Origin of the sequence: Halomonas sp. IOP_6, assembly GCF_021151565.1 — a bacterium.
Classification (GTDB): domain Bacteria; phylum Pseudomonadota; class Gammaproteobacteria; order Pseudomonadales; family Halomonadaceae; genus Vreelandella; species Vreelandella alkaliphila.
The window spans coordinates 1-228,266 of the sequence record NZ_JAIRBO010000001.1 but is presented as its reverse complement, the minus strand read 5'-3'; the positions used below and the strand labels follow the sequence as shown (position 1 = coordinate 228,266).

Here is a 228,266-nt window from a genome sequence, read left to right as displayed (position 1 = left end):
ATCATGACCAACGCGCCAATCCCCGCGCCAAAAAACAGTTTTCCTCGGCGACTAGTCGCTGCCGAGACGGGATCGGTGGCAATGAAAAATGCGCCGAACATTGCTGCACCTGTGGTTAGGTGAAACAGCGGTGAAGCGAAGTGGCTTGGGTCGCTGGCATAAAAAAGCGTGGCGAGCACTGCCATGCTAACAAGCATCGAAGCAGGGATATGCCAGCTAATAATTCGTTTGGCAATTAATAGCAGTCCACCTGCTAACCAAGCTAGCGCGACGTTGCGCCAAGCGTTCAATGTCCCTTCAGGTAAAGGCTGACTAGCCCAAAATTCGCTGGCCAGTACCGTTTCACCTTTATGTTTAAAGGCATCTAGCGGCGTAGCACCACTTAGCGCATCAAGTGTGGAAGTCGGTAAGGTACCGCTTATCTGGACCCATAGGTTTTCAGAGATTAGAGGCTGCGGCGGCGACCATAACGTCATGTAAGTGGGAAACGATACGAGTAGTAGTGCGTAGCCCACCATGGCGGGATTGAAAGGATTCTGGCCTAGGCCGCCATACAGTTGTTTAGCAACCACGATGGCCGCAATAACGCCTATCCCAAGGAGCCACCAGGGGCTAGCAGGTGGTAGCGATGCACCTAACAGTACGCCGGTTAATACTGCACTTGAATCTCTAAGTGCAGGCTGTAACGGGCGCTGGCGAAGTTTTAACACCAGCGCTTCTGCGCCGAGTGCAAACAGGGCTGCTAAAAGCACATTGCTAATAACGCCCAGGCCGAAGTAAAACGTCATTGCGGCAAGCCCAGGCACGGTGGCGACGATCACCCATCGCATTAGATGGGCGGTGGGTGGCATCGTATTTAATGATTCAGTCGTTCGCTGCGAGGCGTGCATCATGCTCATGGCGATTCCTGTTGTGCCATCGTGGCGCGAGCTTCAGCCAGCCGAGTATCAGCTGCCTTAAGGTTTTCTTGGGCGGTGGCCAGTTGAGTTTCTAAATCATCGTGGCGCTGACTTGGGTCTTCTGCTGCAGCCCTTGCGAGGGTTTTTTCAGCTTTTCTCACTGCCGCTTTAGCGGCGGTTTGAGCAATGCGCAAGCTGCGCAAATCAACCACTGGCGCTGCACTGTCGGTTGCCTTTGAGCTATCTGACGTCTGACGACTTTGTGCCTGCCTCGCTTGGCGACGAGCTTGCTTTTCGGCATTCTCGCGCGCCAGGCGAGCCTGACGAAATTCAAATCGATGTTTAGCGTGTTCGGCTTTGGCGGACTCAATGCGCTTAACGCGAATACGCTGCTTTGCCGAACGATAGTCTTGTACTAATGGGATATAACTAGGGCAAACATAACTGCAGGCACCGCACTCAATACAATCAAATAGGTGGAATTTTTCCAATGTAGCGTCGTTCTCTGCACGGGCATACCAATGCAGCTGTTGCGGAAGAAGCTGAACAGGGCAAACACTTTCACAAGCGCCACAGCGAATGCAGGGAGACTCACTGGGGGCTGGAGGAAGTTCTTCGCGGGTGGCTGCAATCAAGCAGTTTGTCGTTTTGGTCACCGGGACATCAAGTGTTGTGAGTGGTAAGCCCATCATCGGACCGCCCACAATGACTTGATGAAGCTGTTGGTTTGCTAACCCTACCTGCTGAAGCAGCGTTTCAATAGATGTGCCAATACGCACCCAGTAGTTGCCTGGTGTGCTGATGGCATCTCCCGTCAAGGTGACAATTCGCTCGACCAAAGGTTTACCATCACGTACTGCATATAGCGCTGCCAGCAGTGTGCCGGGGTTGTGGCAGAGAACACCAACATCGGCAGGAAGGCCACCACTGGGAACATCAAGGTTGAGCAGTTTTTTGATCAATTGGCGCTCACCACCGCTGGGATAGCGGGTCTCGATGACCTTCATCGTTATGCTCACTGGATGCTGGCAGTCAGACTTTTGAAAGTGAGAGAGCGCCTCTTTTAATGCATGGATCGCTTCGGGCTTATTATCTTCAATACCCACCACAATCTGACGGGCACCGCAGAGCTTAGCGACCATTTGCGCGCCTTCCAGTATCTCGGTTGGATAGTGGCGAAGAGCCAAGTCGTCTGCTGTGATATACGGCTCGCATTCGGCGGCGTTGACGACGAGCGTATCAATGCGGTGATGATCCGCTATTTGGGCTTTGATATAAGCGGGAAAACCGGCACCACCAAGGCCTACTAGCCCGCAGCTGTCTAGTCTCGCAATGGTCGTTTGGTGGTCTTCGGCACGCCAGTTAAGAGAGGGCAGCACTTGCCAGCGATCTAAGCCATCGGCGTCGATGGTGATGGCGTTATCACTAATCTGAGTCACTGTCCCGCTAATACTGGCGTGCAGGTTGGCCGATACCATGCCGTCTCGCTGGGCAATTAGGCTACCCACCTGAACCGTATCATCGATAGCAACACAGGGGATCGCGGGATTACCTGAATGCTGTTTCAGCGGAAGTGTTACTTGGGTAGGCAAAGTCGCGTTGCGAAGCGGCGATTGGTTCGAGCGATCTTTTCGTTCGGGCGGAGTAATGCCGCCCGGAAATTCATAGGCCGGCATGCTGGCTCCTGGTTAGCTGGCGATCGCTGGTGATTAAAGGTGCGTTGGTGACGACAGGCTGCCATTGGTTGAGAGGCTTGCTTCTGGGCAACATATCAATACAGTCGACCGGGCAGGGCGCAACGCACAAATCACAGCCGGTGCATTCATCTTCTATCACTGTATGCATTTGCTTTGCAGCGCCAATAATGGCATCTACTGGGCATGCTTGAATGCACTTAGTGCAGCCAATGCACTCGGCTTCACGAATAAATGCGACGGTATCTTCGGTGGCTGCTTCGCCATCCAGTGGCACAGGCTCTCGGCCTAATAAGTCGGCTAATGCGTGAATAGTCGCTTCGCCGCCAGGCGGGCACTTATTTAACGCATCGCCCTGATTGATGGCTTCGGCATACGGCCGACAGCCTGGGTAGCCGCACTGGCCACATTGGGTTTGTGGCAGCAGCGCATCAATCTGCTCTACCAGCGGATTTTCTTCGCCCTTGAAGCGCACACTGGCCATTCCCAGTAGTGCCCCAAACGTTATTCCAATTCCGGTCAACACACCCACTGCACTGAGAATGCCCCACCAAGAAAATATGTCTCCCATGGCGGTTACCCCTGTGCTAATCCTGAAAAACCGAGAAATGCCAGTGACATAAGGCTCGCTGTGACCATAGCAATGGCGGCACCTCTAAAAGGGGTTGGTATATCAGCATTGGCCAATCGTTCGCGCATCGCTGCGAACAGCACCAAAATCATCGAAAACCCAAGCGCTGCACCCAGCCCATAAAGGGTAGTATGAAAGAAACTCAGCTCGCGGTTAAGCGATAACAGGGCAACACCAAGTACCGCACAATTAGTCGTAATCAGCGGTAGAAAGATCCCCAGCACTTGATGCAATAGGGGGCTGAGTTGACGCACCATGATTTCGGTAAATTGCACGACGGCGGCAATAACAACGATAAAGCTGATAGTGCGAAGATAGGTAACGTCCAAGGGTACAAGTAAGCCATGATAGACCACATAACTAGCGGCAGATGCTAGGGTGAGTACGAACGTCGTCGCGAGCGACATACCCATCGCAGATTCAAGCTTATTGGAAACCCCCATAAACGGGCAAAGCCCTAAAAACTGTACCAATACGAAGTTGTTGACCAGCGCAGTACTGACCAAAATCAAGAAAAGTTCATTCATAGCGGCGTATTTTGCGCAGAAAGAGTGTTACTGGCTTTAGGGGGGGTAAATAGCACAACCTGATGTCTTCCGGCTGCTTTTGCAAGATAGAGCGCTTGGTCGGCTGTACTCATTATGGCGCTTGGCGAAGGCGATTTGCTATCTTTCAGCGTAGCGATACCAACGCTTACCGTTACATAGGGCTTCACGGGTGATGTGGCGTGGGGTAGCTGTAGTTGGTCTATCACTCGCGTCAGTTGCTCGCCAATGCCCTTGGCAGAATCTGGAGAAGCTCCCGGCAAGATGGCGCTGAACTCTTCTCCTCCCGTTCTGGCAATTAGGAAGTTGAATTTGGTTGCGATGCTATTAAAAGCGCCAGCAACTTGCTGCAAACATTCATCGCCTTGTTGATGACCGTAGTGATCGTTGTACAGCTTAAAGTGATCAATATCCAACATCATAACCGCTAATTCACTTGGTGTTGAGACAGCGTCTGAAAAGGCCGTTTCTAGGCGCTGATCATAAAGCCGGCGGTTAGGTAGACCCGTTAGTGCGTCATGGGTGGATAGCTTCAGCAGCTCGGCATTGAGCTGCTGCTGGCAGGCGAATTGCTCTTGAAACGTACGTGCCAGCAACCCTATCTCATCGTTGCGTTTGGTAAGCCCATGGGCATCCGCCCCATCAATGCCTACTTGCTGAGTAAATTGAGTTAATAAACGTAGCGGCTTTAGCACAATTTTCTCAAGAAGCAGTAGTACCAAGGCAATGACCATGATCATCAAGCCAGCGGTCCATAACAGCACATAACGAAATGTGGTTAAGCTGGTTAAATAACTTGTACGATTAAGCTCAATGCCTACGCCTAACGATACAGAGCTGAGAGAGCTCGATGTAGGGAAGTAACGTTCGGCAAATACCGTATTGCCTGAAAAGCTGAAAACATCGCTGATAGAAATCGTCTCCTTACTGAGGTTGAGGGTGATAGGTAGCCCTGTATAAACCTCCATAAACGCCAACCAATCATCATCTAATGAGCGCGTCTTGAATAACCACCCAGCTGCCGTGCCACTTTTGTCAGTGCGTAAAATTGGGCTAGAGGCCATTATTGCCGGAGGACGGTCAGGGTAAATGCTACTCTGATCGGTTCTGTTTTCGGCAATGGCTGTCTGCATATTGGTTACCCATGGGTTCATCCAACTGCAGTCATCGATAGGGGCTCTACATGTTTGGTAGTCGCCTGTTACTGGATTTATTCCAGCAAGAAAGTGCACGTCTCCGCTGGCTGTGAAAAATGCCATGAGCTGATAGCGCATGTCTTCAAACATTTCTTGGCTAAAGTTGACGTCTGCATAGCGTGGATACTCTCCTTGTATGAACTGATAAGTATCATCCCAGTGAGCCCAGTCCCGTACTTGCGAATGTAGCTGCTGTTGATCCAACTCAAAGCTACGTTCAACACGGTCCAGCTCCCGTTTTACCGTAGCCCGTTCTTCTGCTTGCAGTGCCGGGAATATAAGCCATGCGCTTATTGATGCCAGCGCGGCTATTGCACATAGAAGTAATCCGCCAAGGGCAGCGAAAAAACGAAAACGCAATGAGCGTGGGATACGCTGGTGCATATAGCGAACTCAGTAGGGTTAAAATATCAATACGAACTCATGAAAAAGGGGCTGAGGTTGCGTGCTCAGCCCCTTTGTCAAAGTATACCTAATTAAGTTACGCGCTGTCCTGGTTCCGCACCGGCATCGGGGGAAAGTAGGTAAATGCCTTCTTTGTTAGCAGATGCTAATACCATGCCTTCTGATAAACCAAAGCGCATCTTACGAGGAGCTAAATTAGCTACCATGATCGTCAAGCGGCCCTCAAGTGCTTCTGGTGAATAGGCAGAACGAATACCTGAGAAGACATTACGTGTTTCACCACCTAAATCCAGCGTAAGCTGGAGCAGCTTGTCAGCACCTTCAACGTACTGTGCCTTGGCAATGCGGGCAATGCGTAAATCAACTTTAGCGAAATCTTCAAAGCTGATTTCTGCCGCAATCGGTTCTTCCGCCAGGGGACCTTTGGGAGTGTTTTTCAGCTTCTGCTCTTCCACTAAATCCTCCTTGGATGCCTCAATCATAGCGTCAATCTTATCCCGTTCAACACGCGTCATTAATGGCTTGAATTTATTGATTAAGTGATTGACTAATACGGTATTGCGGCTGTCCCAGTCAAGTGACTCAATCGCCAGGAATTCACGTGCCTGTTCGGCCATGGTTGGCACCACAGGTGCAAGGTAGACCATCAACTGGCGGAACAAGTTGATGCCTACTGAGCAGATTTCCAGCACTTCGGCGTCACGGCCTTCCTGCTTGGCTAGTGCCCAGGGGGCCTTGTCGGCGATGTACGTATTGGCTTCATCGGCCAATTCCATAATTTTGCGCATGGCCCGGCTAAATTCACGCGCCTCAAAATCGTCAGCAATCTCATCGCCAGCCGCGATAAAGCGCGCGACCATTTGTGGTTCGGCACAGTGTTCAGCCAGCTTGCCGCCGCCCAGTTTTTTCACAAAGCCGGCGCAGCGGCTGGCGATATTGACAACTTTTCCTACTAGATCAGAGTTAACTCGCGCAGAAAAGTCGTCGAGATTAAGGTCCAGGTCATCCACTTTGGACGTTAATTTAGCGGCAAAATAGTAGCGTAAATACTCTGGATTTAAATGTTCAGCGTAGGTAGCTGCTTTGATGAAAGTGCCACGAGATTTTGACATCTTGGCACCGTCTACAGTTAAGAAACCGTGACAGTTGACCGCAGTCGGCGTACGAAGGTCTGCACCGTGCAACATGGCAGGCCAAAACAGGGCGTGGAAATAGACAATATCTTTGCCAATGAAGTGGTAAACCTCTGCATCGGAACCCTTCTTCCAAAAGGTATCGAAGTCGATACCTTCCCGATCACATAAGTTTTTAAAACTTGCTAGATAGCCAATGGGGGCATCTAGCCAGACATAGAAGTATTTACCTGGAGCATCAGGAATTTCAAAGCCAAAGTAGGGCGCATCTCGGGAGATATCCCACTCATTAAAGCCCGACTCGAACCACTCCATCAGCTTGTTACGAATTTGTGGCTGTACATGGCCATCATTAATCCATTGCTGAAGAAATTCAGCAAAGTCTGGCAGCTTGAAGAAGTAATGCGTAGAGCTACGAACTTCTGGTGTTGCCCCAGAAATAGCTGAGACAGGGTTGATTAAGTCAGCAGGCGTGTAAGTGGCACCGCACTTTTCACAGTTATCGCCATATTGATCATCGGCACCGCACTTAGGACACGTGCCCTTAATAAAACGGTCCGCTAGGAATAGGCCCTTTTGCGGATCAAACATTTGCTCAATATCGCGGGTGGCAATATGGCCTTTATCACGCAAGCGGGTATAGATCAGTTCGCTAAAATAGCGGTTTTCTTCTGAATGGGTGGAATGATAGTTATCAAATCCCACGCCAAAGCGGGCGAAATCTTCTTGATGATCTTGGGAAACGCGCTCGATCAGGGCTTCGGGCGTAATACCTTCCTGCTCAGCCCGCAGCATAATGGCAGTGCCGTGGGCGTCGTCGGCGCAAACGTAGTAGCACTGCTGTCCACGACTTTTTTGAAAACGCACCCAAATGTCGGTTTGGATGTACTCAAGAAGATGACCCAAGTGAATGGCGCCATTGGCATAAGGAAGCGCGCTTGTCACCAAGATGTTGCGCGGGGCAGTATTTGACATGGTGAATGATAATTCCGGTTAGGCAGTGCAAATAAAGACGGCGAAGTAGGGGTGCGCTTCGCCGGTAACGTCAACATGCTGCTTACAGCTATTTCTCCGCTAGTAAAGTGCCTGCTCTTCCTGAACGACTTCACGCAGAAGCTCTAAAAAAAGCTTGTCAGCTTCAGAGTGCTCAGTGGGGTCTTCGGGAATATGGACGCTCGTAGTGTCGGAGATTTCGTTGGCAATTTTGGCCATTACGGCAGGGCTGTTGCCTTCGACTAGCTGCTGTCTTGCAATCGCTAGGGATTGTTCTAAGATTTTTGGATCTTGGAGCAGCTTGCGAATAAAATCGCGTAGTTCATTAATAATACGTGTTTTTTGAATTTCTGATGCGGACATTGGAGTTCTCCTTAAGACCGCGCTTGAGGGATGTTCAAGCGAGACCAATGAATGCTTTGACCATAGCACTTTTTTTACAGCTGAGCATGGGTTCCTGGAAGCATTGGATGCAGTCTATTGGCTTTTACTAGCACACTGTTCCAGTACGTATGTTTCCAGTACCCTTGCGCTTTAAAGGCTCAGGCGCCCAGCCTTGTGTTTGACAGGGTTGGCGTATTGTTCCAACCAATAAGGCCGCAACGCTTCAGGTATGCTAGCCAGCCGAGCGTTAAAGCGCTCTCTGTCTTGACGCGTTATCGTTTTGCGGGCGATCAGTTCTGGTGATTCGCCTAGGGCTTCCAGTGCTAAATAATGGCTAGGAAACAGGCGATAGCCACCGATCACTTGGCGATCAATCTCTGCTGCCACTTCATCCGGCGTTGCCATATCAGCGCCTACCGGACTACCAAAGCGCAGTTGCACCCGACCTTTAGAGCCGGTGATTCCTGACACAATAGAGCGAATATCTTCGAATTCGCTTTTCGCGTAGCTTCCTTCGGTAGCGATATCGTGGAGTTCCTGAGCTTTCTGATGGTCGCAAGGGTCGTATTCGTAGCTAATTGATACCGGCACCAGTTTCAACTCGGCAATGGCGTCACCGAATACCATATCCCGGTCAGCGTTGCGTCTGGCCATGGTCAGCATTTTGATGATGGCGGGATCGGTGCGATCAATGCCATTTTTAGCACGACCCTCTCGCTGCGCCATCCAAATAGAGTGCTGATCAACAGTAATTGAGTGACGAATATAGGCTGATAACTGCTGATATGCTGCCAGCATCGCACGCTTGCCTCGGGCGCTGCGCGGTACAATAAAACTTTTGTTTAACCGCATCAGATCGGTGACGTAAGGCTTTTTCAGGAGGTTGTCTCCGATCGCAATACGTACTGTATCGCGACCAGCCAGATAAAGCGCATAGTTCACAAAGGCGGGGTCTAGCGATATATCGCGATGGTTGCCTATAAACAGGTAAGCGCTGTTGTTATCGAGCTTATCAAGCCCGGAGACTTCGAAGGCATCCGTGGTGGTGCGAATCATGCGCTCCATATAGCTGGCGATACGCATCTGGAAGTCATATACGGATGTAACGCCCTTTACTTCACGACGGACGGCATGGCCTGCTAAAGCGCGGGCGATGGGGGGCGCCCACTTGGCCATGCGCGGGAGCCTGAACTGAGTCAATGCATTTAAAAGCTCGCTATCATGTGATAAGCGCTCAAGAACATTGGCCACTTCATGATCCATATAGGGGCGAATGTCAGCCCAGGGGTCGTTGGCGGTGTCGGCGTTAAGTGCGTTGTTGTGATGAGTCATGCGATCCGTTGGATATAGGCAGAAATAAACAGTTTATATCAGCAGGCTAACGGCTGAATTAAGCGTCTGGCTGCGTAGCAGCTTCGCGCTGAGCTTCACCACCCAGCCACTCGATTAGGCGAGGAATATCGTCAGAAAGTGCCTGCGCCATCAAAATAAAATCAGTTTCTAAGCGAGCAAGTGCATCATCGCCATCATCTGCGTGATCAGCTTCCTCTATTAATGCATCGCCAAAACGCAATGATTTCAGCGCTAAATCATCATGCAGAACAAAGCTTAAACGACCTTCCAGGCTAACTGCGAGCTTGCTGGCTTGACGTCCGCTTTCAAGCAATTGCTGGATCTCGTCGCTGTCTAGATCAACTTGGCGAGCACGCAGCACGCCATCATCGCCTTTGGCTTTTAACTCAACCTGATCCCCTAACACAAGGTCGGCAGGGCGGCTTTCCGCTTCGCCCAGCCATTGCGTCATCGCACGGATAGGCAGTGTTTGTGATGTGAGCGGCGTGACTTTCAAGCTGCCCAACGTTTCACGTAGTAGATCCAGCACGTCTTCTGCCCGTGTACGAGAGCTGGCATTGACGCCAATTAATTGACGGCGCGTATCCCACCATAAATCGATTTTCTGACTGCGAACAAATGCGCGGGGCATTAGTTCCTCAGTGACTTGCTCTTTCAGCGCCGTTTTTTCTTTGCGCGTTACCTTGCGCCCTTCGCTGGCTTCGATATCAGCGACTTTATCGTCCACTTCCTCTTTTACTACAGACGCAGGAAGCAAGCGCTCTTGGCGCAGGGCTGAAAGTAGTCGGTGGCCTTGGATTTCATGCAGCCGCTGACCACCACCCAGTCGTCCTGCCGGGGCTGTCCACCCTAAGCGGCGGGCATCCGCACTGCCTAGCGGCTTGGCTGCATGCTCGTCGAGTGCATTCGCTAGTGTATCGCTATCAAGCTCAGGGGCGCCGTGAAGGCGGTATAAATGTAGGTGCTTAAACCACATGTCACCAATCCTATTAAAAAGGTGGCACATTATGGCGAAACCAAGCCTTTCCTACCAGCGTCTTAGGGGATTGCCTTGTTGTTGCACTAGTTTAAAACTTGTGTTTGATTTGGGAGGTTTTGTGAATGGTTAACAGATTTTTAAAAATGGGGGTGTTATGTCTACAGCAATATCCAGTGTTGCGCTGCGAGTACGTGGTTACCATTTAGACGGCTACGGTCACGTCAACAACGCGCGCTATCTTGAATTTATGGAAGAGGGGCGCTGGGCTTTTTTTGATGACCATCCGCGCCTGATAAATCAACTTCATAAGGCAGGCCGAGCGTTTGTCGTGGTCAATCTGAATATTGATTATCGAGCAGCCGCTGTACAGAGCGATGATTTGCAGATTATGACCGGCATAGTAGACGTGGGTGATCGTAGCGCGATTTGCCATCATCGAATTGTGCGTCAAGACGGCGTACTGGTTGCTCAGGCAGATTTGACCTTTGTGCTGCTAGATATGAAGGCGAATAAGGCCGCTCCTATTGAAGGAGACGTGCGAGAGGTGTTTGAGGGGCTTGTGGTCGATAAAGACGCCTTTTTAGCGTAAAGCGTAATGCCGTTGCCACTGACTGCCCATGGTGCTTATGCAGTGGTATGATGGTGCTGACTCTGCGCGCCGCCTTGGTGTGGTATCAAGGGCGGCTTTTTTAAGCGCTTTCAACTCTCGCAGTGCCAATGCAGTGCAAAGGATCTGACTTTCATGGGTGACATCGCCAGAGAAATCTTGCCCGTCAATATTGAAGACGAGCTTAAACAGTCGTACCTCGACTACGCGATGAGTGTCATTATCGGTCGCGCTCTTCCCGATGTGCGTGACGGCCTCAAGCCTGTTCACCGGCGCGTGCTTTTTGCCATGCACGAGCTGAGCAACGATTGGAATAAACCGTACAAGAAGTCGGCGCGTGTCGTCGGCGATGTCATCGGTAAATACCATCCGCACGGTGACAGTGCGGTCTATGACACTATCGTTCGTATGGCCCAGCACTTTTCCATGCGTCACGTACTGGTGGATGGTCAGGGTAACTTTGGTTCTATTGACGGTGATAACGCGGCCGCCATGCGTTACACCGAAGTGCGTATGGCACGCCTTGCCCACGAGCTGCTAGCTGACCTGGAAAAAGATACCGTCGATTGGGTCGATAACTACGACGGCACCGAGCGCATTCCAGCCGTGCTGCCAACCAAAGTTCCTAACCTGTTAATTAACGGGTCGTCAGGGATTGCAGTGGGCATGGCGACCAATATCCCGCCCCATAACATGCGGGAAATAATTGATGGTTGTCTGGCGTTAATTGATGATTACACGCTTACTGTCGATGACCTCATGCAGTACATTCCAGGGCCGGATTTCCCTACCGGGGGCATTATCAACGGTCGCGCGGGTATTTTAGACGCTTACCGCACCGGGCGTGGACGTATCTATGTGCGTGCCTGCCACACGATTGAGCATGATGATAAGAGTGGTCGAGATCACATTATTATCACTGAACTGCCTTACCAGGTGAATAAAGCGCGATTGATCGAAAAAATCGCTGAGCTGGTAAAAGAGAAGAAAATCGAGGGTATTGCTGAGCTCCGCGATGAGTCGGATAAAGACGGCCTGCGCGTGGTGATCGAGATCAAACGCGGCGAGTCGGGTGATGTCGTCGTCAACAACTTGTTTGCGCAAACACAATTGCAAAATGTGTTTGGGATTAACATGGTGGCGCTGGAAAATGGTCAGCCGCGCACTCTGAACATAAAAGAGATGCTTGAGGCGTTTATTCGCCACCGCCGTGAAGTTGTTACTCGCCGTACCTTGTATGAATTGAAAAAAGCCCGTGAGCGTGGTCATTTGTTGGAAGGTTTGGCAGTTGCCATCTCCAACATTGATGAAGTGATCGAGCTGATTAAGGCATCTCCCAATGCCTCTGAAGCGCGTGAAAAACTGTTGGCTAAAACGTGGAAGCCTGGACAGGTTACCGCGATGCTGGAACGCGCTGGCGCAACCTCATGCAAGCCTGAAGAGCTAGATGAAGGGTTTGGTCTAAATACGGCGGCGACGGAATATCGATTGTCGCCCGCGCAGGCTCAAGCAATTCTAGAGCTTCGTCTGCATCGCCTAACGGGTCTTGAAACCGAGAAGTTGTTAGACGAATACCTGTCGATTCTTGAGAAAATCGCGGAATTTACGACCATCCTGGCTTCTCCAGATCGTCTGATGGAAGTCATCCGAGAAGAGCTGCATGCTGTACGTGAGCAGTATGGCGATGACCGCCGTACGGAAATTCAGGCGAGCCACCTTGATTTGTCGATTGAAGATCTCATCGCTGAAGAAGATATGGTGGTCACTGTTTCCCGCTCAGGCTACGCCAAGACTCAGCCGTTGTCTGATTATCAGGCGCAACGTCGTGGTGGACGAGGTAAGTCAGCCACCGCGATGAAAGATGAAGACGTTATCGAGCACCTGCTGGTCGCATCTACCCATGACACCGTGCTGCTGTTCTCTAACCGAGGCAAGGTGTATTGGCTGAAAGTGTATGAGATGCCGAACGCCAGTCGTGGCTCTCGGGGCAAGCCACTGGTCAATATGCTACCGCTTGAAGAAGGCGAAGCCGTCAACGCCATTTTGCCAGTGCGTGATTACGATCCTGAGCACTACATTTTCTTTGCCACGGCGAAAGGTACCGTTAAACGCACCAGTCTTGAGCAATTCTCTCGCCCACGTAGTGTCGGCTTGATTGCTATTGATTTGGAAGAGGGCGACCGTTTGGTGGGGGCTGCTATTACGTCTGGCTCTGATCACGCCATGCTGCTTTCCTCTAACGGTAAGGCTATCCGCTTCGAAGAAGGCAATGTGCGCGCCATGGGGCGTACCGCCCGTGGTGTGCGCGGTATGCGTCTGGCGGGGGATGCTGAAGTTATTAGCTTGATCATTCCTAAGAGCCAGCAAATTGACGCTGAAGATGACGCCGATGTAGATGCTGATAGCCAGGTTGTCACGGCCGAGAATGCTCAAGCGGAAGGTCAAATCTATATTCTCACGGCCAGTGAGAATGGCTATGGTAAGCGTACGCGCCTAGAAGAATTTCCGCTGCGTGGTCGTGGTGGGCAGGGCGTTATTGCCATGCAAACCAGCGAACGTAATGGCGCTCTGGTAGCCGCAATGCAAGTCTATGACAGCGATGAAATGATGCTGATCACTGATCGCGGCACCTTGGTCCGCACTCGGGTTGAAGAAGTGTCCACGACCTCGCGAAATACTCAGGGGGTTATGCTGATTCGCCTGGGTAAAGAAGAAAAACTAGTTAAAACTGTCCGTGTGGATGAGCCTGCCGAAGTAGATGAGCTTGAGTCAGATAGTTCAGAAACAGACGTTCTAGACACCGGTGCGATTGATACCGATGTCGTCGATAGCGATGCTGTTGATCCAGGCAAGCCAGATAGCGCTGACGATGGCGAACAGGAACAGGGAACCGATGACACGTCATTATAACTTTTGTGCAGGGCCAGCGGCCCTGCCTGTTGCCGTGCTTGAACGTGCGCGCAACGAACTGCTGGACTTTCAGGGGCGTGGCTTGTCTGTTATGGAGATGAGTCATCGCAGTGATGAGTTTGTCGCTATTGCGGATCGAGCAGAAGCAGACCTGCGTTATTTGCTGGATATTCCCAGTAATTACAAAGTGCTTTTCTTGCAAGGCGGAGCCAGCATGCAGTTTGCGATGCTGCCGATGAACTTGCTTGGACAAGGGGGAAGCGCCAATTTTATCCAAACAGGCATTTGGGGTAAAAAGGCGATTAGTGAAGCCCGGCGGTTAGGGTTTAACTGTCATGTGGCAGCGAGTAGTGAAGATAATGGTCATACGGCGGTGCCGGATGAAAATGCACTGGCGATTAGCAGCGATGCTGCTTACTTGCATTACACCTCAAATGAAACCATCGGTGGTTTAGAGTTCGACTATATGCCAAGGGTGCAGCGCGCAGATGGTGCTGATGTGCCTCTGGTATGCGATATGTCCTCGAACATTCTATCTGGCCCTATCGATGTAACGCAGTTTGGAGTGATTTACGCGGGAGCTCAGAAAAACATTGGCCCGGCTGGCTTAACCCTGGTTGCTATTCGTGATGACTTGCTCGGCAAAGCGCCTAGCTCCATTCCGTCGCTGTTTGACTATCAAATGCTTGCAGACGCAGGCTCTATGGTCAACACGCCGCCAACGTTTGCATGGTACTTGGCTGGCCTTGTTTTCCAGTGGTTAAAAGATGACATCGGTGGCTTAGAGGTGATGGATGACATTAACCAGCGCAAAGCACAGAAGCTTTACGCTGCTATTGATGCCAGTGATTTTTATACTAATCCGATTGCCAGCCGTAACCGTTCCCGCATGAATGTTCCGTTTGTGCTAGCCGATAGCAGTTTAGATAGCGTATTCCTGCAAGAAGCTGACGAGGCGGGGCTTCTTAACCTAAAGGGCCATCGTAGTGTTGGTGGCATGCGTGCAAGTTTATATAACGCGGTGCCTGAAGAGGCCGTTGATGCGCTAATCGCCTTTATGGCGGATTTTGAACAACGAAGAGGCTAACCATCATGTCCGATACGCCGATTAATTTAGACGACTTACGTCAACGTATCGACCAGTTGGATGGCGATATTCTGCGCTTGATTAGTGAGCGCGCCAACTGCGCCCAGCAGGTGGCACACGTTAAGCTTGCTCAAGATAAAGACGCTGTATTTTATCGTCCTGAGCGGGAGGCGCAGGTGCTGCGCCGCATTATGTCGTTGAATCAAGGCCCGCTAGACTCAGAAGAGATGGCGAGGCTGTTTCGCGAAATTATGTCGGCGTGTCTTGCGCTGGAGCAGCCTGTCAAAGTTGCCTACCTAGGCCCAGAGGGTACATTTACCCAGCAGGCGGCGCTTAAGCACTTTGGTGAGAGTGCTGTCAGTATGCCAATGGCAGCGATTGATGAAGTCTTTCGTGAAGTAGAGGCAGGTGCTGTTCATTATGGGGTGGTGCCGGTAGAGAACTCCACCGAAGGGGTTGTCAATCATACGCTTGACACCTTTATGGACTCGTCGATCAAGATCTGCGGTGAAGTAGTACTACGCATTCACCACCACCTGCTAATTAGTGAAACCACGCGTCGGGATAAGGTCTCACGCATCTATTCCCACCCGCAATCGTTTGGCCAGTGCCGTAAATGGCTTGATGCTCACTATCCCCATGCTGAGCGGGTGCCTGTTTCCTCTAACGCAGAAGCTGCCAAGCTGGTCAAAACAGAGTGGCACAGTGCAGCAATTGCCGGAGATATGGCGGCCAAACTGTATGGTCTAGAGCGCATTGCCGAAAAGATTGAAGATCGCCCTGATAACTCCACGCGCTTTCTGATTATTGGTAATCAAGATGTGCCGATATCTGGCGAGGATAAAACCTCAATTGTTGTCGCTATGCGTAACCAGCCCGGTGCACTGCATGATCTGTTGGAACCGTTCCATCGTCACCGCATTGATTTAACGCGGATCGAAACACGGCCTTCGCGGACTGGTGTTTGGAATTACGTGTTCTTTATCGATTTCAAAGGGCATCGGGATGAGCCGCAGGTCGCGGCAGTGCTCGAAGAGGTAAGACTACGTGCTTCTGAGCTGCGTGTGCTTGGCTCCTATCCTCTAGGCGTGCTGTGACGGAGTGTGCTGTGCAAGCGTTGGCATCTAGCGCTGGGGTTCGGTCATCTTGCCAAGAGTCGCACCTGCTGATTGTTGGCCTTGGCTTGATCGGGGGGTCGCTGGCCGCCGCGCTACGACAATCAGGTTTCAAAGGACATATTTCAGCGTGTGACTCCAATGCGTCAGAAATCGCCTTGGGGATTGATTTAGGGTTGATAGACCATGGTGGTTCGCAGTTAGCAGAACTGCTTGATGACGTCTCTATGGTGATTTTGGCCGTACCGGTATTGGCCATGGAGAGTGTGATGGCCACCCTGGCAGGTTCGCTTCACCGTGCGTCTAAAAACGTGGTGATTACCGATGTGGGCAGCACGAAAGCGACGATCCGTGACTGTGCTGTGCGTGCCTTTGGGGAGGTGCCCCCTTCAGTGGTGCTAGGTCATCCTATTGCAGGCTCTGAAAAAAGTGGTGTTGCCGCAGCAGATCCCGCCCTCTATATCAATCACAAAGTGATACTAACGCCTGAGCCGAATGTCGACGCTGGAGCGCTTGCGCGGGTTGAGGCGTTGTGGTGTGCCACTGGCGCAGATGTACTGCAAATGAGTGTAGAACGGCACGACCAAGTGTTGGCGCGTACCAGTCATTTGCCGCATTTGCTGGCATTTTCGTTGGTCGATACGCTGGCACGTCAAGACGAGCGGTTAGAAATTTTTCGCTATGCAGCCGGTGGGTTTCGTGATTTTACCCGAATCGCGGGCAGCGACCCTGTTATGTGGCGAGATATCTTTATTGCCAACCGGGACGCCGTCTTGTCGTCGTTAGATGATTTTGAGGCGGGGCTCGCTCGGTTGCGGAAGGCGGTAGAAAGTGGCGATAGCGATGCCCTTATTGCAACGTTTGATCGTGCCTGTCATGCACGCCATTATTTCGATACGTTATTGAATAAAACCAGCTATCAGGCGGAATATCATATGCAACCACACGGTAAAGTGACTTATCGGGTGCAGCCGGGCGGCCAGGCGCAAGGCCGTCTGCGCGTGCCGGGCGATAAATCAATGTCCCATCGCTCCATTATGCTGGGTGCTCTGGCGGAGGGTGTTACCGAAGTTAAAGGATTTTTAGAGGGTGAGGATAGCCTCGCGACTTTGCAGTCCTTCCGTGAAATGGGTGTTGCCATTGAGGGGCCATATCAGGGGAGGGTTACTATCCATGGCGTAGGGATGCATGGCTTGAAAGCCCCGGCAGGCCCGCTGTACGTGGGTAATTCAGGTACTGCCATGCGCCTGTTTGCGGGATTATTGGCAGGCCAAGCGTTTGATAGTGAGCTAACCGGTGATGAGTCGTTAACCAAACGGCCTATGGGGCGCGTTGCTGACCCTCTGCGCTTGATGGGGGCGACTATCGACACCGCTGAAGGTGGGCGTCCGCCACTTAAAATTAAAGGTGGCGCCGCATTGAAGGGTATTTACTACGACATGCCGATGGCCAGTGCGCAGGTGAAATCCTGCTTGCTATTAGCCGGTATGTACGCCGAAGGTGAAACTCGCGTGCGTGAGCCAGCGCCTACTCGCGATCACACCGAGCGTATGCTTAATGGTTTTGGCTACGAGGTCTCGCGCGAGGGCGATACTTGCTGGCTTCAAGGTGGCGGTAAGCTGACAGCAGGCCCGATAGATGTCCCTTCTGATATTTCTTCTGCCACGTTCTTCCTCGTCGCTGCGGCTATTACGCCAGGGGCTGACATTACCCTTGAGCACGTAGGTATCAACCCTACGCGCGTTGGTGTGATTAACATCCTCAGCCTGATGGGGGCTGACCTAGCGCTTGAAAATGAGCACGAGGTAGGCGGTGAGCCGGTGGCGGATATCCGTATTCGCTATGCGCCTTTAAAAGGGATTGATATCCCGGTTGATCAAGTACCGCTTGCCATTGATGAGTTTCCCGCACTGTTTATCGCGGCTGCTAACGCGCAAGGCAAAACGCGCTTGCGCGGTGCTGAAGAACTGCGGGTCAAAGAGTCTGATCGAATTCAGGCAATGGCCGATGGGCTGGCGATACTAGGCGTTGAGCACACGGTTGTTGAAGATGGTATTGATATTGTTGGCAATGCTGACGATGCTGTGGCGAGCTACGGTGGCGGTCGAATTGATAGTTTAGGTGATCACCGTATTGCCATGGCGTTTGCAATAGCCTCTTTGCGTGCAAGCGATGAGATTATTATTGATGACTGCGCGAATGTGGCTACCTCTTTCCCTGATTTTGTGGCTTTGGCGCAGCGTATCGGAATGCAGGTAAATGTGGAGGGAGCTAATGCCGATTAAAGCCCCTGTGCTAACGATTGACGGACCGGGTGGTGCAGGTAAAGGCACCATCAGTGGGTTGGTCGCCGAACGCCTGGGGTGGCACCTGTTAGACAGTGGGGCGCTTTATCGGCTTACTGCTCAGGCAGCTTTAAAGCATGACGTGGCGTTGGATGATGAGGCGTCGTTGGCGTTGCTTGCTGCGCAACTTGATGTCGCTTTCCCAGTGCAAGGTGGGCAATCTCAAACGCTTTTAGAAGGTGAAGACGTTTCCCGAGCGATACGCACAGAGCAGGCTGGTGAGCGGGCATCCCGTGTGGCGGCTCTACCGCAAGTTCGTGAAGCATTGCTTCAGCGTCAGCGAGATTTTCAACAATCGCCAGGCTTGGTGGCCGACGGCCGTGATATGGGAACTGTCGTGTTCCCTGATGCATCATTAAAAATTTTTCTGACTGCAAGTGCGCAGGAGCGGGCTCGGCGTAGGCATCTACAGTTGCAGGAAGCCGGGGTGGATGCTAGTCTATCGAGTCTTTTAAAGGAGATTCAGGCACGCGATGCACGCGATACGCAGCGCAGTGTGGCTCCTCTCAAGCCGGCAGATGACGCCATAACGCTTGATACCACATGCCTGAGCATACCGGAAGTGGTTGATCAGTTGACCGAATTGCTGGCCCAGCGTGGCATGGTAAACGGCACTTGATTCTCCCTTGCGGCGTTTTTGGAAAGGTGTCACGACGTGGCAGGGCGATTACTCCATATCAGAGAGCCCGGTCAGGTCTAACCAGCGCTAACACCTCCAGAAGCAGAATGACATTAGGCCCGTACTTGCTGGTGGTACGGAGAAGGCATTTATGCCTCAACAACGTTGATCACGTAGGAAAACCATGAGCGAAAGCTTTGCTGAACTGTTTGAACAGTCTCTTAACGACATCAACATGGAGCCAGGCGCAATTGTCGCGGCTCAGGTTGTCGACATTGACGGTGACTGGGTTACCGTTAACGCTGGTCTGAAATCTGAAGGTCAGATCCCTGCGTCACAATTCCGCGATGAGAACGGTGAACTGACCATCGCTATCGGTGACGACGTGCACGTTGCACTTGAAGCCGTAGAAGATGGCTTTGGTGAAACGCGTCTGTCCCGTGAAAAAGCCAAGCGCGCAGAAGCTTGGAAGATTCTGGAAGCAGCCTTCGAGAAAGACGAAGTCGTCAAGGGCGTGATCAACGGTAAGGTCAAAGGCGGCTTCACAGTCGACGTCGACTCTATCCGTGCCTTCTTGCCGGGCTCTCTGGTTGACGTTCGTCCGGTTCGTGACACTGCGCACCTGGAAAACAAAGAGCTAGACTTCAAAGTCATCAAGCTTGACCCGAAGCGCAACAACGTCGTTGTTTCGCGTCGTGCTGTATTGGAAGCCGAAAACAGTGCTGAACGTGAAGCACTGCTGGCAACCCTGCAGGAAGGTCAGCAAATCAAAGGTATCGTTAAGAACCTGACTGATTACGGTGCCTTCGTCGATCTAGGCGGCGTTGATGGTCTGCTGCACATCACTGATATGGCGTGGAAGCGCATTAAGCATCCGTCTGAAATCGTTGCTGTTGGCGACGAGATCAACGTCAAAGTGTTGAAGTTTGACCGTGAGCGTAACCGCGTATCTCTAGGTCTTAAGCAGCTGGGTGAAGATCCTTGGGTCAACATCAAAGACCGTTACCCGGAAGGCACCAAAGTGCACGCAGTCGTCACTAATCTGACTGACTACGGCTGCTTTGCTGAGCTGGAAGAGGGCGTCGAAGGTCTGGTTCACGTTTCAGAAATGGACTGGACTAACAAGAACATCCATCCGTCTAAAGTTGTCCAAGTGGGCGATGATGTTGACGTTATGGTTCTTGATATCGATGAAGAGCGTCGTCGTATTTCTCTGGGCATCAAGCAGTGTACTGCTAATCCTTGGGAAACTTTCAACGCTGAATACAACAAGGGCGACCGTGTTTCAGGTACCATCAAGTCAATCACTGACTTTGGTATCTTTATCGGCCTTGAAGGCGGTATTGATGGTCTGGTTCACCTGTCTGATATCTCTTGGACAGAAACTGGCGAAGAAGCTGTCCGTAACTTCAAGAAAGGTGACGAAGCTGAAGCCGTTATTCTTTCAATCGATCCTGAGCGTGAGCGTATCTCCTTAGGTATTAAGCAAATGGATTCCGATCCAGTAGCTGAATATCTGTCGGTTAACGACAAAGGCAGCATCGTTACAGGCCGTATCGTAGAAGTTGATGCCAAAGAAGCACACGTTGAGCTAGCGACAGATGTTATTGCTGTCCTCAAGGCGTCTGAAATCAGTGCTGATCGCATTGAAGATGCCCGTAACGTGCTGAATGAAGGCGATAGCATTGAAGCGCGTATCGTAAGCGTTGATCGTAAGAGTCGTCAGATCAATCTGTCGGTTAAAGCGAAAGAGCAAGATGATACTCGTCAAAATCTGAAGAAGCTGCGTGATCAAGAGCCGGAAGCAGGTGGTCCGACCACTATCGGTGATCTAATCAAACAGCAGATGGGCCAAGACTAATTAAGTAGTTGATAGCCCAGAAAAACGCCGCCCTAATGGGCGGCGTTTTTTATGAATTTGTATGATGTGAAATAGATCACTAGCCTATGTTTGGCTTGCGTATAAAGCTAGTTTTTATAGTTCCAACTAAGCAATAAAAATTGATTAGTATTTAAGCTAAAGTCAACTAGACTATTGTCAGCTGGCGCATTTAAAGCAATAATGTGCGCGCATCCTGAACTCGTGCGTATTGAGTTGGTAGATTGATTAACTCACGCAGTCAAACCTATGCTAAAAGGAATCCCCATGTCGTTATTAAATGAGTATATTCAAAAGGAACAGCAGCTAAAACAACTACAAGAAGACTTACAGCGCTTGGAAGGTGATCAGCGCTTGAAAAGCGAGCTTGAATTTAAAGCTAAGCTTGAAGCGTTAATGAACGAGTTTGGTAAGCGCCCTTCTGATGTTATTGCATTGCTGGACCCTAACGCGGATCAGCGTGGATCCAAAGGTGCTGCGGCATCCACTACGCGTCGTAAGCGTCGTCTGAAGATTTATAAGAACCCGCATACTGGTGAAGTGATTGAAACCCGCGGCGGTAATCATAAAGGCCTGCGTAGCTGGAAAGATGAGCATGGTGATGAGGCTGTCGAATCCTGGCTAGAGCGTATGGAAGACTGAGTCGTTTTAAACCGGCATTTCTAACAAGAAGTGCCGGTTTTGGTTTAATGAAAGCGGATAAAAACTATTCAGGCTGGCTAGGCAGATAAAGGTATTCGTAGCTCAATATGATCTGGATGCCATAATACTTGCGGTGCATCACCGCTGATATTTAAACGATTTTTTTCATCCATTAATGCCACTAGCGTTTCAGACATTACATAAGATAATTGTGAAATGTTATTGAAGTATATTTTTGCATAGTAGCGTGAAGGAATGTCTACCCGACGGTAGTTGACTGGCAGTGCTAGATATTCGGCAGTATCTCTATTTTCTAGATAGAGCCCGATATCAGTTCTAGTGTGGTTCGGTGCAGGTTCTTCTACAGCGGCCGTCACTTTCTCTGTTAAAAGGTCTGGCAATACCATGGTTGGGGTAGATGTCTCTAGTTGGGCTTGTAGGTGCTCTAAATGGTTAGCGTGATACTTTGTGTTGCCTAGCCCATGAATGTGGTCTGGTGCTTGGTACAAGCGCATTAAAACCACATGTGCGGGACGGTTTTTTTCAATGCTGATTGTGAATTTTTTGTCAGGTCTGTTCAGAAGATACAGGCTGCTTACCACTTGGCGATATTCGCGGGGTGACAGCCGATAGCGGCGCTGAAATGCGCGTGAGAAAGAAGAGTGATTAGTATATCCACAACGAATAGCGATTTGCGCTATATTTTGTGAGGTGAGTGAAAGCAAGACAGCGGCTCGCTCAAGACGCCTTTTTTCACGGTAAGCACTAGGTGAAATGTTGAAGCAGTGGCGGAACTGCCGGCGTATTTGTGATGCTGAGTATCCTAAGTGGTTAGCAAGGTCTTCGATTCCAAGCGGTTTATCGAGAGTGTCTTGCAGCCAGATCTCAGCTCGCATCATTGCATTGAACATTATCTGGCCTCCTATGCTTAAGTCGTACAGGTCGCGCTACTCATCTCACCTGTAATGCACCATCCCGGTGCTTGCGTTGCTAGTGATCTAATAGGTGATTAACATTGCTGCTTGCCTACTAGATGAATTTGCCGCTATATGTGCCACCTTAGGTTGCTTAACTGGGCGTTTTTGCTGAGCATCCTGTTTTATATCGTGAGCAGCTTATTTAATACTAAGCTGTGATGCCTTTATGCTGGCAACAGAGAGCAAAGGCAAGTTTGCTCAGAGGCTTTACGCGTTTGGGCACAGTTTTGCCGGAAAAGGTCTGTTTCAGCAGACTTGTCATTCATTTCAAGTAAGGTGTAAATGAAACATCGATGAAATATCAAAAAGTTCAAAAACAGCTAGATGAGCGTGAAAAGCTACGCAAGTTTCGTGAGCTGGATGATGCCTTCGCGCAGGCGCTGCGCCAGTTAGAAGATCCTAACAGCGATTTCAATATTCCAACGGGACCGCCAGTACGTTCAATTGCGGCGTTGGAGGCTGACGACCAAGCAGCAGATGAAGCGGCACACTCAAATGAGCAAGAGCGTCTGTTTGATCAACGCTTAAAAGCTCTGATTGGCGAATATGATTTATCGGAGCGAGATGTAAGCGAGGTCATACACGCGCTGCTGGAGTCTAAGCGGTGGAAGCTTGATGACGTGCCAGTAGCGGGTAAATAATACGACGTTATGAGGTGAGGTAGCTCGCTAGCGATATCGATAGATGCGTAAGCTAGGTAAATATACGTCATCTTCTAGTTTTTCGTCGCGCCGCTTAGCTCTTGTGCGAGTCGTTGGAGGCGTTTCTGCTGGGGCTTTGAGATGTGGTAATCGTCCTTCATTTGCAGGCACAATTAGCGGCATTGCAATATTAAGTGCTCGTCGCGTGTGTCCATCCGCAAGCGGTTCGACAAAAAACAGATTTGCGCGCATTAAAGGGGCTTGGGTTTGCACCTGCGCCAATATTTCTCCACTTGGAATGCTGGCGAGCTTGCGTAGTTGTATGCGGATATGTGGTGCATCACTGTCTAGCTGTAATAATTTTTGCTCAGCCTCTTGAACACTAACGCGTTTGATTGAGCGACCGCTGCTATACCACGCTAGCCTAACTCTAGACACCGGCGCAGGGGCAATGGGGAGTTGTCGCCAGCACTGTTTTAGATGGAGTCTTGCAAATCCGCTTTTACGCAGTATGTCGTCGATATGGGGATGACGGTTTGGTAAACGAGACTTAGCGTCGCTCAACGCGTTTGGATGAGACTGCTTAATGCGCGCGAGTAAGTCGCTGATATTTGCCTTTGCGTAGTTAATTTGATGACACGCTGCTAATAAATCATCGTTAGCGGCGATGACTGCGATGTAGTTACGCGTTTCGCGGCCATCCTGTCCCTGCTGATGCCACATGTCCAGCAGTGCATCCCGCAACCAAATAGGCTCGCTAACGTCATGATGAAACCGCCAAGTAGGTGGTGGGTTAAATTCGTATAGCGCTGCAGCCCGCTCAATGGTGGCTACCAGTTGATCAAAGTGGGCATCAAGCTCATGCAGTAGATGATATAGAGGCAGCGTGGCGTCAGTCATGTTGGGCGAGCCTTTAAGAAAGAGGTGCGTCTCTATCTGCTTGAGCAAGCAGGGTATCTAAGTCTGCCTCATCCATGGCGGATTCACCTGCAATGCGATGCGACTCTTCCGCCCAAGCGCCCAAATCAAGCAGTTGGCAACGTTTGCTACAAAAAGGGCGATAAGTACTTTCTGGCCCCCAGATAACTTTCTTGCCACATTGGGGGCAAGCAACCTCTAGCGGTGAATCATTTGCCGGTGTGGGCATGACAAACTCCTGTTTCAAAAGTGCGTCTCAAGTACGTCGTTAAGTGCACTCGGCGCGATAACGACGATCCAGTTGGATGACCTGGCGCATCATATTCGCATGGTCACCACTGTTGTCGATGACATCATTGCCTTTAGCAAGGCGTTCTTCGCGTGGAAGTTGGGCGGCGAGGATAGCACGCACCTGGGATTCACTCACCCCATCCCGGGCAAGTGTGCGTGATAATTGCAGCGATTCGGGCACATCGATGACTAACGTACGATTGACCAGCTTATCTTGACCAGACTCAAAAAGCAGAGGAGACACTAATAATACATAAGGCGACTGCGCCTGCAGACGGTCCAGATGCAAAAGAAGGCGTTCGCGTACCTTGGGATGAGTGACAGACTCTAACCACTGCCGTTGTGCAGGATCTTCAAAAATGATGGTACGCAGTGCTGATCTATTCAGTGTTCCGTCGGAGTTCAATACGTCTGTGCCAAAGTGTTCGGCAATAGCAGCTAGTGTGGGTTCGCCAACGGCAACGACTTCTCTAGCGACATCATCGGCATCTACCCAGCCAATCCCCAGTTCTCCAAACGCACGGGCAACAGTAGACTTTCCCGAACCTATACCACCTGTCAGTCCAATGATCATGCATGCTCCCCAAAAAAATTGAATTAAAACCGACATTAGGCTTAATACAGCAACGACGTATAGAGTGTCATTAACTCGTTGCCTACAAGTAGGCAAATCCAGCCCGCCAGCGCAAGAAAGGGACCAAAGGGGAGAGGTTGGCCACGTAACTGGGGAGAAATAGCTTGAGCGGCTAATCCTATGATTGCGCCAATACCCGCAGATAAAATAATCAGTAGCGGCAACATGCTCCAACCCACCCAAGCGCCAAGGGCAGCGAGTAACTTGAAATCCCCAAATCCCATGCCTTCTTTGCCTGTTATGAGCTTAAATAGCCAGTAAAAGCTCCATAACACAACATAGCCCGCCATTGCGCCGATAACAGCGCCAGGGAGCAGCAGAGGCTGAAAGAGCAATTGGTAAGCTAAGCCAGCCCATAACAACGGTAGGGTCAACATATCAGGGAGTAAATAGGTACGAAAGTCGATCACTGCCAAAGCCAGTAGCGTTATACAAGCACCATAGATAAACATTGCGCTTAGCGTCGGGCCATGCAAGGCCACAACCACGATTGCAAGTAGTCCGCCCATCAGCTCTACGAATGGATACTGTACATTGATGGAGGTTTGGCAATGAGCGCATTTCCCCCTTCTTTTTAGCCAGCCTATTAAGGGTAGGTTATTGTGCCAAGCAATTGGGTGTTCGCAGCGTGGACACATTGACCTTGGAGTAGCAAGGTTAAAGCGGGGGGATGTTTCTTCGGCCAGCTCAAGGGAGGCACGTGCTTCATTGCGCCAGCGGCGCATCAGCATAACGGGTAAACGGGTGATGACAACGTTAAGAAAACTGCCAAAGCAGAGGCCGATTAGTAAAGCAAAAAAGAGGTAAAAGCTTGGTGATAAACCCATGGTATTCCAATTGTTGGGGAAGTGCTTGTTGAGGAAGTGCGTATGAACGGTTTATTTATAGTGCGGTGCCAATTTCAAAAATAGGCAAATACATGGAGACTACAACGCCGCCCACTAGCGCGCCAAGGACAACGATAATAATCGGTTCCATTAACGAGGTCAGGGCGTCTACTTTATTATCCACTTCTTCTTCGTAGTAATCGGCTACTCGGTTAAGCATCGCATCCAGTGAGCCGGCTTCCTCACCAATACTCACCATTTGAACTGCCAGCGCTGGAAAGCGGTTGGTCATACGCATGGCGAAATGCAGCTGTTGTCCGGTAGTTACATCTTGGCGCACTTCATTAATAGCTCTGATGTACACGCGATTATCCGCGGCACCTGCGGCAGTTTCGAGCCCCTCAATTAGTGGCACGCCAGAAGTAAAGGTAGTCGCTAAAGTGCGTGTAAATCGTGAGACAGCCGATTTGTGTAAAATATCGCCAAGGATAGGCAGGTGAAGCATCAGGCTGTCTAACCGATAAGCGACGCGTGGTGAGCGTCGCGCTGCAGTTTTCAGCAGCATGATACTGCCGATTAGTGAACCCGTTGCTTGTAACCAGTACTTTTGGGCCATGTCCGATAAGTTAACCGTAAACTGAGTGAGCGCTGGCAGTTCTGCGCCAAAACCTTGAAACATACTCTCAAATTCAGGCACGACTTTGATGAGTAGCAGCATGGTAACGGCAATACCAATGATCATCACCGCAGTGGGGTACCAGAGTGCTTTTTTGACACGATTTTTGAGTGATTCAACTTTCTCTTTATAACTGGCTACCCGCTCCAGCATCTGGTCAAGCGCACCAGCCTGCTCTCCTGCGTCGACTAGGCTAACAAACAGGTGGTCAAACTGTTTGGGGTGTTTTGCCATGGCGCTGGAAAGGCTATCGCCCGAAGATACGTCTTCCATGATTTGCTGGGTTAGTGCTACCATGGCGGGTTTTTTTAGGCTTTCAGAAACGGCTTGTAATGCCTGAAGAATAGGGATACCTGCTCGCACCATGGTGGCCATTTGCCGTGCAAAAATCATGATGTCGACGTTGGTTACCTTGCTGCGACCACTAAAGCTGCTGCGTTTTTGGACTTTTGTGGCGACAATACGCTGCTTAGCCAGTTGTTCAATGATTTCGGGCTTGGTGCGGCCAATCAGCTCGCCTCGCATAGCTCGGTCTTGTGGCCCTTTGCCTTCCCACTTCCAGCGGTGTAGCGGCGTTGGCTTTGTGCGATATGCTTTAGCGTTGGCCATGGCGCGTTACTCCTTACTGATGCGGTTAACTTCTTCCAGACTAGTGCTGCCATCCAGCACACGATGTAGGCAACGCTGATAAAGGCTAGGGTAACCTTCGCGGCGCGCTTGTTGGTCGATATCCAGCGCATCGCCATCGCGCATAATCAGCTGGCGCATGGCATCAGTAATAGACACCACTTCATAGATACCAATACGACCTTTATAGCCCTGTGTGCACTGTTTACAGCCGACCGCTGAATAAATCGTGCCGTTGCGAATATCCTGTTGGCTAAAGCCAGCCTGATGCAGCGCTTCGGCAGGAATCTTTGCAGGTGTTTTGCATAGGTTGCATAGCTTGCGTGCCAAGCGCTGGGCAATAATCAAGCTAACTGAGCTTGCGATGTTATACGATGCGATGCCCATATTCGCTAATCGGGTTAGCGTTTCAGCGGCGGAGTTAGTGTGTACGGTAGATAGCACTAAGTGACCTGTTTGGGCTGCTTTTACGGCAATTTCGGCGGTTTCCAAGTCGCGAATTTCGCCCACCATGACAACATCAGGGTCTTGGCGTAAAAAGGCGCGCAGAGCGCTGGCGAAGTTCAGACCGATTTTAGGGAGAACGTTCACCTGATTGACCCCCGGCACTTTAATTTCTACCGGGTCCTCGGCGGTGCAGATATTGCGCTCAATTTGGTTAAGAATGTTGATGCCGGTATAAAGCGTCACTGTTTTACCGCTCCCCGTAGGCCCGGTAACCAGAATCATTCCTTGAGGCTTCTTAAGCGCGTGTTCATAAACGGCCTGCTGTTCAGGGCTAAAGCCTAGCTGCTCGATAGCGAGTTGAGCAGAGGCAGGATCTAGCAAACGCAGTACTATTTTTTCACCAAACACAGTGGGCAGTGAGTTCACTCGAAAATCAATTGAGCGTGTGCGTGAAAGCTGCAGCTTGATTGCACCATCCTGAGGCAGGCGCCGCTCAGAGATATCCAACCGAGACATGATTTTTACACGTGCCGCGATGCGGTGCCGCAGCGCAAAAGGTGGGCGAGCAATTTCAAGCAGCATGCCATCAATACGAAAGCGCACCCGGTACTGGGTTTCATAGGGCTCAAAGTGAATATCGGAAGCGCCGCGACTGATAGCATCTAGCAGTATTTTATTGACGAATTTAACGACGGGGGCATCTTCGCTATCTGTTACTGCCTTGTCTAATGTCGCCTCATCTTCGTCAAGCTGAACAATACTCAACGCGCTGACCGCATCATCTACATTTTCCAGTTCATCTAGCATGCTGCGCTCATTTTGCGCTAGATACTGCGTTAGAGTGTTTTTAAGTTGATCAGCGGGAGCCAGTACTCCATCTACACTTAGCCCGGTAGCAAATTGAAGTTCATTCAGTTGGGTTAGCGTAGCGGGGTAGGGTACAGCGACAGTAAGGCGGTGCCCGTGGCGTGCCAGGGGAAGAACATCTAGACGCTCTAATATTTTAACGGGGTAGTCGCTGGCGGGTGGTAGCGCGTTTATACGAATGGCATCTAGGTCAACGACCGGTAAACCATACTCCCAAGCAGCGGCCAGCGCTGCTGCGCCTGATTCTACTAGCCCACTATCGACCACGTGCTGTAACAGCGACACGTCAAGCTCTGTTGCTGTGCTTTCCGCGACATTCGCCTGGGCTTCGGTCAGCACGCCATGTTCTATCAGCCGTTTAGCGATACCGTGCAGGCCGCTATGCATGGCCGCCTTGCTCAGCGCCGGCCTGGGGGTTAAATCGTTCATGGCTAAACTCAATCATGTTTATTTTATTTTTTGTGTTAAATATTAATTATTATTAATGGTCAACGGAAATGTAACGGTGAGCTTGCTATAGTTGGTTAAATATAGCATTGAGAAGCTGTTGGTGTTGTTAAATATTGTGGCATTGATTTGTTTAACACACTTTCGGTCTTCATGTTATTGAAGAGGAAGTTTAATAACACAAAGGAGAAGTGTTATGGATAAAAGATTTTTTAAAATAACTACAATTCACAAACAGAGTGGTTTTACTCTCATTGAACTGATGGTAGTCATTGCTATTATCGGCATCTTGGCTGCCATCGGCGTGCCCAAGTATGGAAGCTACTTGGACCGCTCAGAGGCTTCAGCATGTGTTGGAGAACTCAACTCATATCGAACACTTTCAATCGCGGAAGCGTCTCTCGGAGAGGGCGCGCCTGAATTCAGCTTTCAGTCATGTACTGAAAATACGGATGTCGAGGAGCTATTCACTGTATTTGCAGGCGCTGAAGATAACCAATCATTAGAAGCTATTGAAGTTTCAACTCAGGATCGTCAGGAAACTGTGTATGTATCTGGAAGCGGGATAATTTCTATGACTTCCGAGGAATAGTGTACAGCGCCTTAAAATCTAACCATTAGCTTTGGTCGTTGTGCCAGCTAATGGTTTTTTTGTATCTGCAGGCTTTTGCCCGTATTTTTAATATTGTTCAATCTTCACACTGCCTGCGCATTTGCTCTCTATACTCAATGCTCCTGGTCATAAGGAGCCGATAATGAAATCAATTTCTCTTAGCGCTTGCCTGTTAGTTTGCACCCTGTTGTGGCAAGTGGCGGCAGTCGCACAGCCAGCACACGCACCCGCCCATGGTGCTAGAGACAGCAGCCCACATTCCGAGCGCCAGCGTGGCGGGCAGGATATAGGCCGACATGAGCGTCGCCATCGCGACGAACGCGTTGTAGATCTTCCTCGTATCAACGAACGTGAACTGCTTCGTCTCTTGCGGCAATACGATGCGCCACGTGCCCAGCCATTGCCGCCGGGTATTCAGCGCAACTTAGAACGCGGTAAACCCCTTCCTCCGGGAATTGCAAAGCGCTTTGATGGTCCGTTGGCATCTCAGCTTCCCCAGTATCCCGGCTACGAATGGGAGCGCGTAGGGGCCGATGTCGTACTCATTGAGGCGGCTACCCGTATCGTTGTCGATGTGCTGGTGGATGCACTTCGTTAAGGATTGTTTCGCATGGCGTCATGGTAATGCCATGCGTCACCGCTTAAGCTGAGCTTATTTCAGGCAATGTGAAACCATCAAGTAAGGAGCGTTAATGACGGCTTACACCCTAGAAGAGCGGCTGGCGCTGGCAGTGCGTATTGCGGAGGAGGCAGGCGATATGATTCGCCGCGCCCGCGAACAGCAAGACTTCAGTCAACGTTTAAAAGCCGGCATTGAGCTGGTTACCGATGTTGATGTGGCAGTTGATACGCTAATTAGCCAGCGCCTGGAGGAGCATTTTCCTGGTGAAGCGAGGCTGAGTGAAGAACTAAGCCCTGAGCGTGCGCTGCATACCCCCGCCGAGCAGCTGTGGGTGGTAGATCCTATCGATGGAACCGTCAACTTTGCCCAAGGCCTGCGCCATGTGGCGGTGTCGATTGGCTGGATAGAGAACGGCATCGCTAAAGTAGGCGTTGTTCATGCACCTTTCTTGGGTGATACCTTCAGTGCCGCGCAAGGATTAGGTGCGTACTGCAATCAGCAACCAATCAAACCGAGTGACGCTGATACGCTTGAAAGCACTCTGGTGGCTACCGGTTTTCCCTACGATAAACAGGCTCGCAAACAGCTTCTACCACGTTTGGAAGCCGTGTTGGTGAACTGTCAGGATGTTCGTCGCAATGGCGCAGCTGCGATTGACCTCTGTGATGTCGCCTGCGGCCGATTAGACGCATATTACGAAAGCGTTTCACCATGGGACTTTGTCGCGGGTTGGGTCATTGCTCGTGAAGCAGGCGCGAAAGTAGGCCACTTAACTGAGGTACCTGACGGCGTGCCAGTTGACCTCTACCCAGAGCAACTGCTCGTCACAACGCCCAAGGTATATGATGCCATGGCATCGCTACTTAAGAGCATCGAGTAAGTGCAAGCGGCAACCAATTGAAAAGAAAGCGCAAAAAGAGCTTTTCATTTGGTTAAGAAAGCGCTAGTATACGCACCGTCTTGAGGCAAACGATGTTGGTTAACATTCGCTGCCAATCCAAGATATCGGAGTGTGGCGCAGCTTGGTAGCGCGTTGCAATGGGGTTGCAAAGGTCGCAGGTTCGAATCCTGTCACTCCGACCAAACAGATAAAACGGTCACTTAGCTATTACAGCGGTGGCCGTTTTTTGGTTTTAAGCTTAATTCTGGATTAGCAATCATTAGCATAAGTTGTGAAGCTTACTGACACACTATGATTATTAATAGCCAAGCAGGTCTTATAGGCCTAGCCTGCTAATAGACGCTGCGCGAGATAGCCTGTCGCAAAGGCGAGCCCGGCCGCGGCGGCACCCATGGTGAGAGTACGCAGGCCTGAGCGCCAAGCCGGTAGGCCGTAGACGGCGCTCTTGAGCATGCCAATAGCGAGAAATACGCCGCAAGCCAGCCCTAGACTGGCTAGAAACTGCGTCGTGGTTGCTATGCTAGGTATCGTATACGGAAGTAACGGTAGAGCGCCTACGATCAAAAAAGCACTAAAGGTAACTAACGCTGCTCGAAGAGGGTTAAGTCCAACAGATGAAAGCCCATGCTCTTCTTGTAACATAGTAGTCACCCATCTATCTGGTTCACGACATAGTGTTTCCACTACTTGTTCAAGTAGTTCTCCTTCGAAACCTTTAGCGTGAAAAAGTTGGCGAATCTCTTCGCGTTCGCCCTCAGGCACTAGGTCAATATGTTGCCGTTCGATACGCTCAGTACTGGCGATCTGAGCAAGCTGGGCCTGCCCGGCTTCGTAATTGCTTACTGCCATGCTGAAGCCGTCAGCGAGTAAGTTGGCGAAACCGAGTACAAGCGCCACCTGTGGTGAAAAACCTGCTCCAAATGCTCCTGATACAACCGCAAAAGTCGTCACGCAACCATCGATACCGCCGAGCACAGCATCGGGAAGCGTTGATGCTTTTACTGGAGTCGCTAGCCGTTTACGCACTGCATCAGGGTGATGGTCGCTAAGTAGACTTTCACGGCTTGGGGTTGGCATATCAAGGCCTCGTACTTCCCTGGGGTAAGAGGGCCGTTGAATAATTGCTCACAGCCCTCAGGTTAGTCTAGCCACAGCTTACAGCTCACTCCATATCCGCTCGCGTATGTCTTCACTGAGTTCTGATACTTTGCGCATGCGGTTGAACGTTGCTTCTGTCATATCTTCTGCAGTGTTGTGGTAGCAAATTGCCATTGATGAGAGGGTTTGAGGCCCTTTAAAGCCGAGCATGCAGCAGGTTAGCTTGCTGTAGATTGGAGTCACCGCTGAAATAAAATCCAGTTCATGACGAAGTGCTTCATTGGCTGCTGCTAGCCAGATACGTTGTAGCTTGGCGGCCGAATGTGTGGTTTCCACCCAAGGCTGATACCAAAGCACCAGCATAGACTCGCTGCTGATAGACTTTGCTGCCAGATTGGGAAACAGTAACGTTGTCATTGTATTGGTTCCTCATGTGCCGTTTGAAATAGCATAGCCGTGCTTGGCATGGAGTTTGTTATTAATCGCGATTCATTTGACGCTGGTCATATTTTTTATTGACTGCAACAGTGTGATAATTCGATGTTATATTTTAAACGCCTGTTTTTATTGATAAATAAATTAGTACTTTTGTTTTTCATTAGATATTGTTTATTTAAATGCTTAATTTGGATGAGTGAAAGCTAGTGCTAAAATATGATTCGTACTGTTATTGATGTCCTGTCTTCACGTTTTTTAATAAAGTTGACAAATGTCATAGAAGATAAAGTTTGTTTCGAACTAAGATGGCGTTGTTCATAGTTCTATATACATTTAGCGCACAAAGAGAAACACGACATGGACAAGATTGCATTTCCTAATTTCCTACCATACGAGCAGCTCGATTTAGCGAATTCACATGAATCAATAGAGCTTAATCGATATAGATGGTTGTCGCTTAGCTTTCTTACGGTTGACTCTTCTGTCAGCCGTTTAATGAGCTCAATTGGATTAGAGTGTGTACACCGTCTTAGTAAGCTGCATGAGGCTGCCTTGCAGTTAGGGCTAGGTGATTGTGTGAGTGATTCTTCCACTTGGAAGCTCCCAAGCTTTTATAGAAATAACAGTCAACACTTCTTTGTCATAGATAAATGTATGGGGCAGCATTTACTTGAGTACGCTGAAGAGTCTGCTAGCGAGACTTGTGTTTTTTTTAATTACCTGTTGGAAACAAATTCTACCCCTGAACTGCATAAGACATTGTGGGATTGCGTTAAGCAAAAAAACAATGAGTTGAAGATAATTAAAAAATACAAAGAATGTTGGAAATCTGACTCATTAGCACTGAATGCCACCATATTAAATAAAATATAAGTTAATAAGTTTGTTTTTTATGAAGGGGGAGGTCATGTTTTCATTTTGGAGTGCGTTAAGAAATATAAATCAGATTGGTAGTAATGCTTTTATAATAATGGAGGATATGTTTGGTTTTTTTTATAGACAAATGTTTTACGTAAAAATTTTTGGTAAAAATAAATTTATCATAATAGCAATAGACCCGTCTAAAAATGAAAAGTTAAGTTGCGAAGTTGAATGTGAAAGTAAGCATCTTGGCCAGTTGTTTTCAAAACCGGTTAGTGAAGAAGTAGTAGCAAGCTGTGCTCAATGTATAGAGGAGTGTACATCTGTTTGTTATGAACCGCCTGTTAAAAATATTTATGAGAAAAACCTGGAGGGAGGGAATCAGCTAATTTTATTACCAATTTCTGATGCACAGGGTTCCCTGTCACATTTGCTTGGAATTATCTACGAAAAGAATCTGAAAAATACAGTAAATGAGCTAAATAAATATATTGAAAATGAAGTGGATAGGAAAGTCAAGGAGCAGACTGCTAAATTAATGGCCACTAACGAGGAGCTTTTTTATCTAGCCAACCATGACTTTCTCACTGGCACATATAATCGCCGTTATCTTTTAGAGTTGGCTAGTGCTGAATTTAAGCGTGTTCGCCGGTATGGACTATCTCTATGCCTAATGATGCTCGATCTTGATCATTTTAAGGCAATTAATGATAGCCAGGGTCACCCTGTTGGAGACAAAGCACTTAAAGAAGTCGCAAAAACTCTCCTTGAAACAGTACGGGATTGTGACTATGTAGGTCGATATGGTGGTGACGAATTTATAATTGTATTACCAGAAACAGATGTTTCCGATGCTATGCTAATAGCCGAGCGATTGAGAGAGGCTTTAAATAGCGTTAAACTTACTATAAGTATTGGTGTTGCTAAGCTAGAGCGCGATGATGTGCATATTGAAACACTAATTCATCGTGCTGACCATTTGCTTCTGAAAGCCAAACGTAGCGGGCGTAATAGAATTGAGTCAATTGCAGTCAAGCATTCAGCTTAATTTTGGTCTTTTTTATATACTTTGACGTGTTAGTTGACGTTGACTATGCTTTTTCGGCTATGTCAGCTAATCCTCTAGGGTTTAATATCAAATACTCGTGGCCATTAGCCTCAAGTAGCCCTTCGTTTTCGAAGCGACTAACAATGCGGCTAACTGTTTCTGAAGCCATGCATAGATAATTTGCTATGTCTTGCCTCGACATGGGTAGCCTGAAAGAGTTAGGAGAATATCCTTGTTCACGAAATTTACTAGACATAGTAATGAAAAAATACGCTAATCTAGAGTCTGATGACTGACTTAGTGTATGCCACAAGCGAGTGTGTTCATTACGCATCGTCTTACTTAAAATTTTTAATAACTGAATATGACTTGTCTTTGTTATTGGGAGATCTTCTATTTTTTTGAATTTTATTAATGATAGACCACATGTTTCTATCGATGTGACAGAGCCATTATAATGTCCTTCACAAATTGAATCTAATCCTATCAGATCCCCTGGGAAGAAAAAAGATGTAATTATTTCATTCTCCGACGATTTTTTTAATTGGCTTTTTTTTAATAGTCCACTGTGGACAAGATATAAGCCTTTGAATTTTTCACCGTCTATTATCAGTGTTGTTTTTTTACGTAGTGTAAATAAAGGTTGAGAGAACGTTAGAAGTACCTCTAGCTCACTAAATGAAGGTGAAGCAAAAATGCTTTTATTGTGTGAAGAAGTAAAAGATGTATTCATGTTGGTAACCCCCCCCCCCCTTTTTTTTGTGAAAATATATTATTATATTGTAAATTGTTTTTGCAGGCTTGCTGGATTTTTTTAATATAAGTTAAAATAATTAATTAGGTTTTTGATTTTTAATTATATAGGTAATATATTTTTAGGATTATTTTTTAATTTTATATTATTTTTTTAATATTTCAATATTTTGACCATTTCCTTTAGATTAATAGGAATTTTTATTATTTGTTAGCTAAGCATGAAATATTGTTTAGCCATGTGATTTTTAATTTTTTTCTACTATAGATATGTTTTTTTCATAAATGTTGTGTAAGGCAATTTGCGAATCCGAGCTGATAACTAATCGCGTAGCATTATTTTCGATGTAGCAACATATTGATTGGCGAAAATAAATCAAAAAAACGTTACATTGAAAATATCTAATTTAAGGCACCGAAAATTGTTAGTTTAGCTAGATTGGCATCTTTTTGCGTTGCATCATCCTCTTGTTAGTTTATAGATACTAGTAGTGTTGCGGCGCAACAACCTGCGGTAAGCTGACCGTATAGTTAACAAGGGAGCTTATGGATGGAAAACCCTCAAATACCGGTGAAGCCTTCTCGAAAGTGGCATTGTGCCTCGATAGATCAAGCGCTGGCGTGGCAGGCCACTACTGCCGATGGCCTATCTACTGCAGAGGCTCTAGTGCGTATAGAGCGCTACGGGCCGAATCGTCTTCAGCAGGCTCAGGGACGTCCTTGGTATCGGCGTTTATTGGATCAGCTCAATAATATTTTAATTCTTATACTGCTGGTTGCTGCTATTGCCAGTTTCCTGCTTGGACACGTCATTGATGCGGCGGCCATTGTGGGGGTGGTAGCCGTGATTGCGCTGATTGGTTTTATCCAGGAAGGAAAAGCTGAGCAAGCGCTTGATAGCATCCGCAATATGCTTTCTCCCCAGGCCAATGTCATACGTGACGGGAAGCGCACTACCATTCCTGCCGAAGCGTTAGTGCCAGGGGACATCGTGCTGGTAGAGAGTGGTGACCGGATACCTGCGGACGTGCGACTGATTGAAGCGCGGCGTTTTCGCACCGACGAGGCGGCTTTAACTGGGGAGTCGGTTCCTGTGGAGAAGCAGTCGCACCCAGTGGGCGCAGATGTGGATCTTGCGGAGCGAAGCAGTATGGCGTTTGCCAGTACAATTGTGGTGCAAGGCAATGCCCGTGGTTTGGTCGTTGAGACGGGGCGTTACACTGAAATCGGCAAAATTTCTGAACTTCTGCGTGGTGTGGAAAAAATTAAAACGCCGTTGCTTCAGCAGCTTGATCGTGCGGGTAGGGTGCTGGCAATTTTTATTTTAGGTGCTGCCGCTATTACTGCGCTGTTAGGCACGCTTCTCCATGACCAGCCCGCTGCGGATATGTTTATGGCTGCTGTCGGTCTAGCGGTGGCCGCGATTCCTGAAGGTCTACCTGCCATTGTCACCATCGGGCTCGCGCTTGGCGTGCAAAGCATGGCGAAGCGTAACGCCATTATTCGTCGGCTTCCTGCAGTAGAAACGTTAGGCTCCATCTCGACTATTTTTTCCGATAAAACGGGCACATTGACGCGCAATGAAATGACGGCTCAAGCGGTATGGCTGGGTGACGAGCAGTTTCTCGTCGAGGGTATCGGTTTCACGCCCAAGGGGGCTTTTTATCGACTGCATGCCTGTGGTGAACAAGAAACAGAGTGTGTCGATATGGACAGTGCTCAAACGTTAAGCGATTTTTTATGTGCTGGCGTATTGTGTAACGATACTGAGCTGCATCAGCAGGCGGGACAGTATCAAATTTATGGTGACCCGACAGAGGGCGCGTTAGTAGTTGCCGGGGAAAAAGCAGGAATAAAAACGTCAGAGGTGCGCCTGCAGTTTCCGCGGGTAGATGCGATTCCTTTCGAGTCAGACTTTAAGTATATGGCCACTCTGCATGCAGGAGCTGATGGCCAGCGTGTCATCGTAAAGGGGGCGCCTGATCGTTTGATAGAAATGTGCGACAGCGTTGCTACCAAGCAAGGCACTGTCGCTATTGATCGTAATGAGTGGGAAAACCGTATTCACGAGCTTTCCTCGCGAGGTTTACGCGTACTAGCTATTGCGGATAAACCTGCCGCTGCAATCGATGAGCTTGATCATCACCATATTGAAGGTGGGTTGCGCTTACTGGGAATTATTGGCTTGCTGGACCCACCAAGAGAAGAGGCAATCGAGGCAGTTAAACGTTGCCAGCAAGCAGGTATTCGTCCCGTTATGATTACCGGTGATCATGCTTCGACAGCGCTGGCTATTGCTAAACAACTGGGTTTTGCGCAAACCCAGAAAGCGCTTACTGGGCGAGAAATTGAAGCGATGTCCGATCAGGCGTTAGAAAACATCATTCTTGAGATTGATGTCTTTGCTCGGGCGTCCCCTGAGCATAAGCTGCGCTTAGTAAAAGCGATGCAGGCGCGGGGCGGGGTTTGCTCCATGACTGGGGATGGCGTTAATGATGGGCCAGCCTTAAAACGTGCTGATGTCGGCGTTGCTATGGGAGTACAGGGGACTGAGGCGGCGAAAGATGCTTCTGAAATGGTACTGGCAGATGATAACTTCGCAACCATTGTCAGTGCTATTGAAGAAGGCCGCAAAGTCTACGATAACATCCGTAAAACGATCACCTTTATTCTGCCCACCAACGGTGCTCAAGGCTTGGCGATCATGCTAGCCGTACTATCCGGCTCGGTGCTACCGGTAACGCCGTTACAGGCATTATGGGTAAATATGGTGGTAGCGATTACGCTAGGTCTGGCATTAGCGTTTGAGACTGGGGAAAAAGACTTAATGGCGCGCCAGCCAAGAGATCCTAAAGCACCGCTGCTTGATCTGTTTTTATTATGGCGAGTGATTTTTGTGTCTGTGCTACTGCTTGTTGGCGTCTTCGGCATGTTCTCTTGGATACTCAACCAAGGGGGCAGCGAAGCGCTAGCGCGGGCAGGGGCGGTCAATATGCTGGTCACTGGCAGTGCCGCTTATTTAATCAATAGCCGCTTTTTAATTAATAGTACGCTGTCGTTTGCTGGCATTTTTGGCAGTCGGCCGGTATGGATCGCTATTATGATGGTGATGCTGCTGCAAATGGCGTTTACCTATCTACCCTTTATGCAGCTTATCTTCGGTAGCGAAGGGTTAAGCATTATGCATTGGCTAGCCATCATTTTAAGTAGCGGAATGATTTATCTGTTAATTGAGGCTGAGAAAATGGGCTGGCGTATACTCGAGGCTAAGCAGAAATAAGCCAATACCTATTTGTGAAAGATCAGCGCCACCTAGGGGGATAACAAATCATAGGTGGCGCTAATAATACTCACGTTAGCTTAGCACTCTATTTAGCCTTGTGAATGGTGATCCGCAAGTGCAGCTGCAATGGCTTCTTCCCATTGGCCAGCGGTAATTTCCCAGTGCGCCATTTCGTCCTGATCCGGCACACCTTCTGAGGCGGCATTTAGCTCTTCAGGGGAGTAGCGTTCAAAGCAGTGCTTGGCGAATGCTTTGGTTTTTCCATCCCGAAGCTGATCGATCATTTCCATGCTGTTTATCCTTTCCTTGGTGGTGGTTTTCACCTTGCCATTAACGCCTAGGCAAGGAGTTGCGACTGCGTCATCAGTGTAGCGGTTTGACACTCTTTCTGCTCAGTGAGGCGGTCGTCATGGTTTAAAGTGCAGCATCCACAATAATTTTGACTGCAATGCCTGTTAGCAACAGCATGATGAGATTATCAAACCAACGGTGCGGTAGGCGTTTGCCGAGCTGTGCGCCGATGGGCATGGCGGCGAGAATGACGAATAGCGCTATAAAGCTGTAAAGCGTGCGTTCCAGTGTGAGTATTTCCGCACTCAGCAGCGCGGGTATTTGCACGCAGGTGATGGCAACAAAAAACACAGAGATAGAGCCGATAAACACGCGTCGCTCCAACTGCATTGCGTTTAGAAACGTTACAGACGCGGGTGCTGACATACCCGCCGCGCCTTGCAGTACGCCAGCGAGCAAGCCAACAGGCAGCACGATGCGGTTGGCGGTCGCGAAAGGAAGAGCAAGCGTTCGCCTAGCTATTTTGATGACCAGATAGAGCACGATCGACGCGGCCACGCCGAGCGATAAAAGAGTGGGTGATAACACGACTAATCCCCATGTGCCCAACACAATGCCTAACCCACCTGATAAAGAGAAGGCAGCGAGAAAACGCAGTGGCAACAAATGATGCCGGTATTGCCAAACCTGTAAAACATTGCTGAACAAATTGGGGGCGATTAATACGGCAATGGCTAGCTTCACGTCGTAGAGCATGGTGAGAACAGGTACGACTATGACTGGCACGCCAGAACCGATGGCACCTTTGATGATGCCTGCTGCAATCAGCGTTAAAAGAGCAATAATCACGGTGAGTTTCCTGATGTATCAGGCGCAGCGTGGCTGGGTTGCGCCTGATAAAGGCTGTGCTTGCTAAATTAGTTACTTGAGAACATAGCAGGGTGTATATGCTTGTCTATCAAGTTTCATGCGTCCTTGGGCGACAAATGAGGTTAATAGCTCGTCTAAGCGCTGCATGAGTTCTGGTTCAGCGGTTAACTCAAAAGGTCCATGGGCTTCAATTGCTCGAATCCCCGGCTCTTTAACGTTACCCGCCACAATGCCAGAAAAAGCACGACGCAAGTTGGCCGCTAGTTCATGAGTAGGCTGCTGACGGTGAAGCGCTAGACCGCGCATAGCTTCATGGGTTGGCTCGAAGGGGGCCTGAAAGTCACGTGCAATGGTAAGACGCCAGTTGTAGTAAAAAGCGTCCTGATGCTTGCGGCGGAAGTCTGCAATCTCGTCAATTTCTTCACGCATTTTGCGTGCGACAGCCACAGGATTGCCGGTAATAATCGTGTAGTAGCGGCGGATATCCTCGCCCAGCGTATAAACTAAGAATTCATCGATTTTCTGGAAGTACTCGGCAGAATCAGCTGGGCCAGTAAACACGAGTGGGTAGGGAATATCGTGATTGCTTGGATGCAGCAGGATTCCCAGCAGGTAAAGAATTTCTTCTGCAGTACCCACCCCTCCGGGGAAAACAATAATACCGTGCCCTAAACGCACGAATGCTTCGAGCCGTTTTTCGATGTCTGGCATGACAACTAGCTCGTTAACGATAGGGTTGGGCGCTTCGGCTGCAATGATACCTGGCTCAGAAATACCTAAATAGCGGCCATCTTTACGACGCTGTTTTGCATGGGCAACGTTAGCTCCTTTCATGGGGCCTTTCATGGCGCCAGGGCCGCAGCCGGTGCAGATGTCTAGATCCCGCAAGCCAAGGTGATAACCAACGTCCTTGGTATACTCATACTCTTCTCTGGAAATCGAGTGGCCACCCCAGCACACCACCAAACTTGGGTCGCGCCCAGGCTTCAGCGTGCCCGCCTTGCGCAGGATATGAAACACGGCGTTAGTTGTGCCTTCACCCGTGGTTAAGTCAAACCGCTTGTGGTGTTGGATTTCGTTGTAAACATAAACAATGTCGCGAAGAATGGATGATAAATGTTCACGTATACCACGAATCATTCGTCCGTCGACAAAGGCTTCGGCGGGAGCATTGGTTAGCTTCAGGCGGATGCCTCGGTCTTGCTGTAAAACTTCAATATCAAAGTCTTTGTAGGCTTCCATGATGGCCAAACTATCATCCGTTGGGCTGCCGCAGTTAAGCACCGCGAGTGCACAGCGGCGTAGCAGGTCATGCAGGCCACTTTTAGAGGTGCTTTTTAAACGGTTGACCTCATGCTGGGAAAGCACTTCGAGGCTCCCTTCCGGGGAAATAATGCTGGAAATGGTGGCGCGCGGCACTGGGAGTTGCGTCATTAGTCTGGCTGTCCCTAATCATATTGTTAACGAAACCACATACTATCATGGCCTTTACTAACTGAATTCAAGCAATAAGGGTAGTGCTGGTCCTTAGCGTCCGTTTAAGAGTCGGATTGTGCTACTCTGTGCTCTCGTTAAGAGCACACGGTGGCTAGTTAAGATGGCGCTTTATTATGTTTAATGCCCAGTATTTTCGGACGTTTATAACGTTAGTGGAAACGGGGAGTTTCACACGAACTGCGCGCCGTTTGGAGATGACGCAGCCTGGCGTCAGCCAGCATATCCGCAAGTTAGAAAGCTATTTAGATAAACCGCTGATAGAGAGAAAGGGCAGAAGTTTTACGCTAACGGAGTCTGGACGAAGGGCTTATGATTATGCGTTGAAGCTATTTGCCGAGCATGAGCAGTTTCGCCATGGTTTAGATGACGACTCGCTGGATAGCGGTGAATGCCGGATTGCATCCCCAGGAAGTGTTGGGTTGATGTTTTATCCTTTTATTCTTGGCCAGCAGCAGATGCACCCCAACTTAACGGTCAATTACAGTTTTGCTTTTAATCACGAAATCGTTAATGACCTGCTTGAAGGCCGCTACGATATTGGCATCGTGACTGAGCAGGTCAACCATACCGAATTGACCTGCACGGTATGGCACAAAGAGCCATTATGTTTAGTCGTGCCTGCTGATTTCGCTGGTAGCACGCTAACCGACCTGATGGGCATAGGCTTTCTTAATTACTACGACGGCATTAATCACGCCAACGCACTGCTGCGCGCCAATTATCCAGACGAATTTCGTTCAATGACGCACTTTCGACATCAGGGATTTACTAATGAAGTGAGCATGGTGCTGGATGCGGTCGCGCGAGGGCTAGGTTTTACCGTTGTCTCACGCCTGGTGTTAGAAACCTCCCCTTGGCAGCGCCAAGTAAAAGCGTTGGCGTTACCTCAAGGGATTAATGAAGTGCTTTATCTATTGCGCCGGCGAGATTCGGTCTTGCCGAAACGTTATGAAAAGCTACTGGAGGGGTTTCATCACCAACGCCTGCAAGAAAAAACGCCCCTGGTGCCCGAATAACGAGCGCCAAGGGCGTTTAAGAGACAGGGATGTCTTGTCGTCTAATAGCGTATGCGTTGAGTATTAACGGCGGTATTCGTCAATGCTAGGGCAAGTGCAGATAAGTTGCCGATCACCGAATACGTTATCAACGCGGTTAACCGCAGGCCAATACTTTGACGCAGCTACAGCCTCTGTTGGGAAGGCGCCCAGCTTACGGTCATAAGGGCGTTGCCACTCGCTATCCATCAAATCTGCTTGGGTATGAGGGGCATTCACCAACGGGTTATTATCCAGCGGCCAATCACCCTTTTCGACGCGCGCAATCTCTTCTCGAATCGCGATCATGGCATCACAGAAGCGATCAATTTCGTAGAGTGACTCAGACTCTGTAGGCTCGATCATCAGTGTGCCTGGTACAGGGAACGACATGGTCGGTGCATGGAAACCGTAGTCCATCAGACGCTTGGCAATATCTTCTTCACTGATACCAGAAGCACTCTTGAGCGGGCGAATATCGATGATGCATTCGTGGGCGACATTGCCGTTCTGGCCACGGTAGAGAATCGGATAAGCACTCTCTAATCGCTTGGCAATATAATTGGCATTAAGAATAGCCAGCTCAGTTGCTTCGCGAAGCCCACGTGCGCCCATCATCTTAATGTAAGCCCAAGAGATTGGCAGAATTGACGCGCTGCCAAATGCTGCAGCGGAAACCGCACTGTTTTCTGGGTTAACACCATTAATAGGCGTAACCACGTGATTGGAAACGAAGGGGGCAAGGTGAGCTTTGACACCAATCGGGCCCATGCCCGGGCCACCGCCACCGTGGGGTATACAAAATGTTTTGTGCAGATTGAGGTGCGAGACATCACCACCGAAGTCACCGGGCCGCGTCAAACCCACCTGAGCATTCATGTTGGCACCATCCACATACACTTGGCCGCCATGCTGATGTACTACCTCGCAAACCTTGCGAACATGGGACTCAAATACACCGTGAGTAGAGGGATACGTGATCATTACTGCAGATAGGCGATCACTGTGCTGCTCGGCTTTGCGCGTCAGGTCATCCAAGTCAATGTTGCCGTTGGCATCACACTCAACCACGACAACGTCCATGCTCAGCATGGCGGCCGACGCAGGGTTAGTGCCGTGGGCAGAGCTGGGGATTAAACACACATCACGATGGGATTCTCCTTGTGCTGCCTGATAGCGACGAATGGCTAGCAGCCCCGCATATTCACCCTGGGCACCTGAGTTGGGCTGCATGGAGATATGGTCATAACCCGTCACTTCCACTAAGAAAGCGGCTAGCTCATCAATCATTTGATGATAGCCGGCCACTTGGTCGCGGGGGGCGAACGGGTGGAGGTGCGCAAACGCAGGCCAGGAGATCGGAATCATTTCACTGGTAGCGTTTAGCTTCATCGTGCACGAACCCAGCGGGATCATGGCATGAGCCAAGGAAAGGTCTTTGTTCTCGAGACGTTTCAAATAACGCAGCATCTCGGTTTCGCTGCGATAACGGGTAAACGTGGGGTGTTCCAAAAAGCTGCTTTCACGCCGATACAGTGGAGGAATGCCGCTGAGTTCGTCACTAATAACCTGTCCATCCAGCGCTGCGACGGACAAGCCGTGCTCATCGCCTAACAGCACATCAAACAGCGTCGCGACGTCGTGAGCTGTCGTAGTTTCATCCAGGCTAATGCCCACATCGCCATTGGCGAAGTAATGAAGGTTGATATCATGCGTCATGGCGCGGCCATGAATTTTTCCAGCATCTACTTGGGTCAGGCGGAGCGTATCAAACCAGCTGTCGTTCGCTAACATGACCCCACCTTGCTTAAGACCTTCCGCTAGCAAGGTGGTGAGGCGATGCACGCGGCCTGCAATTTTGCGTAGGCCTTCTGCACCATGGTAGGTAGCGTAGAAGCCAGCAATATTTGCTAGTAGTGCCTGAGCAGTACAAATATTGGAAGTCGCTTTCTCGCGGCGGATATGTTGCTCGCGGGTTTGCATGGCCATGCGTAATGCAGTGTTACCGCGGCTATCTTTGGATACACCAATAATGCGGCCAGGAATCGAGCGCTTTAGCTTGTCGGATGTGGCGAAGAAAGCCGCATGCGGGCCACCAAAGCCCATGGGGACACCAAAACGCTGGGAGTTACCGACGACGATATCAGCGCCCATTGCGCCTGGTTCTTTAAGCAGCACTAGGCTCAATAGATCCGTGGCGACGCACGTCATGATGCCGCGTTCTTTGGCAGCACTTAGTAGAGGAGAAATGTCCGTGATGTTGCCGCTGGCGGAAGGATATTGCACCAGGGCACCAAACACATCGTGTTCTGCCAGCGTTTCTGCTGGGCCACTGATTAGCTCAAAGCCAAAAAACTCCGCGCGAGTTTTGATAACGTCTAATGTTTGCGGAAATAGATCATCGGCAACAAAGAAAGCCGTTGACTTACTTTTCTTGTTGCTACGCTTGCATAGCGCCATCGCTTCTGCTGCGGCGGTCGCCTCATCCAGCAATGAAGCATTGGCAAGCTCCATACCGGTTAAATCCATAATGACCTGCTGAAAGTTGAGCAGGCCCTCTAGTCGGCCTTGAGAGATCTCAGGTTGATAAGGCGTGTAAGCGGTGTACCAGCCCGGATTTTCCAGCACATTGCGCTGAATGACTGCCGGCATGTGGGTGCCGTAGTAACCTTGCCCGATGTAGCTTTTGGCTACTCGATTTTGGCGCGCCAGCTGGCTTAAATAGTCTAAAGCTTCTGCTTCACTGCGTGGGTCGTCCAGGGCTAACTCACGGCCAAGGCGGATATCGCTTGGCACGGTTTGCTCAATAAGATCTTCCATGCGCTGCAAATTGAGCGCTTTTAACATGGTGTCGACATCAGCGGGGCTAGGCCCATTGTGGCGTTTGATAAAAGCATCATGGTCGGCCAGTTCGGCCAAACGGCGTGTTTCAAATGGCATGGGAGGGTTCCGAACGTAATGAGAAAACCGCGCAGGGTGAAACTAGAAAGCCTGCTTTACGCAGGCTTTCCGACTAATTAATCGTCTGAACTAAGTGTTGCCTGGTAAGCATCTGCGTCTAGCAACCCGTCAAGGGCTGTGTCTGTCAGGCGCACCTTCATGATCCAACCACCTTCATAAGGCGCTTCATTGACTGTCTCCGGCGAATCTTCAAGTGCCTCATTCACTTCGATAACTTCACCGTTAACCGGCGAGTAAAGGTCAGAAGCCGCCTTAACAGACTCGATAACGCCAAACTCTTGGCCTTTGTTGAGTGCCTGACCGACTTCTGGCAGTTCAACGAAAACAACGTCACCCAGCGCTTCTTGGGCATGATCAGTAATGCCGATCGTGACGGTACCGTCTTTGTGGTCAAGTACCCATTCGTGGCTTTCGGCATAACGAAGATTGGCAGGAAGATTGCTCATGATGATTCCCTTTATGAAACAGTTGTCTGGACAGGAGCATACTAACGCCTGTCGTTCGCCTTGGCGACTATTGGCCAGTTCTAAGTCAGGCGATCTGTGCCATATGTTAACGTGTTTCCAATCGGAAACAAATTTCTTCAACACCCCATGGCGGCAAAAAAGCCACTTCGAGTTTCCTGATGCTTTACATCTGTTAGAATTTGTAAAAACAGATGCTTTCTCTGCTGAGTTGCGACATCACGATGGATGCGCACTAGGAAAATGGTGTAAAACATGCTGATCATGCGTTTTTTCAAAGCGTGAGACGCGCTATGGTGGAAATGTTTGATAACTCAGCAGCATTAAATAAGGCAGCTTGACTGCCCGGTACCCATAATAAACGAGCTAACGAACAGGGTAAGGAGAAGCGCGTGGAAATACTAACTAACCTCCTAGGGGCAATTAACGGTGTCGTTTGGGGCCCGATAATGTTGGTCCTACTGCTAGGTGTAGGGATTTACTTACAGATTGGCTTGAAACTGATGCCGATTAGAAAGCTCGGTGTGGGTTTCAAACTAATGTGGCAAGGCCGCGACCCTAAGCCTAGCAAAGCAGATGCTGACCAGGCGTCTGCTGACCAAGACGGTGAGATTTCGCCTTTTGATGCACTGATGACGGCGCTATCTGCCACGATTGGCACAGGTAATATCGCGGGTGTGGCAACGGCTATTGCGCTTGGTGGCCCAGGTGCGGTGTTCTGGATGTGGATCACTGCGTTAGTGGGGATGGCCACTAAATTTTCTGAAGCAGTTCTGGCTGTGCGTTATCGTGAAACCGATAGCACTGGCTACCATGTCGGTGGCCCGATGTTCTATATAAAGAATGGCCTCGGTAAGAAATGGCTCTGGCTGGGGGGGCTGTTCTCATTCTTTGGTGCGGTAGCAGCTTTCGGGATCGGTAACACCGTACAGTCCAACTCTGTAGCGGATGCTATGGATTCTACCTTTGGTGTTCCGCATTGGCTAACCGGCGTAATTATCATGGTGCTGGCGGGTGCTGTTATCCTCGGTGGCATTAAGCGCATTGCAAAAGTAGCCGGTAAACTAGTGCCCATCATGGGGATTGCTTACGTGATTGCCGGGCTGTTGGTATTGATCATTAATGCAAGCCAAATTGGTGAAGCGTTTGGTTTGATTTTCTATTACGCCTTTAATCCGATGGCAGCAGCGGGTGGCTTTGCCGGTGCGGCAGTAATGGCAGCTATCCGGTTTGGTGTAGCACGCGGTATTTTCTCTAACGAAGCAGGTTTAGGTAGTGCACCAATTGCACACGCAGCAGCGCAGACCAAAAACCCGGTTCGCCAAGGCCTCATCGCCATGCTGGGCACCTTTATCGATACCATCGTCGTTTGCACCATTACGGCACTGGTTATTTTGACCTCCACGGTATGGATTGATGGTGAGGCGGGTGCATCACTGACGGCGCTTTCGTTCGATGCTGCCTTGCCCGGTTTTGGTAACCAGATTGTTGCGATTGCCCTAGCTGTGTTTGCATTCACCACCATTCTTGGCTGGTCTTTCTACGGCGAAAAGTGCTGTCAGTTCCTGTTCGGTACACGTTCGATTATGCTGTATCGCGTGCTGTTCGTTCTGGCAATCCCGCTGGGTGCTATCGCGCAGCTTGGTTTTATTTGGCTGATGGCTGATACCTTTAACGCTATGATGGCCATTCCTAACTTGATCGCGCTGGCGCTACTTTCGCCAGTGGTATTCAAACTTACCCGTGATTACTTTGCAGGCAAAGATGTGCTGCCAGGTGAAGCGCTGGATCATGATAAGTAAGCCCTATTCAACGTAATATGGGCCGATAAGATGTAATAGAGCCGGGAAGCCAGTCATGGCTTCCCGTTTCTCTTTCTCGACCGAGGAAATCCCATGACCGACCTTAAACAGACGCCACTCCATGAATTGCATCTTTCGCTAGGAGCCAAAATGGTTCCCTTTGCGGGTTATGACATGCCGGTGCAATACCCATTGGGTGTCAAAAAAGAGCATGAGCACACACGTCAGCAATGTGGGCTGTTTGATGTTTCTCACATGGGCCAAATAGCGGTTTCTGGTGACAATGTTGCCGAAGCGCTTGAGTCACTCATCCCAGCAGACCTAGTGGGGTTAAGCAAAGGTGAACAGCGCTACGGACTATTTACCGGGACTGATGGCGGTATTATCGATGATCTAATGGCCGTCAATGCAGGTGATCATTTTTATCTGGTCGTCAATGCTGCTTGCAAAGAGCAGGATATTGCCCATCTGCGTACGAATCTTGCTGCTACTCATCACATTGAGGTACTCGACCGTGGGCTACTGGCTCTGCAAGGCCCGCAAGCACGCGATGTCATGGAACGTCTGTGCCCCCAAGCGTGTGAGCTAACGTTTATGCAGCATGGCCGCTTCACGATGGCGGGGCAGGAAGTCTGGATTAGTCGTAGCGGTTACACCGGTGAAGATGGCTTTGAAATATCAGTAGCTTCTGATGCATGCCAGGCATTTGCAGAGCAGCTGTTAGCTGAGCCCGAAGTTGAAGCGATTGGTTTGGGTGCACGCGACTCGCTTCGCCTAGAAGCAGGGCTGTGCTTGTACGGGCACGATATGGATATGACGACGACGCCTGTAGAAGCTGGGCTTATTTGGGCGATTGGTAAGCCTCGCCGACATGGTGGGGAGCGTCCGGCAGGTTTCCCAGGAGCGGATCTTATTCTGCACCAAGTAGCCGCCAAAGATCATACGCGTAAGCGGGTAGGGTTAGTGGCAGAAGGGCGTGCACCAGTAAGAGAGGGCGCGCTTTTAGTTGATGCAAATGGCAATGAAATTGGTGTTGTGACTTCCGGTGGCTTTGGGCCAAGTGTTGGTAAGCCAATTGCCATGGGGTACGTGGGGCGTGAATGGGAAGCGCCTGAGACCACTGTTTATGCGTTGGTGAGAGGTAAACAGCTGCCGATGGTGGTGACACCTACTCCGTTTGTGAAGCCAGGCTATTATCGCGGCTAATACCGCCATTGTTTATGAAAAAAGCCCCTGAAATTCAGGGGCTTTTTTACGTCATCTTAATACTTGTCGAGGATCAATCGGTTTGCCACCTTGACGCAGGTCGAAAAGCAAGTCGTAGCGCTGTGTCGCACTGCTTTGGCCGACATCACATAGCGGGTCGCCTGTACTCACTTGCTGGCCGACACGGACTAAAATGCGTTCGCACAGCGCGTAGACGGTTTGTAAGTTATCCGCATGATGAATAATGACAACTTCGCCAAGCTGGCGCATTCCATCTGCAAAACGCACTTCACCTGGCGCGACTGCTTGGGCTTTGGCACCTGCTTGGGTGGCCAGTAGCATAGGTTGAAGCGTACCACGGCTATCGGCACCAAAACGGCGCACAATCCGGTAATCCTCTAAGGGCCAAGGCCAACGACGTGCAGATGCAGGTAGGCTTGCGTTTGGCGTCGGTGCCGCCGCTGGCCGGCTTACGCTAGAACTGCTGGCGCTGCTTGAGGTGGTGCTGCTACTAAGCGGTACACTGACAATTTGGCCAACTCTGAGCGCTGTGGGAGAGGTGCCAGGATTGGCACTCTGTATACGCCCTGATGTGGTGCCAAAATGGCGCGCGATACTTGAGTAGGTATCGCCCGGCCGAATTTGGTAGCGATAGGGCCCGCCAGAGGGCGCTCGCTCTTGCTGGGTAGGTATTAATAAACGCTGTCCAACGTTTAAGCGTTGAGCATTTGTTCCAGGGTTGAAGCGTTCAAGACGTTCTAGTGGAACATTTGCTCGGTTCGCAAGTTTTCCCAGCGTATCGCCGCGCTGTACCTCTACCCATTCACCATTTATTTGACCGGCAGTACTACTGGGGACAGGGTTATTTTGATCATTTGAAGAGGGAGAGCCAGCACATCCCACTAACAACGTTGCTAGCACACAGACCGCTAACCACCGAGCTAGTCGTGGTTGGTTTGCTTGGCTAACAAGGCGTCTTTTTCCTGCCAGAGTGAATTGATCCATGCGTGGAACCGTTCCTTGTGCTGCTGTTCTTCGTGATAGTTGGCTTCGTTCATCCATTGGGGAATAGCGAGTTGCCTTGCGTTAAGTGTAATGCAAGCCTCTTTTCCGCATAGAAAACCCCAGAAAGTTGGCGTTGGATTTTCATAGCTGATGGTTACATCCAAAATGCCATCCAGTTTGTCACCAAGCAGGCTAAGCACTTGAGAGACACCGCCAGCTTTGGGTCTCAGTAAGTGCCGAAATGGGCTTTGCTGTTTTTCCCGTTTTGCTACGGTAAAGCGTGTCCCCTCTACAAAATTAAATATTGCAATGGGGGCATTTCTAGCTTGCCGGCAAACGCGCTCAGTTGATTCACGGTCGATAGTGGCGAGTTTAGGGTTTTTTGCAAGTTGCTCACGACTGAAGCGCCGCATAAAAGGGAATTCTAACGCCCAAAATGCCAGCCCGACGATAGGAATCCAAATTAACTGATGTTTCAAAAAGAACCGAGGCATTGGAATGCGGCGATGCAATGCCATAAACAGAATGAAGATATCTGTCCAACTGCGGTGGTTTGAAATAACCAGCCACCATTGATGTGGACTGAGTGAGTCCGGAATGCTGATATTGACATCAGGCTTGATCCACCGGCGCATCCACCACAGATTTGCGCCAATCCAATTGAGCGCAACGCTGCACAGGCCATCAAGAATTCTCTGTTTTTGATGTCGTCCTGGGGTGATGACTTTTAACAGCGTTAACAAAATGAGTGGCACGCCCCAAAACAGCGTCGTTAGCGTCAGCAACAACAGGCTGACGACTCCTTTGGCAGTAGACATACCACAGTTCCTTTTACGTATGATGACACCAGTGGTGCAATTCTAGCGATAGGTGACCAATTTAAAGGCAACCCCGCGTAAATGCTAAAGGATCACGCCCCCGCTGCCCAGTATATTACCAAACCTTAGCATGCTTAACGGATGTGCTAGGGCGTCAGTGTCGGTGTGTTGATACCTTCGATTAGCACTTTACTCAGTGCCTGTGCCGCGACAGATAACTCATGATGCGTCAGTATCCCAACTCGGCAGGCAATGCCTGGTGAGGTTAAGGGAACGCAACGAGCGCCGAGTTGGTGCATTTGCTGAATACACATTGAAGGCACGGCACTTACACCTAAGCCATCTGCCACCATTCTACCAACGGTTGAGAGCTGATGGCTTTCAAAAGCGACCGGTAAGTCAATGTGTTGTTTGGCAAGTCCCTGCTCTAACAATCTACGCACCATTGATGGGCGTTGAAGGGTAATAAAATCCTGTTGTAACAATGTGGCCCAGCTCAGTGTGTTGGCCTGGGCCAAGCCTGATTCGGGGGGGACAACAGCGATAAACTGATCTTCAAAGAGTGGCGTAAACGTTAAGCTGCCGGTTCCTTCGGGTAAAAAGGCAATGCCGATTTCCACTTGGCGAGAGCGCACCATGTCGATGACTTCTTCGTTGATAACATCATGGACAGTAATATTAATTTTAGGATATTGCCGACGAAAGGTAACCAGAGCGCTGGGAAGCAAATTACACGCAAAAGAGGGCATGGCTGCTACGCTTAAACGGCCAAGTTGGAGAGTGAAGCGTTGGCGTAGTCGCTCTTCAGTATTATCCCATTGAGCAAGTAAATGCTTCGCCAGTGGGATAAGGGTTTCACCTTCAGGTGTGAGTCGAACGCTACGGGTACTGCGTATCAGCAGTTTTCCCCCCAGCGAATCTTCAAGCCCTTTGATGGCCAAGCTGAGTGCTGGCTGAGACAAGTGCAGGCGCTCACAGGCTTGGGTAAAGCTCAGAGTTTGGGCTACCGCCAGAAAAGCGCGAAGTTGCTTAACGGTCATACAGACCCTTTAATAAGTTTTTTATATAAATTGATAAGAAAAACAAACTTAACAAATATATCATCTGGTACAACACTGGCTATACAGATCCAACCGCATCATAACGACGCGTGCAACGTACCACCGATAATAATGCGAGGCATAACAATGGCAGGATTTGATAAGCGTGTATCTTCCTATGAGGAAGCGATGGAAGGTATCGAAAGCGGCATGACCGTTATTGCTGGCGGTTTTGGCCTTTGCGGCATTCCTGAGAATTTGATCGCTGAGATTAAACGTCGGGCTGTCACTGACCTCACGGTAGTATCTAATAATTGCGGTGTTGATGGTTTCGGGCTAGGTGTGCTGCTCGAAGATCGTCAGATTCGTAAAATTCTCGCTTCTTATGTTGGCGAGAACGCAATGTTTGAACAGCAAATGCTTAACGACGAAATTGAAGTTGTGCTAACACCCCAAGGCACGCTGGCCGAGAAAATGCGCGCCGGTGGTGCGGGTATCCCCGCATTTTATACCGCCACAGGTTACGGAACACCTATTGGTGAAGGTAAAGAGGTGCGTGAATTTAACGGCCGCCACTATATTTTAGAAGAAGCCATTACCGGTGATTTCGCGATTGTTAAAGGCTGGAAAGCGGATCGCTACGGCAACGTCATGTATCGGCATACGGCACAGAACTTCAATCCCATGGCAGCCACCGCTGGAAAAATAACGGTTGTAGAAGTTGAGGAAATTGTTGAACCAGGCGAATTGGAGCCAAGCCAGATCCATACCCCCGGTATCTATGTGGATCGCATTATTCAAGGCTCATTCGAGAAGCGCATCGAAAAACGCACGGTACGTAGCTGATCGCTCTCTGGTTTAGACATTTTCACTCAATAAGAGGTATACACCATGGCTTTAACACGTGAGCAAATGGCACAGCGCGTTGCGCGTGAACTTGAAGATGGCTTTTACGTCAATTTAGGTATCGGCATACCTACGCTGGTTGCCAACTATGTGCCTGACGGCATTGATGTCATGCTGCAGTCCGAAAATGGACTGCTGGGTATGGGGCGTTTTCCCACTGAGGAAGAAGTTGATGCTGATATGATCAACGCTGGTAAGCAGACGGTCACCGCTCGTCCTGGGGCTGCTATTTTCTCTTCAGCAGAATCATTCGCTATGATTCGTGGCGGTCATGTGGATCTGACCGTGCTGGGTGCTTTTGAAGTGGACCAAGAGGGAAATATTGCGTCATGGATGGTGCCAGGCAAGCTCATCAAAGGGATGGGCGGCGCGATGGATTTGGTTGCTGGCGCAGAAAACATTATCTGTACCATGACGCACGCCTCGAAACACGGTGAGTCCAAGTTACTAGAAAAGTGCACGCTTCCTCTAACAGGGGCAGGTTGCATTAATCGTGTATTGACCGACCTCGCTTATTTGGAAATTAAAGACGGTGCTTTTATTCTCAAAGAGCGTGCACCGGGTGTCAGTGTTGAAGAAATTATTGAAAAAACAGCTGGCAAACTGATTGTGCCCGACCACGTTCCTGAAATGACGTTTGACGCGGAATAACCCTTAGTCGACTACTTTTAGCAGGCGTGAGCTGATCAGCTCACGCCATTTCACAGCGGGTGTGGAAAGGTAGCAGGATTTCAGCAATACGCTCATGGTCGTCGCCGACATGTTTTTGCACGAGTGCTAGTCCCCCCAGACAAAGGCGATGCTCATCGCCTGAGCTGAAAACGGTCTTTAATGGCATTGCAGGATAAAATCGATGCTCAATTAGCGGTGACACGGCAAATACGCCGTTTTGTTGCCCCTCAAAACTGGGCATGCCGCATGCTTCAAGCTGACTATGCAAGGTGTCTAGGGGCTCGCCAATCGTTGAGCAGTCGAAACCTGCGTGATGCAGTCTAGGGCCCATGATCGCTAGCCAGGCAGCGAGGGGGTGTGCCTGTTGTAATTGCTGGTAAAGTGCCCAAGAGGGCATTGGCCATGGGCGTCCTCGGCATAGTAAATTTTGCCCTTGGCAATCGGCCGGATGACTTTGTAGCACGAGCTGCGTTAGTGCTTCGCGGGGGGCTTTTGAAAGCGCACCCAGCTGCAATTCTGCTAATACCAGCCAACTGCTACTGTCATTAGGTGCAAGTAAATGCACCAAAAGGCCTTTATCAGCCATAGCGTAATGGCCAACTGATCGGTAGCCCATATGTGCAAGGCTGGTGTTGAGCTCGCTAGCAGCAAAGGGGCCATAATTTAGCGTCACCAAGGTCAAATACTCGGCTGACGTACTTAGCGGCCACAATCTTAGTCCGCCAAGGTCTGGGTGTGTATGCACGTAGTCCAGCCAAAGCTGTTGAACAAACTCCTCTCGCTGCATTGGGATACCCTCGCCGCCTAATCGAACGCCACATGAACTGTCATATAAACTGTGATACTTCAGTATAGGCAAGCGAAGATTTGGTTGTTCAACGGGTGTAAACGTCAGTTTTAACGCCTGGGTTAAGAAGCCAGCAGCTGCTGTTGGCGCACAAAATGGTCGAACTCAGTAAAACCACCGATGTGCTGTTGGTCAACAAACACTTGGGGAACGGTATGAATAGGTTTGCCAGCCGTTTTTGCAATATCTTCCTTGGTAACGCCTTCTGAAGGCATATCAACGTAGCGGTAGCCTTCTATCTTTCCGTTACTCTCTAAATGCTCTGCGAGATGCTTTGCGCGTACGCAGAAAGGGCATGACATGCGGCCAAAAATTACCACAAACATCGTAGAAACTCCTTTAGGATAAAGATCTATTAGAAATGGGTTGCCTATTGTGGCGTAGCTCATGCAGTTTGGCTAATAGCGCTACACTACACGCTTCATTAAGCTGTGTTATGGGCGAATGTTTAATAATTTGGAAGAACGTATGCGAACCTTAGCTGCCCAAGAATACGCGCGCTTAGCTGAATTAGCGTTGCATTATCGAGATGCGCATCTGCGCTCAATGAAGCAGGCGGATCATTATAACCCTCGTCTTGGAGTTGATGCACTGTGCTTCCAGCCTTGGGAAGAGGAGCATGCGTCACTACTGGTCGGTGCGTTAATAACACCTTGTGCGATGTGGCTAGTTGCTGTGCCATGCCTGAATCAGCATGGTCCCCTGGGAAATGCATTGCGTCTCAACCTTCCTTCTGGCCACTATTCGCTCTCATGTGAACAGTTGCCCAGCGGCAGCGAGCTTTATAAGCGCGTCATTCTGGAGGATCTAAGTGATCTGGAAAGTATGCAGGAAGCTGCGCGACTAGCCCAACGCATGATGATCCAGCTAATGGTGTCTGATAAATCTTCTTCAGAGGTTGGTTAGGCAGAAACGTCTACCTCTATCTACACTGTTGTTTTTACATTTTTACTCTGAATAATCTCAGCAAAAGGAACGTTTATGTCCTCTGAAAAAGCTGTCACACCCCGTGTTGCTGTGGTCACTGGCACTAGCAGCGGTATTGGTGAAGCGGTGGTGAAACATTTCTGTGAGCAGGGTTTTCAAGTGTTAGCAGTAGACTTTAACCCGGCTGGAAAAGAAGTGGCTGACGCGGCTGGCGCAGCGTTTTATCAGGGGGATTTAACCGACCCCGACGCGTGCCGTGGAGCGATTGCTGATGCGGTTAAACGCTTTGGTGGCGTCGATATTTTGGTTAATAATGCAGGTATTCAGCACGTCGCTTCTATTGAGACGTTCCCTGAAGAGAAGTGGCGTCAAATCATTGATTTAATGCTGACAGCGCCGTTTTTGCTTACCCAGGCAGCATGGCCACATATGCGTAAAAAAGGCTGGGGACGTGTGATTAATATTGCGTCTGTTCATGCGCAGGTGGCTTCGCCTGGCAAAGCCGCTTATATCAGTGCCAAGCACGGCATGATCGGGCTAACGAAAACCGCCGCTTTAGAAGGTGGCGAGCAGGGGATTACCGCCAATACTATTTGCCCTGCCTATGTGAAAACACCGCTGGTAGATAATCAGATCGCCGACCAAGCCAAGCTACATGGGATGGATGAGCAAGAGGTGATTGAAAAAATCATGCTGAAAAACGCAGCGGTTAAGCGCTTGATCGAGCCTTCCGAGGTTGCTCAACTAGTTGCTTACTTAGCTTCCGATGCGGCAGGCGCTGTAACGGGCGCAAGTTGGAACATTGATCTAGGATGGACCGCCCAATAACATCAAGTTGACGCCCACTCTTTGCGTCGTTGTTGCGCAAAGAGTGGGGGAATTACCGACGTACCGGGCGCTTCTGTAATTTGCGTTGTAATGTGCGCCGATGCATGCCGAGTGCCCTAGCCGTGGCTGAAATGTTGCCATCATGCTCTTGCAACACCTTTTGAATGTGCTCCCACGTTATACGGTTGATAGAGGGAGGGTTGTCGGCTAGCTCAATATTTGGATCGCCATCCTGATGGTCAAAAGCTGCAATAACATCGTCGGCATCTGCTGGTTTACACAGATAGTTAACGGCGCCAAGTTTGATGGCTTCTACCGCTGTGGCGATGCTGGAATACCCCGTTAATACCACAATACGGCAATTCGGTGCGCTTGCCAGCATGTCGGGCAGTAGCTTAAGCCCGGAACTATGCTCAAGTTTTAGATCGAGTGTTGCCATCGTTGGCATGAACTGCGTGATCAGTGTCATTGCTTGATCAGCATCGTGGGCAACTTGCACTTCAAAACCACGACGCGAAAGCGCTCTGCTTAACACGTGACAAAACATTTCATCATCGTCGACGATTAAAAGGCGTTGGTCTTGCGTCTGCATGATGTCCTCGATTTTCTGGCGAATGCTCTGCGTCGCTGTTACTTATCAGGGGCGGAACAAAGCGGCAGCGTCACTTCCGTTAACGTACCGCCTTCAGGATGATTGTACAGACTTACTCCACCACCGAAACGATTAATGGTGGCATGGGTTAAAAACAGCCCGATCCCCATGCCTTTGCTTTTGGTGGAAATAAACGTATCGCCTAGCTGGTCAGCAATCGACATGGCGATGCCGGGGCCGTGGTCGCGTATATCAATAACAACGCTTTCATCTTGCCAATCCAAGCGAATAGCAATGTGCTCTGGATTAGCGTCGGCAGCGTTATTCAGCAAATTGGTTAGCGCTTGATCTAATGTGGCATCGACGGCCAACCAGGGACGGCCGCGTTTCTCGGCAACATCAAAAAAGTGGCTAACATCTGGCCTGATAACGAGCCAACGTTGCACAACGGTGGCTAACCACAGTTCAGCATCCAGTATCTCTGGTTCTGCCATGCGCCGACGATCAGCCGTCGTGACAAGGTGTTGTAAGCGTGATTTGCACACGTCCACCTGCTGACGAAGAATGGCCAAGTCTTGTTGCAAGGGGGAGTCATTAGGCGCGTCTTGGTACATTTCATTTAGCAGTACGGCCATGGTTGAAAGCGGCGTGCCAAGCTCATGAGCCGTACCAGCGGCCTGAGTAGCAACGGCTAATACCTGTTCATTGCGCAGGGCCGCTTCTCGCGTGCGAGATAGTGCTTTATCTCGATTACGCAGTGCGTGGGCCATTTTGTAGATAAAGAACGTGACAAGCCCGGCTGATAAGCCGAAATTAAGCCACATACCCAATACGTGCAGGCTTAGTGGGCCGTCGCTGTTAATGTGGCCCAGCTGAGGTATCGGGTGATAAAAGAACATCAGGTAGGTGTACCCAGCCATTGAACACGCGGCGATGATCCAAGCATGCCGCCAGGGAAGTGTTGCGGCGGCGATAGTGACAGGCACTAAATAGTAAGTAATAAAGGGGTTTGTTGAGCCGCCTGAAAAATAAAATAGCAGCGTTAAGCCTGCAATATCGGCCAATAAGTGGGCAAGATATTCGAAATGATTAACCGCTTTTGGTCTGCCTAAGCGCCACCATGTGACGATATTCAGTATCCCCATGGCAATCACAACACTGACGACTGCGGTCACTGGCAAGTCGAAAGCGAGTAGCTCTATGCCAACAATAATGGCCAGTAAAAAACCGGTCCAGGTGATACCTCTGACGATCGTTAATCGAACGAGGTTACGGTTTGGCGTCGAGAGCGGGAGAGGTAGGGCGGTAGGCATAGCGTGCTTATTTGCTCGATGCTTTCACGTTGTGAATAACATATTTTATAAATAACGTCATAACGAACGTCAGCCATCCCGCCGAGGCAAGCAAGTTGAATAGCAGCATTTTAGGAGGTAGCCAGGCACTGCCCAGTACAGCCTCTAACATGATATGGAAAAACATAGCGAGCAAGAGTGGCAGTGCTAGCGTATGAATCCACATGTCAGTACGGCGCTTACGTACGTGATAGCGTTTCAACAGGTAACGCAATGGACGGTGAGCCCAACCGAATAGCACGAGTGCACCAACAACGAATAGGACAGCCAGCGTCGGTTCGGTACTCCCAAAATACATTGAAAAGGATATCGACCAGGCAAGACCAAGCCATAATAATCCTTCAATACTGGCGATAATGTCCGCATAGCGACGCACATTCTGCATAAAAAACTGAGTCCTTGATCTTACAAAGTGTCGCCATGATACGACACTTGGGAACGACTGTGGGATGGATAGGGGAGATTTATCCCTTACCCGTATTGGGTATACTGTTCTGACCCTTTTACTTAATTCATTTCTGCACAGGACTTGCCGTGGACGCTATTACGTTGACTCGCCCCGATGATTGGCATCTTCATTTACGTGATGATGAGGCGCTAAGCGCTGTGGTAGGTCATACCGCCGCCCAAATGGGGCGTGCGATTATAATGCCTAATCTAAAGCCGCCGATAACCACTACCGCACAAGCACTAGCGTATCGGCAGAGAATTTTAGCAGCGTTGCCCGAGGGGAGTTCTTTTGAACCTTTGATGACGCTCTATTTAACAGACACGACGCCCCCTGAAGAAATTGAGCGTGCTGCTGAAAGTGGTGTCGTGAAAGCCGTGAAGCTCTATCCCGCGGGCGCTACCACTAACTCTGCATCGGGCGTCACCGACATTGCGCACTGCGATGACACTATTGCGATGCTAGCAAACGTTGGTATGCCGCTGTTGGTGCATGGTGAAGTTACCGATCATGAAATTGATATTTTTGATCGAGAAGCGGTGTTTATTGAGCAGGTTATGAAACCGCTTTTGGCTAGACACCCTAATCTTAAGGTAGTGTTTGAGCATATTACGACCCAGCAGGCTGCCGAGTTTGTCGCTGCTGCGCCTGATAATATTGCTGCCACGATCACAGCCCATCATCTGCTGTTTAACCGCAACAAAATGCTGGCAGGTGGTATTCGTCCGCATTATTACTGCTTGCCCATACTAAAGCGTGAGCAGCACCGTCAGGCGTTGTTAAAAGCGGCGACCAGCGGCAGCCCTAAATTCTTTTTGGGCACCGATAGTGCGCCTCATGCCCAGGGTGACAAAGAGTCTAGCTGCGGCTGTGCAGGGGCATATACAGCGCCTGCTGCCATTGAGCTCTATGCAGCTGCCTTCGAGGAAATGGGTGCCTTGGACAAGTTAGAAGCGTTTGCCAGCCTCAATGGACCACGTTTTTATGGATTACCGGCTAATGCTGATAGCGTGACGTTGGAGCGTCGTTCATGGAGTCTGCCAGCGCATTATCCCTATACGGCTGGTCAGCATATTATTCCATTAATGGCGGGTGAGAGCTTGGCATGGAAGCTGAAAGCGTAGTTCGTATAGCTGGATAGCAAATCATAAAAACGGAGCCAACTGGCTCCGTTTCTTTAACGCTTTAAGCACTCTTTTTTAACGTCTATTTCTTGTTCTTACCAAGCTCGATCAGCATCTGATCCACCATCCGTGATGAATGGTCAGCCGCGATGTCTAAAAATTGCTCGAATGACAGGTGGTTGTCACCGCCGCCGGGTATATCAGACAGCGCGCGAATGACCACAAATGGGCAGCCATAAAGATGACATGTTTGTGCAATAGCGGCGCCTTCCATCTCGACGGCTAGCATGGTTGGAAACTGTTCACGGGTAGTCGCGACACGAACAGGATCGGCCATAAAGGCATCGCCTGTGGCGATGAGCCCCTCACGTACATTGACTTCACCTAATGAGGCAATGGCGTTGCGGGCAATATCACGAAGTTGTTTGTCTGCTTGGTAGGCTGCCGGCATTCCAGGTACCTGACCAAGCTCATAGCCAAAGACCACTGCGTCAACGTCATGATGGCGAACTTCATCCGAAATAATCACATCACCAATAGCAAGGTCGCTCGCAAAGCCGCCTGCGGAACCAGTGTTAATGATCGCATCAGGCTGGTGCCGCTCAAGTAAAATCGCGGTGCCTACCGCCGCATTGACCTTGCCTATCCCCGACTGCAGCACAATAATTTCCAAGCCGTGACGTGTGCCCGTATAAAAAACGAAGCCAGCATGCTCGTAGCGTTCAGCGCCTTCTAGCTGTCCTGCCAGTATGTTCACTTCCTGCGCCATCGCGCCGATGATTCCAATACGTTGCACTCGTGATTACTCCTTAATAAATCGTTAACGGCAGTGGTGTGTGTAACACTACTGCTCTAGGCCTTTGTCGTGCCGTTCAGCGGCTTCTAGCGTGTTTTCAAGTAGCGTGGCAACGGTCATCGGCCCAACGCCGCCAGGCACGGGTGTAATGAAACTGGCACGCTCTGCCGCGGCTTTAAAATCAACGTCACCAGTGAGCGTGCCGTCGTCTTGGCGATTAATGCCAACGTCAATCACGATGGCGCCTGGTTTGATCCATTCCCCTTTGACAATGCCGGGTTTGCCGACAGCGACAACAACCAAGTCAGCGCGGCGCACATGAGACTCAAGCTGTAGCGTGAAGCGGTGGCATACCGTGGTGGTGCAACCTGCCAGCATCAACTCCAACGCCATCGGCCGACCGACAATGTTGGACGCGCCGACTACAGTGGCATCTAACCCTCGAACGGCAATGCCGCTATGGGCGAGCATGGTCATAATACCTTTAGGTGTGCAGGGCCTGAGCGAGGGCATACGTTGCGCTAGACGACCAATGTTGTATGGGTGAAAGCCGTCGACGTCCTTGTCTGGGCGAATGCGCTCAAGAATAGGGCGAGAGTCTAAATGCTCTGGCAATGGTAGTTGAACAAGAATGCCGTCAACCGTTGCATCGTTGTTTAACTGATCGACCAGTGCTTCAAGTTCATGCTGCTGCGTATCAGCGGGTAGCGCATGTTGAAAAGAGTGGATGCCTGCCTGCTCACAGGCGCGGTGTTTGTTGCTGACATAAACATGGGAGGCTGGGTCTTCCCCGACCACAACAACAGCTAGTCCAGGTGCCCGAGCGCCAGCTTGCTGGCGCGCGCTGATTTTCTCGGCAACTTGCTGGCGGACATTAGCGGCGATGGCCTTACCATCGATAAGTTGGGCGGTCATGTAATAGAATCCCTGTGAAGGTTAGAAACGAAGCTGAGTGACTATGTCTAGGCCGTGGCGTTTAAAGTATGGGGGCGGCGCGTGAGCATCGTGCCCGAACACCGATACTTAAACCCTGCTATCTATAATTCAGCCCCTGGAATTGTGTGGCTGAGCGCAGGAGGTCACTGGCTTTCGAGAAGGCCTGATTTTCGCATGCTAGGGCGGCAAGGCAAAGCTTCTAACGAATCAATCACTTTAGGTGTTGACTTTAAACTCAGAAATAGTAATATATGCCTCGCTTGAGACGGGACATGCAGCAGCGTCTAAGGTAAGAAATCGGGATGTAGCGCAGTCTGGTAGCGCGCCTGCTTTGGGAGCAGGATGTCGGGGGTTCGAATCCCTCCATCCCGACCACATACCTAGCGCGGAAGGTGGTAACTTGCTTTTCCGAACATTGGTTGTGGTCAAGTGCTCATCAGTATTCAGTCTCTTAGAATGCTTTATGTGCGCCCATAGCTCAACCGGATAGAGCAACGGCCTTCTAAGCCGTAGGTTGCGGGTTCGAGTCCTGCTGGGCGTGCCATTAAAGCTTTTTATTGGACGCTTTCGGTAAGACATGTAAGTCAGTACTTCATCAATGGTGGATGTAGCTCAGTGGTAGAGCCCCGGATTGTGGCTCCGGTGGTCGTGGGTTCGATCCCCATCATCCACCCCATTTGATGACACGTATTAATTATATGCAATTCTAGTTTTAGGTTGTGGTGGATGTAGCTCAGTGGTAGAGCCCCGGATTGTGGCTCCGGTGGTCGTGGGTTCGATCCCCATCATCCACCCCATTAACCTTGATATTTATCCTCAAAAAATCCTCTCCCATTGTCATTGCTTTTCCCCTTTATTAATTATTTTGTTTGAAACCAAGCTGACCTATGTTCGGCTTTTTTGCGTTTTTGGTCGCTCGTGTTTTAAGCCTCTTTACCTTATTTGCTACGCAATGCCTTTCCTAGGTTTTGTCCTTTGATTCATTTCTGGCCCGAAAAATTACTCTCTATCTGAAATTGCTGCGAAATTTCCCTAGGCTTCTTATCGCGATGCCGCCTTAGTAGAGGAGCAGGCCTGCGCTTGATGAACCGCTTAAAAAGGTCTTTAGTAAGAAGCGCTGGTGCATTTTGATGGCTTTGGCGATACGTGTAGTGAAGTCATCTATATTATTTTTTGATGCGATATTTGTTGCTGCTTTTTGGTCTAAAAACAGTTTTTTAAGCTATGTTAATGCTGTTTGGTTAGTGATATTTTTTAATGAGTTGTTTGTTGAAAATAATCATTTGAACTGTAGGCAGTATTTTCTTTTACGGAGTGCAACGCAATGGCGCGTCAAACGGTGGTGTTAGGGGCAGGTATGGTCGGTGTCAGCATTGCATGGCACCTGCAGCAGCGTGGTCATCAAGTAACGCTGGTTGATCGTCGCCAACCTGGTCGTGAAACCTCTTTCGGCAATGCTGGCATTATCCAGCGCGAAGCGGTTCGTCCTTATGCTTTCCCGCGGGATATGAAAACCATCCTGAGCGTGCTGCCAAACAAGCGTGTTGATATTCGTTATCGGCCTGCAGGCATGATTAATGCTGCTTCGCCGCTGTTGAGCTACTGGCATAACTCTTCTAGCCGACACTATAAAAAAATAGTGCCTGAGTATGCGTCATTGATACAGCTCTGCTTGAAGACTCACGGCCCCATGATTGAAGCGGCAAATGCTGATCATTTGGTTCGCCGGGAAGGCTGGTTGGAAATTTATCGCACGCCTGAAGAGCTAGCAAAACGCGTAAAAGAAGCGCAAGACGCCCGTGACAATTTTGGTGTTCAGTTTGACGTTTTGGACCGCGCTGCATTAGAGGCTAAAGAGCCAGATTTGGGTAGCGATATTATTGGTGCTATTCACTGGCTTGACCCTTGGACAGTTGCCGACCCAGGTGGGCTGGTTGCCGCTTATGCCGATGCTTTTGTCCAGCAGGGCGGGCGTATTTTGCAAACTGATATTGAGGGGGTGAAGCAGCAAGGAGAGCGCTGGCAAGTCGATACGGCTGCTGAGTGCCTAGAAGCAGATGAGGTTGTCGTTGCACTAGGTCCATGGGCAGGTAGCTGGCTGAAAGGCTTAGGCTATCATTTCCCGACCTTTGTTAAGCGCGGCTATCACATGCACTACGCCACACAGCCCTCTAAAAAGCTTCATTACTGGTTAATGGATGCGGAGGTGGGTTACTTGCTTGCGCCTATGAATGCAGGCGTCCGGTTAACCACCGGGGCTGAGCTTGACCGGCTTGAGTCGCCAGCAGATGAGCAGCAGTTAGCTGCTGCAGAAAAAGTTGCACGCACGATATTTCCCCTCGCTGAGCGTCGCGACGCCTCTGCTTGGAAAGGCGCGCGACCATGTTTGCCTGACATGAAGCCTGTTATAGGGCCGGCTCCCAAGCATCGTGGTCTGTGGTTAGCTTTTGGACATGGGCATCAGGGATTTACCCTAGGTCCTGCTACCGGGCAATTACTGGCGGATATGATAGAAGGTAAGCCGACAGAGATTGATATGGCGCCTTTCAGAGCTGACCGTTTCTAAATCAGTGGGTAGCTGTTGGCTTAGTACTGTTGGATAAGTACTGTTGGATAAGTACTGTTGGATAAGTACTGTTGGATAAGTACTGTTGGATAAGTACTGTTGGATAAGTACTTAATGGGAAAGGCTGCTTGGTAGTAAAGCATGATGTTTGCTATCTTGGTGCAACATATCGCAATCGTGAGGTGAAAGATGGATGTTGCCGTAAGCAACGCAGTGAGCACCGCACTCTATATGAATCAAGCACAATCTGCTGAACAAGCACAGATGCAGCTTTTTAAGCAGTCTCTTGATATGCAAGCACAGCAAGTGTCGGAAGTACTTGCCTCTGCTAACATGGGGGCTCAGCCAGACCTTGCCCAAGAGGGCAGCGTGGGGACTCAGGTCAATACTTACGCCTAGCCAAATAAACGTCAGTACGAAAAAAGCGCCGACAAGTTCGGCGCTTTTTTTCAATTTCCCTTCACGACCCTTTTAGCGTTTGCTCTAGCTCCTCTTTTTACGCCGCTAGTGCCTATATTCTTGATTCCCCCTTTGCTATCCATGGTATGCCGCAGCGGCCTAGTTGCGTTACCATATATCCATGTAAACGCCGATATTTAAGGCGCCATCCCAGTCATAACGTTGCACCATTTTTAGAGAACTCCATGTCTGACGCCAAATTAGCGCGCGAAGCAGAACTACGCCGTACGTTTGCGATTATTTCGCACCCCGACGCTGGTAAAACCACCATCACCGAAAAAATGCTGTTATTCGGAAATGCTATTCAGTTAGCTGGCTCTGTTAAGAGCAAGCGTAATGATCGCCATGCCACATCAGACTGGATGAAGATGGAGCAAGAGCGCGGGATCTCGGTCACGACGTCGGTGATGCAGTTCCCTTATGGCGGGCGTATCGTGAACTTGCTGGATACGCCGGGGCACGAAGACTTTTCAGAAGATACTTACCGTACATTAACCGCGGTGGATTCCGCGTTAATGGTGATTGATGGTGCGAAAGGTGTTGAGGATCGTACTATCAAGCTGATGGAAGTCTGCCGTTTGCGCACCACGCCTATTTTAACGTTCATCAACAAGATGGACCGCGATATCCGCGACCCCATCGAAGTCATGGATGAGGTAGAGACCGTACTGAATATCCAGTGTGCGCCGATGACATGGCCGATTGGCATGGGGCGGCACTTTAAGGGCGTGTATCACCTCTATAATGACGTCATTCATCTGTATACCCAGGGGCAAGGCAGCCGTATTCCAGATGACAAGCGAATTGAGGGTTTAGATAACCCGGAAGTTGACGCTGTACTTGGCGAAGAGCAGGCCGAAGAGTTGCGCATGGAAGTCGAGTTGGTGCGCGGTGCTTCCCATGAGTTTGATCTTGATGCCTATCGCCGTGGTGAGCTGTCGCCCGTGTACTTTGGTACCGCAATGGGTAACTTCGGCGTACGAGAGATGATGGATGGGTTTGTTGAGTACGCGCCTCCGCCCCAGCCACGCGAGACAGACATCCGCGAAGTAACCGCTCAAGATGATCGCTTTACTGGATTCGTGTTTAAAATTCAGGCGAATATGGATCCGAACCATCGTGACCGTATTGCCTTTTTACGCGTCTGTTCCGGTAAGTACGAAAAGAATATGAAGATGCGCCACGTGCGGATAGGCAAGGATGTGAAAATTGCCGACGCTCTAACGTTTATGGCGTCAGACCGTTCTCAGGTAGAAGAGGCTTGGCCAGGCGATATTATCGGCTTGCACAATCACGGCACGATTCAGATTGGTGATACCTTCACCGTTGGTGAAGATATGCGCTTTACCGGCATTCCTCACTTTGCGCCAGAGTTGTTTAAGCGTGTTCGTTTAAAAGACCCGTTGAAAATGAAAGCGCTGCAAAAAGGGCTCCAGCAGCTCTCTGAGGAAGGCGCTACGCAAGTCTTTATGCCGATGGATAACAACGACCTGATTCTTGGTGCTGTCGGTACGCTGCAGTTTGACGTTGTTGCTCACCGTTTGAAGGAAGAGTACAAAGTTGACTGTCTATATGAAGGGGTCAATGTACAAACCGCACGTTGGGTCTATTGCGAAGACGCCAAGATGCTGGAAGAGTTTAAGCGTAAAGCGAGCTCCAACCTTGCTATCGATGGTGGCGGCTACCTGACGTATATCGCACCAACGCGGGTCAACCTGCAGATGACCCAAGAGCGCTGGCCGGATATTCGCTTCCAGCCCACTCGCGAGCACTGATCGAGCCATCCTTGCTATGTTGATTTCCTTGCTATGTTGATTGATGCCCACTGCCACCTGGATTTTGAGGCGTTTGACGATGATCGCGATGCGGTCATCGAAAATGCCAAGGCGGTGGGTGTCGAACACTTTGTAGTGCCAGCAACGACGCGTTCCCTATGGCCTAATGTGCTGGCGCTTAGTGCGCGTAAGGAAGTAAGTAGTTGTGTTGGTCTTCACCCTTACTTCATTGATAAACACGCTAACCACGATTTAGTCGCCTTGGAGCAGCTTTTAGCTGAGCAGAAAGTCGAAGCCGAAAAACGCGTTGTAGCAATAGGTGAGTGCGGTATCGATGGCCGCTTTACGGAGTCATTAGATAAACAGTGGGCCTTTTTCGATGCGCAGCTAGGTTTAGCAAAACAGTTCGCTTTACCTGTTGTGGTGCACTGCGTAAAAGCGAATGATCAAGTAAGCAAACGCTTACGCCAGCTGGCGCTTCCCAGTGGTGGGCTTATCCATGCGTTTTCAGGCTCTTATGAGCAGGCCGCTAAGTTTCTCGATCTAGGCTATACCCTGGGGTTGGGAGGGGCGGTTACCTACGAGCGCGCACAAAGACTTCGTAACGTGGTGTCACGCTTACCTGACGATGGCTTTGTGTTAGAGACTGACAGCCCCGATATGCCGCTTAGCGGCTATCAGGGGCAACGTAATGAACCATGCAGGGTGGCAAAGGTAGCTGGCGTGGTGGCAGCACTCCGGCATCAGTCATTTGAAACAATAGCGGCACTAAGCAGTGCAAATGCTATTCGGTTATTTCAGCTGCCACATTTCAACGCCCATTAGCCATTTAGGCTGCTGGACAGCTGTTCAGGATCCAGGCGCTCAACGGTATAGGGCAGGTCGCAGAGAGCTATCGGATGTCCTTGCCAATAAAGGGGCGAGAGCGCTTCAATCGCTTTAGTATTTGCAACGGCGAGCATCTCAATTTGCTGGTCGCCACTAAATGCGCTGCTAACGATTTCACCTACGGTTTTATCCTGCCCATCCACTAGCGTGTCACCGACCTGGGGTAAGCTGTTGACACTGGCAGTAATGCGCACTAAGCGTTTTTTCACTTGGCCCCGGAAATGCGCCCGTGCGACGACTTCTTGTCCTGTATAGCAACCTTTTTTAAAGCTAATTCCCCCCAGCGCTTCCCAGTTCAACATTTGTGGGAGGAAGTGATCTTGCTGTGGGGCTGTTAACCACGCCAAACCACTGCGGATATCTGCTAATTGCCACGTATTAAACGCATCTTCATCATCATTTATTTCAATGGCATTCTGTTCAGCAGAATTTTCTATACTGATTAGCCAACGCCCGTGATCTGGCTGGCATAGGGCTGTCGCTTGGTTATTGCTGTGATGGGTATAAGGTTGATCAGGAAGCGCTAAACCAAACGCTTGAGCAACCTTGTTGGCACTTTCGCTGGCGCCTACGATAAGCATCGATGTCTGAGCCTGCAATTCGACGCGATAAAAAGCGGCAAATTTGGCTAAATGACTGGCGAGCATATCGATCAATGAGGTGCTCAACAGTAGCCTATAATGGTCGTTGCTGATTTTCAGTAATTGAGCATTGGCCAGCATTCTTCCCTTTGGTGTGCAAAAGCAGGTAAGAGGCGCAAAAAAACCATTGGCTAAACTAACTTGTGCGCTTGTTTGCCCTTGTAGGAATTTCTCAGCATCTGGACCTTTGACATCTAAGGCGGCGAGGTGAGGCAAACGGACGCAGCCATTCATCTTGAGTAACGAAGAGACAGTCGCCATATAGACTCCATAAGGGAAGATAGGGTAAACGTAACGTAATCGCATTTGTATCAAAGGTGCGGGCACTGCGGGTAGATTGCAAGGGCTCTGGCGCGTGCTAGACTTCTTTGCTTGTATCAGTTTTGCATAGTTTTCAATAGCGTACTCACTTCAATTCAGCGTAGAAAAGGGCAAGGAATGGCATATCAATCATTAACGTTCCAAGGTGTCACAACAGTCGACCAGGTGAATAAGATTACCACGGCGCTGATGATGCTGGATGGCGTCGATAGTGCTGAGGTAGGGCGCCACGGAGCAGAAGTAGAAGGGCGAGCTAAGCGTGAAGTGCTTATAAAAGCGGTCGAGAAGTTAAACCTCGGTATAAAGGTTTCCTGATGCATAAGCCAATCACGATTATTAGTGAGCGTAACCATACATTTCGTCAGCGTATTGAAGTCGATGGTTTGGAAGACCTCTATGGGGACGTACCGCCGGTAGTCGGAGGAGACGGTAGTGCACCAGACCCGCATGACTACTTCGATATTGCCCTAGGTACCTGTAAAGCCATTACTGTGCAAATGTATGCTAGGCGCAAAGAGTGGGCGCTGGAAGGCATCACCGTTAAGGTCCAGCGCGATGATAGTGAGGAACGAAAAGGTGTCTATAAGTTAGCTGTGACGATGACTTTCCACGGCATTGATGATCCTGAACAGCGGGCAAAGCTAGAAGACATTAGCCATCGCTGCCCGATACAGCGGTTGATGACCCAGGCGACGGTAGAAATTTCCACGTTTACCGAGTAGTACACTGCCTTTCTAAGGAGTAATGATGAGCAAGGAATTCCGGCTGCAGTCCAAATTTAAGCCCGCTGGTGATCAGCCCGCCGCGATACGCAGTCTGATTAGTGGGCTTGAGTCGGGGCTTGCCCATCAGACCTTGTTAGGGGTGACTGGCTCGGGTAAAACGTTCACGATGGCAAATGTTGTGCAGCAGCAGCAGCGCCCAACGATTGTAATGGCGCCCAATAAGACGCTAGCTGCCCAGCTATATGGTGAGTTCAAATCGTTTTTTCCGGATAACGCTGTCGAGTATTTTGTCTCTTACTACGATTATTATCAGCCGGAAGCCTATGTCCCTTCCTCAGATACCTTTATTGAGAAAGATGCCTCGATAAATGACCATATCGAGCAAATGCGCTTATCTGCTACGAAAGCGCTGCTGGAACGCCGTGATGCGCTTATCGTTGTCTCGGTATCGGCAATCTATGGTCTCGGTGACCCGGATCAGTATCTCAAGATGCGGCTGCACTTTACCCGTGGTGAGCTAATTGACCAGCGTGCCTTTTTACGCCGCTTAGCCGAGCTGCAATATACCCGCAACGATATGGATTTTCGTCGAGGCACCTACCGGGTACGGGGCGATGTGATCGATATTTTCCCTGCGGACTCTGACGAGGAAGCGGTGAGGGTCGAGTTGTTTGACAACGAAGTTGATTCTATTCGCCTATTTGACCCATTAACTGGCGAGGTGCGTACCCATGTGCCTCGCATGACCATCTATCCTAAATCTCACTATGTTACTCCGCGAGAAACTATTTTAGGTGCTATTGATGCGATCAAGGCAGAGCTTAAGGAGCGTCTTGAGTGGATGCGTAAGCACGAGCGTTTAGTTGAAGCGCAGCGCTTAGAACAACGAACCCTTTACGATATTGAAATGATGCTAGAGCTTGGCTACTGCAACGGCATTGAGAACTACTCGCGCTATCTTTCAGGCCGCGCGCCTGGCGAGCCACCCCCGACGTTCTTCGACTATCTGCCGGATGACGCGTTACTGTTTATTGATGAGTCTCATGTAAGCGTACCCCAGGTTGGCGGTATGTATAAGGGCGACCGTTCTAGAAAAGAGACCCTGGTTGAATATGGCTTTCGGCTACCCTCAGCGCTAGATAACCGCCCAATGAAATTTGAAGAGTGGGAGTCTATTTCGCCACAAACCATCTTTGTGTCGGCAACGCCAGGCAAGTATGAAGCAGAGCATGCCAGTCAAATTGTCGAACAGGTGGTGCGCCCAACGGGATTGTTAGACCCAGAAATAGAGGTTCGCCCCGCCAACACTCAGGTTGATGACCTGCTCTCAGAAATTGGCTTACGCACCGCCGTAGGTGAGCGTGTTCTGGTGACGACGTTGACTAAACGCATGGCGGAAGATCTGACCGAATACTTTGATGAGCACGGTATCCGCGTGCGCTATTTACATTCGGATATTGATACCGTTGAGCGGGTTGAAATTATTCGCGACCTGCGTCTTGGTAAGTTCGATGTTTTAGTCGGTATCAACTTACTTCGAGAAGGCTTAGATATTCCCGAAGTGTCGCTTGTTGCTATCCTGGACGCGGATAAAGAGGGCTTTTTACGCGCTGAACGCTCACTGATTCAAACCATTGGCCGTGCAGCCCGTAACGCCCATGGTAAAGCTATTTTATACGGTGACAAAATCACCGATTCAATGCGCAAAGCCATCGATGAAACCGAACGTCGCCGCGCCAAGCAGACCGCTCATAACGAAGAGCATGGCATCACGCCAACCACCGTGACGCGCTCCGTGGCGGATATTCTTGAAGCCGCCCAGGCACCAGGCAAGAAGAGCAGTCGTCGCCGTGGCAACGAGCGCAAAGTGGCAGAGAGTGCTGCTGAATATGATGTGGCCACGATGAGCAAACACGATCTGCTCGAGGCTATTAGTAAGCTAGAGGACGCCATGTTTGAAGCCGCGCAGAACCTGGAGTTTGAAGAGGCGGCAAGGCTTCGTGATCAACTTCATCAAATGCAAGAAAAACAGCTGGCGCTGGGGTAAACGATGCCTGAAGGCCCTGAAATCCGCCGTGCAGCAGATAAAATTGAGAAGCAGATAGGTGGCAAACATCTTGATGATGTGTGGTTTGCATTTCCTGAACTCGCCGTGCAAGCGGATTCATTGATTGGTCAACGGGTTCAGGCAGTTGATACGTGGGGCAAGGCCATGCTAATCCGTTTTGCAGACCATCGTGTGCTGTATTCCCACAATCAGCTTTATGGCGTATGGAAGCTACATAGCGAGAGTAGGCCGCCAAGCACGAAAAGGTCATTACGAGTTCGGCTGGTTGCTGAGGGCAAGGTGGCTAGTCTTTATAGCGCGTCTGATATTTCGCTCTGGCATGAGAGTGAGTTGAGCCATCACCCTTTCTTGTCTCGCTTGGGGCCTGATTTATTAAGTCAAAACGTATCGGCTGATGATGTGAAACAACGCCTGACTGATCCAGCGTTTATGCGCAGAAGCCTGGGTGCATTGTTACTTGATCAAGGGCTTGTCGCTGGGTTAGGAAATTACTTGCGCTCTGAAATTCTTTTTTTATCTAACGTTCACCCTAAGAAGCGCCCATGTGACTTAACTGAAAATCAGTTAGACCTGCTCGCCACTATGATTGTGGAAACGACGCGTCAGGCGTATTTGGAAGCGGGTGTTACTAATCGTGAGGGATGGATTCAACAGGCCATTGCCTCCGGTGAGCCACGCCGACAATGGCGTTTTAGTGTGTTTGAACGCGCTGGCCTTTCCTGTCATCGCTGTGGCTCAGTTATCGAACGCATAATGGTTGGCTCTCGCCGTTTATATTTATGTCCAACGTGCCAGCACCTATAATTTTATACCGTTATCTTGTATGTTCTAATGAACGTCAGACTAATGCCCTAGTTATCATACGTAGGTTAACCGTGGTTGTGGCTGCCGCATAAAGGTCAATACGGTATACTTACCGGTACATCTAGACGGCCATTAAAAAGGCCGCAGCCAAGACGATAACCGAGGAGCTGTTAGTCCATGACCGTGATTCGCCAGGACGACGTCATTCAGAGCGTTGCCGATGCTCTACAGTACATCTCTTACTACCATCCTAAAGATTTCATTGATGCAATGTCAGCCGCTTACGAGCGTGAAGAGAACCCCGCTGCGAAAGATGCGATTGCACAAATCTTAATTAACTCAAGAATGTGTGCTACGGGACATCGTCCAATTTGCCAGGATACGGGCATTGTGACGGTATTCGTTCACGTGGGTATGAACGTCACTTGGGACGCCGAGCTAAGCCTCGATGACATGATTAACGAAGGCGTGCGCCGTGCGTATCAATTGCCTGATAACGTGCTGCGTGCTTCTGTTCTCGCTGATCCCGACGGTAAGCGAGCCAATACCAAAGACAATACACCCGCGATTATTCACCATTCGATTGTGCCGGGTGATAAGGTCGATATCCACGTCGCCGCGAAGGGCGGTGGCAGCGAAGCCAAATCTAAGTTTGCGATGCTAAACCCATCCGATAGCGTTGTGGACTGGGTGATGGAGCAGTTGCCTAAAATGGGCGCAGGCTGGTGTCCGCCGGGTATGTTGGGAATTGGTATTGGCGGCACCGCTGAAAAGGCGATGATGATTGCCAAAGAAGCGCTGCTCGACCCTATCGATATTCAAGATTTGCAGGCCCGTGGGCCTAGCAACCGCGCTGAAGAGCTGCGTCTGGAACTGTTCGACAAAGTGAATAAGAGCGGTATCGGTGCTCAAGGCTTAGGTGGTTTAACCACCGTGCTGGATATTAAAGTTAAAGACTATCCAACCCATGCGGCCAATAAGCCTGTGGCAATCATCCCCAACTGCGCAGCCACGCGTCATGCGCATTTCACGCTTGATGGCAGTGGCCCAGTAGCGCTTCCTGCTCCTAAACTTGAAGACTGGCCAGAAATTACCCGCGAAGCAGGCGATAACGTCAAGCGCGTTAACCTGGATAGCGTCACTCCGGAAGAAGTCAAAACGTGGCAGCCGGGTGATACGCTGCTGTTGAATGGTAAGCTATTAACTGGCCGTGATGCGGCGCATAAACGCATGGTGGACATGATTGCCAAAGGCGAGCCATTACCGGTTGATATGAAAGGCCGCTTTATTTACTACGTGGGTCCTGTTGATCCGGTAGGTGACGAAGTCGTTGGCCCCGCTGGTCCGACCACCGCTACTCGAATGGACAAATTCACCCGCACCATGCTTGAAGAGACCGGCCTGCTTGGCATGGTTGGTAAAGCGGAACGTGGTCAGACCGCCATTGATGCCATTCGCGATAACCAGGCGGTTTATTTGATGGCTGTTGGCGGCTCTGCTTACCTTGTTGCCCAAGCAATTAAAAAGTCACGCGTTGTTGGTTTTGAAGATCTAGGAATGGAAGCCATCTACGAATTTGAAGTTGAAGATATGCCGGTCACGGTTGCTGTCGACAGCCAAGGAACTTCCGTCCACCAGACAGGCCCGGCCAAATGGAAGGAGATCATCGCCCAAAAGGCGTAGCATACTGATGGCGTAGAACTGCAATCAGTGACAAATAAGCCCCGTCTCACGCGGGGCTTTTGTGCATTAGCAGTGAAATAATCTGATAAACAGCTCACTTCATAGCGAGGAATAGGCAATGACCTCATGGTTGCTAGGGACCGGCATTATGTTGATACATCTATTAGGTATCGTGTCAGCGGTCATGGCGCTTATGTCGAGCAGAACGTCTCAGGGGGCTATCGCCTGGATTATTTCACTATTAACGTTTCCTTATGTTGCGCTGCCTGCGTATTGGTTTTTCGGTCGCCCGCGTTTCTATGGCTATGTAACAGCAAGAGGGGAACGAGATAACGTATTACGTCGAGTGTTGGTACGTTATCGCCATAACATTAAGCCGCACCTTTCATCGCCGACTAGCATCGATATTCAGGCAGTTGAACAGTTGGCAATGATGCCGCTGACTAAAGGTAATAGTGCCGACTTGTTGATCGATGGTGAAGCCACCTTCACAAGCCTTTTTGAGGGTATTGATCAGGCAAAAGAGTATCTTCTGCTGCAGTTTTTCATTGTGCGTAACGATGCTTTAGGCAAACGATTGCAGGATCATTTAATCAAAGCTGCACAGCGGGGGGTGCGTGTTTATTTTCTATACGATGAAGTGGGTAGTCGGAAACTAAACGATGGCTTTTTAAATGAGATGATCAAAGAAGGTATCGAAGTAAAAGCATTTCGTTCTTCTCGCGGATTCAAACATCGCTTTCAGCTTAATTTTCGCAACCATCGTAAAATAGCAGTCGTGGATGGTAAGCAGGGCTGGGTAGGTGGTTTTAATATTGGTGTAGAATATCTTGGGCAAAATCCACGGCATGGCCCCTGGCGTGATACCCATTTAGCCCTCGGTGGACCGTGTGTGCTGGGTTTGCAGGAAGCTTTTTGGGAAGATTGGCACTGGGCAACAGGGGAAGTCATTACCTTAAACTGGCATGCCGAGAGTCATCCGCAAGATGATCATCATGTGGTTATTGTGCCATCTGGCCCAGCCGATAAACAGGACACGGCTAGCCTTTTAATTCAACAATTAATTCATAGTGCTAATGAAAGGCTCTGGGTAACTAGCCCATATTTCGTACCAGATCAAGGAGTACAGGATGCGCTTAGGTTAGCAGCAATGCGAGGCGTAGATGTGCGGGTTATGATTCCCGAGCGCCCCGATCATTTGCTGGTGTTTCTATCTGCATTTTCATTTTTGCCTGATATGTTAAGAGCGGGTGTGAAAATATACCGTTATCTTCCTGGTTTTTTACACCAAAAGGTCATGCTCATTGACAACAACGCAGCAACTGTCGGCACAATAAACCTGGATAATCGGTCTTTTCGGCTCAACTTTGAAATAACAGCTTTCATACCCAGCACAGCGTTTGCCAGTAAAGTACACGCCATGTTAGAGCAAGATTTTGCTCAGTGTCGACGCGTTACAATTGACGAAATTAGCCAGCGCCCAATGTGGAAGAAAGTAGTTTCTCGTGCGGCATATTTAACCGCACCTATTCAGTAATCAATAATAACCCTGCACGCCGCTAACAACGATTAGGCAAAAGGAGTTTTGGGTGAATTTAGAAACAAAATGGCTCGAGGATTTCGTTGCATTAGCCAATACACGAAGTTTTTCGGCATCTGCCAGGCAGCGCCATGTTACTCAGCCTGCTTTCAGTCGCCGTATTCGTGCGCTAGAACAAGCGGTAGGGGTCATCTTAGTAGATCGTTCGACAACACCGATAGGCCTGACCTCAGAGGGCCAATTGTTTTTGATCACCGCACGCAACCTAGTGGAGCAATTGAACGAGTCATTGAGCCATCTCCGGGGAGTTTCTATTGCGAATGAAGCGCTTGATATCGTCGCGGCACACTCACTGGCATTAAGCTTCTTCCCACCTTGGATTTCTCGTTTACAAAAAGGCTTGGGTGAACTGCCTACACGATTAGTCGCTATGAACGTTGGAGAGGCGATCCATGTTCTGCGCGAAGGTAACTGTGATCTGATGCTGGCATATTATGACCCCTTTGCCACTATGCAGCTGGACGCAGAAGTCTTTCCCTCTTTCTCGATTGGCCAAGTGAAAATGTTGCCTGTTTCACTACCAGATGAAGAGGGCAAACCGCTTTTCTCGATTCAAAATGACAGTTCAATTCCCTATTTAGCTTATACGCAGGGTGCATTTCTGGGGCGAAGCGTACGCATGCTGCTCAAAAACGATCCATTACGACTGAAGCTGCGTACGGTTTATGAAACGGCCATGGCAGAAGGATTGAAAGGCATGGTACTTCAGGGAGTGGGAGTTGCTTGGATTCCTGATTTTTGTATTCGTGAAGAGCTCAAAACCGGCAAATTAGTAAGAGCTGGCGATGAAAATTGGGATATCCCTCTAGAAATTAGACTTTACCGCTGTTCGTTAGTCCATAAACCTGGCGTTGAGCGTCTCTGGCGCCAAATGATGAAATTGCCACGTGATTTTCTGCAGGCTTAGCCTGCAGAACGACTAGAAAAATACCTTAGATTTTAAAATGTGCCTAAATCTGCCGGCAATCCAAGAAAATTTTGAATAATGAAGAAGTGATCTTCAAACAAGCTTTCGGGTTCTAGATCAGCAAGGGCGACCCAGCGAGCATGATCGCCGCCCTTGACTGGCTTTAAACGGGGCAACTGCTGATCAGGTCTAAGAGCAAAATAGAAAGCTTCAGCTAACGTTCGTCCACGCCAACTGCGATGAGGTTCATCAAACAAGCGTTGTCCGCGTAGCGAGCCCTTTAAAACGGGTTCGGGCACTTTAAGCCTTAATCGTTCACGGAGCTCCCTTAAACAGGCATCTAGTAAACGCTCATGGGGATTGATGAAGCCTCCGGGTAATGCAAGAAGTCCTTTACCCGGCGCAGCCATTCGCTTTACCAACAAAATATGGCCTGATTGGACAACAACCGCATTAACAGTCACAAAAATGGGCGGATAGGGGGCTTGTGCCCAGGCTTGTTTGTATTGATCGAGTAGCTGCTGCTCTTCCAGTAGACCGTGGTAGGCAATACCTTTGCAAAACTTGTCAACGCTTTTGACGACTTCTGGTGGTAAGTCGTGGTATGCACCTGTACTCAAATAGTCATCGGTAGAACCAGGCGAGCGAAACAACCGCTCACGTATTTGACTCGCTGAAATACCTTCAACGAGTGGGACACTGATGGATTCCCATTGGGGGAAAAGCGATAAATAGTAGCTTGATTGTCCTCTGCTTGCGCCAATCAAACCAATACGGGGTAAGCGAGCGTTGGCAGGGGACGTCAAGTCACGCACTTTGCGTTGCACATCACGTACCCACACATCATCATTATAAAGCGCGTCAAGCAGGGGAGTAATTTCCAGGCGTTGATTGTCTTGATCATCAAACCCAGAACGAATCATTGCCTGTCGCTCATCGAACGTCCACGGGTTGCGTAAAGAGCGTGCCTGCCAAGCAGAACCCACTAATACGATGACTTGGCGTGCCTGTTTTAACGCCTCTCGGATAATGGCAAGGTGGCCAAGGTGGGGAGGCTGAAAACGACCAATAAACACCAAGCAATCAAAGTCGTAAGCCGTAGTAGATTTAACAGCATCCGAATTCATAACGCTTCCTTGGTCGTGGGTGAGAAAGTAGCAGAGAAAAGAGAGCCATTATGAAGTGGGCAGTTAAGGTGCGCAATGCGCCTGCGCCTGCGCTCAACGTTTTAGTTCGGTATGATTGTTAGATGTATCTTGCGCTAGTGCTTGATAGGGACACTCTTTTGTTAAGGGAATGAATATGCTGAAAAAAACGATCATTTTTTGGTGGAACGTGGTTCAAGATGCAACGGCGTTATGGCTTGAACGAAATGCCTTCAGCTATGCCGGATCATTAGCGTTCTACACACTTTTCTCCTTGGCGCCTACCGTTATTATCGCGGTAACAGTGATAGGCGTGGTGCTGGGTGAAGATGCTGCTCAAGGGCAAATAGTTGCTCAGCTTCAGGACACGTTAGGCGCTGACGCAGCACTTGCGATTGAGCAGGCCGTTGTCCAATCACGTATCGAAGAGTCAGGTATCTTACCAACAGTGCTTGGCTTTGTGGCCTTGTTAGTAGGGGCCACGACCGTGTTTGCACAGATGCAATTTTCGCTCAATACCATCTGGGGCGTTACTGCAAAGCCCACCTCCAACAGTGCTCTTATCTTTATAAAAAATCGTTTACTTTCTTTAACGGTCGTACTGTCTATTGGCTTCATCCTACTAATATCGTTAGTGTTGGCGGTTGCCTTGCGAGGGATGCTCCACGGAGCTGGAAATTTATTGCCCTATGCCAGTTTATTAACGACATCGCTTGAGTCATTAATTTCACTTGCGATGGTGGCATTGTTATTCGCTACTATTTTCAAAGTATTGCCGGATGTTGTTCTCCGTTGGCAGGATGTGTTGATTGGCGCAGTAGTAACCGCCGTACTGTTTACAATTGGACGCAGCGTTATTGCTATTTATTTAACATATACCGCCACAGCGTCTACTTATGGCGCAGCGGGGTCTGTTGTGATGATTCTATTATGGGTATATTACAGTTCATTAATTCTACTGTTTGGTGCCGCTTTTACTCGTTCCTTGCTACTTCGTCGTGGGCGGCCATTGGTGCCACGTAATAGTGCAGTGCTGGTGAAGCGAGAGTTAGTGTAAGACAAGAATTGGTTTAAAAAAGGTGGGTAAAAAGAGCCCTATAGAGAGCTCGTTTGAAAAGAGTGGATATCAACAGACTTCAGCCTGTCGATTTACCAGGCTGAAGTCTATAAACGCTATTGTATAAACACTGAGAGGACAGTTTATGTCTACTTGTTGTGTACGCGCCTATGTAACAGGAAAAGTGCAGGGAGTATGGTTTCGGCGTTCAACACAGGAACAAGCGCTTCAACAAGGGCTAACGGGCTACGCCAAAAACTTACCCGATGGACGGGTAGAGGTAGTGCTATGCGGTAATTCCACTGCCGTAGCTTCTCTTACTGAATGGTTATGGCAGGGGCCCAAAGGAGCGCAGGTAACCCATGTCACTATTGAAGTGCTAGATGGCCACCGCGCTCCTGATCATTTCGCAACCTACTAATTGGCGCTTAATCCACTCGCCTCAGTTTGCCATTGCTTAATATTATCAGCAGTGAGCGCCACAATGTTCTGGCGAGCCTCAGGGGTGATCCAAGCATTGTGAGGGGTCACTATCAAATTAAGTGCCTCTCCTTCTGCTAATGCTGTTAATAGAGGATGACCTTCTTTCGGAGGCTCAGTGGGGAGCACATCAACCGCTAACCCTCCAATCTTGCCAGCACGAAGCGCCTCAAGTGCCGCTTCTTCATCAATGATGCCGCCCCGGGCACAGTTGACTAATAGCAGTGATGACTTTGCGTTTGCCAATCGTGTGCGATTAATAAGGTGCTTGGTTGTTTCGTTCAGCGGGCAATGCAAACTTATAATATCTGCCGTCGGTAATAAATCGTCGAGAGAGGGCCGTTTGTCGTTTGATTCATTGCCAGGACGAGCAGCAAATGTAACTTTCATCCCAAACGCTTCAGCTAAACGTGCCACTTCTGAGCCAAGCTCACCTTGCCCCACCATCACCAGATGCTTATTGGAAAGCTGCAGCGTCGAGTGGGCTTGTAAGCAAAAGAAACCGCTGCGCTGCCATTCGCCTCGTGCGATGTCAGCTTGGTAACGTGGCAATCGGTTTGCCAGTGTCAGCATTAACATTAATGTGTGCTGAGAAACGCTTGCTGTTCCGTAGGCGGTGACGTTCTTTACAAGAATGTTTTGGGCTTTAGCTGTGTCGAGATCAATATTGTTAAGCCCTGTCGCCAGCACACATATAAGCTTGAGTTTGGGCAAGGCTGATAGTGTTTCTGCGTTCAGTACAACCTTGTTGACGATCGCTATGTCCGCATCTGACAAGCGCTCACTTGCCTGTTCGGCAGTGCTTTGCTGATACACCTCTAAATGACTAACAATGTCTCGAATTGCTGTTAGATTGATATCCGCGCCTAAGCTCTCGGCATCCAGCATTACCGCATTGGGCATTTTTCTTTTCTCCATTATCTGCCGAAAGGCACTTGGCCTTGCTCAGCAGGGGGCACAAAAGGGTATAATGTGTCGCTCTATCAACCGCAGTCTTGGAATTTATCCCAACAGGCCACATATTTTTTGCCTGGCAAGCGTTGGATTTGCCAGTCTATACAAACTTAGCCTGTCGGAGTTGAGCTTTTCAGGAGTTATCAACATGCCCATCTATGAGTACGAGTGCAAGGCCTGCGGTCATCGCATGGAAAAATTGCAGAAAATCAGCGCGGATCCGCTTAAGGATTGCCCCGCGTGCCAGCGAGCCAGTCTTGAACGCTTGGTCTCAGCAGCTGGTTTCCGCCTTGCTGGCGGCGGTTGGTATGAAACCGATTTTAAAACAGGAAGTAAGAAAAACTTGGCAGCAGAAGGCCAATCTACTTCTAGCACTGGTGCCACAAACGATACCAGTAGCGCATCAACGAAAAAGGGCGCCGCGGCTTAGCCGCGGTTGTCAGGGTCAGAACGGCCCACGACAATCTCATTGCCACGTAACAGAACAGGATTAGACATGCGCAGCCATTATTGCGGCCAGCTTAACGAAACTTTGGTGGAACAAACGGTCACTGTCTGCGGTTGGGTTCATCGCCGCCGTGATCATGGTGGGGTCATTTTTCTGGATATGCGCGATCGCGATGGCATCGCTCAGTTCGTTGTCGACCCAGATACCGCCGAGGCATTTGCTAATGCTGACCGTGCTCGCAGTGAGTATGTGCTTCGTATTACTGGCCGTGTCCGGCTGCGCCCTGAAGGAACGCAAAATCCTAACATGCCAACGGGCATGATTGAGGTATTAGCTAAAGAGGTGGAGGTGCTCAACACAGCAGCCACTCCACCTTTTCAGTTGGATGAACAAAACAAAGTAGGCGAGGAGGTTCGCTTAAAGCATCGCTATATCGACCTTCGACGCCCGGATATGATTGAGAAGCTTCGCTTGCGTTCGCGTATTTCTCATAACGTCCGCGCTTACTTGGAAAACCAAGGCTTCCTGGATATCGAGACGCCGGTATTGACTCGCGCAACGCCGGAAGGTGCCCGCGACTACCTCGTTCCTAGCCGGACACATGCAGGCAGCTTCTTTGCATTACCGCAGTCGCCACAGTTGTTTAAGCAGCTGTTAATGGTGGCTGGTTTTGATCGCTACTATCAGATTGCTAAATGCTTCCGTGATGAAGATCTGCGGGCTGATCGCCAGCCTGAATTCACGCAAATCGATATCGAAGCCTCTTTTGTGGAAGAAGACGATATCATGGGCATTACCGAAGCCATGATTCGTCAACTCTTCCAGGAAGTGCTGAGCGTTGAGCTGCCTGAGTTCCCACGGATGACTTGGCAAGAAGCAATGGATCGCTTTGGCTCTGATAAGCCTGACCTGCGCATTCCGCTAGAGTTGACCGATGTTGATGACCTGATGCAGCAGGTTGATTTCAAAGTCTTCTCGGGACCTGCAAGTGCGGAAGACGGCCGCGTAGCGGCATTGAAAGTGCCGGGTGGCGCCAAATTGTCTCGTAAAGAGATCGACGAATATACTAAGTTCGTTGGTATTTACGGTGCGAAAGGGCTGGCGTGGATTAAGGTCAATGAGCGTGCCAAAGGGCTTGAAGGTCTTCAATCACCCATTGTTAAGTTCATGGAAAATGTGGTTGAAGAGCTGCTTGATCGCGTAGGCGCTGAAGATGGCGATATCATTTTCTTTGGTGCGGATAAAGCGCGCATCGTCAATGAGGCCATTGGTGCATTACGCGTCAAGTTGGGTGCCGACCTTGAGCTTTACACCCAGGCGTGGGCGCCGTTATGGGTTGTCGATTTCCCGATGTTTGAAGCGGACGACAACGGTCGCCTCAGCCCGTTACATCACCCGTTTACTGCACCTTCTTGCTCGCCAGAAGCGCTTAAAGCTGACCCAGCAAAGGCCTTGTCGCGTGCTTACGATATGGTGCTTAACGGAACCGAGCTCGGTGGTGGTTCTATTCGTATTCACGATCAAACCATGCAAAGCACTGTGTTTGAAATTTTGGGCATTGGCCAAGAGGAAGCGCAAGAAAAATTTGGCTTCCTGCTGGATGCTCTGCAATACGGTGCGCCTCCCCATGGCGGTCTAGCGTTCGGTTTAGATCGTTTAGTGATGCTGATGGCTGGAGCTAAGACAATTCGTGAAGTGATTGCCTTCCCGAAAACCCAAAGCGCCGGCTGTTTAATGACTGATGCACCAGGTGAAGTCAGCGCGGATCAGTTGAAAGACTTGAACATCCGTCTGCGCCAAAAAGCGAAAGCAGAGACCGCCAGCGAATAATTGCTCAGCTCTGCTTTGTAGCTCAGCAACGAGAAGTTCGCCAACTAGTAGTTCAGCACCGACGTTTAGGCGTCGGTGTTTTTGTTTGAACCGCTCGCTACCAATAGGACAGCTGCCATGGATGAAAAACAGCCCGCTCCCGCGATTAGGATTTTGGGTATCGACCCTGGTTCGCGTATCACGGGCTATGGTGTCATCGATTTAATAGGTGTTAAGCCTCATTATGTCGCCAGTGGCTGCATTAGAACGACCGATGGCCCTTTAGAGCAGCGTTTGGCGCAAATTTATGCAGGTTTAAGCGAAGTAGTGGGGCTGCATCGGCCCAATGCCGTCGCCGTTGAGCGAGTCTTTATGGCTAAAAATCCCGATTCAGCATTGAAGCTTGGCCAAGCACGGGGCACGGCTCTCGTCTGCATCGCGAATCACGGTCTGAACATTGCAGAATACGCAGCACGGCAGATCAAACAAGCCGTTACTGGCCAAGGCGGGGCGGAGAAAAGCCAGGTGCAACATATGGTCACCGCTATTCTGCAGCTCTCCTCAACGCCACAGGCGGACGCCGCGGATGCGCTAGCTATCGCGCTTACCCATGCGTATGCAGGACATGGCTTACTTGTTGCACCCTCTAAGGGCAGTCGTCGGCGCAGCACAGGGCGGTGGCGGCTTTAGCTGCTTACTGGTCATTTGTACAGAGTGTCTTTATAGTAAATGACTGCTTTTTATTATTGCGAGCATACCTATGATCGGTCGTATTAATGGTTTTTTGTTAGAAAAGCACCCCCCTTGGATTGTGGTTGATGTGCATGGTGTCGGTTACGAGCTTGAAGCCTCTATGAATACCCTAGTGGCACTTCCAGCCGTAGGTGAGAGCGTATCCATGTATACGCATCTTACAATTCGTGATGATGCCCATTTGCTTTACGGCTTTGGCCGTGAACAAGAGCGCGCACTGTTTCGTGCCCTAATCAAAGTCAACGGCGTAGGGCCAAAGCTAGCACTAGCTATCCTTTCTGGAATGGACGAAGCCGCCTTTATGCGCTGCGTCCGTGACGACGATAGCAAAGCACTGACGAAGCTTCCGGGCGTTGGTAAAAAAACCGCCGAGCGGTTAATTATTGAAATGCGTGACCGTTTCCCTGAATGGGGGAACGCGGCGGATGCGCCCCTCGCGTTAGAAGCGGCGAATGGTGAACCTGCTCCCCGTGACTCATTAGCAGATGCGGAAGCTGCCCTGGTGAGCTTGGGCTATAAGCTGACTGAAGCCTCAAAAATGCTGGCTGACATTAATCCCAAGCAGTCAACAGAGGCGATTATTAAAGCCGCGCTGACAAAACGCATGACTGGGTAACAACGTGGGTTATTTCATGGAACGACTGATAGTGCGCACTTTATGTTAGAACATGACCGATTAATTGCGGCTGAGCCCGAACAAGGGGAAGGGCGTATTGATCATGCTATTCGTCCCAAACACTTAAAGGATTATATTGGGCAGCCACGGGTACGCGAGCAGCTTGAGATTTTCATGGGGGCCGCAAAGCTACGTCAGGAAAGCCTAGATCATACCTTGGTATTTGGGCCCCCTGGGCTGGGTAAAACAACGCTTGCGAATATTATTGCTACCGAGATGGGGGTAGGGCTGAAGTCAACTTCTGGCCCAGTGCTTGAGCGTGCAGGTGATTTAGCAGCCATGCTGACGAACCTAGAGCCAGGTGATGTACTGTTTATTGATGAAATTCACCGGCTGTCACCCGTGGTAGAAGAGGTACTTTATCCGGCAATGGAAGATTTCCAACTGGATATTATGATCGGTGAAGGGCCCGCAGCCCGCTCAATCAAACTAGATTTGCCTCGCTTTACCTTAGTAGGTGCGACAACGCGCGCAGGCTTACTAACCTCTCCATTACGTGACCGCTTTGGCATTGTGCAACGCCTGGAGTTTTACAACCTTGAAGAGCTGACTGAGATTGTGACTCGCTCTGCCCGCTTGCTAGGTGTTGAAACGAGCCATGAAGGCGCAGTGGAGGTTGCCAAGCGCTCCAGAGGCACCCCGCGTATTGCCAATAGGCTGCTGCGTCGCGTACGTGACTATGCAGAAATAAAGGGCAATGGCATCGTTGATGTTACTCTCGCCGATGCGGCACTCAACATGCTGAATGTCGATCACCATGGGCTGGATCATATGGATCGGCGGCTCTTGTTGGCAATGATCGATAAATTTGATGGCGGACCTGTTGGGATTGACTCAATCTCAGCCGCTATTAGTGAAGAACGCGGTACCATTGAAGACGTCATCGAACCTTACCTAATACAGCAGGGGCTGATGATGCGCACGCCAAGGGGGCGCGTAGTGACGCGACAAGCGTGGCTACACTTCAATAAAACGCCTCACGAACATGCTATTGATCCAGAAGGAGAGCGGCGCCCATGAGCAATGGGTTCACGATGCCGGTGCGCGTATATATGGAAGATACTGACGCCGGTGGAATTGTCTACTACGTTAACTACTTGAAGTTTATGGAGCGCGCCCGCAGCGAATGGTTACGTACGCTAGGCCTTAATCAGCAATCTTTGCTAGACGATGGCACCCAGCTAGTGGTATATCGCTTGGCCTGTCACTACAGCAAGCCGGCACGCTTGGATGACGCACTTATTGTCAGTACAAATATTGAGAATGTTGGTCGATGCCGGATGACTTTTTTGCAGCAAGTGCAGCGAGATGAGGAACTCTTATGCGCTGCTACAGTCGAGATAGCCTGCTTATGCGCGCATAAGATGCGGCCAAAAGCATGGCCAAAAACATTGCAAGCGCTTGGTTGATTAGTTTAAGACGAACATCGAAAACACGCATAAACCTATGACATGTGTAAACCTATGGAGTAGATAGCACGATGTAGCGTGCGTACTTCATGACCTTTATATACCACCACTGTTCGGAAATTCCGACATTAATAGCTTGATGAGGGTAACTGTGAACGATAACACCATGTCCATCCCCCACTTGATAATGAGTGCCAGCACGGTTGTTCAGCTGGTGATGTTACTGCTGGTGGTGGGGTCAATCCTCTCATGGGTGGTTATTTTCCAACGTAGCATTGCCCTGCGCAGGGCAAAACAGGAATACAACCAATTTGAAGAATCCTTTTGGTCGGGTGTCGATTTAAACGAGTTATACCGGGAAATTCCTGCTGACGACCCACGCTATGGAGCAGAGCATATTTTCCAGGCGGGCTTTCGCGAATTTAATCGCTTAATGCCAAAAACCCGTAACCCCGACACCATCTTAGAAGGCGTGCAGCGGAGTATGCGAGTCGCCTGGTCCCGGGAAGAAGACCGCCTAACGCAGCATCTTGTATTTCTCGCAACGGTGGCATCCGCGAGCCCTTACATTGGCTTGTTCGGAACGGTTTGGGGGATTATGGGGTCTTTCCAGTCCCTTTCTATGACACAGCAAGCTACATTGGCAACCGTTGCCCCCTGGATTGCTGAAGCGTTAATTGCAACAGCCATGGGCCTGTTTGCAGCTATTCCTGCGGTAATTTTCTATAACCGTCTATCGAATGATGCCGCTCGTTTGTTGGGCAAGTACGAAGACTTTGCCGAGGAATTTCACGCTATCTTGCACCGTAATTTGCAAGGTCGTGAAAGTAAGTCCAGCGCTAGCTAAGGGAGTACGCTATGCAAGGCCCGTTTAATCGCAGCGGCAATAAAAAGCCGATGGCTGAAATCAACGTAGTCCCCTTTATTGACGTCATGCTGGTCTTGCTGGTGATCTTTATGATCACCGCACCAATGCTCACTCAAGGGGTGCAAGTCGACCTGCCTCAAGTCACATCAGAGCCTATCGAAAGCCAAGACGAAAGCGATCCGATTATTATCTCTGTCGATCAGGATGGAGGCTATTTCATCACGCTTGGCGAAGACTCAACGGCTGTCTCTCTTGAGCAAATGGCAGAGCGAGTAACAGCGATATTACAGCGAAGACCTGAGACGCCTGTCATGGTTCGCGGCGATCGCAACGTTCCATACGGACAAATAGTCTTATTGATGAGCACACTGCAACGCTCGGGTGTCGCTAATGTAGGTCTGTTATCTGAGCCGCCACAAGATGGTTAAACGTAGCGCGCAAATGGCAATCAAACCACCCCGCGACCCACAGGATGTTGGCTATACGTGGCCTACCGTCCTGGCGGTTACGGTGCATCTATTAGTTGTGCTTTTTAGTTTGGTTAGTCTGCCAAGCTCTACGGCAGAACCAGACTCATCCTCTATTGTGCAAGCGACGTTCGTCAGTACTGAAACATTCACTGATCAAGCACAGCAAACGACGGATCAACAAGCAGCTCTCAATAGTTCAACCGACCCCGATGAGGCTGAGCCAGCACCTGAGCCTGATGCAAGTGAGCAAGAAGCATTGCAGCAGCAGGCAGACGAAGCCGCTGCGAGAGAAGAAGCTCAAGCGCGAGCAGAAGAGCAAGCTCGCGAGCTGCAGGAGGCTCGAGCTCAGGCCGAAGCCGAGGCGCAGCGACGAGAAGAAGAAGCACAGCGTCTAGCCGAACAGCAGGAAGTAGAAGCTCAAGCCAGAGAAGAGGCTCAACGGGAAGCCGAGGCAGAAGCCCAGCGCCAGCGGGAAGCCGAGGCAGAAGCCCAGCGCCAGCGGGAAGCCGAGGCAGAAGCCCAGCGCCAGCGGGAAGCCGAGGCAGAAGCCCAGCGCCAGCGGGAAGCCGAGGCAGAAGCCCAGCGCCAACGGGAAGCCGAGGCAGAAGCTCAGCGCCAACGGGAAGCCGAGGCAGAAGCCCAGCGCCAACGGGAAGCCGAGGCAGAAGCCCAGCGCCAACGGGAAGCCGAGGCAGAATCTCAGCGCCAACGGGAAGCCGAGGCAGAAGCTCAGCGCCAACGGGAAGCCGAGGCGGCCATGCAGCGTCAGCTAGAGGGAGAAGCCCAGGCTGCTGCTAACGCACAGCAGGCGCAGCAAGCTGCGAATGGTTTTATTAATATTGTGCGTCGAGCGGTAGAGCAGGCATGGTTAATTCCAGCAGGTGCCAGTGACGCAATGAGTGCTACGATTCAAGTAAGGCTTGGCCCATCAGGAGAGGTACTTTTAACCACTATCGCTTCATCTAGTGGTGATAGTGCCTTTGATCGGTCTGCAATGCAGGCTGTTGAACACGCTGCTCCGTTCAGCGAGCTGAGGGATTTGCCCGCAGAGCAGCAGCGTAACTTACGTCAATTTAATCTGCGATTTACCCCGGGGGATGTTCGCTGATGCAAACCATAAGCAAAGTGTGGCTGTTTTGTGTGCTGCTATTCGTTAGTAGTTATGCAAATGCAAACCTAACTATCGAAATAACACGTGGGAGCGACCAAGCCTTACCGATTGGTATCGTTCCCTTTGCAGGCGGTGATAACATGCCTGAAGACGTGGCTCAAATCATCCAGGACAATCTCGAACGCAGCGGCTTTTTTGCGCCTTTAGAACGCAGTGCGATGTTTGATAGGCCAAGCCAGGCGGATGACGTTGAGTTTGGCACTTGGCGTTCTCTAGATGTGCGATATTTAGTGGTAGGTAGAGCGCAACAGACAGGTAGTGGTTATCAGATTCAATTTGAGTTAATGGATATCAGTGGACAGCGCCGTATGATTGGCGAAACGGTCACTGCAAGCACGAACGATTTACGTGGTGCTGCTCACTATATTAGCGATCAAATTTTTGAAGAAATTACTGATATCCGGGGTGCTTTCTCAACTCAAATTGCTTATGTAACTGCTCAAGGATTAGGCGATAATATGCAATTTGGTCTGTATGTGGCCGATGCAGATGGTCGTAATAGTCAACAAGTGCTTACCTCCGACCAACCGATCATGTCACCTGCATGGTCTCCCGATGGTCGGAAACTGGCATACGTATCCTTTGAAACAGAGCGTCCGGCTATCTATATTCAAGATGTTTCAACTGGGCAACGGATACAGGCAACTTCTTTCGACGGTATCAATGGTGCTCCTACATGGTCACCTGACGGGCGCAAAATCGCTATGTCACTGTCCAAAGATGGACAACCAGAAATTTATATCCTAGATATCAATAATCGCTCAGTAGAGCGTATAACTCAAAACAGTAGCATTGATACCGAGCCAGCTTGGGCACCTGATGGACGTAGTCTGTTGTTTACCTCTGACCGTAGCGGTGGGCCGCAAATTTATGAATATTCGCTAGGTAGCGGTGAAGCAAATCGCATCACATTCACCGGTAACTACAATGCGCGCGCACGCTATTCACCTGACGGGGAGTATATCTTTTTAATTCACCGCTCCAACCGTGGATACCAAGTTGCACGTCAGGAGCGTGATGGAGGACGCCTTGTTGTCATCAGTGAAACAACAAGAGATGAATCCCCTAGTGTTGCGCCGAACGGGACCATGGTAATCTTCGCTACCCAACAGGGTAGTAATGGGGTGTTAAGTGCCGTTTCAGCGGATGGCCGCTCGTCATTTAGATTACCCGCAGCGCAGGGTGATGTGCGCGATCCCGCGTGGTCACCTTTTTTAAATTGATTGACGAAAAGTTTTATTTTTTTGTTTTCAGGCAAGGAGTCTGATTATGCAACTTAAACCGTTGGCTCGCTCATTGGCAGTAGCGTTATCTATCGTAGTTATCGCTGGCTGTTCCAGCACCGGCGGAACCCAGGACGGCGACTCTTATGGAAGCCAGGATGGCACAGGAACTAGCACCTCAGGTGCTGGCACTGGTGGCCAGTATGGTTCTACATCTGGTTCCGGCGCAGGCGCTGGTCAACAAGCCGATTCTCGCATTCCAGAAGTGCGCACCATTCATTTCGATTTTGACCGCGATACCATCAAGAGTGAGTATGAGTCGGTTGTAATGGCACATGCCCGCTATTTACGCGCCAACCCGAACTCGCGTGTTGTCCTGCATGGACACACCGATGAGCGTGGCACACGTGAATACAACATGGCTCTTGGTGAGCGTCGTGCTAACGCTGTACAGCGTTTCTTGAATATCCAAGGCGTATCACCGTCTCAAATGAGCGTTGTGAGCTATGGTGAAGAGCGTCCGGTGGCTAGCGGTCAAAGCGAAAGCGCTTACGCTCAGAACCGTCGTGTTGTCTTTAATTACTGATGGCATTGGCGCGCGCTGCGCGCCAACCCTTAATGTTCGGAGTCATCATGATCCACAGTCTCAAACGTTATTTTGAGAGGCTGTGCGGTGCGGGAGCCATAGTGCTCCCGCTGTCCGTATTGCCTTTAACAGCCTTTGGTCAGCAGCCATTAGTGCATGACTTATCATCGGGGTCAGGCGGGTTTTATCAGGAAGCTCAGCGCCATGAAGCTTCTGGTGGTAATTTAGTACTATTTAATCAGGTACAAGAACACCAGAAGGAGATTCAACAACTACGTGGTCAAATTGAAGAACTTCGACACCAGTTAGAGCAGCTTCGTCGGCAATCACAGCAGCAATACCTGGATATTGAAGATCGTTTGATGAATAGCGGCCCTAGCCAAATTGAACAATCGACTCCTGCAGTGGAACCCGAGGCGGCAGAGCAAGTTGCCAACGCAGCTTCTACTCGGAACGTCAGCGAAGACGCTCAGGCTGACTACCAAGCAGCGTTTGCCCACGTTCAAGCACGTCAATTCGAAGATGCGATCAATGCATTTAAAGCCTTTGTTACTGATCACCCCGACAGCAGTCTGACCGCGAACGGACATTACTGGCTGGGGGAGCTTTATGCTGCTGAAGGTGAACTTGGCGCTGCTGATGAATCATTTAGCCGTGTTATTGAGCAGTACAGCGGCAGCAGTAAAGTACCCGATGCGCTTTATAAGCTAGGGTTAGTAAAAGCGCGGCAGGGCGAGGCTGAGCGCAGTCGTGAACTGCTGGAACAAGTACGTGATGATTATCCGCAGAGTAGCGCTGCAGGACTTGCCAATGACTTTTTACGTCAGTCTGCAGGATAACGTCTGTTTACACTTTTGTATCAAGGAAACCTCATGAGCTGCAAAATCGACTATCAACCAGCGTCCAATCTTTTGGAAAACCGCGTCGTGTTGGTAACCGGTGCGGGTGATGGAATTGGACGTGCTGCTGCACTTACCTACGCCCGCCATGGGGCAACCGTGATACTGCTTGGCCGCACGATAGCCAAGCTTGAGCGTGTCTACGACGAAATTGAAGCAGAAGGCGGGCCACAGCCTGCAATTTTTCCGCTCAACTTTGAGGGTGCAACACTCAAAGATTTTCACGACATGGCTGAAACGCTGGACAAAGAATTTGGTCGTTTAGATGGATTGCTGCATAACGCTGGCTTGCTAGGCAGAATTACTCCTTTTGAGCAGTACAATCCAGCGTTGTGGGAACAAGTCATGCAGGTCAATATCAATGGGCCTATTTGGATGACCCAAGCGTTGCTACCACTGCTTCAGCAGTCAGCTGATGCTTCTGTGGTCTTCACCTCATCAAGCGTTGGGCGAAAAGGCCGAGCCTACTGGGGGGCATATTCGGTTTCAAAGTTCGCCACTGAAGGTTTTGTGGAAGTGCTTGCTGACGAACTTGAAAACCAGTCTACTGTGCGAGTCAATACGTTAAACCCAGGGGCAACACGTACCCAAATGCGCCGAACTGCTTATCCAGGCGAAGATCCGTTGACGCTGCGTACCCCTGAGGAAATCATGCCCACTTACTTATGGCTTATGGGGCCAGACAGCACGGGGGTTAGTGGCCAGAAATTTGACGCTCAACCACCACGTGCATAAACGTACCTTGCCCATAGCTTTCTGACGTACCGCACCGCTTGTCGATGCTCTATGCGTTTTCATTCAATTAACGCTATGAATGAAAAGCAGTCAGAGCATCGACTAAGTCTTTACAGGTTTCAAACCATAAGTCAGCTGGCCATTGCTGATAGTCGTCTTCCTCACTGATATACCCGTAGCCAACGGCAACAGCCGTCATTCCCGCCGCTTTTGCTGCCTCCATATCACGGATATGATCACCGACGTACCAACACGCTTGTGGCGCCACGTTAAGCCTGCGCGCAGCCTCCCAAAGAGGTTCCGGAGCGGGTTTTCTGACCGCTAGATCATCTGCACATAAAAGAGCTCCTGGCGTGAGCGCCAGGGCCTCAAGTAGCGGAAGGGTATAGCGCCTTGGTTTGTTCGTTACGATTCCCCACAAGCGTGATGCTGAATGCCAGCGGTCTAGCCATTGGTCAAGGGGTTCAAATAGCCGACTGTGAACAGCAACTGCTTTTTCATAATTATCTAACAAATACTGTCGCGCCGTATCATGTTCAGTTGAACCACTTTCGATACCAATAGCCAAGGTTACTAAGGCACTGCCTCCGTTAGAAACCTGACCTCGTATTTTCCCATAGGGCAGTGGTGTCAGCCCATGATGCCGCCTCAATGCATTCGTTGCTTCAGCAAGATCAGGGGCAGTGTCAACAAGAGTTCCGTCTAGATCAAACAGTATGGCTTCAGGTATTGATGTTGACATTTATTGGCTCGCTTTTCGGCAATACATCATGTAATTGACCGATACATCATTTGCGACCAAGCGGTAGTGACGAGTCAACGGATTATAGGTCAGTCCCGTTTGTTCATTAATCTCAAGGTCTGAGGCTCTTGCCCATGCGGCCATCTCAGAAGGACGTATAAATTTTGCATAATCATGGGTGCCGCGCGGCAATAGCTTAAGCACATACTCAGCACCTAAAATCGCAAAAGCATACGATTTAGGGGTACGATTTAGGGTCGAGAAGAAAACGTAGCCCCCAGGGCGAACCAGCTCACTGCAAGCACGAATGACCGATGCAGGGTCAGGCACATGCTCAAGCATTTCCATGCAGGTTACGATGTCATAATGCCCTGGCTGCTCTGCTGCTAACGCTTCAACACTTATCAGCCGATAGTCCACCGATGCACCGCTTTCTGCCGCATGTAGTCGGGCAACGTTAAGGGGCGCTTCTCCAAGATCAATGCCGGTAACATTAGCACCTCGATGGGCCATCGATTCACTTAAAATCCCACCACCACAGCCGACATCAAGCACCTTCTTACCGGCTAAGCCTGCACGCGCGTCAATAAAGTCAAGCCGCAAGGGATTGATAGCGTGCAGCGGCTTGAATTCCCCCTCTGTGTCCCACCAACGACTAGCAAGTGCTTCAAATTTCGCAACTTCCGCTGCGTCGACATTGTCGTGGTTGCGATGAGTAGTGCTATCCTGAGGTATCGCTTGCATGTTTTAACTCCCATTGTCGGTAAGTTGGCATGAAGGTGGCAACCAACCAGTCGTTCAGTATTATGTCATTCTAACCACTCCTGGAAAGGAACGCATGAAAAGGAACGCGACATGAATCTTAACCCCCTATTTTCGCGACTTTTATTTTCTCAGGGAGCGTGATGAATGCGAGTATTACTCCACGGAAGTGAACTAAGTGCCGCCACCGCCGCCGCAGCGTTAGCCTGGGTAGGCCATCAAGTTGAGTGGCTACTACACGAAAGCGCACCATGGCCACAGCTTTTAAAGGCGGACTGGTTGCGCAGTGAGCCTGAGTTAATGACGCATATTGAACAAGCGTTAGCCAGTGGAACACTGAGAATCATTGAAGCGCCAGAGCAGGCTCACTCTCCTGATGTAGTTTGGTTGGCTCTGTCGCCCAATCAGCGTCAGGCGGCCAAGGCACTGCTTGAAGCCTCTATATTTGAGCGCCATAGTGGTGCTGTATTAATTAATAATTCAACATTTCCAGTAGGCGAAACAGAGCAGTTGCACGCGCTTATGGGGCCCCAGCACAATAGCGTTGCCTTACCCGACACTTTGGAAGAAGGGCGGGCCTGGCTCTCATTTACGCGTCCTTCACGCTGGCTGCTCGGCTGTGACGATGCAACAGGTGAACAGGTGGCGCGCGAGCTTTTACGTGCCTTTAATCGCCGCAATGATGTGTTCCAGCGTATGCCTTGTAGAGCGGCTGAGCTGACTAAGCTCGCTATTAACGGCATGTTGGCAACACGTATCAGCTACATGAACGAGATTGCAGGACTAGCAGACACGCTCGGAGTTGACGTTGAACATGTACGCCAAGGCATGGGGGCTGATACTCGCATTGGTTATGAATATTTATATCCTGGCTGTGGCTTTGGTGGCCCCAATTTCTCTCGCGACCTAATGCGCTTAGCTGATGTTCAGTCAGCCAGTGGTCGTAATTCGGCATTGCTAGAGCAAGTAATGGACATCAATGAACAGAAAAAAGAGACGTTATTTAGGAAGCTATGGACGTTCTTCGAGGGCGATTTAGCCGGCAAAACAATTGCTATTTGGGGGGCTGCCTTTAAACCTGGAACTACCCGAATCGATCATGCGCCAGTGCTGACACTCCTTGCCGCCTTATGGGCACAAGGGGTGAAGGTGAAGCTTCATGATCCAGCGGCAACCCCCGCGCTGCTCAACGCTGTCGGTGACCGAAACGATCTAACTACGTTTACCAGTGACCCTTATCTGGCATGTGAAGGAGCCGACGCACTAATGTTGGTGACTGAATGGAAATCTTATTGGAACCCTGACTGGCATCGTTTAGCCTCCTTATTGAGCGCTAAGTTGGTGTTGGATGGACGAAATATTTATGATCCAGCCTTCGTGGCTAGCTGTGGCTTACGGTATAGAGGAATCGGGCGTCGAGCAGATCCCACAACGTATTGAGGAAAAGTCATGCCCAACAGTACTGCATCTTCTCGCATTGTTCCCGATGTGGATCAAAGCTTGACCGCACAACACTTGCGTCATCGCAGGGGGCCCAAACTGTGGCCATTGTGGTTATTGATGATGCTTATTATCATTTCGCTGGGCGCCGCAGCAGGGGGCCTTTGGTATGAAAGAGAACGCTTATTAGAAGAGGTGCATCGCGTTAGTGGAGAAGTGTCTAATCTTCATGCAAGACTCGACTCAGGTGACACGGATACACAAGATGCGATAGCCTTTTTACAAGCACAGATGAGAACACTGTTCCAAGAGCAAGAGCAATTAGCCGTTGCGGTGACAAGCACACGTGAAGAGCTGTACGGGCTCTTGACGTCAAACGAAGAGCTCATTAATGGTGATGCCCTGAGCAGCATTGCTGACCGTATTAGTCTGTTGGAAGAACAAGCAGCGTTGCGTGACCAACAACTTGCCGCAATACGCACATCACTTGATTCACTTGAGCAAGCGGGCATGTCTGGGCGGCAAAATTTAGCAGAAGAAGTAACTTACCTCGAAGAAATGCTGTCACAACGCTTGTCTGCTACTGCAAGCCGGTTAGATGAGGTTGCTCAACTGGAAAATGAGAGCAGCGAATTGGCAACAAAGGTTACAACATGGCAAGAAGAGATCGATCAGCGCTTTACTGAGGTAAACTCTGCTCTCGAAACGCTAAGAAGTACTGATATCCCAGCTACTCAAGAAGCTTTAGAAGCGCTTGAGCAGCAGTGGGCACAACGGTTAAACACCTTAGAAAGTGATATCCGTCAGGTGCGGCAAGCCCAACTGGCATTCAGTGCCCAGATGGAGATGCTCCGCTAGAAATACACCGTTAAAGATTGCCGGTATCATAGGGCAATTAGTAATAAAGCCACCGAGTCGCTGATTTGGTTAGGGATGAATTGCATGGAAAGAAAACGGCGATGGCCTACCGTTAAAAAAGCGACTTGTGGGGTGGTTTTACCACTTCTTGTAACGTGGTCAGCACCTTTGTGGGCACTCAACGCTTCCATCAATGGTGTTAGCAGTGAAGTTGAGGCCAATATTAATGCTTATCTACAAAATATTAATGAAGAGCAATACACCGATGTCAGGTTAGAAGGTGAGATACGGAAACGTGCGCAAGAAGCCATGCGCGTTTTCGGCTACTACGAACCAGACATTACGGTTGAGGTTGGTAGCTCACCCATCACACTCCGTATCGAGCCCGGTTCGCCGGTCAAAATCGATGTGCTTTCTGTCAATATCGCCGGTGAAGCGAGCGATGATCCTCCGTTTCAGGAAGCACTCGATGCATTTCCCTTGAAGGAAGGCGATACATTGCGGCATGCCCCATGGGATCGCCTGCGCAACCAGTTTTCAGGCTTAGCACTGGAACGTGGTTATTTCGACTCGGAGTTTACCGATCGCCGAATGGAAATAAGACCCTACCTTGAAAGCGCTCGTCTCTATATGGATTTCAACAGCGGTCCACGCTATCAATTTGGCAATACGACTATTGCAGGCAGCCATATTGAGCCTGAGCGGTTACTTCAAATGCAGACCTTTACGTCGGGAGAGCCTTATCTAGCGGAATCGGTAGCCCTTTATAATCAACGTTTGGCTGAAACAGGATGGTTCAGCTCTGTGACGGTTCGACCACGTTTAGCGACAGCACGCGAACTGACCTTATCGCCACCAACGGGTGGCTCACCGTGGTGGGATGAAGCAACAGCATCACAGCCCCAACGCCCCAGACTTTCCAGCGTAGCGTTTGCCAGCGCACTTAGCATAACTAAACGAGACGATACCAGCTTGCCTATTGACGTAAGTGTAGAGCCTGCTGATCGCCATCAATTTGAAGTCGGGGTTGGCTTCGCAACTGACGTAGGGCCGCGTATGCGATTTGGCTGGAAACAGCCATGGATCAATCGTTTTGGTCATAGTTTAAATCATGATCTGTATGTTTCAGCACCCGACCAGCGTTTCACCGGTACCTACAATATTCCATTAGAAGACCCTCTACGTGACAGCTATCGCCTTCAATATGGTGTGCGTAACCTGGATGACGGTGATACCCAATCATTAGAGGGCACCGTAGAAATTGCTCGTCGATGGGAATTTGAAAACCGTTGGGTGCAAACACTTTACTTCCGCACCACCTACGAAGACTTCACCCAAGGGGGAGTGTCTGATGAAGTATTACTGTTTTATCCAGGCATTCAGTGGTCTCGTACGAGAACGCGCCCCCAGCGGTTTCCGCTTTGGGGAGATAGACAACAATTATCGATTGAGTACTCAGACACCCTATGGGGCTCAGACGCCCAATTCGCACGTGTAACAGGCGATACTGAATGGATTCGCACCATCGGCGATGACAACCGCTTTTCTGCAAGGCTAAGTATCGGTGCTATCGAAACAGATAATTTCGATAAGCTGCCACCCTCGTTGCGATTCTTTGCAGGCGGCGACCGAAGCGTTCGGGGTTACTCCTATGAAAGCCTATCGCCGCGAAATGAAGAAGGGCTTTTACGTGGCGGCCAGCAAATGCTGACCTCGACCCTCGAGTATCAGCGTCGAGTTTCTGGAGACTGGTGGGGAGCCACTTTTGTCGATACTGGAGATGCCTTCGATGACTGGGGGCCAGAAGAATTAAAAACGGGCGCAGGGGTTGGTGTACGTTGGATTTCCCCTGTGGGTCCTATCCGACTTGATGTAGCACACCCATTTGACGATGAAGACGATTGGCGGCTGCATTTTTCCATCGGTCCAGAATTTTAGGAGAGCATTTTGGCTAAGGTTGTAACAGCGGCATCCATTAAGCGTCAACCGCTCTCAGTTAAACATCGTGCCGGGTTGTTTTTGTGGAGTTTTGTACGGTTAGCCATTGTGCTACCACTCTGGCTATTTGGTTTGGTCGCTCTTCTATTAGGCATTGCGCTCTCTCCTTGGGGAACAGGACAACTATTTTCTCAAGGCGAGCAACGGGGGTTCTTTACGTATGAACACCAAGAAGGCGCACTGCTCGACCAGTTTGCATTGCGCGGTTTTCAACTATCGCTCGGTGAGACACGCGTCAACGTCGACAGCCTAGAGCTCGCTTGGGCTGAAGACTGTGTGCTATCAGGCAAGCTTTGCCTAGATCAATTTCATATAGAAGGTGCAGATATACGTTTGGGGGAAAGCGCTGAACCGGACCCTGAATCACCAGAATCAGAGGGGATGCCTAGCATCCAACTTCCTTTTCCTATTGAGCTACGCTCAGTTGAGTTCAATAACGTTCAACTGCAGCTAGCTGATGGAACTCGCATCGGTTGGGAATCGTTTTCAACCGCGATCACTGCACAACAGCATCTTGTCAGTATCGCGCCTACTACGCTCATGCAGCCAACCGTGTACTTACCTCCCTCGGCAGGCACTCAACTGACCGAAGGTATTCAGACGCCGTTACATGCATCTGGCATTGATGGTGCTGTTATGGCTACCCAACCCCTCATAGAAGAACCTGATCAAGCAGTAGAGGCCTTAACAGCACGGGAGCGAATTGAGCTACCTGAAATAATGCTTCCCATTGATATCGACTTAGCATCCCTCACCGTGACTGACGTCACTGTCAGCGGAGCCGTTGATTACCAAGTCGAACGATTAACCGTGGTTGCGAGTGCCGAAGGCAACCAAATAGCTCTCCGGTCATTAGAGTTGCTCACGCCAGATGCCGAGGCAAACTTAACAGCCAACACTACATTATCAGGCAGTTATCCGATAGATGCTCGATTAACGTCAACTTTGTTTTTACCCGAGATATTTCCCGAGCTAAGTGGGGAAGAGCTTGTTTTGGAGCTGTCAGGATCCCTAGATGAGCTTACAGCCAGTTTAGGGGCATCCGGTGTCGTTAATGCAACACTGGAGGCTCAAGTCGATGTACTAGCACCGACGCTACCCTTTGATATACGACTACAGAGTAACCGACTACAGTGGCCACTCACACAGCCCAGTAGTGATGAATCAACGGCAGAACCTTATGTTGCTGAAGATATAGACATCGTTGCTAGCGGCAATTTGGAAGCGTACCAGTCAACGCTTTCCTTAAACGCTCAAGGCCCGCAAGTGCCAGCCACCAACATTCGCCTCAGTGGCGACGGAGATCTTTCATCGTTCCGCTGGGCGCCACTAACCCTAACGATAGATGACAGTTCGCTTAGCAGTGAAGGGGAAGTTAACTGGGCTTCGTCACTTCGAGTTGATACCACCATCAGGCTGGATCAATTCGATCCTTCTCACTTTGTCGAACAGCTCAACGGCAATCTCAATGGCGATATTACCGCTAGTGTGAGTCAAACGGGCGACCTCTGGGAAGTCAGTCTGCCAGTCCTCGATATTAATGGGGAGCTCCAGGAGTACCCTCTGACGCTACAAGCCTCCCTAGAGGCTAACAGTGCGCTTGAAGTTGATATCCAAGAACTACTTTTCACTCAGGGAGACAACCGATTAACGGCCTCTGGCCAGGTTAGTGAACAAGCAATGTCGCTAGATACTGAGATTGCATTACGTCAATTACAGACGCTGCATCCAGACTTAGCGGGTACATTAACAGGTAATATTCTTGCCAGAGGTAGCATTAGCCAACCGAGAGTAGAGGCCGAAGTAACAGGTCGCGATTTGCGTTTTGCCGAGAACCGTATTGAAACGTTATCACTGACCAGTAATATCGAGGGTATCGACGATCCATCGCTAGACATTAACCTTGGATTGCAGCAAGTCAATGCAGGTGGGCAGGCATTTTCAAGTATTACCCTTGAGCTTAACGGCCGCCTATCTCAACATGCGCTCGCTGTTAGTGTCGACGGCCAGGCCGATAACATGCTAAGCCGTGCGCTTTTAACGCTAAATGGTCGTTTTGATCAGCAAGCGCAGCAGTATCAGGGCCAACTAACACCACTGGAAGTTGACTCCGAGTTTGGCAACCTACGTTTAGAAGCCCCTCTTGATATTCGTTACAACCTTACTAACGGCCAAGCTCAACTCTCACCTTTCTGTTTACGGCGCGAAGAAGGAGGGCTTGTTTGTTCAGAAGAACCGGTTACTGCATCAGCTGATCAAGGGCGCACAGTGCTAAGCATCAGAGAAGTGCCGATGGAAGCACTGGAGCCTTTATTGCCTAAAGAGTGGAGCTTTGAAGGCGACACGACGGCAGATCTTGTTGCAGCTTGGCGCCAAGGGGGAGCCCAGTGGCAAGCCGACGTTCAGGTATTAAGTGAGTTAGCGATTACTGCAGTCAATGATTACGGCCAGCCCGTACAGCTTCCTGTGATTAGTTTAAACACGCAGCTGGAAGCCAGCCAAGCTCAAGCTGATGCCGATATTGTACTGTCGCTTGAAGATGCTGGTGAGCTGACACTCGATCTCACCATTAGTGATCCACTTGGTCGTGGTGGTCTTAGTGGAGAGCTAAGTGCCCAAGAGCTTTCTTTAACGCCTTACCGCCCATTAGTGGTGGGTATGGATCGTTTAGAGGGCGACTTAAATGGTAGTATACAAATTACTGGAACAACCAGTCAGCCAGATTTACAGGGGCAGCTTGCACTTCGCAATCTAAGCGCTAATGGCCCAGATATTCCTCTTGATATTAAAAATGGCGAGCTAGTCGTTGCGTTTGACGGCGAGCAAGGGGACATAAATGGTTTTATTGCGGCTGAACGTGGCCGCTTAAATATTACCGGGGATGCGTTTTGGCCCGCAGGTGACGACTGGCGTATTGGTGTCGATGTAAACGCTACCCAGGAGCCACTATTAATCGTTTTACCACAGTTTGGGCGTTTAGAAGCAGCCCCTGATATCCGCATTCGCGTAACGCCGGATCGCTTGCAAGTGCGTGGCAATGTCGATCTACCTTGGGCGCGCTTAGAGATTGGCGATCTTCCTGCCTCGGCTGTTAGCCCAAGCTCTGACGAAGTCATTATCACCGAGCGTGACGACCGAAAAGCGGAACGGCTGGCTCAGCAACGAGCTGCCAATAACGATTCAAGCGCGGCTGACGAGCTCTCACAATCAGGCATGGACCTTGATGTGCTCATCACACTAACCTTGGGTCGTGATATGCAAATATCAGCATATGGGCTTAATTCTGGCTTGGGTGGCACATTAGAAATTCGTCAAAACCGTGGTGCACTACAGCTGTTTGGTGATGTCAATTTAGTCGATGGCCGCTTTCAAGCCTTTGGTCAAGATCTCCTGATTCGCCGTGGACAGCTAATATTCAGTGGTCCTCCGGGGCTTCCAATCCTCGATTTCGAAGCCATTCGAAATCCAGACATCACAGAAGATGAGGTTATTGCCGGCCTTCGCGTCAGAGGCAATGCCGAAGAACCTAACGTACTTATTTTTTCAGAACCAGGAATGAGTGAAACCCGTGCACTGTCATATTTATTGAGAGGGCGGGCGCCAGATGCTGCTGCTGGTGGTGGAATTGGCAGCGAGCTAACTACCGCCTTGATTGGAATGTCTCTTGGACGGACAGGCCAAGCCGTTGGTTCAATTGGAGAAGCCTTTGGTATTAGCGATTTAACCTTGGATACCACTGGGGCAGGTGACAACAGTCAAGTAGCGCTGACTGGGCAGCTAACCGATGACATCCGTATTAGCTACGGTGTTGGCATTTTCTCGCCCATTGCAGAACTGACGTTACGCTACACACTTTGGCGTAATCTATACGTGCAGGCAGTATCGGGCGCCAATCAAGCCGTCGACTTAATTTATACCTTCACCCGGCCCGGTGACCCTACGATTTATCCACGGCAATAAGAGGGCGTTATGACGCTATTTTCTAAAGCAAATTCAACACCACTTGGCCGCGTGACGCCTATTGAAACGAGTAGCGTACATACCGTTACTGGCCACTCACTTCACCCTCCTTTTCCAGAAGGGTATGAAGAAATTGTGTTAGGTATGGGGTGTTTTTGGGGCGTTGAGCGCCTGTTTTGGCAAGTACCGGGGGTTTACGTCACTGCCGCAGGTTATGCTGGGGGAGAAACACAAAACCCAACTTATCAAGAAACGTGTACGGGACAAACAGGCCATACCGAAGTGGTTAGAGTGGTATACGACCCCAGTGCCACATCCTTAGATACGCTGTTGCAAATTTTTTGGGAACAGCACGACCCTACACAAGGAAACCGTCAAGGCAACGATGTAGGTAGCCAGTACCGTTCTGCTATTTTCACAACAACGGATGCGCAGTTGATTGCGGCAGAAAAGAGTGCCGATACCTACCAAAAGGCTCTCGATAAGGCTGGCCGTGGTGCTATTACTACCGAGATCAAGCCGCTGAATACCTTTTATTACGCAGAGGCTTATCATCAGCAATACCTGAACAAGAACCCCGGTGGTTACTGTGGGCTCAAAGGTACCGGTGTGACTTGTCCCATCGGTTAGTCGTGGTGAGGGCCAAATCATTCATCATAAGGTCAGTAAAATGCCACACACTTTAAAACGTTCATGGCTCATGCCTTCGGTTTGGGCTCTGACTATCTCTAGTGTAATTGCTACACCGGTCATGGCTGAGGAAGTCACTGAAGACACCGTTCCAGCGATGCCTCAAACGGTTGAAGAAAGCCCGTTTGCCAGTGAACGAGAAGCAGTCATATGGCGTCAGGATGAATTGAAAGAGCTAGAAAGTCTTCTGCGTCAGCTGCGTTTTGACTTGGTGAATAACCAGGATGCCCGCGGAGCCGCTCCACGGTTAGCAACGCTTCAGGAACAAGCTACTCAAGCTCATTTTTTGCCCGCGTTTATTGTCGGCACCCATGGACGTGGGTCTGACGCTCGCCCAGAAATATGGGAGGAATGGGAAGACTTCGCAGCGGGATTTACAGATCTTGAACAAAAGGTGGCAGTGCTGATTGATGCTGCCGAGCAAGAGGATTATCGCGCGGCTACGCGAGCATTTTCTGATGTTGGCTTAAGCTGTAAAAGCTGTCATCGCGCCTACCGCTATAACTAACTGGGATCGATGTCATTAGAGCGATAGGCACAGATAGTGTCAGTCGCTTTGTTGAAGGCGGTCGATACGATAAAGGGTCTCAACCTGCTCCAGGCCGGTTATGGTGCAATTTAGATCTTTTACACGGCCGTCGCTCAACCCATAGACCCAACCATGCACTGAAATATCCTGGCCTCTCTGCCAGGCACGTTGCAGAATTTTAGTTCGGCACAAGCTATTAACTTGAGCCTTTACGTTCAATTCACACATGCGGTCAATTTGCTCTTCCAATGGCAAGTGTTCAAGCGTATCACGGTGGCGGTTATACTGTTCGCGCACCGAATGCAGCCAGTAATCGACGACTCCGCATTCACCGCCGGTTACTGCCGCCTTAATGCCACCACAACCGTAGTGCCCCACAATCATGATATGACTGACCTTGAGTACATCCACCGCAAACTGCACAACTGATAGTGCGTTCATATCGGTATGGTGGAGAAGGTTAGCGACATTACGATGGACAAAGACTTCGCCTGGCGGAAGGGCAATAATCTGGTTAGCGGGCACACGACTGTCAGAACAACCAATCCAGAGGTAATCAGGGTTTTGCTGATTGGAAAGGCGTTTAAAGTAGTCAGGATCTTCCTCACACATACGCTCTGCCCAGGCGCGATTATTATCAAGCAGTGTTTCAATAGCGTTAGACATTGGATCTCCGTCACAGGTTAGGAGCTGTTAGGTTCAAGATAGAGCAAACTAGGATACAGAGAGAGGGGTTTTAACCTTCTCGGAATCTAAGGTCAATCTTTGTGCTTAGCGACCGTTGTCGGCAAGTGCATGACCGATAAGTACATGCAATGGTTCAGGATAGGAGTAGCACATGGCAGATAACGCGGAATATGAATACGATTTACTGGTAATTGGAGCAGGGTCAGGGGGGGTTCGCGCCGCACGAATGGCGGCGGCAACCGGTGCCAGAGTTGCTATAGCAGAAGATCGTTACTTGGGCGGTACCTGTGTCAATGTCGGCTGCGTGCCTAAAAAACTGTACTCCTATGCGGCCCACTTTCACGACAGCTTCGATGATGCCGCGGGCTTTGGGTGGCAGTTGCCTGGGCCTGCTGTCTTTGATTGGTCAGTGCTACGCGACAATAAAACCAGTGAAATAAAACGCCTAAATGGCATTTATCAGCGGATGTTGGAGGGCGCGGGGGTCGTATTGCTTCACGCTAGAGCAACCGTGACAGATGCACACACCGTTTTATTGACCTCTGAAGAGGGTGTTACCCAAGTAACAGCACAAAAGATACTGCTGGCTACAGGTGGCTGGCCATGGGTACCTGATTTTCCTGGCAGTGAATATACAGTCACTTCAAATCAAATATTTGACCTTGACGCTTTTCCAGAGCGGTTTCTCGTTTTGGGGGGCGGCTATATTGCAGTCGAGTTCGCGAGCATTTTTAACGGCCTCGGTAGTGAAACGCATTTGATTTATCGTGGAGAGCTGTTTCTAAAAGGGTTTGATGAAGAAGTTCGAGCTTTTACCCGCGATGAAATGAGCAAAAAAGGCGTCAATCTGCATTTCAATACCAATATTGAACGGATTGAACCCAATGCCTCTGCGTTTAACGTGTATTTAACTAACGGTGATGTTCAAGAGGTAGATGCCGTCTTAGCAGCGACAGGACGTAATGCCAATACGCAGGGGCTAGGGCTTGAAGCATTGGGCATTCATCTTGATAGCAAGGGAAAAATCCCAGTGAATGCGCGCTACGAAACGTCAGTCCCTTCGATTTTGGCGCTTGGCGATTTGACCCAGGGGCCTGAATTGACGCCCGTGGCATTGGCTGAGGCGATGCAGCTAGTCGATATCCACTTCAATGAAACACTGCCTAAACCGCTGGACTACACCACGATTCCTACGGCTGTTTTTTGTCATCCCAATATTGGGACGGTAGGGCTATCTGAAGAGGCTGCCAGAGAAAACATTGGCAAGATTCGCGTTTATAGCGCGGACTTTAAAGCAATGAAACACACATTGTCAGGTAGCCAAGAACGCACCTTAATGAAGCTAATCGTTGATGATGCGACAGATGTTGTCGTAGGGGCTCACATGGTAGGTGAAGAGGCCGGTGAATTAATACAAGGGATCGCCATTGCGGTCAGAGCTGGGCTTACAAAAGAAGATTTTGATCGTACCATCGGTATCCACCCCACAGGTGCGGAAGAGTTTGTGACAATGAGAACAGCTACTCGCAATTGATTACATAAAATTCACATTTTTAAGGCGAGCATTAGCTCGCCTTTTTTGTCTCGCAGCTATGTGAGGTTGATCTAAACTCTTCCAATACAGCGGTTCTTTCAGCTGTTTTTTTGCAGGTAGAGACGCTTTTGATAACCAAAATTTATGGAAAAGGACAGGATGAATAATATGATTTTTGAATTGCTCATAATCAGCTGTTATAATGGCGCTCAAATTCGCTACAGCGAAGCATAACCATGAGCACGCCAATAACACCTTTTACCCCTTCTGCAGATCTTGCCCGCCCGACAGTCGCTGATGCTGTGGTTGGGCATGCGTCTACTCCGTTATTTATTCGCAAGCCGAATGCAGATGATGGTTGGGGCGTATACGAGTTGATAAAAGCTTGTCCGCCGCTTGATGTTAATTCTGCTTATGCTTATCTACTGTTGGCAACTCAGTTTCGTGACACTTGTGCGGTTGCAACAAATGAAGAGGGCGAGATAGTAGGGTTTGTATCTGGTTATGTGAAAGACAACGCGCCGGACACCTACTTTCTATGGCAGGTTGCCGTCGGTGAAAAAGCACGTGGCACAGGCTTGGCACGCCGCTTAGTCGAAGCCATTATGTCGCGTCCAGAACTTGATAATGTGCATCATCTGGAAACGACGATCACTCCAGACAATCAGGCCTCTTGGGGCTTATTTCGCCGCCTAGCGGCACGTTGGCAAGCCCCTTTAAATAGCCGTGAATATTTCTCTACCGAACAACTCGGTGGAGAGCATGATCCTGAAAACCTAGTTCGCATAGGTCCATTTCAAACAGACAGTATGTAACGGAACGGACCAGCTATTGCCCAGTACGCGGCTCTCCATAGCTGGTTACGTTTTTAAATTTGTTACCACTGCTTCCGCCAGTTTGCCCTACGCTTGGCTCAATGATTTAAAAAGGAGGTCGTTAATGCAGACCCAGACGCTTGAACGCATGGAATCTAACGTACGTACTTATTCGCGCTCATTCCCCGTTGTGTTTACGAAAGCCCAGAATGCTCGTTTAACAGACGAGAATGGTCGTGAGTACATTGATTTCCTGGCCGGTGCCGGGACTCTCAATTACGGTCACAATAACCCACATCTCAAACAAGCGATGATCGACTACCTGTCAACAGATGGCATTGTTCATGGCCTGGATATGTGGACCGCTGCAAAGCGTGATTACCTAGAAACCCTTGAAGAGGTTATCTTCAAACCTCGTGGCTTAGACTACAAGGTACACTTGCCTGGTCCGACAGGAACTAACGCAGTAGAAGCGGCCATCCGTTTGGCCCGTGTTGCTAAAGGTCGCCATAACATTGTGACCTTCACCAACGGCTTCCACGGCGTCACTATGGGGGCATTGGCAACCACGGGTAACCGCAAATTCCGCGAGGCGACCGGTGGCATTCCTACACAAGGCGCAAGCTTTTTACCCTTCGATGGTTATATGGGAGAGCATACGGATACGCTGGATTACTTCGAGAAATTACTTAACGACAAATCTGGCGGCCTCGATATTCCGGCGGGTGTTATTGTCGAAACTGTGCAAGGCGAGGGCGGTATTAACGTGGCAGGCCTTGAATGGCTCAAGCGTTTAGAGAGCATCTGTCACGCCCATGATATTTTATTGATTATTGACGACATCCAAGCTGGCTGTGGCCGCACGGGTAAGTTCTTTAGCTTTGAACACGCGGGCATCACGCCTGATATCGTAACTAACTCAAAATCACTCTCTGGATTCGGGCTGCCCTTTGCCCATGTGTTGATGCGCCCAGAGCTTGATAAATGGAAGCCTGGACAGTACAACGGTACGTTCCGCGGCTTCAGTCTGGCAATGGTAACCGCTACGGCTGCGCTTAAAAAATATTGGTCAAATGATGTTTTTGAGCGTGATGTTCAGCGCAAAGCGCGTATTGTTGAAGAACGTTTCCAAAAGCTGGCGGCCTTACTCAGTGAGAACGGCATGCCTGCCACTGAACGTGGACGTGGCCTCATGCGTGGTATTGATGTTGTCTCTGGTGATATTGCCGATAAGATCACCAGTAAAGCATTTGAGCACGGCCTTATTATTGAGACCAGCGGCCAAGACGGCGAAGTAGTGAAATGCCTATGCCCGCTGACCATCAGTGATGAGGACTTGCTGGAAGCGCTGGATATTCTAGAAGCCTCAGTCAATGCTGTTATCCAAGCGTGATGTAGAGTTAGGCTAATTTTGCAGCATCGATTCAGCACTGGGCTGCTTCGGTTAATACCAAGTGCCTCATAACGGAGCAATTCTATGATCGTTCGTAATCTTGAAGAAGCACGTAAAACAGATCGTCTTGTCACTGCCGAAAATGGCAACTGGGACAGCACGCGTCTTGTTCTAGCCAATGATAATGCGGGTTTTTCATTTCATATTACCCGTATTTTCCCAGGTACTGAGACGCATATTCATTACAAAAACCACTATGAAGCTGTGTTTTGCTATGAAGGCGAAGGCGAAGTAGAAACCCTAGCCGATGGTAAAATCTGGCCGATCAAAGCAGGCGATATTTATCTGCTGGATCAGCACGACGAACATCTGTTACGCGGTAAAGAAAAAGGCATGACCGTCGCATGCGTCTTCACGCCAGCAATTACTGGTAATGAAGTACACCAGGAAGACGGCTCATACGCTGCACCTGCTAGTGAGTGATAAGGTCAACGTTAGCTTTCTAATTGGCTAATGACAAAACAAAACAGCCTGCTTTATTAAGCAGGCTGTTTTTAATGGAAGATTGGCATAGGTGATATGGAATTAGTTGCTAAGAAATTAGGTGTTAAGAAATCAGGCTCACGAATCGACTTGCTCGAAAACCAAGGTGATTTCTCCTAAGGTAAAGCCAAATTTCTTCATCGCGGTGCGGTTTATCAAACGCCCATCGGGCTGCAGATACATCCAATCATCCATTAAGAAACGGATAGTGCGACCGCTAACCTCGATATCAAGCGGGTAGCGCATATGGAAGACGTGACCATACTGACGCGCATCTACTTGGCCTTCAACATCATTCGCAGTGCCAACCCAGTGATGATCGTCTACTTGCTCAAACTCCCACACCCGTCGATCCGTCTCACCATCAGCAAACAAAAAAGCTTCATCAAGAGTCAGCTTGTTGCCGTCATAAGTTCCCGTGATATCGACTGTGAAACGGCGCTGTACTTCACCAGAGTAGTCTTGCACCATACCCCAAGCTTGGGTGTTGCCAGTGAAGTACTCAGCGATATCTAAGCGAGGAGTTGTGCTGGCATAATCTTCAACCTCGACATTGGCACAGCCAGCAAGCACAAATAGGGTAGTGGCAATTATGAGTTTGCGTATCATTAGAGTATTCCTACACGAAGGATGTTAATCGTATAGCTATTGTAGGAGAAATTGGTGCGTTACAGTAGCATTAACAGGCGTTTCTACATAATCTATAGGTTCGCATAATATATATTATGTTAAATTGGGTAGATAAAGGTTCCAAAACCAGCTGATCAAGTTGGACAATCCAGTGTCCTTCTCCTTATCATTCATGCTCTTCTTGTTTAAGGATATCTCACGTTATGCGCTCAGGTGTATTGTGTCTAATGGCTGGTTTGTCGCTTTCGTTTGCAGGCTGTGCTGTGACACCGCCAGAAACGAATGAGCCACCGCCATTAAGCGAAGCGTCTTTTAACACCCGCATCCTTGAACTTGAAACCTCTCTTGCCCAGCAGTGTGCATCCGCGTCTGCACTACTACACGAGCAGCAGCTTAACCAGCAGCAAGCGTTGACAGCTGATGTTCGCGAAGTCGGCAGTCTGTTGCGCTATTTGCGTCAAGATGTGGCTGGTATACAAGCTCGCGGTGAAGACCCCGTTATTGTTCGTGAAGAGTGCGATGTTGAGGCCGCTCAAGACAACAAAACGCTGCTAGGCCGCAGTGAATGGATTGGTTTACCCAGCGTTGGCACTTATTTGAAGGCGCGCGTTGATTCAGGAGCCAACACGTCATCACTATCAGCGTCTGAAATTACCCGCTTTGAACGTGATGGCGAAAATTGGGTGCGCTTTAAGTTGGCACTAAATGACGATGACGTGGTCGTAGATCGCGTGCGTGATGAATGGATCGAAGCGCCAATTGTACGTAGGGTGCGTATTGTTCAGGCATCTGGTGAAGAGTCTCGCCCAGTGATCTCACTGTTAATGACCCTGGGCCCAATCCGCGAAAACGTTGAGTTCACGCTTAATAATCGCACCCATCTGGACTACCCAGTGCTGTTAGGACGGCGATTCATGATGGATATTGCCACCATTGATGTTGCTCAAACCTATCTTTACGAACGCCCAGAATTCCCGGGTGGTGAACCCGCCGATCAAGCCGCTGAAGATGAAGCAGCAGATCAAGACGATACTGAAGAGTAACAGCTCTCCCCCGCCGTTTTTCGCTGAAAGGAATCATGATGTCACGGTTGCCATTTTATTTAATCGTTGGATTACTGCTGTTAGTTGGCATCGCCGCCAGTGTACATCGACATGTTCAGTTTGAAATCCCCTGGCTACCCGGTGAGCAGCGCCAAGTGTGGGAAATCGAAGCGGTTATCAATTTTAATGCCCAGGACGGCCCTGTGCAGGTTGATCTAGCGCTGCCTTCTCATCAGGCCGGATACCGGGTTTTGACGGAAAACACCGCGTCTTCCGGCTATGGGCTTGCCTATAAAGCAGATGAACTAGGTCGTCAGGCTGAGTGGACTATTCGCAATGCCGCCGGTAGCCAGCAGCTTTACTATTCAGTGCAGATGCTTGTTTCGCCAGATGCGCGCTCACCCGTGCAAACGCCACCAGAATTATCGACCGTTCCGCCCTGGGAAAGCCCGTACGATACTGCCGCTAGCCAATTAATTGATCGCGCTTGGGCGCGTAGCGCCAATAACGCCACCTTTGCGAGAGAATTGATTTTAGATATTAATGGCGAACGCCAAGGGGAAAATGCACGACTACTCTTAACCCAGGAACAGCCATCGCCGCTGATTGTGCGCTTGTTGAATCAAGCAGGTGTTCATGCAAGGGAAGTCAGCGGTCTATTGATGGAGGATGGTCGTCGTCGACAAACCCTCAGCAGTTGGATTCAAGTGTTCGATGAATCTGCTGAAACATGGACACTATTTAATCCCGCGACCGGCGAGCAAGGAAAGCCCGACAACCTTCTGCTCTGGGAAACTGGCGGTCGCGCTGTCCTAGAAGTTCAGGGCGGCACCAACTCACGGGTTACCTTTTCTATGTTGACGCATTATCAGCCTGCGTCTGCGGCGGTTCGCAATCATTATTCTGACGACACGCTACTGAACTTCTCTATCCATAGCCTTCCTTTGGAAGAGCAGGCACTTTTCCAAACGATTCTGCTGATTCCCATTGGTGCACTGGTAGTAGTGTTCTTGCGCGTGCTGGTTGGGGTGAAAACGTCGGGCACGTTTATGCCGGTGCTTATTGCATTAGCATTTATTCAAACTACCCTGCTAACGGGTTTAATTGGCTTCCTGCTGATTGTGGCCATGGGCTTGATCATTCGTAATTATCTTTCATATCTCAATCTATTGCTGGTAGCGAGGGTTTCGGCGGTCATCATCACTGTCATAGCAATCATCTCAATTTTCACTGTCATTGCTTATCGTATGGGCCTAAGTTCGGGGTTAACCGTCACATTTTTCCCAATGATCATTCTCGCGTGGACGATTGAGCGGATGTCGATTCTTTGGGAAGAGGAAGGGCCAAAGCAGGTATTGGTTCAAGGCGGAGGCAGCCTCTTAACCGCTGTATTAGCGTTCCTTGCCATGAACAACCCCTGGGTTCGCCACATTACTTTCAACTTCCTTGGCGTTCAGTTCATTCTGATGGCGCTCATCTTGTTGCTTGGTAATTACACGGGCTACCGTTTATTGGAGCTACGCCGTTTTAAGCCAATTACCGATGAAGAGAAATCCTCATGAGCTGGCTAAAGAACTGGACGTGGCCGACACGACTTAGAGACAAGGGAATTATCGGCATGAATCGGCGAAATATTCGCTACATTGGCCGCTATAATTCCCGACGCTTATATCCGCTTGTTGACGACAAGCTGAAAACCAAGCTTCTTGCGCAGCGTTACGGCATTACAACGCCAGAACTCATTGGTACGGTAACGACTCAGTTTGGTGTCAAGCATATCAGTGAGATGCTGAGCGGCCATTCAGGCTTTGTGATCAAGCCAGCCAAAGGCAGTGGCGGAAAAGGCATACTTGTTATTGAAAAGGTACAAGAGGGTATCTTTATCAAGCCAAGCGGTGTCAGTTTGTCGATTGAAGATATTGAGCGCCATGTTTCGAACATACTTTCTGGTCTCTATTCGCTAGGCGGCTCACCGGATGTCGCCGTCATCGAAACGTTGATCAATTTCGATGAAAGCCTGATGGCTTATACCTATGAAGGCGTACCGGACATTCGAGTCATCGTGTTTAAAGGGTATCCTGTCATGGCCATGATGCGGCTCTCTACCGCGGCATCAGATGGGAAAGCCAATCTTCATCAGGGGGCTGTGGGTGTTGGGTTGAACATTGCCACAGGCGCGGCCCTACGTGGAGTGCAGTTTGATCGTCCGTGCTTTAGCCACCCCGATACAGGTCACGACTTGGCAAGTCTGGTTGTCCCACAGTGGGATACTCTGCTCCACCTGGCAGCAGGCTGCTACGAGATGACCGGACTTGGCTATCTTGGCACCGATATGGTACTGGATAGAAAGCATGGCCCCATGCTGCTTGAGCTTAATGCGCGCCCCGGGCTTGCTATCCAAATGACCAACGGAGAAGGGCTTCGTCGCCGGCTTGACCTGATTGAACACCAGCCTGACGGTGTTCCCGTCGCTGAGCGGGTAGCGTTTGCACAGCACCACTTTGCCCGCCAAAGCGAACTAGTAGAAACGCCTGACACTTCTTCGGCGACGGCGTAGACTACGCATATACCGTTCAACGAGTGCCCTAATGACAGAAGCTAATACGCTATTACAACAAGCGGAATCCCAGTGTCATACCCGAGGCGTGAGATTTACTCCTATTCGCCGCCGAGTACTAGAACTGATTGCTGAGAATGGTGGCGGCCTAAAAGCGTATGACTTGTTAGACCAGCTATCCACTGAGCATGCCGCAGCAAGACCCCCCACGGTTTACCGTGCTCTCGACTTTCTTATCGAGCAAGGTCTCGTGCATCGTATAGAGTCACAAAACGCTTACGTTGCCTGCGCTTGTCCTGAGCATGCCCATGGGTTTCAGCTGTTGATTTGTCGCCATTGTGGCTATGTTGAAGAGCTTCACTTAGATGAAATAAGCGCTCAGCTGGCCGAATTAGCCAAACGACAAGGGTTTAACGTCGAGCGCCAAACGATAGAACTTCAAGGCTTGTGCCAAAATTGCCGATCTGCGAGTAATGAGTAATGTCACGTTTTGACCAATTAGCCCCGCGCGACCTATTCAAAGCCCTAGAGTCTGCCAGCCCTTCCGACACGTTGCCCGGGACGGAAGCACTTCTTGACGCAGTGCGCTTTAACGAACAAGGCTTGCTGCCTGCCATTGCCCAGCAGTTTGATTCAGGCGAAGTGTTAATGATGGCATGGATGAACCGCGAGGCACTCGAAGAAACGCTAGCAACGCAGCGTGCTTGCTACTATTCACGCTCGCGTAAAAAGCTCTGGCGCAAAGGTGAAACCTCGGGTCAACAACAGCAGCTGAAATCTGCGGCTCTCGACTGCGATGGTGACACACTATTACTTCAAGTCGATCAGACTGGACCCGCTTGCCACACCGGTCGACGCAGCTGTTTTTACTTATCGGTAAGTGAAGAGCATGCGGCGATTACCAGCGAGCCGCTTATCGACCCAGCGGCACTTTACGGCAAGAAATAGTGGTAAAAGAAATAGTGGTAAAGCCGCTATCCCAAGCAAAGCACTGGGCCTTGAAGGCACTCGCCATCGTCATGATTGGCTGTATCAAGGTCTATCAATACACCATTAGCCCCCTGCTGGGGCCGCGCTGCCGCTTCTGGCCAAGCTGCTCGTCCTATACCGTTGAAGCCATTCAAGTGCATGGCCCTTTCAAAGGCGGCTGGATGGCGATAAAGCGTATTATGCGATGCCACCCAGGCAGCGCCGGTGGTATCGATCCCGTGCCTGGTGGCAGAAGCGAGCAACTGTGTCGTGAAGACCCCGACTTAACAGCGTCGCCGCATTCAAAGTGCGACCATCATCAATGATAAAGCTTTCCAATGCGCGTTTACAATTAAGACTGTTTTGCCACCTGGTAAATACGCTCCAACATGGCATGCAAGCCATTACTGCGGGTAGGTGATAGGTGCTTATCCAAACCTAAATCTTTCAAAAAGTGAGGCTCGGTTTGGCTAATCTCATCAGGTGTGCGATCACTATAGATTCTTAGCAGCAACGCAATCAGTCCTGAAACGATGGCCGCATCCGACGTTGCCTTGAAGATAAGCTTGTCGCCCTGCCCTTCGTGACACATCCACACGTTAGATTGGCAGCCCTGAATCTTAAACTCTTCAGTTCGCTGCTCCTCCGGAAAGTCAGGCAGTTGCTTCCCCATATCGATAATGTATTGATAACGATCCATCCAGTTATCAAATATTTCAAACTCTTCGACCAGTTCTTGCTGGGCCAGCTCAGCGCCTGAAGTTGCCATGGCGTTTCCTTTGGGTTGGTGTCTCAATATCATGCCTATTATAACGGGTCAGAAGGCGTTTTTGGGGCTGTTTTCAAGCGATGACGCTGCTGCTCTTGGTGCCATTCATTATCTTCGGTGTGTAAGTAGCGACTCGTCGTATCCAGTTTAGAATGACGGGCACTCTCGGCTAAATGGCGCAGGCTTACCCCCGATTGCGCTTGATGTGTAATCGCCGTATGTCGCAGCCAGTGGGGTGTTGCACGACGCAGCGCGTTCACATAGGCAGGCTTGCCATTTTGCGCTTCTAACGCGTCAGCCGCATCGCTAAATACACCTTTAATCAGCCGGTAAAGTTGGTTATCGCTAATGCCACGACGTTTATCTAGCGCACGGATAAGAGGGTCGGGTTCGTGATAACAGGGCAGACCTGATAATCCAAGCGCTTCCCGCCATTCGAGCACGCACTCAAGCATGTCATCGGGCACCGGAATACGTGCAAGCTTACTCCCCTTACCGACCACCACCCACCACCATCGCCCCTCGCTTTCCTGGAAGTCACCCATCCGAGCGTTAGCCATTTCACTAATACGAGGCGCTAGTAGATAAGCGAAGCAGAATATAAATCGTCGTCGCGCTTGCTCATACGCTTCTCGCTCACTAGCGTGCCCGACTGGCGCATTCAGCCACTGCCAAAACCATGCCCAAAGATCTCGTTCTAGATAACGCTCAATGGTTTGAGCCTGGTTATTCAGCCGCCTAGCCTTGTCGCGCATTAGCACAAATGGATTATGGCGTACCCACCCAGCTTCCACTAGCCAGCTAAACAAGCCCTGCAGAATAATCAGACTTTGCCGCCGACTTGCAGGCGAGAGCCCACCACGAAAAGGTCGCCATTGCGCATGATAGCGAGGCTTACTTGCCCCCACCCACTGCTCAGCTGGCTGAGGATCTGCCAAAAAAGCCTCGTACTGGCGCAACATTTCACGATTCATATCGCATAACGACGTGTTATGGCTGGACAGCCAAAGCAGCAGGCGCTCCGCCTCTCGGCGGTAACTTTTCAATGTCTGAGGGCTGCCTTGGTACTCCCTAAGCCACGCAGCAACAGCCTCAACGTCGTTTTGAGCATCAATTAGCTGCGTTGGGGTGACGGGCACGGAAGACTTAGCCAGCAAGTCAGGCCAGCTGCCCTTTTCTAGGCCTTCACGTACGTGTTTTTGCTGTTTTTCGACCTCTCTGGGCATCGCCACATTCCCCATATCTACCGCGTTATTTTTCAATGGGTTAAGTGTGCTGCTATCGGCACTAAAATTCAAGATAATAGCAGTAATCTTGAATTTATAGCGATGAATGTAAATAATATTACGCTTTATGTATTACGTAATTATTGTAATTTTAACCAAACCCTACGAAAATAGCGCTACCAATCTGACAGGGATAAGCACCATGGCTCGCAGCGGGATTCAATACAGTGATGTTCAGCAAGCAATCGATACCCTGCTCGCTCGCGGCGACACCCCTAGCGTGCAACGCATTCGCGAAGTACTGGGAACTGGCAGCTTCACAACAATCAGTGAGCATTTCCGTAATTGGCGTATTGAACGAGAGCAAAATCGCGATGTTCCGCCACCTAAGGGCGTTCCAGAAGTCATCGTTAACGTCGCAACCGAGCTATGGCGCGAGGCGCAAGAGGTCGCCAATCAAGCGCTCATCCACTATCGCGAAGATGCTAAACGGCAAGTAGAGAGCGCCCAGCAGGAAGCCGCCGAAGCGGTTCAGCAGACAGCCAATGCGGAACAACGAGAAAGCGCCCTTGCAGAGCATTTGCGACATACAGAACAGCGCTTGGAGACACTTAATCGTGAGCTGGCCGCTAGCCAAGCGAGCGAGCATCAGTGGCAGCAACAGGCAGAGCAAGCCACCCAAGATGCTAAGCGATACCAGCAGTTGCTTACCCAGTCTGAGCATGACGTAGCTTCGCTGAAAGAGCGCTTCACTGAGGAGCTGCAACAACGCCAAGCCGCTTGGGAACAGCGCCTTGCTCAGGAAGAGCAGCGTAACGAAGCAGCAGAAGGAAAACTGATGGCGTTGCTAGACACGCTAAGACAAGAGCGCGCCCAAGAAGAAAAAGCACTACAAAAGCGCCTACTCCAGTTCGAGCAGCGCTCAGACAGCTTGGCGAAAGAGCTTCAGCTCAAAAAAGACACATTGCAGCACTACCAGTTAGACAACAGCAGCTTGCAACAACGAATTGACGAACTTGAGCGCAACAATATATCGCTAAAAGAGCTGCACTCCAGCCTGCAGAGCGAGCTCGATAAGGCCCACCAAGCACTAGAACAGCAGCACAAAACGGCGCTTCAGGACGAAAACTGGCAGCAACAGCTTTGGCAACGAATGGAAGCCCTTCAGGCGCAATTAGCAGCGCTGCCCGAGACACTCTCCTCGCAAGAAAAAGAAGATAATCCACCCAACGAATGATCTAGCACTTATAACCTATTACTCACAACCTACCACTCATAAAAAAAGCCCAGCAGATTTCTGCTGAGCTTTTCGAAGCGAACACGGTGCCACCAACAGCGCGTTAGCGGTAGTAAGCGTTCGTTGTATCCGTGTGATCAGTCACGTCACGGATACCCGCTAACTCAGGAATCCGCTCCATCAGCGTTTTCTCAACGCCATCTTTAAGCGTTAAATCTACCGCTGCACAACCTTGGCAGCCGCCACCAAAAGCAAGGATCGCCACCTTGTCTTCGGTCAGCTCTACCAGTTTGATTTCACCACCGTGGGCCGCCAGTCCTGGGTTAATCTCACTGTAAAGCGTGTAGTTGATGCGGTCTTCCAGCGGGCTGTCCGCGTTAACTTTAGGCATTTTCGCGTTAGGAGCCTTGATGGTTAACTGGCCGCCCATACGATCCGCGTTAAAATCAACAACCGCCTCGTCTAAAAACGCCAAACTGTTTTTATCGAGAAATACGTTAATTTTTTCAAGCTCAAGCTTAACGTCAGTGGGTTCTTCTTCACCTGGACGGCAATAGGCTAAACATGTTTCCGCGTAAGGCGTGCCGGGTTGGGTGATAAAAATACGCACAGCAATGCCTTCAACATTCTGCTTTTCCAACAGTTCAGCAAGATATTCCTGAGCACTGTCAGTAATATCAATACCTTGGGTATCAGTTTCGATAGTCGCGGTCATAAGGGATGTTATCCTCCCGTGGTTGTGGCTTGGCCACATCACATGTCATTTATAACTATTTCATTAACGCCTATGGTAAGCAAAACTGCTCGCCAGCACAATCCCGACTATTTTAGTAGGCTATTGCCTATGTATATGAGCGCGACTCATTAAGATACTGCAATAACTTCACGCCCTTACTTGCTGCCCTATGGTGTGCCCTTTGTTATGATAGGCGCCGCTCACACTATGACGACGACTATAAAAAATATCCTTTCGACTGAGACGCTGGAGATTCCCCCCTGCCATGGCTGCTAGTGATTTGACTGCTTCCCTCACCCAACGCCTTTCCCAACGTATCCTGATTTTGGACGGCGGCATGGGCACCATGTTGCAGAACGCCGAACTCAGCGAGGACGATTTCCGTAGTGACCGCTTTCGTGACTGGCCCTCGGATCTTAAAGGTAATAATGACCTATTAGCACTTACCTGTCCGGACTTAGTGGCACGTATTCACCGCGACTATCTAGAAGCTGGCGCGGATATTATCGAAACCAATACGTTTAATAGCACACGTCTTTCTCAGTCAGACTATGGCATGGAAGATTTGGTGCCTGAGCTAAATCGTGAGTCGGCACGTTTGGCGCGTAATGTCTGTGACGCCGTGGCTGCTGAAACGAATATCCCGCGGTATGTCGCTGGGGTACTTGGGCCAACCTCACGCACCGCGTCTCTGTCGCCAGATGTCAACGACCCTTCTAAGCGCAATGTCACCTTCGACGAGCTTCGCGAGAACTATTACGAAGCTGCTAGTGCGTTAATCGAAGGCGGTGCCGATCTTATTATGATCGAGACTATCTTTGACACACTTAATGCCAAAGCCGCTATTTATGCGCTTGAAGAGTTGTTTGATGACCTGAACACGCGGCTGCCGGTGATGATTTCCGGCACCATTACCGATGCCTCAGGTCGCACGCTTTCTGGTCAAACCACCGAGGCATTCTGGAACTCTGTTCGCCACGCCCAGCCGCTCTCGGTTGGCTTGAACTGTGCTCTAGGTGCGGAAGAGCTGCGCCCTTACATCGAAGAGCTTTCCACTAAAGCCGATACCTTTGTTTCTGCGCACCCCAATGCGGGTCTACCCAATGAGTTTGGTGAGTATGACCAAACCCCAGAGGAAATGGCGGCCATTGTCAGCGAGTTCGCAGAAAGTGGACTGGTCAATATTATTGGGGGTTGCTGTGGCTCAACCCCTGAGCATATTCGTGCCATCGCTGAGGCAGTCAGCTCGATGGCGCCCCGCAAGGTTGCAAAGCGTAGTCATGCGTGCCGTCTGTCTGGCTTAGAGCCCTTCAACATTGAAGCCGACGCGCTGTTTGTCAATGTCGGTGAGCGCACTAACGTGACCGGCTCGGCACGCTTTAAGCGGCTGATCGTCGAAGAAGACTTCACCACCGCGCTTGAAGTCGCCTTGGAGCAGGTCGAGAACGGCGCGCAAATTATCGACATCAACATGGACGAAGGCATGTTGGAGTCCCAGGAAGCGATGGTTCGTTTCCTGAATTTAATCGCTGGTGAACCCGACATCGCTCGCGTTCCGATCATGATCGACTCCTCCAAATGGGACATCATCGAAGCGGGCCTTAAGTGCGTTCAAGGCAAGGCGGTGGTTAACTCTATCTCGCTGAAAGAAGGCGAAGCCGCGTTTCGCGAGCAAGCCACCAAGTGTCGCCGCTTTGGCGCCGCCATTGTGGTCATGGCGTTTGATGAAGAAGGCCAAGCAGATACCTTTGCGCGTAAAACCGAGATTTGTGAACGCGCCTACCGCTTACTAGTCGATGACATTGGTTTCCCGGCGGAAGATATTATTTTCGACCCTAATATCTTTGCTATCGCGACCGGCATAGATGAACACAATAACTACGCCGTCGATTTCATTGAGGCTACCCAGTGGATCCGTGAGCACCTGCCTCACGCGATGATCTCCGGTGGCGTATCGAACGTCTCGTTTTCATTTCGAGGCAATAACCCCGTTCGTGAAGCTATTCACTCGGTATTCCTTTATCACGCCATTCGTGCAGGCCTCAGCATGGGTATCGTCAATGCGGGCCAATTGGCGGTTTATGATGACTTACCCGCCGAGCTGCGTGATGCGGTAGAAGACGTCGTACTCAACCGCCGTAGCGATGGTACCGAGCGACTGCTTGACCTTGCCGACAAGTACAAAGGCGATGGCAGCGGTGCGGCCAAAAAAGAAGACCTGGAGTGGCGAAGTTGGCCGGTTAATAAGCGTATCGAGCATGCGTTGGTTAAAGGCGTAACTGCATATATAGAAGAGGACACCGAACAGGCTCGCGCCGAGGCCGCCAGGCCCATCGAGGTGATCGAAGGCCCGTTAATGGATGGTATGAACGTGGTTGGCGACCTGTTTGGTGCCGGCAAAATGTTCCTACCCCAGGTGGTTAAGTCGGCTCGCGTCATGAAGCAGGCGGTTGCCTACCTGATTCCCTATATCGAAGCGGAAAAAAGCGAAGAGACCAAGGCTAAAGGTAAGATCGTAATGGCCACGGTTAAAGGCGATGTTCACGATATCGGCAAAAACATTGTTGGCGTGGTGCTGCAGTGTAATAACTATGAAGTTATCGACCTTGGCGTGATGGTGCCCACCGAAAAAATTCTTCAGGCCGCTCAAGACCATAATGCTGACATCATTGGGCTTTCAGGACTGATTACCCCATCGCTTGATGAGATGGTGCATGTTGCTAAAGAAATGAAGCGTCGGGGCATGGATCTGCCGCTGCTCATTGGTGGTGCCACTACCTCCAAAGCCCATACAGCCGTAAAAATTGAGCCACAATACGATCACCCCGTGATTTATGTAACCGATGCCTCCCGGGCGGTCGGCGTTGCAGGCCGTTTACTGGCACCGAACCTTAAAGCCGCCTACGTTGCCGAGATTCGCGAAGAGTACGAAAAAGTGCGTGAGCGTAACGCCAAACGCCGCCCTAAAGCCGCAGACTTGGATTACACCCAAGCCCGTAAACGACGCTTTCGCACGGATTGGAACAGCTTTACTCCAGTTAAACCTCAGGTGTTGGGTCTCAAAACCTTCGACGACTACGATCTTGAAGAGCTGGTTGAACGCATCGATTGGACACCGTTCTTTATGAGCTGGCAGCTCGCTGGCAAGTACCCCAAAATCCTTGAAGATAAGGTAGTCGGCGAAGCTGCACGCAATTTGTTTGCAGATGCCAAAGTGATGCTGCGCAAGCTAATCGACGAAAAGCGTGTTCAGGCGCGCGGCGTCATTGGCCTGTGGCCCGCTAACAGCGTCGATGACGATGTCATTGAAGTCTATGCCGATGAAAGTCGCACCGAAGTAGTTGAGCGTTTGCACCACATTCGCCAGCAGACCACCAAAGGGCGTGACGGTATTTGCTACAGCCTTGCGGATTTTATTGCGCCTAAAGAGAGCGGCAAAGCCGACTGGATTGGTGGCTTTGCGGTTACCACAGGCCATGGGGTTGATGAACTTTCCAAAGCCTATGAAGCAGCTGGTGACGATTACAATGCCATCATGGTGCAAGCATTAACCGACCGTTTGGCAGAAGCGTTTGCCGAGCGCATGCACGAGCGCGTGCGCAAAGAGTTCTGGGGCTATGTGCCGGAAGAGACGCTGGATAATGACGCGCTAATTGCCGAGAAATATCAGGGTATCCGCCCTGCTCCCGGTTACCCAGCCTGCCCTGATCATACCGAAAAGGCCACGCTGTTCCGGCTGCTTGATGCGACAGAAAATACCGGCTTGGCACTGACCGAGAACTTCGCTATGTGGCCTGCGGCGGCGGTCTCTGGCTGGTACTTCGCCCACCCCCAGTCAAAATACTTCTCCACTGGAAAAATCACCCGGGATCAAGTGGAAGCGATTGCGCAACGCAAGCAGATGCCGTTAGTGGAAATGGAACGCTGGCTCTCTCCGGTACTCTCTTACGACCCTAGCTAATGTCAGCAGTGGGCCGCCGCCAAGGTAAGGTCATACGCTTAGCCTTACCTATCATGCTGGGCATGCTCTCACAGAGCATGCTCAACCTTATTGATGCTGCGCTGGTAGGCCATTTAGGCCAAGAGGCATTGGCAGGTGTTGGTATCGGCGGCTATGCCATGTTTATGATGACGGCATTGGTTTTTGGCCTCTCTTCCAGCGTCCAGTCGCAAACCTCTCAAGACCTGGGCGCAGAACACTTCCCGCTAACACGCTCACTTCACTCTGGCTTGCTGATCGCCGTTATGGTCGGTATTCCATTATCGTGTCTCGCGTGGTGGCAGGCTCCCCGGTTAATACAATTAATTACGCCAGCAGATGATGTGACGACCATTGCCGTGGAGTATTTCCGCTGGCGCGTTGTATCGTTAGCCGCGATTGCCTTAACACTTTGCTTTCGCGGTTACTGGAACGGCCGGCAGCACACGCACCTTTACCTGCGTATTATCGTCATTGTGCATGTGTTCAATGTGATCGCTAGTGCAGGATTAATTTATGGCATTGGTGGCCTTCCAGCGCTGGGTGCCAATGGTGCAGGTATTGGCACGACGCTTTCGCTACTGCTGGGACTGATTATTTGGGCTTACGTGACGTATAACGCCCACGCACTTACCCGACAGAAGCTGACATTGCGTTCATTACAGACCACACTATTTTTGGCTATCCCACACTCACTGCAACAAGTATGGTTTGCCGCCGGCTATGTGGTGCTGTTCTGGCTATTAGGTAGGATGGGCACGCAGAGTGTCGCTGTCGGCCATGTGCTAGTGAATCTATCGTTGCTACTTATTTTACCTGGAGTCGGGGTGGGTGTTGCGGCAATGAGCTTGGTCGGTGAAGCGTTAGGGCGCGATGATCAACAGGCAGCACACCGCTGGGGAATCGACGCATTAAGCGTCGCTGGTTTGCTGCTGACAGTGTTGGCACTCCCTATGCTGTTGTTCCCTGCAACTGTTCTGGCTATTTTTTTTGAAGATCACTCACTCATTCAGTTAGGCACTCTTCCCTTACAAATTACTGGCCTAATGATAGTGCTGGATGCTGCCGCACTGGTGCTGGCCCAAACGTTAATGGGCGCTGGCGCTCAGCGAACAGTGATGTTGCTTACTTTGAGCATGCAGTGGCTAGTGTTTCTGCCACTGGCTTGGTGGGTAGGCATTGAGTTGGAATATGGGCTACTCGGTGTATGGCTAGTGCAGCTTTTCTACCGTGCGCTCAATTCCAGCAGCTTCTTATGGGTGTGGCAGCGTCGACGCTGGCTAGCTCAAGAGCTATGACTTATAAATCCCAAATACCATTTAGCGATAAAAAGATAATTATATATTCTTTTGTAGAATATGACGCCCGCGTTAAGGTGACGGCACATTACCGTCCGTCTCGACGTGACCATTTCGCTTTTAGCAGGATCGTGCCACATGTACCGTTATGATATTCACGACCAAACGTTGGTTGACGAGCGCGTCGCTCAGTTTCGTGACCAAATGGACCGCTACCGCGCCGGGCGTTTGGGAGAAGAAGAGTTTCGCCCGCTGCGACTCCAAAACGGCCTGTATATTCAGAAGCATGCGCCAATGCTGCGAATCGCCATCCCCTACGGCATGCTGGCGGGCAAGCAGCTTCGCGCGTTAGCGGACATTACCCGCCGCTATGACCGTGGCTATGGCCACTTCACGACTCGGCAAAACTTGCAGCTGAACTGGCCCGCATTGGAAGACGTGCCCGATATTTTGGCTGACCTCGCCAAAGTACAAATGCACGCTATTCAAACCAGCGGCAACTGCATCCGCAATACCACCAGTGACCAGTTTGCCGGTATCGCGGGGGATGAAGTGGAAGACCCACGCCCTTGGTGTGAGCTAATTCGTCAGTGGTCAACCTTACATCCAGAGTTCGCCTACCTGCCGCGCAAATTTAAAATTGCTGTCAGCGGTGCCGCCCAAGATCGCGCAGCTATTCAAGTGCATGACATCGGCCTGCGGCTATGGCGTAACGAGGACGGCGACGTACGCATTAAAGTGCTAGCAGGTGGCGGCCTTGGCCGCACACCGATGATTGGCGACGTGGTGCGCGAAGACCTTCCCTGGCAGCATCTGTTAACGTATTTGGAAGCGTGTGTTCGCGTGTACAACCAATTTGGTCGCCGCGATAACAAGTTTAAAGCACGTATTAAAATACTCGTCAAAGCGCTCGGTATTGAAGAGTTTCGCCGCCGCGTTGACGAAGAGTGGGCGCATCTTAAAGATGGCCCGCAAACACTTAACCAAGCAGCGATTGATGCGGCCAAGATTCACTTCCCTGAACCAGAGCGCCGTCCGGTTGCTGAGAGCGCCATTGCCGATTTCGAACAGCTACGCAGCGAAAATCGTAGTTTGGCCCGCTTTGTGACGAATAACGTCACCGACCACAAGGTCCCTGGTTATAAAGCGGTGACCCTTTCACTTAAGCGCCGCGAACACGCGCCTGGTGATGTCACAGCGGATCAAATGGAAGCCGTCGCCGACCTGGCCGATCGCTATAGCTTCGGTGAAGTGCGCGTGACCCACGAGCAAAACCTAGTGCTGTCTGACGTTCCCGTCGATGAGCTAGAGGCGCTCTGGAAAGAGCTTGATGCACTGGGCATGGCCAATCCGACTGTAGGTACGCTGAACGATATTATCTGCTGCCCTGGCGGCGACTACTGTGGCTTGGCCAACGCGGTCTCGATTCCCATCGCTCAAGCACTGCAGGAGCGATTTGAAGATCTGGACTTCCTCTATGACCTCGGCCCACTGGATCTCAATATTTCAGGCTGCATGAACGCTTGCGGGCATCACCACGTTGGCCACATCGGCATCCTCGGCGTCGACAAAAAAGGCGAAGAGTACTACCAGATCTCGATTGGTGGTAACTCAACTGACGATGCCTCGTTAGGTAAAATCCTAGGGCCCTCTTTCTACCGCGAAGACGTGCCGGACGTTGTCGATAAGGTACTTCAAGTCTATGTGGCCGAACGTCACGCAGACGAGCGGTTCCTCGACACCTATCGCCGTATTGGCTTAAAACCCTTTAAGGAGCGTGTTTATGCCCAGCAATGACACTCAGACTGACGCGGTTGAGCTCACGCCAGTACATGTCGACCATCTGATCGCTGATGGTGAACTGGCAGCAGAGAATGCGTGGTGTGTGTCCTATGACGCAGACACGCTCCCTGAACAGCGTCCCGCCTTTGTGCCGCTGGCACTCTGGCAAGCGAACCAGGACGATGCCGAGCTAGCACCACTGCTTTCAAGTGATACCGAGTTAACCACGGAGCTTGGCCAGCAGCTAAGCAGTACCAGTGCGATTGCCATCGATTTCCCGGCATTTACGGATGGACGTGGCTACACGCTTGCTCGTTTGCTTCGCGAACGTTACGGCTATACCGGCGAAGTACGTGCAGTCGGTGATGTGTTGGTCGACCAGTTGGATTACATGCGCCGCTGTGGCTTTACCGCCATGGCTCTGCGTGATGATCAGCATCCAGACGACGCTATACGTGCGTTAAACATGTTTAGCGTTCGCTACCAAACCGATGTTGAGCAGCGCCAAGCATTGTTCGAACGCCGCCTGGCGGACACCAAGCAGTAACCGCAAACGGTATCGAGATAGAATTAGAAAGATAGAAGTAGAGATAGAAAGGGCAGTTCCTCGGCTGCCCTTTTGCTTGATAAACAATTACTTGATAAACAATGGCAGGCTATCCGCGACGTTTTTGCTGGCGCTCACGGTTGTTAGCTTTGGCACGGTCACTTTTACGTAGCATGACCCAGGTAGCACCAAGGCCACCCTCCGAAGGTTGCGCAGAAATATAAGCCTGCACTTCGTCGAACTGAGTAAGCCATTTAGCCAGGTAGGAACGCAGGACATTCGCAGGACTATCTATTTCTCGACCTCTCCCATGCACAATGAGCACAGAGCGAAGGTCGTGGAGGTAAGCTTCTTGAATAAACGGGAACAGCATTCTGCGGCACTCTGCCAACGGCCGTCGTAGCAGATGTAGTTGAGCCTGAACACTGTACCCACCATGCTTCAGTTTATCGACCACACCTTGCTGAATACCCTCACGGCGGTATTCAATCGGATCAAAGGGCGGCAACAAGTCGACAAAATCATCAGATAAGAAATTACGCTCTTCCAGACGCTGCTCAGCACTTTCACGACGAGCAAGCTGGGCCTCTGTAGGCCGCTGGCGCTGGGTACCTGTATCTGCGCGGTTATGCTTGGGTAACGGCTTTACATCGCCGACCAACGCACTGAAATCCATCTCATCACGAAGTGATTGATTCATAACAGGCTCCTCTGACAGGGTCTAATGCCCTTATCCTAGCAAACCCGCCGACATTGCTTAAGACTTGTTTTCATTAACATCTAACGCCACGCTGATAGCCAACATTATCAAAGGAGTGGGCATGGTTTGGTTAAAACGTTTGATCGCGTGTAGCGCAGCACTACTAATCGGTGCTGCAGGTTGGCTTTGGCTGACAATGCTGAGCCCGTGGTTTTACGAGCGCCCCTCCCACCTGCCAATCATTGAAGAACGAACCCACAGTGTCTTCGTCTATGGCACGCTGCGCTATCTCCCTGTGCGCTGGGTGGTGATGGGCAGTTCAGGCAACCCACAACCAGCACGTCTTGAAGGCTTCAAAAAACAGGGCCTGGACTTGACTCCCGATACCCATAGCCATGTAGAAGGGTTACGGTTAGAAGTCACTGCGGATCAGCTATTGCGCTTGGATCGTTATGAGCGCTTGGGTATTCGCTATGAGCGGGTCAAACAAACGCTAACGGACGGTTCAACCGCATGGGTTTATCTACGCCTGCCCACGCTTAGCCAATTGCTTAACTCATCTCCTGTACAATCGGTAGCTCTGGTACCATAAGCAGACAACGCAGTGCCCTCTTTACGTCGTTATTTCTAGGATACCTCATGAGTGATTCCACGCCGTTTGTTTTAATTCTTTACTATTCGCGCTCAGGAGCCACTGCGGATATGGCAAGGCAAATTGCAGCAGGTGTCGAAAGCATTACGGGGATTGAAGCGCGGTTGCGCACCGTTCCCCCTGTCTCTACAACCTGTGAAGCCGTTGATCCCGAAATTCCAGCAGAGGGAGCAGTTTATGCAGACCTCGAGGATTTGCGCCACTGCAGCGCGTTGGCATTGGGTAGCCCTACGCGTTTTGGCAATATGGCTGCGCCGCTTAAGTATTTTCTAGATACGACCAGTAGCCTATGGATGAATGGCGCGTTGATTGATAAACCTGCCTGTGCGTTCACATCCACTTCCAGCCTCCACGGTGGCCAGGAAAGCACGCTTCTCAGCATGCTAATTCCGTTACTGCATCACGGCATGGTCTACGCCGGCATCCCCTATAATGAAACCGCCCTGCTTAGCACCCAAACCGGTGGCACCCCCTACGGGGCTAGTCATGTTGCCGGTGCGCGAAGTGACCGCTCTGTCGACGAGCACGAGCGTGCACTGTGTCTTGCTCAAGGCAAGCGGTTGGCTAGGCTTGCGCGAGCGCTGCATAAAATGCGCCAGGAGGAAGCGGCATGAGGCAGTGGTTAGAAGGTCTCGAGACTCGCCATGGACTCGATAAGCTCACACAGCAAGCAAGGCAATTAGTACTCGTCAGCTTTGTCATTCTGCTGCTGCTAGTTATCTATCGTGGCTTTTTTATTCAGGGTGATACCTTTAACTGGCGTCCTGTAGTCGCATTTGTACTGCCACTCTTACTATTCCTACCCTCTATCATTGGTCAGCGAGCCAGAGGCCATGCTTGGTTAGCATTTGTCAGCCTCCTGTACTTTACTCAAGGCACTATGCTGGCAACCCTACCCGGCCAAGGGGTTCGCGGTGTGCTGGAAGCGGTTGTATCGCTGGCACTATTTACTGGCTGTATGGCGTACGCACGTTTTCGCAGTCGTCAACAGCGCCAGGAGTAAGCTTAGATAACGCTCTGTTTGCTAGAACTATCAGTAAGGATAAAACCACAACCAGCCACAAACGCCCGCCGCAACTAAAAAAGCACCTAGCGCAAACAGGCGGTGCTTAGTTCGGTGGGCAGGTTTTATATCAATCGGTTCACTGTTGAAATGTTTGATTCCCGTCACCATTGCAGCGACTAACTTTTCCCCCTGCAGAGCATGCACAATGATGCCCGCAACATGGATGCCTATCATGATAAGCAGCACATCACTATTGAGTGAATGCAAACTGGCTAGCTCGCCACTTATGTCTCGGCCCAGCAAACCGTAAAGTGGACCCTGGAAGAAGATATCGTCACTCAAAAACAGTCCACTCACTGCCTGAAAACTCAGTGAGAGCAACAAAAGGACCACCATCCAACCCCCCAGGGGGTTGTGGCTCGCGTAGCGGGGGGCACGTCGCTTCAGCAGCGCATTTGCATAAATTGCCGTATCTTTTGGACCATAGATAAACGCACTAAAGCGAGCATAGGCAGGACCTGAGACGCCCCATATCACGCGAAATATCAATAAACCAATAATGAGGTAGCCTGCTTGGGCATGAGCCTCAATCGGAAACAAAAACGGTGCGCCATTGGTTTTTGCGGTGTAAAACGAAATGATCACCGCTGCCAGCAGACACCAATGGAATAAGCGTACAAAGACGTCCCAAACGACCAGCTGTTTTCTTTCATTCTGCATTACGTTGCCCTTTATCTTCTATTCATACATTTTCTCATTTCTTCAATGTTTCTGATATAACGCATTACAGAGCACAGTCGACGCGTTATACAATCAAGCAACTTTGCATTACCCGTAACGCCATCAACTTCTCGGCTGGGCTTCTAAATAGAGCTTGTCAGCAAAGCTTAGAGACAGGGCTTGAGCTTTACCGAAAGACCAGCGACCATGAACAAAATTTAAAGGGAGCAGTATTCAATGACACGCAATATAGCTGATATTAGGCGCGATTATGAAGGTGGCCGCCTTGATGAAGCCCAAGCCCCCGACAATCCCTTTGTGCTGTTTGATGAGTGGTTTAGCCTAGCGCTGGAAACAGAAGGACAAGACGGTAACGCAATGACTCTTGCTACGGTAGACAGTCAGGGGCGCCCCCATGCCCGTGTCGTTCTGCTCAAGGGGTTTGACGAGCAAGGTATGGTGTTCTTTACCAACTACCATAGCCACAAAGGTAGCGAGCTGAGCAACGTACCTTTTGCCGCCATCACCTTTTGGTGGCCCTCGCTGTCACGGCAAGTTCGCATCGAAGGTCCCGTAGAACAAGTGGCACAAGAAGAGTCTGATGAATACTTCTCGAGTCGGCCACGTGGTAGCCAGTTGGGTGCCTGGATTGCTACCCAAAGCGTTGTGATCCCTGATCGCAATTGGATTGAAGAGCGGCAAAAACGCTTTGAACAAGCCTACGAAGGACAAGATATTCCGCGTCCGAATCACTGGGGCGGCTATCGAGTTAATCCTGAAATGATTGAGTTCTGGCAGGGGCAACCCAGTCGTCTTCACGACCGCCTACGCTTTGAACGGCGTGACGGCGGCGATTGGAGCCGCTTCCGCTTAGCTCCTTAATTAAGAAATCCATTAATTTAGTGGCTTCTTAATTTAGACACTGTTTTCACTCGATTTACCCATCCCATGAATGAGCCTGCCTCTTTTGAGACAGGCTTATTTGGGTCAGCAATAGCTTAGTCAGGCTGACTCTCCAACCGGTGACGCTGCCATTCGCTTTCAGGCTCGTTCAACCTGAGCACGGCATCAATCACCTGCTCTTCCATGTTGTAGCGACATCTAAAGCCCAAGTGCTTCATCAAGGCGCGCATGGGATGGTTATCTACCATAATTTTGCCGATCATTTCGAGCGTGCCAATGTTGGTGCAGTAATCGATCATCTTTTTCATTAACAGGCTACCAATACCCAGCCCCTGCAAGTCGTCACGGATAATGACCGAAAATTCCGTGCGAATATTATCGGGATCATTCCATACCCGAACGACACCCAACATCTCCTTACTCCCGTCATCGTGCTGATGTTCGGCAATAAAGGCCATCTGTCGGTCGTAGTTGATATGCGACAGAATCGACAAATCACGCTGGGTTAGGTTGGATTTATTATGGAAATAACGAAAACGAATGCTCTCCTCTGATAACTGTCGGTGGAACGTCGTAATCAGAGGGGCATCTTCCGCGCGGATGGGGCGAACCTCTACCCGCCATCCATTTGTCAGCGTTACCCATTCACGTAGCTCTTCAGGGTAAGGCATGATGGCAAAACGCGCAGGCGGGCCTAAGTCCATGGCAAAATCCACTGCTAACATCCCATCACGGTTCAGCAGCAAAGGATTGAGTTCGAGCCCCCTCAAGTCGCCCAAGTCAGAAGCCATTTGGGATAGCTTGACCAACAGTTGGCAGAGCCGCTGGATATCTCGTTCGGGGTCGGCCGAATGCTCGCGAATCAATGAAGCCGCATGGGTTCTACCCACCACGTCAGCGGCCAAACTCATGTTTAGCGGTGGTAGCGCAATCTGACGATCCGCTAGCACGTTCACTTTATAGCCACCTATCCCGAAAACAATCAGCGGACCGAACACAGGATCACGAGTGATCCCGGCACAGATCTGCATTGAGTGTTTACCACGCTGCATTGGCTGCAAACAGTATTCGCGAATAGCATATTCGGGGAATTTCTCGCGCACCTTATCGCCTAGCTGACGGATCCCTTCGGCCACTTGCTCCGGCGTTTCTAAATCTTGCAGTAGACCCGCGGATATTTTATGGGGGTGTTTACGGTAGCGATAAGGGCGGCAATTGCCCTCGTGAATGACTTTTAGCGCCTTAGGACCTGGAAAATGATCTGCCATCGCTAAGGCATCTTCCGGATTAGCCAAATAGACACTAGGTGCGGCAGGAATGCCATAGGCTTCTAGCACTTGGGCTGTTTCTGAATGGGTCAACGTTTGCCGCCCCTCCGCTTTGGCATTTTTAATCAGCGCGCGACACTCCGCACGAATCTCTGCGCTGGTGGAAAAAGGTAAGCTAGGCGGAATTTCATGCAGCAGCGCCTGAACACGCTGATAGTCCACCATATGCATAAATGCTTTCACTGCCTTTTCCGGCGATGTATAGGTGGGGATACCCGCCAAATTGCACACATGCCTAGCATTCAGGGCTTCTTTCAGCCCCATCCAACTCGTCAGCAAGTTACGTTTAAATGTTTTTCGATGATCAATCAGCGCCTGAGCGGTGGCCAATGAGGGCGCTAAACGAGTAGGCGCGTGAACCACCAGTACGGCATCCACATTTGGATCGGCAGTGACAATTTTTAACGCTTCTACAAAACGCTCTGGCGTCGCGTTGCCGCCTAAATCCACTGGGTTCTCACCGGGTTTGCTCATATCTACCTGGCTTTTATGCAGCACACGCTGGGTCTCTTCGCTAAACTCCGCCAGTTTACCGCCCGCACTTATCAGTTTATCGATCGCCAGCATGGCGGGCCCTAAGCCATTAGACACAATAGCCAATCGGTCGCCGCGAAGCGGCTTCATGCGCGATAAGGTTTCAAGCGCATCCAGCAATTCATCATAATCATTGACGCGAACAACGCCCGCTCGAGCGAAAGCCGCGTCAAACACCACATCACGATTAGCAATACCTGGTGTGGGAGCCATACCCGAAATATCAGACTGTGGCGTTCGCCCACTCTTGATGGCGACTACCAAGCGGTTACGCGATGCATCACGTACGGAGGTCATAAAGTGCTGAGCATCCATCACGCGCTCAAGGTGTAGCAGAATCGCTTGCGCTGGAGAAAACTGATTCACATAATCAATCAAATCTGGCAGTAGCACATCAACACTGTCACCTACCGTGATCAAGTGTGAAAAGCCAACATCGCGGCCAGCAGCCCAATCAATCATGGCATTTGCCAACATGCCCGATTGCCCTAAATAGGCCACCTTGCCTGCTTGAACTGGCTGACTGGCATAGGAAACATTCAGTTTCTTCCCAGGCACAATCAGCCCCATGCACTCGGGCCCTAGCACCCGGATACCCGACTCTATCGCCGACTGCAACATACGTTGCCGGATTGAGCCTTTGTTGCCCGTCTCACGATCAAGGTAGGCACCACCGGAAAGCACCAAAGCAGCTTTAACACCAAACTGCCCAAGTTTTTTGATAAGACTAGGAACACCATCGATTGGGGAACAGATAACCGCTAAATCAGGGATTTCTGGCAGTTCATTCACGGTGCGGACGCAATCCACGCCGAAGACTGTGTCATATCCTTTCAGATTGACCGCCCATATTTTCCCCCTAAAACCGCCCTCTTGGAGGTTACTGAGCACTAAACCACCCAACGAGGCTGGCTTTTCAGAGGCACCGAACACGGCCACTGTGCGCGGTTCGAAAAAATGATGCAAAAAACGTGTGCTCACGAATGCGTCTCCCCTGAAATTAATAACCACTGTGTACGACTTATTGACACTGTCGCGCAAGCCCCTGAGACGATTAAGGTGGCGATATTGTCTTCGGAGCGCTTGCATGATTACTGCCTACCTTACTCACCCAGACTGCGCATTGCACCATATGGGGCCTGAGCACCCTGAAAGCCCTCAACGGCTTGAAGCGATTCGTGCACGCCTATCTCTAGCAGGCCTTCTTCAACAAACCATGCAGGCGGACGCCAAAGAGGCGTGTGACGAGGCGTTAGCAAGAGTGCACCCAACAAGGCACCTTAATGCGTTAGAGAAGTGCCTGCCGAAAGAAGGCATCGTTACACTCGATAGCGACACAATGATGAACCCCGATAGCCTAAAAGCGGCGAGAGTGGCCGCAGGAGCCGTCATTCGCGGAGTTGATCAAGTCTTTAAGCGCCAAGCTGACAACGTATTTTGCGCAGTACGGCCACCAGGGCATCATGCAGAAGCGGCTGATGCGATGGGGTTTTGTTTCTATAACAACATTGCCGTCGGTGCGGCCCATGCAAAAGCAAAATATGGTGCTAAACGTATCGCAATACTCGATTTTGATGTCCATCAATGCAACGGCACGATTGATATCTTCAAAAATGATCCAGAGGTACTGGTGTGCACGAGTTTCCAGTATCCGTTTTACCCATGGCGTTATTTACGCAGTGAATGGCAGAATGTGGTCAATACGCCGCTGGAAGTAGGCACTGATAGTAAAGAGTTTAGACGCATTATCGAACGACAATGGCTTCCCGCTCTCCATGCGTTCAAACCAGACTTAGTCATGCTTTCTGCAGGCTTTGATGCTCATCGCGACGACCCTATGGGAGACATCTGTTTAGAAGATGAGGACTTTTATTGGATAACCCACTTAGCAATGGAGATTGCAGCCCTCTATGCAGAAAACCGGGTAGTTTCAGTACTTGAGGGGGGATATAACCCGAAAACCCTCGCTAGCGGAGCAGAAGCTCACTTAAAAGCGCTATTGGGTTTGCCCTTTACGGATGTTCCATGACGTATGCCAATCACTATTGAGAAACCGTCATGCGACGGCGACCTTGATACAGAGCGTCTGTGATAACATGCGGTTTTATTGACGTTTACTCACGTGGCTTTTTATGACCGCTACTACTGAAGAGCATGCTGCGCTGCGCATAGCCTCTGGGCGAAAGCCCTTTGTCGAACCTTTACGCCTGGGGGAACGTTTAAAACAGATTCGCCTTGCTAACCAGTGGACATTGGAAGACGTCAGCCAGCGCACAGGCTTAGCACGCTCAACGCTCTCCAAGATCGAAAATGACCAAGTGTCGCCTACGTTCAGTGTGGTTCAAAAACTTATTACCGGCCTGAACATCGACCTGCCCCAGCTATTTACGCCGCCGAAGCGTGAGCGCTATACCATGGGGCGTAGAGATCTTACCCGTAAGGGCAAGGGCCAAGTGCACCCTACCCCTACCTACGAGCATGAGCTGCTAGGGCATCAGCTTGCTCAAAAGCGCATGATTCCCTTCAAGACCATTGTTAGAGCACGCAGTTTTGATGAGTATCATCAGTGGGTTCGACACGACGGTGAAGAATTTCTGATGATTTTAGAAGGCGATATTTTGTTATACACAGAATTTTATGCGCCTCTCCTGCTCGCCGAAGGCGATAGTATTTATTTTGATAGCGACATGGGGCATGCCCTTGTTTCTACCAGCCCAGAAGATGCGGTCGTGCTTTCTGTTTGCACACGGGGCGACTCGGTCTAACGCCAAGATTTCGTATTGCTCAAAATAACCGCAAAAAATAGCTATAAACAGTTTGTGGGCTTAGGAAGGCCAGCGATGCGAGCAATACGCTTTGGTGGACTCCCCGGAAACAGCGTCATTAAATAAATCGAATTCCCCTTCTCATCACCCAGCGCCTGTTTTGTGGCTTTCACTAAGGGCCGCATTGCGGGTGCCATTTCATATCGACCATAAAAATCGCGCACCAGCTGAATAATTTCCCAGTGTTTTTCTGTGAGAGTTAACCCTTCATCCTCAGCGAGTAACTGAGCAACCTCATCGCTCCACTGATCCTGCTTAACTAGATATCCCTCAGGATCTAGTTGAATTTTTTGTGATAAATCGAGATAACGGTATAAACTTTGATTACTCATATTCAATACCAGGAAATGATCTTTTCATTTTGCTCGGTCAACCTAATAAAGCCATCCATCTCTATCAAAGGCAGCCCATGGCTTGTGGCAACAGAGTGAACCCCTCTCGAAATAGCATCTTCAGCTAGCAAAAAAATCGACGCTGTATTGGCTGCCCAGCCTTGCCATTCAGGATAGAGCGCAGCCTGCACGCCGTCTTCTATCAGCACAACAGAATCGCCATTGCTGAGTGCGTTAAGCATTTGCACAGCAGCATCGCTATGGGGAGGTTTATTCAGAATATGCAGCATAGTTATTGGCTACTCTGCTAAAAATTGAGCGCAAAATTAAAAATTAAGAACATAATTATAACGCTGGAATAGGTCTGGCACGTCTGAAGGCGAGACTAGGGTAACTCCCTCAACCAGCTGATCAGTGGCTATATTGAAGGCTTGTAGAGTCTCGGTAGGGACTAATATGTTTTCTATATCGTACATTTCTAACATATTAATTGTCGGTAGCGTGGCTTTTTGGCCAGGCGCGCCAACCTGTTGCTCTTTGAGTAACGCGAATATCCCCTGCCCTAAAAACAGCAGATCAACAGCTTGCCCAAAGGCAGCAGACACTAGCGCAACATCCAGCCCTTCCCGCAACTCATTTGAGCTATAGGGCGCATGTCGTATAACGATAAGTCGCTCATTTGCTTCAGCCATCTTAGTCCTACCTATCTACTCTGGTCGCCCTGTTTTCAGCCCTGTTCTCACTACTAAGCAAACGTAATCAAACGATCACAGCGCTGCTGTAGCTCAAGCAGTTGTCCTAGCCCCGTTAATTCAAAGGGTGGCTCAAGATTGAAGTTCACTTTCCCGTGCCGCTTTGCCTCTGCTTCACTCACCACGCCACGGCGTAACGCCGCCGCGATGCATACATCTAATGCCACCCCGTGCTGATGATGCAGGTCAACCCAAGCATCTCGCATATTGAGCTCATCCTGTGGAGGAGACATTAGTCGGGAGGCATTATGAACGCCATCTTGATAGAAAAAAACGCCCTTGATGTGGTGTCCTTCATTTAGCACTGCTTGGGCAAATCGCAGCGCGGAATGAGGGGCTGCACTACTATACGGCGCCCCCATGACCAATAAGCCATACTCCATCGGATTATCTCGATACAGTCCGCCCTAAAAAAAACAGACCCTAGCAAGTAGGGTCTGTCGCGATAGTACTGCAGGGGTTGATCAATCGTTGCTCATAATGCCTAAAATCGAGAGCAGACTGATGAACAGGTTATAAATGGAAACATAAAGCGTAATAGTTGCGAGGATGTAGTTGGTCTCTCCCGCCCGGTGAACAATTTCACTGGTTTGGTAGAGGATCGCAGCTGATGCAAACAGCACAAAACCAGCGGAAACCATCAATGAAAGCGCAGGAATATTGAAGATCAGCCCAGCTACCATGGCCAAAATCAACACAATGGCACCAGCCATTAGGAAATTACCTAAAAAGCTGAAGTCTTTCTTGGTGGTTAATGCAACCGCAGAAAGGCCAATAAACGTCAAGCCAGTCATTGCCAATGCATTCATTATCAAAGCGCCACCGTTAGGCAACGTAAGATAGGCGGAAATGATTGGGCCAAGCGTAAAGCCCATAAATCCGGTGAATGCAAAAGTCGCCAGCAGACCAGCTGCTGAATTGGCCGTTTTGTGAACCAGGAACATCAGCCCGTATGCACCGATAAAGAACACAAAAATGTTCATTTGTTGGATGCCCATTGCGACAGAGGCACCAGCGGTGACTGCAGAGAATAGCAATGTCATGGCCAATAGCGCGTAGGTGTTACGCAGAACTTTATTAGCGCTAACACTACTTACTTCGCTGCGCGTTTGCGCTCTCGCCGTGTTCGAATCGTTAAAAGCCATTTATCTATGCTCCCTAATGGTAATACTAACAACGGACAAGGATGCCGTTACCAAGTTCCAGACGCAAGTATTTGTCTTCCACGCAAACAACTGCTTTTTAAGGCACTTGCTCCTCCAGCGTTGACTATGCTTAACATTCCACACCACTTTGGACATAGAAATGCGCTATAAAATTCCCCTGACCGTGCCACATTTGGCGTGATTATCTTCGCCTCTTCTGCTTACAGCTTCACTGCTGGCGGTGAAACGTTATCGTCGTCTTCTTCCTTGTGAGGTAAATGCTGCATTGTCGCTGCTTGACGCGCATCCTGAGCGTTATAGAGACGTGCATCGATCACGTTCAGCACCGCCAACTGTGCAAATAGCACGGCAAAACAAATAATCAGACCTTTTAACATGGCAGTGCTCCTTGGTGGGCTAACAACATCGTCGTTGGTAGCGAATAATAGTCCTAGGCGGAAAGAAAGCAACGGTGTTTGGTAAAATCACCATTTGCCCTATCAATTTACTCTATTAATCCGCAAATTCTTCAGTGTCAATATCGGCTTGTTGCGCATCGCTATAACGAGCGCCAGCGACTTGGCTCGGCAACAGCATACCGTTGAGCTGAGTCACTGTTGCGTCATCCAGTACGACCGTTTCAGCGCGTAAGTTCTCGCGTATATGCGTCACTGAGCAGGAACCAGGAATAGGCACAATATGATGGCCCTGGGCGTTTAACCAAGCTAGCGCCAGCTGTGCGAGTGAGATCTCAAGACGCCTAGCCATTGTTTTAACGTCATCCAACAAAGCTATATTGTGAGGTAAATTGTCTTTACTAAAGCGAGGCATTCCGGCGCGCATATCCCCTGTCGAAAACTGGGTACTTTCTTCCACTGCCCCCGTCAGAAAACCACGCCCAAGTGGACTGAACGCCACTAAGGCGGCACCGAGCTCCGCACATACATCCTTCAGAGCAATGTCGGGATTACGTGTCCAGAGTGAGTATTCTGACTGTACTGCTGCGACTGGATATTCCGCATTACCTCTACTAAGTGTTTCTGCCGATACCTCAGATAAACCAACCGCACCAATTTTACCCTCTTCCACTAGTCGGCCCAGCGCCCCAACACTCTCTTCAATAGGAACACTGCGATCTAGGCGATGCAGGTAGTAAATATCCAAATAATCCGTTTTCAGTCGTGACAGACTCTCTTCACACTGGCGACGCAATGTGCCGGGGCGACCATCGATAATGCGCTTCCCTGTTTCAGCATCCAATGCCATTCCACACTTGCTGGCGAGAAACAGCTGGTGCCTTTTTGTTTTTAAAGCGAGCCCCAACAACCGCTCATTTGCTGTTCCACCATAGAGCGTCGCCGTATCAAAATGGCGGTATCCCATATCAAAAGCTTCTTCCAATACCCGAAGCGCCTCTGTTTCTGGCACATACTGCCCATAGCCATGGGAAAGATTCATGCATCCCAAGCCAATACGAGGAGACGAGACACCGTTTAATCGGTCAAAGAACACGGACATAGCAACCTCAGGGTGATTGACGTTAATTGGATAGTAGTGCGCTAGTGTTATGCGTTTTACCCTGGCTACAAACCTGCGACTGCAGCCAGTCAGGCAATCGGTGTTCAAGATAATAACGCGGCCGCCACGGAGGACCCTCTATAAAGCCCACATGGCCACCCGAGGCATGAAGCTCCAGGGTGACATTGCTTGGCAAAGTTTCCGCATTAGGAACGCTCTGTGGGTAGATAAAAGGGTCATCTAGCGCATGCACAATGAGCGTTGGAATACGAAGGTGCTCCACGAAGAAAGCACTGCTGCAGCGATGGTAATAGTCATCAGCACTTTCAAAGCCATGCAGTGGCGCAGTAACGCGGCCATCGAAGTCCCAAAACGTCTTCATACCTTGTAATGTTTCAAGCGCCGCTAAACGCGCCAGTTCTTCCCTTCGCCCTTGGCATAAAAACACCTGCTGTTTATGTTCAACATACTGGCGCAAGTCTCGCAGGAAACGGGCCTGGTAAATTCTGGAGAAGCCTTTACTTATTCGGTCTGCGCAGTGGTCTAGCCGAAACGGTACCGATACTGCTACCGCCGCCTGCAACGGAGTATTGCCACCCTCTTCACCCAAATACTTGAGCAACACATTGCCACCCAATGAGTAACCTATCGCGGCAAACAATTTGTATGGATAGCGTAACGTTAGTTGCTGAACCACGTCCGCTAAGTCCTCACTCGCGCCAGAGTGATATCCCCTGGCACGATGGTTTGGCTCACCAGAGCAGCCACGCCAATTGACAGCCACGCTCTGCCAACCGCGCGCCGCTAACGCTTGTTGTTGCCCTAGTATATACAGTGAAGAAGAACTGCCAGTTAGGCCATGAAGCAGCAGTACACAATTCGCCGACTCACCCTCAGGCCCATACCAATCCACATCGATAAAATCACCATCTTGAAGCCTCATTCGCTCCCGCCGGCGTTGTAATTGGGGCGATGTCCGCCATAGCGGGCTATAGAGCGTTTGCAAATGTCCGCCTGGCAGCCAGCGCGAAGGTCGAAATGGAGGCAGAGATGAAGACGGGATTGAAGACATGGAGGAAAAGCGCCAGCAAAAAAACAGCTGAATAGCTTAGCAAAATTTGTAAGCAGATTTGATTATGGCAGAAATATCGCCTGGGGCTCGCCTAAAGCAGAAGCCACTTGTGTGCAGCGTTCTCATAGATGCGACAATACGCCATGCATCATTAGATACTTTCAACTTACGTCGCAGAGTGGTTTCAACTACTATTGTTAATGATTAAAGAAATATAGCCATAGCCTTTAAGAATATAGCTCCTGCGACAACTACTGATTTTCAATACTTTCATGCCACACGATCTAGGAGGTCGCCATGGAATTAGATCCTCTGTTGCTTTCAAGGCTGCAGTTCGCTTTTGTTGTCTCTTTTCATGCCATTTTTCCGGTGTTTACTATCGGTCTGGCTTCCTACATCGCGCTACTGCATGGCCTGTTTTACAAAACGGAAAACCCCGCTTGGGATCGCTTGGCGCTCTTCTGGACAAAAGTGTTTGCCGTTGTGTTTGGCATGGGCGTCGTATCAGGCATTGTTATGTCGTTTCAGTTTGGTACTAACTGGAGCAACTTTGCCTACGCCACATCTAACTTCTTAGGTCCTGTCCTCAGCTATGAGGTAGTAACGGCCTTTTTCCTAGAAGCTGCTTTTCTAGGCGTACTGTTATTTGGCCGCAATAAAGTACCTGAAGGTGTGCATTTATTTGCTGCCATCATGGTTGCTGTAGGCACGTTTATATCTTCTTTCTGGATACTTTCTGCCAACAGTTGGATGCAAACTCCTGCAGGTTTTGAGCTGATCGACGGTCGGTTTCATATCACTTCTTGGATGGAAGCACTCTTTAACCCCTCCTTCTGGTATCGCTTTGTTCACATGGGCATGGCTTCTTTCCTAACCGGCGGGTTCGTCGTTGCAGGTGTTAGCGCCTGGTTCTTACTGCGCAAGCGTGATGTTGAAGCTAACAAAAAAGCGCTATCCATGTGTTTGTGGTTACTGCTGATCTTAGCGCCAGCACAAGCGGTAGTCGGCGATTTTCACGGTCTGAACACCTTGGAGCACCAGCCAACGAAAGTAGCCGCCATGGAGGGTAACTGGGAAACGCAAACCAATGTGCCACTTCTGCTTTTTGCTATTCCTGATAAAGAAGCCCAGACCAATCATTTTGAAATTGGCATCCCCAACCTTGCCAGCTTGATTCTGACGCACCATGTCGATGGTGAAGTTCCGGGGCTTAACGCAGTACCGATAGAAGAGCAGCCTCCTGTCATCATTGTATTCTGGGCTTTCCGCGTCATGGTAGGCATTGGCTTGCTGATGATTGCTGTTGCGCTGACTGGATTGTTTCTGCGTCGTAAGGGGCGTGTCTATGAAAACCCGCTTTTCTTAAAAACGCTTACCGTCATGATTGCATCCCCTTTCCTTGCGGTTCTGGGTGGTTGGATTGTTACCGAATCAGGACGTGCGCCTTGGTTAGTGTATGGCGTCATGACTCACGCGGAAGGGTTAACGCCTTCCCTTACTGGCGGTATGGCGCTGTTTACCTTGATTGGCTATATCGCTGTTTACAGCGTGGTGTTTTTTACCGGTATTTATTATCTAACGCGCGTTGTGCGCAATGGCATGAAAGAAGAAACACAGGCTGAAGTTGAAGGCGAGGTTGAACGCCCGAAACGCCCCCTATCAGCAGCACACACCCCCTTTGATGATGATTTGGAAGGAGCCAACACATGAGTATTGATCTTTCACTCATCTGGGCTGCCATTATTGGCTTTGGCGTCATTATGTATGTCTTGATGGATGGCTTCGATCTAGGGCTTGGGATTTTGTTTCCCTTCGCGCCTGATGAAGAGTCACGCGATGTGATGATGAACTCTGTTGCTCCCGTGTGGGATGGCAATGAGACTTGGTTAGTACTAGGTGGTGCAGGGCTGCTCGGCGCCTTTCCTTTAGTTTATTCCGTGTTTTTGCCCGCGCTCTATATCGGTGTTTTCCTAATGCTGGCTGGCTTGATTTTTCGCGGCATCTCGTTCGAGTTTCGCTTCAAGTCTAAGAAAAACCGCCGTTGGTGGAACCGCGCATTTTGTTGGGGCTCTGCCATTGCGACCTTCGCTCAAGGCGCGGTCGTCGGCGCTTACATCCAAGGGTTTGCTGTCGAAGACTTTCGCTATGTCGGTGGCGCACTGGATTGGTTGACGCCCTTTACTGTATTGACGGGGCTTGGACTAATGGCGGGCTACGCACTGCTTGGTTCTACGTGGCTGATCCTGAAGTCAGAAGGCCATGTCCAGCAGTGGGCCTATCGCATCACACCAAAATTACTCTTAGCGGTATTGGTGGTATTTGGCATTGTTAGCCTGTGGACACCGCTGGTTAGTCCAGAAGTGCGTGACCGCTGGATGAACCAGATCCACCTAATTTGGCTGTTCCCCATTCTTGCCATGGTCTGCGCTGGCGCTCTTTATCGTGCCGTCAAACGCCAGCAGGAAGGCTTACCGTTTGTCTCAACATTGGGCCTATTTATCTTTACCTACCTAGGCCTCATCGCCAGTAAATGGCCGGTTATCGTACCGCCAAACTATACAATTTGGGATGCCGCTTCAGCACCTGAGTCGCAATTGTTTTTGCTGATCGGCGTGCTGTTTGTAATCCCTATCGTATTGGCCTACACCGCCTGGTCTTACTGGGTATTCCGCGGCAAGGTCAAAGTGGGCGAAGGGTACCACTGAGGCTCTACCAGTTAATCTGTTGATTGCTTGTCACAAATTGCTTGTAACAAAAAAGAAGGGTGCCATTTGGGCACCCTTCTTTTATTACTTTGGATATAACGTAGACCTCACTGAGCGCGGTCTAAAGCTTGACAGTAGGATCAGCAAAACCATGCGGCACATAAAGATTATGAGGGCCTAAGCGGCTAACATCTGTTTCTCCACATAGCGCCATTGTGGTATCAAGCTCTTTATGAATAATCTGTAGCGCCCTGGTGACGCCCTCTTCACCGGCAGCCCCTAAACCATAGGTAAAAGCACGCCCAATGTAGGTTCCCTTAGCCCCCAGCGCCAACGCTTTCAGCACGTCCTGGCCCGAACGGATACCAGAATCGAGATGGACTTCTATCTCGTCACCCACTTCATCGATAATACTTGTCAGCATTCGGATCGAGCTCATTGCTCCATCAAGCTGACGTCCGCCATGATTAGAAACAATAATGGCATCAGCGCCTATCTCTACGGCACAGCGCGCATCCTCAGGGGTCATAATGCCCTTCACAATCAGCTTACCACCCCACCACTCTTTGAATTGCGCAATACGCTTCCAGTCCAGCGATACATCGAAGGCTTCTGCTGTCCACGCTGACAATGAGGAAGGGTCAGTAACCCCTTTGGCATGCCCCACAATATTGCCAAATGAGCGACGCTTGGTTTTCAGCATCTCCAGACCCCAAGGAATTTTCGTCGCCATGTTGGCAATCGATTTTGCGGTCAATTTAGGGGGTGCAGAGAGTCCGTTTTTGAGATCTTTGTGGCGCTGCCCCAGTACTTGCAAATCGACAGTGACCACAACAGCTGAGCAGTTAGCCGCCTTGGCACGCTCAAACAAGCGGCGCATAAAATTATCATCTTTTAAGGTATACACCTGGAACCAGAACGGCTGCGTAGTGTGTTCTGCGACGTCCTCAATCGAGCAAATCGACATGGTCGACAGCGTAAACAGCACACCAAATTTTTCAGCCGCCCGTGCTGCTTTAATTTCGCCATCTGCCGATTGCATTCCCGTTAGCCCTACAGGTGCAAGCGCAACCGGCATAGCCACATCTTCGCCCAGCATAGAACTTCGCGTAGAACGCCCGGACATATCGACCGCAACACGCTGTTTTAAATGAATATGCTGGAAGTCGCTGGTATTTTCACGAAAGGTTTGCTCTGTCCAACTGCCCGACTCGGCGTAGTCATAAAACATTTTTGGTGTACGGCGGGCGTAATGGCGACGAAGGTCTTCAATGTTGGTATAGATCGGCATAACACATCCTTAATAAATATTGTTCTCATTAGTATCTAGAACAGACGGCCTATATTGTTCTCCAATACTGCACAAGTAAACGCCCTGTTTCGCTCTCTTTACTCAGCAAACTATTTCAGCATAACCAGTAGAGATTTGAGGAAATGGCAGGGCATTAAAAGGAAACAAGTTACTCGGTGAACGCCAATATCTGCTCCAACAGAGCACGCTTACGCGGCAGCAAACTCACTTCTAACCCTAGCGGCCGAAATACACGATTCTTAACCTCTAGGGTGACATTATTTTTATCACCCTCCAGATCCGACAACGTTCGTCGACTGATGCCCACCAAGGCGGCATAACGTGTTTGGTTTAATCCCAGCACATCGCGGCGTAACGCACGCAATAATGCTCCATCGGTGATTTCCCCCGCATAGAAGCGTTTCAACAGAGCCACCAGGGCCTCTTCGCGATCATCAGAATAGCGCTTCATAGCAACCCCCAGCGCTTGAGTCGAGTGTTGATAGTGCGTAGGCCGACTGCAGGCATATCAAGGATTCGGGGTGGAACTCCACGGGCAGCCAAGCGTTCATCGACGCCCTCTAGCTTCAATGCAAGCGCACGGAGCTCTTCCATCACTCGCGCTGGATCGACAACGTCTGCCAGGGTGTCGGCAATTCCTCGCCAATCGTACTCCCCGCCAACTTCCAGGGGCGTTCCCCATTGCGTTGTTCGTGTCACACCCTCGGGGTCAGCCTTCATGGGCGCGAAGTCATATACGGGGGCAAGTTCAATGCCTTCGGGGCGCTTCAATAACGCCGTATTCCGGCCATGATTGTCAGAGTTGCCGAAAGCGATATTCAACAAATCACGCTTAATCCACTCCAAAGCAAAGCGCTCGCCATCGAAAACGGCGCCTTGTTCTTGCACGTGATATTGAGCCTTCAGCAAACTAATTAGTTGGCGAATTGTTTCGCCATGATGAAGGAAAGTGCCCGGCGCGGCGCCTACCAAGGAGTAGACTGACTCCAGGCCATAGCGAACCCAAGTGCCGTCGAGGTACTGCATGTCGAAACGGGGTAACCACAGAGACGGGTAACGCTCTCCCTCCACCAAACGCATCTGTTCGGTATCTATCGTGGCCACCCCTAACGATGCAAGCTCCTGATAGTAGTGATATTCAGCTCTCAAGATGTCGCAATCGTCAGCTGAGCGTTTACCGCGTGGAAATTTCACCAGCATGGGTAGGTCAGGTCGGTGGCTTTCATCCTGCCAGGTATCAATCCAAACGTGGTCGTCGTTCGTCAATCTGAGCAGCAATTTTGGCGCTTCACCGCCAGCCCCAGTGGCACCACCACTGGCCGCCCCCATCTGCTGGGCATACTCTAAAAAGTCCACCTGACGCTCTACAACGCTTTGCAGCGGAAACCGTCGCTCCTCTAAGGCTTTCTTTACGGAGAGATCAGGCACTGATTCTTTGATTCGTAAGTTACCGACCGGCGCGATAGTGCCACGTGCCAGTAATTCAGCATCCTGTTGCCCAACCGGTAAATCGTGAAGCCCTAGATAATCCACCCAAAAACGTCGGCTAGCTCCGGCCGGCATAATGTCTTCCAAGAAACCGAACCAGTGTGGCGATTCATGGGTCAGCATTAACTCGATAGGCAACCGCATACTGCAAGCGTGCAGGTCATCTTGAAATAGCCACTCAACGGCATAGTCAGTCGCATAGCGCAGCCGAGACTCCCCACGAGTACCCTGCTCAGGGTTAGGCAACGACAATTCAGCCGCATCATGCCACGCTTGTTCAAAATGAACCTGTATCGTTAACTTCACGAATCACCCATGCCGAAAGCCGCTGATGTCCGAAATTATTGATGCGCAGTAAAGTGCTCAAAAACTCTTCCGCCGATCACTTATGAGCAGTTTAACGCACACAATTACCACAACAAAGAATTAATGAGCATTATAGTGCACACTGAATTATCCGCACGAGCGCCATATTGGAGCCTAATGTGAATATTACCCATTTAGAGCATGTGTTTGTCGCGCTACTGATTCAAATGGCTCTACTTCCTTTTGCAAACGCAAGAGTCACCGGTGCCATCGCGGTAGCACTGTTGCTTGGACGTGAGATTGCACAACATGAATACAGGTTAGCCGTTCAACGTGGTTGGGAATGGGGGCAAACGTTACCGGTGGGCATATTTGAAGGTGTTTGGCGTGGCTGGACGCTGGATTCGGTATTAGACGTTGTTTTACCTGCCCTGACATGCACAGTAGTGGCCATTACGATCAAAATCATAAAGCCAAACGGCTAAATCGCGAAAGCTAAGCGTCTGGGAACGACAAAAGACCCTGACTCCTCAGAAGCTTTTAACAAGCCTCTATAAAGAACTTTACCTATTACGCGAATCATGCAAAATTACTTAATCAACACCTTATATAAAAACGAAAAAAGGAAAGTCTATGCCCCGCAGTCACATAGGAATAGCAACGGCGCTTACATCACTGCTATTTGCCGTTCCAGCCTACTCCGACGATCCACTTCGCCTCGCTGTTGATGTTCCCTTTGAGCCTTTTGAGTATCGCTTGCCCGACGGCACCCTAACAGGCTTTGAGGTGGAGCTGGGTGAAGAAGTATGTCGACGCATCGAGCGTGAGTGCGAATGGGTAGAGCAAGGCTGGGACGGCATCATCCCCGGCTTATTAGCACGCAAATACGACGCCATCATGTCCTCAATGGCAATCACCGATGCGCGCCGCGAGCAAGTGCTGTTCTCAGAACCCTACTACAGCAACCCTAGTGTCTGGGTGACTCAGGAAGGCAAAGAGATCGATATTGAGGATCACGACGCCCTTGAAGGCATATCGGTAGGCGTTCAGCGTGGCACCATCCGCGATGAGTACATCACCGACACCTATGGCGATCTCGTTGACGTACGGCGCTATGCAACAGGCGAAGATCTCGCGGTAGACATTAGAACAGGTCGTTTAGACGCAGCTTTTATGTATTACCCACTAGCGCTGTCATCGCTTGAAGTTAACGCTGAAGGCAGTGGGATTGTTACCAGCTCGCCGCTGATCCGCGAGCCCAAGCACTATTTCGGACATGGCGTGGCGGCAGCCTTCCATCCTCGCAATGAAGCCCTGGCGGAGCAGTTCAATGAGGCACTGCGAGAAATCAAGCAAGACGGTACCTACGACGAGCTAATGAACAAATACGTCGACTACGACATCAAGATCTAAGATCTGTCACTATCTCAACAACTATAACCCCAGGGATAACACGCTACGCTTACCCCTGGGGTCGTTGTATTAAGTAGAGAACAATCTAAATCTAATTCCGAGACAGTGCTTCATTAAGAATGGGTACTTGTACTCTACTTAGCCCAGCTAATCTCCACGTCTCAACGGGCTCGCTGCCTTCTGCCCCCTGGATTGAGCCCCAAGCCACTCGAATCGACGTTGTGTAAACAGCCCCGTCTCCCATCACAATATTCGCGTCAATTAAATAGCGTCGCTTCTGCTCTTGCATGACGTCATCATCAAAATCCGAGGTTACTTCAATCTCCGCAATACCCGCATCGTTACATGCTTCATGGAAGATAGAAAATTTCTCTTCATAATAGGGATCTGGTTCAATTTTCCGTTGATGCATCCCAAGGTGTCTTTCTATATCGCCATCACAGATTGCTTGAACAACGAGCTCAACCATCCCTGTTGCCGTCTCGCTATACACTCCATTCGCCTCACTGACCTCACTGACCTCACTGACCTCACTGACCTCACTGGCCTCACTGGCCTCACTGGCCAGCGTAGAGGAAACTAGCAGCAGAGAAAGCGCTACAGCAGTCGAAATAGAGAATAAATTGCTTTTTTTAAACATGCTTACTTCCCTTTTTTAGCGCTACTCAACGTGACTTAAGGTCGAAACCAGCCTATCGCAATCACTCACAATCCTTAAGATGACAGTAGCTTAGGAAGCGAAACCTGTCACAAAAAATTACCCCACATCTCACTCAACTAAAAAAGCGCTTGAGAGCGCTTCGATGGAACGTTATGAGTGAATAGGCTGTGGGGAGTAGTGAGCGAAGCGAACTGTTTGAACCACTTATTAGCCGATAAGTTTGCACATGATGTGGGAGTGATCTTTAAAACCTAGCTTCTGATAAAACTTTTGTGCTGATTGGTTAAAGGCCATAACCTCTAGCCTGATTTGCTCCGCGCCTTGCGAGGCAGCCCACTTGCTACATGCCGACATAAGTTTTGTGCCAACGCCTGAAGCACGATACTTTTCATCAACGACTATCGTCCCTACACGACAAACCGGACAGCTAACTAGAAACGGTATTGTCTCGTTTTTAGTGATTATTGCCGTTAGAAATCCGACAACTCTACTTTCTACTTCTGCTACCAAAAACAGCCTTGACTTATCACTCAGAGCATTTTTTAAAAACTCTTTGTCAGCGGCGGAAGGCTTTGTAAATGCTTCTGGTGCATTTTCGAAATGTAAAGTACCTATTTGCTCATTCAGTACCAATAATGCTTCTAGGTCCGTTGCTTCCGCTTCTCTGGTTCTCATAGATCCCTTTGATGCCACTGCTTCCGGCTAATGCCCACCATAAACGGCGCGAGGAACGAGCGTTCTACGACCGAAGGGAGCGTAATTGATGGTTTGGTTATGCATTAACTGCTCGTTCTACCTCAGAGAAACTGCTGCAAACTACTATTTTATGAGCTTGAGCTTTGGAAAATGCATAAAACCGTACCAGATTGTCCCGGTCGTACTTTTGGTTCCAAGATATCAGTTCAATAAGGTTTGCAAACGTTTCGTCTTTTTCGTGGCTACGTGAAAGTTTGTAGCCCAAATAGCGCCGCAGAACTCTCCATTGCCTCAGCAACACTGGCGTATTGAGAACAATTATCTTATCGGCGCCCTCAAAGGACTTCTCTAGCCATTTATAATAGACCCCTTCAATTATCCAGGCGTCATTCGACAGGATTGACTCTAAGTTTCTTTGCCGTGCCTCGTCGCTAGACCTGATGTAATCCGTATGGTTTCGGTCCCAAAATATGTCATCTAAATCGTGCTGGGGCAGACCATATTTCTCTGAAAGCCTTCTAGCAATATATGACTTTCCGCTTCCCGGACCACCAATTATGTGCAGTTTTTGATATTTCATAGCTTCGTGCGCTTCGATACACTTCTTTTAAGTGGTTTTAGTTTGCTGGCGCTTGATGAGTAAGATCGCGGAAGTTAACGCCTGTGGCTTTAATCACCGCGGTCATAGTTCGAAGTGTTGGGTTGCCCTTGGGGGACAAGGCGCGATAAAGGCTTTCGCGTGATACTTTGGCACGTTCTGCTACCAGCGCCATTCCACCTTGAGCTTCAACGACATGACGCAGCGCCATCAGGAAGGCTGACTCTCCCCCCTCTTCGTCCAGCTCATCAAACGCTGTTCGCAGGTAGTCCAGAACTATACCGGGGTCAGTGCGCAGCATCTCAATAACTGCTTCATCATGACGTTTCATGACGTATTCTCCTTTTGTGGTCGGCCAAAAACGCTTTTGCCTATTCGATGTCAGACTGCTGGCGCTGTTTGGTACCACCTATTAACAACATTACTAAGCGCGCCCCTACCTTGGCGTAGTAAACGCGGTAGCCAGGGCCATGGTAATGCACAGCTCTCACACCCCATCGCCTACTGTCTTGGTACCACCTGCCGCTAGCCTGTTAAGGCGTGTTAGCACCCGCATGGCGGCTTGACGATCTTTAGCCTTAGTGGCAACCAGCCAGGCTTGAAAAGGGTCATAGCCATCAGCGGTAAGGTAGTGGGCAAGTTCAGTCATAATGCATTGTAGCTTTTAAGCTACAAATTAAAAGAGATAGCTTGACTTTAAGCGATTGAAAAAAACTCAAACGGCAATGGCTTTTTTTACCAACGAATTCTTAGTAGCTGAATTTTCAATGAGGCATACTCGTTGACCTGGTTACGGGCGCGGTTGATATTCACTAACAGCTTGCTTAGGTCAGCTCTCTCAACATGACCGAGTGAAATACGCACCTTACGCCATACCGGGCAAGAGACGCGGTAGCCAAGTTCGATCACGTTCTCATCACGTTAAATAACCGATGGAGAGTATCGAGGCGCTGCTAGGAAGGAAAAAGAAAGCCTAGAAACGAAAAAAGCCCCGTAAAAACGGGGCTTTATAATCGAGGTGGCGGAGGGACAGGGATTCGAACCCTGGATAGGCTATTAACCTATGCCGGTTTTCAAGACCGGTGCATTCAACCGCTCTGCCATCCCTCCGGCTTATGGGTGCGTATAATAACAGCTTTCCCTTGGAAGTCAACGCCTTTCCGGTTAATTAGTAGAGCCTTAAGCCAACACGGGTAATGTTCCCGCCTTCCATTTCACTAACCACCCAGTGAATGCCATGCCAGTCGACATCGTCGCCGACTACTGGGTGGCCGCCGACGCGTAGCGAGATAAACTCCGCAAGCGTCATGTCCTGCTCGCCGGGGCTTAAGGTTAAACCATAGGCTTGGGCAATATCCTGCATTTGCGCTTCGCCATCCAAGGTAAAGGTACCAAAGAAGGCCCGCTCTTGTTTAAGCTTTGCATCGCCGTTGAATAGGCGATTGAGCGCGACTAGGTCTTCGGTACGGCCAATGACACAAATGACATCATCAAGCTTAAGCCGCGTACTCCCTTTGGGGTGAAGCATAACGTGGTTGCGAAATAGCGCCGAAATCAATGCGCCCGAAGGGAAACGCAGTAGCCGGATAGGAACATCTTCTAAGTCTTCGTTTTCAACCACATAAACAAACATCTCAAAATCATTATCCGGCATTATGCCCAGCGGCCCTCGGCGGTTCGGCGTGGTACCTACGGGTACTTCTACTTTCAGCCATCGCGCCATAAATGTTAGCGAACCGCCCTGAATAAGCAGCGACATCAGTACCACCGCAAACGCTACGTTAAAGTACAACGAGGCGTTTTCTACCCCGCCGATTAACGGGAAGATAGCCAGCACGATAGGTACCGCGCCCCGCAAGCCAACCCAGGCAATAAAGAAGGTTTCTCGCCAGCGGAATTTGAAAAATGGCTTAATAGTGATCAGCACCGCAAGGGGGCGTGCAACAAAAATCAGTGCTAGCGCAACTAGCCCTGCTGGCAATGCCACGTCCCAGAGCTGGCTTGGAGTGACGAGTAAGCCCAGCACCAGGAACAAACCAATTTGGCTCAGCCAAGCCAACCCGTCGTGTACCGGAAGAATAAAGTTAAGGTGGCGCCCAGGCTGATTACCAATCATCAACCCTGCTAAATAAATGGCCAGGAAGCCGCTGCCGCCTAGCACGCTGGTTAATCCAAACACGCTAAACCCAAGCGCCAGCGCTAGCATGGCATAAAGGCCCGGGGCTAGATCTAACCAACGCAGCAGCTTAGCGCTTAGCCAACCACCACCAATACCAACAACTAAACCAATCCCAAACTGGGAAATGAAGAACAGCAGTGTTTCGCCAATGCCGCCAATATCACCAACCAACAGCTCGACCAACATCAACGTGAGGAAAATGGCCATCGGGTCGTTGGTACCCGATTCAATTTCCAGCGTGGCCCCTACCCGCTCGTTGAGGTTAACCCCACGGCCGCTAAGCATCGAGAACACGGCTGCGGCATCGGTGGAGCCAACAATTGCCCCAACAAGCAATCCCTGTACTAGGGAAAGGTCAAACACCCACATGGAAATGACACCAACAATAGCGCTGGTGATAAAGACGCCAAAGGTGGCTAACGAGAGCGCAGGCCTAAAGCCGACACGGAACGTTTTTAATCGAGTGCGAAGGCCGCCATCCAGCAGAATCATTGCGAGCGCTAGATGGCCAATCGTGAACGCCATGGTGTAATCGTCAAACTCAACCCCTAGCAGGCCCTCTTCCCCCGCCAGCATGCCAAGTCCTAAGAAAATCAGTAGCAGCGGCACTCCCATCATTGAAGAAAGACGGCTCGCTAAAATGCTGAGCGCCATCAGGGAACCGCCTACTAAGAAGAACGTGTAAATTGCGTCCATGTCTCTCCGTCTCACCATCAATGCCGTTCTATTATTACATGCCACCGTACAATTTACTGAGCTTGTTAGGCTTGTCGCTTACAGGGGCTAGCCAGATCCTTCACCTCACAGCTAAACTCCGGCGTCATACCATCGGGAGTTAAGGTTATGTTGAACGCTTTTTGGCGTGTCGGTTCACTTGTATTCTTCACATTAAGCATTTTTTTATTATTTTCAATTTCAGCCACTTACGCAAATGAAGACAGCGAAACAGTTAGTAGCAGTGAGCCGCTTACGCTTGAGAGCGAGGTATCATTGCCCATTGGGCTATGGCCACCTACAGGCAATGACGCAGCAGAAGATGACCCGGAAGAAGCGCCCAGCATGGCGCTTGCACCACCACCGCCATTAGAGCCGCCTCCCTTAAAGCAGCTTCGTCTAATGCTAGACTGGTATGTCAGCCCTCAGCACGCAGCCTTAATTGTGGCGAAGCAGCGTGGCCTGTTTGCTGCCCATGGACTTGAACTTGAATTATTAACCCCCGCAGACCCATCTATCGCGATCAAACTGTTGACGGCGGGAGAAGTTGATCTGGCGTTAACGCGTCAGCCGTTGTTGCATTTACACGTTCACGATGGTGCCGCTATTACCCGTATTGGCACGCTGATTGAGACACCACTAAATGCTGTCATCGTGGCGGGAGACGTCCCTACAGGCGAAACTACCGATCAACTTGCAGGGTTGCACTATGGCTTTTCCACCCGCGAAGGGCGTGATGTGCTGGCAGATCAGCTGGTGCCTACCTCATTTCGCCAAATCGACGATTTCGCCCCGCCGGAAAGCGTCCACTTTGATGCTGCCAGTGCCCTGCGAGAAGGCCGAGTTGATGCAATCGCCGATGGCTTTTATCACACTCTGCCACAACAGCTGGCGTCAGATGGCATTATCACCCACACCGTACGTTACAACGACGTTGACGTGCCGCGTCATGACGGTTTGATACTACTGGCAAATAGCGACACAGTAACAAGACGATCAGCCACTTGGTCACGTGTCCTTATTGCTTTGGAAGAGGCGAGCAATTGGATTATCGAAAACCCGGAAGCAGCGTGGTCACTGCTGATTAGCAGCCATCCTGTACTGGATAATGCGATTAACGAAGCCGCCTGGGACGACCTATTACGCCGCATTGCCATTAGTCCGGCGGCTCTTGATGCCCGACGCTATGCATCATTCGAACACTATCTTGAGCAAGCAGGTATTATCGAAACAGCATTGCCGGTTGCCCGGCTAGCCGTCAATCCTCATACGTTGACCGATGTACGCTGAAATAAGGTAGTAATGACGCAAGCACCATGAGTAACACACCACTGATATTTATTGATGTTGAGACGACAGGCACCCGTGCGACGCGTGACCGCATTACCGAAATTGCTGCCTTAAAGGTAGTCAATGATCACATAGTGGATCGCTGGGTCAGCCTGATTAATCCTGGCACCAGCGTGCCTTCTCACATTAGCCAGCTCACCGGCATTTATGATGAAATGCTGATTGATGCGCCCTCTTTTCAGACCATTGCGCACAGCTTGCGCGAATGGCTCGGTGAAGACTGCCTTGTAGCCCACAATGCACGCTTTGATGCCAGCTTTCTGCGCAACGAGTTCAAGCGTGCCGATATTACCTATCAGCCGCTACTCCGCTGCACACTGCGCATTTCCCGCCGCTTAATACCTGAACTGCCCAAGCACAATCTCCGCGCCTTATTGGCGCATTTCAACATTCCACAAGCCCGCCAGCATCGGGCAGAGGATGATGCCACTGCGCTTTGGAAGCTGTGGGAAACCTGGCAGCAGCAGTATGACGCTGGCAGTTGGCAAGCCGCTCTAGCCGATGAGCAGCGCCACCGAAGCCTGCCCGCACATTTACCCAGTGAGCAACTAACCGGGCTTCCTGCTTCTCCAGGGGTTTATTTGTTTTATGGTCACAACCGCCTTCCCTTGTACGTTGGCAAAAGCATTAATTTACGCAGCCGCGTGCTTGGCCATTTCCAGCGCGACCACCAGGACGACAAAGAAATGCGCCTTGCCCAGCAAATACAGCACATTGAGTGGGAAGAAACCGCTGGCGATTTAAGCGCCCAGCTAAGAGAGGCTCAACTAGTCAAAGAGCTGATGCCGATTATGAACCGACAGTTACGCCGTCAGGGGCATTTAAAAACGTGGTATTGGCCAACCGATCAACCTTGCCCAACGCTGGTCAGCGGCAAAGCCATCAGCCAGCCTCAGCCGGGAAAGCTCTTTGGGCTGTTTCGCAGTGCCAAAGAAGCTAAAGATGCGCTGCGTAATATTGCCGAAACACATCAGCTTTGCCCGCAAGTGCTCGGAATAGATAAGGGAACAGGACGGTGTTTTGCTAATCAGTTAGGCAAGTGTCGAGGCGCCTGCTGCGGGCAGGAGCCACTTGAAAGCCACACGCAGCGCGCCCAAGTAGCATTAGCAGCTTTTCAAGTAAAAACATGGCCTTGGCCGGGGCGAATTATTATTCGCGAGAAAAGCCGTAAAAATGGCCCAACTAGCCACCATGTGGTCGATCACTGGTGCTATTTAGGCAGCGCCACGACCAAACAGCGTGCCTTGGGGCTAAAGGGAGTCACTGCTAAATTTGATGTGGATACCTATCGCATCCTAAACCGTTTTTTACGCGAACCAGAGCGGCACAACCTGACGGTTCTGCCGCTCTAGCTCTACGCTACTTAGCGTTGCCTGCAGGGCTACGCGTTGGCGGCCATAAATGTATCAACGGCTTGCTGGAATGCTTCTGGCTGATCGGCGTGAAGCCAATGCCCGGCGTTTTTAAGTGTTACTACTCTTGCGCGTGGCAGTACTTCGCGTAGCGCTGGTAGCATGTCATCTGCGACGTAGTGCGAATCAGCGCCTTTAAGCACCAGTGTCGGCCCTTCGAAAGCGCGGTCACCATCAGGTTTGCCGATAATCGCTTCATAACCACGTTGAATTTCATCCAACCCAACGCGCACCTCCATCTCACCCTGCTCATTGCGCACTAAATTGGTGGCAAGAAACAGCCGAGTTGGACGGGAGTCAACATGCTCGGCCAATAAGGCATCGGCTTCACGGCGGTTAGTGGGTTTACCCGCTTTTACCCGTTCGAGTGCAGCAAATACATCGTCGTGGCCATGCTGATAAGCTACCGGGGCGATATCTGCCACCATCAGTGACGCACAGCGTTCAGGGTTCATACGCGCCAGCGTAATAGCCACCTTCCCGCCCATGGAGTGACCCAGTACATGCGCGCGTTCGATCCCAAGCTTATCGAGCGCCACCAACACATCTTGGCTCATAGCGGTATAGCTCATACCTTCTGCATGAGGTGAACGACCGTGGTTGCGAAGATCCACAGCAATGACCCGCCTACTGCGCTGCCAAACCTTTAAATGCGAACGCCAGTTATCGGCGCTACCCAACAAACCGTGGATCACCACAAGAGGCAGTTGATCGTCGCTACCTGATTCGTCGGGTAAATCGATCACATAAAGATCAACACGGGCATCATCAGACATGCGGGCTCCTCAGTCGTTACGCTTGGATTTATGCTTGGTCGTTAAGCCTAGCCGTTTGCGGTTTGGGGGGATGCGTCAGTTTGCCCTGTCCACACGACTAGCCGACGCGTTAGCCACGCTAACAACAGGCCATATAAAGGCAGGAAGAATAATAGACTAATGCCTAGCTTAATGGCGTAGTCGACCACGGCTATTTCTACCCAATGTTCGGCCATAAAAGGGTCTGGGCTGTTATAAAATGCGGTCGCAAAGAAAGCAAACGTATCCGCTAGATTGCCCAATACGGTAGAGCAAACAGGAGCTACCCACCACGCCCACTGACGAAGACGATCAAACACTTGAACATCGAGCAACTGGCCTAGCACGTAAGCAAGGAAACTAGCCAACGCGATACGGGCAACAAATAAATTCCATTCACCCAAGGCTTCGATACCGGCAAAGCTTCCCCGTGGAAAAATTACCGAAACAACGTAGGAAATCACCAGCGCCGGAAACATGACCCGCAGTATGATTGAGCGAGCAGGCCCTTTCCCGAACAAACGAACCGTTAAGTCCGTTGCAAGAAAGATAAAGGGGAAACTGAACGCGCCCCAGGTGGTATGAAAACCAAACAGGGTAAATGGCAATTGAACCAAGTAGTTACTGGCGGCAATGATACCAATATGAAACGCGACCATTACCAGAAGGCAACGGCGGTGCTGGATGTCGGTTAATGCAAACATGCAGGTTGGCCTTTTTTTGCAAGTCCGAGGGGTTAGGGAACCCTCATTTAAGCGCGGTTAACGCCACTGGGGCGCGCATTATACGCCTTCCGTTAGGTAATTAAAGTCGCCCACCTGCCGGGGCGACTCTATTCATCACGCTATTAGCAACGTTTTAACCTAAACGTCTAGCGACTTAGCTTGACCCGACGCGCCGACAGAACGCTCGCACATCGCCGCATGCACATCTTCTAAGCTAGTCGGATCATCAATGGTCGAGGGAATGCCGAACGACTTACCGTCGGCAATATTACGCAGCAACTTGCGCAAGATTTTACCCGAGCGGGTTTTAGGCAATCGATTGACGACCAACACCTGCTTAAAGCAAGCAATCGGCCCAATGTGCTCGCGCACTCGACTAATCAGCTCTGCTTCAAGCGTTGCTTCATCGCCATCAAAACCATCTTTAGTGATCACTAGCCCGATGGGTAGTTGGCCCTTTAGCTCGTCGTGAATACCAATCACGGCACACTCAGCCACCGCAGGGTGCGCACCGACGATTTCTTCCATTTCGCCGGTAGAAAGACGATGTCCGGCAACGTTGATCACGTCATCGGTTCTACCCATGATGAATAAGTATCCCTCTTCATCGAAGTAGCCACCATCGCCAGTCAGGTAATAACCCGGGTAGGCTGCCATGTAGGCACTATGAAAACGTTGGGGATCACGCCAGATACCGATAAGGCAGCCAGGTGGAAGTGGTTGCTTAATGACCACGCTGCCCTGCTGCATTGGGTCTGTTTGCTCACCGTCACGATCCAAAATTTGCACGTTAAATCCAGGCACCGGGAAGGTTGCCGAGCCTGCTTTGGTGGGCGCAGATTCAATGCCCGGCAAGTTTGCTGCGATAGGCCAGCCGGTTTCAGTTTGCCACCAATGATCGATTACCGGTACATCCAGCAGGTCATCAAGCCAATGAAACGTCGGAGGGTCTAAACGCTCACCGGCTACATATAAGTGTTCAAGGCTGCTGATATCATAATTAGCTAGCAGCTTGGCATCAGGATCTTCTTTTTTGATGGCGCGGAAGGCTGTCGGCGCAGTGAAAAAGCTTTTAACCTTGTACTCGTCAATTAACCGCCAAAAGCCGCCTGCATCAGGTGTTTTAACGGGTTTCCCCTCATACACTATTGTGGTACATCCTCTTAGCAGCGGCGCATACACAATATAAGAGTGTCCTACTACCCACCCTACATCCGACGCCGTGAACATCACATCGCCAGGGTTCAGGGCATAGATTGCTTCCATCGAATAGGCTAACGCTACCGCATACCCGCCTGTATCTCGCATAACCCCCTTGGGCTTACCTGTCGTGCCAGAGGTATAAAGAACATAGAGTGGATCGGTCGCTTTTACGGGAACACAATCAGCAAACGGTGCATCCGCTACCAATGTTTGCCAGTCATGGTCGCCTTCGTGAAGTTCCGCACGGTGGGCTTCACGTTGAAAAACGACGCAGGCATCCGGCTTGAAACTGCTGAGTGAAATGGCCTGATCAACAATAGGTTTGTAAGGAAGCACTTTATCTACTTCTATACCACAGGAAGCAGCAATCACTACTTTTGGCTCAGCATCTTCGATGCGCACCGCCAGTTCGTGGGGTGCAAAGCCACCAAATACCACCGAGTGAACCGCCCCTAATCGAGCGCAGGCATACATTGCGATGAGCGCTTCTGGCACCATCGGCATGTAAATAACCACTCGATCCCCTTTCGTCACACCAAGGCGAGCAAGTCCTCCGGCAAACTGCGCGACACGATCACGCAACGCTTGATAGGTAATGGCTTGCTTTGTTTGGGTAACGGGAGAATCCCATAGAATAGCAGGCTGGTCACCCCTGCCTTGCTCAACGTGATAATCGATCGCCGCGTAGCAAATATTCAGTTCGCCATCGTCAAACCAGCGAGCATGTTGATGATCGTCATAGCTAAGAATTGTGGAAGGAAATTTGAACCAAGGCAGTCGCTTGGCCTGCTCAGCCCAGAATGTTTCGGGGTTTTCGACAGATTGCTGATAAGTTTGCTGATAGAGGCTCATGATGGGCTTGCCTTTATTGTGTCAATGAAAGCGATCGATTGTTGACACTTTATAAAGAAAATAGCCGCCACACCCTCATACTATGGGATAAATCGCGACTAAAGCGCTACACGCCCAACATCATTGTCGACAAAACACTACTTCACTACCATTGATAGATCGTTAAACCAGTGTTTGGACAAACACCGCTAAATTACTGATCATTCAACAACTGATCCTCGCGACGCGACGATGCCTAAATAACCTATAACAACGCTGTCACAACAGTGTAGGCAAGGAGATCCTCATGTCTGCTTCTACTAGCGCCGCTGCCCGTTTGCTTGAACATGATTGCCACGCCATTGAGGCGGGCACTAATCTACTTAAAGCATTGGCAAACGAAAAACGTCTCCAAATACTCTGCCTTCTGGCAGAAAAAGAGCTCTCAGTCACTCAAATCAACCAGCAATTGGAGCTGAGCCAGTCCGCGTTAAGCCAACACTTGGCAATTTTGCGTCGCGATCAACTGGTCGACACTCGCCGCGAATCGCAAACCATTTACTACTCACTAAGTAGTGAAAGCGCCAAGGCGATTATTGACACCCTGGCGCACCACTACGCCACCTAACTGAAAAGCAGCTATTAACAGTAGCTATCGACTATCGACGTTGCCAACCAGCCGCATCGATTAAACCAAGCCCTTTAACAATGGCTTGCTCGACGCCCGCCGACACAGCCAAGCCTACCTTACGGCTGAGGGTTTTCGGCGGTTCAAGCTTCACGCTGTACACCTGAGCCTGCGCCATGCGCTCTACCAAATACGCCTCACTGGTACCAATGCTGTCGGTCAGTTTCTGTTCTAACGCTTCACTGCCGTACCAAATTTCACCCGTCGCTAGTGCATCAATGTCCATGTCAGGACGATGCTGAGAGACATACTCTTTAAACAACCGATGGGTATTTTCTAAATCATCAATAAACTTCTCACGACCCTCTTCGGTATTTTCCCCCAGCACGGTCAAGGTTCGTTTGTATTTGCCCGCCGTCAGCAGTTCGACATCAATATCATTGCGCTTTAGCAAGCGATGAATATTAGGCACCTGAGCCACAACGCCAATAGAGCCAATCACCGCAAACGGCGCAGCTTTAATATGGTTGGCCGTACACGCCATCATATAGCCGCCGCTGGCGGCCACTTTGTCGATACATATCGTTGTGGTTAAACCTGCTGCTTGAAGACGGTCAAGCTGCGCTGCCGCTAAGCCATAGGCATGTACGAGCCCGCCCGCCGACTCTAACCGCACGACAACTTCATCCTCGGCTGCGGCAACATCAATAATCGCGGAAACTTCTTGAGCAAACTGCTCAGTTTGCGAAGCCTTGAGATCACCATGAAAGTCCAACACCCATACCTTCTGAGCGCTCTGAGCCTCTCCTTTACCTTGCTTGGCGGCCTTGTGTTTTGCTTTCTCTTCTTGGCGAAACGCTTTTACCAGTTTTTTCCGTGCACCTTGTTCTGTCGTGGTAACGCGCAGCCTGCGGCCACGAGAGCGCCGCTGGTCATTAAGCGACTCTACGCTTAGCTTAAGGCTATTATCCCCACTCTCCTTATTACGCAACACTAACGCCAGCACGATGCCCACCATCGCCATCAGCAAGGTGGCTTGAATCAAAAACGTGCCCATCTCTACCATCCAGTCACTCATGCCTTCTCTCCTACTCGACAATCCAGCTTGATTAAAACACTTGTTTAAAATAACCTCGTTGATAGCGTCGTGAGAAACTAACTCACCTAACGCCTTACACCTGCTTGGTTAACGACCAAATAACTTTTGGGAATTTATAATGTCATCGAACACGTTAGATAAACTTCAGTCGCGCTTTAACCCAGAAGCTGCCAAAGGAATGGATGAGGTATTTCAATTTCATTTCTCTGACGCGGGCAGCCATTACATGGTTATCCAAGATGGAACTCTGGACGCACACGAAGGCGAGCACGACGATCCTTCTGTAAGCCTAAGCATGAGTTCAGATACGCTTAAAGGCATCATGAGCGGCGACATCAACGGCATGACGGCTTTTATGACGGGTAAGCTGAAAGCTACCGGCAATGTCATGCTGGCCACTAAGCTGACCAGCCTGTTTCCCAGTAAATAACGCCCGTTCTCGCCCGCGAGCATTCAACGCCAGCGGGCGAGATGCGCTTCGATAAGTTCACGTGAAATTGAGTACGGTGGTGGCAATGAAGGTAACTGCCTTGGCGAAAACCAAGCGGCATCACTAATCTCCACACCATCGATATGAATGCGCCGCGTCGTCGCTTCTGCAAAAAAACCAAACATTAGTGAGTGCGGAAATGGCCACGCTTGGCTTTGGTGATAACGAAGATTTTCTACATGTACGCCTACCTCTTCGTATATCTCACGATGTACCGCTTCTTCAGCAGACTCCCCAGGCTCAATGAAGCCCGCAAGTGTTGAGTAACGTCCAGGAGGGAATCTTGGGCTTCGTGCTAACAGCATCGCCTCCCCACTGGTGACTAGCGTGATAATGCAGGGTGAAATGCGCGGATAGTTACGATGCCCACAGGCATGACAGTGCATCGCAAACTCAGCTTCCAACTTGGTTGCCTTCTCACCGCAACGCCCACAAAAACGATGGTTCTCTAACCAAGCACCGACCTGAAGCGCCGTCGATAACAGGCTGAACCAGGAAGCAGTCAACTCCCCTAGCCACTGCCGTCCATCTATCCAGTCCTCACCCGGCTTACTTTCCACTAACAGCGCCACCGGCTCATCGTGCCAGTAGCACAGCGGCTGCATCCGCTCGTCCCACGGTTGAGTCGGCTGTAACGGCGTCAACTCACCACCTTCAGCCAACGGTGCTGGCGCTAGATGACTACGGGACACGCGGATAACACGACCTTCTCGCGCATAATGGGGAATTTCTCGTCTAAGCATCGGCACTATTACCTTCAGACCAACCACCCTCGAACCAACGTAATTGATGCGCCTGACATTTAGCTTGGTGAGCGGCGCGCTCTTCCTCACTAGGCCGGACGACCCTTAACTGCCCTGGCGTCAACGCTAAACGCTGCACCGACAGCCCTTCATTGGCTTGATTATTTTGCTGCTCACCTGACGATGCTTCTGAATCAAGCGTCAGCGCCGTTTGCCCGCCGGTCATCGCCAAATAGACGTCGGCTAGGATCTCGGCATCAAGCAATGCGCCGTGCAACACACGATGACCGTTATCAATGTCGTAACGCTTGCATAACGCATCGAGACTATTACGCTGGCCTGGGTGCATCTGACGAGCCATCACCAACGTATCAAGAATGCGGCAATGTTCACTAACAGGACCTAACGCGGGGGACCGTCGCCGCTGGTTTAACATGGTCAGCTCGTGATCAATAAACCCCACATCGAAGGGGGCGTTATGAATCACCAGCTCGGCTCCTGCTATAAATGCCCAGAAGTCATCGGCTATTTCGGCAAACACCGGTTCATTCGCCACCTTGGCGTCATCAATACCGTGAACCGCCACGACTTCAGCATCAATATGCCGTTCAGGATTTATATACTGATGATAGGAGCGCCCTGTAAACCGCCGGTTAATCATTTCAACGGCACCAATTTCCACTAATCGGTGACCATCTTTTGGGTCAATGCCGGTTGTTTCCGTATCCAAGATCACTTGGCGCATGCTGCTCTCCTGTTATGCTCATCAATGGCTTCGTTAGCCAACGCATCGGCGCGCTCATTACCGGGGTGCCCGCTATGCCCTTTTACCCAGTGCCACTCGACACGATGCCGCTGTGTCTCCTCGTGAAGGGTCTTCCAAAGCTCAGCGTTTTTAACCGGTTGCTTGGCCGCTGTCTTCCAGCCTCGCTTAATCCAATTGTGAATCCATTGAGTAATTCCTTGGCGCACATACTGGGAATCGGTCCAGAGAGCCACTTCACACGGCTTGTTTAGCGTTCTCAACGCCATAATGGCCGCCATTAATTCCATTCGGTTGTTAGTGGTATCTGCTTCGAAGCCTTTTAACGTCTTTTCATGCTGCCCGCTTGACAGCACTACACCCCAGCCGCCTGGGCCCGGATTTCCTCGACAGGCCCCATCGGTATACACCGTAACGCGAGGCAACCCATCGGTTGCTTGCTTACTCACTTTCACTATCCTTTTCTAGACGACGTTGACCCGAGTGGTATCGCGCAGAAACACCGGTTCGCGTAGCTCCCAGAGAAGTGGGAGTGATCGGTGCACGCAACCCGAATTTAAGACGCTCTACCGGCGCATGGCGTTGTCGCCGCTGCGCTTGAATCATGTAACTTTCACCCAATGGTAAATTATGCCTGCGTCCCAACGCTTCCCAGCGCTCTCCACAGGTGGTGCTCATCGGCCCCCGAAAACAGCAGTAGTCTACGCGTTCTACGTCAAAATCGACAAACGCCAGCCAATCGCGCAAACGGCTAGCCGTACGCCACTGCCCGCTCCAAGGGAAATTCCCTTGCTGCTTACGCCAACGCTGGGTTAACCCGTTCAATCCTAGCGGATTGAAACCAAACAGAACTAACACACCGCTATCGGAAGTTACCCGGGCAGCCTCTTGTAAGGTGTGATGGGCATCTGGCAAATGCTCTAGCCAGTGATGAATAATCACCACCTCTAAACTGCGGTCTGGTAAGGCAAGGTGATCAGGCGGACAAACTAACGTGGACGAAGCCTCCGCCATTGCTCTCGTCGGTGACCAGCGAATGACATGAGGAATAGCCGACATCGTCATCAACGTCGGCCCCATACTCATCTCTAAACTGTGGCCACCTTTGCGTCCTTCAACCAGCGGCCCCAAACACGCTCGCTGCGTTTCCCATAGCGAACGGCCAGCCTCTGTTTGCCAGTACGCTTGGCTTTCCGCCATCTGCTGGGCGAGCCGAGTTGCCGTTGACGAAGTTGACATGAACAACGCTTCCCTCCACAGTAAATGCTTTTTAACGTTTTGAACGCCAGCGTTAGCGCATTCGAAAGCGTCTAATTGAGCGTCTATTTTTTGAACTAAAGGATCTCGCCCATGATGAGCGTGACACCGATTCCCGCACTTAGCGATAACTACATTTGGCTATTAAGACAGGATACCAGTCAAAGCGTTTGCGTGGTGGATCCCGGTGAAGCAGCACCTGTCATCGAGTTTCTTGAGCGTGAATCCTTAACGCTTGATACGATTTTAATCACTCACCATCATCATGATCATACGGGTGGCCTTACAGAGTTGATTAAACGCTTCTCTCCCCGGGTTATTGGCCCCTCCAATCCTACTATTGAAGGTATTAAGGAACAGGTAGGGCATGGCGATGAAGTACGTATTATGGGGCGTCTTTTTGAAGTCATGGCCACGCCAGGGCATACGTTAGATCACGTGAGTTACTTCACTCCAGGAATTCCTGCGCTACTTTTCTGCGGCGACACTCTGTTTTGTGGTGGATGTGGCCGCTTGTTTGAAGGGTCGCCAGAGCAAATGTTTGCATGTCTTCAAACCTTAGCGGAACTCCCAGAGGATACGCTGGTCTTTGCAGCGCATGAATATACGCAAGCGAATCTAACATTTGCTCGTGCTGCAGATCCTGATAACGAAGACGTTAAATATGCACTGCAGGAGTGTGAGAAGGCTCGGGCATTAGACCGACCTACCTTACCCAGCACGATAGGACGCGAGCTGAAGATCAACCCCTATTTGCGCGTGAGCACCGATAGTGTGCGTCAAGCAGTAGGTACACATGGGGTCAATGATGATGATCTCGCCACGTTCACCACTTTACGCGAGTGGAAGAACCGTTTTTAAGAACGCTATCGAGTAAAAACGAACCGACTATGACTTATCGAACGATTCGCCAGCGCTTATTACTAAGCGCTGGAAGCACTGTTATTGTGAGCCTATTTTTAGCCGCAGCGGCCAGCTCTCAAGCCTCTACTACCGAAGCATATCAACCTAACAGCGCCCTCAATGACGCGCCGGCTTCACCCGATTTCCGCCCCAATGCCTTTCAGCATCACTTCTGGGAAGCACTTGAGCTACAACCTCAAGATGCCTGGAGCACACTTCGTGACAGCTTCCAGTGGCAGGAAAAAAATCTCCCCGCCGATGCTCAAGCACGCGTTGACAAGTGGATAGAGTACTACCGTTCAAGCCCGCAAAATATTGCCGCCATCACGGAACGAGCAACCCCCTGGCTTGCCTGGATCACCCAGCAAGTGAGCGAGCGTGGCCTTCCTGGTGAGATCGCGCTGATTCCGTTTGTTGAAAGTTCTTTCGACCCCAGCGCCCGAAGCCATCGAGGAGCCGCTGGGCTTTGGCAGTTTATGCCGGGTACCGGAGATGCATTAGGCCTGGTTCGCAACGGCAACTACGATGGACGTTTAGACGTCGTGACGTCTACCGCAGCAGCGCTTGATTACCTGGAAATGCAGGCAGATGAGTGGTACGAGGGTGACCTAATGCTCTCGCTGGCCGCTTACAACGCCGGTGCTGGCACTGTTAACCGTGCGCAACGCCAAGCTCAGGGCCAAGGCCTTGCAGGCGACTACTGGGAACTATCACTGCCCCACGAAACGATGCAGTACGTTCCCAAACTTAAAGCCATTGCGACGATCATCAATAATCCAGAACAGTACGGGGTCTCACTCCCTGACATTCATCCTGATCCCGCTTTTGCCAAAGTTCAGTTGGAGCAGCCAGTTAGCCTGGCACAGGCCTCTCAACTTCTGGATGTTAGTCAATCCGCGCTGGCCGAGCTAAACCCTGGCTTGCTGAATGGCAGCCTTGACCCACGTAGTGCACAGACGTTACTTGTGCCTGAAGAAGTCGACACTCAGGTGTTAGCTCAGCTTTCGCAATCAAACAGTACTTCGTTAGCATCGACCAGCACGCCAAGCGTTCACCGCGTTGAAAGTGGCGATAACCTATCAGTGATTGCGTCACGCTATAATGTCACTCAACAAGATTTGATCAGGTGGAATGCTATTGAACGCCCAGAGGCACTGAAGCCAGGTCAACTGCTGACGCTTTCAGGACGGTAATTTGGGGAATCTAACCAGGCTTTGTTAACTAGGTTTAAAACGCAGTCTTTATTAATCTTTCTTGGCCATATCTCAGTTACTATTAGCGCCGCTACTGTGACTCAGCAGTTGTGTCTAAGGTTCTAAGCCCGGTTTCTAAGCCTTCGTTGCTACAGGAAGTTACCAATGCCAAGCGGTGTGTTGTTTACCAAAGCACTTTTGTTAACCAGCGGCTTGCTGTTGAGCCTGTCGCTGTTGGCTTCTGAAAAAGACGTCGAAAACAACACCTCTACCCCCGTTGAGACCGTGCACGGGCTATCTCTCTACAATAGCCCAGAGCTACCTCCCGATTTTGCCTACTTCCCCCATGTTAATCCGTCCGCCCCCAAGGGCGGAACGATTACCCATACTGCCGTGGGGGGCAGTTTCGACTCTACCAACCCGTTTATTATTCGTGGCACGCCTGTTACCGGTATTTCTAAAATTTATGACTCGCTGATGGCCAGCAATCCTGGCGAGCCCTTCAGTTTGTACGGACTGCTGGCAGAAGGCGTCCGCCTGGATCCGGAACGTCGGTGGATAGAGTTCGATTTGCGCCCAGAGGCTCGCTTTCAGGATGGGGAGCCGGTAACGGCCTATGATGTGGTGTTCTCACTGAACCTGCTGCGTGAACAAGGCAACCCCTTCTACAGCAGCTATTACGCCGGTGTCGAACGCGTTATCGCCTTAAACGATCATCAAGTGCGCTTTGAATTTAATGACACTGAGTCACGCGAGCTGCCACTGATTGTGGCCCAGTTACCCATCTTGCCTCGTCACTACTGGGAACCCCGCGACTTTACCTCTCCGACCCTGGATGCACACCCTGGGTCAGGTCCCTATCGCATTAGCGAGGTAGACCCTGGGCGGCGAATTGTCTATCAACGAGATGACAACTATTGGGGTAAGAACTTGCCCGTCAATGTGGGTCGTTACAACATCGACCGTGTTGTTTATGAGTACTACCGCGACCGCGATATTGCCTGGGAAGCCTTCAAAGCAGGCCTTACCGACTTCAGGACTGATGCACGTGCTGCCACTTGGGCCATTGGCTATGATAATTTTCCTGCCTACCAAGACGGCTTAATTAAGCGGATTACCGTGCCTGATGTTAACCCCTCCATGATGCAGGCGTTTGTCTTCAATTTACGCAAAGAGAAATTTCAAGACCCTAGGGTTCGAGAAGCGCTGAGCCTCACGTTTGATTTCCCCTGGCTAAACACCAATATCTTCTATGGCACCTATCGGCGCACGGAAAGTTTTTTTCAAAATTCTGAAATGGAAGCGACTGGAACGCCATCAGAAGAAGAACTTGCGCTACTCGAACCTTTTCGTGAAGCGTTGATGGACTCCCATCATTCAGAACGACTGTTCACTGACCCGCTGCCCATTGAACACCCCACAGAGCTGCGTGAACGCCTGCGGCTTGCGCTTGATCTACTGCGCGACGCTGGCTACCGCGTAGAAGATGGTGTGCTGGTGCACGGTGAAACAGGCCGACCGCTTACCCTGGAAGTACTGCTCTACGACTCGGGCCTGGAGCGAGTTGTGCAACCCATGCTACGCAATATGGCACGTCTTGGGGTTCAAACGTCGCTACGCATTGTCGATATCAATCAATACCTTAACCGAGTTCGCAGCTACGATTACGACATGGTCATCAGCCACTTCCCCCAGTCTAACAATCCTGGCAATGAACAACGCGATTTTTGGACCAGTGCTGCTGCAGAGGCACCACAAAGCCGCAATCGCATGGCCCTTGCCCACCCTGCTGTCGATGCGCTGGTGGAGCAGCTGATTCGTGCTGATGACCGTGAAACGCTAGATACCATTACACAAGCGCTTGATCGCGTGCTGCGTTGGGGCTTTTATGTCATCCCTCACTATCATTCAGGCGAAACGCGGATTGCTGTGTGGGATAAATTTGGCTACCCAGAACCGTTTCCGGCTTATGCCATGGATTTAGACGCTTGGTGGGTAAACACCGATCGAGAAGCAGAACTACAACGCCGTCATCGACGCCGCTGATTTAGCCAACATAAATTCATCAAACATAGTTATAACAGCTTACCGGCAAAAACTTTTGGCCCCCAATTACTCATGGAGCGCGCTGTGGCACGTTATACCTTACGCCGACTGCTACTGATGATCCCGACCCTGTTCGGCATCATGCTGCTTAACTTCATGATTGTTCAGGCTGCCCCAGGGGGGCCCATTGATCAAATGTTGGCCCGCTTTGAGGGGGCCGACGCCATGGCAAGCACACGCCTGGATATGGGGGGCGCGGATGTACAAGTTAATGATGACTCTAGGGGCGCGCGTGGAATCGATCCACGCTTTATCGAGCAATTAGAGCAGCAATTTGGCTTTGACAAACCCGCTCACGAGCGGTTTATCGGCATGATGGTGGACTATCTCACTTTCGATTTCGGCACTAGCTTTTTTCGTGATCGACCGGTGATTGAACTGATGATCGAGCGCCTGCCCGTGTCTATTTCGTTAGGCTTATGGACAACGCTGCTGGTCTATCTCATTTCTATTCCTTTAGGCATCAGCAAAGCGCTACGACACGGATCTCGCTTTGATGTCTGGACCTCAGGCCTAGTGATCGTAGGCTATGCCATCCCTGGTTTTTTGTTCGCCATTCTTCTTATTGTCGTGTTTGCTGGTGGCACTTACCTGGATTGGTTTCCTCTACGCGGCTTAACATCACCCGATTTCTCCGAGCTATCCGCTTGGGGCAAAATTAAAGACTACTTCTGGCATATCACCCTGCCGGTACTGGCTGCCGCGATTGGCAGTTTTGCCACCCTCACCATGCTGACCAAAAACAGCTTTTTGGATGAAATTCATAAGCAGTACGTACTGACAGCCCGGGCTAAAGGGGCCGACGAGCAGCGTATTTTGTATGGCCATGTTTTCCGTAACGCCATGCTAATCATCATTGCTGGGTTGCCCTCTGCAATGATTGGCATTTTCTTTACCGGCGCACTGCTCATCGAGGTAATTTTTTCCTTGGATGGCCTTGGCTTATTAGGCTTTGAGGCAGTAATGCAGCGAGACTACCCCGTCATTTTCGGAACGCTATTTCTGTATACGGTGATCGGGCTGCTGCTAAAGCTAGTATCCGACTTGACCTATGTGTGGGTAGACCCACGCATTGATTTTGCGTCGAGGGAGTCATAAACATGATATTTATCAGCTCGCGTCTTTCGCCGATTACGCTGCGTCGCCTAGCAGCATTTAAAGCCAATCGCCGCGCCCGAGCATCGCTGTGGCTCTTTGGTGTTTTGTTTATTGTCAGCCTATTTGCTGAACTCATCGCCAACGACAAGCCTCTCGTAATGAAATATGACGGACAGTGGTATATACCGCTACTGGTCGATTATCCGGAAACCGAATTCGGTGGTTTCTTACCCACCCGTACCGACTACTTAGACCCCTTTGTCCAACAGCAAATTAGCGACCACGGTTGGGCGCTATGGCCGATTATTCCCTACTCCTACCAAACCCTCGATATGCTGATGACACGACCTTCGCCTGCACCACCAGATAGGCGCCATTGGCTGGGTACCGATGATCAAGGGCGTGATGTATTAGCGCGAGTCATTTACGGGTTTCGACTATCGGTTGCCTTTGCTCTGGCGCTCACCGCAGGCTCCTTGGTCCTGGGCGTGGTGGCGGGCGGTGTGCAGGGTTATTTTGGCGGCAAAGTAGACCTCATCGGACAGCGCATCACAGAAATCTGGTCTGGATTACCGGTGCTATTTCTGCTGATTATATTGGCCAGTTTTGTGCAGCCCGGTTTCTGGTGGTTACTGGGCATCATGCTGTTGTTTTCGTGGCTGGGACTGGTTGATATCGTACGCGCCGAGTTTTTGCGTGCACGCAATCTTGAGTACGTGCGTGCAGCCAAGGCCATGGGACTCCCTTCTCGGCTGATTATGTGGCGCCACGTGCTACCTAACGCGATGGTAGCCACGCTGACGTTTATCCCCTTCCTGTTCACTGGTGCCATTGGCACGCTCACCGCGCTGGACTTTTTAGGCTTTGGCCTGCCACCCGGCGCACCTTCACTTGGTGAACTGGCGGCACAGGGCAAAAACAACCTGCATGCTCCATGGCTTGGCATCACCGCGTTTATGACGCTTGCCATTATGCTCTCACTACTGGTGTTTATTGGTGAAGGGCTTCGCGATGCCTTCGACCCACGACATGTGAAGCAGCAACAGTCACCCGCCCAGGAAACCAAGCATGCCTAGTCACGCAAACAATGCCCAACCACTACTGCGCTTAAGCGAGTTTTGTGTTTCCTTCGATGGCAACGTCGTTGTCGATTCCCTCTCTCTCACTGTCAATGCGGGCGAAACGCTCGCTATCGTGGGGGAATCTGGCTCGGGCAAGTCGGTCTCTGCCCTGGGCGCGATTAATTTACTGCCTGACAACGCTAAGGTAAGTGGTCAGCGCTGGTTAGAAGAGACCGATCTTAATCAACTAGGCAAACGTGATTGGAATGGTATACGCGGTAATCAGGTGGGATTTATTTTCCAAGAGCCGATGACGTCGCTCAACCCGCTTCACCGCATTGGCAAGCAAATAGGCGAAACCCTTCGTTTACACCAGGGCCTTAGCGGGCAGGCTGCACGTACACGGGCCAAGGCACTGTTAGAACAAGTCAAACTACCGCGTCCTGACGAACTGCTTGACGCCTGGCCACATCAGCTTTCTGGCGGTCAGCGCCAGCGGGTAATGATCGCCATGGCCATTGCCAATAATCCGGCACTGTTGATTGCGGATGAGCCAACGACGGCGCTCGATGTGACCGTTCAGCAAGAGATTTTAGCCCTGCTGAAAGAACTCCGCGATCATCACGGTATGGGTGTGCTGTTTATCAGTCACGACTTAAATTTGGTACGCCGCCATGCAGACCGGATATGTGTCATGTATCAAGGGAAAATCCAGGAAACCGGTAGCGTTGCCGATGTATTTAATAATCCCCAAAGCGACTACACCAAAGCCCTCATTGCCGCCGAACCAGAAGGCCGGCCTGCTGAGCCTGCCGATACCACGCCGCTTTTGACCACACGCCAGCTTAGCGTGAGTTTCAAGCGCCCGAGGACAGGACTTTTTCAGCGCCAGCCACCCGCTTTTGAAGCCCTGAAAGCCACCGACCTAACCATCGCTCCTGGCGAAACGCTGGGTATTGTTGGCGAATCAGGCTCTGGAAAAACAACGCTGGCGTCAGCGGTTATGCGATTAGTCGCTAGCCAAGGTGAGGTGACACTGGGCAATGCCACGTTGAGCCAGCTCTCTGGCGACACGCTGCGACGCCAGCGCCATCGGCTACAAATGGTTTTTCAGGATCCTTACGGAGCGCTTTCTCCACGCATGCCGGTATTTGATATTGTCAGTGAAGGTCTGCAGTTTCATTACCCTAACTTGACCAATACAGAAGTCACCGAACGCGTGCATCGCACGCTGCGAGAAGTGGGTCTGCCGGAAAGTTGTGCTGCCCGTTACCCTCATGAGTTTTCGGGGGGACAGCGCCAGCGCATAGCGGTGGCGCGGGCAATTATCCTAGAACCTGAGCTACTGGTACTGGACGAACCAACCTCAGCGTTAGATCGGACCGTACAAAAACAGTTGGTCACGCTGCTGCGCGAACTTCAGGCACGCCGCCAACTAAGCTACCTATTTATCAGCCACGATCTCGCCGTGGTTCGTGCTATGGCCCACCGCATTATGGTGCTAAAAGATGGCGACGTGATTGAACAAGGGGATTGCCTGGAAGTGCTCGCCGCGCCGCAGCATCCCTATACCAAAGCGTTGATAGAAGCTGCCCACTTGCACTAGCTACCTGGTTAACATAAACGGTTATCTCGGCAATTTTTCAAGTTGGTTATGCATGAACGCAGAACACAAGATAACGGTATAAAAATTAATTACTCATAATAAAAACGCCCCGGCCTTGGCACGGGTGTGCTGACCGGGGCGTTTTATCCACTAGCAGTGACGCTAAGTGTATTTAGAAGCTGGCAATTTCTTCAGGCGTTAGCTCCCGCCATTCACCAGGTGCTAGGTCATCTGGCAAGACCACATCACCAATCGAACGGCGATGAAGCGCATTGACGTGATTACCTAGGGCTGCAAACATACGCTTCACTTGGTGATAGCGCCCTTCTGTAATGGTCAATTCCGCTTGCTGAGGAGTAATAAACCTCAACACAGCAGGTTGCGTTGGCGTTTCTTCACCATCCAGTAGAAGTCCTTCCTCTACTTGGTTAATTGCCCACTCAGCGGCGCTACCTTCCATAGGCTCTGCCAACTCTGCAATGTATACCTTGGCACAGCGATGGCGCGGCGAGGTGACACGATGGGACCATTGGCCATCATCAGTGAGCAATAACAAGCCGGTGGTATCTACATCCAACCGCCCTACCGGCTGCAGTCGCTCTACTTTGGGTAGATCAATGAGGTCAATCACCCTTGGGTAGAGCCCACGGCGTGCAGTGCACTCTACTTCCAGCGGCTTATGCATCATCAGGTAACGCAACCCAACCAGCGCTAGCGTCTCACCGTTGAGCTTTACTTCGTCGTTCTGGGTGTCAACTTGGGTCGCCGACTGCTTGATGGGCTCGCCATTCAGGGTCACCTCGCCATTTTTCAACACACGCTTTGCTAGGCTGCGCGTCAACGGGGTTGTTTCACTCAAAAAGCGATCAAGGCGCATTATTGACCCACTCCTGGCAGAAGCGAAAAGCGGTCGGCATCTTGCCAGGCAGGAAATTTTTCTCGAAAAGCATCTAGGTCCGTTTTATTTAGCGTCCCCGTTTCAATAAACGGAGAGTTTGCAGGGTGGTCGATCAGCGGTTCCCCTTTGAAATCGACCAGCATGGAATCGCCGCTATAGGCGAGTCCTTTGGCATCTTCACCGACGCGGTTGACACCCACTACGTAAACTAAGTTTTCAACTGCACGCGCTTGTAAAAGCGTGCGCCATGGGTGACGCCGGGGTGCAGGCCAGTTCGCCACACACAGCGCGGCATCATACTCGAAATGTTCGCCCTCTGCTGGCTGCTGGCGCATCCAAACGGGAAACCTCAGGTCATAGCATACGCTCAATAGCAGCCTGAAACCTTTCAGTTCCACTATTTTCCGGCTGTTGCCCATACCATAGCGTTCATGCTCTCCGGCCATACGAAATAAATGGCGCTTATCGTAGTACTGCAAGTCGCCGCTGGGGGTAGCCCATACCATACGGTTGAAGTATTGCCCTTCATCGACAATTGCCACGCTGCCGGTCATTACACAGCCTCTCGCCTTGGCCTGCGTCTGTAACCAGGCAACGCTCTGGCTCGAGTTCATGGGCTGGGCCATTTCCCGTGAGTTCATGGTGAAGCCAGTCGCAAACATCTCTGGCAACACAATTAAATCGGTATCGCGGCTATCTAATTCGCCTAATAGCCGCTCAAGATGCGCATGGTTGGCCTGAGGATCTTCCCAGCGCAAATCGCACTGCACTAAGCTCGTTTTCAGTTGACTCATGCCATGTCTCCTTTGCATCAGTGTGTTCGTCAATTATGTGCTAGATTAGCATTTTTAATTAATGAGGCTGCTATGTTTCCACCCGCATCAAGGGATCCTGAAGCGGTCAAGGGCGTTATGTTCGGCTTAACGGCCTACACTATGTGGGGCTGCTTCCCACTATTTTTCGCTCTGTTTGATGGCATTCCCGCATTTGAAATCCTGATACATCGGATTTTGTGGTCGTGCCTTTTCCTGGTCGGGTTAATCAGCATACTGCGCCGCTGGACGCCAGTGGTTAGCGCACTTGTTGAGCCCAAGCGCTTAGGGCGCGTACTCGCTTGCGCGTTACTGATTGCCTTTAACTGGGGTCTCTATATCTATGCTGTTGAAAGCAAGCAGGTGTTACAAGCCAGTTTAGGCTACTTTCTAACGCCGCTGGTAAACATTGCCTTGGGCGTGCTGGTGCTACGCGAAGTAATGGCTCGCCTCCAGCTGGTTGCCCTCGGTTTGGCAAGTTTAGCGATTGCAATCCAGTTCGTGATGCTGGGCGAACTGCCCTGGATCAGCCTGTTGCTAGCACTCAGCTTTGGTAGCTACGGATTATTTCGCAAGCAAGTGCCTCTTGATGGGCTTTCAGGCCTGTTTGTAGAGACGCTGTTGCTATTCCCACTAGCACTGATAGCGCTCACTTGGCTCAGCTGGCAGGGGGAGTCTCACTTTATTCATAATGTGCCGATGACCGCCCTGCTAATAATTAGCGGCGTATTAACTGCCCTGCCCTTGATGGCCTTTGCTGGGGCTGCACGACGCTTACGGCTGGCAACGCTAGGGTTTCTGATGTATATCAATCCCAGCATTCAGTTTTTGATTGCAATCATTATCTTTGGCGAGCCTCTAGGGCTCATCCAGTTAGCGACCTTTGTGATGATCTGGGCGAGCTTAGCGCTATATTCCTGGTCCTCTTGGCAATCACGTCCGCGCCAGAAGGTGGCTACCTGAGGCTAGTTCTTCCACTGGTTTTTCAATCACCACTGCACTGGTGTCATTTGTCTTTTCAGGCTGGTAGCCCACGCGAAAGCCTCCCCAGTGCTTACCATTAATGTAAATGGGAACCGAAAGATCGTGCATGATTTCGCCAGTGTCACGCTTATAGGTTTGTAGCAGCAACGGTTTCTCATGGGCGCCGCAACGACTGCCCGTCGGATCATCAAAAATGCGTTTGCTGCGGCAATACTTAAGATCGTGATCGTAATCACCGATGGGCTCGCGGCTAACGGCTGAGTTATGGGTAGGCACATAGCCGTTGCGGTCACATGCAATGGCGTAACTCAACCCGTGCTCAGTAAGCAACGGTTCTTGCAAGCTGGGTAACTGTAAGTCCGTGAATGCATCAAAGCCTGTGTGGTAAAGCGGTGGCTGTGTCCCTGGCATGACCCTGTAATCAGGCTGGAACAGCGACGCTTCTGATAACTCACCGGAGGCAATGGCCTTTTCAAACAATTTACCAATACGGTTCGCCGCTTGACGAGCAACACTAAACACATGCTGATGACGCCCCTGTAAACGCTGCTGCGCCAGCTCGCCATCAACGCCTTCTGCAGCTTCCATTAACGCCCGAGCTTGCTGAGCTAAATCGCGCATATCGCGATTGCCCTCATCTACATCGTCTTCAAGCTGACGTAAGCTATCAGCAACTGTTTGGCTATGGACTTTAGTGCTTTCCATTGCTTCTGCGACGCTGGTGATTTCCTGCTCAACTTGATCGAACTGTTCTGTGATAGTGGCAAGACTACCGCCCACCTGCTGCATCCCTTGGGAACGCTCTCTGATACGGTTCATCAGCACTCCCATGGTACCAACAACACTTTGGCCACTCTGGTGCATATCTTTAACAAGCTCATCGACGCTTTGTGTCGCCGTTGACGTCTTCAGTGCTAGGTTGCGCACTTCGCCCGCGACAACCGCAAATCCTCGTCCATGCTCTCCCGCTCGAGCTGCCTCAATAGAAGCATTGAGTGATAGCAGGTGCGTTTGTTCTGCTATTCCCTCAATCATCGACGTCACATTGCGGACGCGCTCAATTTTGTCGTTTAGCGCCGATAGCATTTCCAGCGCCTGATCAGAGCGCTCGGAAACATCACTCATATCGCCAATAATATCAGCCAGCTCATCATGATTGTGATGACTTGCCTGACGAGCGCTCTCGGCAAGCGAAGCGACATGGGTAGCACTGGCACTCACTTGCATAATGGCAGCATTAATAGCGTTCATACTCGATGACGCGTCACTGGCCATGGCTTCCTGCTTAGTAAGGCGTTGCGCCATAAGATCAGCGTAATGAGAAACTTCTGCCGAGGCGATAGCAGTGCTACTTGCTCGGTTCATCAACCGATAGGCCATCGCGCGAAGCGCACCATAGTCGCGAATGGGCTTGAAACCGTGAATGGGTTTTGTCAAACGCGCTTGATCAGCTGAGTAAACCGACGTAATCGTTACGAGCATTAAACCTGCACCAGCCCCCGTTGCCAACAGCAGCGTGACATAGGGAAAAGCACCAGATTCAGTCATCATCCAAACAGAAACACCTAGCACTGCCAAGGGCACTAATAGCCAAAGTAGTCGCATGTGGGGTACTCTTTTTTATTTGACGTTATTGAGCAGTCAATCAATAAAGAAGGAGCGATTAGCCACTTTTCAGTCAGCTTAACGGGTTATGCTAATCAATGAAGTAGCACTTTCGGGTCAGAACATGCTTTTGTTTGAAAGCAAAGGCAATCATTGCCCACACAACACGTTAAACTGACGGACTCACCAGTGGTTGGGGTTTAAAAAACAAAGCTGACGACAGGAGCTTATGTTCAAGCGCTATTTTCCTATTCTTACATGGCTGCCCCACTACCATAAGCGCCTGCTAGGTGCCGATATATTAGCGGGACTCATCGTAACCGTAATGGTGATTCCGCAGTCATTAGCCTATGCCCTACTTGCCGGTTTGCCCGCGGTAGTAGGCCTATATGCCAGTATTTTGCCGCAACTTCTGTATACCTTTTTAGGCACAAGCCGCACTCTAGCCGTAGGGCCAGTGGCCATCATTGCATTAATGACGGGTGCTGCGCTCTCTTCTGTAGCAACGCCCGGCAGCCCCGACTATTTGCAAGCTGCACTGGTACTTTCATTACTTTCTGGCGGTATATTGGTGGCAATGGGTGCTCTTAAAATGGGCTTTTTTAGCAATTTTTTGAGCCATCCGGTTATCTCGGGCTTTTTAACCGCATCGGGCATTCTGATTGCTGTTAGTCAACTGGGAAGCCTAATAGGCATCTCCAGCAGTGGCTTTACTCTGGTAGAGCGTGTGATAACCCTCTTGCCTAATCTCCCCACCTTTAACCCCTATACGCTTGTAATCGGTACTGGAACGCTGTTTTTTCTCGTTATGATGCGGCGTTTTGGTAAGCAGAGCCTTAGTGCTATTGGTTTGCCTAGAGCGCTCGCCGAGTTAATCACCAAGGCGGGTCCTGTCTTTGCGGTGGTTATTACCACGCTGGCTACTTGGCATTGGCAGTTGGCTGACCAAGGCGTTGCCATTGTCGGCGCTATTCCCAGTGGGCTACCTGCGCTAAGCTTTCCCTGGGGAGATACGTCACTATGGCGTGCCCTGTTCATCCCTGCGCTACTCATTAGTTTGGTGGGGTTCGTCGAGTCTGTTTCCATGGGGCAAATGTTGGCAGCGAAACGGCGCCAGCGTATCTCTCCTAACCAGGAACTGATTGGCTTAGGTGCCGCTAATCTAGCCGCAGGGTTTACCAGTGGCATGCCGGTCACCGGTGGCCTTTCGCGCACGGTCATCAACTATGATGCTGGGGCACAAACACCCGCGGCCGGAGCCTTTGCAGCACTGGGAATAGCCTTGGTAACGATGGCGTTTACTGGCTGGCTCTACTACCTGCCGATTGCTACGTTGGCCGCGACAATTACTGTGTCTATTTTAACCCTGGTCGATATCCCCATGTTGCGCCAAACGTGGCGCTATTCTCGCAGCGATTTCGCTGCGATGGCCGTCACCATTCTGCTAACCCTAATTGAAGGTATCGAAGCAGGCATCATCGGTGGCGTGAGTCTCTCTATCGCGTTATTTTTGTATCGCACCAGCCGCCCCCATAGCGCGTTGGTTGGCCGGGTTCCGGACACCGAGCATTTCCGCAATACCGAACGCCACGATGTTGAAACCGTCAGTAATGTGGCGCTACTGCGAATCGACGAAAGTCTCTATTTTGCGAACGCCCGCTACCTTGAGGATACCGTTTATAATTTAGTTGCCAGCTATCCTGAGCTGGAGCACGTCGTTCTTATCTGTTCAGCCGTTAATTTAATTGATGCATCAGCACTCGAGAGCCTGGATGCGATCAATGCGCGCTTAAAAGACTCCGATGTAAAACTTCACCTGTCAGAGGTGAAGGGCCCTGTCATGGATCAGCTCAAAAAAAGTGATTTTTTAGAAGCCCTGACCGGGCGCGTTTTTCTTAGCACTTATGCTGCATGGCGCGAATTTTCATAAGCATGATTTTTATAAGCTTAACGAAGCAGCTTTAACTAAGATTTGTTTGAATGCATCATAGACTTCTAAACAAGCGCATCGATACCAAGAGCGCAAAGGAGTGGGGATGCCAAGCGAGTGGATAGCGCGTCATGATCAAACAGTAACCCTTAAAGGCGAGTGGACGCTTGCCAATTATCGCCTTATCAAAGCGGCGCTTCAGCAAAGTGAAACTCAAACTGAGCTTGGCAAGCCAACAGATGCGTCGGTTTCACTAGACGCAATAACTCGCCTTGATACCGCTGGTGCCATACTCGTTGTGGAGCTGATTGGCGTTGAGAAAGCGCAATCGGTAGCGGATTGGGCAGCAGAACTGCCTAAAGAGCAGCAGGCGTTGCTGGTGCGTATTGCCGAAGCCATGGAAGCACCGCTGGACGTTGATCCTCCTTCCTATTCGCGCATTAGCCAAGCGCTTGCCAGCGTGGGTCAACACATGGTGGGGCTATGGTCCCAGCAGCGCCAGCTGTTGGCCTTTATTGGTCTCGTCGTGGCCACCCTCGTCCAGCTGATATTGCGGCCACGCCACTGGCGCTTAACGGCCACCGTGGCCCATATCCAGCAGAGTGGTCTTAATGCCGTCCCCATCGTCGCGCTACTCACCTTTATGGTGGGCGCCGTGGTGGCTTTCCTTGGCGCTACCGTTTTGCAGGATTTTGGCGCCACAATTTATACCATCGATCTTGTGGCGTTCTCATTTTTGAGAGAGTTCGGCGTTCTGCTTGCTGCGATCCTACTCGCGGGACGAACCGCCAGTGCCTTTACTGCCCAAATTGGCGCCATGAAATCCAATGAAGAGATAGATGCCCTGCAGGCTCAGGGGCTTGATCCTATCGAGCTTTTGGTGCTCCCACGGGTAATGGCGATGTTAATTAGCCTGCCCATGCTCGCCTTTGTAGGTATGCTCAGCGGCTTAGCGGGCGGCGCCATGGTCACCTCTCTGTCACTGGATATTTCACTTACCCAGTTTATGGCCACGCTGCAAAAAGATGTATCGGTGACACACTTTTTGGTAGGACTAAGCAAAGCCCCGGTGTTTGCCTTCGTGATCGCCGTGATCGGCTGCCTGGAAGGCTTTAAGGTCAGCGGTAGCGCGCAGTCGGTGGGAGAACACACCACCTCAAGTGTCGTTCAATCGATTTTTATGGTGATTCTAATTGATGCCGTCGCCGCGCTATTCTTTATGGAGATGGGCTGGTGATCAATTCAGATAAACCGACAGAGCAAAACGACTTACCGGTCATTAAGGTTCGAGGCTTGGTGAACCGCTTTGGTACTCATGTGGTGCACGAAAATTTAGATCTGACCCTTGAACGCGGGGAAATCCTCGGCGTTGTAGGTGGTTCTGGTACCGGCAAATCAGTGCTGTTACGCAGCATCGTCGGTTTGAAGCGCCCCAATGACGGCATGGTTGAAGTCCTAGGCACAACGCTTAACGAGCTTAACGAGGCTCAGCGCAGTCAAATAGAGCGACGCTTTGGCGTGCTGTTTCAGCGCGGTGCGCTGTTCAGCTCGTTGAACCTGCAAGAGAATATTGCCCTACCGCTAATTGAACATGCCAGGCTACCCCGTGAAGACGCCGAGCATCTTGCCAGGGTCAAGTTATCGTTGGTCGGGCTTCCGCCACAGGCCGCGCTGCAGTTTCCTGAGTCGCTGTCTGGCGGCATGGTCAAGCGCGCCGCCCTTGCCCGTGCCTTAGCGCTTGATCCTGACATCCTGTTTCTTGATGAGCCCACGGCAGGGCTTGACCCTATTGGCGCGGCGGCCTTCGATCAGTTGCTGGTCACCCTTCGCGATGCGTTGGGGTTCAGCGTATTTCTGGTTACCCATGACCTGGATACGCTCTACGCTGCCTGCGATCGGGTCGCGGTACTCTCACAGAAACGTGTGCTGGTGGTGGATACCATCGATAAAGTGGCGGATACCGACGATGAATGGATTCAAGACTACTTTCACGGCCCGCGTGGTCGAGCCGCTCAGCGTGCTCATACCGCCTTTTCAAATAACGCAAACGTCCAGGAGTGACTGCACATGGAAACCCGCGCGCATCACGTTTTGATAGGTTTGTTCACACTGGGAACCGCCGTCGCAGCACTGCTGTTTGCGCTATGGATGAGCTATGCCGCCGGAGAGCGTAACTATCAACCTTACCGGATTCTGTTTGAGCGCAGTGTTAGTGGTTTATCAATTGGCAGTAAGGTGCAGTACAACGGCATTGAAGTTGGCGATGTTACCGAGCTGACACTGAACCCTGACGACCCACGCCAAGTTATTGCTAGTGTGCGAGTCTATGAAGACACCCCCGTCAAAACAGATACTCGAGCAAAGTTAGCCTTTGCCAGCATTACCGGCAGCATGTCGGTTCAGCTGTATGGAGGCACCCCAGAAAGCCCCCGCCTAGTAAACCAAACGGACAGTATGGCACCGTTTATCAACGCAGACCCTTCACCGATTGCCACGCTATTTGATGAAGGCGAAACAATGATTCAAAACATTAATTCTATTCTGATAAACGTTAATGAACTATTTAATGACGGCAATCGTGAACAAGCCGGCACTATTTTGACGAGTATTGCGCAGATCACAGAGATGATCGCTTCACAACAAACAGCGCTTGATCAAAATATGGCACTGTTCGGCGAAGTGTCACGCCAAGCCACAGCGACCCTTGAAAGCATCGATACGCTTAGCCTCGAGGCGACACAGCTATTGCGACAAGATGGTCAGCAAATGATGCGAAGCGCTGAAAGCGCCAGTCGTGATGTGGCCAGCGCCGCGCAACGAATTGAACAGCTCGTTAACGACAATGCCGATGCTGTCGATAGTACGCTGCAGGGGGCACAAGACATTGCTCCCGCACTTTCAGCCCTACGTTCTACACTAACTAATCTTGATCGTATTACTCGCCAGCTTGAAGAGAGTCCCGCAGACTTTTTCCTGGGCCGGGATCAGGTAGAGGAGTTTCGTCCATGAGCTTGCGCTCTACGTTTAGCATCGTCACATTAGCGGCGCTTGTATTAAGCGCCGGTTGTTCAATACTGCCCGAAAGTAATCCCGCAACGCTCTATCGGCTGCCATCGTCTGCCACGCAGTCTGAACACATGGCTGCCCCCCTCCCCGTAAGACTAGGCATTGCTACCCCGGGGGCAGGCCACTTGCTGAACAGCAATCGTATTGTGGTATACCCAGAAGGCAATGTAGTCAATGTCTATGAGGGGGTACGCTGGCATGAGGACGCCCCAGAAATGCTTCAAGCGCGCTTAATTTCTGATCTGCAGCAGCGCCAGCTATTCACTGGCGTAAGTAGCGACCGATTGCCTCACGATATACTGCTACTGAGCGAACTGCGCCATTTCCAAAGTGAGTACGACACTTCCCCACCCAGTATTCATCTTCAATTAGATGTCCAGCTTGTGAATACACAACACCGAAAACCACTGGCTGCGACTAGTTTTGTTATCCGCACCCGCGCGGATAGTCCAGAGATTCCGGACGTCGTGAATGCGTTTGGCGCGGCTAGCGATGCGCTAGCGGAGCAGCTTTCAGCATGGGTTGCGGCGCAATCAAGCACTCTGAGAACCGCCGATTGACGGCGTCTTTCTTAAAAAATCACGCGGGTCTTTAGGATAAAAATGTTCAGGCTGGCACTCTAAATGGGTAAAAAATCGCGTGTCTTTGTAAGGCATTTTCATAAAGCCGGACACGCCTAACCCCTCGATCTGGCTTACAGACGCCAACATCTGCGCCAGCAAAGCCCGAAACTCGGCCTCCCGGCTAGGGTCCAGAAGCCGATAATAGCTATGAATTTTAAGATGCTTTGGTAGTGACTCAAAGATAATCATGCCGGTGTGATGAATCTCATTCAGCCGTTGCAGTATGTGCATAATGGTGTCCGGTAGGACAAGTAGCTCTTCTGGATCAGGGCCGTCTTCAAAGTAGCTATGCTGGCGAGTGAGGTCTTCCATTTCTGGAACCGCGCTCAGCTCGTAGTCAATCGTGGTGCCAGGATCACAATGAAAAGGCTCTTCCGCACTCGCGCGCTCTAAATGCAGCGTTTGGCGGGCATTAAACAAGCAGCTTTTAAACACCCCTTGGCGATGGATGGCTCGCGCCAAGTGCACCATATTGTTGACGGCTTGAATAAACGCTGGCTTTAACGCGGGATCGTGTAGGTTAAGTGAGGAGTCTATATAGACGCCCTCTCGCTCCCAGCGTACTGCTAAACCACCGACAACCGGGTATTTTCCTAAGCGACTCACCGAGGCCAAAAACGCCTTTTCGGTTTCCCCCATGCCCTGCATAAATTGCTTGTAATAGCGGTCTAACTGCACATCATTGACATCATTAAGTGTCTCTTCCGCGTTCGCTTCGCGCAGAAATGCCTTCCGAGAGCTGTAAACGACCGTATCAATCTCTTGGTGCGCCGCACGGCCCCAGACAGGCACTAGCGGTGTTTGTATTGGCGTGGGCAAATCTAACATCACCACTTTGGCCATGCGGGACATCGCCTGTAAATAGTGATCCCCTGCTTTATGGCGTATGTGGGGGTCGGGATCCAGCATACCGTCCAAGGTGCGGGCAAACTCCAAGGGTAGCCCCAGCGAGCTAGCGGGAATGGCACGATGACCAAAGCGGCAAGATTGCGCAGAAGCTAATGCATATAGCGTTCCTGCGGCCCCTTGCTCATCGAAACGGGGCGATGATAGCGCTCCATTTAGCTGCTCTTCACCAATAAAGTAGACATCGCCCAGCCGGGCGTTGGTTTGCTGCAGATTGTCGGACATTAATTCCATCACGTTTGCCCCGACAAATTGGAGCTTTTCGTCTAACTGGGCAAATACGGACGATCCCCAGTCAATCAACGCAATGGACTCGGTATCTGGATCAAATACCAAATTTGACGGTTTGATGTCGCCATGCACAACGGGACGTGCATTGGGCCCCGTTTCGCGGCGCAGTGCAGAAAGAATATCGGCCAACTGGTCGGCAATGCGCACCACTAACCGCGGAGAGAGACGGCCTTCTTTCAGTGACACCTGTTCAAGGTTCCAACCAGGCGCACGCTCCATCACCAGAATGGACTGGCCTCGGGAGCGTTGGTAAGCCACAAGCTTTGGTATGCGGGGATGGGAAACCTGATCAAGCATAAACGCCTCTTCTTCAAGGCGTTCTTGTAAATGAGTCGGTAGCGTAATACGTGAGAATTTAAACACGTAGTGGGCAGGCACATCTTGGTGTTGCGCGCTGCCCGCAAATACAAAGCCATAGGCACCTTTACCCACCAGCTCAATCCCCGTGTAGCCCAGCTGGGCGAGTTGTGCCTGACACAGTGCTACCCAGTCTTTAAGCTTACGAGCATCGTGATGGCTGAGTAGATATACCGACTGCTCTTCCGGTATATAAAACTGCTGGAGCGGTGCCTGAGACATTTCTCATTCCTTGCTAACCAACTTCTGGCTATTTAACCTCTTGCTATTCAATGTCTAGCAACCTTAGCCCAAGTGCAGCAGCATGGTTTCAGGCGCTTCCAAATAGCCTTTCCAAGCATTGCAGAACCTAGCGATAGTACCACCATCAATAAAGCGGTGATCGCCTGCCCAGGTGATGGTCATAATGGCTCGCCGCTGAACTTCTCCTTGCTCATCGAAGCGCGGTAACCACTGAGTTTTACCGATGGCGACGATGGCGGCTTCCGGCGCGTTAATGATAGGCGCTGCATACGTTCCACCCAGTGCACCAATGTTAGAGATACTGATGGTGCCACCTTTAAGATCAGCCTGATCGACACGCCCTTCGCGCGCCGCTATGGTTAATCGCCCTACTTCACGGGCAATGTCTAGTAACGTTAGACGCTCAACACCTTTCACATTGGGCACCAGCAAACCGGCTTTGCTATCCACCGCCATGCCGATATTGCACTGTTCGTAGTAGTGCAGCTCGTTGGCTTCCGCGTTTAGCTGGGCATTGATGATCGGCGCCTCAGTAACCGCTAGCCCCATGGCTTTCATGAAAAAGGGCATAAGTGTTAGCCGCTCACCAAGCGCCTCGACCCGTGGCTTTAGACGCTCGCGCAGCGCCAGCAGATCGGTCACATCGATCTCTTCGCCATAGTGGAAATGCGGGATGGAGCTGGCTGCCTCAACCATTCTTTTCGCCATCACCGCGCGCACACCGCGAAGCGGTTCGACGCGAGGCAACTGTGCTCCTTGGGTGACTTGCGATGGTGCTTGGCTAGGATCAGCAGAAGGTTGATTCAGGTGCGCCAGCACGTCTTCTTTTAATACCCGGCCATCTTTACCACTGCCAGCAATGGCAGTTAACTCAAGTTGATGTTCACGAACAAGACGTCGCACGGCTGGGCTGGCAGGTATTTTGCCGCTGCTGGTACTAAGGCTGCAGGTACTGGATGCCACAGCGGCTTGCTCAACCGCCTTGGCTGAGCCACTGTCAGCGTCAGCTACAGGTGATTGAGGCTCGTTAGCCTGTTCCGTCGCGCCCGCTTCTTGGGTGTCATTTTCTGCTTGGTAGGCATAAAGCGGTGCGTGTACTTTGGCAATTTTGCCTTGGGCAACATAAAGTTTGGTGACCACGCCTGCTTCGGGAGCGGTAATTTCCACTAGCGCTTTATCAGTCATCACCTCGACAATCGGCTGATCTTCCTCAATCCGATCACCCTCCGCAACGCGCCACTCCACCACTTCACATTCAACAATGCCTTCGCCGATATCCGGCAGCATGAAATCGCTCATTATTTTTCTCCCTAGCGCTAAAAGTTAACGCTTTCGCGAATCGCTTCAAAAATTTTCAGATGGTCGGGTAAATACTCTTTTTCCAGCACTAGCGGGAAAGGTGTATCTAGCCCCGTTACCCGAGTAATCGGCGATTCAAGATAGAGAAAACAGCGCTCTTGGATCGTCGCGGCGATTTCACCCGCAAAGCCACCTGTTAACGGCGCTTCATGGCTGACGATCAAACGTCCTGTTTTTAGAACAGACTCAACGACAGTATCCGCATCCCATGGCAGCAACGTGCGCAGATCAATCACTTCACAGGCAATGCCCTGCTCTTCAGCAAGCTCAACGGCTTTGCCGATGACTTCCATTTGCGCGCCCCAGCCCACCAACGTTATATCAGTCCCCTCTTTAATGACCTCCGCTTCACCAATAGGAAGCTGATAATCCTCTTGGGGCACCTCACCCACCGACGCACGATAGAGACGCTTGGGTTCTAAAAAAAGCACCGGATCTGGATCGCGAATGGAAGCGAGCAGTAGCCCTTTTGCTTGGTAGGGATTGCGCGGCACAACGACTTTTAAACCGGGCGTATGTGTAAAGTAAGCTTCTGGTGACTGCGAATGATAGAGCCCCCCCGCGATACCACCGCCATAGGGCGTCCGGATGGTTAATCCACCCACATTGAATAAATCCCCCGAACGGTAGCGGAATTTCGCAGATTCATTAACGATTTGGTCAAAAGCGGGAAAGATGTAGTCGGCAAACTGTATTTCAGCAACGGGCACTGAGCCTTGAGCAGCCAGCCCATTAGCAAAACCAATGATGCCTTGTTCTACCAACGGCGTGTTAAAGCAGCGCGATTTACCATACTTTTCCTGTAAATGGCTGGTAGCACGGAATACGCCGCCAAAAACGCCAACATCTTCACCAAAACAGATAACTTTGCCATCTTCAGCCATGGCGATATCAAGCGCATTGTTGATCGCCTGGAGCATGTTCATTGTGGGCATGTTATGCCTCCCCCTGGGAATCTGTGGACGTATTCACCTCAAGGTCTAGCGACCGCGCTCCACGCGGGTAGGCCTCTGGATAGCGGCGAATATGGCGCTTAAGCTGGTCAAATTGACGCTGTAACTCAGGGGTTATGTCGGCATAGACATCAGTAATCAGCGACTCCAGCGGTGGGGGTGAACGCTTTTCTGCCCGTTTCATGGTATCTAGAACTTCGCGGCGCAACGTTTCCTGCTGGCTGGTTTCCTCCTCCTCGCTCCACCAGCCTTTTTTCAACAGCCATTTCTGCATGCGCAGTATGGGGTCTTTTAACCGCCACGCTTCTTCTTCACTTTTGGCACGATAGCCGGAAGGGTCATCCGAAGAGGAGTGAGCAGCAAGACGGTAAGACATGGCTTCAATCAGCACGGGCTTGTTTTGTTCAACAGCAATCTGACGCGCTTGGCGTGTCGCTTCATAAACTGCCAGTGCATCGTTCCCGTCAACGCGTATCACATGCATATGATAGCCAAACGCCCTGGGGGCAATGCCATCCGCTGCAAACTGCTCGGTTGATGGCGTCGAAATGGCATAGCCATTGTTGCGGCAGAAAAAAATCACCGGTACTTGATGGACTGATGCCATATTCAGCGCGGCGTGGAAATCACCTTCTGATGCAGCACCCTCACCGAAGAACGTTAAGGTGCAATGCCCATCACCCGCTAATTTCTGACCGTATGCGTAGCCTGTCGCCTGGGGGATTTGCGTTGCAAGCGGAGAAGAAATGGTCATGTAGTGCAGCTTGCGTGATCCATAATGAATCGGCATTTGGCGGCCTTTACCGTAGTCAAGCTCGTTGCCAAATAGCTGATTCATAAACTCATCAATGGAGAACCCGCGGTACATTAATGCGCCTTGCTCGCGGTATTGCGCCATGATCATATCGGCATCGTCTAGTGCAGCAGCAGCACCAACAACGGCGGCCTCTTCACCCGTGCTTTGCATATAGAAACTAAGCCGCCCCTGGCGTTGGGCAGCCATCATGCGCTCATCTAGGATACGGGTGGCCAGCATGGCTTGATAGAGCCGTCTGGCATGATCACGCGGTAGGTCTGGCTCTCTCGCCCCTTCGTAAAGCTCGCCCTCTGGGTCGAGCAGGCTGAAGGTAGCCATTGAGAATTCGTCGCCGGTCATAAAGAGCGGCTGATGTACGTAGTTTGTCATGCTTATTATCCTTGTATTACCCCTTTTGAGGGCAGTGTTGTTGGTGTTGACCGTTTTTGCCAGTGGATTTATCTAGCATAGGTCAAGCTTGTCGAGGTTAGTGTCACCTCGATCAACGCAACACAAGGACAGTAACGCAGTCTGCTACTTTTAGGGATACAACTTAAGACGCAGATAGACGAGTGCGCAGCTGTTGTTGCAACGCATCAAATAGACTATCGACGGTCAACGCGAGCAACGCGATCAACAGCGCACCTTGTAAAACATACGCCATATTGCCATTCACGATACCTGCTATGATCGGGTCACCTAAGTTACTGGCGCCTACCGTCGCCCCTATAGCCGCTGTGGCAATATTAATGGTTACCGATGTTCGGATACCGGCCAGAATTACGGGTGTGGCTAATGGCAGCTCAACGCGAGTTAATACCTGCCAAGGGGTCATCCCCATGGCAAACGCCGCCTGTTTAAGACTCGCATCTACATCCTGCAGCCCAGCAAGCGTGTTTCGCACAATCGGTAATAAGCCATAGAGCATTAGCGCCACGATAATCGGCAATGTTCCAAAACCCAATACAGGAACCGCCAGGGCAAGCACTGCCACAGGAGGAAATGTCTGACCCAGTGAAGCCAACTGCCCGGCAAGGGGTAAGAAGTCTCGCCCCCACTGCCGAGTGACTGCAATGCCGGCCAATACGCCTACGCTTATCGTGACGACAGCCGCTACTCCAACAACGAACACGTGCCTTGCCAGCAGAGAAGCAAAATCAGCGCGGGCATAAATCACCTGACGGACGTCTGGCTCCAGCCAACGAAATGCAGGCTCTAATGCCGGGATACCCAATACCCCTATCAGCAGCAAGAGTGCCCAACCAATAGGCCATAGCCAGCGCGGGCCTGCTGCAATCGATGATTCACCACGGTTACGATCACGCGTCACGGTGACTCACCTTGTCTAACTGGGCCTCTTTCACCACTTTGCGCAGCGATAACTCACCAATCGGCATATCATGCTGGTCGACAACCGTCAGCCTATCGCAGTGGTCTCGCAGCATCATTGAAAGCGCTTGGCGCAGTGAAAAATCACCCGGTATACGCGACTGGGCAGGCAGTGTCTGTCCAAGCGATGACATGTGATCTTTCACGCGTGTTAAGGCAGCCTGCTTTAAACCACGCTCCAACCCTCCCAATAGCGACTCAACAAACGGATCGGCGGGGGTTTGAAGCAGCGCTAGCGGTGACCCCTGCTGCACAATACGCCCTTCGCGCATAACGACTAAATGATCTGCCAGTTTGAGCGCTTCATCCATATCGTGAGTCACGAACACCACGGTTTTATGCAGCCGCGCCTGAAGCTTTGCCAGTTCGTCTTGAAGCTTTTCTCGCGTAATAGGGTCTAGCGCTCCAAAAGGCTCATCCATCAGCAAAATATCAGGATCTGCCGCCAATGCGCGCGCAACGCCTACCCGCTGCGCCTGGCCGCCAGAGAGCTGGTGAGGATACTTATGGGCAAACTCTTCCATGGGAAGGCCTAACAGACGCATTAACTCTTCGACCCGTGCTTTAACATCAGCGGCAGGCCATTTTAGCAAACGCGGTACCAGCCCAATGTTGCGCGCTACCGTCCAATGGGGAAACAGGCCAGTACTCTGGATCGCATAGCCGATACGCCGGCGAAGCTTAACCGGATCATAGTGGCCTATTGCCTGTCCGTCGATGATAATGTCGCCGCTACTATGCTCAATCAAACGATTTATCATACGTAGCGTCGTCGATTTTCCGCAGCCTGATGACCCTACCAGCGCACAGAACTTTCCTTTCGCGACGTGTAAGGATATGTCGTCTACCGCTGTGTCTTCGCCAAAGTGCTTCGACACATGGGAAAGCTCTATCATTTATGTCCTCCGGGGCGAAGCGCGTCGGCTAATGCCCCCAAACTAGCATCTACAATTAGTGCCAAGACTAAAATAGGCAGCGCGCCAAGTAACACCATGTCCATAGCCGCTTGGCCCAATCCCTGAAAAATAAACGTGCCAAGCCCACCTGCCCCAATCAACGCAGCAACGGCCGTTAATCCAATAGCTTGAACAGCGGTGATTCGCACACCTTCTAATAGTATTGGCAGCGCCAAAGGAAATCTTACCTGCCAGAAGCGCTGATACGGTCGCATCCCCATCGCCTTAGCAGCATCTAAGGTTTCAGGGTCGACTTCATCAAGCGCAATATAAGTATTGCGCACCATGGGTAACAGGCTATAAGCAATGAGCGCAATCAATGCGGGTGTGGCGCCAATACCGCTAACACCTAACTGGGCTAAAAAAGGCACGTTAGCAGCTAGCCAAGCAAGCGGAGCCAGCAGCAGCCCAAACAGAGCTAAGCTCGGAATCGTTTGCAGGAAGTTCAACCATGCAAACGCTATGCGTTGTAGACGTTGGTAACGCCGCATTAGCATAGCGAGAACCAAACCGACCACCACACTAACGCTCACCGCTATGCCGACCAGTACTACATGTTGCAGCATGGCACGATAAAATTGCTGGTCGCGCGCTTGAAACTCCTGAACAAGGGCTAAATTTTCAAGCCATAAGGCGGCACAAAGCAGCCACGCCCCCCCCACGCTGCTGAGCAATAGGGTGGTCCATAAACGCGACAACCCCAAACGTAAACGCACTTCCACTAGGCACAATAAAAGCAAAAAAAGCACGACCCAATAGGCAGCACCAATACCTAAACGCGCTTGCGGCAGAGTGGGATCAATCAGCCAGTGGCCTGCTACCATAAGCCCGAATGGCATCAATAAGAGTGTCAGGGTAACGATACACAGTTGAGCGTAGCAATGAAGGCGGCTTGGCCTAATAGCCAAGCCGCCCATAGCGATAAATAGCAAGGAAACAAGCAGCGCACCGGGCCACCCAATCGCATGTAATAAGCCATAAGATGTACCCGCTACAATTCTATTAGGCGCGACGCTAACAAGACCCAGTAGCCAAGAGGCCCCTAACATAGCGGCACTTAAACATATCAGTACTGAGTTTAAATGCCCATATTGACGGGGTGGCGATGGCAAGGCGTCTATCTGCGACATTCATTAGTCATCCAGGCTATCAAGATAGTCGCTTGCGACTTGATCAGGAGAGAAACCATTCACCGCTACATCAGCGTTCAGCGTTTGCAACGTCACAAGGTCAAGCGTTGCAAATACGTCGTTGAGTAGCGTCTCAATTTCAGGGTAGGCATCCAGCACTTCGGCACGCACCACTGGCGACGGCTGATATACCGGCTGAACCCCCTTAATATCTTCTAAAACAACCAGTCCCAGCGCACTTAAACCACCATCGGTGCCATAGGTCATGGCACCATTAACACCGCTTGTTTGTTGGGCAGCGGCTCGCATAGTAGCCGCCGTATTACCACCGGACAGTACAAGCAGCTGATCATCGCCAAGTTCAAAACCATAAGCATCCTGAAATGCAGGCAATGCCTGAGCGGACTCTACAAATTCTGCACTCGCTGCGAATTTAAACTCGCCGCCTTCGTTAACATAGTCGGCAAGGTCATCAAGGGTCGTTAAGCCGTTGGCCGTCGCCACGTCTTCACGAATACTCATGGCCCAGGTGTTATTAGCGCTAGCAGGCTTCAGCCATATTAGCCCCTGCGCCGCATCGCGCTCTTTAACAGTCTGGTAGGCATCCTCTGCACTATTCCAGACAGGGCTGTCAGTCATATCAAAGAAAAAAGCGCCGTTACCGGTATATTCGGGATAAAGGTCGATTTCTCCCGCTTCAAGCGCACTACGCACAACGCTGGTGCCACCTAGCTGTAGGCGATCTTCTGTAGGCACACCGCCACGCTCTAGCGTTTGAATAATCAGCTCACCCAGCACGGACCCTTCTGTGTCGATTTTGGAGGACACGACAACAGGGTCGCTGGCGTAAGCAGTCGAAAAAGTAATGGCTGATAAGCAAGCGACGATGGTCGGTTTTAGAGTAAAGCGCATAGTGGTCATCCTATTATTTAGCGTCTTGAAGGTATCATCTCAGTATAAGAGCCAACGACATTGACGTCAGACGCCATATCAACGGCGCCTGACATCTACAACGTTTCTATTCAATGCCCTCACTGTCATCACGCTCAACATCGATAACGCTTAAGGCGCTTCAATCACCCAGGTTGTTCCCTCACGGGAATCCTTCAGGATAATACCCAAACTCGCTAGTTCATCTCGAATAGCATCTGCCTGAGCAAAATCTTTATTGGCTTTTGCTTCTTTACGCTGTGCTATTTTGGCATCAATCTCAGTCTCACTCAGCGCTACCTGCTGCTGATTACCTTTCAAAAAAGTCTGAGGATCTTGCTGCAAAAGCCCTAGCACACCCGCTAGACTTGTTAATTCCGATGCTAAACGCTGCGCTTTTTCTGGCGACTCGCTCTTAGCGCGATTGAGATCCCGCGCCAGATCGAATAATACCGCTAACGCCTCAGGCGAATTAAAGTCGTCATCCATCGCCGTGGTGAAACGCTCAGCATAGCCTGCCTCATCACCGTCACCGCTAGATGACACTTCCACACCCTCTAATGCTGTGTAAAAGCGCGTAAGCGATTTGCGAGCCTCATGGAGAGAATCTACCGAGTAGTTAATTGGGCTACGGTAGTGGCTAGCCACTAGCAAGAAACGCACGACTTCCGGATCATGCTCTGCCAACACATCGCGGATGGTAAAAAAGTTACCCAACGATTTTGACATCTTTTCCTGGTTAACCCGCACGGCCCCGGCATGCATCCAGGTGTTGACGTAGGTTTTACCAGTCGCCGCCTCTGATTGGGCAATTTCGTTTTCATGATGAGGAAACGTAAGGTCAGGACCACCACCATGAATATCGAAGGTGTCGCCTAAGCAGCACGTCGACATTGCTGAGCACTCAATGTGCCATCCTGGGCGGCCATTGCCCCAAGGAGAGTGCCAGTGTGCTTCGCCCGGTTTAGCGGCTTTCCAAAGCACAAAATCAAGCGGGTCCTCTTTATGAACATCAACCTCAACCCGAGCACCAGAACGCATATCATCAAGTTGACGATTATTTAGCTTGCCGTAATCAGCGAACTTGCGTACCCGGTAATACACATCCCCATTGGCAGCAGCATAAGCAAAGTCTTTCTTAATCAGCGTCTCAATCATGGCAACAATGTCATCGATATGACCTGTCGCCCGAGGCTCATGGCTTGGGGGCAATACACCAAGACGTGCTTCGTCTTCGTGCATTGCCTGAATCATGCGCTCGGTGAGTGTGCTAATCGATTCGTTATTCTCTTCGGCACGCTTGAGAATTTTATCGTCAATGTCGGTGATGTTACGGACATAAGTAACATCATAACCGCGATAACGCAGGTAGCGGGTTATCACATCGAAGGCCACCATGACCCGCGCGTGGCCAAGGTGGCAGTAGTCATACACCGTCATGCCGCAGACATACATGCTGACTTTACCCGCCACCAGCGGGGTAAACGGTTCTTTGCGGCGTGTCAGCGTATTATAAATGTGCATATGACGATTCCTTAGCCCTTCTGTTTGATTTTCGCCCAGCTATCTTTCAACCCAACGGTACGATTAAACACCAACTGCCCTGGCTTGGAAGCATGACGGTCAGCGCAGAAATAGCCCACCCGCTCAAACTGGAAACGATCTTCTGGAACAGCATCCGCCAAACTGGGCTCGCCAATGGCGTGGCACACCGCCAAGGAGTCGGGGTTCAGGTGTTCGAGGAAGTCGACATCTTTGTCACGATCCGGCTGTTCAACCGTGAACAAATTGTCATACAAGCGCACTTCCATCGGTACACCATGGGCGGCACTCACCCAGTGAATCACGCCTTTCACCTTGCGGCCTTCAGGATTTTTTCCTAGCGTATCGAAATCCACCGAACAGTGCAGTTCCGTCACGTCACCGGCTTCGTTCTTAACAACGTCATCACAACGAATCACGTAGCTGTTACGCAGGCGGACTTCTTTGCCAGGCGCTAAACGGAAAAACTTTTTGGGCGCGTCTTCCATGAAGTCGTCTTGGTCAATATACAGCTCGCGACTAAACGGCACCTTACGCACAGCCATATCTTCTCGCGCGGGGTGCCCAGGCACGTCATACACTTCTTCATGGTCTTCAGGAACGTTGGTCAGTACCACCTTAAGGGGTTTCAATACGCACATTGCCCGCGGCGCATTGTCCTCAAGATCAGAGCGAATCGCATGCGTTAGCATGGCAATATCCACCAAACCGCCATCGGCGCGCGTAACACCAATCATCTCACAGAACTTGCGAATGGATGCCGGCGTATAGCCGCGACGACGCATACCTGAAATAGTTGGCATACGCGGGTCGTCCCAGCCATCAACAATCTGCTCGTCAACCAGCAGTTTCAGCTTGCGCTTCGAAGTGAGGGTGTAATCCAAATTAAGTCGAGCAAACTCGATTTGGCGCGGCTTGGCGGGAACCGGCAAGTTATTCAAAAACCACTCGTAAAGCGGGCGATGGTCTTCAAACTCTAGCGTACAGATTGAATGGGTAATGCCTTCGATGGCGTCAGACTGACCATGGGTAAAATCGTACGACGGGTAGATTTTCCACTTGTCACCTGTTTGATGGTGGCTGGCATGGCGAATACGGTAAAGGATCGGGTCGCGAAGATTGATATTGGGCGACGCCATATCAATTTTTGCACGCAGTACTTTTTCGCCTTCGCCAAACTCGCCGCTACGCATGCGTTCCAGCAAATCTAGGCTTTCGTCAACGCTGCGCTCGCGGTAAGGACTTGGCTTACCCGGTGCCGTGAGTGTGCCACGGTATTCGCGAATTTCATCTGGCGAAAGATCATCAACGTAAGCTTTGCCCTCGCGAATAAGATGTTGTGCCCACGCATAAAGCTGGTCGAAATAATCAGAAGCAAAGCGAACTGGGCCTGCCCAGTTAAAGCCTAACCAGCTGACGTCCTCTTTGATAGCGTCGATATACGCCTGTTCTTCCTTCGCGGGGTTGGTGTCGTCAAAGCGCAGATGACACTCACCACCTAGCTGCTCTGCCAACCCGAAGTTTAAACAGATCGACTTTGCATGACCGATATGTAAAAAGCCATTAGGTTCGGGAGGAAAGCGCGTCACGATTTTGGTGACCTGGCCGCCCTCTATTTCGTCGCGTACTTGGTTGCGAATGAAGTTCGGCGCTGGGGTGGTCTCGTTGGTCATGGTGGTGTTGATAACCTCATGGTGGATGGCGGGCTAGGCAACCAATGCCTAAGCTATTAGGGTTTGCGCTTCGCGGTGCCAAGCAAAACCGCTATTATAACGTGACGCCGATGCACAGCGCCAAGGCGAACGCCTTTATTGAACAGGAATTTATCTATGATCGTATTACAGACCAACCACGGTGACATCACTATTGCGCTTAATCATGAAAAAGCGCCAAAAACTGCCGCTAATTTTGAGCAATATGTCCGCGATGGTTTTTATGATGGCACTTTGTTTCACCGTGTTATCGATGGCTTTATGGTTCAGGGCGGTGGCTTCGATCAAGATTTTAACCAAAAGCCAACGCGTGATCCGATCGAGAACGAAGCCGACAATGGTTTACAAAACACGGTTGGCACACTGGCAATGGCACGCACTCAAGACCCTCACTCTGCCACAGCGCAGTTCTTTATCAACGTTGGTAACAATAGTTTCTTGAATCATAGTGGTAAAAGTCTTCAAGGCTGGGGATACGCAGTGTTTGGCGAGGTTGTCGACGGCATGGACGTGGTAGACGCCATCCGCGGTGTAAGCACCACACGTCGTGGTATGCATGCTGACGTGCCCGCAGACGATGTCATCATTGAGCGCGCCTATGTAAAAGAAGCCGACTAATTACGGGAGTTCTATGCGCACTCTGCTGATAGCTGATATGCATCTAAGCAGTGATACCCCTGAGATTAATCAGGGGTTTTATCATTACTTAGAGCACACCGCTACTGGGGCTGACGCCCTGTATATTCTAGGCGACCTGTTTGACGCCTGGATCGGAGATGATCTCCTTGACACACCACATCCTCTTAGCGACATTGCCTGGGAAGTGATCAGACGGTTACGCAAATTAAGCAGCAACGGAACTGCGATTTATTTCCTGCACGGCAATCGCGACTTTCTGATTGGCGAGCGCTTTATCAGTGAGTGCCAAGCCTCTCTGCTACCCGAAAGCCAAACGGTGGAACTCCAAGGAGTGCCTGTCGTTATTCTACATGGCGACAGTCTTTGCACTAAAGATGATGCTTACATGGCGTTCCGCCAACAGTCCAGAGATCCTCAGTGGCAAACGCAAATCCTATCCTTACCCCTTGATCAGCGACTGGAGCTTGCCAAGAGTCTGCGTATGCAGTCGGGCGATGCCAACGCGAGTAAAGCGGAAGCGATCATGGACGTGACACACGAAGAAGTGGTGGCGCTGATGGCGCACTCTGGTGTAACCACCATGATTCATGGTCACACCCACCGGCCAAAAGTACATGACCTGACGGTTGAGGACGTACCTGCAAAACGTTTTGTTCTTGGTGACTGGGATGTTCACCATGGCTGGGACATTGTCGTTGAACGCACGGCAGAGCATGACGCCATGCCTATTCTGCGTCAATTCACCTTAGCCAACCCACCCTAATACTTAACGTTGCACATCAGCAAAAAACCATCAAAAAAGCCGGCCAAATCAATTTTTGGCCGGCTTTTTGGGTTAATAAAAACGCGTTAATTAACGCTCAATCTTCGCGTCACTACGCAGATCGTCTACCAAGCCCTGAATGATAGACTGGGCGCGGAGTTGTTCAGCCATTTGAGCTACAAAAGAAGTAAGCTGCTCGTCAACTTCGCCTACGGATACGCTATCCAACGCTATGATGGCAACGCCTTCCGGAAGTGACACAGAACGGTAAACGCTATCACCCTCCTGCGGACGCGGCATACGAAACACCTGTTGCACTACCGCCTGGGGAAGCACAGTGTCAGACTGGCGCGAGATATTGCTAGCCTCAAGCCAATCAATGTTGCTGGCCTCGCCCGCTTCCACCGCCTCGATCATACGAGCCGCTTCTTGCTCAAGTGCTTCTTGGCGTTGTTGAGCAACAACAGCGTTAGCGACTTCGTCACGCACATCGTCTAGCGTGAGTTGAGTCGTTTCGCGATGCTCCGCAACACGCAGCACAAGGCGACGATCATCATCCAGCTCGATCACTTCGCTGTTATAGCCTTCTTCTAGCACATCAGCACTAAAGGCCTCATCTAGCACCCCCGGCTCTGAAAGCACGCCCTCACCTTCACCGCGTGCTAACCAGTCAGTCTGGTTTAGCGTTAGACCGAGGTCATCCGCTACGCTTTGCAGATCATCGGCAGCAAAACTCTCATCAATTAAGCGCTGAACTTGCTGATTGAACTCATCATTGACTTCACGCAGAGCAACATCTTGCTGAAGTGCCTCACGCTGCTCTTCAAAGGCGGGTGCGACCAGCTCGGTTACCTGAAGGATATGAAATGCACCATCCATTTCTACCAGTTGAGATGTTTCACCTTCATCTAGAGCAAAAGCAGCTTCATCAAAGGCATCACCAAAGAAACCACGACTAATAACCCCCAAGTCGCCGCCTTCCTCAGCACTCGCCGTATCATCTGAATAACGCAGTGCCGTATCGGCGAAAGTTTCACCGCTGCTCAAGGCTTCTAAAGCCTCATTAGCGTGTGCTTGCGCTTCTTGGCGACTGCGCTCTTCGCCAAACGTCACCATAATATGAGAGACACGTCGATCGGCATTGCGATTCTGCTCACGCCATGCATCGCGCAAGCTCTGCTCGTTAACCTCAACGTTTTCCGCCATGGCTTGACGGTCAACTAACACATACTCAACGCGCACCTGCTCAGGACGCTCGAAACGTGCCTGGTTTGCATCGAAATATTCCTGCATTTGCGCTTCAGTAACATTCGCCTCTACGCTTACATCATCGGCATCTAATAAAACATAGCGAAAACTGCGCTGTTGGCGCTGCAATTCAGCTAAGCGTTCCTGCTCGCTTTCCAAGCTAAAGTCGCTAAACGCAAGGCCTTGCTGCAAGTGCTGGCGCTTGATATCGGCACGCAGCTCTTCACGAAACGCCACTGGGGTATATCCTGCACCAGCAAGACGGTTGCGGAATATTTCGGCCGAGAACCGACCATCTTGATCATGAAACTCTGGCAGACCAACAATCATTTGGTCTAGTTGGGCATCGGAGACGAACACACCACCGTCTTCAGCATATTGTGTTAGCAGTTGCTGAGTTATCAACTGGTCAAGGACATCATTACGAAGCGCCCGCTCTTGCTCTGGTGGCACCTGTCCAGAACGAAGCGCACGTTGTACCTCAAGCTCAACCTGCTGACGCATGATTGGTTCGCCGTTAACGCTCGCCACTTCATTAGGGTCATCGCCAAAGACACTAAACAGCGACTCCACGCCAAAAAGCGCCATGGCAGCCACCATGACACCGATAATTATTTTGGCACCCCAGCTTCTGGAGCCATCTCGAATACTTTGCAGCATGCTAGCCTCAGATCATCACAGCTATCTATCGCCCTAACTATCGGGCCAGAAAAAAACATGGGCGCATCGCGAATGCGATGCGCCCATTAGCTTACAGCAAACGCGAGCCAATTAGTTGACGGCGTCTTTCAGCGCTTTACCGGCTTTGAAGCTGGGGACTTTTGCAGCGCTAATTTCAATCGGCTGGCCGGTCTGCGGGTTACGACCAGTACGAGCAGCACGCTCTTTAATTGCGAAAGTACCAAAACCTACCAGTGAAACACTTTCGCCTTTTTTGAGGCTATCGGTGACAGACTCCACCATGGCATCCAATGCGCGGGTTGCCGCTGCTTTAGGAATATCAGCAGACGCGGCAATAGCTTCAATCAGCTCGGACTTATTCACACTTCACCCCTTAACTGTTTCAAAAAAATGGCTCTGAACGGCACTGCCACCGTTAGATACAACTTCAAAGCGTAGCTGTGTTTTATAGCAATGCCTTGAAACTCCTGTCAAGCGACAGTGCCGAGAAATGCCCGCAACTCAAGGTCTTGGGCAAAACTATTAAGTAATGTTAAAACTCAATGGAGTATTAACGCTTAATGGGTACTCGTTACGACGGTTGAATTAAAAGCCGGATCAGAACCTTTCAACGAGACGCTCTCGTCAATTGGATCGTTATGTAGCGCTACGGCCAGTACTTCATCTATCCACTGTACGGGACGGATATCAAGTGCCCCTTTAATATTTTCTGGCACTTCCTTGAGGTCTCGACGATTTTCCTCAGGAATTAAGACCGTCTTTATACCACCGCGACGGGCTGCCAGCAATTTCTCCTTTAACCCCCCAATGGGCATCACTTCGCCACGTAGGTTCACTTCTCCTGTCATGGCCACATCACAACGCACAGGGCGTTGAGTATAGGCAGAGACAATCGCGGTTACCATGGCAATGCCTGCACTTGGGCCATCTTTAGGCGTAGCACCTTCCGGAACGTGAATGTGCAAGTCTTCATTCTCAAACCGTTGCGGATCAATACCATACTCTTTTGCACGCGCCTTAACGACCGTTTGCGCCGCACTCACCGACTCTTTCATAACATCGCCCAGCGAGCCGGTTTTGTTGATACGTCCTTTGCCGGGCGTAACAACAGATTCGATATTCAGCAATTCGCCGCCAACCGATGTCCACGCTAGCCCTGTCACACGACCAACTTGATCTTCCTGCTCAGCCAACCCGTAGCTATAACGGCGCACGCCGGCATAGGCTTCAATATCTTCAGCTGCCAGTACTTGTTGAGCCTGCAGATGGCTACCCTGCTTACCACTCGCTGCCTGCTCGGCTTCTAAACGCTCGCGCAACACCTTACGGCAGACTTTGGCGATCTGACGCTCCAGCTCTCGCACCCCAGCTTCACGGGTGTAATAACGCACTAGTTCTAGCAGAGCATCATCATTGAGCGCCAGCTCTTCTGTTTTGAGGCCATTCGCTTCTTGCTGCTTCGGCAACAAATAACGCCTAGCGATCGCTAACTTTTCATCTTCGGTGTAACCCGGCAAACGAATGATTTCCATACGATCCAACAGCGGACCAGGAATATTCATTGAGTTAGCAGTACAGATAAATAGCGTTTCTGATAGATCGTAGTCCAACTCAAGGTAGTGATCACTAAAACTATTGTTTTGCTCAGGATCAAGCACCTCTAGCAGCGCCGACGCAGGGTCACCGCGGTGATCCATACCGAGTTTATCGACTTCATCCAATAAAAACAGTGGGTTCTTAACGCCAGCACGACTCATCCGCTGCATTAACTTACCTGGCAACGAACCAATGTAAGTGCGGCGATGACCGCGAATTTCAGACTCATCACGTACGCCGCCTAACGCCAGACGAACATATTTACGATTCGTGGCCCGCGCGATAGATTGACCAAGAGAGGTTTTACCCACACCAGGGGGACCCACCAAGCATAATACAGGCCCTTTCATCTTGCGCACGCGCTTTTGTACCGCAAGATATTCAAGGATACGAGCCTTGACTTCTTCTAAGCCGTAATGGTCCTGATCCAGCACTTCCTGCGCTTTCACTAAGTCGTGCTTGACGCGGGTACGCTTCTTCCAGGGGACAGCTATTAGCCAGTCTAGGTAAGAGCGAACCACCGTAGCTTCGGCCGAGTTAGCAGCCATCATTTTTAGCTTACTAAGCTCTTGAGTAGCCTTTTCTGCCGCTTCTTTGGGCATTCCAGATGAAGCGATGGCTTGCTCGTATTTTTCGGCCTCATTTGGCACATTATCCAGCTCACCCATCTCTTTCTGGATGGCCTTCATCTGCTCATTGAGGTAATACTCGCGCTGGGTCTTTTCCATCTGCTCTTTCACACGCGAGCGGATGCGCTTTTCAACCTGCAGCAAATCAATTTCGGACTCAATCAGCGCCATTAAGTGCTCAATGCGATCACGCACGCGATCCATTTCGAGCAGCTCTTGCTTGTCGCCTATTTTTAATGACAAGTGCGCACAGATGGTATCGACCAAGCGGCTCGGATCCTCAATTCCAGAAAGCGAATTGAGCACCTCGTTAGGCACTTTTTTGGACAGCTTGACGTATTGCTCAAATTGGTTGAGCAGCACACGTACCAGTGCTTCTTGCTCACGACTGGTTAGCGGCTCGCTCTCACGAGGCACCAAGTAAGCTTGGGTGTAGCCCGTTTCGTGCTCTTCAATATCAATAACATCAGCGCGAAAATTACCTTCAATCAGCACTTTTACAGTGCCGTCAGGCAATTTTAGCATTTGCATGATATCGGCCACGGTGCCCATGGCATAAAGATCAGCGTTATCGGGCTCATCCTGGGAGGCCTCACGCTGAGCCACCAGCAGCACACGCTTGTCGGCCTCCATCGCCGCTTCCAACGCTTGGATGGACTTCTCACGACCAACAAAAAGTGGAATAACCATTTGCGGGTACACAACCACATCCCGCAAAGGCAACAGGGGTAAACATTGTGTCTGATCGGCGTTCTGCTGCATCGCAGACGTTCCTCAAAATCGGATGAGTACTTGAAAGGGTACTTAGCCAAGTACCTCACAGTATGAAAAGCATGGCGCTAGGGCGCTGAGCAGCTAGGCAAACATTTCATGAATAACTTATGAATAACAAGGGGCCGCCTAGGCGACCCCTTGGTTTGGCGCAAGCGGTAAAAGCTAGGCCGTGGAATGCACGTCGGGACTAACCGTCGGTGCCATCAACACGAGCATCTTCCTGCTGCGAATAGATCAGTAGTGGCTCACTTTCGCCTGCAATCACTGAACTATCAATCACCACTTTGCTAACACCTTCAAGCGAAGGAATCTCGTACATGGTGTCTAGCAGCACAGACTCAAGGATAGATCGCAAACCCCGCGCGCCAGTTTTACGCTCCATTGCCTTGGTTGCGACAGCACGCAGCGCTTCGTCTCTAAACTCGAGCGTCACATCTTCCATTTCAAAGAGCTTGGCATACTGCTTAACCAGCGAGTTTTTCGGCTCAGTTAAGATCTGTACCAACGCATCTTCATTTAGCTCAGTGAGCGTCGCAATCACGGGCAGACGTCCAACAAACTCAGGAATTAAACCAAATTTCACTAAATCATCTGGTTCTACGTCGGCCAGTAACTCACCCACACCACGCGAAGACTCTTTGCTCTTCACGCTAGCATTGAAACCAATGCCACCTTTCTCAGCACGGTCACGGATAACTTTATCAAGACCCGCAAAAGCGCCACCCACAATAAACAGCATGTTGGCCGTATTGACCTGAACAAACTCTTGCTGGGGATGTTTACGACCACCCTGCGGCGGCACGGATGCTGTTGTGCCTTCAATCAACTTGAGTAGTGCCTGCTGGACACCCTCGCCCGACACATCACGTGTGATGGAAGGGTTATCAGACTTGCGCGAAATCTTATCGATTTCATCGATATAAACAATGCCTCGCTCAGCCTTTTCGACGTCGTAATCACACTTCTGCAGAAGCTTTTGGATGATGTTTTCAACATCTTCACCCACATAACCCGCTTCTGTCAGTGTAGTGGCATCGGCAATGGTAAAAGGTACATTCAATAACCGCGCCATGGTTTCCGCCAACAGTGTTTTACCACTACCGGTAGGACCAATAAGCAGAATATTTGATTTACCTAGCTCTACATCGCCTTCGCGCACTTCCGTCTTAAGACGCTTGTAGTGGTTATAAACCGCTACAGATAGCACCATTTTGGCGCGATCTTGTCCGATGACATAGTCGTCTAACGTATGACGTATTTCGCGAGGCGTAGGTAAACGCTCTTCATCGCTCTCGGCATCGGCTTCGAGAACTTCTTCGCGAATGATGTCATTACATAAGTCGACACACTCATCGCAGATATATACGGACGGGCCTGCAATTAGCTTACGTACTTCGTTTTGATTCTTACCACAAAACGAGCAGTATAAAAGCTTGCCACCTTCGTCCTTGCCTTTGCCGTCGGCCATTCGCGTACCTCTATCACTGCGGCGGCTTACGCCGCCGGAAAAGCTCGTTAGAAAAGCAGAATCCTACCACGCTATCAGGATGTAGGCCGCTTATCCAGCACTGCGTCAATCAAGCCATATTCTTGGGCTTTAGTGGCGCTCATAAAGTTGTCACGGTCAGTATCCCGAGCAACAGTATCAAGATCTTGGCCAGTATGATGGGCTAAAATCTGGTTCAGTTTTTCACGAATACCTAAAATCTCACGGGTGTGGATCTCGATATCAGACGCTTGGCCTTGATAGCCACCCAGCGGCTGGTGAATCATCACACGGGAATTAGGCAAACAATAACGTTTACCTGCTGCGCCTGCTGTCAGCAACAGTGCACCCATGCTAGCCGCTTGCCCAATACATACGGTCGACACATCAGGCTTAATAAACTGCATGGTGTCGTAGATAGACATACCTGCCGTTACAGACCCACCAGGAGAATTAATGTAAAGGTGAATATCTTTATCAGGGTTCTCTGACTCAAGAAACAGCAGCTGCGCCACCACTAAGTTCGCCATGTAATCTTCAACTGGTCCAACCAGGAAAATAACACGCTCTTTTAGCAGGCGTGAGTAGATGTCATAGGCTCTTTCCCCTTTGGCGCTCTGCTCAACCACCATGGGCACTAAACCGCCGGCGTTTTGAATATCAAACTCACTCATTCGTGATTCCTTACGTCCGGTAAGGGAAAGCGCACCCACATAGGGTGCGCCACGCGATGAAGTTAAGCGCTAGCTTGTTCGCTTTCTTCAACATCTTCATCTTGCTCGGCCTGTTGCTGAGCCGCTGCCAATGCCTGCTGGTATGACATTTCAACGTCTTTAACGTTCGTTTGCTCCAGCAGCTTATCAACAGCCTTCTCTTCCAGGATGGCAGACTTCACTTGGGTTTTGAGCTGCTCATTACCCATGTAGTATTCAACCACTTCGGAAGGATCCTGATACTGCTCTGCCAGCTCTTCAACCTTAGCTTTAATTGCATCATCATCAGCGTCTAACTCATTCGCCTTGATAACCTCGGCCAGCAGCAACCCTACCTGGACGCGGCCTTTCGCTTGCGCTTCGAAGAGTTCATTCGGCAGTTGGCTGACATCAAAGTCCTCACCCAGACCGAACTGCTGTGCTGCCTGACGCTTCATGCCATCAGTTTCTTGCTGAACAAGCGCACTTGGCACAGGAATATCGTTCGCTTTTTTCAGCGCATCCAATACCTGCTGCTTAACACGGTTATCCACCGCTTGGGCCGCTTCGCGGGTCATGTTCTTTTTGATTTCAGCGCGGAATTTCTCTTCATCGCCATCTTCAACACCAAAGCGCGCAATAAACTCAGCGTCTACGGCCGGCAGCGTTTGGCTACTGACTTTATGAACGGTGACTTTAAAGGTGGCTTCCTGGCCTGCAAGATGCTCTGCTTGGTAATCTTCAGGGAAGGTAACAGTGATGGTTTTCTCATCACCCGCCTTCGCACCGATCAACTGCTCTTCAAAGCCTGGGATGAAGCTGTTGGAGCCAATAACTAAAGCATGGCCCTCAGCACTTCCACCTTCAAAAGGCTCATCACCCAAGAAGCCCTGGAAGTCGATGGTCACTTGATCGCCATCAGCAGCGGCGGCGTCTACTTCTTCCCACGCAGCATTTTGCTTACGCAGTGTATCGATCATCTCATCGACATCAGCATCGTTAACCGCCACTACCGGACGCTCAACCTCGGTGCCTTCGATAGACGCAAGCTCAACCTGCGGGTAGATTTCCATAACCGCCACAAACTCTAGGTCTTTGCCAGCTTGGTTTACTTTTGGCTCAATCTGGGGAAAACCGGCAGGATTAAGGCCTTCTTCCGTGATGGCACGCACATAGCGCTCACGCATCACTTCACCTACCACCTCATTGCGCACGCTGTCGCCATAGCGCTGACGAACTACAGCCATCGGCACTCGGCCTTGGCGAAAACCATTCAGGCGAACGTTTTTCGCGGTGTCTATTAAGCGAGCGCTGACGGCCTCGTCGATTTCGGCGGCCGGCACCTGAATAGTGATACGGCGTTCGATCTGGGAGGTCGTCTCGACGGAAACTTGCATGAATTGTCCTCTAGCGGCTGGGCGTTATGTTGATTGCGTAAAATAAGTACAAGGGGGCAATTTTAAGAACCCTAGCGCATCGTGGCAAGCGCCATGCTCGCAAGATGGGGGCATAACCCGCAAATACAAGGGTAATCACTAGCAAAACGACCATTTTAGGTCGTTTTTTGACCACAATGCAGTCAAAATTATTTTTAAACGTTAGGTGAAGCCTTGTAGCCTGACTATTACTTCTAAAAGAGTGGCCTTTAATCGCGCTTCGCCCACCACAAAGAAACAGCATGAAATAGCAAACCACAGGTTGCTGCGTGGGAAATAAACACTTGCCAGCTGATCCAGTCAGTGAACAGACCATGCCATGCGCCCATTACCAAGGCACCCACTAGCAGCATAAATAGCAAGCGCTGACATAATTTTGGCAGCGCTTTTCGTGCGTCAACCGACAGCATTTTCCACTGAACAGCGGCAGCACCCACCACAATGGCTAGCGCAATAAGTAACAATGTTTGGCGTGTTTCATGCCCTTCTACCATGTAACGAGGTATCGCGGCCAACATCACAATACAAAGTCCGAGAGCAACGCTAATACGTTCCGGAGAAAAAGGGACTCGCTGCATGGTTAAGCAACCTTCAGTTGCTGAGACTCAATCCACTCTTCTACCCACGGAATAGCGGCGTCATCTGCCATAAAAGTTTCCATAGCATCCACTTCCAGCCGCTCACCTAAACGCGTTGCACCATAATCCGCTAATAACGCATCGAGCGCCCTTCCCGCTCCACAGAACGTGTCTCCGTATGAGCTATCGCCCAACGCAATCAACCCATAGCGCAACGATGTAAGCGAGGGACTTTTTTCCTGCAGCCCGCGCACAAAAGAAACAAAATTCCCTGGGTAATCTCCACTGCCCGTAGTTGATACACAAAACAGCGTAAGATCTTGGCTATTGGTCAAATCGTCAATCGTCGGCTGCTCAGAAATATCAACCTTGTAGCCAGCCTGCTCAAATAACGGCTTTACTTGCTCTGCGACATCTAACGCGCCACCGTACATTGTACCGACTAGAATCGTTAGCGTTGGCATGGCCTACTCCTCTGCAATAGTGTCGCACTGTGCTTTGTTCAGTCGACAAATACCCGATGAATTTGGTCAAATATTAACACGACTCGCAAAAACGACACACGCCTTCTCATGAGGCACTATCAATCATTTAGTAGGAAATCTTATGCAGCAGCTCTTTGAGGCATGGATAACACCGATCATGGTCGGTGGCTTAATCGTGTTTATGTGCTTTATTATTTGGGACTTAGCTAAGAAATCCAACGCAGGCAAGTTTGGCACGATCATGCTTTTTGTCGTTCTGGGTGCTGGCATGCTGGGTTATGTCATTAAGGTAGTGATCACTTGGCTCATTGAAGGACGTGGACTTTAGTCCAAAACTTAAAAAGGAGCACCCGAAGGTACTCCTTTTCATTTGCTACCACTCTGCGCATCAGCTCAGCACAACTGTTCGACACACTCACCCACCGACCAGTGCATTGAAGCTTCCCCCACACGTAAGTTAGCTGCTTGTGTAGCGCTCTACCTGCTGCTTTAGCTTTTGACCGGGACGAAAAGTAACAACGCGCCGTGCAGAAATGGGAATTTCTTCACCCGTCTTGGGGTTACGCCCCGGTCTTTCGCGCTTATCACGCAAATCGAAATTGCCGAAACCCGATAGCTTAACCTGCTCATTTTCGCGCAAGCAGGCACGGATCTCTTCAAAAAAAGCCTCAACCATGGCTTTTGCTTCTCGCTTCGACAGCGCGAGCTCAGTGTGTAAATGTTCTGCTAGCTCTGCTTTGGTCAACGCACCCATAAGGCCCCCTCCATGTAGCAAACGCATTGCCAAGAACGTGATAAGCGTCGTGTCATGGCATTATTTAATTATTCACGTAACTATCCACCAAACCTAGTCGCAAATCCTGTCCACAAATCCTATCCACGTAGCTCAGCATCTAATTCTGTTCGCACTTGCGATACGATGGAATCTACCAACAGGTTGATTTCATCGTCATTTAGCGTGCGTGATCCGTGCTGCCACGTCAAGCCCAATGCAATACTCTTACAACCATCAGCTACGCCCTTACCAGCATAGACATCAAATAGCTTAATGTCTTTTAAGTAATCGCCAGCTTGTGCTTTTGCACAATCAAGTAGCGCCTGAACCGGTATCTCCGCCTTAACAGTGAAAGCCAAGTCACGGCGAACTTCTGGATAACGTGACAGCGGCTCAAAGGCCGGGATGAGACCTTCGCTCAGCGCATCTAAGCGAACCTCAAACATGACGGCATCTACTTTCAGCCCTAGCTTGGCTCGCACTTGAGGGTGCAAGGTGCCAATCCAACCGGCTGGCTTACCATTATGCAACAGCCTTGCAGTTTGCCCAGGGTGTAACGAAGGATGCTCACCCGGCTCAAAACGCCAAGCATCCAGCGCGCCACCAAGCGCCAACAGGCTTTCTAAATCGCCTTTTAGATCGTAAAAATCGACTTGGGCTTTAGCCCCGCACCAACCTTCAGCTTCACGACCTCCGCATACCAGCGCTCCCATCATCGGGACTTGCGAGAGGTTGTCCAAATGGCCATTAAATACCAAGCCGGTTTCAAACAGTCTGACACGGGTTTGCTGACGATTCAGATTATGCTCAAGCGCACGCACTAAGCCGGGGAACAGGCTAGCCCGCATCACCGACAGATCTGACGAAATCGGATTCGCCAACACTGGTGAAATAGCGTCCGGCAACATCACCGCCTGGAGATCAGGCGCAACAAAGCTGTAAGTTATCGCTTCCTGAAAACCGCGAGCTACCATTTGGTTACGCAGCTGGGCTTGGGTTAGCACCGCCTCGTTAGCCGGACGCAGTGCCAAACGCGCCGCAGGGCGCCGAACAGGTAGGTTGTTGTAACCATGAACCCTAGCAATCTCTTCAATGAGATCCTCTTCGATCGCCACGTCGAAACGCCAACTTGGCGCTGTGACTAACCAGCCATCTGCCTGCTTATCAACCGCAAGCCCTAAACGTTGCAGAATGTCAGTTACATCTTCAACGGGCAGCCGCTTCGAAAGCGCGCTCTCTAAACGCGCCTCGCGCAATACAATGTTACGCGGTGCTGGCAGGTGTTCGCCACTGGACGACTCAGTAACAGGGCCAGCCTGACCACCACATATCTCCATTAGAAGCTGAGTGGCACGCTCAATCGCCACACTGGCAAGCGCCGGATCAACGCCACGCTCAAATCGATGTGATGCATCCGTATGGAGACCGTAAGAACGCGCCTGCCCTGCAATAGCCAACGGCGTAAAATAGGCAGCTTCCAAGAAAATCGTATCGGTTTTCTCACTTACCCCTGAGTTCTCGCCCCCCATAACACCCGCCATTGCTAGAGGCCCTTCATCATCAGCAATAACCAGTGTTTCAGGTCTTAGCGCTACTTCCTGACCGTCCAACAAGGTCAGACGCTCTTCTTTACGCGCTAAGCGAACGGTAATACCGCCGTGAAGATTGTCGCGATCAAACGCATGCAACGGCTGGCCTAGCTCTAGCATCACGTAGTTAGTCACATCAACGGCAGGGTCAATGGAACGAACACCGCTACGCCGGAGACGCTCCACCATCCACAGCGGGGTTTCGACGCTAATATCGACACCCTTAATAATGCGCCCCAGGTAGCGCGGGCACTGCTCCGGCGCTTCAATACGCACTGAAAAAGTATCGTCAATGCTAGCTTCAATAACCGCAATCTCAGGCCCACTCACCGGAAGACGATTGAGCACGCCCACTTCTCGAGCCAGCCCCTTGATACTTAGGCAATCACCACGATTCGGCGTGAGATCAACTTCAATGGTCATGTCATCGAGCTGCATATACTCTCGAAAACTTAGACCTACCGGCGCAGAGGCGGGCAGCACAAAAATACCAGGAGACGTCTCTTCCTCAAGGCCTAGCTCTGAGGCCGAGCAAATCATTCCGCGTGACTCAACACCACGCAATTTGGCTTTTTTGATTTTAAAGTCGCCCGGTAGAATGCCACCCACCTGAGCAAACGGAATTTTTTGACCAACATCGACATTGGCAGCACCACAAACAACCTGCACAGGCTCACCGGTACCATCATTAACAGTACATACGTTGAGCTTATCAGCATCTGGATGCTTCTCTTTAGTCAGCACCTCTGCAACCACTACGCCACTAAACGCGGACGCAACAGCCTCAATAGCATCGACCTCAAGGCCTGCCATGGTAATTTGATCGGCAATTGCCTGTGTATCAAGCTGCGGAGCCACCCAGTCACGCAGCCACTGTTCTGAAAATTTCATATTGATTCCCGTCGTTGGCAGCGGTCTTAGGTAAATTGGCGAAGAAAACGCAGATCGTTCTCAAAGAACAAACGCAGGTCATTGACACCGTAGCGCAGCATCGCAAGCCGCTCGGCGCCCATACCAAACGCAAACCCTGTGTAACGCTCAGCATCAATACCCGAATGCCGGAACACCTCAGGATGCACCATCCCACAGCCCATAACCTCCAACCAGCCGCTATGCGAGCAGACCCGACAACCATCACCGCTACACATCACACACTGAATATCGACCTCTGCGGAGGGCTCAGTGAATGGAAAGTAAGAGGGACGGAAGCGCACTGAAAGATCATCGCGTTCAAAAAACGCCTGGAGGAAATCTTCAATAGTCCCCTTAAGATCTGCAAAGCTCACACCTTCGTCAACCAACAGGCCTTCCACTTGGTGGAACATTGGGGTGTGGGTGAGATCTGAATCACTACGGTAGACACGACCGGGGCAAACAATACGGATCGGCGGCTCACTACTTTTCATGGTACGCACTTGAACTGGCGATGTGTGAGTACGTAACAAGCGTGTAGCATCGAAATAGAAGGTGTCAGCCATACCACGCGCTGGGTGATGAGCGGGTATATTTAGCGCCTCGAAATTATGGTAGTCATCTTCAATTTCTGGCCCTACAGCCACATCGTAACCAATCCTGGTAAACAAGCCTTCAATACGCTCAAGCGTGCGGGTGACTGGATGTAGGCCGCCATTCTCCTGACCACGGCCAGGCAGTGTCACGTCAATTTTTTCAGCTGCCAAGCGAGCGTTAAGCGCTTCACTTTCGAGCTGCTGACGCTTTGTATCAATTTCAGCTGCCAGGGTTTGTTTCGCCTGATTAATTTGCTCACCGGCGGCAGGACGCTCTTCTGCTGATAGCTTTCCTAAGCCTTTCAACAAGGCCGTCACTTCGCCCTTTTTACCCAAGTAACGTACGCGCAACTCATCTAGAGCAGGGACACTTTGCGCCGCATGAATAGCATCGCGAGCCTCTGACACCAGAGTAGGAAGATGGTCCATCCGATTCACTCCGAATTAAGCGATTTCCATCTCTAAAGATGGCTGGCATGTTGAAGGTGACAAAAAAACAGGGGAAGAGCGGCTGCTCTTCCCCTGCATGGGTCACACTGAAATGACCTCTGACACGTCACACTGATTTAACTCAGTGCAATGTGCCTTATTGGGCAGCCTTGGCTTTTTCCACGATAGCCGCAAATGCAGCTTTCTCGTGTACTGCCAGGTCGGCCAATACTTTGCGATCAATTTCAATACCGGCTTTCTTCAGACCGCCAACAAAGCGGCTGTAAGACATGCCATTGATGCGCGCACCAGCGTTAATACGCTGAATCCACAGAGCGCGGAATTGACGCTTGCGGTTGCGGCGGTCACGGTAAGCATACTGACCGGCTTTGATAACAGCCTGCTTGGCTACGCGGAAAACACGCGAACGGGCTCCGTAGTAACCTTTAGCCTGCTTCAATACTTTTTTATGGCGACGACGGGCAACTACGCCACGCTTAACACGAGTCATAACACACTCCTGACTTTATGACTGAGGCTAAATGCACTCAGATAAGAAAATTCGACCTTACAGATTCGGCAGCATGCGCTGAATCAGCGCTTTGTCAGAAGCATGGATCTGCTTCATACCACGTAGCTGACGCTTACGCTTGGTCGACTTCTTGGTCAAGATGTGGCTACGGAAAGACTGCTTGTGCTTGAAGCCATTGGCGGTCTTTTTAAAGCGCTTAGCAGCGCCGCTGTTGCTTTTGATTTTCGGCATGAGAAAACTCCGCTCGATATTTTTTAGAAAACCCAGGGCCGATCAGCGCTTTCACGCTGACCCGTTAGCTTCGCCGTTGGATCACTTCTTCTTCGGGGCAATAATCATGATCATCTGGCGTCCTTCCATTTTCGGGAAAGACTCTACCGCTCCGATCTCTTCCAGGTCTGCCGCGATCCGCTCCATTAGCTTACGACCAATGTCCTGGTGCGCCATTTCACGACCACGGAAGCGCAATGTGACTTTGCCCTTATCACCACCTTCTAGAAAGCGCGTCAGGTTTTTAAGCTTGACCTGATAATCGCCTTCGTCAGTGCCAGGACGGAATTTGACTTCCTTGACCTGAATTTGCTTCTGCTTTTTCTTTTGAGCCGCTTTCTGCTTCTTCGTCTCAAAAACAAATTTGCCATAATCCATAATCTTACAAACGATTGGATCGGCATTCGAAATTTGCACGAGGTCTAAACCGGCAGCTTCTGCACGCTCAAGCGCTTCGGTGGTGGGCACAACGCCCAACTGTTCACCTTCAGCATCGATCAAACGTACTTCTTCTTCGGTAATTCTCTCGTTCATTGGTGGGCGTTTGTCTTGTGGACGCCCGCGCTGATTGCTTCGCTTGATTGCTCCGTCTCCTTAGGCAATTGACGATGTCGCCAGGGCTGCTCGCTCTGCACTGCAACGTTCGATGAATTCATCGACTGTCATTGTGCCGAGGTTTTCGCCGCTGCGAGTTCGCACGGCCACTGAGTCAGCTTCGACTTCCTTATCTCCCACCACAAGGAGATAGGGAACTTTCTGTAACGTATGCTCACGGATTTTAAAGCCGATCTTCTCGTTCCTCAAGTCCGCTTTAACTCGTAAGCCATTTTTTTGCAGCCGTTGCTCCAACTCAAGCGCATAATCACGCTGCGCATCAGTAATGGTCATCAACACAGCTTGCTGAGGTGCCAACCATAGCGGCATCGCACCAGCATAGTGCTCAATTAAGATTCCTAAGAACCGCTCGAAAGAACCTAAGATAGCACGATGAAGCATCACTGGGGTCTTTCGTGTCCCATCTTCATCAACGTATTGCGCGCCTAAGCGCCCTGGCAAATTAAAATCTAACTGTAGAGTACCACATTGCCAAACACGATTCAGGCAATCACGCAGAGCGAATTCAATTTTCGGGCCATAAAAAGCCCCCTCTCCTGGCTGAAGCTCCCAATCAAGCCCTGTCGCATTGAGCGCAGCTTCAAGCCCCTGCTCTGCTCGATCCCACATCTCTGCTTCACCAAGAAAGTCCTCAGGTCGAGTTGACAGCTTGAGTTCAACATCCTCGAAACCAAGCGTTTTATAAACTTGCAGGGTAAGCGCAATGAATGCTTCTGCTTCTGCCTGAATTTGACCTTCGGTACAAAAAATATGCGCATCATCTTGAGTAAAGCCACGAACGCGCATCAGACCATGCAATGAGCCCGACGGTTCATTCCGGTGGCAGCTACCAAACTCTGCTAAACGTAACGGTAAATCGCGGTAGCTTTTCAGTCCCTGATTAAATACCTGTACATGACAGGGACAATTCATAGGCTTAACAGCATACTCACGTTTTTCTGACTCAGTGGTAAACATGAGCTCACTGTAGTGCCCCCAGTGGCCCGATTTCTTCCACAACGAAAGATCTACTACTTGCGGCGTTTTAATCTCTTGATAACCATGCGCTCGCTGAATTTTCCGCATGTAATCTTCCAATGCCTGGTACATAGTCCAGCCATTGGGGTGCCAAAAAACCATGCCTGGCGCTTCTTCTTGCAAATGGAAAAGATCCATCTTGCGTGCCAATTTGCGATGATCTCGCTTTTCGGCCTCTTCTAGGCGCTTCAAATAAGCTTTGAGCTGCTTCTTATCGCCCCATGCTGTACCGTAAATACGTGTCAGCATGGGGTTTGAGGCATCTCCACGCCAATATGCGCCAGCTAACTTTGTTAGCTTGAAAGCTTTCAGGTGACGCGTATTCGGCACGTGCGGCCCACGGCACATGTCGGTGTATTCTTCGTGATGATACAAACGTATTGTTGCACCCTCAGGTATATCGCGAACAATTTCCTGTTTGAACGTTTCGCCACGCTCAATAAACGTTTTCATCGCCTCGTCGCGATCAACGTACTCACGCACGACATCGTAATCACGCTCAATAAGTGCTTGCATGCGTTTTTCGATAGCTTCCAAGTCGTCAGGCGTTACCGACTTGCCGAAATCAATATCGTAATAAAAACCATCGTCAATTACTGGCCCAATGGCCATTTTGGCATCAGGATATAGCTGCTTAACCGCATGTCCAATCAAGTGGGCACAGGAATGGCGGATAATCTCAAGCCCTTCGGGGTCACGGGCGGTAATTATCGCCACTTCAGCATCTTGCTCGATCAAATCAGCAGCATCGACCAATACACCACCAATCTTGCCAGCCACACAGGCCTTGGCCAAACCAGGGCCAATGGATTCTGCAAGCTGCATGATAGAAAGTGGTGCTTCGAACGTTCTTTGGCTGCCATCCGGCAATGTTACTATGGGCATTAAGTATTCCTTGAGCGCAGTGGTGATCCATACCAAGGATCACATTTCGCTATCAATGATCGAGAGTATTAGGTACTTTTTGAGGGTTGCCCAGCCTACCAGAATTTAGCAAGCCGTAAAATAAAACGGGAGGCATAAGCCTCCCGTTCCGTACTTAAAGGGCATTAATCACTGGCACAATGGCCCACCCCTTTAATGAAAAGCGATGCGTGGCTTAGTTCCACTCATCCATTTCTACACGACGGTTTTGTGCACGACCCGCATCGGTATCATTGCTAGCAACCGGACGCTCTTCGCCGTAGCCAACAGCACGCATACGGTTGACACCTACGCCACGCTGGGCAAGGTAAGCAGCAACGGATTCCGCACGACGCTGCGACAGGTTTTTGTTGTACTGAGCAGAACCGCGAGAGTCAGTGTGGCCTTCAATACTCACACGCACATCAGGATTATTGACCAGGCGCTCTGCAACACCGTCCAGAACACTTCGTGCTTGGGCAGTTAACTGTGCAGAGTCAAACTCAAAGTTTACGTCCTGCAACACAACGCTGTCAGGGCAACCCAGTGAGTTAACTGCAACACCTGCAGGAGTGTTGGGGCACTGATCGCGATAATCCGGCACGCCGTCGTTATCAGAATCGAGTGGGCAGCCATTTGCATTAACAGCTACACCAGCAGGAGTTCCCGGGCACTGGTCACGGTAATCTGGCACACCGTCACCATCGGAGTCCAGCGGGCAGCCTTCAGCATCAACTGCAACACCTGCGGGCACTTCCCCATAGCTTGGGCACTGCGGTGCTACTGGCTCAGGCGAACGGTCTGCACATAGCAGGCCACCGATCGCTGCACCAGCAGTTGCGCCAATAGCGGTATTTTCATCTTCGTCAGAATTGCCGCTAGTAGCGTAAGCAATACTGCCGCCGATAACACTGCCTGCCAATCCGCAAACGAAGGGATGTTGATACCAATCGCGGTCGCTACTTGCGCTGGTTTGACCAGATGATTGTGATGCTGAGCTGGCACAGCCTGATAAACCTACTACCAGTGCAGAACCGATTAGCAAGCCAGTCGTTGATTTTTTCATGCAAGACTCCTTCTTGATCCAATGCTGACATGGTCCTAAGACCAAATCTATCCAATGCTTCTTATTGCGAGAGCATCCATTTTTCGCTGCTCAGCACCATGGCAATATTATGCTTTCACCATATGGCTGAACGTTTGCCTATGATTAACGTTTAATCACCAGAAGGCAACAATGCCGTGATATCAACTTCTTGCCAATACCGACATTTTCAGCATAGCAAAATTGACGCAATAAACGTCAAAAAACATAGGTTACCGTATTTATAGCCCCCTATGCTCGTTAAACAAGGTTAATGAAGACCTGCAGATCCCTCGGATCTCCAGTTAATTACCTTCTGTGCTGCCTCAAGAACTGCAGGTCGCATTTCGTCCTCAACAGCGAGGCGCTCCTTGTCTTCTTGCATACGCTCTCGTGGCGTTAATTGCTTACGTGCAGAGTGAGTTTTTAAATGTCGAGTACGGTTGTACACTTCTGCAAACGCTTGAAAGTCTGGACGCTCTGCTAAGCTGGGATCAACAATCTCAAGCAGAACTTTGCATCGCCAAGACCCTTCTGTGATGTCGACTTGCTCTTGCACAAGCGCGCTAACGACAAAATCAAGGTTTTCCAGGCTGTTTTGGTGGGCACGACGCTCTTCGTCAAGCCGGAATGCTTCTCGACGCTTAACCTCTTGGCGAAGTTTATAAGCATAAAAACCAAGCGCTGCAATGACAATGATTGCAACGATGAATAACAACAACGCTCCTGTGGAACTCATAACGCTCCTTTCACAACGGAGAGGTAGAAAGCTTGACGACAATTGTACACCCTATTGCCTCAATGAGACCACTTTCACTATTTCCTCACCTCTTCTCCCGCACAAAACTAAGGATTACACAGCAACGTTTTTCATTATCCACTCCGTAATAACCATTATTGTTTTTGACGAAGCAAAACCTCTAGTTACCACCGTACGTCAACAAAACCTGAGATGACTTTAGATCATTCACATCATTAAGATTATAAGGATATTTCCAGCACCAGACAGCCCACCCCATACACAAGGTCAAGGCAACCGCTCCAGCGGTATGCAACAGAGCCAGCCATAAAGGAAGCCACAACAACACATTAGCAATGCCAAGCGCGACTTGGGCACAATAAGCAATTACCACCAAGGTGAGCGCTCGCCCAACAGACGCAGCCGCACGATTTCGCCACCATAGCGCTAACAAGACAATTCCGAGTAGAAGCGCTCCAATACGATGTATAACGTGAATTGCAGTACGTGCATCGGCATGTAGCTGACCATGTAAATAATTAGGGCCGACCGTTTGTGTCAGGTGGAAGCCTTCACTTATATCCATTTCAGGCCACCACTGAGTATTGCAGGTCGGAAACCCTTGGCAGGCAATACCTGCATAGTTGCTGGTTACCCAGCCCCCTAAAGCAAGCTGCAAAACTAATATCAACACGCCTATTACCCAGAGCGCATTAGCATTCTTAAATAGAGAGGTATAACGTGTGGGAGAAGAAGTATGGTCGGTAGAGGTAGGTACAGGCCTTGTCAAGCTGAGCCGAATTCGCAAATGCACCCAAAAAAACAGCATCAGTACACTTAGCCCACCCAACAAATGTAAAGTAACCACTTGTGGCCAAAGCTTTAGCGTCACTGTAAAAGCGCCAAACGCGCCTTGAAGCAGAATAACAACGAGCAAGGCAATACTTACTTTCCATGGAAACCCTGGACGCTTGCGCAATGAAAAACCTAGCGCCACTACGCTTAGAACAATAAGCCCTAAAAAACTTGCTACATACCGATGAGCCATCTCTACCCATGCTTTAAAAGGCACAAGAGGTACATCAGGATGTCGTAGAGCAGCATGCTCGGCATCAGGGACTAACAGCCGCCCATAACAGCCTGGCCAGTCTGGGCACCCCAAACCAGCGTCAACTAAGCGCGTCCATGCGCCAACTAGAATCACTAACGCTGTAAGCACAGTGCCGACCAAGGTTAAACGTTTCAGCCATTGTAAGCGCCGCTCAGTAGAATATGGCACGTTGCTTCCTTACGACCTGCGAGGTCGAGCATGCAGAGTAACGGTATATTGTTCGCTATAGCGGATTAACCTTAAACAAATGACGTATATCATCGAGAATATCAGCTGCGGGCACTGCATTATTAAATGACAACGCTGGCCTGCCGAAAGGATCCATTAGCCAGACGCTATTTTCTTCTCGCCATGCAGGTTCCACTCGCCAACGACTAACCTTTTCACCTGGAAGCTCTTGCGCACTCCCGCCTATTCGCAGCCGCTCTAACCGAGGGGCTTCTCGACCTAACGCTCGATGCAGACGCCACAATTCATCCATGCGCTCATCACAAAGAGAAGTACAGTCAAACACTAGTGTCCATGCATCATTTTTTTCGGGTTGAGTACTCAGAGGCCAATCATCTAGTGCGGGTACGCTGACATGCACTTGACCATGGGCAGTATCTTCACTAGGTATGCCTATTTGCCATGTCAACATCATCCACGCAGTAACAATAGGCGCCGCGAATGCTGCAAATATAAGCAACAATTTAACTCGCGGATAACGAACTGGCTGGCGTTGCTCCATGCTTTCCCCTCAGTAACCTGTAAGACTATCTTTTGTAAGACTATCTTTGCGCAGGCGACGCCCCCCCAACACCATGACCACTGTCGCAGCAAGCGCCAACCCCCACCATTGAAAAGCATAGCCAAGATGGCGACTAGGAGGCATCACGTTAGCTTCCCACCAGGGTGCAAACACCCCCTCACCCTGGTCAGCATGTAGCCAGCCGGTGTAAGTGAAGGCCGGCAGTGTTGACTCCCACGGGGTTAAGCTGATCTGCTGCAGTCTTAGCCCTTCCTTGTTTTTGCCATATAGCGGTCCGCCGGAGCGCGCGACCTGCCACTCGCCTGAAACGGTTACGCTGCCCTCTGGAGTGTCCGCTTGTGGCGCCGCCCTACTTGGCCCTGTCTCAATAAACCCTCGCTGAATAAGCCACAACTGATCAGAACTGTCTCGGAAAGGCGTTAACACAGCCACGCCCAGGCGCCCGTCCACAATGCGGTTATCCAGATAAAGCGTGTGATTAGCAAGGTACTCTCCTTGTAAATGCAGCTCAGATCCCTCTTCTGGCATAGCAGTAGGCGATTTAACCAAAGGCGCTGCCTCCCGAGCGGCTAACAAAACTCGCTTGTCAGCGGCACGCTCCCACTGCCATAGTCCTAGGAAGATACCTAGCAAAACTAATACGCCCCAAAACACACACCAGACGTATAGACGTTGCGACCCAAAAGAGGTTTTCGTCATGTGGTTAAAGCTGCTCATTGGCCTAGTTTTTATTGGAATAGTCGCTAGCTTAGCGGCCGGCGCAGGTTTTTTATTAAAGGATGACAGCAGCTCGCGACGGCTACTAGCATCCCTTAAATGGCGCATTGGGTTAACATGTCTACTCATGGCCTTGTTAGTGTTTGGCTTCTGGTCGGGAGATTTAGGCTAATTGATTAGAAAACGTATACAAAAATAAATAACCCAACCCATACAACATCTACAAAATGCCAATACCAACAAGATGCTTCAAAACCAAAATGATGATCTTGGGCAAAGTGCCCTTTATGTATACGTATCAGCATGCTGGTTAAAATTAACGTACCTATAATGACATGAACGCCGTGAAAGCCCGTTAGAATAAAGAAAGTAGCGCCGAAGATCCCTGCTTCAAGCGTAATACCATAATGGTTGTAGGCTTCATAATATTCGACGCCCTGAATCATAATAAAACAGCAGCCCAGCAATACAGTACCTGCCAGCCAGTTCCTGCACGTTTTACGTTCGCCTAATTTCAAAGCTTCATGTGCAACCGTCAATGTAATGCTCGACGTTACCAAAATTAGTGTATTGACGAGCGGCAATTGCCATGGACTTAAGACACTATCCGGGCCAGCCACCGACGAATCAGGAGGGTTTAACAACGGCCACTGAGCGACAAAATCAGGCCAAAGCAACGCAGAAACACCTTTTGCTCCTTCACCACCTAACCAGGGTATAGCGAACGTTCTTACGTAGAACAGGGCACCAAAGAAAGCCGCAAAAAACATCACTTCAGAAAAAATAAACCAGCCCATCCCCCATCGGAACGAGCGATCCATCTGAGCATCGTACAATCCGCTCATTGACTCGTGAATAACATCTCTGAACCAAAGCCCCATAACTGTAATGACACAAGCCATACCGATTAGCATGAGTGGGGTACCCGTGTCGTACACAAGTTTAATTCCTGTACCCACCATCATAGCCCCGAGCGCCAGCGAGCCTAGGATAGGCCATCGACTCGTTGCAGGAACATAGTAGCCGCCACTCATATCGAATCCCCTATCGTTTTGTTGTCATTCTTCGAGATGTCTTTTACTAAGTGATGAACCGGATACAAGGTATATACCAGCGTTATCGTATTAATATCCTCTGGAAGGTCACGCGCCAGCTGGAATATCAGAGGAATCGTCAACCGCTCATCCCCTTGAAGCTGCTGCTCCTGGAAACAGAAACAGCTTACTTTTCTTAAATGCGTCGTAGCGCTTGAAGGAGAAACGCTAGGTACAGCCCGCCCCCAGCTTTCGACATGACTGTTGTTAGTAAACGTAAAATCAACTTCAGCTGTTTGGCCCGGATGCACGCGCATTTGGCGAGTTTCGACGCTCATTCGCCATGGCAACCCCGCGCTACCTCGGGTAATGAACTGCACGGTAATATAGCGGGACTGATCAACTTCTTCATGAATAATGGCTTTAGCCGTTGTATCCACTTTGCCATTAAGGCCAGTCACACTACAAAACACGTCGTAAAGAGGAACCAGTGCGAATGCAAAGGCAAACATCCCAATTAGCGCCGCCACTGTACGAATGACTGTCCGTTTAACCCCAAGTGATTGCACCGTATCGTTGACTGCCATATATCCCCCTAGACCATTTTGCTGATGGGCAGCTAATTAGTCATGGTGATGAGTACGGTTAAATACTGGCGGTGTTTCAAAGGTGTGCAACGGTGCCGGACTGGGGACGCTCCACTCTAGGTCTTCTGCACCTTCCCAAGCTTTTGCAGGTGCTTTTTTACCTCCTCTCACACACATCACCACAACCAATACAAACATCAGCTGTGACGCACCAAAAAAGAAGGCACCAATGCTGGAGAGCATATTGAAATCCGCAAATTGTAATGCATAGTCGGGGATGCGCCTTGGCATGCCCGCCAAGCCTGCGAAATGCATAGGGAAAAACGTTAGATTAACGCCAACAATAGAGCACCAGAAATGACATTGAGCAAGTCGCTCGTTAGGATAATAACCTGTCCATTTGGGTAGCCAATAATAGACGCCAGCCATAATGGCAAAAATAGCACCGGGTACTAGCACATAATGAAAATGCGCCACGACAAAGTAGGTATCGTGGTATTGGAAATCCGCAGGCGCAATTGCCAACATTAGTCCTGAGAAACCGCCTATGGTGAACAGAACCACGAAAGCCAAAGCAAACAGCATGGGCGGTTCAAAACTGATCGAGCCGCGAAACAGCGTGGTCACCCAATTAAACACTTTCACGCCTGTGGGCACGGCAATCAGCATGGTCGAGTACATGAAAAACAGCTCCGCTGTTAGCGGAAGACCGACGATAAACATATGGTGTGCCCACACTAAAAATGACAGCAGCGCGATAGCTGCCGTGGCATACACCATAGACGCGTATCCAAACAAAGGCTTACGCGCGAAAGTAGGTATGATGGCTGAGACAATACCAAAAGCTGGCAAAATCATGATGTAAACTTCAGGATGGCCAAAGAACCAAAATAAGTGCTGGAAAAGCACTGGATCACCACCACCCGCGGCGTCAAAGAAACTGGTACCGAAGTTAATATCCATCAGCATCATGGTAATAACGCCCGCTAGCACAGGCATTACCGCAATCAATAGAAAAGCCGTAATTAACCATGTCCATACGAACAGAGGCATATCCATCATGCGCATTCCAGGTGCGCGCATATTCAGAATGGTCGCAATAATATTTATAGCCCCAAGAATCGAGCTAATGCCTGCAATGTGCAGGGCTAAAATAAAAAATGTTGTGGAGGCAGGTGCGTAAGTCGTCGATAACGGCGCATAAAATGTCCAGCCAAAATTAGGCCCACCGCCCGGCATTAAGAGCGTAGAAAGTAGCAATGTAAACGCCACCGGAAGCAACCAGAAACTAAAGTTATTAAGCCTGGGCAGCGCCATATCCGGCGCACCAATCTGAAGCGGAATCATCCAATTGGCTAGCCCAGTAAACGCTGGCATTACCGCAGCAAACACCATGATTAATCCATGCATGGTGGTCATTTGGTTGAAAAATTCTGGCTCTATAAGCTGTAAACCAGGTTGAAATAGCTCGGCTCTCACCACTAGGGCAAATATGCCTCCAACAAAAAACATGGTGAGAGAAAAAATCAGGTAAAGAGAACCAATTTCTTTATGGTTGGTGGTCAGAACCCATCGCAGTATCCCTTTGGGCTGAGCCGCATGGTCGTGATGAGAATGACCGCCAGTCGCTGCAGTAGAGCTGTGTTGCAGCGAGTGTTGAGGAGGTAGTTTGGGCGCCATGAGCATCTCCGCCTGATTTATTGTTAGTACCTTAAATTATTGTGCGATACGTTCGGCCACCGTAGCTGGCTGCACCACATCACCTGTCTCATTGCCCCAAGCATTGCGGGTATAAGTAACAACAGCGGCTATTTCGACAGGGTTTAACGTACTGCGGAATGCCGGCATAGCAGCGCCAGAAACACCGTTAATAACCCGATTCATATGCCAATCTAAATCACTAATCAGTTGATTATTATTGGCTAGTGCAGGAAATGCTGGTGGCGCCCCCTGGCCTTCGCTTTGGTGACAGGAAGAACAGATAGTCTGATAAACGGTCTCTCCCCGCGCCATCAAATCCTCCATCTCCCACTCCCGGTCAACCCCCATAGCCTCTTGCTCTGCGGCTTTTTTTCGTTCTGCCAACCATGCTTCGAACTCTTCTTCTTCCATCGCATGCACAACCACTGGCATAAACCCGTGGTTAACGCCACAAAGCTCAGCACACTGGCCACGATAGATGCCCGGTTCATTAATTTTCACCCAATTCTCATTGATAAACCCAGGAATCGTATCCTGCTTAACGGCTAGTTCAGGCACCCACCAAGAGTGAATAACGTCATCCGACGTCATTAAAAAACGCACTTTACGATTAATTGGCAGTACCAATGGCTCATCTACGTCTAATAAATAGTGCTCATCTCTCGCCTCCTCGCCACGAATTTGTGCTCTTGATGTACTCATATTGGAGGTAAACGCAACATCTTCACCAAGGTATTCGTAGCGCCAGCGCCATTGTTGGCCAGTAATCATCACATCTAAATCAGCTTCTGAAGAATCGTACATACTCTTCAACGTCGCCGTCGCAGGCACGGCCATGCCAACCAAAATCAGAATAGGAATAGCGGTCCAAAGAATTTCAACAGAGGTGTGCTCATGAAAATTCGCCGCTTTTTCCCCTTTTGAGTGTCTGTATTTAAATAGTGAGTAAAACATCACCCCAAACACAATCACCCCAATGACCACGCATACCCAAAAAATCGCCATATGCAGACCAAAAATATCTTGGCTGATATCGGTGACCCCAACAGGCATATTCCAGCTATTAGCATGAGCTTGAGTGATACTGAAGGCACTGGTAATGGTTAGCAGCCATTGCCACGATAGATGCATAGAAACCTCCGTTATTATTGTTGTTCTCGCCAATCCGTTTACTTAGGTCAGGATTAACTGATTAACGTCAGTATAGAAAACATGTGGCATTCGTCACGCACAACTATCGTGGGGTGTATCAACGCTTCATCGCGACGCAATCACTGCAATCCCAACCAAGATCAAAACAAATACGAGCGTGATCACAATTCCCACTACAATAAAGGCAGCGGGGTTACCGCTAGAAAAATCCTGTTGCCGCTTGAGGTCATTTTGTACGCCTAGCAGTGCTGACAGTACTGATTTAACGACTGACCACATTGAGCCTCTCCTCGTTATCACGTATCGCGTTGCCTAAATGAGCAACTCTTCTGCAGAGCTTTAGCTATAGTTGAAGATAGGAGAACCTGTGAAGAATGCCTCACAAATTGAAAAACTCGATAGGAACCTACTATGGACCATACAAACAAAAAGCAGCCCTCATCCGTCAACGACACGAACCAAGATATCGCAGCTTGGTGGCAGCATTACTGCCTATTGAGCACCATGCCAATGGTACGTTGTCAGATTGCGTGGCTTGAGAGCGTGACAGAAGCCATGCAGCTGGAGGCCGAGCTTTTCCAAGCTATCGCTAAAAGTAGCGAAAAACTGACGCTGTGCCTGACTGATGACAAAGAAAACTGCAGCGCTAAGGAACTCACTGAGCATTACCAAGAAATGGTCAAAACGCTTACCGACGCTAACCTTGAGCGTTTTGCTAAGGTATCCCAGCTTTCCCATGAGTTTCGACGTAGTCTTTGGGAAGAAATCTAACAATTTGGGATTAAGCTTGCGACTTACTGTCGTGCCATTCACACTACGCACGCTTTGCTAAGAGCAGCTTTTGACTGGTGATGGAGCCTAATATGCCCAAATGTCGTGGATTTATTTCGTTGTTCTCATTAATGACCGTGGTCTTAGTATCGTTGACTGGCTGCACAACTTACACTTGGCCGGATGGCTCGCAGGAGACTGTGCTGGGTGTGCCTCCAGAAGAAGAAAACCGGCGTTATGAAGAGCAACGTGCCGACGGAGTACGCTATCGCGTGCCAGGTAAAATACCTGAAGAGCAAACGCAATGACCTTCTTCGATCTGGCTTCTCTTTAAACGGTGTTATTAACTTTACCTTCGTTTCGTAGATGCCGTTGCTTGAGCGGTAATTGGATCTTCTGGCCAGGGGTGTTTAGGGTAGCGGCCACGCATCTCTTTACGCACCTCTGGGTAGCCATTCAACCAAAAACTGCGTAAATCCTGAGTAACTTGAAGCGGCCTTTTTGCCGGTGAAAGCAGATGAATGACAACAGACACATGACCGTCCGCTACGGCGGGAGTATCCTGCCAACCAAACGCTTCCTGTAACTTCAAAGCAAGCACTGGCGGCCTTCCTGCTAGGCAGGACTCATAATCAATTGTTGCTTGATTACCACTAGGAGCCATTAATGCCGATGGCGTTAAACGCTCAAAACGGGTTTGCTCATCCCAGCTGAGTGTTGCCATTAAGTAGTTATGGAACGGCATTTTTTCTAGCTGATTGAAACGTGTAATACCCGTCATGTAGGGTGCCAGCCAAACATCTAAGCTGTCTAATAGCGAGCTTTCTGACCAGTCAGGCCATGCATTAGAATAAATACTCGCCACTAGCGCCATTCGCCCCTGTAATTGCTTAACCTTGCCATTAAAAAGCGCTGCTGGTCGTTGCTTTAGTGCTCGCAGCAACGTCTGTTGGACCGCCTCTCCTGATAACTCCGCTAAAGGCCGACTTGCCAACACAAGTTCACCATGGCGCTGAACAGCTTCACCAAGCAGCTTTCCTTGGGCATCTGACCAAGTAACACGCTCCTCCCACTGTTGAGTTGCCGGGTAAAGGTCATTAAGCGCTGTCTGAGCAATCGGTTCTGCCAGATAAATTGCTGCCTCACTACTGGCACTCTCTACGCTAACGGCGACGATAAATGCTTCATTCGCTAGGGGGTGGCTAACGGAGAGCGTGGCAGTTTTGCCATTGGCAAGCTTGAACCGACCTGGACTGATGAATTGACCAACGCGATCCGGGTAAGCCATCGCCAGCAGATAGCTAAGCGGCTCAAGCGGTAGCTTATGTGGCACCTGAAGGCTAGCCATGTCCATAAGACGCTTGGTTTCTCGTTGCCAGTGAGGAAATCGCCAGGGTTGGCTGAGCCGCTGAGCCAGCGCATCTCTTAGCGAGCCACTGACACGCTCTCTACCCTCTAGCAGAGCTGCTAAAGCACAGGCAAGCGGTAATGCATTCAATGACACTGCCTTTGACAGCATGACCGCTAAACGAGGTTCAAGCGGCCAACGCGCACTTTGCTTACCTAGTGGTGTTAATAAACCCGCTGTATCAAGAATGCCAAGCTGACGAAGCAAAGCCTGGCTACTTTGCCATGCACCGCTAGGCGGTGGTGTCATCCAAATTAACTCTTCAGGCGATCGCGCTCCCCATACGGCAACCTCAAGCGCAAGTTTTGATAAATCAGCTTGGGCAATCTCAGGTTCACCGTAAGCAACCAGTGGCTGCTCTTGAGACCACAAGCGATAACATACACCCGGCTGTTGCCGCCCTGCACGACCACGACGTTGATCAGCGCTGGCACGATTGACACGCCGAGTAGTTAGTCGAGTGAGCCCAGTTCGCGGCTGAAACAACGGCACACGCTCCAAGCCAGCGTCAATGACCACATTAACACCATCAACTGTCACGCTGGATTCCGCAATGGCCGTCGATACAATCACCCGCCGGCGAGTTTCGTGTAACTTCAATGCTGCTTGCTGCGCCTCGATAGGCATGCCGCCATGTAATGCGCACACCTCAATATCAAAGGTGCTATTTTCCAGCATTTGCACTAGCCGTGTTATCTCTGCCACCCCAGGTAAAATCACCAACACGTCGCGGCTATCGGCATTCGCCAAGGCTTCGGTTACCACTCGGTAAGCGGCTGTGTCTAACGCTTCATCACTGCTAAAAGGGCGATAATACGTTTCAATTGGAAATTCACGCCCCGTACTTTCAATCACGGATGTATCGCTGCCCAATACACTTTTTAACGCAGCAACATCTAACGTCGCAGACATCACAATCAGTCGTAAGTCATCGCGAATGCTTTGCTGAATATCCAGCGATAGCGCCAGCCCAAGATCTGCTTCTATGCTGCGCTCATGAAACTCATCGAAGATGATACCGGCGACGCCTTCAAGCAGCGGATCATCTTGCAACATACGCGTCAGGACGCCCTGGGTGACCACCTCCAAGCGTGTGTGCGGGCCCGCTTTGCTGTCCCCTCGCATACGATAGCCAACTGTCTTACCGACAGGCTCATCAAGCTGCGCGGCCATAAAGCTTGCCGCCAAACGAGCCGCTACCCGTCGAGGCTCTAACAACACTATCTTCTGGCCCTGCGCCCACTGGCTGTTCAGCAAGGTCAGCGGAACGCGGGTTGTCTTACCCGCTCCCGGCTGGGCGATTAAGATTAGGCGGTTATGTGCAGAGAGAGCCGCCTGAATCGGCTTGAGGTGCTGTTCAATTGGAAGTGTAGACATCGCCAATATGGGCATAGCAGCTAAACTGATGAGTCGTTTGATAAATGCGACGCTGAAATACCGCATCCTTTCAAAATAACATGCTCAAGGAAACGGCAAATAGACTCGAAATCCGTTTCGCTGAGCACTTCAGTCCCTAATATTCCCGTTACCTGCGCACTGTATTCCGTGTAATGTTGGGTAGCCGACCAAATCAAGAATATAAGCCAGCGTGGATCGACATCATCCATTTTCCCTAGCTGAGACCACTGGTGAATAATTTCTGCACGGGAAACTACCCACTCTTTCAACTCACCAGAGAGATAATTACTCAAGAAAGGCGCACCAGCCAAAATTTCGGCGGCAAATAGCTTTGAACCTTCGGGGTAACGCTGGCCCAGCATCATCTTGGTGCGAATAAAATCGCTTAATACCTTAGCTGGATCACTGTCAGGTGTTATGTCTTCAAGTACCGCATTCCAACGGTTCATCATTCGATTAAGCAGTCGTACATAAAGCAGCTGCTTACTGCCCATGTAATAGAGAATATTCGCCTTAGGAAGACCTGCTATATCGGCGATTGCCTGAAGGCTGGCACCACGATAACCATGTTGAGAAAACACCTGCTCCGCAGCGCTCAGTATGGTCTGTTCAATGCGATCTCTGCTGGCATTTTCATGGTTAGCGGTATCCGCTGTCATTGATTAAGCTCCTTTAATAAGCGCTTTTGATAAGCACCAATGGTCAGCCCATGGGACTTATTACATATAATTGGTTTATCTACGCCGGCCGCGTAAGTGCACAGACAGCCGCATTAGCAACAAATTCTTGCAAGGTGCGCTCTTTTGTCTCAAGCTAAACAATATTGACCGATCGGTCAGAACAATCATAACGGAGTTTGGCATGGCTACGATTGAGTTCCTGCTCAACGGCACCCCCAAGCAGTGTCATGTACCCCCTGACACCAGCATTCTAACGCTGTTGCGTGATCATTTGGGCATCACTGGCACAAAAGAAGGCTGCGCATCGGGTGACTGTGGCGCTTGTACAGTCGCAATCAACAATCCAAGCGACACGCAAAACCGCTGTTTAAGCGTCAACGCGTGTATTACCCCGGCTCATCAACTTCACGGTCAGCACGTCATTACCGTTGAAGGGCTTGCGACTGAAGGCAACTTGCACCCAGCTCAACGCGCAATGATCGAGTGCCATGGCAGCCAGTGCGGATTTTGCACGCCAGGAATTGTCATGTCCTTGTTCACCTTGCATGCCAACCAACAGCAGCGCCCCTCGCCTCTTACACCAGAAACACTTGAAGCCACATTAGGTGGAAATTTATGCCGCTGCACGGGATACCGACCGATTCGTGACGCCGCATTGAGTATGCAAGATTTCTCTTGGGAAGCACCGCAGTGGTTCGATGCGTCTCAGCCAGCCAGTCACCCGCTTCATGTACCGGAGTCAACCGCAAAGAGTGAGCCACTCTTTGTACAGCCAACCACCTTGGCTGAGTTGGCCGACGCAAGATATCGCTATCCTGATGCACGCCTTGTGGCTGGCGCAACAGATCTATGGCTGGAAAGCACTCAGCGCCTTACCGCATTGACCCAGCTTATTGATACCACGCGTGTGGCTGAATTGCGCCAAATTGAAGAGGCGACATTCCAAGCTCAACCAGGTTGGTGGGTAGGCGCTGGGGTTACGTACTCGCAGCTTGAGCCCTTATTAAACAGTCACTTTCCTGCGTTTGCACACCTCCTTCACAGGCTCGGCTCTCAACAAGTTCGTAACCGGGGAACGCTCGGCGGAAACATCGCCAACGCTTCGCCAATTGGAGATACGCCACCTGTACTACTGGCGCTCAATGCATGGGTAGAACTTACCAGCCACGTCAATACTCGCCAGCTCTTGCTGAGTGATTTTTTTATCGACTATAAAAAAACAGCGCTGGCGGCTGATGAAGTCATCAGCCGTATTTTTATACCTCAACTGGCTGAAACAGCCACACTAAGGGTTTGGAAGCTTTCTAAACGGCGCGAGGATGACATAACGGCGGTATTAGGTGCGTTTTGCTACCGTGTTAATCAGGGTGTGATGGAGGATGTTCGCATTGCCTTTGGCGGTATGGCTGCAACTCCCAAGCGAGCTAGTCAAACAGAAGCTGCGCTAGAGGGCCAGCCCGTTTCCAAAGCTAGCTTTCAAGCAGCCCAACAAGCCCTTGCTGAAGAGTTTCAGCCAATGAGCGATGTACGGGGCAGCCAATACTACCGAGAACAAGCCGCTCTCAACCTATTGGAACGCCTCTACTTATCGCTTTCGTCACCCAACCAGGAGGTGATGCTCCATGCGTACGCTCACTAAACTTGATGGCGACAGCAGCCGCGCTCGTCGAGAGTTACATAACCACATCCAAGGGTCAGGCCCACTTGCTCGCCATACTGTAGATAGCCACGGTCAGCGCCAAGCAGGCACCGCTAGCTTCCATGAAAGCGCTGAAAAACACGTTACCGGCAAGGCTGCCTACATTGATGACCTCAAAGCACCGGCAGATGCCCTGCATGTAGCTCTGGGGCTTTCTCCTGTCGCACACGGCACATTGACCGCGCTTGATCTCGAAGCAGTTAAACAAGCGTCTGGCGTTGTCGATGTCATCACTTTTCACGATGTGCCCGACCATACAGATATCGGTCCTGTGTTTCCAGGCGACCCCATTTTTGTTGATCAAGAAATTAGCTACGCAGGCCAGTGTATTTTCGCCGTTGCGGCTACCTCGCTTCAGGCTGCTCGCCGAGCGGTAACGCTGGCCAGGTTAAGTATCGATGAACAACCAGCAAGCCTCGACCCTGTTGCTGCTGCCGAACACAATGATGTGGTTCGCCCTACCCACGTTCAGGAGAGAGGCGATTGGCAAGCGGAACTGCGCCAAGCCGAGCAAACGGTTGAGGGCGAGCTTTTCATCGGCGGACAGGAACATTTTTACCTGGAGGGGCAAGCATGCTTGGTTCTGCCCACCGAAGACGAAGGGGTCATTGTTCATACCTCTAACCAGCACCCTAGTGAGACCCAGAAACTTGTCGCTGAAGTACTGGGCATTCCCTTTCATGCCGTCACCGTTGAAGTGCGCCGAATGGGTGGCGGCTTTGGAGGCAAAGAAACCCAAGCATCCCCATGGGCATGTATGGCAGCCATCATTGCCCGCAGAACCGGAAAAGCCACACGTATACGGCTACCGAGAAGTGATGATATGCGCGCGACCGGTAAGCGTCACCCCTTTCATAATCGCTACCGACTTGCAATTGATTCGCAAGGCATCATCCAGGGGGGAGACATAACAGTTATTGGTGACTGCGGATACTCGCCTGACCTTTCGGACGCCATTGTTGACCGTGCAATGTTCCATGCCGACAACGCTTACTCATTAGGCAATGCTCGCGTCACCGGTCATCGAGCTAAGACCCATACGGCTTCTAACACGGCTTTTCGGGGTTTTGGCGGCCCTCAGGGCATGATGATTATCGAAGCGGCAATGGATGATATCGCGCGCAAGGTCGGTGAAGACCCTCTTACCATACGCAAACGAAACTTCTATCGCGACGGGCGAGACGCCACCCACTACGGGCAGCCAGTAGATCAAAAGCAGTTACTCCATACGCTGGTTGATACATTGGAAACCAATAGTGATTACTGGGCACGCCGTGCGGCGATTAAGGCATTTAATAGCAACAGTCCCATTATTAAAAAAGGGCTCGCGCTGACGCCAGTAAAGTTTGGCATCTCATTTACCGCCCAGCACCTCAATCAAGCCGGTGCTCTGCTGCATGTGTATACCGATGGCAGCATCATGATCAATCACGGCGGCACCGAAATGGGCCAAGGACTGCACACCAAGATTTGTCAGGTAGTGGCGCGCGAGCTTGGCTTGGATTTAGATAGCGTGCGGATTAGTGCCACTCGCACGGATAAAATACCCAATACGTCCCCTACGGCAGCTTCAAGCGGCGCCGACCTCAATGGCATGGCCGCGCGAGATGCCGCCAGTAAATTGCGCGAAAGGTTGTTCGACTTTGCCGCGATGCATTTTGAGGGCGGATTAGATCGAGAAGGTATGCGCCTGGAAGATGGCATGCTGATTGCGGGGATTAATGAGAGCGAGCGTCGCATCCCCTGGGGAGAGCTTGTTCAAACGGCCTACCTCAACCGCATCTCGCTTTCAGAAAAGGGTTTTTATGCGACACCATTGATTCATTACAACCGTGCAACGGGCCAAGGCCGCCCTTTTTATTATTACGCGTTTGGAGCAGCCGTTGCCGAAGTAAGTGTTGACACATTGAGCGGCGAATATTTAGTTAACCGCGTTGACGTGCTGCATGACGTTGGCAATTCGCTAAACCCTGCCATTGATATTGGCCAAGTAGAAGGTGGCTTTATCCAGGGAATGGGCTGGCTAACCAGTGAAGAGCTTAAGTGGAGCGATAAAGGTGTGCTGGTTAGCGACGGGCCTGCGACCTACAAAATACCCACGTTTGGTGATCTTCCCGCTATTTTTAACGTTGAACTATTGGAAGGCCACCCAAATTCCATGGCAAGCCTATATCGTTCTAAAGCCGTTGGTGAGCCACCGTTTATGCTTGGTATCTGTGTTTGGTCTGCACTACGTGATGCACTTTCAAGCTTAACCGATTACCAACAGTCTCCCCATCTCGACACTCCCGCAACCCCTGAGCGAGTGATGTTGGCTGCAAACGCAATTAGAGAAAAAGCGCTATGACACAGCCCTCAGCAGAAACTTGGCACGCGGCACTCGATCGATTGCAGCGTAGCGGTGTTCCCCACGTGTTGGCCACTCAGGTAACCAGCGCGGGCTCAACCCCGCGTGAGCCCGGCGCGCGCATGGTGATCACCCAAGAGGCTGTCTATGACACGCTAGGTGGAGGCACTTTCGAGTGGCAAACTATCCATGCTGCTCGAGACTTTTTACAGCAAGGCCGCGCTGGCTTTCACTTAGAGGCATTCTCGCTAGGTGGCCGCAGCGGCCAGTGCTGTGGCGGTTATGTCAATGTGCTGCTGGAAGTGTTTCCTGGTGCCGCTACCAATATCGCTTTATTTGGTGCTGGCCATGTCGGACGAGAGATCGTAAAGCTTAGCGAACCGCTACCCTGGCAAGTACACTGGTTTGATAGCCGAGCAGATGTATTTAACGAACGCGATCAGCAGCAATCCCGACTCAGCTGCCATACGCTGAGCAGTGCACAAGAGGGAACTTCAGCCCTGCCGCCCTACTGTCATGCATTGGTATTAACCCACAACCATGATGAAGATTACGCCCTTATCACCGCTTTACTACAGCGCCATGACATCGCCTCGATAGGGCTAATCGGCTCTGATAGCAAATGGGCAAGCTTCCGAGGACGACTGCAGCGCGAAGGCTACACCGCTGAAGAAATAGAGCGTGTACGCAGCCCCATTGGTTGTATTCATAACACTAAACTTAGCAACAAAACCCCCTATGCGATTGCTTTGACGGTGGTAACCGAACTGCTTTGGCTAACGGACAAGCCAGCCTCACTAGACATGCGCGGCCTTGAGCCGAACGCAATACGTGCACTTGATGACGATACGAAAACGACTCAGAGTTAATATGAATTCCTCAATCGATACGCTCATCCGCGCTGAAATTGTCAGCTTTGCACGCGACCCAGGTAATGATGACCTACCTCAGCCAGGTAGCCTAGAGCATTATGGCGACGGGCTACTGTGGCTAAAAGGCAGTCATATTCAGGCTGTCGGCCACTATGGTGATCTCGCTGATCAACTGCCAAGTGACGCCCATGTTATTGATTATCGCGGCAAGTTGATTATGCCCGGTTTTATCGATACTCACGTTCACTATGTTCAGCTAGACATCATGGCTTCCTACGGCCGACAGCTGCTTGATTGGCTAAATGACTATACGTTTCCTGAAGAGTGCCGTTTTGCCAATCATGCGCATGCTGAAGCGCTATCGAACGCTTTTCTAGATGAAATGCTTCGCGCGGGAACGACAACAGCCCAAGTATTTGGCTCAAGCCATCCTGGCTCAGTGGATGCGTTCTTCACCGCCTGCCAAAAACGTCAGCTACGCATGCTGGTCGGTAAAGTATTAATGGATCGCAACGCGCCTGACGCCCTAATGGATGGCCTGTCAGGGATTGCAGACAGTGAGCGACTTATTCAAGACTGGCATGGCAATGGCCGACTAGGTTATAGCGTCACGCCACGCTTTGCGCCCACCTCTACCAAAATGCAAATGGATGCTGCCGGCGCCCTCTTGCGTAATGACTCTAGCTTGTGGCTACAAACTCATTTGGCCGAAAACAGTGGGGAATTAGACTGGGTAGCCGAACTATTTCCTGGTAGCCGCGACTACTTAGCCGTTTACGAGGAAGCGGGATTAGTCGGCCCTCGCAGCACCTTCGCGCACGGCATTCATCTGAATAACGATATGCGTAAACGCCTAGCGGACCGAGGCGCCAATATTGCCTTTTGCCCAAGCTCCAATCTTTTCTTAGGCAGCGGATTATTTGACCGAGAGGCAGCTAAGCAGACCGGTATGGCATTTACCTATGCTAGCGATATCGGCGCAGGCACCGATTTATCAGGGTTTGGAACGCTTAAGGCAGCCTACCAAGTGGGCCAATTAAGAGGACAGCCTCTTACCGCATGGCAAGGTTTTTATGGTCTAACCCATGGAAATGCAAAAGCGCTCTCCTTAGATACCCATATCGGCCAGCTTGCCCCTTCCTACGAGGCTGACTTTGTAGTCATTGATCCTCATGCGACATCACTGTTGAAGCGCCGTATCCAACACAGCAAAACACTCGGCGAGCGTTTATTTGCGCTGATGATGCTCGCTGATGATCGCGCTATCTATGAAACTTGGGCCGCTGGCGAATGCCAGCATCAACGGGATTAATTTTCAAAGTTAACTCGTCATTCCCGCAGGCCCTTAGCGGGACTCCATGTTGAGCTGGGGTTTCGGGCTGCTGCAGTCCAAGGTCAAGGTGGATTCCCGATAACCCCACTCGGGAATGACGTGTGGTGCACGCTTCGGCAGGTGGCCGCTTTGTAATAGGGGGCCAGGGGGTGCTTTTTTTCTTTCGCGTGACCCGTCCTGAATAGAGTTGACACGTTCCCGTCCTTATTTTGGGAGAGCGTGATGAGTCAACGAGTTAAGCGCACACAGAAAGACTACACTCTGGCCTTTAAACAGGCCGTGGTAGAGC

At 50.4% G+C, this 228,266-nt stretch carries 219 protein-coding genes and 6 tRNA genes (1 of these 225 running past the window's edge); 111 read left to right on the top strand and 114 right to left on the bottom strand.

The window, feature by feature from the left end; translation table 11 throughout:
* The 9 genes from K7H08_RS01125 to K7H08_RS01085 form a co-directional block, all read right to left on the bottom strand.
* On the bottom strand, window positions 1–899 hold the 5' portion of the coding sequence (locus tag K7H08_RS01125; RefSeq protein ID WP_038484704.1) for an RnfABCDGE type electron transport complex subunit D. The gene continues 151 nt to the left of window position 1, outside the view; 899 of the gene's 1,050 nt are visible here — the first part of the coding sequence; the start codon lies at window positions 897–899; its stop codon lies beyond the left edge, outside the window.
* Entirely contained in the window at window positions 896–2,575 is a 1,680-nt protein-coding gene (rsxC, locus tag K7H08_RS01120) for an electron transport complex subunit RsxC (RefSeq protein ID WP_231656983.1), read from the bottom strand. The genes K7H08_RS01125 and rsxC overlap by 4 nt, the downstream gene beginning before the upstream one ends.
* On the bottom strand, window positions 2,562–3,164 hold the full coding sequence (gene rsxB / locus K7H08_RS01115) for an electron transport complex subunit RsxB (protein WP_038484697.1): 603 nt from the start codon (window positions 3,162–3,164) through the stop codon (window positions 2,562–2,564). Before rsxB ends, rsxC begins: the two co-directional genes overlap by 14 nt.
* 5 nt (window positions 3,165–3,169) lie before the next feature.
* A complete protein-coding gene (gene rsxA, locus K7H08_RS01110; protein WP_038484695.1) occupies window positions 3,170–3,751 on the bottom strand; it encodes an electron transport complex subunit RsxA in 582 nt (193 codons plus the stop codon).
* On the bottom strand, window positions 3,748–5,349 hold the full coding sequence (locus tag K7H08_RS01105; RefSeq protein WP_038484691.1) for a sensor domain-containing diguanylate cyclase: 1,602 nt from the start codon (window positions 5,347–5,349) through the stop codon (window positions 3,748–3,750). Before K7H08_RS01105 ends, rsxA begins: the two co-directional genes overlap by 4 nt.
* 92 nt (window positions 5,350–5,441) lie before the next feature.
* The gene (gene metG, locus K7H08_RS01100) at window positions 5,442–7,478 is read right to left on the bottom strand and encodes a methionine--tRNA ligase (protein ID WP_231656982.1); all 2,037 of its coding nucleotides are present in this window, start codon (window positions 7,476–7,478) and stop codon (window positions 5,442–5,444) included.
* A gap of 99 nt (window positions 7,479–7,577) precedes the next feature.
* Entirely contained in the window at window positions 7,578–7,859 is a 282-nt protein-coding gene (locus K7H08_RS01095; protein WP_038484684.1) for a hypothetical protein, read from the bottom strand.
* 171 nt (window positions 7,860–8,030) lie between these two features.
* A complete protein-coding gene (locus K7H08_RS01090; protein WP_038484681.1) occupies window positions 8,031–9,212 on the bottom strand; it encodes a 1-acyl-sn-glycerol-3-phosphate acyltransferase in 1,182 nt (393 codons plus the stop codon).
* Between the two features lie 58 nt (window positions 9,213–9,270).
* Window positions 9,271–10,209: a recombination-associated protein RdgC gene (locus K7H08_RS01085; protein WP_120386907.1), complete on the bottom strand. Its 939-nt coding sequence runs from the start codon at window positions 10,207–10,209 to the stop codon at window positions 9,271–9,273.
* 157 nt (window positions 10,210–10,366) lie between these two features.
* Between K7H08_RS01085 and K7H08_RS01080 the strand changes: the two genes are divergently transcribed.
* From K7H08_RS01080 to K7H08_RS01045, 8 genes are all read left to right on the top strand, one after another.
* The gene (locus tag K7H08_RS01080; protein WP_231656981.1) at window positions 10,367–10,801 is read left to right on the top strand and encodes an acyl-CoA thioesterase; all 435 of its coding nucleotides are present in this window, start codon (window positions 10,367–10,369) and stop codon (window positions 10,799–10,801) included.
* A gap of 153 nt (window positions 10,802–10,954) precedes the next feature.
* Complete coding sequence (gene gyrA, locus K7H08_RS01075; RefSeq protein WP_038484673.1) at window positions 10,955–13,729, top strand: DNA gyrase subunit A; 2,775 nt, start codon at window positions 10,955–10,957, stop codon at window positions 13,727–13,729.
* Entirely contained in the window at window positions 13,713–14,816 is a 1,104-nt protein-coding gene (gene serC / locus K7H08_RS01070; protein WP_231656980.1) for a 3-phosphoserine/phosphohydroxythreonine transaminase, read from the top strand. The genes gyrA and serC overlap by 17 nt, the downstream gene beginning before the upstream one ends.
* A gap of 5 nt (window positions 14,817–14,821) precedes the next feature.
* A complete protein-coding gene (pheA, locus tag K7H08_RS01065) occupies window positions 14,822–15,913 on the top strand; it encodes a prephenate dehydratase (protein WP_038484667.1) in 1,092 nt (363 codons plus the stop codon).
* 11 nt (window positions 15,914–15,924) lie between these two features.
* Window positions 15,925–18,216, top strand: coding sequence for a bifunctional prephenate dehydrogenase/3-phosphoshikimate 1-carboxyvinyltransferase (locus K7H08_RS01060; RefSeq protein WP_231656979.1), 2,292 nt, complete (start codon window positions 15,925–15,927; stop codon window positions 18,214–18,216).
* Window positions 18,206–18,895 carry a (d)CMP kinase gene (cmk, locus tag K7H08_RS01055; protein ID WP_231656978.1) on the top strand — a complete coding sequence of 230 codons (690 nt, stop codon included), beginning with the start codon at window positions 18,206–18,208 and terminating at the stop codon, window positions 18,893–18,895. Before K7H08_RS01060 ends, cmk begins: the two co-directional genes overlap by 11 nt.
* Window positions 18,896–19,079: 184 nt before the next feature.
* Window positions 19,080–20,756, top strand: a complete 1,677-nt coding sequence (rpsA, locus tag K7H08_RS01050; protein ID WP_231656977.1) for a 30S ribosomal protein S1 — start codon at window positions 19,080–19,082, stop codon at window positions 20,754–20,756.
* A gap of 285 nt (window positions 20,757–21,041) precedes the next feature.
* Window positions 21,042–21,416, top strand: coding sequence for a histone-like nucleoid-structuring protein, MvaT/MvaU family (locus K7H08_RS01045; RefSeq protein WP_231656976.1), 375 nt, complete (start codon window positions 21,042–21,044; stop codon window positions 21,414–21,416).
* A 77-nt stretch (window positions 21,417–21,493) separates the two neighbouring features.
* Here K7H08_RS01045 and K7H08_RS01040 read toward each other — a convergent pair whose 3' ends face one another.
* Window positions 21,494–22,327 carry a helix-turn-helix transcriptional regulator gene (locus tag K7H08_RS01040; RefSeq protein ID WP_231656975.1) on the bottom strand — a complete coding sequence of 278 codons (834 nt, stop codon included), beginning with the start codon at window positions 22,325–22,327 and terminating at the stop codon, window positions 21,494–21,496.
* Window positions 22,328–22,686: 359 nt separating this feature from the next.
* Here K7H08_RS01040 and K7H08_RS01035 point away from each other — a divergent pair, with 359 nt between their 5' ends.
* The gene (locus K7H08_RS01035; protein WP_231656974.1) at window positions 22,687–23,034 is read left to right on the top strand and encodes a hypothetical protein; all 348 of its coding nucleotides are present in this window, start codon (window positions 22,687–22,689) and stop codon (window positions 23,032–23,034) included.
* Between the two features lie 27 nt (window positions 23,035–23,061).
* On the opposite strand, the gene K7H08_RS01030 is transcribed toward K7H08_RS01035, so the two are convergent.
* Genes K7H08_RS01030 through pilB form a run of 6 tightly spaced genes read right to left on the bottom strand, consistent with a single transcriptional unit; the run spans window position 23,062 to window position 28,750 of the window.
* Window positions 23,062–23,934, bottom strand: a complete 873-nt coding sequence (locus K7H08_RS01030; protein ID WP_231656973.1) for a DNA replication terminus site-binding protein — start codon at window positions 23,932–23,934, stop codon at window positions 23,062–23,064.
* Between the two features lie 13 nt (window positions 23,935–23,947).
* A complete protein-coding gene (gene yacG / locus K7H08_RS01025; RefSeq protein ID WP_083004574.1) occupies window positions 23,948–24,181 on the bottom strand; it encodes a DNA gyrase inhibitor YacG in 234 nt (77 codons plus the stop codon).
* 39 nt (window positions 24,182–24,220) lie between these two features.
* A complete protein-coding gene (gene coaE, locus K7H08_RS01020) occupies window positions 24,221–24,817 on the bottom strand; it encodes a dephospho-CoA kinase (RefSeq protein ID WP_231656972.1) in 597 nt (198 codons plus the stop codon).
* A gap of 41 nt (window positions 24,818–24,858) precedes the next feature.
* Window positions 24,859–25,704, bottom strand: coding sequence for a prepilin peptidase (locus K7H08_RS01015; protein WP_231656971.1), 846 nt, complete (start codon window positions 25,702–25,704; stop codon window positions 24,859–24,861).
* Window positions 25,705–25,759: 55 nt separating this feature from the next.
* On the bottom strand, window positions 25,760–26,989 hold the full coding sequence (locus K7H08_RS01010) for a type II secretion system F family protein (RefSeq protein WP_231656970.1): 1,230 nt from the start codon (window positions 26,987–26,989) through the stop codon (window positions 25,760–25,762).
* 6 nt (window positions 26,990–26,995) lie between these two features.
* Window positions 26,996–28,750: a type IV-A pilus assembly ATPase PilB gene (gene pilB / locus K7H08_RS01005; RefSeq protein WP_231656969.1), complete on the bottom strand. Its 1,755-nt coding sequence runs from the start codon at window positions 28,748–28,750 to the stop codon at window positions 26,996–26,998.
* Window positions 28,751–28,964: 214 nt separating this feature from the next.
* On the opposite strand from pilB, the gene K7H08_RS18340 reads away from it, so the two are divergent.
* From K7H08_RS18340 to K7H08_RS00985, 4 genes are all read left to right on the top strand, one after another.
* The gene (locus K7H08_RS18340; RefSeq protein ID WP_269438750.1) at window positions 28,965–29,360 is read left to right on the top strand and encodes a prepilin-type N-terminal cleavage/methylation domain-containing protein; all 396 of its coding nucleotides are present in this window, start codon (window positions 28,965–28,967) and stop codon (window positions 29,358–29,360) included.
* Between the two features lie 163 nt (window positions 29,361–29,523).
* The gene (locus K7H08_RS00995) at window positions 29,524–29,979 is read left to right on the top strand and encodes an anti-virulence regulator CigR family protein (RefSeq protein WP_198349682.1); all 456 of its coding nucleotides are present in this window, start codon (window positions 29,524–29,526) and stop codon (window positions 29,977–29,979) included.
* 94 nt (window positions 29,980–30,073) lie between these two features.
* Window positions 30,074–30,883 (top strand): inositol monophosphatase family protein, encoded by an 810-nt coding sequence (locus K7H08_RS00990; RefSeq protein ID WP_231656968.1) that lies wholly within the window; start codon window positions 30,074–30,076, stop codon window positions 30,881–30,883.
* A 126-nt stretch (window positions 30,884–31,009) separates the two neighbouring features.
* A tRNA-Pro gene (locus tag K7H08_RS00985) sits at window positions 31,010–31,086 on the top strand.
* Window positions 31,087–31,228: 142 nt separating this feature from the next.
* Here K7H08_RS00985 and K7H08_RS00980 read toward each other — a convergent pair.
* The gene (locus tag K7H08_RS00980) at window positions 31,229–31,981 is read right to left on the bottom strand and encodes a VIT1/CCC1 transporter family protein (RefSeq protein ID WP_231656967.1); all 753 of its coding nucleotides are present in this window, start codon (window positions 31,979–31,981) and stop codon (window positions 31,229–31,231) included.
* 78 nt (window positions 31,982–32,059) lie between these two features.
* Window positions 32,060–32,419 (bottom strand): hypothetical protein, encoded by a 360-nt coding sequence (locus K7H08_RS00975; protein WP_231656966.1) that lies wholly within the window; start codon window positions 32,417–32,419, stop codon window positions 32,060–32,062.
* Between the two features lie 378 nt (window positions 32,420–32,797).
* On the opposite strand from K7H08_RS00975, the gene K7H08_RS00970 reads away from it, so the two are divergent.
* Complete coding sequence (locus K7H08_RS00970) at window positions 32,798–33,313, top strand: hypothetical protein (RefSeq protein WP_231656965.1); 516 nt, start codon at window positions 32,798–32,800, stop codon at window positions 33,311–33,313.
* Window positions 33,314–33,347: 34 nt separating this feature from the next.
* Window positions 33,348–34,349 (top strand): GGDEF domain-containing protein, encoded by a 1,002-nt coding sequence (locus tag K7H08_RS00965; RefSeq protein WP_231656964.1) that lies wholly within the window; start codon window positions 33,348–33,350, stop codon window positions 34,347–34,349.
* Window positions 34,350–34,392: 43 nt separating this feature from the next.
* On the opposite strand, the gene K7H08_RS00960 is transcribed toward K7H08_RS00965, so the two are convergent.
* Window positions 34,393–35,082, bottom strand: coding sequence for a Crp/Fnr family transcriptional regulator (locus tag K7H08_RS00960; protein ID WP_231656963.1), 690 nt, complete (start codon window positions 35,080–35,082; stop codon window positions 34,393–34,395).
* A gap of 570 nt (window positions 35,083–35,652) precedes the next feature.
* On the opposite strand from K7H08_RS00960, the gene K7H08_RS00955 reads away from it, so the two are divergent.
* Complete coding sequence (locus K7H08_RS00955) at window positions 35,653–38,382, top strand: HAD-IC family P-type ATPase (protein ID WP_231656962.1); 2,730 nt, start codon at window positions 35,653–35,655, stop codon at window positions 38,380–38,382.
* Between the two features lie 92 nt (window positions 38,383–38,474).
* Here K7H08_RS00955 and K7H08_RS00950 read toward each other — a convergent pair whose 3' ends face one another.
* From K7H08_RS00950 to ppnN, 3 genes are all read right to left on the bottom strand, one after another.
* On the bottom strand, window positions 38,475–38,675 hold the full coding sequence (locus tag K7H08_RS00950) for a hypothetical protein (protein ID WP_038484450.1): 201 nt from the start codon (window positions 38,673–38,675) through the stop codon (window positions 38,475–38,477).
* A 124-nt stretch (window positions 38,676–38,799) separates the two neighbouring features.
* Window positions 38,800–39,525 carry a TSUP family transporter gene (locus K7H08_RS00945; RefSeq protein ID WP_231656961.1) on the bottom strand — a complete coding sequence of 242 codons (726 nt, stop codon included), beginning with the start codon at window positions 39,523–39,525 and terminating at the stop codon, window positions 38,800–38,802.
* A gap of 72 nt (window positions 39,526–39,597) precedes the next feature.
* The gene (gene ppnN / locus K7H08_RS00940) at window positions 39,598–40,980 is read right to left on the bottom strand and encodes a nucleotide 5'-monophosphate nucleosidase PpnN (RefSeq protein WP_269438741.1); all 1,383 of its coding nucleotides are present in this window, start codon (window positions 40,978–40,980) and stop codon (window positions 39,598–39,600) included.
* A gap of 176 nt (window positions 40,981–41,156) precedes the next feature.
* Between ppnN and K7H08_RS00935 the strand changes: the two genes are divergently transcribed.
* The gene (locus K7H08_RS00935) at window positions 41,157–42,059 is read left to right on the top strand and encodes a LysR family transcriptional regulator (protein WP_038484441.1); all 903 of its coding nucleotides are present in this window, start codon (window positions 41,157–41,159) and stop codon (window positions 42,057–42,059) included.
* Between the two features lie 63 nt (window positions 42,060–42,122).
* On the opposite strand, the gene gcvP is transcribed toward K7H08_RS00935, so the two are convergent.
* The gene (gene gcvP / locus K7H08_RS00930) at window positions 42,123–45,017 is read right to left on the bottom strand and encodes an aminomethyl-transferring glycine dehydrogenase (protein WP_038484438.1); all 2,895 of its coding nucleotides are present in this window, start codon (window positions 45,015–45,017) and stop codon (window positions 42,123–42,125) included.
* A 77-nt stretch (window positions 45,018–45,094) separates the two neighbouring features.
* Complete coding sequence (gene gcvH, locus K7H08_RS00925) at window positions 45,095–45,484, bottom strand: glycine cleavage system protein GcvH (protein ID WP_231656960.1); 390 nt, start codon at window positions 45,482–45,484, stop codon at window positions 45,095–45,097.
* Window positions 45,485–45,894: 410 nt separating this feature from the next.
* Between gcvH and K7H08_RS00920 the strand changes: the two genes are divergently transcribed.
* Both K7H08_RS00920 and gcvT read left to right on the top strand, forming a co-directional pair.
* The gene (locus K7H08_RS00920) at window positions 45,895–47,304 is read left to right on the top strand and encodes an alanine/glycine:cation symporter family protein (protein WP_038484435.1); all 1,410 of its coding nucleotides are present in this window, start codon (window positions 45,895–45,897) and stop codon (window positions 47,302–47,304) included.
* Window positions 47,305–47,397: 93 nt separating this feature from the next.
* Window positions 47,398–48,510: a glycine cleavage system aminomethyltransferase GcvT gene (gcvT, locus tag K7H08_RS00915; protein ID WP_038484432.1), complete on the top strand. Its 1,113-nt coding sequence runs from the start codon at window positions 47,398–47,400 to the stop codon at window positions 48,508–48,510.
* A gap of 51 nt (window positions 48,511–48,561) precedes the next feature.
* Here the strand turns inward: gcvT and K7H08_RS00910 are convergent, their stop codons facing one another.
* The 3 genes from K7H08_RS00910 to K7H08_RS00900 form a co-directional block, all read right to left on the bottom strand.
* Window positions 48,562–49,515, bottom strand: a complete 954-nt coding sequence (locus tag K7H08_RS00910) for a LysM peptidoglycan-binding domain-containing protein (RefSeq protein ID WP_231656959.1) — start codon at window positions 49,513–49,515, stop codon at window positions 48,562–48,564.
* Window positions 49,452–50,333, bottom strand: a complete 882-nt coding sequence (locus tag K7H08_RS00905) for an acyltransferase (RefSeq protein ID WP_038484427.1) — start codon at window positions 50,331–50,333, stop codon at window positions 49,452–49,454. The genes K7H08_RS00910 and K7H08_RS00905 overlap by 64 nt, the downstream gene beginning before the upstream one ends.
* 146 nt (window positions 50,334–50,479) lie before the next feature.
* On the bottom strand, window positions 50,480–51,373 hold the full coding sequence (locus K7H08_RS00900) for a LysR family transcriptional regulator (RefSeq protein ID WP_038484424.1): 894 nt from the start codon (window positions 51,371–51,373) through the stop codon (window positions 50,480–50,482).
* A gap of 147 nt (window positions 51,374–51,520) precedes the next feature.
* Between K7H08_RS00900 and K7H08_RS00895 the strand changes: the two genes are divergently transcribed.
* Complete coding sequence (locus K7H08_RS00895; protein WP_009724478.1) at window positions 51,521–52,219, top strand: CoA transferase subunit A; 699 nt, start codon at window positions 51,521–51,523, stop codon at window positions 52,217–52,219.
* Between the two features lie 45 nt (window positions 52,220–52,264).
* Entirely contained in the window at window positions 52,265–52,930 is a 666-nt protein-coding gene (locus K7H08_RS00890) for a CoA transferase subunit B (protein WP_038484421.1), read from the top strand.
* Window positions 52,931–52,970: 40 nt separating this feature from the next.
* Here K7H08_RS00890 and K7H08_RS00885 read toward each other — a convergent pair whose 3' ends face one another.
* Window positions 52,971–53,738 (bottom strand): DUF1338 family protein, encoded by a 768-nt coding sequence (locus tag K7H08_RS00885; RefSeq protein ID WP_038484418.1) that lies wholly within the window; start codon window positions 53,736–53,738, stop codon window positions 52,971–52,973.
* A gap of 122 nt (window positions 53,739–53,860) precedes the next feature.
* Window positions 53,861–54,124 carry a GrxA family glutaredoxin gene (locus K7H08_RS00880; RefSeq protein ID WP_038484415.1) on the bottom strand — a complete coding sequence of 88 codons (264 nt, stop codon included), beginning with the start codon at window positions 54,122–54,124 and terminating at the stop codon, window positions 53,861–53,863.
* Between the two features lie 142 nt (window positions 54,125–54,266).
* Between K7H08_RS00880 and hybE the strand changes: the two genes are divergently transcribed.
* Window positions 54,267–54,704 (top strand): [NiFe]-hydrogenase assembly chaperone HybE, encoded by a 438-nt coding sequence (gene hybE / locus K7H08_RS00875; protein ID WP_038484411.1) that lies wholly within the window; start codon window positions 54,267–54,269, stop codon window positions 54,702–54,704.
* Window positions 54,705–54,779: 75 nt separating this feature from the next.
* Window positions 54,780–55,553, top strand: a complete 774-nt coding sequence (locus tag K7H08_RS00870; RefSeq protein WP_038484408.1) for a 3-hydroxybutyrate dehydrogenase — start codon at window positions 54,780–54,782, stop codon at window positions 55,551–55,553.
* 52 nt (window positions 55,554–55,605) lie between these two features.
* Here the strand turns inward: K7H08_RS00870 and K7H08_RS00865 are convergent, their stop codons facing one another.
* Genes K7H08_RS00865 through K7H08_RS00855 form a run of 3 tightly spaced genes read right to left on the bottom strand, consistent with a single transcriptional unit; the run spans window position 55,606 to window position 57,882 of the window.
* Window positions 55,606–56,145: a response regulator transcription factor gene (locus K7H08_RS00865; RefSeq protein WP_038484404.1), complete on the bottom strand. Its 540-nt coding sequence runs from the start codon at window positions 56,143–56,145 to the stop codon at window positions 55,606–55,608.
* A 38-nt stretch (window positions 56,146–56,183) separates the two neighbouring features.
* Window positions 56,184–57,458: an ATP-binding protein gene (locus K7H08_RS00860; protein ID WP_038484401.1), complete on the bottom strand. Its 1,275-nt coding sequence runs from the start codon at window positions 57,456–57,458 to the stop codon at window positions 56,184–56,186.
* Window positions 57,459–57,465: 7 nt separating this feature from the next.
* A complete protein-coding gene (locus K7H08_RS00855) occupies window positions 57,466–57,882 on the bottom strand; it encodes a hypothetical protein (RefSeq protein ID WP_038484398.1) in 417 nt (138 codons plus the stop codon).
* Window positions 57,883–58,031: 149 nt separating this feature from the next.
* Here K7H08_RS00855 and pyrC point away from each other — a divergent pair, with 149 nt between their 5' ends.
* The gene (gene pyrC / locus K7H08_RS00850) at window positions 58,032–59,069 is read left to right on the top strand and encodes a dihydroorotase (protein ID WP_038484395.1); all 1,038 of its coding nucleotides are present in this window, start codon (window positions 58,032–58,034) and stop codon (window positions 59,067–59,069) included.
* Window positions 59,070–59,151: 82 nt separating this feature from the next.
* Here pyrC and mtnN read toward each other — a convergent pair whose 3' ends face one another.
* Both mtnN and folD read right to left on the bottom strand, forming a co-directional pair.
* Window positions 59,152–59,865: a 5'-methylthioadenosine/S-adenosylhomocysteine nucleosidase gene (gene mtnN, locus K7H08_RS00845; RefSeq protein WP_038484392.1), complete on the bottom strand. Its 714-nt coding sequence runs from the start codon at window positions 59,863–59,865 to the stop codon at window positions 59,152–59,154.
* Window positions 59,866–59,913: 48 nt separating this feature from the next.
* Window positions 59,914–60,780, bottom strand: a complete 867-nt coding sequence (gene folD / locus K7H08_RS00840) for a bifunctional methylenetetrahydrofolate dehydrogenase/methenyltetrahydrofolate cyclohydrolase FolD (protein WP_038484389.1) — start codon at window positions 60,778–60,780, stop codon at window positions 59,914–59,916.
* A 319-nt stretch (window positions 60,781–61,099) separates the two neighbouring features.
* On the opposite strand from folD, the gene K7H08_RS00835 reads away from it, so the two are divergent.
* From K7H08_RS00835 to K7H08_RS00800, 8 genes are all read left to right on the top strand, one after another.
* Window positions 61,100–61,176: transfer RNA gene (locus tag K7H08_RS00835), tRNA-Pro, on the top strand.
* 92 nt (window positions 61,177–61,268) lie between these two features.
* Window positions 61,269–61,345: transfer RNA gene (locus tag K7H08_RS00830), tRNA-Arg, on the top strand.
* Between the two features lie 57 nt (window positions 61,346–61,402).
* Window positions 61,403–61,477 (top strand) — tRNA-His (locus K7H08_RS00825).
* Between the two features lie 46 nt (window positions 61,478–61,523).
* A tRNA-His gene (locus tag K7H08_RS00820) sits at window positions 61,524–61,598 on the top strand.
* Between the two features lie 527 nt (window positions 61,599–62,125).
* Window positions 62,126–63,367: an NAD(P)/FAD-dependent oxidoreductase gene (locus K7H08_RS00815; RefSeq protein ID WP_038484386.1), complete on the top strand. Its 1,242-nt coding sequence runs from the start codon at window positions 62,126–62,128 to the stop codon at window positions 63,365–63,367.
* A 189-nt stretch (window positions 63,368–63,556) separates the two neighbouring features.
* Window positions 63,557–63,766 (top strand): putative motility protein, encoded by a 210-nt coding sequence (locus K7H08_RS00810; protein WP_038484383.1) that lies wholly within the window; start codon window positions 63,557–63,559, stop codon window positions 63,764–63,766.
* 245 nt (window positions 63,767–64,011) lie between these two features.
* A complete protein-coding gene (locus K7H08_RS00805) occupies window positions 64,012–65,601 on the top strand; it encodes a peptide chain release factor 3 (RefSeq protein ID WP_038484380.1) in 1,590 nt (529 codons plus the stop codon).
* Window positions 65,602–65,634: 33 nt separating this feature from the next.
* The gene (locus tag K7H08_RS00800) at window positions 65,635–66,426 is read left to right on the top strand and encodes a TatD family hydrolase (RefSeq protein WP_120386929.1); all 792 of its coding nucleotides are present in this window, start codon (window positions 65,635–65,637) and stop codon (window positions 66,424–66,426) included.
* On the opposite strand, the gene ygfZ is transcribed toward K7H08_RS00800, so the two are convergent.
* Window positions 66,423–67,391, bottom strand: a complete 969-nt coding sequence (gene ygfZ / locus K7H08_RS00795) for a CAF17-like 4Fe-4S cluster assembly/insertion protein YgfZ (protein ID WP_231656958.1) — start codon at window positions 67,389–67,391, stop codon at window positions 66,423–66,425. The two genes, K7H08_RS00800 and ygfZ, sit on opposite strands and share 4 nt — an antisense overlap.
* 177 nt (window positions 67,392–67,568) lie before the next feature.
* Between ygfZ and K7H08_RS00790 the strand changes: the two genes are divergently transcribed.
* The 7 genes from K7H08_RS00790 to K7H08_RS00760 all read left to right on the top strand — a co-directional run bounded on the left by K7H08_RS00790 (window position 67,569) and on the right by K7H08_RS00760 (window position 75,238).
* Complete coding sequence (locus tag K7H08_RS00790; RefSeq protein ID WP_095602963.1) at window positions 67,569–67,766, top strand: hypothetical protein; 198 nt, start codon at window positions 67,569–67,571, stop codon at window positions 67,764–67,766.
* Window positions 67,766–68,173, top strand: coding sequence for an OsmC family protein (locus K7H08_RS00785; RefSeq protein ID WP_231656957.1), 408 nt, complete (start codon window positions 67,766–67,768; stop codon window positions 68,171–68,173). The genes K7H08_RS00790 and K7H08_RS00785 overlap by 1 nt, the downstream gene beginning before the upstream one ends.
* Window positions 68,174–68,198: 25 nt before the next feature.
* A complete protein-coding gene (gene uvrB, locus K7H08_RS00780) occupies window positions 68,199–70,223 on the top strand; it encodes an excinuclease ABC subunit UvrB (RefSeq protein ID WP_231656956.1) in 2,025 nt (674 codons plus the stop codon).
* A gap of 3 nt (window positions 70,224–70,226) precedes the next feature.
* A complete protein-coding gene (gene nei / locus K7H08_RS00775) occupies window positions 70,227–71,048 on the top strand; it encodes an endonuclease VIII (RefSeq protein ID WP_231656955.1) in 822 nt (273 codons plus the stop codon).
* A gap of 177 nt (window positions 71,049–71,225) precedes the next feature.
* Window positions 71,226–72,731, top strand: a complete 1,506-nt coding sequence (locus tag K7H08_RS00770; RefSeq protein WP_038484359.1) for a fumarate hydratase — start codon at window positions 71,226–71,228, stop codon at window positions 72,729–72,731.
* A gap of 118 nt (window positions 72,732–72,849) precedes the next feature.
* Complete coding sequence (cls, locus tag K7H08_RS00765) at window positions 72,850–74,268, top strand: cardiolipin synthase (RefSeq protein ID WP_231656954.1); 1,419 nt, start codon at window positions 72,850–72,852, stop codon at window positions 74,266–74,268.
* 52 nt (window positions 74,269–74,320) lie between these two features.
* Window positions 74,321–75,238, top strand: a complete 918-nt coding sequence (locus K7H08_RS00760; RefSeq protein WP_038484353.1) for a LysR substrate-binding domain-containing protein — start codon at window positions 74,321–74,323, stop codon at window positions 75,236–75,238.
* 32 nt (window positions 75,239–75,270) lie between these two features.
* Here the strand turns inward: K7H08_RS00760 and K7H08_RS00755 are convergent, their stop codons facing one another.
* Window positions 75,271–76,365 carry a bifunctional nicotinamide-nucleotide adenylyltransferase/Nudix hydroxylase gene (locus K7H08_RS00755; protein ID WP_231656953.1) on the bottom strand — a complete coding sequence of 365 codons (1,095 nt, stop codon included), beginning with the start codon at window positions 76,363–76,365 and terminating at the stop codon, window positions 75,271–75,273.
* Window positions 76,366–76,540: 175 nt separating this feature from the next.
* Between K7H08_RS00755 and K7H08_RS00750 the strand changes: the two genes are divergently transcribed.
* Both K7H08_RS00750 and yccX read left to right on the top strand, forming a co-directional pair.
* The gene (locus tag K7H08_RS00750) at window positions 76,541–77,440 is read left to right on the top strand and encodes a YihY/virulence factor BrkB family protein (protein ID WP_095602958.1); all 900 of its coding nucleotides are present in this window, start codon (window positions 76,541–76,543) and stop codon (window positions 77,438–77,440) included.
* Between the two features lie 145 nt (window positions 77,441–77,585).
* Window positions 77,586–77,861, top strand: coding sequence for an acylphosphatase (yccX, locus tag K7H08_RS00745; RefSeq protein WP_231656952.1), 276 nt, complete (start codon window positions 77,586–77,588; stop codon window positions 77,859–77,861).
* Here yccX and K7H08_RS00740 read toward each other — a convergent pair.
* The gene (locus K7H08_RS00740) at window positions 77,858–78,823 is read right to left on the bottom strand and encodes a D-2-hydroxyacid dehydrogenase (protein WP_231656951.1); all 966 of its coding nucleotides are present in this window, start codon (window positions 78,821–78,823) and stop codon (window positions 77,858–77,860) included. The two genes, yccX and K7H08_RS00740, sit on opposite strands and share 4 nt — an antisense overlap.
* 199 nt (window positions 78,824–79,022) lie before the next feature.
* On the opposite strand from K7H08_RS00740, the gene K7H08_RS00735 reads away from it, so the two are divergent.
* From K7H08_RS00735 to K7H08_RS00675, 13 genes are all read left to right on the top strand, one after another.
* Complete coding sequence (locus K7H08_RS00735) at window positions 79,023–79,304, top strand: FmdB family zinc ribbon protein (RefSeq protein WP_231656950.1); 282 nt, start codon at window positions 79,023–79,025, stop codon at window positions 79,302–79,304.
* A gap of 66 nt (window positions 79,305–79,370) precedes the next feature.
* Window positions 79,371–81,152 carry an aspartate--tRNA ligase gene (aspS, locus tag K7H08_RS00730; RefSeq protein ID WP_231656949.1) on the top strand — a complete coding sequence of 594 codons (1,782 nt, stop codon included), beginning with the start codon at window positions 79,371–79,373 and terminating at the stop codon, window positions 81,150–81,152.
* 117 nt (window positions 81,153–81,269) lie between these two features.
* The gene (gene ruvC, locus K7H08_RS00725) at window positions 81,270–81,821 is read left to right on the top strand and encodes a crossover junction endodeoxyribonuclease RuvC (RefSeq protein WP_231656948.1); all 552 of its coding nucleotides are present in this window, start codon (window positions 81,270–81,272) and stop codon (window positions 81,819–81,821) included.
* Window positions 81,822–81,891: 70 nt separating this feature from the next.
* Window positions 81,892–82,500, top strand: coding sequence for a Holliday junction branch migration protein RuvA (ruvA, locus tag K7H08_RS00720; protein WP_231656947.1), 609 nt, complete (start codon window positions 81,892–81,894; stop codon window positions 82,498–82,500).
* 42 nt (window positions 82,501–82,542) lie between these two features.
* Entirely contained in the window at window positions 82,543–83,580 is a 1,038-nt protein-coding gene (gene ruvB, locus K7H08_RS00715) for a Holliday junction branch migration DNA helicase RuvB (RefSeq protein ID WP_095602952.1), read from the top strand.
* Complete coding sequence (gene ybgC / locus K7H08_RS00710) at window positions 83,577–83,969, top strand: tol-pal system-associated acyl-CoA thioesterase (RefSeq protein WP_269438739.1); 393 nt, start codon at window positions 83,577–83,579, stop codon at window positions 83,967–83,969. Before ruvB ends, ybgC begins: the two co-directional genes overlap by 4 nt.
* Window positions 83,970–84,135: 166 nt before the next feature.
* Window positions 84,136–84,816: a protein TolQ gene (gene tolQ / locus K7H08_RS00705; RefSeq protein WP_226912576.1), complete on the top strand. Its 681-nt coding sequence runs from the start codon at window positions 84,136–84,138 to the stop codon at window positions 84,814–84,816.
* Between the two features lie 11 nt (window positions 84,817–84,827).
* Window positions 84,828–85,265 (top strand): protein TolR, encoded by a 438-nt coding sequence (tolR, locus tag K7H08_RS00700; protein ID WP_120386936.1) that lies wholly within the window; start codon window positions 84,828–84,830, stop codon window positions 85,263–85,265.
* Entirely contained in the window at window positions 85,258–86,415 is a 1,158-nt protein-coding gene (tolA, locus tag K7H08_RS00695) for a cell envelope integrity protein TolA (protein ID WP_231656946.1), read from the top strand. The genes tolR and tolA overlap by 8 nt, the downstream gene beginning before the upstream one ends.
* Window positions 86,415–87,701 carry a Tol-Pal system beta propeller repeat protein TolB gene (gene tolB, locus K7H08_RS00690; RefSeq protein ID WP_038484314.1) on the top strand — a complete coding sequence of 429 codons (1,287 nt, stop codon included), beginning with the start codon at window positions 86,415–86,417 and terminating at the stop codon, window positions 87,699–87,701. Before tolA ends, tolB begins: the two co-directional genes overlap by 1 nt.
* Window positions 87,702–87,747: 46 nt before the next feature.
* Entirely contained in the window at window positions 87,748–88,287 is a 540-nt protein-coding gene (pal, locus tag K7H08_RS00685) for a peptidoglycan-associated lipoprotein Pal (protein WP_231656945.1), read from the top strand.
* Window positions 88,288–88,334: 47 nt separating this feature from the next.
* Window positions 88,335–89,126, top strand: a complete 792-nt coding sequence (gene ybgF, locus K7H08_RS00680) for a tol-pal system protein YbgF (RefSeq protein WP_038484308.1) — start codon at window positions 88,335–88,337, stop codon at window positions 89,124–89,126.
* 33 nt (window positions 89,127–89,159) lie between these two features.
* Window positions 89,160–89,921, top strand: a complete 762-nt coding sequence (locus tag K7H08_RS00675) for a YciK family oxidoreductase (protein ID WP_038484305.1) — start codon at window positions 89,160–89,162, stop codon at window positions 89,919–89,921.
* 73 nt (window positions 89,922–89,994) lie between these two features.
* Here the strand turns inward: K7H08_RS00675 and K7H08_RS00670 are convergent, their stop codons facing one another.
* Window positions 89,995–90,663, bottom strand: coding sequence for an HAD-IA family hydrolase (locus K7H08_RS00670; protein ID WP_198349709.1), 669 nt, complete (start codon window positions 90,661–90,663; stop codon window positions 89,995–89,997).
* Window positions 90,664–91,407, bottom strand: a complete 744-nt coding sequence (ubiG, locus tag K7H08_RS00665) for a bifunctional 2-polyprenyl-6-hydroxyphenol methylase/3-demethylubiquinol 3-O-methyltransferase UbiG (protein ID WP_231656944.1) — start codon at window positions 91,405–91,407, stop codon at window positions 90,664–90,666.
* A gap of 165 nt (window positions 91,408–91,572) precedes the next feature.
* Here ubiG and K7H08_RS00660 point away from each other — a divergent pair, with 165 nt between their 5' ends.
* The 6 genes from K7H08_RS00660 (at window position 91,573) to K7H08_RS00635 (ending at window position 100,879) form a co-directional block, all read left to right on the top strand.
* Window positions 91,573–92,865, top strand: coding sequence for a nucleotide sugar dehydrogenase (locus K7H08_RS00660; RefSeq protein WP_231656943.1), 1,293 nt, complete (start codon window positions 91,573–91,575; stop codon window positions 92,863–92,865).
* A 9-nt stretch (window positions 92,866–92,874) separates the two neighbouring features.
* Entirely contained in the window at window positions 92,875–93,723 is an 849-nt protein-coding gene (locus K7H08_RS00655; protein WP_231656942.1) for a hypothetical protein, read from the top strand.
* Window positions 93,724–93,807: 84 nt separating this feature from the next.
* Window positions 93,808–95,661 carry an autotransporter assembly complex protein TamA gene (gene tamA, locus K7H08_RS00650; protein ID WP_198349713.1) on the top strand — a complete coding sequence of 618 codons (1,854 nt, stop codon included), beginning with the start codon at window positions 93,808–93,810 and terminating at the stop codon, window positions 95,659–95,661.
* A 9-nt stretch (window positions 95,662–95,670) separates the two neighbouring features.
* On the top strand, window positions 95,671–99,681 hold the full coding sequence (gene tamB, locus K7H08_RS00645; RefSeq protein WP_231656941.1) for an autotransporter assembly complex protein TamB: 4,011 nt from the start codon (window positions 95,671–95,673) through the stop codon (window positions 99,679–99,681).
* A 9-nt stretch (window positions 99,682–99,690) separates the two neighbouring features.
* Window positions 99,691–100,311 carry a peptide-methionine (S)-S-oxide reductase MsrA gene (gene msrA, locus K7H08_RS00640; protein WP_231656940.1) on the top strand — a complete coding sequence of 207 codons (621 nt, stop codon included), beginning with the start codon at window positions 99,691–99,693 and terminating at the stop codon, window positions 100,309–100,311.
* 70 nt (window positions 100,312–100,381) lie between these two features.
* Window positions 100,382–100,879 (top strand): c-type cytochrome, encoded by a 498-nt coding sequence (locus tag K7H08_RS00635; RefSeq protein WP_231656939.1) that lies wholly within the window; start codon window positions 100,382–100,384, stop codon window positions 100,877–100,879.
* Between the two features lie 39 nt (window positions 100,880–100,918).
* On the opposite strand, the gene can is transcribed toward K7H08_RS00635, so the two are convergent.
* A complete protein-coding gene (gene can, locus K7H08_RS00630; protein WP_038484281.1) occupies window positions 100,919–101,566 on the bottom strand; it encodes a carbonate dehydratase in 648 nt (215 codons plus the stop codon).
* A gap of 172 nt (window positions 101,567–101,738) precedes the next feature.
* On the opposite strand from can, the gene gorA reads away from it, so the two are divergent.
* From gorA to K7H08_RS00610, 4 genes are all read left to right on the top strand, one after another.
* Window positions 101,739–103,121 (top strand): glutathione-disulfide reductase, encoded by a 1,383-nt coding sequence (gene gorA, locus K7H08_RS00625; protein ID WP_231656938.1) that lies wholly within the window; start codon window positions 101,739–101,741, stop codon window positions 103,119–103,121.
* Between the two features lie 236 nt (window positions 103,122–103,357).
* Entirely contained in the window at window positions 103,358–103,936 is a 579-nt protein-coding gene (gene ectA, locus K7H08_RS00620) for a diaminobutyrate acetyltransferase (protein WP_030072977.1), read from the top strand.
* Between the two features lie 124 nt (window positions 103,937–104,060).
* Window positions 104,061–105,329: a diaminobutyrate--2-oxoglutarate transaminase gene (gene ectB / locus K7H08_RS00615; RefSeq protein ID WP_231656937.1), complete on the top strand. Its 1,269-nt coding sequence runs from the start codon at window positions 104,061–104,063 to the stop codon at window positions 105,327–105,329.
* A gap of 84 nt (window positions 105,330–105,413) precedes the next feature.
* Window positions 105,414–105,812 carry an ectoine synthase gene (locus K7H08_RS00610; RefSeq protein ID WP_038484271.1) on the top strand — a complete coding sequence of 133 codons (399 nt, stop codon included), beginning with the start codon at window positions 105,414–105,416 and terminating at the stop codon, window positions 105,810–105,812.
* 138 nt (window positions 105,813–105,950) lie between these two features.
* Here the strand turns inward: K7H08_RS00610 and K7H08_RS00605 are convergent, their stop codons facing one another.
* Entirely contained in the window at window positions 105,951–106,481 is a 531-nt protein-coding gene (locus tag K7H08_RS00605; protein WP_231656936.1) for a DUF3833 domain-containing protein, read from the bottom strand.
* A 224-nt stretch (window positions 106,482–106,705) separates the two neighbouring features.
* Here K7H08_RS00605 and K7H08_RS00600 point away from each other — a divergent pair, with 224 nt between their 5' ends.
* From K7H08_RS00600 to yidD, 6 genes are all read left to right on the top strand, one after another.
* Window positions 106,706–107,545, top strand: coding sequence for an ATP-dependent zinc protease family protein (locus K7H08_RS00600; protein WP_231656935.1), 840 nt, complete (start codon window positions 106,706–106,708; stop codon window positions 107,543–107,545).
* Between the two features lie 38 nt (window positions 107,546–107,583).
* Window positions 107,584–109,107 (top strand): inactive transglutaminase family protein, encoded by a 1,524-nt coding sequence (locus tag K7H08_RS00595; RefSeq protein WP_231656934.1) that lies wholly within the window; start codon window positions 107,584–107,586, stop codon window positions 109,105–109,107.
* A complete protein-coding gene (locus tag K7H08_RS00590) occupies window positions 109,104–110,102 on the top strand; it encodes an alpha-L-glutamate ligase-like protein (RefSeq protein WP_198349719.1) in 999 nt (332 codons plus the stop codon). Before K7H08_RS00595 ends, K7H08_RS00590 begins: the two co-directional genes overlap by 4 nt.
* A 31-nt stretch (window positions 110,103–110,133) precedes the next feature.
* Window positions 110,134–110,583: a transcriptional repressor gene (locus tag K7H08_RS00585; protein WP_038484256.1), complete on the top strand. Its 450-nt coding sequence runs from the start codon at window positions 110,134–110,136 to the stop codon at window positions 110,581–110,583.
* Window positions 110,583–111,050, top strand: coding sequence for a phosphoribosyl-AMP cyclohydrolase (gene hisI, locus K7H08_RS00580; RefSeq protein ID WP_095602936.1), 468 nt, complete (start codon window positions 110,583–110,585; stop codon window positions 111,048–111,050). Before K7H08_RS00585 ends, hisI begins: the two co-directional genes overlap by 1 nt.
* A gap of 71 nt (window positions 111,051–111,121) precedes the next feature.
* Complete coding sequence (yidD, locus tag K7H08_RS00575) at window positions 111,122–111,397, top strand: membrane protein insertion efficiency factor YidD (protein WP_231657223.1); 276 nt, start codon at window positions 111,122–111,124, stop codon at window positions 111,395–111,397.
* A 26-nt stretch (window positions 111,398–111,423) separates the two neighbouring features.
* Here yidD and K7H08_RS00570 read toward each other — a convergent pair whose 3' ends face one another.
* Window positions 111,424–111,840, bottom strand: a complete 417-nt coding sequence (locus K7H08_RS00570; RefSeq protein ID WP_038484250.1) for a SufE family protein — start codon at window positions 111,838–111,840, stop codon at window positions 111,424–111,426.
* Window positions 111,841–111,878: 38 nt separating this feature from the next.
* The gene (locus tag K7H08_RS00565) at window positions 111,879–113,066 is read right to left on the bottom strand and encodes a tyrosine-type recombinase/integrase (protein WP_231656933.1); all 1,188 of its coding nucleotides are present in this window, start codon (window positions 113,064–113,066) and stop codon (window positions 111,879–111,881) included.
* Window positions 113,067–113,268: 202 nt separating this feature from the next.
* Here K7H08_RS00565 and K7H08_RS00560 point away from each other — a divergent pair, with 202 nt between their 5' ends.
* Window positions 113,269–114,303, top strand: a complete 1,035-nt coding sequence (locus tag K7H08_RS00560) for a DNA-binding protein (RefSeq protein ID WP_231656932.1) — start codon at window positions 113,269–113,271, stop codon at window positions 114,301–114,303.
* A gap of 103 nt (window positions 114,304–114,406) precedes the next feature.
* Here the strand turns inward: K7H08_RS00560 and nfuA are convergent, their stop codons facing one another.
* On the bottom strand, window positions 114,407–115,018 hold the full coding sequence (gene nfuA, locus K7H08_RS00555; RefSeq protein ID WP_038484241.1) for a Fe-S biogenesis protein NfuA: 612 nt from the start codon (window positions 115,016–115,018) through the stop codon (window positions 114,407–114,409).
* A gap of 286 nt (window positions 115,019–115,304) precedes the next feature.
* On the opposite strand from nfuA, the gene metH reads away from it, so the two are divergent.
* From metH to K7H08_RS00535, 4 genes are all read left to right on the top strand, one after another.
* Window positions 115,305–119,000, top strand: a complete 3,696-nt coding sequence (metH, locus tag K7H08_RS00550; RefSeq protein ID WP_231656931.1) for a methionine synthase — start codon at window positions 115,305–115,307, stop codon at window positions 118,998–119,000.
* Window positions 119,000–120,316 (top strand): MATE family efflux transporter, encoded by a 1,317-nt coding sequence (locus K7H08_RS00545; protein ID WP_231656930.1) that lies wholly within the window; start codon window positions 119,000–119,002, stop codon window positions 120,314–120,316. Before metH ends, K7H08_RS00545 begins: the two co-directional genes overlap by 1 nt.
* A gap of 138 nt (window positions 120,317–120,454) precedes the next feature.
* The gene (locus K7H08_RS00540; RefSeq protein WP_231656929.1) at window positions 120,455–122,113 is read left to right on the top strand and encodes a nitrite/sulfite reductase; all 1,659 of its coding nucleotides are present in this window, start codon (window positions 120,455–120,457) and stop codon (window positions 122,111–122,113) included.
* Window positions 122,100–122,645 (top strand): DUF934 domain-containing protein, encoded by a 546-nt coding sequence (locus tag K7H08_RS00535; RefSeq protein ID WP_231656928.1) that lies wholly within the window; start codon window positions 122,100–122,102, stop codon window positions 122,643–122,645. Before K7H08_RS00540 ends, K7H08_RS00535 begins: the two co-directional genes overlap by 14 nt.
* Before the next feature lie 109 nt (window positions 122,646–122,754).
* Here K7H08_RS00535 and smrA read toward each other — a convergent pair whose 3' ends face one another.
* Complete coding sequence (gene smrA, locus K7H08_RS00530) at window positions 122,755–123,345, bottom strand: DNA endonuclease SmrA (RefSeq protein WP_038484225.1); 591 nt, start codon at window positions 123,343–123,345, stop codon at window positions 122,755–122,757.
* Between the two features lie 121 nt (window positions 123,346–123,466).
* On the opposite strand from smrA, the gene K7H08_RS00525 reads away from it, so the two are divergent.
* Genes K7H08_RS00525 through K7H08_RS00515 form a run of 3 tightly spaced genes read left to right on the top strand, consistent with a single transcriptional unit; the run spans window position 123,467 to window position 125,000 of the window.
* The gene (locus K7H08_RS00525; RefSeq protein WP_231656927.1) at window positions 123,467–123,937 is read left to right on the top strand and encodes a gamma-glutamylcyclotransferase family protein; all 471 of its coding nucleotides are present in this window, start codon (window positions 123,467–123,469) and stop codon (window positions 123,935–123,937) included.
* Window positions 123,938–123,984: 47 nt separating this feature from the next.
* Window positions 123,985–124,611: an NAD(P)H:quinone oxidoreductase gene (wrbA, locus tag K7H08_RS00520; protein WP_089038368.1), complete on the top strand. Its 627-nt coding sequence runs from the start codon at window positions 123,985–123,987 to the stop codon at window positions 124,609–124,611.
* Window positions 124,608–125,000 carry a DUF2069 domain-containing protein gene (locus tag K7H08_RS00515; RefSeq protein WP_095602928.1) on the top strand — a complete coding sequence of 131 codons (393 nt, stop codon included), beginning with the start codon at window positions 124,608–124,610 and terminating at the stop codon, window positions 124,998–125,000. Before wrbA ends, K7H08_RS00515 begins: the two co-directional genes overlap by 4 nt.
* Window positions 125,001–125,030: 30 nt before the next feature.
* Here the strand turns inward: K7H08_RS00515 and K7H08_RS00510 are convergent, their stop codons facing one another.
* Complete coding sequence (locus K7H08_RS00510; protein ID WP_231656926.1) at window positions 125,031–125,723, bottom strand: cytochrome b/b6 domain-containing protein; 693 nt, start codon at window positions 125,721–125,723, stop codon at window positions 125,031–125,033.
* A 237-nt stretch (window positions 125,724–125,960) separates the two neighbouring features.
* Here K7H08_RS00510 and pdxH point away from each other — a divergent pair, with 237 nt between their 5' ends.
* Window positions 125,961–126,605, top strand: a complete 645-nt coding sequence (pdxH, locus tag K7H08_RS00505) for a pyridoxamine 5'-phosphate oxidase (RefSeq protein WP_038484211.1) — start codon at window positions 125,961–125,963, stop codon at window positions 126,603–126,605.
* Between the two features lie 116 nt (window positions 126,606–126,721).
* On the opposite strand, the gene K7H08_RS00500 is transcribed toward pdxH, so the two are convergent.
* Entirely contained in the window at window positions 126,722–129,469 is a 2,748-nt protein-coding gene (locus K7H08_RS00500) for a bifunctional acetate--CoA ligase family protein/GNAT family N-acetyltransferase (RefSeq protein ID WP_231656925.1), read from the bottom strand.
* Window positions 129,470–129,575: 106 nt separating this feature from the next.
* Between K7H08_RS00500 and K7H08_RS00495 the strand changes: the two genes are divergently transcribed.
* Window positions 129,576–130,517 carry a histone deacetylase family protein gene (locus tag K7H08_RS00495; protein ID WP_038484205.1) on the top strand — a complete coding sequence of 314 codons (942 nt, stop codon included), beginning with the start codon at window positions 129,576–129,578 and terminating at the stop codon, window positions 130,515–130,517.
* A 103-nt stretch (window positions 130,518–130,620) separates the two neighbouring features.
* Window positions 130,621–131,253, top strand: coding sequence for a helix-turn-helix domain-containing protein (locus tag K7H08_RS00490; protein ID WP_231656924.1), 633 nt, complete (start codon window positions 130,621–130,623; stop codon window positions 131,251–131,253).
* Between the two features lie 41 nt (window positions 131,254–131,294).
* On the opposite strand, the gene K7H08_RS00485 is transcribed toward K7H08_RS00490, so the two are convergent.
* From K7H08_RS00485 to K7H08_RS00450, 8 genes are all read right to left on the bottom strand, one after another.
* A complete protein-coding gene (locus K7H08_RS00485) occupies window positions 131,295–131,645 on the bottom strand; it encodes a TusE/DsrC/DsvC family sulfur relay protein (RefSeq protein ID WP_231656923.1) in 351 nt (116 codons plus the stop codon).
* Window positions 131,646–131,647: 2 nt separating this feature from the next.
* Complete coding sequence (gene tusB, locus K7H08_RS00480) at window positions 131,648–131,935, bottom strand: sulfurtransferase complex subunit TusB (RefSeq protein WP_038484196.1); 288 nt, start codon at window positions 131,933–131,935, stop codon at window positions 131,648–131,650.
* 36 nt (window positions 131,936–131,971) lie between these two features.
* The gene (gene tusC / locus K7H08_RS00475; protein ID WP_038484193.1) at window positions 131,972–132,337 is read right to left on the bottom strand and encodes a sulfurtransferase complex subunit TusC; all 366 of its coding nucleotides are present in this window, start codon (window positions 132,335–132,337) and stop codon (window positions 131,972–131,974) included.
* Window positions 132,338–132,390: 53 nt separating this feature from the next.
* Window positions 132,391–132,780, bottom strand: a complete 390-nt coding sequence (tusD, locus tag K7H08_RS00470) for a sulfurtransferase complex subunit TusD (RefSeq protein WP_038484190.1) — start codon at window positions 132,778–132,780, stop codon at window positions 132,391–132,393.
* Between the two features lie 81 nt (window positions 132,781–132,861).
* The gene (locus K7H08_RS00465) at window positions 132,862–133,542 is read right to left on the bottom strand and encodes a Bax inhibitor-1/YccA family protein (RefSeq protein WP_038484188.1); all 681 of its coding nucleotides are present in this window, start codon (window positions 133,540–133,542) and stop codon (window positions 132,862–132,864) included.
* Between the two features lie 221 nt (window positions 133,543–133,763).
* A complete protein-coding gene (locus K7H08_RS00460; RefSeq protein ID WP_167457121.1) occupies window positions 133,764–133,940 on the bottom strand; it encodes a hypothetical protein in 177 nt (58 codons plus the stop codon).
* Window positions 133,941–134,055: 115 nt separating this feature from the next.
* On the bottom strand, window positions 134,056–135,060 hold the full coding sequence (locus tag K7H08_RS00455) for an aldo/keto reductase (protein WP_231656922.1): 1,005 nt from the start codon (window positions 135,058–135,060) through the stop codon (window positions 134,056–134,058).
* 22 nt (window positions 135,061–135,082) lie between these two features.
* Window positions 135,083–136,132 carry a hydrolase gene (locus K7H08_RS00450; RefSeq protein WP_231656921.1) on the bottom strand — a complete coding sequence of 350 codons (1,050 nt, stop codon included), beginning with the start codon at window positions 136,130–136,132 and terminating at the stop codon, window positions 135,083–135,085.
* Between the two features lie 297 nt (window positions 136,133–136,429).
* Here K7H08_RS00450 and K7H08_RS00445 point away from each other — a divergent pair, with 297 nt between their 5' ends.
* Window positions 136,430–137,842, top strand: coding sequence for a cytochrome ubiquinol oxidase subunit I (locus tag K7H08_RS00445; protein ID WP_038484182.1), 1,413 nt, complete (start codon window positions 136,430–136,432; stop codon window positions 137,840–137,842).
* Window positions 137,839–138,837, top strand: coding sequence for a cytochrome d ubiquinol oxidase subunit II (cydB, locus tag K7H08_RS00440; protein ID WP_038484179.1), 999 nt, complete (start codon window positions 137,839–137,841; stop codon window positions 138,835–138,837). The genes K7H08_RS00445 and cydB overlap by 4 nt, the downstream gene beginning before the upstream one ends.
* A gap of 121 nt (window positions 138,838–138,958) precedes the next feature.
* Here the strand turns inward: cydB and K7H08_RS00435 are convergent, their stop codons facing one another.
* From K7H08_RS00435 to K7H08_RS00425, 3 genes are all read right to left on the bottom strand, one after another.
* Window positions 138,959–140,128, bottom strand: coding sequence for an alpha-hydroxy acid oxidase (locus K7H08_RS00435; RefSeq protein ID WP_231656920.1), 1,170 nt, complete (start codon window positions 140,126–140,128; stop codon window positions 138,959–138,961).
* Between the two features lie 169 nt (window positions 140,129–140,297).
* Window positions 140,298–140,600: a helix-turn-helix domain-containing protein gene (locus K7H08_RS00430; RefSeq protein WP_089038352.1), complete on the bottom strand. Its 303-nt coding sequence runs from the start codon at window positions 140,598–140,600 to the stop codon at window positions 140,298–140,300.
* Entirely contained in the window at window positions 140,597–141,943 is a 1,347-nt protein-coding gene (locus K7H08_RS00425; RefSeq protein ID WP_231656919.1) for a type II toxin-antitoxin system HipA family toxin, read from the bottom strand. Before K7H08_RS00425 ends, K7H08_RS00430 begins: the two co-directional genes overlap by 4 nt.
* A gap of 179 nt (window positions 141,944–142,122) precedes the next feature.
* Here K7H08_RS00425 and K7H08_RS00420 point away from each other — a divergent pair, with 179 nt between their 5' ends.
* Both K7H08_RS00420 and K7H08_RS00415 read left to right on the top strand, forming a co-directional pair.
* Complete coding sequence (locus tag K7H08_RS00420; RefSeq protein WP_231656918.1) at window positions 142,123–142,428, top strand: hypothetical protein; 306 nt, start codon at window positions 142,123–142,125, stop codon at window positions 142,426–142,428.
* Between the two features lie 148 nt (window positions 142,429–142,576).
* Complete coding sequence (locus K7H08_RS00415; RefSeq protein WP_095602917.1) at window positions 142,577–143,356, top strand: transporter substrate-binding domain-containing protein; 780 nt, start codon at window positions 142,577–142,579, stop codon at window positions 143,354–143,356.
* A 91-nt stretch (window positions 143,357–143,447) separates the two neighbouring features.
* Here K7H08_RS00415 and K7H08_RS00410 read toward each other — a convergent pair whose 3' ends face one another.
* From K7H08_RS00410 to K7H08_RS00375, 8 genes are all read right to left on the bottom strand, one after another.
* A complete protein-coding gene (locus tag K7H08_RS00410; RefSeq protein WP_231656917.1) occupies window positions 143,448–143,996 on the bottom strand; it encodes a hypothetical protein in 549 nt (182 codons plus the stop codon).
* Window positions 143,997–144,224: 228 nt separating this feature from the next.
* Window positions 144,225–144,692, bottom strand: a complete 468-nt coding sequence (locus tag K7H08_RS00405; protein WP_038484158.1) for a GNAT family N-acetyltransferase — start codon at window positions 144,690–144,692, stop codon at window positions 144,225–144,227.
* A gap of 97 nt (window positions 144,693–144,789) precedes the next feature.
* Window positions 144,790–145,293, bottom strand: coding sequence for a hypothetical protein (locus K7H08_RS00400; protein ID WP_231656916.1), 504 nt, complete (start codon window positions 145,291–145,293; stop codon window positions 144,790–144,792).
* Window positions 145,294–145,330: 37 nt separating this feature from the next.
* A complete protein-coding gene (locus K7H08_RS00395) occupies window positions 145,331–145,642 on the bottom strand; it encodes an addiction module antidote protein (protein WP_038484152.1) in 312 nt (103 codons plus the stop codon).
* A 156-nt stretch (window positions 145,643–145,798) separates the two neighbouring features.
* Window positions 145,799–145,960 carry a hypothetical protein gene (locus K7H08_RS00390; protein ID WP_231656915.1) on the bottom strand — a complete coding sequence of 54 codons (162 nt, stop codon included), beginning with the start codon at window positions 145,958–145,960 and terminating at the stop codon, window positions 145,799–145,801.
* 86 nt (window positions 145,961–146,046) lie between these two features.
* A complete protein-coding gene (locus tag K7H08_RS00385; protein WP_167541175.1) occupies window positions 146,047–146,220 on the bottom strand; it encodes a hypothetical protein in 174 nt (57 codons plus the stop codon).
* A 110-nt stretch (window positions 146,221–146,330) separates the two neighbouring features.
* Window positions 146,331–146,421: transfer RNA gene (locus tag K7H08_RS00380), tRNA-Ser, on the bottom strand.
* Window positions 146,422–146,479: 58 nt separating this feature from the next.
* On the bottom strand, window positions 146,480–148,186 hold the full coding sequence (locus K7H08_RS00375; protein ID WP_038484061.1) for a potassium/proton antiporter: 1,707 nt from the start codon (window positions 148,184–148,186) through the stop codon (window positions 146,480–146,482).
* 147 nt (window positions 148,187–148,333) lie between these two features.
* Here K7H08_RS00375 and K7H08_RS00370 point away from each other — a divergent pair, with 147 nt between their 5' ends.
* Both K7H08_RS00370 and K7H08_RS00365 read left to right on the top strand, forming a co-directional pair.
* On the top strand, window positions 148,334–149,494 hold the full coding sequence (locus K7H08_RS00370; protein WP_038484058.1) for an ABC transporter substrate-binding protein: 1,161 nt from the start codon (window positions 148,334–148,336) through the stop codon (window positions 149,492–149,494).
* Between the two features lie 26 nt (window positions 149,495–149,520).
* Window positions 149,521–150,906: a 3'-5' exonuclease family protein gene (locus tag K7H08_RS00365; RefSeq protein ID WP_038484055.1), complete on the top strand. Its 1,386-nt coding sequence runs from the start codon at window positions 149,521–149,523 to the stop codon at window positions 150,904–150,906.
* 29 nt (window positions 150,907–150,935) lie between these two features.
* Here the strand turns inward: K7H08_RS00365 and K7H08_RS00360 are convergent, their stop codons facing one another.
* The 3 genes from K7H08_RS00360 to K7H08_RS00350 form a co-directional block, all read right to left on the bottom strand.
* Window positions 150,936–151,742 carry an alpha/beta fold hydrolase gene (locus tag K7H08_RS00360; protein ID WP_038484052.1) on the bottom strand — a complete coding sequence of 269 codons (807 nt, stop codon included), beginning with the start codon at window positions 151,740–151,742 and terminating at the stop codon, window positions 150,936–150,938.
* Window positions 151,743–151,789: 47 nt separating this feature from the next.
* Complete coding sequence (locus K7H08_RS00355; RefSeq protein ID WP_231656914.1) at window positions 151,790–152,464, bottom strand: 7-cyano-7-deazaguanine/7-aminomethyl-7-deazaguanine transporter; 675 nt, start codon at window positions 152,462–152,464, stop codon at window positions 151,790–151,792.
* A gap of 159 nt (window positions 152,465–152,623) precedes the next feature.
* On the bottom strand, window positions 152,624–154,540 hold the full coding sequence (locus tag K7H08_RS00350; RefSeq protein WP_198349750.1) for a propionyl-CoA synthetase: 1,917 nt from the start codon (window positions 154,538–154,540) through the stop codon (window positions 152,624–152,626).
* A 286-nt stretch (window positions 154,541–154,826) separates the two neighbouring features.
* On the opposite strand from K7H08_RS00350, the gene K7H08_RS00345 reads away from it, so the two are divergent.
* Window positions 154,827–155,147: an ArsR/SmtB family transcription factor gene (locus K7H08_RS00345; protein ID WP_038484043.1), complete on the top strand. Its 321-nt coding sequence runs from the start codon at window positions 154,827–154,829 to the stop codon at window positions 155,145–155,147.
* A 31-nt stretch (window positions 155,148–155,178) separates the two neighbouring features.
* Here the strand turns inward: K7H08_RS00345 and sohB are convergent, their stop codons facing one another.
* A complete protein-coding gene (gene sohB, locus K7H08_RS00340) occupies window positions 155,179–156,225 on the bottom strand; it encodes a protease SohB (RefSeq protein WP_231656913.1) in 1,047 nt (348 codons plus the stop codon).
* 139 nt (window positions 156,226–156,364) lie between these two features.
* On the opposite strand from sohB, the gene K7H08_RS00335 reads away from it, so the two are divergent.
* Window positions 156,365–156,676: an SCP2 sterol-binding domain-containing protein gene (locus K7H08_RS00335; RefSeq protein ID WP_038484038.1), complete on the top strand. Its 312-nt coding sequence runs from the start codon at window positions 156,365–156,367 to the stop codon at window positions 156,674–156,676.
* Between the two features lie 23 nt (window positions 156,677–156,699).
* Here the strand turns inward: K7H08_RS00335 and nudC are convergent, their stop codons facing one another.
* Genes nudC through K7H08_RS00315 form a run of 4 tightly spaced genes read right to left on the bottom strand, consistent with a single transcriptional unit; the run spans window position 156,700 to window position 159,481 of the window.
* Window positions 156,700–157,479, bottom strand: a complete 780-nt coding sequence (gene nudC, locus K7H08_RS00330) for an NAD(+) diphosphatase (RefSeq protein ID WP_038484035.1) — start codon at window positions 157,477–157,479, stop codon at window positions 156,700–156,702.
* Complete coding sequence (gene dnaQ, locus K7H08_RS00325) at window positions 157,472–158,224, bottom strand: DNA polymerase III subunit epsilon (RefSeq protein ID WP_120386980.1); 753 nt, start codon at window positions 158,222–158,224, stop codon at window positions 157,472–157,474. Before dnaQ ends, nudC begins: the two co-directional genes overlap by 8 nt.
* On the bottom strand, window positions 158,212–158,691 hold the full coding sequence (gene rnhA / locus K7H08_RS00320; protein WP_038484029.1) for a ribonuclease HI: 480 nt from the start codon (window positions 158,689–158,691) through the stop codon (window positions 158,212–158,214). Before rnhA ends, dnaQ begins: the two co-directional genes overlap by 13 nt.
* Entirely contained in the window at window positions 158,684–159,481 is a 798-nt protein-coding gene (locus K7H08_RS00315; RefSeq protein WP_038484026.1) for a class I SAM-dependent methyltransferase, read from the bottom strand. The genes rnhA and K7H08_RS00315 overlap by 8 nt, the downstream gene beginning before the upstream one ends.
* Window positions 159,482–159,592: 111 nt before the next feature.
* Here K7H08_RS00315 and gloB point away from each other — a divergent pair, with 111 nt between their 5' ends.
* From gloB to K7H08_RS00285, 6 genes are all read left to right on the top strand, one after another.
* Window positions 159,593–160,360, top strand: a complete 768-nt coding sequence (gloB, locus tag K7H08_RS00310; protein WP_231656912.1) for a hydroxyacylglutathione hydrolase — start codon at window positions 159,593–159,595, stop codon at window positions 160,358–160,360.
* A gap of 29 nt (window positions 160,361–160,389) precedes the next feature.
* Window positions 160,390–161,595 carry a transglycosylase SLT domain-containing protein gene (locus K7H08_RS00305; protein WP_038484020.1) on the top strand — a complete coding sequence of 402 codons (1,206 nt, stop codon included), beginning with the start codon at window positions 160,390–160,392 and terminating at the stop codon, window positions 161,593–161,595.
* 165 nt (window positions 161,596–161,760) lie between these two features.
* Window positions 161,761–163,641 carry an extracellular solute-binding protein gene (locus tag K7H08_RS00300; RefSeq protein ID WP_231656911.1) on the top strand — a complete coding sequence of 627 codons (1,881 nt, stop codon included), beginning with the start codon at window positions 161,761–161,763 and terminating at the stop codon, window positions 163,639–163,641.
* Between the two features lie 84 nt (window positions 163,642–163,725).
* On the top strand, window positions 163,726–164,799 hold the full coding sequence (locus tag K7H08_RS00295) for a microcin C ABC transporter permease YejB (RefSeq protein WP_095602882.1): 1,074 nt from the start codon (window positions 163,726–163,728) through the stop codon (window positions 164,797–164,799).
* A 2-nt stretch (window positions 164,800–164,801) separates the two neighbouring features.
* On the top strand, window positions 164,802–165,875 hold the full coding sequence (locus tag K7H08_RS00290) for an ABC transporter permease (RefSeq protein ID WP_231656910.1): 1,074 nt from the start codon (window positions 164,802–164,804) through the stop codon (window positions 165,873–165,875).
* Window positions 165,868–167,466, top strand: a complete 1,599-nt coding sequence (locus K7H08_RS00285) for an ABC transporter ATP-binding protein (protein WP_231656909.1) — start codon at window positions 165,868–165,870, stop codon at window positions 167,464–167,466. The genes K7H08_RS00290 and K7H08_RS00285 overlap by 8 nt, the downstream gene beginning before the upstream one ends.
* Before the next feature lie 172 nt (window positions 167,467–167,638).
* Here the strand turns inward: K7H08_RS00285 and K7H08_RS00280 are convergent, their stop codons facing one another.
* Window positions 167,639–168,343 (bottom strand): pseudouridine synthase, encoded by a 705-nt coding sequence (locus K7H08_RS00280; RefSeq protein WP_198349757.1) that lies wholly within the window; start codon window positions 168,341–168,343, stop codon window positions 167,639–167,641.
* Complete coding sequence (locus K7H08_RS00275; RefSeq protein ID WP_231656908.1) at window positions 168,343–169,158, bottom strand: amidohydrolase; 816 nt, start codon at window positions 169,156–169,158, stop codon at window positions 168,343–168,345. Before K7H08_RS00275 ends, K7H08_RS00280 begins: the two co-directional genes overlap by 1 nt.
* Before the next feature lie 72 nt (window positions 169,159–169,230).
* On the opposite strand from K7H08_RS00275, the gene rarD reads away from it, so the two are divergent.
* The gene (rarD, locus tag K7H08_RS00270; protein ID WP_231656907.1) at window positions 169,231–170,139 is read left to right on the top strand and encodes an EamA family transporter RarD; all 909 of its coding nucleotides are present in this window, start codon (window positions 169,231–169,233) and stop codon (window positions 170,137–170,139) included.
* On the opposite strand, the gene K7H08_RS00265 is transcribed toward rarD, so the two are convergent.
* Window positions 170,110–171,765, bottom strand: coding sequence for a methyl-accepting chemotaxis protein (locus tag K7H08_RS00265; protein ID WP_231656906.1), 1,656 nt, complete (start codon window positions 171,763–171,765; stop codon window positions 170,110–170,112). The two genes, rarD and K7H08_RS00265, sit on opposite strands and share 30 nt — an antisense overlap.
* Window positions 171,766–171,994: 229 nt before the next feature.
* Between K7H08_RS00265 and K7H08_RS00260 the strand changes: the two genes are divergently transcribed.
* From K7H08_RS00260 to K7H08_RS00240, 5 genes are all read left to right on the top strand, one after another.
* The gene (locus tag K7H08_RS00260; RefSeq protein ID WP_231656905.1) at window positions 171,995–173,695 is read left to right on the top strand and encodes a SulP family inorganic anion transporter; all 1,701 of its coding nucleotides are present in this window, start codon (window positions 171,995–171,997) and stop codon (window positions 173,693–173,695) included.
* 106 nt (window positions 173,696–173,801) lie between these two features.
* A complete protein-coding gene (locus K7H08_RS00255; RefSeq protein ID WP_231656904.1) occupies window positions 173,802–174,932 on the top strand; it encodes an MlaE family ABC transporter permease in 1,131 nt (376 codons plus the stop codon).
* On the top strand, window positions 174,932–175,756 hold the full coding sequence (locus K7H08_RS00250) for an ABC transporter ATP-binding protein (protein ID WP_095603295.1): 825 nt from the start codon (window positions 174,932–174,934) through the stop codon (window positions 175,754–175,756). The genes K7H08_RS00255 and K7H08_RS00250 overlap by 1 nt, the downstream gene beginning before the upstream one ends.
* 6 nt (window positions 175,757–175,762) lie before the next feature.
* Window positions 175,763–176,704: an MlaD family protein gene (locus K7H08_RS00245; protein WP_038483988.1), complete on the top strand. Its 942-nt coding sequence runs from the start codon at window positions 175,763–175,765 to the stop codon at window positions 176,702–176,704.
* On the top strand, window positions 176,701–177,321 hold the full coding sequence (locus K7H08_RS00240) for an ABC-type transport auxiliary lipoprotein family protein (RefSeq protein ID WP_120386990.1): 621 nt from the start codon (window positions 176,701–176,703) through the stop codon (window positions 177,319–177,321). The genes K7H08_RS00245 and K7H08_RS00240 overlap by 4 nt, the downstream gene beginning before the upstream one ends.
* On the opposite strand, the gene K7H08_RS00235 is transcribed toward K7H08_RS00240, so the two are convergent.
* From K7H08_RS00235 to K7H08_RS00190, 10 genes are all read right to left on the bottom strand, one after another.
* The gene (locus K7H08_RS00235; protein ID WP_038483983.1) at window positions 177,295–179,160 is read right to left on the bottom strand and encodes a protein kinase domain-containing protein; all 1,866 of its coding nucleotides are present in this window, start codon (window positions 179,158–179,160) and stop codon (window positions 177,295–177,297) included. The genes K7H08_RS00240 and K7H08_RS00235 overlap by 27 nt on opposite strands.
* Window positions 179,161–179,223: 63 nt before the next feature.
* Window positions 179,224–180,480 (bottom strand): 2-oxo acid dehydrogenase subunit E2, encoded by a 1,257-nt coding sequence (locus K7H08_RS00230; RefSeq protein ID WP_038483980.1) that lies wholly within the window; start codon window positions 180,478–180,480, stop codon window positions 179,224–179,226.
* A 17-nt stretch (window positions 180,481–180,497) separates the two neighbouring features.
* Window positions 180,498–181,475 (bottom strand): alpha-ketoacid dehydrogenase subunit beta, encoded by a 978-nt coding sequence (locus tag K7H08_RS00225; protein ID WP_038483977.1) that lies wholly within the window; start codon window positions 181,473–181,475, stop codon window positions 180,498–180,500.
* 1 nt (window position 181,476) lies between these two features.
* Window positions 181,477–182,679, bottom strand: coding sequence for a thiamine pyrophosphate-dependent dehydrogenase E1 component subunit alpha (locus tag K7H08_RS00220; protein WP_038483974.1), 1,203 nt, complete (start codon window positions 182,677–182,679; stop codon window positions 181,477–181,479).
* A gap of 163 nt (window positions 182,680–182,842) precedes the next feature.
* A complete protein-coding gene (locus tag K7H08_RS00215) occupies window positions 182,843–183,619 on the bottom strand; it encodes an ABC transporter permease (RefSeq protein WP_231656903.1) in 777 nt (258 codons plus the stop codon).
* Window positions 183,609–184,574: an ABC transporter ATP-binding protein gene (locus K7H08_RS00210; protein ID WP_038483971.1), complete on the bottom strand. Its 966-nt coding sequence runs from the start codon at window positions 184,572–184,574 to the stop codon at window positions 183,609–183,611. The genes K7H08_RS00215 and K7H08_RS00210 overlap by 11 nt, the downstream gene beginning before the upstream one ends.
* Window positions 184,571–185,764 carry an ABC transporter permease gene (locus tag K7H08_RS00205; RefSeq protein WP_120386994.1) on the bottom strand — a complete coding sequence of 398 codons (1,194 nt, stop codon included), beginning with the start codon at window positions 185,762–185,764 and terminating at the stop codon, window positions 184,571–184,573. The genes K7H08_RS00210 and K7H08_RS00205 overlap by 4 nt, the downstream gene beginning before the upstream one ends.
* A 3-nt stretch (window positions 185,765–185,767) precedes the next feature.
* The gene (gene osmF / locus K7H08_RS00200; RefSeq protein ID WP_038483962.1) at window positions 185,768–186,676 is read right to left on the bottom strand and encodes a glycine betaine ABC transporter substrate-binding protein OsmF; all 909 of its coding nucleotides are present in this window, start codon (window positions 186,674–186,676) and stop codon (window positions 185,768–185,770) included.
* Window positions 186,677–186,826: 150 nt separating this feature from the next.
* Window positions 186,827–188,218 carry a cysteine--tRNA ligase gene (gene cysS / locus K7H08_RS00195; protein ID WP_231656902.1) on the bottom strand — a complete coding sequence of 464 codons (1,392 nt, stop codon included), beginning with the start codon at window positions 188,216–188,218 and terminating at the stop codon, window positions 186,827–186,829.
* 11 nt (window positions 188,219–188,229) lie between these two features.
* The gene (locus K7H08_RS00190; protein ID WP_231656901.1) at window positions 188,230–189,909 is read right to left on the bottom strand and encodes a glutamine--tRNA ligase/YqeY domain fusion protein; all 1,680 of its coding nucleotides are present in this window, start codon (window positions 189,907–189,909) and stop codon (window positions 188,230–188,232) included.
* Between the two features lie 156 nt (window positions 189,910–190,065).
* Between K7H08_RS00190 and K7H08_RS00185 the strand changes: the two genes are divergently transcribed.
* Both K7H08_RS00185 and K7H08_RS00180 read left to right on the top strand, forming a co-directional pair.
* The gene (locus tag K7H08_RS00185; protein ID WP_038483952.1) at window positions 190,066–190,566 is read left to right on the top strand and encodes a peptidylprolyl isomerase; all 501 of its coding nucleotides are present in this window, start codon (window positions 190,066–190,068) and stop codon (window positions 190,564–190,566) included.
* Between the two features lie 13 nt (window positions 190,567–190,579).
* Complete coding sequence (locus K7H08_RS00180; protein WP_038483949.1) at window positions 190,580–191,350, top strand: UDP-2,3-diacylglucosamine diphosphatase; 771 nt, start codon at window positions 190,580–190,582, stop codon at window positions 191,348–191,350.
* 90 nt (window positions 191,351–191,440) lie between these two features.
* Here K7H08_RS00180 and K7H08_RS00175 read toward each other — a convergent pair whose 3' ends face one another.
* The 8 genes from K7H08_RS00175 to K7H08_RS00140 all read right to left on the bottom strand — a co-directional run bounded on the left by K7H08_RS00175 (window position 191,441) and on the right by K7H08_RS00140 (window position 200,934).
* Window positions 191,441–193,258: a SurA N-terminal domain-containing protein gene (locus tag K7H08_RS00175; protein WP_231656900.1), complete on the bottom strand. Its 1,818-nt coding sequence runs from the start codon at window positions 193,256–193,258 to the stop codon at window positions 191,441–191,443.
* Window positions 193,259–193,369: 111 nt separating this feature from the next.
* On the bottom strand, window positions 193,370–193,642 hold the full coding sequence (locus tag K7H08_RS00170) for an HU family DNA-binding protein (protein WP_009724302.1): 273 nt from the start codon (window positions 193,640–193,642) through the stop codon (window positions 193,370–193,372).
* A gap of 194 nt (window positions 193,643–193,836) precedes the next feature.
* On the bottom strand, window positions 193,837–196,266 hold the full coding sequence (gene lon, locus K7H08_RS00165) for an endopeptidase La (protein WP_231656899.1): 2,430 nt from the start codon (window positions 196,264–196,266) through the stop codon (window positions 193,837–193,839).
* 199 nt (window positions 196,267–196,465) lie between these two features.
* Window positions 196,466–197,746, bottom strand: a complete 1,281-nt coding sequence (gene clpX, locus K7H08_RS00160) for an ATP-dependent Clp protease ATP-binding subunit ClpX (RefSeq protein ID WP_038483940.1) — start codon at window positions 197,744–197,746, stop codon at window positions 196,466–196,468.
* 74 nt (window positions 197,747–197,820) lie between these two features.
* Window positions 197,821–198,438 (bottom strand): ATP-dependent Clp endopeptidase proteolytic subunit ClpP, encoded by a 618-nt coding sequence (gene clpP, locus K7H08_RS00155; RefSeq protein WP_030073154.1) that lies wholly within the window; start codon window positions 198,436–198,438, stop codon window positions 197,821–197,823.
* Window positions 198,439–198,500: 62 nt separating this feature from the next.
* Window positions 198,501–199,853, bottom strand: coding sequence for a trigger factor (gene tig / locus K7H08_RS00150; protein WP_231656898.1), 1,353 nt, complete (start codon window positions 199,851–199,853; stop codon window positions 198,501–198,503).
* Window positions 199,854–200,101: 248 nt separating this feature from the next.
* On the bottom strand, window positions 200,102–200,470 hold the full coding sequence (locus K7H08_RS00145; protein WP_095602864.1) for a hypothetical protein: 369 nt from the start codon (window positions 200,468–200,470) through the stop codon (window positions 200,102–200,104).
* A 2-nt stretch (window positions 200,471–200,472) separates the two neighbouring features.
* Window positions 200,473–200,934, bottom strand: a complete 462-nt coding sequence (locus K7H08_RS00140; protein ID WP_038483928.1) for a flavodoxin domain-containing protein — start codon at window positions 200,932–200,934, stop codon at window positions 200,473–200,475.
* A 142-nt stretch (window positions 200,935–201,076) separates the two neighbouring features.
* On the opposite strand from K7H08_RS00140, the gene K7H08_RS00135 reads away from it, so the two are divergent.
* The gene (locus K7H08_RS00135) at window positions 201,077–201,283 is read left to right on the top strand and encodes a DUF2788 domain-containing protein (RefSeq protein ID WP_038483925.1); all 207 of its coding nucleotides are present in this window, start codon (window positions 201,077–201,079) and stop codon (window positions 201,281–201,283) included.
* 129 nt (window positions 201,284–201,412) lie between these two features.
* Here K7H08_RS00135 and K7H08_RS00130 read toward each other — a convergent pair whose 3' ends face one another.
* The 12 genes from K7H08_RS00130 to K7H08_RS00075 all read right to left on the bottom strand — a co-directional run bounded on the left by K7H08_RS00130 (window position 201,413) and on the right by K7H08_RS00075 (window position 212,977).
* The gene (locus tag K7H08_RS00130) at window positions 201,413–201,709 is read right to left on the bottom strand and encodes an integration host factor subunit alpha (RefSeq protein WP_009724294.1); all 297 of its coding nucleotides are present in this window, start codon (window positions 201,707–201,709) and stop codon (window positions 201,413–201,415) included.
* 119 nt (window positions 201,710–201,828) lie between these two features.
* Window positions 201,829–204,210, bottom strand: coding sequence for a phenylalanine--tRNA ligase subunit beta (gene pheT, locus K7H08_RS00125; protein WP_120386999.1), 2,382 nt, complete (start codon window positions 204,208–204,210; stop codon window positions 201,829–201,831).
* Window positions 204,211–204,236: 26 nt separating this feature from the next.
* Entirely contained in the window at window positions 204,237–205,256 is a 1,020-nt protein-coding gene (pheS, locus tag K7H08_RS00120) for a phenylalanine--tRNA ligase subunit alpha (protein ID WP_038483919.1), read from the bottom strand.
* A 157-nt stretch (window positions 205,257–205,413) separates the two neighbouring features.
* On the bottom strand, window positions 205,414–205,767 hold the full coding sequence (gene rplT, locus K7H08_RS00115; protein ID WP_009097607.1) for a 50S ribosomal protein L20: 354 nt from the start codon (window positions 205,765–205,767) through the stop codon (window positions 205,414–205,416).
* A gap of 57 nt (window positions 205,768–205,824) precedes the next feature.
* Window positions 205,825–206,019 carry a 50S ribosomal protein L35 gene (rpmI, locus tag K7H08_RS00110; RefSeq protein WP_009724291.1) on the bottom strand — a complete coding sequence of 65 codons (195 nt, stop codon included), beginning with the start codon at window positions 206,017–206,019 and terminating at the stop codon, window positions 205,825–205,827.
* A gap of 81 nt (window positions 206,020–206,100) precedes the next feature.
* Window positions 206,101–206,640 (bottom strand): translation initiation factor IF-3, encoded by a 540-nt coding sequence (infC, locus tag K7H08_RS00105; protein ID WP_083003855.1) that lies wholly within the window; start codon window positions 206,638–206,640, stop codon window positions 206,101–206,103.
* A 12-nt stretch (window positions 206,641–206,652) separates the two neighbouring features.
* Window positions 206,653–208,575: a threonine--tRNA ligase gene (gene thrS, locus K7H08_RS00100; protein WP_038483914.1), complete on the bottom strand. Its 1,923-nt coding sequence runs from the start codon at window positions 208,573–208,575 to the stop codon at window positions 206,653–206,655.
* Window positions 208,576–208,789: 214 nt separating this feature from the next.
* A complete protein-coding gene (locus K7H08_RS00095) occupies window positions 208,790–209,659 on the bottom strand; it encodes an OmpA family protein (RefSeq protein ID WP_231656897.1) in 870 nt (289 codons plus the stop codon).
* Between the two features lie 289 nt (window positions 209,660–209,948).
* The gene (locus tag K7H08_RS00090; protein WP_095602859.1) at window positions 209,949–210,416 is read right to left on the bottom strand and encodes a DUF2489 domain-containing protein; all 468 of its coding nucleotides are present in this window, start codon (window positions 210,414–210,416) and stop codon (window positions 209,949–209,951) included.
* 181 nt (window positions 210,417–210,597) lie between these two features.
* Window positions 210,598–211,695, bottom strand: a complete 1,098-nt coding sequence (locus tag K7H08_RS00085; RefSeq protein WP_231656896.1) for a COX15/CtaA family protein — start codon at window positions 211,693–211,695, stop codon at window positions 210,598–210,600.
* Between the two features lie 55 nt (window positions 211,696–211,750).
* Entirely contained in the window at window positions 211,751–212,257 is a 507-nt protein-coding gene (locus K7H08_RS00080) for a hypothetical protein (RefSeq protein WP_231656895.1), read from the bottom strand.
* Window positions 212,258–212,266: 9 nt separating this feature from the next.
* Entirely contained in the window at window positions 212,267–212,977 is a 711-nt protein-coding gene (locus K7H08_RS00075; protein WP_231656894.1) for an SURF1 family protein, read from the bottom strand.
* Between K7H08_RS00075 and K7H08_RS00070 the strand changes: the two genes are divergently transcribed.
* On the top strand, window positions 212,976–213,167 hold the full coding sequence (locus K7H08_RS00070; RefSeq protein ID WP_038483896.1) for a DUF2909 domain-containing protein: 192 nt from the start codon (window positions 212,976–212,978) through the stop codon (window positions 213,165–213,167). The genes K7H08_RS00075 and K7H08_RS00070 overlap by 2 nt on opposite strands.
* Before the next feature lie 4 nt (window positions 213,168–213,171).
* Here K7H08_RS00070 and K7H08_RS00065 read toward each other — a convergent pair whose 3' ends face one another.
* The 5 genes from K7H08_RS00065 to K7H08_RS00045 form a co-directional block, all read right to left on the bottom strand.
* A complete protein-coding gene (locus K7H08_RS00065) occupies window positions 213,172–214,029 on the bottom strand; it encodes a cytochrome c oxidase subunit 3 (RefSeq protein ID WP_038483893.1) in 858 nt (285 codons plus the stop codon).
* On the bottom strand, window positions 214,026–214,616 hold the full coding sequence (locus K7H08_RS00060; protein WP_038483890.1) for a cytochrome c oxidase assembly protein: 591 nt from the start codon (window positions 214,614–214,616) through the stop codon (window positions 214,026–214,028). The genes K7H08_RS00065 and K7H08_RS00060 overlap by 4 nt, the downstream gene beginning before the upstream one ends.
* A gap of 36 nt (window positions 214,617–214,652) precedes the next feature.
* On the bottom strand, window positions 214,653–216,296 hold the full coding sequence (gene ctaD / locus K7H08_RS00055) for a cytochrome c oxidase subunit I (RefSeq protein ID WP_231656893.1): 1,644 nt from the start codon (window positions 216,294–216,296) through the stop codon (window positions 214,653–214,655).
* 36 nt (window positions 216,297–216,332) lie between these two features.
* Window positions 216,333–217,448 carry a cytochrome c oxidase subunit II gene (gene coxB, locus K7H08_RS00050; protein WP_231656892.1) on the bottom strand — a complete coding sequence of 372 codons (1,116 nt, stop codon included), beginning with the start codon at window positions 217,446–217,448 and terminating at the stop codon, window positions 216,333–216,335.
* Window positions 217,449–217,574: 126 nt separating this feature from the next.
* On the bottom strand, window positions 217,575–217,748 hold the full coding sequence (locus K7H08_RS00045; RefSeq protein ID WP_084183706.1) for a DUF2970 domain-containing protein: 174 nt from the start codon (window positions 217,746–217,748) through the stop codon (window positions 217,575–217,577).
* Window positions 217,749–217,880: 132 nt separating this feature from the next.
* Here K7H08_RS00045 and K7H08_RS00040 point away from each other — a divergent pair, with 132 nt between their 5' ends.
* Window positions 217,881–218,240, top strand: coding sequence for a hypothetical protein (locus tag K7H08_RS00040; RefSeq protein WP_038483881.1), 360 nt, complete (start codon window positions 217,881–217,883; stop codon window positions 218,238–218,240).
* A gap of 92 nt (window positions 218,241–218,332) precedes the next feature.
* A complete protein-coding gene (locus K7H08_RS00035; protein ID WP_038483878.1) occupies window positions 218,333–218,548 on the top strand; it encodes a hypothetical protein in 216 nt (71 codons plus the stop codon).
* A 41-nt stretch (window positions 218,549–218,589) separates the two neighbouring features.
* On the opposite strand, the gene hrpB is transcribed toward K7H08_RS00035, so the two are convergent.
* Together hrpB and K7H08_RS00025 are read right to left on the bottom strand one after the other, a co-directional pair.
* The gene (gene hrpB / locus K7H08_RS00030) at window positions 218,590–221,025 is read right to left on the bottom strand and encodes an ATP-dependent helicase HrpB (protein WP_231656891.1); all 2,436 of its coding nucleotides are present in this window, start codon (window positions 221,023–221,025) and stop codon (window positions 218,590–218,592) included.
* 20 nt (window positions 221,026–221,045) lie between these two features.
* The gene (locus tag K7H08_RS00025; RefSeq protein ID WP_038483867.1) at window positions 221,046–221,705 is read right to left on the bottom strand and encodes a TetR family transcriptional regulator C-terminal domain-containing protein; all 660 of its coding nucleotides are present in this window, start codon (window positions 221,703–221,705) and stop codon (window positions 221,046–221,048) included.
* Window positions 221,706–221,907: 202 nt separating this feature from the next.
* Here K7H08_RS00025 and xdhA point away from each other — a divergent pair, with 202 nt between their 5' ends.
* From xdhA to guaD, 4 genes are read left to right on the top strand one after another with little or no spacing between them, the layout of a single operon-like run.
* Window positions 221,908–223,365 carry a xanthine dehydrogenase small subunit gene (gene xdhA / locus K7H08_RS00020; RefSeq protein ID WP_231656890.1) on the top strand — a complete coding sequence of 486 codons (1,458 nt, stop codon included), beginning with the start codon at window positions 221,908–221,910 and terminating at the stop codon, window positions 223,363–223,365.
* The gene (gene xdhB / locus K7H08_RS00015; RefSeq protein ID WP_231656889.1) at window positions 223,349–225,772 is read left to right on the top strand and encodes a xanthine dehydrogenase molybdopterin binding subunit; all 2,424 of its coding nucleotides are present in this window, start codon (window positions 223,349–223,351) and stop codon (window positions 225,770–225,772) included. The genes xdhA and xdhB overlap by 17 nt, the downstream gene beginning before the upstream one ends.
* Window positions 225,769–226,641, top strand: a complete 873-nt coding sequence (gene xdhC / locus K7H08_RS00010) for a xanthine dehydrogenase accessory protein XdhC (RefSeq protein ID WP_231656888.1) — start codon at window positions 225,769–225,771, stop codon at window positions 226,639–226,641. The genes xdhB and xdhC overlap by 4 nt, the downstream gene beginning before the upstream one ends.
* 1 nt (window position 226,642) lies before the next feature.
* Window positions 226,643–227,956, top strand: a complete 1,314-nt coding sequence (guaD, locus tag K7H08_RS00005; protein ID WP_231656887.1) for a guanine deaminase — start codon at window positions 226,643–226,645, stop codon at window positions 227,954–227,956.
* Window positions 227,957–228,266: the final 310 nt, after the last annotated feature.

What these genes read in the sequence shown, in the direction of transcription:
- rsxC (WP_231656983.1), bottom strand. Translation starts at nt 2,575, where the DNA reads ATGCCGGCCTATGAATTTCCGGGCGGCATTACTCCGCCCGAACGAAAA.
- rsxB (WP_038484697.1), bottom strand. Translation starts at nt 3,164, where the DNA reads ATGGGAGACATATTTTCTTGGTGGGGCATTCTCAGTGCAGTGGGTGTG.
- rsxA (WP_038484695.1), bottom strand. Translation starts at nt 3,751, where the DNA reads ATGAATGAACTTTTCTTGATTTTGGTCAGTACTGCGCTGGTCAACAAC.
- K7H08_RS01105 (WP_038484691.1), bottom strand. Translation starts at nt 5,349, where the DNA reads ATGCACCAGCGTATCCCACGCTCATTGCGTTTTCGTTTTTTCGCTGCC.
- metG (WP_231656982.1), bottom strand. Translation starts at nt 7,478, where the DNA reads ATGTCAAATACTGCCCCGCGCAACATCTTGGTGACAAGCGCGCTTCCT.
- K7H08_RS01095 (WP_038484684.1), bottom strand. Translation starts at nt 7,859, where the DNA reads ATGTCCGCATCAGAAATTCAAAAAACACGTATTATTAATGAACTACGC.
- K7H08_RS01090 (WP_038484681.1), bottom strand. Translation starts at nt 9,212, where the DNA reads ATGACTCATCACAACAACGCACTTAACGCCGACACCGCCAACGACCCC.
- K7H08_RS01085 (WP_120386907.1), bottom strand. Translation starts at nt 10,209, where the DNA reads ATGTGGTTTAAGCACCTACATTTATACCGCCTTCACGGCGCCCCTGAG.
- K7H08_RS01080 (WP_231656981.1), top strand. Translation starts at nt 10,367, where the DNA reads ATGTCTACAGCAATATCCAGTGTTGCGCTGCGAGTACGTGGTTACCAT.
- gyrA (WP_038484673.1), top strand. Translation starts at nt 10,955, where the DNA reads ATGGGTGACATCGCCAGAGAAATCTTGCCCGTCAATATTGAAGACGAG.
- serC (WP_231656980.1), top strand. Translation starts at nt 13,713, where the DNA reads ATGACACGTCATTATAACTTTTGTGCAGGGCCAGCGGCCCTGCCTGTT.
- pheA (WP_038484667.1), top strand. Translation starts at nt 14,822, where the DNA reads ATGTCCGATACGCCGATTAATTTAGACGACTTACGTCAACGTATCGAC.
- cmk (WP_231656978.1), top strand. Translation starts at nt 18,206, where the DNA reads ATGCCGATTAAAGCCCCTGTGCTAACGATTGACGGACCGGGTGGTGCA.
- rpsA (WP_231656977.1), top strand. Translation starts at nt 19,080, where the DNA reads ATGAGCGAAAGCTTTGCTGAACTGTTTGAACAGTCTCTTAACGACATC.
- K7H08_RS01045 (WP_231656976.1), top strand. Translation starts at nt 21,042, where the DNA reads ATGTCGTTATTAAATGAGTATATTCAAAAGGAACAGCAGCTAAAACAA.
- K7H08_RS01040 (WP_231656975.1), bottom strand. Translation starts at nt 22,327, where the DNA reads ATGTTCAATGCAATGATGCGAGCTGAGATCTGGCTGCAAGACACTCTC.
- K7H08_RS01035 (WP_231656974.1), top strand. Translation starts at nt 22,687, where the DNA reads ATGAAATATCAAAAAGTTCAAAAACAGCTAGATGAGCGTGAAAAGCTA.
- K7H08_RS01030 (WP_231656973.1), bottom strand. Translation starts at nt 23,934, where the DNA reads ATGACTGACGCCACGCTGCCTCTATATCATCTACTGCATGAGCTTGAT.
- yacG (WP_083004574.1), bottom strand. Translation starts at nt 24,181, where the DNA reads ATGCCCACACCGGCAAATGATTCACCGCTAGAGGTTGCTTGCCCCCAA.
- coaE (WP_231656972.1), bottom strand. Translation starts at nt 24,817, where the DNA reads ATGATCATTGGACTGACAGGTGGTATAGGTTCGGGAAAGTCTACTGTT.
- K7H08_RS01015 (WP_231656971.1), bottom strand. Translation starts at nt 25,704, where the DNA reads ATGGGTTTATCACCAAGCTTTTACCTCTTTTTTGCTTTACTAATCGGC.
- K7H08_RS01010 (WP_231656970.1), bottom strand. Translation starts at nt 26,989, where the DNA reads ATGGCCAACGCTAAAGCATATCGCACAAAGCCAACGCCGCTACACCGC.
- pilB (WP_231656969.1), bottom strand. Translation starts at nt 28,750, where the DNA reads ATGAACGATTTAACCCCCAGGCCGGCGCTGAGCAAGGCGGCCATGCAT.
- K7H08_RS18340 (WP_269438750.1), top strand. Translation starts at nt 28,965, where the DNA reads ATGGATAAAAGATTTTTTAAAATAACTACAATTCACAAACAGAGTGGT.
- K7H08_RS00995 (WP_198349682.1), top strand. Translation starts at nt 29,524, where the DNA reads ATGAAATCAATTTCTCTTAGCGCTTGCCTGTTAGTTTGCACCCTGTTG.
- K7H08_RS00990 (WP_231656968.1), top strand. Translation starts at nt 30,074, where the DNA reads ATGACGGCTTACACCCTAGAAGAGCGGCTGGCGCTGGCAGTGCGTATT.
- K7H08_RS00980 (WP_231656967.1), bottom strand. Translation starts at nt 31,981, where the DNA reads ATGCCAACCCCAAGCCGTGAAAGTCTACTTAGCGACCATCACCCTGAT.
- K7H08_RS00975 (WP_231656966.1), bottom strand. Translation starts at nt 32,419, where the DNA reads ATGACAACGTTACTGTTTCCCAATCTGGCAGCAAAGTCTATCAGCAGC.
- K7H08_RS00970 (WP_231656965.1), top strand. Translation starts at nt 32,798, where the DNA reads ATGGACAAGATTGCATTTCCTAATTTCCTACCATACGAGCAGCTCGAT.
- K7H08_RS00965 (WP_231656964.1), top strand. Translation starts at nt 33,348, where the DNA reads ATGTTTTCATTTTGGAGTGCGTTAAGAAATATAAATCAGATTGGTAGT.
- K7H08_RS00960 (WP_231656963.1), bottom strand. Translation starts at nt 35,082, where the DNA reads ATGAATACATCTTTTACTTCTTCACACAATAAAAGCATTTTTGCTTCA.
- K7H08_RS00955 (WP_231656962.1), top strand. Translation starts at nt 35,653, where the DNA reads ATGGAAAACCCTCAAATACCGGTGAAGCCTTCTCGAAAGTGGCATTGT.
- K7H08_RS00950 (WP_038484450.1), bottom strand. Translation starts at nt 38,675, where the DNA reads ATGGAAATGATCGATCAGCTTCGGGATGGAAAAACCAAAGCATTCGCC.
- ppnN (WP_269438741.1), bottom strand. Translation starts at nt 40,980, where the DNA reads ATGACGCAACTCCCAGTGCCGCGCGCCACCATTTCCAGCATTATTTCC.
- K7H08_RS00935 (WP_038484441.1), top strand. Translation starts at nt 41,157, where the DNA reads ATGTTTAATGCCCAGTATTTTCGGACGTTTATAACGTTAGTGGAAACG.
- gcvP (WP_038484438.1), bottom strand. Translation starts at nt 45,017, where the DNA reads ATGCCATTTGAAACACGCCGTTTGGCCGAACTGGCCGACCATGATGCT.
- gcvH (WP_231656960.1), bottom strand. Translation starts at nt 45,484, where the DNA reads ATGAGCAATCTTCCTGCCAATCTTCGTTATGCCGAAAGCCACGAATGG.
- gcvT (WP_038484432.1), top strand. Translation starts at nt 47,398, where the DNA reads ATGACCGACCTTAAACAGACGCCACTCCATGAATTGCATCTTTCGCTA.
- K7H08_RS00910 (WP_231656959.1), bottom strand. Translation starts at nt 49,515, where the DNA reads ATGGATCAATTCACTCTGGCAGGAAAAAGACGCCTTGTTAGCCAAGCA.
- K7H08_RS00905 (WP_038484427.1), bottom strand. Translation starts at nt 50,333, where the DNA reads ATGTCTACTGCCAAAGGAGTCGTCAGCCTGTTGTTGCTGACGCTAACG.
- K7H08_RS00900 (WP_038484424.1), bottom strand. Translation starts at nt 51,373, where the DNA reads ATGACCGTTAAGCAACTTCGCGCTTTTCTGGCGGTAGCCCAAACTCTG.
- K7H08_RS00895 (WP_009724478.1), top strand. Translation starts at nt 51,521, where the DNA reads ATGGCAGGATTTGATAAGCGTGTATCTTCCTATGAGGAAGCGATGGAA.
- K7H08_RS00890 (WP_038484421.1), top strand. Translation starts at nt 52,265, where the DNA reads ATGGCTTTAACACGTGAGCAAATGGCACAGCGCGTTGCGCGTGAACTT.
- K7H08_RS00885 (WP_038484418.1), bottom strand. Translation starts at nt 53,738, where the DNA reads ATGCAGCGAGAGGAGTTTGTTCAACAGCTTTGGCTGGACTACGTGCAT.
- K7H08_RS00880 (WP_038484415.1), bottom strand. Translation starts at nt 54,124, where the DNA reads ATGTTTGTGGTAATTTTTGGCCGCATGTCATGCCCTTTCTGCGTACGC.
- hybE (WP_038484411.1), top strand. Translation starts at nt 54,267, where the DNA reads ATGCGAACCTTAGCTGCCCAAGAATACGCGCGCTTAGCTGAATTAGCG.
- K7H08_RS00870 (WP_038484408.1), top strand. Translation starts at nt 54,780, where the DNA reads ATGTCCTCTGAAAAAGCTGTCACACCCCGTGTTGCTGTGGTCACTGGC.
- K7H08_RS00865 (WP_038484404.1), bottom strand. Translation starts at nt 56,145, where the DNA reads ATGCAGACGCAAGACCAACGCCTTTTAATCGTCGACGATGATGAAATG.
- K7H08_RS00860 (WP_038484401.1), bottom strand. Translation starts at nt 57,458, where the DNA reads ATGCCTACCGCCCTACCTCTCCCGCTCTCGACGCCAAACCGTAACCTC.
- K7H08_RS00855 (WP_038484398.1), bottom strand. Translation starts at nt 57,882, where the DNA reads ATGCAGAATGTGCGTCGCTATGCGGACATTATCGCCAGTATTGAAGGA.
- folD (WP_038484389.1), bottom strand. Translation starts at nt 60,780, where the DNA reads ATGACCGCCCAACTTATCGATGGTAAGGCCATCGCCGCTAATGTCCGC.
- K7H08_RS00815 (WP_038484386.1), top strand. Translation starts at nt 62,126, where the DNA reads ATGGCGCGTCAAACGGTGGTGTTAGGGGCAGGTATGGTCGGTGTCAGC.
- K7H08_RS00810 (WP_038484383.1), top strand. Translation starts at nt 63,557, where the DNA reads ATGGATGTTGCCGTAAGCAACGCAGTGAGCACCGCACTCTATATGAAT.
- K7H08_RS00805 (WP_038484380.1), top strand. Translation starts at nt 64,012, where the DNA reads ATGTCTGACGCCAAATTAGCGCGCGAAGCAGAACTACGCCGTACGTTT.
- K7H08_RS00800 (WP_120386929.1), top strand. Translation starts at nt 65,635, where the DNA reads ATGTTGATTGATGCCCACTGCCACCTGGATTTTGAGGCGTTTGACGAT.
- ygfZ (WP_231656958.1), bottom strand. Translation starts at nt 67,391, where the DNA reads ATGGCGACTGTCTCTTCGTTACTCAAGATGAATGGCTGCGTCCGTTTG.
- K7H08_RS00790 (WP_095602963.1), top strand. Translation starts at nt 67,569, where the DNA reads ATGGCATATCAATCATTAACGTTCCAAGGTGTCACAACAGTCGACCAG.
- K7H08_RS00785 (WP_231656957.1), top strand. Translation starts at nt 67,766, where the DNA reads ATGCATAAGCCAATCACGATTATTAGTGAGCGTAACCATACATTTCGT.
- uvrB (WP_231656956.1), top strand. Translation starts at nt 68,199, where the DNA reads ATGAGCAAGGAATTCCGGCTGCAGTCCAAATTTAAGCCCGCTGGTGAT.
- nei (WP_231656955.1), top strand. Translation starts at nt 70,227, where the DNA reads ATGCCTGAAGGCCCTGAAATCCGCCGTGCAGCAGATAAAATTGAGAAG.
- K7H08_RS00770 (WP_038484359.1), top strand. Translation starts at nt 71,226, where the DNA reads ATGACCGTGATTCGCCAGGACGACGTCATTCAGAGCGTTGCCGATGCT.
- cls (WP_231656954.1), top strand. Translation starts at nt 72,850, where the DNA reads ATGACCTCATGGTTGCTAGGGACCGGCATTATGTTGATACATCTATTA.
- K7H08_RS00755 (WP_231656953.1), bottom strand. Translation starts at nt 76,365, where the DNA reads ATGAATTCGGATGCTGTTAAATCTACTACGGCTTACGACTTTGATTGC.
- K7H08_RS00750 (WP_095602958.1), top strand. Translation starts at nt 76,541, where the DNA reads ATGCTGAAAAAAACGATCATTTTTTGGTGGAACGTGGTTCAAGATGCA.
- yccX (WP_231656952.1), top strand. Translation starts at nt 77,586, where the DNA reads ATGTCTACTTGTTGTGTACGCGCCTATGTAACAGGAAAAGTGCAGGGA.
- K7H08_RS00740 (WP_231656951.1), bottom strand. Translation starts at nt 78,823, where the DNA reads ATGCCCAATGCGGTAATGCTGGATGCCGAGAGCTTAGGCGCGGATATC.
- K7H08_RS00735 (WP_231656950.1), top strand. Translation starts at nt 79,023, where the DNA reads ATGCCCATCTATGAGTACGAGTGCAAGGCCTGCGGTCATCGCATGGAA.
- aspS (WP_231656949.1), top strand. Translation starts at nt 79,371, where the DNA reads ATGCGCAGCCATTATTGCGGCCAGCTTAACGAAACTTTGGTGGAACAA.
- ruvC (WP_231656948.1), top strand. Translation starts at nt 81,270, where the DNA reads ATGGATGAAAAACAGCCCGCTCCCGCGATTAGGATTTTGGGTATCGAC.
- ruvA (WP_231656947.1), top strand. Translation starts at nt 81,892, where the DNA reads ATGATCGGTCGTATTAATGGTTTTTTGTTAGAAAAGCACCCCCCTTGG.
- ruvB (WP_095602952.1), top strand. Translation starts at nt 82,543, where the DNA reads ATGTTAGAACATGACCGATTAATTGCGGCTGAGCCCGAACAAGGGGAA.
- ybgC (WP_269438739.1), top strand. Translation starts at nt 83,577, where the DNA reads ATGAGCAATGGGTTCACGATGCCGGTGCGCGTATATATGGAAGATACT.
- tolQ (WP_226912576.1), top strand. Translation starts at nt 84,136, where the DNA reads ATGTCCATCCCCCACTTGATAATGAGTGCCAGCACGGTTGTTCAGCTG.
- tolR (WP_120386936.1), top strand. Translation starts at nt 84,828, where the DNA reads ATGCAAGGCCCGTTTAATCGCAGCGGCAATAAAAAGCCGATGGCTGAA.
- tolA (WP_231656946.1), top strand. Translation starts at nt 85,258, where the DNA reads ATGGTTAAACGTAGCGCGCAAATGGCAATCAAACCACCCCGCGACCCA.
- tolB (WP_038484314.1), top strand. Translation starts at nt 86,415, where the DNA reads ATGCAAACCATAAGCAAAGTGTGGCTGTTTTGTGTGCTGCTATTCGTT.
- pal (WP_231656945.1), top strand. Translation starts at nt 87,748, where the DNA reads ATGCAACTTAAACCGTTGGCTCGCTCATTGGCAGTAGCGTTATCTATC.
- ybgF (WP_038484308.1), top strand. Translation starts at nt 88,335, where the DNA reads ATGATCCACAGTCTCAAACGTTATTTTGAGAGGCTGTGCGGTGCGGGA.
- K7H08_RS00675 (WP_038484305.1), top strand. Translation starts at nt 89,160, where the DNA reads ATGAGCTGCAAAATCGACTATCAACCAGCGTCCAATCTTTTGGAAAAC.
- K7H08_RS00670 (WP_198349709.1), bottom strand. Translation starts at nt 90,663, where the DNA reads ATGTCAACATCAATACCTGAAGCCATACTGTTTGATCTAGACGGAACT.
- ubiG (WP_231656944.1), bottom strand. Translation starts at nt 91,407, where the DNA reads ATGCAAGCGATACCTCAGGATAGCACTACTCATCGCAACCACGACAAT.
- K7H08_RS00660 (WP_231656943.1), top strand. Translation starts at nt 91,573, where the DNA reads ATGCGAGTATTACTCCACGGAAGTGAACTAAGTGCCGCCACCGCCGCC.
- K7H08_RS00655 (WP_231656942.1), top strand. Translation starts at nt 92,875, where the DNA reads ATGCCCAACAGTACTGCATCTTCTCGCATTGTTCCCGATGTGGATCAA.
- tamA (WP_198349713.1), top strand. Translation starts at nt 93,808, where the DNA reads ATGGAAAGAAAACGGCGATGGCCTACCGTTAAAAAAGCGACTTGTGGG.
- msrA (WP_231656940.1), top strand. Translation starts at nt 99,691, where the DNA reads ATGACGCTATTTTCTAAAGCAAATTCAACACCACTTGGCCGCGTGACG.
- K7H08_RS00635 (WP_231656939.1), top strand. Translation starts at nt 100,382, where the DNA reads ATGCCTTCGGTTTGGGCTCTGACTATCTCTAGTGTAATTGCTACACCG.
- can (WP_038484281.1), bottom strand. Translation starts at nt 101,566, where the DNA reads ATGTCTAACGCTATTGAAACACTGCTTGATAATAATCGCGCCTGGGCA.
- gorA (WP_231656938.1), top strand. Translation starts at nt 101,739, where the DNA reads ATGGCAGATAACGCGGAATATGAATACGATTTACTGGTAATTGGAGCA.
- ectA (WP_030072977.1), top strand. Translation starts at nt 103,358, where the DNA reads ATGAGCACGCCAATAACACCTTTTACCCCTTCTGCAGATCTTGCCCGC.
- ectB (WP_231656937.1), top strand. Translation starts at nt 104,061, where the DNA reads ATGCAGACCCAGACGCTTGAACGCATGGAATCTAACGTACGTACTTAT.
- K7H08_RS00610 (WP_038484271.1), top strand. Translation starts at nt 105,414, where the DNA reads ATGATCGTTCGTAATCTTGAAGAAGCACGTAAAACAGATCGTCTTGTC.
- K7H08_RS00605 (WP_231656936.1), bottom strand. Translation starts at nt 106,481, where the DNA reads ATGATACGCAAACTCATAATTGCCACTACCCTATTTGTGCTTGCTGGC.
- K7H08_RS00600 (WP_231656935.1), top strand. Translation starts at nt 106,706, where the DNA reads ATGCGCTCAGGTGTATTGTGTCTAATGGCTGGTTTGTCGCTTTCGTTT.
- K7H08_RS00595 (WP_231656934.1), top strand. Translation starts at nt 107,584, where the DNA reads ATGTCACGGTTGCCATTTTATTTAATCGTTGGATTACTGCTGTTAGTT.
- K7H08_RS00590 (WP_198349719.1), top strand. Translation starts at nt 109,104, where the DNA reads ATGAGCTGGCTAAAGAACTGGACGTGGCCGACACGACTTAGAGACAAG.
- K7H08_RS00585 (WP_038484256.1), top strand. Translation starts at nt 110,134, where the DNA reads ATGACAGAAGCTAATACGCTATTACAACAAGCGGAATCCCAGTGTCAT.
- hisI (WP_095602936.1), top strand. Translation starts at nt 110,583, where the DNA reads ATGTCACGTTTTGACCAATTAGCCCCGCGCGACCTATTCAAAGCCCTA.
- yidD (WP_231657223.1), top strand. Translation starts at nt 111,122, where the DNA reads ATGATTGGCTGTATCAAGGTCTATCAATACACCATTAGCCCCCTGCTG.
- K7H08_RS00570 (WP_038484250.1), bottom strand. Translation starts at nt 111,840, where the DNA reads ATGGCAACTTCAGGCGCTGAGCTGGCCCAGCAAGAACTGGTCGAAGAG.
- K7H08_RS00565 (WP_231656933.1), bottom strand. Translation starts at nt 113,066, where the DNA reads ATGCCCAGAGAGGTCGAAAAACAGCAAAAACACGTACGTGAAGGCCTA.
- K7H08_RS00560 (WP_231656932.1), top strand. Translation starts at nt 113,269, where the DNA reads ATGGCTCGCAGCGGGATTCAATACAGTGATGTTCAGCAAGCAATCGAT.
- nfuA (WP_038484241.1), bottom strand. Translation starts at nt 115,018, where the DNA reads ATGACCGCGACTATCGAAACTGATACCCAAGGTATTGATATTACTGAC.
- metH (WP_231656931.1), top strand. Translation starts at nt 115,305, where the DNA reads ATGGCTGCTAGTGATTTGACTGCTTCCCTCACCCAACGCCTTTCCCAA.
- K7H08_RS00545 (WP_231656930.1), top strand. Translation starts at nt 119,000, where the DNA reads ATGTCAGCAGTGGGCCGCCGCCAAGGTAAGGTCATACGCTTAGCCTTA.
- K7H08_RS00540 (WP_231656929.1), top strand. Translation starts at nt 120,455, where the DNA reads ATGTACCGTTATGATATTCACGACCAAACGTTGGTTGACGAGCGCGTC.
- K7H08_RS00535 (WP_231656928.1), top strand. Translation starts at nt 122,100, where the DNA reads ATGCCCAGCAATGACACTCAGACTGACGCGGTTGAGCTCACGCCAGTA.
- smrA (WP_038484225.1), bottom strand. Translation starts at nt 123,345, where the DNA reads ATGAATCAATCACTTCGTGATGAGATGGATTTCAGTGCGTTGGTCGGC.
- K7H08_RS00525 (WP_231656927.1), top strand. Translation starts at nt 123,467, where the DNA reads ATGGTTTGGTTAAAACGTTTGATCGCGTGTAGCGCAGCACTACTAATC.
- wrbA (WP_089038368.1), top strand. Translation starts at nt 123,985, where the DNA reads ATGAGTGATTCCACGCCGTTTGTTTTAATTCTTTACTATTCGCGCTCA.
- K7H08_RS00515 (WP_095602928.1), top strand. Translation starts at nt 124,608, where the DNA reads ATGAGGCAGTGGTTAGAAGGTCTCGAGACTCGCCATGGACTCGATAAG.
- K7H08_RS00510 (WP_231656926.1), bottom strand. Translation starts at nt 125,723, where the DNA reads ATGCAGAATGAAAGAAAACAGCTGGTCGTTTGGGACGTCTTTGTACGC.
- pdxH (WP_038484211.1), top strand. Translation starts at nt 125,961, where the DNA reads ATGACACGCAATATAGCTGATATTAGGCGCGATTATGAAGGTGGCCGC.
- K7H08_RS00495 (WP_038484205.1), top strand. Translation starts at nt 129,576, where the DNA reads ATGATTACTGCCTACCTTACTCACCCAGACTGCGCATTGCACCATATG.
- K7H08_RS00490 (WP_231656924.1), top strand. Translation starts at nt 130,621, where the DNA reads ATGACCGCTACTACTGAAGAGCATGCTGCGCTGCGCATAGCCTCTGGG.
- K7H08_RS00485 (WP_231656923.1), bottom strand. Translation starts at nt 131,645, where the DNA reads ATGAGTAATCAAAGTTTATACCGTTATCTCGATTTATCACAAAAAATT.
- tusB (WP_038484196.1), bottom strand. Translation starts at nt 131,935, where the DNA reads ATGCTGCATATTCTGAATAAACCTCCCCATAGCGATGCTGCTGTGCAA.
- tusC (WP_038484193.1), bottom strand. Translation starts at nt 132,337, where the DNA reads ATGGCTGAAGCAAATGAGCGACTTATCGTTATACGACATGCGCCCTAT.
- tusD (WP_038484190.1), bottom strand. Translation starts at nt 132,780, where the DNA reads ATGGAGTATGGCTTATTGGTCATGGGGGCGCCGTATAGTAGTGCAGCC.
- K7H08_RS00465 (WP_038484188.1), bottom strand. Translation starts at nt 133,542, where the DNA reads ATGGCTTTTAACGATTCGAACACGGCGAGAGCGCAAACGCGCAGCGAA.
- K7H08_RS00460 (WP_167457121.1), bottom strand. Translation starts at nt 133,940, where the DNA reads ATGTTAAAAGGTCTGATTATTTGTTTTGCCGTGCTATTTGCACAGTTG.
- K7H08_RS00455 (WP_231656922.1), bottom strand. Translation starts at nt 135,060, where the DNA reads ATGTCCGTGTTCTTTGACCGATTAAACGGTGTCTCGTCTCCTCGTATT.
- K7H08_RS00450 (WP_231656921.1), bottom strand. Translation starts at nt 136,132, where the DNA reads ATGTCTTCAATCCCGTCTTCATCTCTGCCTCCATTTCGACCTTCGCGC.
- K7H08_RS00445 (WP_038484182.1), top strand. Translation starts at nt 136,430, where the DNA reads ATGGAATTAGATCCTCTGTTGCTTTCAAGGCTGCAGTTCGCTTTTGTT.
- cydB (WP_038484179.1), top strand. Translation starts at nt 137,839, where the DNA reads ATGAGTATTGATCTTTCACTCATCTGGGCTGCCATTATTGGCTTTGGC.
- K7H08_RS00435 (WP_231656920.1), bottom strand. Translation starts at nt 140,128, where the DNA reads ATGCCGATCTATACCAACATTGAAGACCTTCGTCGCCATTACGCCCGC.
- K7H08_RS00430 (WP_089038352.1), bottom strand. Translation starts at nt 140,600, where the DNA reads ATGAAGCGCTATTCTGATGATCGCGAAGAGGCCCTGGTGGCTCTGTTG.
- K7H08_RS00415 (WP_095602917.1), top strand. Translation starts at nt 142,577, where the DNA reads ATGCCCCGCAGTCACATAGGAATAGCAACGGCGCTTACATCACTGCTA.
- K7H08_RS00410 (WP_231656917.1), bottom strand. Translation starts at nt 143,996, where the DNA reads ATGTTTAAAAAAAGCAATTTATTCTCTATTTCGACTGCTGTAGCGCTT.
- K7H08_RS00405 (WP_038484158.1), bottom strand. Translation starts at nt 144,692, where the DNA reads ATGAGAACCAGAGAAGCGGAAGCAACGGACCTAGAAGCATTATTGGTA.
- K7H08_RS00400 (WP_231656916.1), bottom strand. Translation starts at nt 145,293, where the DNA reads ATGAAATATCAAAAACTGCACATAATTGGTGGTCCGGGAAGCGGAAAG.
- K7H08_RS00395 (WP_038484152.1), bottom strand. Translation starts at nt 145,642, where the DNA reads ATGAAACGTCATGATGAAGCAGTTATTGAGATGCTGCGCACTGACCCC.
- K7H08_RS00390 (WP_231656915.1), bottom strand. Translation starts at nt 145,960, where the DNA reads ATGACTGAACTTGCCCACTACCTTACCGCTGATGGCTATGACCCTTTT.
- K7H08_RS00375 (WP_038484061.1), bottom strand. Translation starts at nt 148,186, where the DNA reads ATGGACGCAATTTACACGTTCTTCTTAGTAGGCGGTTCCCTGATGGCG.
- K7H08_RS00370 (WP_038484058.1), top strand. Translation starts at nt 148,334, where the DNA reads ATGTTGAACGCTTTTTGGCGTGTCGGTTCACTTGTATTCTTCACATTA.
- K7H08_RS00365 (WP_038484055.1), top strand. Translation starts at nt 149,521, where the DNA reads ATGAGTAACACACCACTGATATTTATTGATGTTGAGACGACAGGCACC.
- K7H08_RS00360 (WP_038484052.1), bottom strand. Translation starts at nt 151,742, where the DNA reads ATGTCTGATGATGCCCGTGTTGATCTTTATGTGATCGATTTACCCGAC.
- K7H08_RS00355 (WP_231656914.1), bottom strand. Translation starts at nt 152,464, where the DNA reads ATGTTTGCATTAACCGACATCCAGCACCGCCGTTGCCTTCTGGTAATG.
- K7H08_RS00350 (WP_198349750.1), bottom strand. Translation starts at nt 154,540, where the DNA reads ATGAGCCTCTATCAGCAAACTTATCAGCAATCTGTCGAAAACCCCGAA.
- K7H08_RS00345 (WP_038484043.1), top strand. Translation starts at nt 154,827, where the DNA reads ATGTCTGCTTCTACTAGCGCCGCTGCCCGTTTGCTTGAACATGATTGC.
- sohB (WP_231656913.1), bottom strand. Translation starts at nt 156,225, where the DNA reads ATGAGTGACTGGATGGTAGAGATGGGCACGTTTTTGATTCAAGCCACC.
- K7H08_RS00335 (WP_038484038.1), top strand. Translation starts at nt 156,365, where the DNA reads ATGTCATCGAACACGTTAGATAAACTTCAGTCGCGCTTTAACCCAGAA.
- nudC (WP_038484035.1), bottom strand. Translation starts at nt 157,479, where the DNA reads ATGCTTAGACGAGAAATTCCCCATTATGCGCGAGAAGGTCGTGTTATC.
- dnaQ (WP_120386980.1), bottom strand. Translation starts at nt 158,224, where the DNA reads ATGCGCCAAGTGATCTTGGATACGGAAACAACCGGCATTGACCCAAAA.
- K7H08_RS00315 (WP_038484026.1), bottom strand. Translation starts at nt 159,481, where the DNA reads ATGTCAACTTCGTCAACGGCAACTCGGCTCGCCCAGCAGATGGCGGAA.
- gloB (WP_231656912.1), top strand. Translation starts at nt 159,593, where the DNA reads ATGATGAGCGTGACACCGATTCCCGCACTTAGCGATAACTACATTTGG.
- K7H08_RS00305 (WP_038484020.1), top strand. Translation starts at nt 160,390, where the DNA reads ATGACTTATCGAACGATTCGCCAGCGCTTATTACTAAGCGCTGGAAGC.
- K7H08_RS00300 (WP_231656911.1), top strand. Translation starts at nt 161,761, where the DNA reads ATGCCAAGCGGTGTGTTGTTTACCAAAGCACTTTTGTTAACCAGCGGC.
- K7H08_RS00290 (WP_231656910.1), top strand. Translation starts at nt 164,802, where the DNA reads ATGATATTTATCAGCTCGCGTCTTTCGCCGATTACGCTGCGTCGCCTA.
- K7H08_RS00285 (WP_231656909.1), top strand. Translation starts at nt 165,868, where the DNA reads ATGCCTAGTCACGCAAACAATGCCCAACCACTACTGCGCTTAAGCGAG.
- K7H08_RS00280 (WP_198349757.1), bottom strand. Translation starts at nt 168,343, where the DNA reads ATGCGCCTTGATCGCTTTTTGAGTGAAACAACCCCGTTGACGCGCAGC.
- K7H08_RS00275 (WP_231656908.1), bottom strand. Translation starts at nt 169,158, where the DNA reads ATGAGTCAACTGAAAACGAGCTTAGTGCAGTGCGATTTGCGCTGGGAA.
- rarD (WP_231656907.1), top strand. Translation starts at nt 169,231, where the DNA reads ATGTTTCCACCCGCATCAAGGGATCCTGAAGCGGTCAAGGGCGTTATG.
- K7H08_RS00265 (WP_231656906.1), bottom strand. Translation starts at nt 171,765, where the DNA reads ATGCGACTACTTTGGCTATTAGTGCCCTTGGCAGTGCTAGGTGTTTCT.
- K7H08_RS00260 (WP_231656905.1), top strand. Translation starts at nt 171,995, where the DNA reads ATGTTCAAGCGCTATTTTCCTATTCTTACATGGCTGCCCCACTACCAT.
- K7H08_RS00255 (WP_231656904.1), top strand. Translation starts at nt 173,802, where the DNA reads ATGCCAAGCGAGTGGATAGCGCGTCATGATCAAACAGTAACCCTTAAA.
- K7H08_RS00245 (WP_038483988.1), top strand. Translation starts at nt 175,763, where the DNA reads ATGGAAACCCGCGCGCATCACGTTTTGATAGGTTTGTTCACACTGGGA.
- K7H08_RS00240 (WP_120386990.1), top strand. Translation starts at nt 176,701, where the DNA reads ATGAGCTTGCGCTCTACGTTTAGCATCGTCACATTAGCGGCGCTTGTA.
- K7H08_RS00235 (WP_038483983.1), bottom strand. Translation starts at nt 179,160, where the DNA reads ATGTCTCAGGCACCGCTCCAGCAGTTTTATATACCGGAAGAGCAGTCG.
- K7H08_RS00230 (WP_038483980.1), bottom strand. Translation starts at nt 180,480, where the DNA reads ATGAGCGATTTCATGCTGCCGGATATCGGCGAAGGCATTGTTGAATGT.
- K7H08_RS00225 (WP_038483977.1), bottom strand. Translation starts at nt 181,475, where the DNA reads ATGCCCACAATGAACATGCTCCAGGCGATCAACAATGCGCTTGATATC.
- K7H08_RS00220 (WP_038483974.1), bottom strand. Translation starts at nt 182,679, where the DNA reads ATGACAAACTACGTACATCAGCCGCTCTTTATGACCGGCGACGAATTC.
- K7H08_RS00210 (WP_038483971.1), bottom strand. Translation starts at nt 184,574, where the DNA reads ATGATAGAGCTTTCCCATGTGTCGAAGCACTTTGGCGAAGACACAGCG.
- K7H08_RS00205 (WP_120386994.1), bottom strand. Translation starts at nt 185,764, where the DNA reads ATGTCGCAGATAGACGCCTTGCCATCGCCACCCCGTCAATATGGGCAT.
- osmF (WP_038483962.1), bottom strand. Translation starts at nt 186,676, where the DNA reads ATGCGCTTTACTCTAAAACCGACCATCGTCGCTTGCTTATCAGCCATT.
- cysS (WP_231656902.1), bottom strand. Translation starts at nt 188,218, where the DNA reads ATGCACATTTATAATACGCTGACACGCCGCAAAGAACCGTTTACCCCG.
- K7H08_RS00190 (WP_231656901.1), bottom strand. Translation starts at nt 189,909, where the DNA reads ATGACCAACGAGACCACCCCAGCGCCGAACTTCATTCGCAACCAAGTA.
- K7H08_RS00185 (WP_038483952.1), top strand. Translation starts at nt 190,066, where the DNA reads ATGATCGTATTACAGACCAACCACGGTGACATCACTATTGCGCTTAAT.
- K7H08_RS00180 (WP_038483949.1), top strand. Translation starts at nt 190,580, where the DNA reads ATGCGCACTCTGCTGATAGCTGATATGCATCTAAGCAGTGATACCCCT.
- K7H08_RS00175 (WP_231656900.1), bottom strand. Translation starts at nt 193,258, where the DNA reads ATGCTGCAAAGTATTCGAGATGGCTCCAGAAGCTGGGGTGCCAAAATA.
- lon (WP_231656899.1), bottom strand. Translation starts at nt 196,266, where the DNA reads ATGCAGCAGAACGCCGATCAGACACAATGTTTACCCCTGTTGCCTTTG.
- clpX (WP_038483940.1), bottom strand. Translation starts at nt 197,746, where the DNA reads ATGGCCGACGGCAAAGGCAAGGACGAAGGTGGCAAGCTTTTATACTGC.
- clpP (WP_030073154.1), bottom strand. Translation starts at nt 198,438, where the DNA reads ATGAGTGAGTTTGATATTCAAAACGCCGGCGGTTTAGTGCCCATGGTG.
- tig (WP_231656898.1), bottom strand. Translation starts at nt 199,853, where the DNA reads ATGCAAGTTTCCGTCGAGACGACCTCCCAGATCGAACGCCGTATCACT.
- K7H08_RS00145 (WP_095602864.1), bottom strand. Translation starts at nt 200,470, where the DNA reads ATGCAGCGAGTCCCTTTTTCTCCGGAACGTATTAGCGTTGCTCTCGGA.
- K7H08_RS00140 (WP_038483928.1), bottom strand. Translation starts at nt 200,934, where the DNA reads ATGCCAACGCTAACGATTCTAGTCGGTACAATGTACGGTGGCGCGTTA.
- K7H08_RS00135 (WP_038483925.1), top strand. Translation starts at nt 201,077, where the DNA reads ATGCAGCAGCTCTTTGAGGCATGGATAACACCGATCATGGTCGGTGGC.
- K7H08_RS00130 (WP_009724294.1), bottom strand. Translation starts at nt 201,709, where the DNA reads ATGGGTGCGTTGACCAAAGCAGAGCTAGCAGAACATTTACACACTGAG.
- pheT (WP_120386999.1), bottom strand. Translation starts at nt 204,210, where the DNA reads ATGAAATTTTCAGAACAGTGGCTGCGTGACTGGGTGGCTCCGCAGCTT.
- pheS (WP_038483919.1), bottom strand. Translation starts at nt 205,256, where the DNA reads ATGGACCATCTTCCTACTCTGGTGTCAGAGGCTCGCGATGCTATTCAT.
- rplT (WP_009097607.1), bottom strand. Translation starts at nt 205,767, where the DNA reads ATGACTCGTGTTAAGCGTGGCGTAGTTGCCCGTCGTCGCCATAAAAAA.
- rpmI (WP_009724291.1), bottom strand. Translation starts at nt 206,019, where the DNA reads ATGCCGAAAATCAAAAGCAACAGCGGCGCTGCTAAGCGCTTTAAAAAG.
- thrS (WP_038483914.1), bottom strand. Translation starts at nt 208,575, where the DNA reads ATGCCCATAGTAACATTGCCGGATGGCAGCCAAAGAACGTTCGAAGCA.
- K7H08_RS00095 (WP_231656897.1), bottom strand. Translation starts at nt 209,659, where the DNA reads ATGAAAAAATCAACGACTGGCTTGCTAATCGGTTCTGCACTGGTAGTA.
- K7H08_RS00090 (WP_095602859.1), bottom strand. Translation starts at nt 210,416, where the DNA reads ATGAGTTCCACAGGAGCGTTGTTGTTATTCATCGTTGCAATCATTGTC.
- K7H08_RS00080 (WP_231656895.1), bottom strand. Translation starts at nt 212,257, where the DNA reads ATGGAGCAACGCCAGCCAGTTCGTTATCCGCGAGTTAAATTGTTGCTT.
- K7H08_RS00070 (WP_038483896.1), top strand. Translation starts at nt 212,976, where the DNA reads ATGTGGTTAAAGCTGCTCATTGGCCTAGTTTTTATTGGAATAGTCGCT.
- K7H08_RS00075 (WP_231656894.1), bottom strand. Translation starts at nt 212,977, where the DNA reads ATGACGAAAACCTCTTTTGGGTCGCAACGTCTATACGTCTGGTGTGTG.
- K7H08_RS00065 (WP_038483893.1), bottom strand. Translation starts at nt 214,029, where the DNA reads ATGAGTGGCGGCTACTATGTTCCTGCAACGAGTCGATGGCCTATCCTA.
- K7H08_RS00060 (WP_038483890.1), bottom strand. Translation starts at nt 214,616, where the DNA reads ATGGCAGTCAACGATACGGTGCAATCACTTGGGGTTAAACGGACAGTC.
- ctaD (WP_231656893.1), bottom strand. Translation starts at nt 216,296, where the DNA reads ATGGCGCCCAAACTACCTCCTCAACACTCGCTGCAACACAGCTCTACT.
- coxB (WP_231656892.1), bottom strand. Translation starts at nt 217,448, where the DNA reads ATGCATCTATCGTGGCAATGGCTGCTAACCATTACCAGTGCCTTCAGT.
- K7H08_RS00045 (WP_084183706.1), bottom strand. Translation starts at nt 217,748, where the DNA reads ATGTGGTCAGTCGTTAAATCAGTACTGTCAGCACTGCTAGGCGTACAA.
- K7H08_RS00040 (WP_038483881.1), top strand. Translation starts at nt 217,881, where the DNA reads ATGGACCATACAAACAAAAAGCAGCCCTCATCCGTCAACGACACGAAC.
- K7H08_RS00035 (WP_038483878.1), top strand. Translation starts at nt 218,333, where the DNA reads ATGCCCAAATGTCGTGGATTTATTTCGTTGTTCTCATTAATGACCGTG.
- hrpB (WP_231656891.1), bottom strand. Translation starts at nt 221,025, where the DNA reads ATGTCTACACTTCCAATTGAACAGCACCTCAAGCCGATTCAGGCGGCT.
- K7H08_RS00025 (WP_038483867.1), bottom strand. Translation starts at nt 221,705, where the DNA reads ATGACAGCGGATACCGCTAACCATGAAAATGCCAGCAGAGATCGCATT.
- xdhA (WP_231656890.1), top strand. Translation starts at nt 221,908, where the DNA reads ATGGCTACGATTGAGTTCCTGCTCAACGGCACCCCCAAGCAGTGTCAT.
- xdhB (WP_231656889.1), top strand. Translation starts at nt 223,349, where the DNA reads ATGCGTACGCTCACTAAACTTGATGGCGACAGCAGCCGCGCTCGTCGA.
- xdhC (WP_231656888.1), top strand. Translation starts at nt 225,769, where the DNA reads ATGACACAGCCCTCAGCAGAAACTTGGCACGCGGCACTCGATCGATTG.
- guaD (WP_231656887.1), top strand. Translation starts at nt 226,643, where the DNA reads ATGAATTCCTCAATCGATACGCTCATCCGCGCTGAAATTGTCAGCTTT.